The organism is Pannonibacter sp. Q-1 (genome assembly GCF_054073275.1).
Map to the genome: position 1 here is coordinate 564843 of NZ_JBSXNB010000001.1, position 224302 is coordinate 789144.

Annotated in this window: 209 protein-coding genes, 1 tRNA gene and 3 pseudogenes (1 of these 213 running past the window's edge); 106 read left to right on the forward strand and 107 right to left on the reverse strand. The window is 63.1% G+C overall.

Annotated elements, in window-relative coordinates:
- Positions 1–69: 69 nt before the first annotated feature.
- The 4 genes from ACVNHC_RS02575 to ACVNHC_RS02590 all read left to right on the forward strand — a co-directional run bounded on the left by ACVNHC_RS02575 (position 70) and on the right by ACVNHC_RS02590 (position 4617).
- The gene (locus ACVNHC_RS02575) at positions 70–453 is read left to right on the forward strand and encodes a phasin (RefSeq protein ID WP_019963236.1); all 384 of its coding nucleotides are present in this window, start codon (positions 70–72) and stop codon (positions 451–453) included.
- Positions 454–764: 311 nt separating this feature from the next.
- Positions 765–1289 (forward strand): phasin, encoded by a 525-nt coding sequence (locus tag ACVNHC_RS02580; protein ID WP_050472066.1) that lies wholly within the window; start codon positions 765–767, stop codon positions 1287–1289.
- Between the two features lie 462 nt (positions 1290–1751).
- Positions 1752–2804, forward strand: coding sequence for a Fe(3+) ABC transporter substrate-binding protein (locus ACVNHC_RS02585; protein ID WP_094462377.1), 1053 nt, complete (start codon positions 1752–1754; stop codon positions 2802–2804).
- Positions 2805–2940: 136 nt separating this feature from the next.
- Positions 2941–4617, forward strand: coding sequence for an ABC transporter permease (locus tag ACVNHC_RS02590; protein ID WP_457166360.1), 1677 nt, complete (start codon positions 2941–2943; stop codon positions 4615–4617).
- Positions 4618–4646: 29 nt separating this feature from the next.
- On the opposite strand, the gene ACVNHC_RS02595 is transcribed toward ACVNHC_RS02590, so the two are convergent.
- Positions 4647–6842 carry a putative bifunctional diguanylate cyclase/phosphodiesterase gene (locus ACVNHC_RS02595; RefSeq protein WP_457166361.1) on the reverse strand — a complete coding sequence of 732 codons (2196 nt, stop codon included), beginning with the start codon at positions 6840–6842 and terminating at the stop codon, positions 4647–4649.
- A 361-nt stretch (positions 6843–7203) separates the two neighbouring features.
- Between ACVNHC_RS02595 and ggt the strand changes: the two genes are divergently transcribed.
- Positions 7204–8961 carry a gamma-glutamyltransferase gene (ggt, locus tag ACVNHC_RS02600; protein ID WP_457166362.1) on the forward strand — a complete coding sequence of 586 codons (1758 nt, stop codon included), beginning with the start codon at positions 7204–7206 and terminating at the stop codon, positions 8959–8961.
- 80 nt (positions 8962–9041) lie between these two features.
- On the opposite strand, the gene ACVNHC_RS02605 is transcribed toward ggt, so the two are convergent.
- The 8 genes from ACVNHC_RS02605 to ACVNHC_RS02640 form a co-directional block, all read right to left on the reverse strand.
- Entirely contained in the window at positions 9042–9674 is a 633-nt protein-coding gene (locus ACVNHC_RS02605) for a CoA transferase subunit B (RefSeq protein WP_050472069.1), read from the reverse strand.
- A gap of 14 nt (positions 9675–9688) precedes the next feature.
- The gene (locus ACVNHC_RS02610) at positions 9689–10384 is read right to left on the reverse strand and encodes a CoA transferase subunit A (RefSeq protein WP_050472070.1); all 696 of its coding nucleotides are present in this window, start codon (positions 10382–10384) and stop codon (positions 9689–9691) included.
- Between the two features lie 216 nt (positions 10385–10600).
- Positions 10601–11749: a GNAT family N-acetyltransferase gene (locus ACVNHC_RS02615; RefSeq protein WP_457166363.1), complete on the reverse strand. Its 1149-nt coding sequence runs from the start codon at positions 11747–11749 to the stop codon at positions 10601–10603.
- Positions 11750–11905: 156 nt separating this feature from the next.
- Complete coding sequence (locus tag ACVNHC_RS02620; protein WP_050472072.1) at positions 11906–12730, reverse strand: ABC transporter permease; 825 nt, start codon at positions 12728–12730, stop codon at positions 11906–11908.
- Complete coding sequence (locus tag ACVNHC_RS02625) at positions 12727–13653, reverse strand: ABC transporter permease subunit (protein WP_050472073.1); 927 nt, start codon at positions 13651–13653, stop codon at positions 12727–12729. Before ACVNHC_RS02625 ends, ACVNHC_RS02620 begins: the two co-directional genes overlap by 4 nt.
- An 82-nt stretch (positions 13654–13735) precedes the next feature.
- Positions 13736–14893, reverse strand: coding sequence for an ABC transporter ATP-binding protein (locus tag ACVNHC_RS02630; protein ID WP_050472074.1), 1158 nt, complete (start codon positions 14891–14893; stop codon positions 13736–13738).
- A 100-nt stretch (positions 14894–14993) separates the two neighbouring features.
- Positions 14994–16082, reverse strand: coding sequence for a polyamine ABC transporter substrate-binding protein (locus tag ACVNHC_RS02635; RefSeq protein WP_050472260.1), 1089 nt, complete (start codon positions 16080–16082; stop codon positions 14994–14996).
- A gap of 204 nt (positions 16083–16286) precedes the next feature.
- Positions 16287–17672 carry a glutamine synthetase family protein gene (locus ACVNHC_RS02640; protein WP_050472075.1) on the reverse strand — a complete coding sequence of 462 codons (1386 nt, stop codon included), beginning with the start codon at positions 17670–17672 and terminating at the stop codon, positions 16287–16289.
- 160 nt (positions 17673–17832) lie between these two features.
- Here ACVNHC_RS02640 and ACVNHC_RS02645 point away from each other — a divergent pair, with 160 nt between their 5' ends.
- The 4 genes from ACVNHC_RS02645 to ACVNHC_RS02660 all read left to right on the forward strand — a co-directional run bounded on the left by ACVNHC_RS02645 (position 17833) and on the right by ACVNHC_RS02660 (position 22291).
- A complete protein-coding gene (locus ACVNHC_RS02645; protein ID WP_082675845.1) occupies positions 17833–18546 on the forward strand; it encodes a GntR family transcriptional regulator in 714 nt (237 codons plus the stop codon).
- A gap of 211 nt (positions 18547–18757) precedes the next feature.
- Positions 18758–20167: a glutamine synthetase family protein gene (locus ACVNHC_RS02650; protein WP_050472261.1), complete on the forward strand. Its 1410-nt coding sequence runs from the start codon at positions 18758–18760 to the stop codon at positions 20165–20167.
- Positions 20168–20231: 64 nt separating this feature from the next.
- Positions 20232–21629 (forward strand): aspartate aminotransferase family protein, encoded by a 1398-nt coding sequence (locus tag ACVNHC_RS02655; RefSeq protein WP_457166364.1) that lies wholly within the window; start codon positions 20232–20234, stop codon positions 21627–21629.
- A gap of 251 nt (positions 21630–21880) precedes the next feature.
- Entirely contained in the window at positions 21881–22291 is a 411-nt protein-coding gene (locus tag ACVNHC_RS02660; RefSeq protein WP_094462381.1) for a BA14K family protein, read from the forward strand.
- Positions 22292–22517: 226 nt separating this feature from the next.
- Here the strand turns inward: ACVNHC_RS02660 and ACVNHC_RS02665 are convergent, their stop codons facing one another.
- Together ACVNHC_RS02665 and ACVNHC_RS02670 are read right to left on the reverse strand one after the other, a co-directional pair.
- The gene (locus ACVNHC_RS02665; protein WP_050472078.1) at positions 22518–22979 is read right to left on the reverse strand and encodes a YaiI/YqxD family protein; all 462 of its coding nucleotides are present in this window, start codon (positions 22977–22979) and stop codon (positions 22518–22520) included.
- A complete protein-coding gene (locus tag ACVNHC_RS02670) occupies positions 22976–24196 on the reverse strand; it encodes an NAD(P)/FAD-dependent oxidoreductase (protein ID WP_457166365.1) in 1221 nt (406 codons plus the stop codon). Before ACVNHC_RS02670 ends, ACVNHC_RS02665 begins: the two co-directional genes overlap by 4 nt.
- A gap of 220 nt (positions 24197–24416) precedes the next feature.
- Between ACVNHC_RS02670 and ACVNHC_RS02675 the strand changes: the two genes are divergently transcribed.
- Positions 24417–25640 carry an HD domain-containing phosphohydrolase gene (locus ACVNHC_RS02675; RefSeq protein ID WP_457166366.1) on the forward strand — a complete coding sequence of 408 codons (1224 nt, stop codon included), beginning with the start codon at positions 24417–24419 and terminating at the stop codon, positions 25638–25640.
- Positions 25641–25724: 84 nt separating this feature from the next.
- Here ACVNHC_RS02675 and ACVNHC_RS02680 read toward each other — a convergent pair whose 3' ends face one another.
- Positions 25725–26501: a glycosyltransferase family 2 protein gene (locus ACVNHC_RS02680; protein ID WP_058897905.1), complete on the reverse strand. Its 777-nt coding sequence runs from the start codon at positions 26499–26501 to the stop codon at positions 25725–25727.
- Positions 26502–26690: 189 nt separating this feature from the next.
- On the opposite strand from ACVNHC_RS02680, the gene ACVNHC_RS02685 reads away from it, so the two are divergent.
- The gene (locus ACVNHC_RS02685; protein WP_457166367.1) at positions 26691–27548 is read left to right on the forward strand and encodes a DUF6492 family protein; all 858 of its coding nucleotides are present in this window, start codon (positions 26691–26693) and stop codon (positions 27546–27548) included.
- A 27-nt stretch (positions 27549–27575) separates the two neighbouring features.
- Here ACVNHC_RS02685 and ACVNHC_RS02690 read toward each other — a convergent pair whose 3' ends face one another.
- Positions 27576–28322, reverse strand: a complete 747-nt coding sequence (locus ACVNHC_RS02690) for a glycosyltransferase (RefSeq protein ID WP_050472083.1) — start codon at positions 28320–28322, stop codon at positions 27576–27578.
- A 456-nt stretch (positions 28323–28778) separates the two neighbouring features.
- On the opposite strand from ACVNHC_RS02690, the gene ACVNHC_RS02695 reads away from it, so the two are divergent.
- Positions 28779–29945, forward strand: coding sequence for an acetyl-CoA acetyltransferase (locus ACVNHC_RS02695; RefSeq protein WP_058897908.1), 1167 nt, complete (start codon positions 28779–28781; stop codon positions 29943–29945).
- A 53-nt stretch (positions 29946–29998) separates the two neighbouring features.
- Here ACVNHC_RS02695 and ACVNHC_RS02700 read toward each other — a convergent pair whose 3' ends face one another.
- Positions 29999–30313 (reverse strand): DMT family transporter, encoded by a 315-nt coding sequence (locus ACVNHC_RS02700; protein ID WP_123193583.1) that lies wholly within the window; start codon positions 30311–30313, stop codon positions 29999–30001.
- Positions 30314–30618: 305 nt separating this feature from the next.
- Here ACVNHC_RS02700 and ACVNHC_RS02705 point away from each other — a divergent pair, with 305 nt between their 5' ends.
- From ACVNHC_RS02705 to ACVNHC_RS02720, 4 genes are all read left to right on the forward strand, one after another.
- Entirely contained in the window at positions 30619–31194 is a 576-nt protein-coding gene (locus ACVNHC_RS02705; protein WP_457166368.1) for a YceI family protein, read from the forward strand.
- A 60-nt stretch (positions 31195–31254) separates the two neighbouring features.
- Positions 31255–31827: a cytochrome b gene (locus ACVNHC_RS02710; RefSeq protein WP_457166369.1), complete on the forward strand. Its 573-nt coding sequence runs from the start codon at positions 31255–31257 to the stop codon at positions 31825–31827.
- A 43-nt stretch (positions 31828–31870) separates the two neighbouring features.
- Positions 31871–32425: a YceI family protein gene (locus tag ACVNHC_RS02715; RefSeq protein WP_208997444.1), complete on the forward strand. Its 555-nt coding sequence runs from the start codon at positions 31871–31873 to the stop codon at positions 32423–32425.
- Between the two features lie 191 nt (positions 32426–32616).
- Positions 32617–34212: a fumarate hydratase gene (locus tag ACVNHC_RS02720; protein WP_371328552.1), complete on the forward strand. Its 1596-nt coding sequence runs from the start codon at positions 32617–32619 to the stop codon at positions 34210–34212.
- Positions 34213–34511: 299 nt separating this feature from the next.
- Here the strand turns inward: ACVNHC_RS02720 and ACVNHC_RS02725 are convergent, their stop codons facing one another.
- Positions 34512–35261 (reverse strand): IclR family transcriptional regulator, encoded by a 750-nt coding sequence (locus ACVNHC_RS02725; protein ID WP_457166488.1) that lies wholly within the window; start codon positions 35259–35261, stop codon positions 34512–34514.
- A gap of 261 nt (positions 35262–35522) precedes the next feature.
- On the opposite strand from ACVNHC_RS02725, the gene ACVNHC_RS02730 reads away from it, so the two are divergent.
- From ACVNHC_RS02730 to ACVNHC_RS02740, 3 genes are all read left to right on the forward strand, one after another.
- A complete protein-coding gene (locus tag ACVNHC_RS02730) occupies positions 35523–36683 on the forward strand; it encodes an iron-containing alcohol dehydrogenase (protein ID WP_122519352.1) in 1161 nt (386 codons plus the stop codon).
- Positions 36684–36734: 51 nt separating this feature from the next.
- The gene (gene attM / locus ACVNHC_RS02735; protein ID WP_163001199.1) at positions 36735–37526 is read left to right on the forward strand and encodes an AttM family quorum-quenching N-acyl homoserine lactonase; all 792 of its coding nucleotides are present in this window, start codon (positions 36735–36737) and stop codon (positions 37524–37526) included.
- A gap of 242 nt (positions 37527–37768) precedes the next feature.
- Entirely contained in the window at positions 37769–38365 is a 597-nt protein-coding gene (locus ACVNHC_RS02740) for a L,D-transpeptidase (protein WP_050472093.1), read from the forward strand.
- A 190-nt stretch (positions 38366–38555) separates the two neighbouring features.
- Here the strand turns inward: ACVNHC_RS02740 and ACVNHC_RS02745 are convergent, their stop codons facing one another.
- Positions 38556–38915 carry a gamma-butyrobetaine hydroxylase-like domain-containing protein gene (locus ACVNHC_RS02745; RefSeq protein WP_050472094.1) on the reverse strand — a complete coding sequence of 120 codons (360 nt, stop codon included), beginning with the start codon at positions 38913–38915 and terminating at the stop codon, positions 38556–38558.
- A 275-nt stretch (positions 38916–39190) separates the two neighbouring features.
- A complete protein-coding gene (locus ACVNHC_RS02750; RefSeq protein ID WP_457166370.1) occupies positions 39191–40654 on the reverse strand; it encodes a cryptochrome/photolyase family protein in 1464 nt (487 codons plus the stop codon).
- Between the two features lie 177 nt (positions 40655–40831).
- On the opposite strand from ACVNHC_RS02750, the gene moaA reads away from it, so the two are divergent.
- Positions 40832–41848, forward strand: coding sequence for a GTP 3',8-cyclase MoaA (gene moaA / locus ACVNHC_RS02755; RefSeq protein ID WP_457166371.1), 1017 nt, complete (start codon positions 40832–40834; stop codon positions 41846–41848).
- 18 nt (positions 41849–41866) lie between these two features.
- On the opposite strand, the gene ACVNHC_RS02760 is transcribed toward moaA, so the two are convergent.
- From ACVNHC_RS02760 to ACVNHC_RS02770, 3 genes are all read right to left on the reverse strand, one after another.
- A complete protein-coding gene (locus tag ACVNHC_RS02760; RefSeq protein WP_457166372.1) occupies positions 41867–43108 on the reverse strand; it encodes a multidrug effflux MFS transporter in 1242 nt (413 codons plus the stop codon).
- Between the two features lie 3 nt (positions 43109–43111).
- Positions 43112–43990, reverse strand: coding sequence for a DMT family transporter (locus tag ACVNHC_RS02765; RefSeq protein ID WP_247647856.1), 879 nt, complete (start codon positions 43988–43990; stop codon positions 43112–43114).
- Positions 43991–44137: 147 nt separating this feature from the next.
- Complete coding sequence (locus ACVNHC_RS02770) at positions 44138–45334, reverse strand: Mrp/NBP35 family ATP-binding protein (protein ID WP_058897916.1); 1197 nt, start codon at positions 45332–45334, stop codon at positions 44138–44140.
- A 213-nt stretch (positions 45335–45547) separates the two neighbouring features.
- Between ACVNHC_RS02770 and ACVNHC_RS02775 the strand changes: the two genes are divergently transcribed.
- The 6 genes from ACVNHC_RS02775 (at position 45548) to ACVNHC_RS02800 (ending at position 50322) form a co-directional block, all read left to right on the forward strand.
- On the forward strand, positions 45548–47527 hold the full coding sequence (locus tag ACVNHC_RS02775; protein ID WP_457166373.1) for a bifunctional 2',3'-cyclic-nucleotide 2'-phosphodiesterase/3'-nucleotidase: 1980 nt from the start codon (positions 45548–45550) through the stop codon (positions 47525–47527).
- Between the two features lie 131 nt (positions 47528–47658).
- On the forward strand, positions 47659–47958 hold the full coding sequence (locus tag ACVNHC_RS02780) for a type II toxin-antitoxin system ParD family antitoxin (RefSeq protein ID WP_457166374.1): 300 nt from the start codon (positions 47659–47661) through the stop codon (positions 47956–47958).
- Positions 47955–48254, forward strand: coding sequence for a type II toxin-antitoxin system RelE/ParE family toxin (locus ACVNHC_RS02785; RefSeq protein WP_457166375.1), 300 nt, complete (start codon positions 47955–47957; stop codon positions 48252–48254). The genes ACVNHC_RS02780 and ACVNHC_RS02785 overlap by 4 nt, the downstream gene beginning before the upstream one ends.
- Positions 48255–48403: 149 nt before the next feature.
- A complete protein-coding gene (locus ACVNHC_RS02790) occupies positions 48404–49090 on the forward strand; it encodes an SDR family oxidoreductase (RefSeq protein ID WP_050472101.1) in 687 nt (228 codons plus the stop codon).
- 103 nt (positions 49091–49193) lie between these two features.
- Entirely contained in the window at positions 49194–49646 is a 453-nt protein-coding gene (locus ACVNHC_RS02795; protein ID WP_457166376.1) for a BLUF domain-containing protein, read from the forward strand.
- Between the two features lie 217 nt (positions 49647–49863).
- Positions 49864–50322, forward strand: a complete 459-nt coding sequence (locus ACVNHC_RS02800; protein WP_082205849.1) for a BLUF domain-containing protein — start codon at positions 49864–49866, stop codon at positions 50320–50322.
- 128 nt (positions 50323–50450) lie between these two features.
- On the opposite strand, the gene ACVNHC_RS02805 is transcribed toward ACVNHC_RS02800, so the two are convergent.
- Positions 50451–50630 carry a hypothetical protein gene (locus ACVNHC_RS02805; protein WP_457166377.1) on the reverse strand — a complete coding sequence of 60 codons (180 nt, stop codon included), beginning with the start codon at positions 50628–50630 and terminating at the stop codon, positions 50451–50453.
- Between the two features lie 237 nt (positions 50631–50867).
- Between ACVNHC_RS02805 and ACVNHC_RS02810 the strand changes: the two genes are divergently transcribed.
- The 3 genes from ACVNHC_RS02810 to ACVNHC_RS02820 are packed head-to-tail and all read left to right on the forward strand — an operon-like array spanning position 50868 to position 52760.
- Positions 50868–51698: a sulfite exporter TauE/SafE family protein gene (locus ACVNHC_RS02810; protein ID WP_050472105.1), complete on the forward strand. Its 831-nt coding sequence runs from the start codon at positions 50868–50870 to the stop codon at positions 51696–51698.
- Complete coding sequence (locus ACVNHC_RS02815; RefSeq protein WP_457166378.1) at positions 51695–52447, forward strand: AzlC family ABC transporter permease; 753 nt, start codon at positions 51695–51697, stop codon at positions 52445–52447. Before ACVNHC_RS02810 ends, ACVNHC_RS02815 begins: the two co-directional genes overlap by 4 nt.
- Complete coding sequence (locus ACVNHC_RS02820; protein ID WP_094462399.1) at positions 52440–52760, forward strand: AzlD family protein; 321 nt, start codon at positions 52440–52442, stop codon at positions 52758–52760. The genes ACVNHC_RS02815 and ACVNHC_RS02820 overlap by 8 nt, the downstream gene beginning before the upstream one ends.
- Here the strand turns inward: ACVNHC_RS02820 and ACVNHC_RS02825 are convergent.
- Positions 52749–54308, reverse strand: a complete 1560-nt coding sequence (locus ACVNHC_RS02825; protein ID WP_457166379.1) for a bifunctional aminoglycoside phosphotransferase/ATP-binding protein — start codon at positions 54306–54308, stop codon at positions 52749–52751. The genes ACVNHC_RS02820 and ACVNHC_RS02825 overlap by 12 nt on opposite strands.
- A gap of 156 nt (positions 54309–54464) precedes the next feature.
- On the opposite strand from ACVNHC_RS02825, the gene ACVNHC_RS02830 reads away from it, so the two are divergent.
- The 4 genes from ACVNHC_RS02830 (at position 54465) to ACVNHC_RS02845 (ending at position 60949) form a co-directional block, all read left to right on the forward strand.
- Positions 54465–54845 carry a hypothetical protein gene (locus ACVNHC_RS02830; protein ID WP_019963286.1) on the forward strand — a complete coding sequence of 127 codons (381 nt, stop codon included), beginning with the start codon at positions 54465–54467 and terminating at the stop codon, positions 54843–54845.
- Positions 54846–55009: 164 nt separating this feature from the next.
- Complete coding sequence (locus ACVNHC_RS02835) at positions 55010–56680, forward strand: thiamine pyrophosphate-binding protein (RefSeq protein WP_058900517.1); 1671 nt, start codon at positions 55010–55012, stop codon at positions 56678–56680.
- A 191-nt stretch (positions 56681–56871) separates the two neighbouring features.
- Positions 56872–57702 (forward strand): universal stress protein, encoded by an 831-nt coding sequence (locus ACVNHC_RS02840; protein ID WP_050472108.1) that lies wholly within the window; start codon positions 56872–56874, stop codon positions 57700–57702.
- A 520-nt stretch (positions 57703–58222) separates the two neighbouring features.
- On the forward strand, positions 58223–60949 hold the full coding sequence (locus ACVNHC_RS02845; RefSeq protein ID WP_457166380.1) for a bifunctional acetate--CoA ligase family protein/GNAT family N-acetyltransferase: 2727 nt from the start codon (positions 58223–58225) through the stop codon (positions 60947–60949).
- A 91-nt stretch (positions 60950–61040) separates the two neighbouring features.
- On the opposite strand, the gene ACVNHC_RS02850 is transcribed toward ACVNHC_RS02845, so the two are convergent.
- The 5 genes from ACVNHC_RS02850 to cysG all read right to left on the reverse strand — a co-directional run bounded on the left by ACVNHC_RS02850 (position 61041) and on the right by cysG (position 65969).
- On the reverse strand, positions 61041–61601 hold the full coding sequence (locus ACVNHC_RS02850) for a DUF934 domain-containing protein (RefSeq protein WP_457166381.1): 561 nt from the start codon (positions 61599–61601) through the stop codon (positions 61041–61043).
- A gap of 57 nt (positions 61602–61658) precedes the next feature.
- Entirely contained in the window at positions 61659–62405 is a 747-nt protein-coding gene (locus tag ACVNHC_RS02855) for a phosphoadenylyl-sulfate reductase (protein WP_058897922.1), read from the reverse strand.
- On the reverse strand, positions 62392–64050 hold the full coding sequence (locus tag ACVNHC_RS02860) for a nitrite/sulfite reductase (RefSeq protein WP_457166382.1): 1659 nt from the start codon (positions 64048–64050) through the stop codon (positions 62392–62394). The genes ACVNHC_RS02855 and ACVNHC_RS02860 overlap by 14 nt, the downstream gene beginning before the upstream one ends.
- A 101-nt stretch (positions 64051–64151) precedes the next feature.
- Positions 64152–64442 (reverse strand): DUF2849 domain-containing protein, encoded by a 291-nt coding sequence (locus ACVNHC_RS02865; protein ID WP_374630237.1) that lies wholly within the window; start codon positions 64440–64442, stop codon positions 64152–64154.
- Positions 64443–64502: 60 nt separating this feature from the next.
- Positions 64503–65969, reverse strand: a complete 1467-nt coding sequence (gene cysG / locus ACVNHC_RS02870) for a siroheme synthase CysG (RefSeq protein ID WP_457166383.1) — start codon at positions 65967–65969, stop codon at positions 64503–64505.
- 310 nt (positions 65970–66279) lie between these two features.
- Here cysG and ACVNHC_RS02875 point away from each other — a divergent pair, with 310 nt between their 5' ends.
- Positions 66280–68211 carry an alpha/beta hydrolase domain-containing protein gene (locus ACVNHC_RS02875; protein WP_457166384.1) on the forward strand — a complete coding sequence of 644 codons (1932 nt, stop codon included), beginning with the start codon at positions 66280–66282 and terminating at the stop codon, positions 68209–68211.
- A 69-nt stretch (positions 68212–68280) separates the two neighbouring features.
- Here the strand turns inward: ACVNHC_RS02875 and ACVNHC_RS02880 are convergent, their stop codons facing one another.
- The 12 genes from ACVNHC_RS02880 to ACVNHC_RS02935 all read right to left on the reverse strand — a co-directional run bounded on the left by ACVNHC_RS02880 (position 68281) and on the right by ACVNHC_RS02935 (position 80799).
- Complete coding sequence (locus ACVNHC_RS02880) at positions 68281–69033, reverse strand: SDR family oxidoreductase (RefSeq protein ID WP_094462405.1); 753 nt, start codon at positions 69031–69033, stop codon at positions 68281–68283.
- Between the two features lie 41 nt (positions 69034–69074).
- On the reverse strand, positions 69075–70547 hold the full coding sequence (locus ACVNHC_RS02885; RefSeq protein WP_094462406.1) for an aldehyde dehydrogenase family protein: 1473 nt from the start codon (positions 70545–70547) through the stop codon (positions 69075–69077).
- Positions 70548–70660: 113 nt separating this feature from the next.
- Positions 70661–71281: an NUDIX domain-containing protein gene (locus tag ACVNHC_RS02890; protein WP_457166385.1), complete on the reverse strand. Its 621-nt coding sequence runs from the start codon at positions 71279–71281 to the stop codon at positions 70661–70663.
- Positions 71282–71581: 300 nt separating this feature from the next.
- Entirely contained in the window at positions 71582–72745 is a 1164-nt protein-coding gene (locus ACVNHC_RS02895; RefSeq protein WP_457166386.1) for an iron-containing alcohol dehydrogenase, read from the reverse strand.
- Positions 72746–73006: 261 nt separating this feature from the next.
- Positions 73007–74395, reverse strand: a complete 1389-nt coding sequence (locus tag ACVNHC_RS02900; protein ID WP_457166387.1) for an aldehyde dehydrogenase family protein — start codon at positions 74393–74395, stop codon at positions 73007–73009.
- A 37-nt stretch (positions 74396–74432) separates the two neighbouring features.
- On the reverse strand, positions 74433–74849 hold the full coding sequence (locus tag ACVNHC_RS02905; RefSeq protein WP_019963315.1) for a type II toxin-antitoxin system VapC family toxin: 417 nt from the start codon (positions 74847–74849) through the stop codon (positions 74433–74435).
- A complete protein-coding gene (locus ACVNHC_RS02910) occupies positions 74842–75231 on the reverse strand; it encodes a DUF7662 domain-containing protein (protein WP_058897944.1) in 390 nt (129 codons plus the stop codon). The genes ACVNHC_RS02905 and ACVNHC_RS02910 overlap by 8 nt, the downstream gene beginning before the upstream one ends.
- Positions 75232–75320: 89 nt before the next feature.
- Positions 75321–76688, reverse strand: coding sequence for a glutamine synthetase family protein (locus ACVNHC_RS02915; RefSeq protein ID WP_457166489.1), 1368 nt, complete (start codon positions 76686–76688; stop codon positions 75321–75323).
- Between the two features lie 114 nt (positions 76689–76802).
- Entirely contained in the window at positions 76803–77852 is a 1050-nt protein-coding gene (gene dctP / locus ACVNHC_RS02920; protein WP_058897946.1) for a TRAP transporter substrate-binding protein, read from the reverse strand.
- A gap of 214 nt (positions 77853–78066) precedes the next feature.
- On the reverse strand, positions 78067–79404 hold the full coding sequence (locus tag ACVNHC_RS02925; protein ID WP_186392131.1) for a TRAP transporter large permease: 1338 nt from the start codon (positions 79402–79404) through the stop codon (positions 78067–78069).
- A complete protein-coding gene (locus tag ACVNHC_RS02930; RefSeq protein ID WP_058897948.1) occupies positions 79404–80000 on the reverse strand; it encodes a TRAP transporter small permease subunit in 597 nt (198 codons plus the stop codon). The genes ACVNHC_RS02925 and ACVNHC_RS02930 overlap by 1 nt, the downstream gene beginning before the upstream one ends.
- Positions 79993–80799 carry an N-formylglutamate amidohydrolase gene (locus ACVNHC_RS02935; RefSeq protein WP_457166388.1) on the reverse strand — a complete coding sequence of 269 codons (807 nt, stop codon included), beginning with the start codon at positions 80797–80799 and terminating at the stop codon, positions 79993–79995. Before ACVNHC_RS02935 ends, ACVNHC_RS02930 begins: the two co-directional genes overlap by 8 nt.
- Positions 80800–80983: 184 nt before the next feature.
- On the opposite strand from ACVNHC_RS02935, the gene ACVNHC_RS02940 reads away from it, so the two are divergent.
- On the forward strand, positions 80984–81841 hold the full coding sequence (locus tag ACVNHC_RS02940; RefSeq protein ID WP_457166389.1) for a MurR/RpiR family transcriptional regulator: 858 nt from the start codon (positions 80984–80986) through the stop codon (positions 81839–81841).
- Positions 81842–82161: 320 nt separating this feature from the next.
- Here ACVNHC_RS02940 and choV read toward each other — a convergent pair whose 3' ends face one another.
- The 3 genes from choV to ACVNHC_RS02955 form a co-directional block, all read right to left on the reverse strand.
- Complete coding sequence (choV, locus tag ACVNHC_RS02945; RefSeq protein ID WP_122519312.1) at positions 82162–83193, reverse strand: choline ABC transporter ATP-binding protein; 1032 nt, start codon at positions 83191–83193, stop codon at positions 82162–82164.
- Positions 83186–84046 (reverse strand): choline ABC transporter permease subunit, encoded by an 861-nt coding sequence (choW, locus tag ACVNHC_RS02950; RefSeq protein WP_026355441.1) that lies wholly within the window; start codon positions 84044–84046, stop codon positions 83186–83188. The genes choV and choW overlap by 8 nt, the downstream gene beginning before the upstream one ends.
- Positions 84047–84212: 166 nt before the next feature.
- A complete protein-coding gene (locus ACVNHC_RS02955; RefSeq protein WP_122519311.1) occupies positions 84213–85169 on the reverse strand; it encodes a choline ABC transporter substrate-binding protein in 957 nt (318 codons plus the stop codon).
- A 242-nt stretch (positions 85170–85411) separates the two neighbouring features.
- On the opposite strand from ACVNHC_RS02955, the gene betI reads away from it, so the two are divergent.
- The 9 genes from betI (at position 85412) to ACVNHC_RS03000 (ending at position 94504) form a co-directional block, all read left to right on the forward strand.
- Entirely contained in the window at positions 85412–86023 is a 612-nt protein-coding gene (gene betI / locus ACVNHC_RS02960) for a transcriptional regulator BetI (protein ID WP_050472126.1), read from the forward strand.
- Positions 86020–87678, forward strand: a complete 1659-nt coding sequence (gene betA, locus ACVNHC_RS02965) for a choline dehydrogenase (protein WP_457166390.1) — start codon at positions 86020–86022, stop codon at positions 87676–87678. Before betI ends, betA begins: the two co-directional genes overlap by 4 nt.
- A gap of 63 nt (positions 87679–87741) precedes the next feature.
- Positions 87742–89205, forward strand: coding sequence for a betaine-aldehyde dehydrogenase (gene betB / locus ACVNHC_RS02970; protein WP_457166391.1), 1464 nt, complete (start codon positions 87742–87744; stop codon positions 89203–89205).
- Positions 89206–89758: 553 nt separating this feature from the next.
- A complete protein-coding gene (locus ACVNHC_RS02975; protein WP_457166392.1) occupies positions 89759–90271 on the forward strand; it encodes a GrpB family protein in 513 nt (170 codons plus the stop codon).
- Between the two features lie 207 nt (positions 90272–90478).
- Positions 90479–91663, forward strand: a complete 1185-nt coding sequence (locus ACVNHC_RS02980) for an NAD(P)/FAD-dependent oxidoreductase (RefSeq protein WP_457166393.1) — start codon at positions 90479–90481, stop codon at positions 91661–91663.
- A gap of 76 nt (positions 91664–91739) precedes the next feature.
- The gene (locus tag ACVNHC_RS02985; protein ID WP_122519308.1) at positions 91740–92801 is read left to right on the forward strand and encodes a LacI family DNA-binding transcriptional regulator; all 1062 of its coding nucleotides are present in this window, start codon (positions 91740–91742) and stop codon (positions 92799–92801) included.
- Positions 92802–92895: 94 nt separating this feature from the next.
- On the forward strand, positions 92896–93354 hold the full coding sequence (locus tag ACVNHC_RS02990; RefSeq protein WP_082205851.1) for an Rrf2 family transcriptional regulator: 459 nt from the start codon (positions 92896–92898) through the stop codon (positions 93352–93354).
- Between the two features lie 460 nt (positions 93355–93814).
- Positions 93815–94036 carry a hemin uptake protein HemP gene (hemP, locus tag ACVNHC_RS02995; RefSeq protein ID WP_244274454.1) on the forward strand — a complete coding sequence of 74 codons (222 nt, stop codon included), beginning with the start codon at positions 93815–93817 and terminating at the stop codon, positions 94034–94036.
- A 120-nt stretch (positions 94037–94156) separates the two neighbouring features.
- Positions 94157–94504, forward strand: a complete 348-nt coding sequence (locus tag ACVNHC_RS03000; protein ID WP_050472133.1) for a DMT family protein — start codon at positions 94157–94159, stop codon at positions 94502–94504.
- A 298-nt stretch (positions 94505–94802) separates the two neighbouring features.
- Here ACVNHC_RS03000 and ACVNHC_RS03005 read toward each other — a convergent pair whose 3' ends face one another.
- The 6 genes from ACVNHC_RS03005 to kynB all read right to left on the reverse strand — a co-directional run bounded on the left by ACVNHC_RS03005 (position 94803) and on the right by kynB (position 100118).
- Positions 94803–96008, reverse strand: coding sequence for an ABC transporter substrate-binding protein (locus tag ACVNHC_RS03005; protein ID WP_050472134.1), 1206 nt, complete (start codon positions 96006–96008; stop codon positions 94803–94805).
- A 63-nt stretch (positions 96009–96071) separates the two neighbouring features.
- A complete protein-coding gene (locus ACVNHC_RS03010; protein WP_050472135.1) occupies positions 96072–97037 on the reverse strand; it encodes a branched-chain amino acid ABC transporter permease in 966 nt (321 codons plus the stop codon).
- Positions 97038–97052: 15 nt separating this feature from the next.
- Positions 97053–97925, reverse strand: a complete 873-nt coding sequence (locus ACVNHC_RS03015; RefSeq protein ID WP_123193556.1) for a branched-chain amino acid ABC transporter permease — start codon at positions 97923–97925, stop codon at positions 97053–97055.
- Positions 97926–97937: 12 nt separating this feature from the next.
- The gene (locus tag ACVNHC_RS03020; protein ID WP_457166394.1) at positions 97938–98645 is read right to left on the reverse strand and encodes an ABC transporter ATP-binding protein; all 708 of its coding nucleotides are present in this window, start codon (positions 98643–98645) and stop codon (positions 97938–97940) included.
- Positions 98642–99412: an ABC transporter ATP-binding protein gene (locus ACVNHC_RS03025; RefSeq protein WP_050472138.1), complete on the reverse strand. Its 771-nt coding sequence runs from the start codon at positions 99410–99412 to the stop codon at positions 98642–98644. The genes ACVNHC_RS03020 and ACVNHC_RS03025 overlap by 4 nt, the downstream gene beginning before the upstream one ends.
- Before the next feature lie 70 nt (positions 99413–99482).
- Positions 99483–100118 carry an arylformamidase gene (gene kynB, locus ACVNHC_RS03030; protein ID WP_457166395.1) on the reverse strand — a complete coding sequence of 212 codons (636 nt, stop codon included), beginning with the start codon at positions 100116–100118 and terminating at the stop codon, positions 99483–99485.
- A gap of 1258 nt (positions 100119–101376) precedes the next feature.
- On the opposite strand from kynB, the pseudogene ACVNHC_RS03035 reads away from it, so the two are divergent.
- Together ACVNHC_RS03035 and ACVNHC_RS03040 are read left to right on the forward strand one after the other, a co-directional pair.
- A pseudogene (locus ACVNHC_RS03035) lies at positions 101377–101977 on the forward strand (diguanylate cyclase domain-containing protein); the annotation flags it as partial.
- A gap of 72 nt (positions 101978–102049) precedes the next feature.
- Positions 102050–102901 (forward strand): putative bifunctional diguanylate cyclase/phosphodiesterase, encoded by an 852-nt coding sequence (locus tag ACVNHC_RS03040; RefSeq protein ID WP_457166490.1) that lies wholly within the window; start codon positions 102050–102052, stop codon positions 102899–102901.
- A 42-nt stretch (positions 102902–102943) separates the two neighbouring features.
- On the opposite strand, the gene kynA is transcribed toward ACVNHC_RS03040, so the two are convergent.
- Positions 102944–103786 (reverse strand): tryptophan 2,3-dioxygenase, encoded by an 843-nt coding sequence (gene kynA, locus ACVNHC_RS03045; protein ID WP_457166396.1) that lies wholly within the window; start codon positions 103784–103786, stop codon positions 102944–102946.
- A gap of 1 nt (position 103787) precedes the next feature.
- Positions 103788–105017 carry a kynureninase gene (kynU, locus tag ACVNHC_RS03050; protein WP_457166397.1) on the reverse strand — a complete coding sequence of 410 codons (1230 nt, stop codon included), beginning with the start codon at positions 105015–105017 and terminating at the stop codon, positions 103788–103790.
- Between the two features lie 176 nt (positions 105018–105193).
- Between kynU and ACVNHC_RS03055 the strand changes: the two genes are divergently transcribed.
- Positions 105194–105892 (forward strand): GntR family transcriptional regulator, encoded by a 699-nt coding sequence (locus ACVNHC_RS03055; protein WP_457166398.1) that lies wholly within the window; start codon positions 105194–105196, stop codon positions 105890–105892.
- A gap of 238 nt (positions 105893–106130) precedes the next feature.
- Positions 106131–106535 carry an MAPEG family protein gene (locus ACVNHC_RS03060; RefSeq protein ID WP_050472144.1) on the forward strand — a complete coding sequence of 135 codons (405 nt, stop codon included), beginning with the start codon at positions 106131–106133 and terminating at the stop codon, positions 106533–106535.
- Between the two features lie 84 nt (positions 106536–106619).
- Here the strand turns inward: ACVNHC_RS03060 and ACVNHC_RS03065 are convergent, their stop codons facing one another.
- From ACVNHC_RS03065 to ACVNHC_RS03120, 12 genes and pseudogenes are all read right to left on the reverse strand, one after another.
- Positions 106620–107702 carry a TRAP transporter substrate-binding protein gene (locus ACVNHC_RS03065; RefSeq protein ID WP_457166399.1) on the reverse strand — a complete coding sequence of 361 codons (1083 nt, stop codon included), beginning with the start codon at positions 107700–107702 and terminating at the stop codon, positions 106620–106622.
- A gap of 140 nt (positions 107703–107842) precedes the next feature.
- On the reverse strand, positions 107843–108460 hold the full coding sequence (locus ACVNHC_RS03070; RefSeq protein WP_026355445.1) for a GntR family transcriptional regulator: 618 nt from the start codon (positions 108458–108460) through the stop codon (positions 107843–107845).
- 81 nt (positions 108461–108541) lie between these two features.
- Entirely contained in the window at positions 108542–109615 is a 1074-nt protein-coding gene (locus ACVNHC_RS03075) for an anhydro-N-acetylmuramic acid kinase (RefSeq protein WP_457166400.1), read from the reverse strand.
- Between the two features lie 66 nt (positions 109616–109681).
- Complete coding sequence (locus ACVNHC_RS03080; RefSeq protein WP_058897962.1) at positions 109682–110098, reverse strand: globin family protein; 417 nt, start codon at positions 110096–110098, stop codon at positions 109682–109684.
- A gap of 300 nt (positions 110099–110398) precedes the next feature.
- Positions 110399–111025, reverse strand: coding sequence for a biliverdin-producing heme oxygenase (locus tag ACVNHC_RS03085; protein WP_122519300.1), 627 nt, complete (start codon positions 111023–111025; stop codon positions 110399–110401).
- Positions 111026–111055: 30 nt separating this feature from the next.
- Positions 111056–112366: an HlyD family type I secretion periplasmic adaptor subunit gene (locus tag ACVNHC_RS03090; RefSeq protein ID WP_457166401.1), complete on the reverse strand. Its 1311-nt coding sequence runs from the start codon at positions 112364–112366 to the stop codon at positions 111056–111058.
- Complete coding sequence (locus ACVNHC_RS03095) at positions 112363–114216, reverse strand: type I secretion system permease/ATPase (protein WP_457166402.1); 1854 nt, start codon at positions 114214–114216, stop codon at positions 112363–112365. Before ACVNHC_RS03095 ends, ACVNHC_RS03090 begins: the two co-directional genes overlap by 4 nt.
- 13 nt (positions 114217–114229) lie before the next feature.
- Positions 114230–114946, reverse strand: coding sequence for a hypothetical protein (locus ACVNHC_RS03100; RefSeq protein WP_457166403.1), 717 nt, complete (start codon positions 114944–114946; stop codon positions 114230–114232).
- 113 nt (positions 114947–115059) lie between these two features.
- Entirely contained in the window at positions 115060–117786 is a 2727-nt protein-coding gene (locus ACVNHC_RS03105) for a TonB-dependent hemoglobin/transferrin/lactoferrin family receptor (RefSeq protein WP_457166404.1), read from the reverse strand.
- Positions 117787–118013: 227 nt separating this feature from the next.
- Positions 118014–118730: a FecR family protein gene (locus tag ACVNHC_RS03110; protein WP_457166491.1), complete on the reverse strand. Its 717-nt coding sequence runs from the start codon at positions 118728–118730 to the stop codon at positions 118014–118016.
- A 219-nt stretch (positions 118731–118949) separates the two neighbouring features.
- Positions 118950–119108, reverse strand: a pseudogene (locus tag ACVNHC_RS03115) (FecR/PupR family sigma factor regulator); the annotation flags it as partial.
- 106 nt (positions 119109–119214) lie between these two features.
- Complete coding sequence (locus tag ACVNHC_RS03120; protein WP_457166405.1) at positions 119215–119724, reverse strand: RNA polymerase sigma factor; 510 nt, start codon at positions 119722–119724, stop codon at positions 119215–119217.
- Positions 119725–119981: 257 nt separating this feature from the next.
- Here ACVNHC_RS03120 and ACVNHC_RS03125 point away from each other — a divergent pair, with 257 nt between their 5' ends.
- Positions 119982–121406, forward strand: coding sequence for a pyridoxal phosphate-dependent decarboxylase family protein (locus ACVNHC_RS03125; protein WP_457166406.1), 1425 nt, complete (start codon positions 119982–119984; stop codon positions 121404–121406).
- A gap of 87 nt (positions 121407–121493) precedes the next feature.
- Here the strand turns inward: ACVNHC_RS03125 and ACVNHC_RS03130 are convergent, their stop codons facing one another.
- From ACVNHC_RS03130 to ACVNHC_RS03140, 3 genes are all read right to left on the reverse strand, one after another.
- Positions 121494–121787, reverse strand: a complete 294-nt coding sequence (locus ACVNHC_RS03130; protein ID WP_457166492.1) for an addiction module antidote protein — start codon at positions 121785–121787, stop codon at positions 121494–121496.
- Positions 121788–121789: 2 nt separating this feature from the next.
- On the reverse strand, positions 121790–122083 hold the full coding sequence (locus ACVNHC_RS03135) for a type II toxin-antitoxin system RelE/ParE family toxin (RefSeq protein ID WP_094462423.1): 294 nt from the start codon (positions 122081–122083) through the stop codon (positions 121790–121792).
- A 74-nt stretch (positions 122084–122157) separates the two neighbouring features.
- Positions 122158–123057, reverse strand: coding sequence for a LysR family transcriptional regulator (locus tag ACVNHC_RS03140; protein WP_050472156.1), 900 nt, complete (start codon positions 123055–123057; stop codon positions 122158–122160).
- 288 nt (positions 123058–123345) lie between these two features.
- Between ACVNHC_RS03140 and ACVNHC_RS03145 the strand changes: the two genes are divergently transcribed.
- The 8 genes from ACVNHC_RS03145 to ACVNHC_RS03180 all read left to right on the forward strand — a co-directional run bounded on the left by ACVNHC_RS03145 (position 123346) and on the right by ACVNHC_RS03180 (position 131498).
- The gene (locus ACVNHC_RS03145) at positions 123346–124143 is read left to right on the forward strand and encodes a 5-oxoprolinase subunit PxpA (RefSeq protein ID WP_019963362.1); all 798 of its coding nucleotides are present in this window, start codon (positions 123346–123348) and stop codon (positions 124141–124143) included.
- Positions 124140–124382, forward strand: a complete 243-nt coding sequence (locus tag ACVNHC_RS03150) for an acetyl-CoA carboxylase (RefSeq protein ID WP_119396593.1) — start codon at positions 124140–124142, stop codon at positions 124380–124382. Before ACVNHC_RS03145 ends, ACVNHC_RS03150 begins: the two co-directional genes overlap by 4 nt.
- Positions 124379–125761, forward strand: a complete 1383-nt coding sequence (locus ACVNHC_RS03155) for an acetyl-CoA carboxylase biotin carboxylase subunit (RefSeq protein ID WP_457166407.1) — start codon at positions 124379–124381, stop codon at positions 125759–125761. The genes ACVNHC_RS03150 and ACVNHC_RS03155 overlap by 4 nt, the downstream gene beginning before the upstream one ends.
- Entirely contained in the window at positions 125761–126636 is an 876-nt protein-coding gene (locus tag ACVNHC_RS03160) for a 5-oxoprolinase subunit B family protein (RefSeq protein WP_119396592.1), read from the forward strand. The genes ACVNHC_RS03155 and ACVNHC_RS03160 overlap by 1 nt, the downstream gene beginning before the upstream one ends.
- Entirely contained in the window at positions 126626–127594 is a 969-nt protein-coding gene (locus tag ACVNHC_RS03165) for a 5-oxoprolinase subunit C family protein (RefSeq protein WP_457166408.1), read from the forward strand. Before ACVNHC_RS03160 ends, ACVNHC_RS03165 begins: the two co-directional genes overlap by 11 nt.
- Before the next feature lie 48 nt (positions 127595–127642).
- Entirely contained in the window at positions 127643–128716 is a 1074-nt protein-coding gene (gene torT / locus ACVNHC_RS03170) for a TMAO reductase system periplasmic protein TorT (RefSeq protein ID WP_058897974.1), read from the forward strand.
- A gap of 230 nt (positions 128717–128946) precedes the next feature.
- Complete coding sequence (locus ACVNHC_RS03175) at positions 128947–130464, forward strand: sugar ABC transporter ATP-binding protein (protein WP_457166409.1); 1518 nt, start codon at positions 128947–128949, stop codon at positions 130462–130464.
- 23 nt (positions 130465–130487) lie between these two features.
- Positions 130488–131498 (forward strand): ABC transporter permease, encoded by a 1011-nt coding sequence (locus ACVNHC_RS03180; protein ID WP_457166410.1) that lies wholly within the window; start codon positions 130488–130490, stop codon positions 131496–131498.
- Between the two features lie 83 nt (positions 131499–131581).
- Here the strand turns inward: ACVNHC_RS03180 and ACVNHC_RS03185 are convergent, their stop codons facing one another.
- Positions 131582–132400, reverse strand: coding sequence for a MerR family transcriptional regulator (locus ACVNHC_RS03185; RefSeq protein ID WP_457166411.1), 819 nt, complete (start codon positions 132398–132400; stop codon positions 131582–131584).
- 251 nt (positions 132401–132651) lie between these two features.
- Between ACVNHC_RS03185 and ACVNHC_RS03190 the strand changes: the two genes are divergently transcribed.
- Both ACVNHC_RS03190 and ACVNHC_RS03195 read left to right on the forward strand, forming a co-directional pair.
- Positions 132652–133929: a 4-aminobutyrate--2-oxoglutarate transaminase gene (locus ACVNHC_RS03190; protein WP_457166412.1), complete on the forward strand. Its 1278-nt coding sequence runs from the start codon at positions 132652–132654 to the stop codon at positions 133927–133929.
- A 3-nt stretch (positions 133930–133932) separates the two neighbouring features.
- On the forward strand, positions 133933–135411 hold the full coding sequence (locus ACVNHC_RS03195; protein WP_122519288.1) for an NAD-dependent succinate-semialdehyde dehydrogenase: 1479 nt from the start codon (positions 133933–133935) through the stop codon (positions 135409–135411).
- A 146-nt stretch (positions 135412–135557) separates the two neighbouring features.
- On the opposite strand, the gene ACVNHC_RS03200 is transcribed toward ACVNHC_RS03195, so the two are convergent.
- Together ACVNHC_RS03200 and ACVNHC_RS03205 are read right to left on the reverse strand one after the other, a co-directional pair.
- The gene (locus ACVNHC_RS03200) at positions 135558–135776 is read right to left on the reverse strand and encodes a helix-turn-helix domain-containing protein (protein WP_050472167.1); all 219 of its coding nucleotides are present in this window, start codon (positions 135774–135776) and stop codon (positions 135558–135560) included.
- Between the two features lie 10 nt (positions 135777–135786).
- Positions 135787–136488, reverse strand: coding sequence for a DUF2975 domain-containing protein (locus tag ACVNHC_RS03205; protein WP_152967491.1), 702 nt, complete (start codon positions 136486–136488; stop codon positions 135787–135789).
- A 496-nt stretch (positions 136489–136984) separates the two neighbouring features.
- Between ACVNHC_RS03205 and ACVNHC_RS03210 the strand changes: the two genes are divergently transcribed.
- The 4 genes from ACVNHC_RS03210 (at position 136985) to ACVNHC_RS03225 (ending at position 140982) form a co-directional block, all read left to right on the forward strand.
- Positions 136985–137689 (forward strand): outer membrane protein, encoded by a 705-nt coding sequence (locus tag ACVNHC_RS03210; protein WP_163001194.1) that lies wholly within the window; start codon positions 136985–136987, stop codon positions 137687–137689.
- Positions 137690–138528: 839 nt separating this feature from the next.
- Complete coding sequence (mgtE, locus tag ACVNHC_RS03215; RefSeq protein ID WP_050472273.1) at positions 138529–139908, forward strand: magnesium transporter; 1380 nt, start codon at positions 138529–138531, stop codon at positions 139906–139908.
- Positions 139909–140027: 119 nt separating this feature from the next.
- Positions 140028–140354, forward strand: coding sequence for a hypothetical protein (locus ACVNHC_RS03220; protein ID WP_457166413.1), 327 nt, complete (start codon positions 140028–140030; stop codon positions 140352–140354).
- Positions 140281–140982 (forward strand): MgtC/SapB family protein, encoded by a 702-nt coding sequence (locus ACVNHC_RS03225; RefSeq protein ID WP_058897982.1) that lies wholly within the window; start codon positions 140281–140283, stop codon positions 140980–140982. Before ACVNHC_RS03220 ends, ACVNHC_RS03225 begins: the two co-directional genes overlap by 74 nt.
- Positions 140983–141024: 42 nt before the next feature.
- On the opposite strand, the gene ACVNHC_RS03230 is transcribed toward ACVNHC_RS03225, so the two are convergent.
- From ACVNHC_RS03230 to dctP (ACVNHC_RS03245), 4 genes are all read right to left on the reverse strand, one after another.
- Positions 141025–141858 (reverse strand): shikimate dehydrogenase family protein, encoded by an 834-nt coding sequence (locus ACVNHC_RS03230; RefSeq protein WP_457166414.1) that lies wholly within the window; start codon positions 141856–141858, stop codon positions 141025–141027.
- A gap of 179 nt (positions 141859–142037) precedes the next feature.
- Positions 142038–143333, reverse strand: coding sequence for a TRAP transporter large permease (locus ACVNHC_RS03235; RefSeq protein WP_457166415.1), 1296 nt, complete (start codon positions 143331–143333; stop codon positions 142038–142040).
- Positions 143330–143842, reverse strand: a complete 513-nt coding sequence (locus tag ACVNHC_RS03240; RefSeq protein ID WP_208991423.1) for a TRAP transporter small permease — start codon at positions 143840–143842, stop codon at positions 143330–143332. Before ACVNHC_RS03240 ends, ACVNHC_RS03235 begins: the two co-directional genes overlap by 4 nt.
- 263 nt (positions 143843–144105) lie before the next feature.
- Positions 144106–145107 (reverse strand): TRAP transporter substrate-binding protein DctP, encoded by a 1002-nt coding sequence (gene dctP, locus ACVNHC_RS03245; RefSeq protein WP_050472174.1) that lies wholly within the window; start codon positions 145105–145107, stop codon positions 144106–144108.
- A gap of 180 nt (positions 145108–145287) precedes the next feature.
- Here dctP (ACVNHC_RS03245) and ACVNHC_RS03250 point away from each other — a divergent pair, with 180 nt between their 5' ends.
- From ACVNHC_RS03250 to ACVNHC_RS03315, 14 genes are all read left to right on the forward strand, one after another.
- Positions 145288–145992, forward strand: coding sequence for a GntR family transcriptional regulator (locus tag ACVNHC_RS03250; RefSeq protein ID WP_050472175.1), 705 nt, complete (start codon positions 145288–145290; stop codon positions 145990–145992).
- On the forward strand, positions 145989–146786 hold the full coding sequence (locus tag ACVNHC_RS03255; RefSeq protein WP_050472176.1) for a sugar phosphate isomerase/epimerase family protein: 798 nt from the start codon (positions 145989–145991) through the stop codon (positions 146784–146786). Before ACVNHC_RS03250 ends, ACVNHC_RS03255 begins: the two co-directional genes overlap by 4 nt.
- The gene (gene aroQ, locus ACVNHC_RS03260; RefSeq protein WP_050472177.1) at positions 146783–147226 is read left to right on the forward strand and encodes a type II 3-dehydroquinate dehydratase; all 444 of its coding nucleotides are present in this window, start codon (positions 146783–146785) and stop codon (positions 147224–147226) included. The genes ACVNHC_RS03255 and aroQ overlap by 4 nt, the downstream gene beginning before the upstream one ends.
- A 65-nt stretch (positions 147227–147291) precedes the next feature.
- Positions 147292–148185, forward strand: coding sequence for a dioxygenase family protein (locus tag ACVNHC_RS03265; protein WP_186392168.1), 894 nt, complete (start codon positions 147292–147294; stop codon positions 148183–148185).
- A gap of 7 nt (positions 148186–148192) precedes the next feature.
- Positions 148193–148975, forward strand: coding sequence for a fumarylacetoacetate hydrolase family protein (locus tag ACVNHC_RS03270; RefSeq protein ID WP_058900524.1), 783 nt, complete (start codon positions 148193–148195; stop codon positions 148973–148975).
- Between the two features lie 49 nt (positions 148976–149024).
- Positions 149025–149786, forward strand: a complete 762-nt coding sequence (locus ACVNHC_RS03275; RefSeq protein WP_457166416.1) for an HpcH/HpaI aldolase family protein — start codon at positions 149025–149027, stop codon at positions 149784–149786.
- A 32-nt stretch (positions 149787–149818) separates the two neighbouring features.
- Positions 149819–150199 (forward strand): magnesium transporter, encoded by a 381-nt coding sequence (locus ACVNHC_RS03280; protein ID WP_457166417.1) that lies wholly within the window; start codon positions 149819–149821, stop codon positions 150197–150199.
- 32 nt (positions 150200–150231) lie between these two features.
- Positions 150232–151146, forward strand: a complete 915-nt coding sequence (locus ACVNHC_RS03285; RefSeq protein WP_457166418.1) for an AraC family transcriptional regulator — start codon at positions 150232–150234, stop codon at positions 151144–151146.
- Between the two features lie 117 nt (positions 151147–151263).
- On the forward strand, positions 151264–152013 hold the full coding sequence (locus tag ACVNHC_RS03290; RefSeq protein WP_457166419.1) for an SDR family oxidoreductase: 750 nt from the start codon (positions 151264–151266) through the stop codon (positions 152011–152013).
- 454 nt (positions 152014–152467) lie between these two features.
- Positions 152468–152737 (forward strand): plasmid mobilization relaxosome protein MobC, encoded by a 270-nt coding sequence (gene mobC, locus ACVNHC_RS03295; protein ID WP_457166420.1) that lies wholly within the window; start codon positions 152468–152470, stop codon positions 152735–152737.
- On the forward strand, positions 152734–154005 hold the full coding sequence (locus ACVNHC_RS03300; RefSeq protein WP_457166421.1) for a relaxase/mobilization nuclease domain-containing protein: 1272 nt from the start codon (positions 152734–152736) through the stop codon (positions 154003–154005). The genes mobC and ACVNHC_RS03300 overlap by 4 nt, the downstream gene beginning before the upstream one ends.
- Before the next feature lie 24 nt (positions 154006–154029).
- Positions 154030–154521 carry a hypothetical protein gene (locus ACVNHC_RS03305; protein ID WP_457166422.1) on the forward strand — a complete coding sequence of 164 codons (492 nt, stop codon included), beginning with the start codon at positions 154030–154032 and terminating at the stop codon, positions 154519–154521.
- Positions 154518–154751 (forward strand): hypothetical protein, encoded by a 234-nt coding sequence (locus tag ACVNHC_RS03310; RefSeq protein WP_457166423.1) that lies wholly within the window; start codon positions 154518–154520, stop codon positions 154749–154751. Before ACVNHC_RS03305 ends, ACVNHC_RS03310 begins: the two co-directional genes overlap by 4 nt.
- The gene (locus ACVNHC_RS03315) at positions 154748–156130 is read left to right on the forward strand and encodes a type IV secretory system conjugative DNA transfer family protein (protein WP_457166424.1); all 1383 of its coding nucleotides are present in this window, start codon (positions 154748–154750) and stop codon (positions 156128–156130) included. The genes ACVNHC_RS03310 and ACVNHC_RS03315 overlap by 4 nt, the downstream gene beginning before the upstream one ends.
- A 13-nt stretch (positions 156131–156143) precedes the next feature.
- Here ACVNHC_RS03315 and ACVNHC_RS03320 read toward each other — a convergent pair whose 3' ends face one another.
- From ACVNHC_RS03320 to ACVNHC_RS03340, 5 genes are all read right to left on the reverse strand, one after another.
- On the reverse strand, positions 156144–157331 hold the full coding sequence (locus tag ACVNHC_RS03320) for a patatin-like phospholipase family protein (protein WP_457166425.1): 1188 nt from the start codon (positions 157329–157331) through the stop codon (positions 156144–156146).
- Positions 157321–159567 (reverse strand): ThiF family adenylyltransferase, encoded by a 2247-nt coding sequence (locus ACVNHC_RS03325; protein WP_457166426.1) that lies wholly within the window; start codon positions 159565–159567, stop codon positions 157321–157323. The genes ACVNHC_RS03320 and ACVNHC_RS03325 overlap by 11 nt, the downstream gene beginning before the upstream one ends.
- Positions 159564–160727, reverse strand: a complete 1164-nt coding sequence (locus ACVNHC_RS03330) for a hypothetical protein (protein ID WP_457166427.1) — start codon at positions 160725–160727, stop codon at positions 159564–159566. Before ACVNHC_RS03330 ends, ACVNHC_RS03325 begins: the two co-directional genes overlap by 4 nt.
- A gap of 136 nt (positions 160728–160863) precedes the next feature.
- Entirely contained in the window at positions 160864–161919 is a 1056-nt protein-coding gene (locus ACVNHC_RS03335) for a Fic family protein (RefSeq protein ID WP_457166428.1), read from the reverse strand.
- Between the two features lie 440 nt (positions 161920–162359).
- Positions 162360–163040, reverse strand: coding sequence for a hypothetical protein (locus ACVNHC_RS03340; RefSeq protein WP_457166429.1), 681 nt, complete (start codon positions 163038–163040; stop codon positions 162360–162362).
- A 226-nt stretch (positions 163041–163266) separates the two neighbouring features.
- Here ACVNHC_RS03340 and ACVNHC_RS03345 point away from each other — a divergent pair, with 226 nt between their 5' ends.
- The gene (locus tag ACVNHC_RS03345) at positions 163267–163602 is read left to right on the forward strand and encodes a hypothetical protein (RefSeq protein ID WP_457166430.1); all 336 of its coding nucleotides are present in this window, start codon (positions 163267–163269) and stop codon (positions 163600–163602) included.
- Between the two features lie 59 nt (positions 163603–163661).
- Positions 163662–164357, forward strand: a pseudogene (locus ACVNHC_RS03350) (recombinase family protein); the annotation flags it as partial.
- A 754-nt stretch (positions 164358–165111) separates the two neighbouring features.
- On the opposite strand, the gene ACVNHC_RS03355 reads toward ACVNHC_RS03350, so the two are convergent.
- Positions 165112–165188, reverse strand: a tRNA-Arg gene (locus ACVNHC_RS03355).
- A 482-nt stretch (positions 165189–165670) separates the two neighbouring features.
- Positions 165671–167188: a sensor histidine kinase gene (locus ACVNHC_RS03360; protein ID WP_123193526.1), complete on the reverse strand. Its 1518-nt coding sequence runs from the start codon at positions 167186–167188 to the stop codon at positions 165671–165673.
- Positions 167189–167577: 389 nt separating this feature from the next.
- On the opposite strand from ACVNHC_RS03360, the gene rpmH reads away from it, so the two are divergent.
- The 7 genes from rpmH (at position 167578) to ACVNHC_RS03395 (ending at position 173543) form a co-directional block, all read left to right on the forward strand.
- Positions 167578–167712 (forward strand): 50S ribosomal protein L34, encoded by a 135-nt coding sequence (rpmH, locus tag ACVNHC_RS03365; protein ID WP_026355454.1) that lies wholly within the window; start codon positions 167578–167580, stop codon positions 167710–167712.
- 65 nt (positions 167713–167777) lie between these two features.
- Positions 167778–168209: a ribonuclease P protein component gene (gene rnpA, locus ACVNHC_RS03370; protein WP_019963379.1), complete on the forward strand. Its 432-nt coding sequence runs from the start codon at positions 167778–167780 to the stop codon at positions 168207–168209.
- A 9-nt stretch (positions 168210–168218) separates the two neighbouring features.
- The gene (gene yidC / locus ACVNHC_RS03375; RefSeq protein WP_050472183.1) at positions 168219–170030 is read left to right on the forward strand and encodes a membrane protein insertase YidC; all 1812 of its coding nucleotides are present in this window, start codon (positions 168219–168221) and stop codon (positions 170028–170030) included.
- A 114-nt stretch (positions 170031–170144) separates the two neighbouring features.
- On the forward strand, positions 170145–170786 hold the full coding sequence (gene yihA / locus ACVNHC_RS03380; protein WP_050472184.1) for a ribosome biogenesis GTP-binding protein YihA/YsxC: 642 nt from the start codon (positions 170145–170147) through the stop codon (positions 170784–170786).
- A gap of 158 nt (positions 170787–170944) precedes the next feature.
- Positions 170945–171832: an acetylglutamate kinase gene (gene argB / locus ACVNHC_RS03385; RefSeq protein WP_050472185.1), complete on the forward strand. Its 888-nt coding sequence runs from the start codon at positions 170945–170947 to the stop codon at positions 171830–171832.
- Positions 171829–172575, forward strand: a complete 747-nt coding sequence (locus tag ACVNHC_RS03390; RefSeq protein WP_122519258.1) for a pyrimidine 5'-nucleotidase — start codon at positions 171829–171831, stop codon at positions 172573–172575. The genes argB and ACVNHC_RS03390 overlap by 4 nt, the downstream gene beginning before the upstream one ends.
- Before the next feature lie 92 nt (positions 172576–172667).
- Positions 172668–173543 (forward strand): LysR substrate-binding domain-containing protein, encoded by an 876-nt coding sequence (locus ACVNHC_RS03395; protein WP_019963384.1) that lies wholly within the window; start codon positions 172668–172670, stop codon positions 173541–173543.
- Between the two features lie 3 nt (positions 173544–173546).
- Here ACVNHC_RS03395 and ACVNHC_RS03400 read toward each other — a convergent pair whose 3' ends face one another.
- Positions 173547–174452: an EamA family transporter gene (locus ACVNHC_RS03400; protein WP_122519257.1), complete on the reverse strand. Its 906-nt coding sequence runs from the start codon at positions 174450–174452 to the stop codon at positions 173547–173549.
- Between the two features lie 175 nt (positions 174453–174627).
- On the opposite strand from ACVNHC_RS03400, the gene dapD reads away from it, so the two are divergent.
- Positions 174628–175476, forward strand: a complete 849-nt coding sequence (dapD, locus tag ACVNHC_RS03405) for a 2,3,4,5-tetrahydropyridine-2,6-dicarboxylate N-succinyltransferase (protein WP_186392177.1) — start codon at positions 174628–174630, stop codon at positions 175474–175476.
- Positions 175477–175608: 132 nt separating this feature from the next.
- Here dapD and ACVNHC_RS03410 read toward each other — a convergent pair whose 3' ends face one another.
- From ACVNHC_RS03410 to ACVNHC_RS03420, 3 genes are all read right to left on the reverse strand, one after another.
- Positions 175609–176283: a class I SAM-dependent methyltransferase gene (locus ACVNHC_RS03410; protein WP_457166431.1), complete on the reverse strand. Its 675-nt coding sequence runs from the start codon at positions 176281–176283 to the stop codon at positions 175609–175611.
- Positions 176284–176719: 436 nt separating this feature from the next.
- Positions 176720–177889: a succinyl-diaminopimelate desuccinylase gene (dapE, locus tag ACVNHC_RS03415; RefSeq protein ID WP_457166432.1), complete on the reverse strand. Its 1170-nt coding sequence runs from the start codon at positions 177887–177889 to the stop codon at positions 176720–176722.
- Between the two features lie 134 nt (positions 177890–178023).
- Positions 178024–178464 carry a DUF805 domain-containing protein gene (locus ACVNHC_RS03420; protein WP_457166433.1) on the reverse strand — a complete coding sequence of 147 codons (441 nt, stop codon included), beginning with the start codon at positions 178462–178464 and terminating at the stop codon, positions 178024–178026.
- 306 nt (positions 178465–178770) lie between these two features.
- On the opposite strand from ACVNHC_RS03420, the gene ACVNHC_RS03425 reads away from it, so the two are divergent.
- Positions 178771–179580: a DUF2189 domain-containing protein gene (locus ACVNHC_RS03425; RefSeq protein WP_058898020.1), complete on the forward strand. Its 810-nt coding sequence runs from the start codon at positions 178771–178773 to the stop codon at positions 179578–179580.
- Positions 179581–180076: 496 nt separating this feature from the next.
- On the opposite strand, the gene truA is transcribed toward ACVNHC_RS03425, so the two are convergent.
- The 4 genes from truA to def form a co-directional block, all read right to left on the reverse strand.
- Complete coding sequence (truA, locus tag ACVNHC_RS03430) at positions 180077–180892, reverse strand: tRNA pseudouridine(38-40) synthase TruA (RefSeq protein ID WP_058898021.1); 816 nt, start codon at positions 180890–180892, stop codon at positions 180077–180079.
- A 22-nt stretch (positions 180893–180914) separates the two neighbouring features.
- Positions 180915–181448, reverse strand: coding sequence for a GNAT family N-acetyltransferase (locus tag ACVNHC_RS03435; RefSeq protein WP_058898022.1), 534 nt, complete (start codon positions 181446–181448; stop codon positions 180915–180917).
- 34 nt (positions 181449–181482) lie between these two features.
- Positions 181483–182421, reverse strand: coding sequence for a methionyl-tRNA formyltransferase (fmt, locus tag ACVNHC_RS03440; RefSeq protein ID WP_058898023.1), 939 nt, complete (start codon positions 182419–182421; stop codon positions 181483–181485).
- A gap of 77 nt (positions 182422–182498) precedes the next feature.
- Complete coding sequence (def, locus tag ACVNHC_RS03445; protein WP_058900533.1) at positions 182499–183017, reverse strand: peptide deformylase; 519 nt, start codon at positions 183015–183017, stop codon at positions 182499–182501.
- A 151-nt stretch (positions 183018–183168) separates the two neighbouring features.
- On the opposite strand from def, the gene ACVNHC_RS03450 reads away from it, so the two are divergent.
- On the forward strand, positions 183169–184353 hold the full coding sequence (locus ACVNHC_RS03450) for a DNA recombination protein RmuC (RefSeq protein ID WP_058898024.1): 1185 nt from the start codon (positions 183169–183171) through the stop codon (positions 184351–184353).
- 276 nt (positions 184354–184629) lie between these two features.
- Here the strand turns inward: ACVNHC_RS03450 and ACVNHC_RS03455 are convergent, their stop codons facing one another.
- From ACVNHC_RS03455 to ACVNHC_RS03465, 3 genes are all read right to left on the reverse strand, one after another.
- A complete protein-coding gene (locus ACVNHC_RS03455; RefSeq protein WP_058898025.1) occupies positions 184630–185505 on the reverse strand; it encodes a C40 family peptidase in 876 nt (291 codons plus the stop codon).
- Positions 185506–185538: 33 nt separating this feature from the next.
- Complete coding sequence (locus tag ACVNHC_RS03460) at positions 185539–185889, reverse strand: MarR family transcriptional regulator (protein WP_019963398.1); 351 nt, start codon at positions 185887–185889, stop codon at positions 185539–185541.
- Between the two features lie 62 nt (positions 185890–185951).
- Complete coding sequence (locus ACVNHC_RS03465; RefSeq protein WP_457166434.1) at positions 185952–187349, reverse strand: leucyl aminopeptidase family protein; 1398 nt, start codon at positions 187347–187349, stop codon at positions 185952–185954.
- A 205-nt stretch (positions 187350–187554) separates the two neighbouring features.
- On the opposite strand from ACVNHC_RS03465, the gene ACVNHC_RS03470 reads away from it, so the two are divergent.
- Entirely contained in the window at positions 187555–188364 is an 810-nt protein-coding gene (locus tag ACVNHC_RS03470; protein WP_244284659.1) for a tetratricopeptide repeat protein, read from the forward strand.
- Between the two features lie 27 nt (positions 188365–188391).
- On the opposite strand, the gene ACVNHC_RS03475 is transcribed toward ACVNHC_RS03470, so the two are convergent.
- The 9 genes from ACVNHC_RS03475 to ACVNHC_RS03515 all read right to left on the reverse strand — a co-directional run bounded on the left by ACVNHC_RS03475 (position 188392) and on the right by ACVNHC_RS03515 (position 197411).
- Complete coding sequence (locus ACVNHC_RS03475; RefSeq protein ID WP_050472198.1) at positions 188392–189372, reverse strand: type II secretion system F family protein; 981 nt, start codon at positions 189370–189372, stop codon at positions 188392–188394.
- Between the two features lie 9 nt (positions 189373–189381).
- Positions 189382–190404, reverse strand: a complete 1023-nt coding sequence (locus tag ACVNHC_RS03480) for a type II secretion system F family protein (RefSeq protein WP_050472199.1) — start codon at positions 190402–190404, stop codon at positions 189382–189384.
- Positions 190404–191894 (reverse strand): CpaF family protein, encoded by a 1491-nt coding sequence (locus ACVNHC_RS03485; RefSeq protein WP_050472200.1) that lies wholly within the window; start codon positions 191892–191894, stop codon positions 190404–190406. The genes ACVNHC_RS03480 and ACVNHC_RS03485 overlap by 1 nt, the downstream gene beginning before the upstream one ends.
- A gap of 136 nt (positions 191895–192030) precedes the next feature.
- A complete protein-coding gene (locus ACVNHC_RS03490; RefSeq protein WP_374630275.1) occupies positions 192031–193323 on the reverse strand; it encodes an AAA family ATPase in 1293 nt (430 codons plus the stop codon).
- A gap of 21 nt (positions 193324–193344) precedes the next feature.
- On the reverse strand, positions 193345–194031 hold the full coding sequence (locus tag ACVNHC_RS03495) for a CpaD family pilus assembly protein (protein WP_082205859.1): 687 nt from the start codon (positions 194029–194031) through the stop codon (positions 193345–193347).
- 22 nt (positions 194032–194053) lie between these two features.
- On the reverse strand, positions 194054–195484 hold the full coding sequence (locus ACVNHC_RS03500) for a type II and III secretion system protein family protein (RefSeq protein ID WP_208982611.1): 1431 nt from the start codon (positions 195482–195484) through the stop codon (positions 194054–194056).
- 49 nt (positions 195485–195533) lie between these two features.
- Entirely contained in the window at positions 195534–196316 is a 783-nt protein-coding gene (gene cpaB, locus ACVNHC_RS03505) for a Flp pilus assembly protein CpaB (RefSeq protein WP_050472202.1), read from the reverse strand.
- A 247-nt stretch (positions 196317–196563) separates the two neighbouring features.
- A complete protein-coding gene (locus ACVNHC_RS03510) occupies positions 196564–197079 on the reverse strand; it encodes an A24 family peptidase (RefSeq protein WP_374630274.1) in 516 nt (171 codons plus the stop codon).
- Between the two features lie 152 nt (positions 197080–197231).
- The gene (locus tag ACVNHC_RS03515; RefSeq protein WP_374630273.1) at positions 197232–197411 is read right to left on the reverse strand and encodes a Flp family type IVb pilin; all 180 of its coding nucleotides are present in this window, start codon (positions 197409–197411) and stop codon (positions 197232–197234) included.
- 333 nt (positions 197412–197744) lie between these two features.
- On the opposite strand from ACVNHC_RS03515, the gene ACVNHC_RS03520 reads away from it, so the two are divergent.
- From ACVNHC_RS03520 to ACVNHC_RS03540, 5 genes are all read left to right on the forward strand, one after another.
- Positions 197745–198230 (forward strand): pilus assembly protein N-terminal domain-containing protein, encoded by a 486-nt coding sequence (locus tag ACVNHC_RS03520; RefSeq protein ID WP_050472205.1) that lies wholly within the window; start codon positions 197745–197747, stop codon positions 198228–198230.
- A gap of 41 nt (positions 198231–198271) precedes the next feature.
- On the forward strand, positions 198272–198898 hold the full coding sequence (locus ACVNHC_RS03525; RefSeq protein ID WP_374630272.1) for a TadE/TadG family type IV pilus assembly protein: 627 nt from the start codon (positions 198272–198274) through the stop codon (positions 198896–198898).
- Positions 198892–199497, forward strand: a complete 606-nt coding sequence (locus tag ACVNHC_RS03530) for a TadE/TadG family type IV pilus assembly protein (RefSeq protein ID WP_374630271.1) — start codon at positions 198892–198894, stop codon at positions 199495–199497. Before ACVNHC_RS03525 ends, ACVNHC_RS03530 begins: the two co-directional genes overlap by 7 nt.
- Positions 199498–199617: 120 nt before the next feature.
- Positions 199618–201030: a bifunctional enoyl-CoA hydratase/phosphate acetyltransferase gene (locus tag ACVNHC_RS03535; protein WP_186392244.1), complete on the forward strand. Its 1413-nt coding sequence runs from the start codon at positions 199618–199620 to the stop codon at positions 201028–201030.
- Entirely contained in the window at positions 201027–202226 is a 1200-nt protein-coding gene (locus tag ACVNHC_RS03540) for an acetate/propionate family kinase (protein ID WP_457166435.1), read from the forward strand. Before ACVNHC_RS03535 ends, ACVNHC_RS03540 begins: the two co-directional genes overlap by 4 nt.
- Positions 202227–202695: 469 nt before the next feature.
- On the opposite strand, the gene ACVNHC_RS03545 is transcribed toward ACVNHC_RS03540, so the two are convergent.
- From ACVNHC_RS03545 to ACVNHC_RS03575, 7 genes are all read right to left on the reverse strand, one after another.
- Positions 202696–203754, reverse strand: coding sequence for a phosphate/phosphite/phosphonate ABC transporter substrate-binding protein (locus ACVNHC_RS03545; RefSeq protein ID WP_457166436.1), 1059 nt, complete (start codon positions 203752–203754; stop codon positions 202696–202698).
- A complete protein-coding gene (locus ACVNHC_RS03550; RefSeq protein ID WP_019963417.1) occupies positions 203702–204562 on the reverse strand; it encodes a DUF1186 domain-containing protein in 861 nt (286 codons plus the stop codon). Before ACVNHC_RS03550 ends, ACVNHC_RS03545 begins: the two co-directional genes overlap by 53 nt.
- A gap of 142 nt (positions 204563–204704) precedes the next feature.
- A complete protein-coding gene (gene hrpB, locus ACVNHC_RS03555; RefSeq protein ID WP_457166437.1) occupies positions 204705–207191 on the reverse strand; it encodes an ATP-dependent helicase HrpB in 2487 nt (828 codons plus the stop codon).
- A 289-nt stretch (positions 207192–207480) separates the two neighbouring features.
- Positions 207481–208509, reverse strand: a complete 1029-nt coding sequence (gene glk / locus ACVNHC_RS03560; protein WP_122519242.1) for a glucokinase — start codon at positions 208507–208509, stop codon at positions 207481–207483.
- Positions 208506–208949 carry a methylglyoxal synthase gene (locus ACVNHC_RS03565; RefSeq protein ID WP_094463888.1) on the reverse strand — a complete coding sequence of 148 codons (444 nt, stop codon included), beginning with the start codon at positions 208947–208949 and terminating at the stop codon, positions 208506–208508. The genes glk and ACVNHC_RS03565 overlap by 4 nt, the downstream gene beginning before the upstream one ends.
- Positions 208950–209078: 129 nt before the next feature.
- Positions 209079–209951: a DUF1194 domain-containing protein gene (locus ACVNHC_RS03570; protein WP_457166438.1), complete on the reverse strand. Its 873-nt coding sequence runs from the start codon at positions 209949–209951 to the stop codon at positions 209079–209081.
- A gap of 160 nt (positions 209952–210111) precedes the next feature.
- Positions 210112–210882 carry a DUF1194 domain-containing protein gene (locus ACVNHC_RS03575; protein WP_457166439.1) on the reverse strand — a complete coding sequence of 257 codons (771 nt, stop codon included), beginning with the start codon at positions 210880–210882 and terminating at the stop codon, positions 210112–210114.
- Between the two features lie 586 nt (positions 210883–211468).
- Between ACVNHC_RS03575 and ACVNHC_RS03580 the strand changes: the two genes are divergently transcribed.
- From ACVNHC_RS03580 to ACVNHC_RS03630, 11 genes are all read left to right on the forward strand, one after another.
- On the forward strand, positions 211469–212479 hold the full coding sequence (locus ACVNHC_RS03580) for a sugar-binding transcriptional regulator (protein ID WP_050472213.1): 1011 nt from the start codon (positions 211469–211471) through the stop codon (positions 212477–212479).
- Positions 212480–212540: 61 nt separating this feature from the next.
- The gene (locus ACVNHC_RS03585; protein ID WP_094463895.1) at positions 212541–213521 is read left to right on the forward strand and encodes a BMP family lipoprotein; all 981 of its coding nucleotides are present in this window, start codon (positions 212541–212543) and stop codon (positions 213519–213521) included.
- Positions 213522–213655: 134 nt separating this feature from the next.
- Entirely contained in the window at positions 213656–215209 is a 1554-nt protein-coding gene (locus ACVNHC_RS03590) for an ABC transporter ATP-binding protein (RefSeq protein ID WP_050472215.1), read from the forward strand.
- Complete coding sequence (locus ACVNHC_RS03595; protein ID WP_457166440.1) at positions 215206–216321, forward strand: ABC transporter permease; 1116 nt, start codon at positions 215206–215208, stop codon at positions 216319–216321. Before ACVNHC_RS03590 ends, ACVNHC_RS03595 begins: the two co-directional genes overlap by 4 nt.
- Positions 216322–216335: 14 nt before the next feature.
- A complete protein-coding gene (locus ACVNHC_RS03600; RefSeq protein ID WP_055454906.1) occupies positions 216336–217304 on the forward strand; it encodes an ABC transporter permease in 969 nt (322 codons plus the stop codon).
- Positions 217301–217690: a cytidine deaminase gene (cdd, locus tag ACVNHC_RS03605; RefSeq protein ID WP_050472218.1), complete on the forward strand. Its 390-nt coding sequence runs from the start codon at positions 217301–217303 to the stop codon at positions 217688–217690. Before ACVNHC_RS03600 ends, cdd begins: the two co-directional genes overlap by 4 nt.
- 46 nt (positions 217691–217736) lie before the next feature.
- Complete coding sequence (locus ACVNHC_RS03610) at positions 217737–218549, forward strand: purine-nucleoside phosphorylase (RefSeq protein ID WP_050472219.1); 813 nt, start codon at positions 217737–217739, stop codon at positions 218547–218549.
- Positions 218542–219327, forward strand: a complete 786-nt coding sequence (gene deoC / locus ACVNHC_RS03615; RefSeq protein WP_457166441.1) for a deoxyribose-phosphate aldolase — start codon at positions 218542–218544, stop codon at positions 219325–219327. Before ACVNHC_RS03610 ends, deoC begins: the two co-directional genes overlap by 8 nt.
- Position 219328: 1 nt before the next feature.
- Entirely contained in the window at positions 219329–220645 is a 1317-nt protein-coding gene (gene deoA, locus ACVNHC_RS03620) for a thymidine phosphorylase (protein ID WP_457166442.1), read from the forward strand.
- Between the two features lie 422 nt (positions 220646–221067).
- Positions 221068–222294, forward strand: a complete 1227-nt coding sequence (locus tag ACVNHC_RS03625; RefSeq protein ID WP_058898039.1) for a phosphopentomutase — start codon at positions 221068–221070, stop codon at positions 222292–222294.
- Positions 222295–222430: 136 nt separating this feature from the next.
- Positions 222431–223426, forward strand: coding sequence for an adenosine deaminase (locus ACVNHC_RS03630; RefSeq protein WP_058898040.1), 996 nt, complete (start codon positions 222431–222433; stop codon positions 223424–223426).
- A 548-nt stretch (positions 223427–223974) separates the two neighbouring features.
- On the opposite strand, the gene ACVNHC_RS03635 is transcribed toward ACVNHC_RS03630, so the two are convergent.
- Positions 223975–224302, reverse strand: the 3' portion of a protein-coding gene (locus ACVNHC_RS03635; RefSeq protein WP_050472225.1) for an MFS transporter. 935 nt of this gene lie beyond the right edge of the window; the window shows 328 of its 1263 coding nt (coding positions 936–1263); its start codon lies off the right edge, out of view; it ends in the stop codon at positions 223975–223977.

The window sequence follows — 224302 nt, forward strand, 5'->3', positions numbered from 1 at the left end:
CGGAAGGTGCGGCACTGCGGCATCAGGCACTTGCGCCCCGCCGAGTGAAACACAGGGGAGTGATACCACATGGCTGCGGACAAGAACACGTTCGAGATTCCCGATCAGATGCGCGACTTTGCCGAGAAGAGCGTTGATCAGGCCCGCAAGGCCTTTGACGACTTCATCTCCCTGACCCACAAGACGGTTTCGAATGTTGAAGGCTCCGCCACAGTGGTGCAGTCCGGCGCATCCGACATCAACCGCAAGACCCTCAGCTACGCCGAAGAGCACGTGGATGCGGCCTTCCGCTTCGCCCAGCAGATGGTGCGGGCCAAGGACGTGGAAGAAATGATGAAGCTGCAGCAGGACTATCTGCGCCGCCAGATGGAACAGCTTGGCGAACAGGCGCGTGACCTCAGCGACACCGCGACCCGCGCCGCTCAGGACGCCGCCAAGGCCGTGAAGGAATAACAACACGCCGCCCGCGCCTTTCAGCACGGAGCCAACCGGCTTCCGGATTGAAGGCCCGGGCGCTCCCGCTGCGGAACTCTTTGGCTCTTGCCGGGTTCCTTGCACAGAAGATCCCGTGCCAGCTCTTGCAGCGATGCAGGAGACGCTTTGGCTTACCGGATTTTTGTGCAGTGCAAAATAATATTGCAATGCAGCAAAACCTCACCTATATTAAGCATGCGGATGACGAGGGCGGGGCCATACGGGCCTGACGCCCTCATGCCGGGTGCGATTGTCACGTGATCGACTCCGGCCCAAGCAGGAGATGACACATGAGCGAAATGATGACGCCGGAGACCCCGGCCAAGGCTGCGCCGAAGGCGCGTGCCACCAAGACCACCAAGCCGGCCACTGCCGCTTCCCCCTTTGCTGAATTCGAGGCTTTTGCCATGCCCAAGATCGAAGTTCCCGCCATGGTCCGTGAAATGACCGAAAAAGGTATCGAACAGGCCCGCGACGCCTACACCAAGGTGAAGTCCGCCGCCGAAGAGGCGACCGACCTGCTCGAAGACACCTTCGAAACCTCCCGTCAGGGCGTTGTCGAGTTCAACATGAAGGCTCTCGACGCTGCCAAGACCAACACCGACGCCACCTTCTCCTTCATCAAGGACCTGATGTCGGTGAAGACCGTTGCTGAAGCCATCGAGCTGCAGTCCACCTTCGCCCGCCAGCAGTTCGACACGCTGAGCGCCCAGGCCAAGGACATGCAGGAATTCGCGACCAAGCTGACCACCGACGTTACCGCGCCGGTCAAGGAAGCTGTCGAGAAGTCCTTCAAGGACCTGAAGGCCGCCTGAGGCAGCCTTGCGCGATGGCCTGACGCTTTCAGGCCAGGCTGAATTCAAGCCCCGGACGCTTCTGCGTCCGGGGTTTTTCTTTTCACGCTTTCGTGATCCGCCTTCCGCACCTGCGGCAAAGGGTCTGCAACCTGCTCTCAGGGCCTGCCCGGAAATCCACCGGACGCAGGCCTATGGCGGCAGCAGATATCGCTGCGGCACCTGCATTTTCCAAAGGTTAGAGGGACGGGAAGCCTGAACTCCTCCCGCGCGCATCCAACCGCGGGTTGAATGCATGACAAAGGCAGCCTTGCCGTTCCGAAGAAAAGGGGAGTTTCAGCATCCACTTTTAGAATCATTCTAACTTATTGATTTAATAGACTTGTTGACATACAGGAGTTTAAAACTCATATTTCGCGCGCCTCAGGTGGCCGCCTGAGACAAGTTATGCGGAATGTCATTTCTGCAGACCGGAGGATTACAATGAGACTGACGAAGATGAATTCCCTTGCCCGCACCAGCCTGCTGGCAGCACTTCTTGCTGCAACCGCTTCCACGGCTGCTGTCGCCGATGGCGAGGTGAACATCTATTCCTATCGCCAGCCCACGCTTATTCAGCCGCTGCTCGATGCCTTTACGGCAGAAACCGGCATCAAGACCAATGTCATCTTCGCCAGCGAAGGCCTGGAAGAGCGCATTGCGGCCGAGGGTGCAAACTCCCCCGCCGACGTGCTGCTGACCGTTGACATTGGCCGCCTTGATGGCGCCAAGCAGGCAGGCATCACCCAGCCGGTCGTTTCGGAACTGGTTGCCAACGACATCCCGGCTGCATTCCGTGATCCGGAAGGCCACTGGATCGGCCTGACGTCGCGCGCCCGTATCGTTTATGCCTCGAAGGACCGTGTCGAACAGGACACGATCACCTATGAGGAACTCGCCGACCCGAAGTGGAAGGGCAAGATCTGCACCCGTTCGGGCCAGCACGTCTACACCATTGGCCTCGTCGCCTCGATGATCGCCAACAAGGGCGCTGAAGAGACCGAGAAGTGGCTTGTTGGCCTGCGCGACAATCTCGCCCGCAAGCCGGCCGGCAACGACCGGTCCCAGGTTCAGGGCATCATGAATGGCGAGTGCGATCTGGCACTTGGCAACACCTATTACATGGGTGCCATGATGAACAACGAGAAGGAGCCGGAACAGAAGGAATGGGCAGCCTCTGCCAAGATCCTGTTCCCGAATGCCGCTGACCGCGGCGCACATGTCAACATCTCCGGCGTCGTGATGGCCAAGCATGCGCCGAACAAGGACAATGCAGTCAAGCTGATCGAGTTCCTGACCACCGGCCAGGCCCAGAAGATCTACGCCGAGGCGAACTTCGAATATCCGGTCACCCCGGGTGTGGAGCCGTCCGATCTGGTCAAGTCCTGGGGCGAATTGAAGGCTGACAGCCTGCCGCTCTCGGAAGTGGCGAAGTTCCGCAAGGAAGCCAGCGAGCTGGTCGACAAGGTTGCCTTCGACGAAGGCCCGAAGTCCTGACCGCCTGACCTGGGCTGATCAAGAGGGGTGCCGGAAGATTATTTCCGGCACCCCGCTTGCATTTGCCGTCCCGTGATGTGCTATGACGCGGCGTGAAGATGCCGGTCCATCCAGAAGAGCCCCGACAAGAGCGCGCATGAACGCAGCCCCCAGAAAAGACCGGATCTGGCTGATCTCAGCCATTCTTTCCGCTGTCCTGATCCTCATGCCTGTCGCGGCGCTGTTCCTGATGGCGCTGGAGTCTTCCGGTGGCAACTGGAGCCATCTGTTCTCCACTGTCCTGCCGCGCGCCCTGCAGACGACCGCCCTGCTGCTGCTGGGCGTGGGCGTCCTGACCGGCGTGACGGGCGTCATCACCGCATGGCTTGTCACCATGTGCCGATTTCCCGGACGGCGCCTGTTTGACTGGGCGCTGCTGATCCCGCTGGCTGTGCCGACCTACATCATCGCCTTTGCCTATGTGGACGTGATGGCCTATTCCGGCCCCGTGCAGAGCACGGTCAGGGCCATCTTCAGCTTCCGGACGGCGCGGGACTACTGGTTCCCCGAGATCCGCTCGCTGGGCGGCGCCATCTTCGTGATGAGCGCGGTGCTCTACCCCTATGTCTATCTCTCGGCCCGGGCGAGCTTTCTGCTGCAATCCGCCAGCGCGCTGGACGTGGGACGCACGCTGGGAGCCGGGCCGCTGCGGCTTTTCCTGCGTGTTGCCCTGCCGCTGTCGCGGCCGGCCATTGCCGCCGGCATCGCCCTTGCCCTGATGGAATGCCTCAACGACATCGGCGCCGTCACCTTCTTCGGTGTGCGAACCCTGACCTTCTCGATCTATGACACCTGGCTGAACCGGTCGAACCTTGCCGGAGCCGCGCAGCTTGCCTGCGCCATGCTGATCATCGTCGTGATCCTGCTGGCGCTTGAGCGGCGCGCCCGGCGGCATCTGCGCTTCGACAGCAGCCGGGGCAAGCACCATGCCCCGGCGCGGTACCAGCTCACCGGCCCACGCGCGCTGCTGGCCATAGCCGTCTGCGCCCTTCCGATTGTGCTCGGCTTCATCGTCCCGGCGAGCATGCTGGCCGGCCAGGCGTTCCGCCGCCTTGAACAGGCACAGGATCCGGCATTCCTGCTGGCGGTGCGCAACAGCGTGGTGATGGCGCTCATCGCCTCCAGCCTCATCACCGGCCTTGCCATCACGCTTGTCTATGCAGCAAGGCTGCACAAGTCGAAGCTGCTGTACATGAGCGGCCGCATCGCTTCGATCGGTTATGCGGTGCCGGGCACCGTGCTGGCCGTCGGCATTCTCATTCCGCTCGCCAGCCTCGACAACACCATTGATGCGATGATGAAGCAGATGTTCGGCTTCGGCACCGGCCTTTTGCTGATCGGGTCCGGAACCGCGCTCGTCTATGCCTATCTCTGCCGCTTTCTCGCGGTGGCGCATGGACAGGTGGAAGGCGGCTTCGGCAAGATTTCGCCCAACCTCGACATGGCAGCGCGCACGCTGGGGCGCGGTTCAACGCGCATTCTGGGCGAAGTGCACATGCCGCTGCTGCGCCCGGTGCTGTTGTCGGCGCTGCTCATCACCTTTGTTGACTGCATGAAGGAACTGCCCGCAACGATCCTGCTGCGGCCGTTCAACTTCAACACCCTGGCGACGAGCGTCTACGAAGCGGCATCGCGCGAAGCCTTCGAGGAGGCAGCTCTGCCGGCTCTGGCGATTGTTGTGACAGGGCTTGTTCCGGTGATCCTGCTGGCCAGCACGAGTGCGCGCAGCTTCCGGCAGAGCGTCAGCAAGCGGGGGCTTGCGGCGGCGCCTTGAGGAGCGGGCGCAAGGAGAGGGCCCATCCGTCAGGCCGCGTGAATGGCAGTCCCGCCGGCGTTTTCCATCGGCACAGTGGAGGACGAGGCCAGGGCGGGCAGATCTTCACACCCCTCCCCCTCATGCGCGGCCCGCCACTTGATGAAGGTCTCAGCCGCCATCGGCTTGCCCAGCAAAAAGCCCTGCACGGTCTTGCAGCCGGACAGGCGCAGGAAGTCGAGCTGGAACTCGGTCTCAACCCCTTCTGCCACCACGTCATAGTCAAGGCTCTGCGCCATGGCCAGAATGGTCTGGACGATGGCGCGATTGCTCTTGTCCTCGCCAAGGCCGGCCACGAAGGAGCGGTCGATCTTGAATGTATCGAAGTGCATCCGCTGAAGATGGGCAAGGCTGGAATAGCCGGTGCCGAAGTCATCAATGGCAAAGCGGATCCCGGCCATGCGCAGGCGCTCTGTCGCGCTGCGCACCCGCTCCGGATCGGCCATGGCGACGCTCTCCGTAACTTCCAGCTCAAGAAGCGAAGGCGGGAAGCCCGTCCGGTCCAGAATCTCCAGCACGCGTGAGGGGAACTCCGGCCATTCCAGCTGACGCATCGAGACATTGACCGCCAGGGACAGCCCCCTGCCCTCGTCAAGCCACTCCCGCCCCTGACGGCAGGCCAGTTCCAGAACCCTGTCGCCGAGGCGCAGGATCAATCCGGTTTCCTCGGCAATGGCGATGAAAGCTGCCGGTGTCAGCAGCCCGCGCTCCGGATGGATCCAGCGTGCAAGAGCTTCCGCCCCCGTGACCTCGCCGGTCGCCGCAGAGACTTTCGGCTGGAAGAACACGGTAATCTGGCCGGCTGCAAGCGCCATCGGCAATTCGGCTTCCAGCGCGAGCCGTTCCTGCGCTTTCACATCTGCCGCGATCTGGCCAAAGGTGAAACAGCTGCTGCCCCCTGTGTTCTTGGCAGCGTACATGGCGATGTCGGCATTCTTGAGAATGGCGCTGAAGTCACGCCCGTTGGACGGGAAATTGGCGATCCCGATGCTCGCGCCGATGGACAGCTGCAACCCGTTGACATCGCAAGGTTCTTCCACGGCTTTCAGGATTTCAGCTGCCAGCGCCAGAATCTCGTCCCGCCTGTCCTCCCCGGCGGGATAGATCAGCGCAAATTCGTCACCGCCCAGCCGCGCCAGATAGCGGATCTGCATGCCGTAGCCGGCTGTGAACCCGGTCTCGGAACGGCCGAAAGTCTGCAGCACCGCTTCAAAGCGGGAGGCCACTTCGCGCAGGAGAATATCGCCGCAATCGTGGCCGTAGCTGTCATTGATGCGCTTGAACCGGTCAAGGTCGATGAACATCACCGTCAGCGGCCGCGGGCTGCCATCGGCCTGCCGCATGTAGCGGGCGAAATGCTGGCGGAAAGCCTCCCGGTTGGGCAGGCCGGTGACGGAATCGGTAAATGCCAGCTTGTTGATCTGCTCCATGTTGGAGCTGATCTCACTGACCATGTCCCTGTAAGCGCGGGCCAGAACGCCGATCTCGTCGGTGCGCTCGACCGGGAACTTCACATCGAACTCCCCTGCACTCACCTGATGGGCGATGGAAGTCAGGCGCTTGATCGGCTTCAGGAAGCCATTGCCGAAATGCAGCAGCACGGGAACGGCCACAGCCAGGAGGCAGACCGACACAATGGCATTGCGCAGCCAGATGCTGTGCAGTTGACTGGTGATCGCCGTCCGCTCTGCCGAAACCAGCACGGCGCCTGCCACCGTGCTGCCATCGGCGGACCAGACTGGCATGGCAACCGAAATGCGCCCTGTCTCGACAAGTGTCTGATCCTCCTTGGCGGAATAGGCCGCCAGAAGCAGCGGATTGATCTCCTGCTGCTCGAAGATCCCGGTCTTCGGGTCAGAATCGACAAGGATCGTCCGGCGCGGGTCCCAGACATAGGCCTGCTGCACCAGACCGCTGGCCGCGATGCTTTCAAGCTCCTGGGAGAGGATCAGATAATGGTGGTTGGCCAGTTGCGGCACGGCGAGCCGGCTGACGGTGGCCCCGATAGAATGCACGTGAGCGACAGACTTGGCCTGCTCGTCCTGATAGTCAAGGACGCTGGCCGTCACCAGTGTAATTGCGGTCAGACACGCAAACAGCAGCACCACGAACAGCGTAAACCGCATTCGCAACCCAAACCGCTGGCCCGTTCGCCGCTTCCACGCCATGCCCAGTGCGAGTGCCATCGTTCCCCGGCCAATCCCGTCGCATTACCCATCCCCACCAGTCGCATGATCTCACGAAAAGTTATCATTGCGATTGACGGCCTAGAGAAAAATGCGGACCGGCAGGAAACCATGACACGTGCTTATTCACCTAAGTAAATCCCCCCGGAACCAGTGACCGCCCGACATTCCAAGGACAAAACTGCGCCCGGACGTTGCCGCAGCGCGTTAACGCCTTACCCGGCGGCGGGCGGAAATACCGGGTTCCCGGCCCAAAATGATACAGATCAGCAAATACACGGATAGCGGGCAACCGCACCCTTGTAACGATCTTCCCGGGCCTCTAGGCTGATGGCACACCCGGGATGGAAAGATCAGGCCCATGCGAACAAGACTCCTCAAAAGTGTGGCATTGGCGCTGTTGCTTGGCACAGGTCCAGGCGCCGCACAGCAGGCCTCCGATACCGTGGCGCCGGAACGGGCGACGGGTACGGCAGCGGCAGCGCGCATCGAGGCAAAGCAATTCATGGTGGCAGCGGCCAATCCGCTGGCCGTGCAGGCCGGCCGGGACGTGCTCGCCTCCGGCGGCAATGCCATCGATGCCATGGTAGCTGTCCAGACGGTGCTGGGCCTTGTTGAGCCGCAGAGTTCCGGGCTCGGCGGTGGTGCCTTTCTCGTCTATTTCGATGCGGCAACCGGCCAGCTCACGACCTTTGACGGCCGCGAGACAGCCCCGGCAGAGGCAACACCGAAGCTCTTTCTCGACGCTGAGGGCCAGCCGCTGAAATTCATGGAAGCGGTCATCGGAGGGCGCTCCGTCGGCACGCCGGGCACCGTGCGGCTGCTGGAAGACGTGCACCGCCAGCATGGGCGTGCAGAGTGGGCCAGCCTGTTGCAGCCGGCCACAAAGCTGGCAACGGAAGGCTTTGCCGTATCGCCGCGCCTTGCCGCGCTGATTGCAGCAGATGGTGACCGGCTGAAAAGCAATGAGGCGGCGCGCAACTATTTCTTCGACGCATCAGGCGCACCTTTGCAGGTTGGCACCATCCTGAAGAACCCGGCCTATGCCAAAACCCTCGATGCCATTGCCAGCGGCGGAGCGGATGCCTTCTACAAGGGCCCTATTGCCGAGGGGATCGTGCAGACCGTGCGCGGGGCGCAAGGCAATCCCGGCGTCCTGTCTTTGAGCGATCTGGCCAATTACCGCATCAAGCAGCGTGATCCGGTCTGCTTCAGCTACCGGGCGCTGGATGTCTGTGGCATGGGGCCTCCCTCTTCAGGCGCCGTGGCCGTCAGCCAGATCCTCGGTATCGCGGAGAATTTCGATCTTCGGGCGCTGGGGCCGCAGAATCCTGAGAGCTGGCGGCTCATCGGTGATGCGCAGCGTCTCGCCTTTGCCGACCGTGAGCGCTATCTTGCCGATCCGGATTTCGTGCCTGCTCCCATCAAGGGACTGATCGCCAAGGATTATCTCGCCAAACGCGCCGCGCTGCTGGATGACGGAAAGGCGCTGCCGGCCGATGCCGTGAAGCCGGGTGAGCCGGAGTGGGACCACGCCTTCAACTATGGTACCGGCGAAGCTCTGGACATGCCTGCGACCAGCCATTTCGTCATCACCGACAGGGACGGCAACACCGTCTCCATGACGACGACCATTGAAAGCGGCTTCGGTTCGCGGCTGATGACAGGCGGCTTCCTGCTCAACAACGAGCTGACCGACTTCTCCTTCAAGACCCATGACGGCAGCCTGCCGGTGGCCAACCGTGTGGAGCCCGGCAAGCGGCCGCGCTCCTCCATGTCTCCCACCATCGTCATGCGCGATGGCAAGCCGCTGCTGGCCATCGGTTCGCCCGGCGGCAGCCAGATCATCGGCTATGTGGCACAGGCGCTGATTGCCTATATCGATTGGCAGATGCCGGTGGAAGAGATCGTCGCCCAGCCCCACCTCATCAACCGCTTCGGCACCTATGACCTGGAAGCCGGCACGGCAGCCGAACAGTTCGCCGAACCGCTGAAAGCGATGGGGTATGAGGTGAAGCTCAGCGAAATGAACTCGGGCCTGCACGTGATCGAGTTCACACCCGATGGACTGGCCGGCAGTGCCGATCCCCGCCGCGAAGGCACCGCCATGGGCGAGTGACCGCTGAACGTCACCTGAAAAGACGAAGGGGGCAGCCACCGCTGCCCCCTTTATCTGTTTCCGGTCTGCTGCGGTCCGGCTCAGGCCGCAATCAGCTTGGCTTCTGTCGCAGCCTTGACCTCATCAAGGGTCACGCCGGAGGCCAGTTCCACCAGATGCAGGCCATCCTCCTTCACGTCAAAGACGCCAAGGTTGGTGATGATGCGGTCAACGCAGGCAACGCCGGTCAGCGGCAGGCTGCAGGCCTTGAGCAGCTTGCTTTCGCCAGCCTTGGAGGTGTGGTCCATCAGCACGATGACGCGCTTGACGCCCGCCACCAGATCCATGGCGCCGCCCATGCCCTTGACCATCTTGCCGGGGATCATCCAGTTGGCCAGATCCCCCTTCTCCGACACTTCCATGGCGCCCAGGATCGACAGGTCGATATGGCCGCCGCGGATCATGCCGAAGCTGTCGGCGGAGGAGAAGTAGCTCGTGTGCGGCAGCTCGGTGATCGTCTGCTTGCCGGCATTGATCAGGTCGGCATCGACCTCGTCATCCGTGGGGAACGGCCCCATGCCGAGCATGCCGTTTTCCGACTGCAGGGTCACATGCACACCGTCGGGAATGTAGTTCGAAACCAGCGTCGGGATGCCGATGCCGAGGTTGACGTAAAAGCCGTCTTCCAGTTCCTGCGCGGCCCTCTGGGCCATTTCTTCGCGAGTCCAGGCCATGTATCCAACTCCCCTCAGGCTGCACGCGTGGTGCGCTTTTCGATGCGCTTTTCAAAAGTGCCGGCGACGATGCGGTCCACGAAGATGCCGGGGGTGTGGATCTGGTCCGGATCCAGTTCACCCACCTCGACGATCTCCTCGACCTCCACCACGGTCTTCCTGCCGGCTGTCGCCATCATCGGATTGAAGTTGCGCGCGGTCTTGCGGTAGATCAGGTTGCCTTCCTTGTCGGCCTTCCAGGCCTTGACGAGGGAAACATCGGCGATGAGGCCGGTTTCCAGAATGTAGGTCTCGCCGTTGAAGTCCTTGTGCTCCTTGCCCTCGGCAATCAGCGTGCCGACGCCGGTCTTGGTGTAGAAGCCGGGGATGCCAGCCCCGCCCGCACGGATGCGCTCGGCCAGGGTGCCCTGCGGGTTGAACTCCAGTTCCAGTTCGCCATTGAGATACTGGCGCTCGAAGGTGGCATTCTCGCCCACATAGGAGGAGATCATCTTGCGGATCTGGCGGGTCTGCAGCAGCAGGCCAAGGCCGAAATCATCCACACCCGCATTGTTGGAAATAGCGGTGATGTCCTTCGTGCCGCTGTCGCGCAGCGCCGTGATGAGATTTTCCGGGATACCGCAGAGGCCGAAACCGCCGGCCATGATGGTCATTCCGTCAAACACAAGCCCCTCGAGGGCGGCCTTTGCGTTCGGGTACACCTTGTTCATCGTTGTCTCCTCAAATCCGGCCATGGCCCTCAAGCCCTGCCCGGCACAGCATGCGCGCGCTCGCGGCAGTCCTCCCGCAGCCCCGGCCGCACCGGACAGCCCGGTCCGGCCCTCTGGCCAGGTTGCAACGCAACAAGACTAAGATTTTCGGCAGGCGTCAACTGCCAGAAAGGCGGGAACGGCGTTTCAAACGCTTCAGGTAAAAAACTAAGCGGTTCACTCTTCAGCCGCGGTCAGGAGCCGGCGCTCCGAACGCAGCCGCCGGGCGATGCGTTTCAGCCGGCGAAGAGCGAGATAGGCGCTGCCTGCCGCGGTGAGCGCCCGTTCAAACGACAGCGTCTCGACAGGATCGCCGCCGAAGCGCTGCTTGTAGAACTGGACGCCCGCGCCAAAGCACAGCTCGTTGTAGCCGGAGGCTTCCGCCCATTCGATCAGCTTGGCAAAGAGCACAAGACCCGGCGAGAACCGGTGCCATTTCGCATCCCCCATGGAGATGAGCGTCGCGCTGACCATGCTGTTGTGGCACAGCACGCAGATGGCTCCGGCGATTTCACCATCCTGCGCCTGCAGGGCAAAGACCTCGACAGGCCCTTCCAGCAGGTCATCATAATAGCGCCCTTGCGAGGCGTCCTGCTCCAGCAGATTGGCCCAGCCCTTTTCCGCAAAGCGCTGCGCCCTCTGGCGGCGCAATTGCCGCAGGAAGGCAGCCTTCTGCTCCACACCCTCGGCCTGTACGAAGCTTACACCCTCCGCCTGCAGCTTGCGGTATTTGCCCCGCGCCTCCTTGTAGACCGACCGCTTGCGCCAGCCGCCGGCACCATAGCCGCCCTCAAGATCCAGAACATATGTCGGCTCGGCTTCAGGCTGGCGCAGCACATGAAACAGCGGGTTCGGAAAGCCGCTGATGCGCGGCGGCATCTTGGCAAAGCGGATCAGATCCACATCCTGCAGCGCTTCGTCGATCAAAGGCCAGACCGCCCCGCCCTCAAAAGGCTGGAACGGCGCTTCGCTGGCAAGCACGGGAGCGCAAAGATCGGCCAGATCAAAATCCGGCATGCCGCCGATACGCAGCGGGCCGCGGCGGGTGACCATCAGGGGCACAAGCATCCGGGTACGGCCGGTCGCAGCATCGCGCACTTCCAGAAGGCGCATCTGGGCGCCCGCTGTTGCAGCGACATGGCGGTTGAGCGCATCAAGAACATCCGGCCGCTGGAATGCTGTTGCCACCGCATTGCCTGGCAGCGCGGCCCAGAGACGCCCAAGCAGCGGGCGCGACACCTCCTGGTGAAGTATGCCGCGGATGCCGCTGGCAGCCTCGACAGCCGCCGAACCCAGAACCTGCGGTTCCGCAGAAACGCTTTCCACCGGAGACTCCTGATACGCAAACACATGAAACAGGCCGGACCCGTAACAAGGGTCCAAGTGCGCATCAGTCTAACGGGGAAATCTAAAGCAACCCTTCATGCGCAGGGTAGCTTGCATGCAATTCTGGAAGCCGGCTCTGCGGCATTTGCGCCGGGATCACCCGGCGGCCGCGATTGCCCGGCGCTGATCGCTCTCACGCTGCAGCTGGCTGCGCCGCGTCAGGATCGATGTGGCGATGACGACGACCGTCACAATGCCCACAAGGATCGTACAGGCCGCGTTGATTTCCGGCGTCACGCCCAGGCGCACCTGCGAATAGATCTTCATCGGCAGCGTCGTCGCGCCGGGGCCTGTGGTGAAGCTGGCGATCACCAGATCATCCAGCGACAGGGTGAAGGCCAGCATCCAGCCGGCAATGACGCCCGGCAGGATCAGCGGCAGGGTGATGACGAAGAAGGTGCGCGCGGGCGGGCAGCCGAGATCCTGCGCGGCTTCCTCCAGCGAACGGTCAAAGCCGACAAGGCGCGACTGCACCACCACCGCCACATAGCAGGCGGCGAACGTGGTGTGGGCCAGCATGATCGTCCAGAAGCCGCGCGCCTGATCGATGGCCACGAAGAGCAGCAGCAGCGACAGGCCGAGGATGACTTCCGGCATCACCAGCGGGGCGAAGATCATGCCCGAGAACAGGGTGCGGCCCGGGAACCGGCCGAAGCGCACCAGAACCAGGGCTGCCAGCGTGCCGATAATGGTGGCCAGGGTGGCGGAGAGGAAGGCCACCCGCAACGTGACGCCAGCTGCCTCCAGAAGCTGCTGATTGTTCATCAGCTCCACGTACCACTTGGTCGAAAACCCGCCCCACACGGTCACAAGGCGCGACTCGTTGAAGGAAAAGACCACCAGAATGACGATCGGCAGGTAGAGGAAGGAGAACCCCAGAACCAGTGACGTGACGTTGAACCAGGAGGGACCGTTTTTCATGCCGCCTTCTCCGATGCCTTCTGCTGCTGCCGCTGGAACAGCACGATGGGAATGACCAGAATGAGCAGCAGCACCACCGCCACTGCGGAGGAAACCGGCCAGTCACGGTTGTTGAAGAACTCCAGCCACAGGGTCTTGCCGATCATCAGCGTCTGCGATCCGCCGAGAAGATCGGGGATGACGAACTCACCGACGGCAGGAATGAACACCAGGAAACAGCCGGCAATGACACCGGGGATCGACAGCGGGAAGGTGATTGTCCAGAAGGCCTTCCACGGCGGACAGCCCAGATCCTGCGCCGCCTCCAGCAGGCTCTCGTCCAGCTTTTCAAGGCTGGCATAAAGCGGCAGGACGAGGAACGGCAGATAGGAATAGACGATGCCGATATAGACGGCCGTATTGGTGTTCAGGATCGACAAAGGCTGGTCAATGACGCCGACCCACAGCAGCAGCTGATTGAGCAGGCCTTCATTCTTCAGGATGCCGATCCAGGCGTAGACGCGGATCAGGAACGAGGTCCAGAACGGCAGGATGACCAGCATCAGCAGGGTCGGCCGCCAGGATTTCGGGCTGCGGGCCATGCCATAGGCGATCGGGTAGCCCACCAGCAGCGTGATGAAGGTGGAAACCGCAGCAATGGTGACGCTCGACAGATAGGAGCGCCAGTAGAGGTCATCCTCGATCAGCCAGACATAGTTCTCGAAGCTGAGTTCGGAGAAGGCTTCCTTGAAGCCGTCCCAGCCGGCCGACCAGTCGAACACCGGCGCATAGGGCGGGATCGAGACCGCGACATGCGACAGCGAGATCTTGAAGACAATGAAGAAGGGAACGAGGAAGAACAGCATCAGCCAGGCATAGGGAATGCTGATGACCAGCCATTTCCCCAGCTTGCCCTTGAGTTTCTCAAGACCGGTTTCTTCCATCGTCCCCGTCCCTTCCAAGAAGCCGCCTGCAGAGGGCTGCAGGATCTGCGGCGCGTGACGCCCGGCACCCCGTGCGTCAGCCTCAGTTTGTGAGGATCACCCCTGCGTCCCGTCCCCAGGACAGGACCACCTTGTCATCCCAGCCGATCGGCCGTTCGACGAGACGGGTGCGGTTGGTCACGGTCGAGCGCATGGTCATGCCCTCTCCGGCGCGCGAATGGTAGACGGACATGTCGCCCAGATAGGCGATGTCCCAGACCTCCGCACCCACCTTGTTGACCGCGCCCGGCTCCTGCGTGCCGTGCTCGATGGTGATCTTTTCGGGACGGACCGCATACCAGACCGTCTCCCCGACGGCGGCGCTGGTGTCCTGCAGTGTATCGATGAGGAAGCCGCCATGATCTCCGCTCACCGACAGCTTCGTTCCGCCTTCGCCGCGCTCGGCAACAGTGGCCTCGATCAGATTGATGTCGCCGATGAAATCGGCCACGAAGCGGCTGTTCGGCGTTTCATAGATCTCGGCCGGCGTTGCCACCTGAATGATCTCGCCCGCATCCATGACGGCGATGCGGTCAGCCATGGTCATGGCCTCTTCCTGATCATGCGTGACGACCAGGAAGGTCATCTTCAGCTCTTCCTGAAGAGCCATCAGCTCGAACTGGGTTTCCTCGCGCAGCTTGCGGTCCAGCGCGCCCAGCGGCTCGTCCAGCAGCAGCACCTTGGGCCGCTTGGCGAGTGAGCGGGCCAGAGCCACGCGCTGGCGCTGGCCGCCGGAGAGCTGGTGCGGCTTGCGCTTGCCGAATTTCTCCAGCTTGGTCAGGCGCAGCATTTCGGCCACGCGCGCCTCGATGTCCGCCTTGGCCATGCCGTCCTGCTTCAGGCCGAAGGCGATATTGGCCTCGACGCTCATATGCGGGAACAGCGCATAGGACTGGAACATCATGTTGACGGGGCGGCGGTAGGGCGGCACGCCGGACAGGTTCTGGCCATCCAGCAGGATCTCGCCCTCGGTCGGCGTTTCAAAGCCGGCCAGCATGCGCATCATCGTCGTCTTGCCGCAGCCCGAACCACCGAGCAGGGCGAAGAACTCGCGCTCATAGATCTTGAGGCTGAGGTTATCGACGGCGGTAAAATCACCGAAGCGCTTGGTGACATTTCGGAATTCGATGAAAGGGACCGACTGGGGATTTTCCCAGGGTGCAAAGGACCGCCGTACCGGTCCGATCGGTTTCTTGGCCAAATTCCACCCCCAACGCTACCGGAAAATGTCCGGCGTCCCACCCCTTGGGATGCCTGATCAGAAGCCCGGCGCAGCCAAGGCTGCGCCGGACCAGAGCCTGTCAGCGGCCGCTCTTGACCTTGGTCCAGACGCGGTTCTGAATGCGGCTGATCTGCGCATTCTTGGTCGACACGGTGTAGAGCTTCTGGATCGTCTCTTCATCCGGGTAGATCGCGGTGTCTTCGTAGACATCCTTGTTCAGCAGCGGCTTACTGTCCTTGTTGCCATTGGCATAGAACACGTAGTTGGACGCCTTGGCGATCACCTCAGGCCGCATGATGTAGTTCAGGAACTCGTGCGCCTCGGCGACGTTCTTGGCATCCGAGGGGATCGCCATGTTGTCGAACCACATCAGCGCACCTTCCTTGGGGATGGAGTACTCGACGGTGACGCCGTTGTTGGCTTCTGCGGCACGGTCACGCGCCTGCAGGATGTCGCCCGACCAGCCGATCGCCATGCAGGCATCGCCATTGGCGAGCGCGTTGATATACTCCGACGAATGGAACTTGGTGATATAGGGCTTGATCGTCGCAAGCAGTTCGCCAGCCTTTTCAATGTCCTCGGCGCTGTCGCTGTCCGGGTTGAGGCCGAGATAGTTCAGGGCAGCGGGGATCATTTCTTCAGGCGTATCGAGCATGAAGATGCCGCAATCAGCGAACTTGGAGATCACTTCCGGCTTGAACACCATCTCCCAGCTGCCGGTCGGAGCGTCCGGCATGCGTTCCTTGATCTTGTCGACGTTGTAGCCGATGCCGGTGGTGCCCCACATGTAGTTGATGGCGTATTCGTTGCCCGGGTCATATTTGGTCAGGCGCTCGGAAATTTCCGGCCACATGTGCACGAGGTTCGGCAGCTTCGACTTGTCGAGCTTCTGGAACACGCCGGCCTGGATCTGACGGCCGAGGAAGGTGCCCGTCGGCACCACGATGTCGTAGCCGGTGCCGCCTGCCAGCAACTTGGTCTCAAGCGTCTCGTTGCTGTCAAAGACGTCATAGACCACACGGATGCCGGTTTCCTGGGTGAAGTCGGCCAGGATCGATTCGTCGATATAATCCGACCAGTTATAGACATTCACCACGCGCTGCTGGGCTGCTGCAGAGCCCGCCACAAGCGCGGCGGCCGCGACACCCGAAAGAATGGCCTTCAACATCTGTTCCGTCTCCACTGATTGCAGCGGGCCTGCGCCCGGTTTTCTCACATAGCCGCCGTGCCGGAGGCGAGGCCGCGACCGGCCAGCGTCTATGCCATTGCCATTGAGACTAGAAGCGAAATCTCAAAGGCTCAACAGCTTGATAGGTCCCGGACGATCATTTTTGCGGCACACTTCCGCCTTCCCTTTCAGCACGGTTGCACGTCACAAATATGTCTGCCGCTCCAGGCTGGAAATCTCGCGGCCAAAGGCGTTGAGTTCCTCGCGCTTGATATCGGTCAGGACCTTGTGCATGTGGTGGCCCACTGCCTCCTTCATCCGCGCGGAGGCTTCAAAGGCGTCGATCGCCTCGTCCATCCACGGCGTCAGGCGCTTGTAGCCTTTTTCATAGGCATTGCCCTCGACCGGCGGGGGCGGCATGACACCGGCACTGATGCCGTCCAGCATGCCGGAAATGACGCCGGTCAGCACCAGATAGGGGTTGGCATCGGCGCCCGCGATCCGGTGTTCGATGCGGGAGGCCGCCGGCTTGCTGGCCGGAACGCGCAGGGCCACCGAGCGGTTGTCATAGCCCCAGCAGATCGATGTCGGCGCATAGGAGCCCGGCTGCATGCGGCGGAAGCCGTTGAAGGTCGAAATGTAAAGCAGCAGCGACTGGGGCATGGTGTCGAGCAGCCCGGCGATGGCGTGCTGGAGGCGCGTCTCCCCTTCCACAGGGTCGGCAAAGATATTGCCCAGTTCGTTCTCCAGCGACACGTGCACATGCATGCCGTTGCCGGGCCAGTCCACGAAGGGCTTGGCCATGAAGGAAGCCTTGAGATTGTGCTTGCGGGCAACGCCCGCCACGAGGCGGCGCAGCAGCACCGCGTCATCTGCGGCCATCAGCGCATCGCGCCGGTGATGCAGGTTGAGCTCGAACTGGCCAGGAGCCGCTTCAGACACGGCCGCATCGGCCGGAATGTCCTGCATTTCCGCCCCGCGCCGGATTTCATCCACCAGCGTCATCAGCGATTCAAGATCCGACAGGGCATACATGTTCTGCCGGGCCGGGCCGAGATGGGTGGCGAAGACCGGCTTGGGCGGGCCGCTCCAGTCGCCTTCGCTTTCCTCGAAGAGATAGAATTCCAGCTCGAAGGCCGCCGTTGCCGACAGGCCGTGACTGGCGAGCTTGCCGTTCATCCGGTCCAGCACGTGGCGCGGATCAATGAGGAAGGGTTTGCCCTCCCGGTCATACATGTGCATCAGCACCTGCGCCGTCTTGCGGGCGGCCCAAGGCACCAGCGTCAGCGTGCGGGCAATCGGCCAGCACACGCCGTCCATATCGCCCGTCTCGATGTGAAGGCCGGTCTCCTCCACCTCACGCCCCCAGACGTCAACGCCAAACAGCGCGAAGGGCAGCGCAACGCCTTCCTCGAACACCTTGCGGATCGCCGTGCCGGGCAGCCACTTGCCGCGCAGCACGCCGTTGGTGTCCGGCAGGATCACCTCGAAAGTGTCGATATCCGGATGCTCAGCCAGAAAGCGCTCCAGCACCTCCTCCCAACCCTCATCCTCCGGGCGCACCCAGGTCTGGCGGGGAATCGTATGCATGATGGCTCTCCTTCCGGCGTCAGCGGTGTCCGTCCGGCCTTGTGGCCCGCAGTTGCACCGTGAGGCAAATTGTGATCACGTTGCAGGAAGGCTGTCAAGCGCATCTGCCCAAGCGGCAAGCATGCCTGCCAGAAATGCAAGATCGAAAGGATCAGCCACAGTGGCAAAGACCGGAGCTTCGAACGAGCCCCCGCCAGCGGGTGCGGCAGCACAACGCCCCCAGGAAAAGGGCCAGGAAAAAAGCGCAGAGCGTGGTGTCGCGCGCGGCCATGTGGACCGCAGCATCCGCCACGCCTTGATCACGGGCCGCTTCATCCCCGGCAAGGCCGTGACCTTGCGCGGCCTTGCCGCCGAACTGGGCGTCAGCCCCATGCCGGTGCGCGAGGTGATCCAGCGGCTGGCTGCCGAAAACGCCCTGTCGATTCGCGCCAGCGGCCGGGTGCAGGTGCCGGACATGACACCCGAGCGCTTTGACGAGATCCTGCGCGCCCGCCTGCTGCTGGAGCCGGAACTGGCCCGCCGCGCCCTTCCCGCCCTCGGCAAGGCCGATGCAAAGGAGCTTGAAGACATCGACAACCGCATGGATGTCAGCATCGCCAGCGGCGACGCGGAAGGCTACATGCGGCTCAACCATGCCTTCCACTTCCGCATCTATTCCGCCGCACGCTCCACGGTGCTGCTGCCGCTGGTGGAGAGCCTGTGGCTGCAGTTCGCCCCCTTCATGCGCACCGTCTATGGCCGCCTTGGAACGGCAGTTCTGGTGGACCATCACAAGGAGGCCATAGCCGCCATCCGCCAGCGCAACGGCGAGGCGCTCGCCGCCGCCATTTCCGCCGACATCCAGGACGGAATGGACTTCATCGAACAGGCCTGAGAACCGGCTGAACAGCCGGGCGCACAAAAAACAGTTGACCGGGCGCATTTTGTGATCACAAAATCAGGACAACTGGACGGACGAGGATGCAGCTCATCAACCGGCAAGAGGAACCGGGAAACTGCATCTGCTTGACGGAACGCCATCCGGGCGCAAGATGCCTGCGCCCGGCGTTGCAATGCGGCATGCGCCAATCCGGGCTGACACCGATATGCAGGAGCCCAGCGTGAGCAAGAAGAAGAAAGCCCAGCCCGTGACGAGCCCGCGCGGCGTGGCGGATATGGCGGCGGCCCAGACCTGGCTTGCCGAGCGTGGCATCGAAGACATCGAATGCATTGCCCCGGACCTTGCCGGCGTTGCCCGCGGCAAGATGATGCCGACGGAGAAGTTCCTCTCCGGCCCGGTCATGACCATGCCGTCCTCGATCTTCGCCCAGACGATTTCCGGCGACTATCCGGAGGATGACGACCGCTTCCAGCACAATCCGATCGACGGCGACCTCTATTTCCGTCCCGACTATTCGACGCTGACCACCGTTCCGTGGGAAACCGACCCGACGGCGCAGCTGATCCATGACGCCTATACCCGTGACGGCATTCCGGTGGAGACGGCCCCGCGCAACGTGCTCAAGCGCGTGCTCGGCCTTTATGAGGAAAAGGGCTGGCAGCCGGTGATCGCGCCGGAAATCGAGTTCTATCTGGTGCGGCCCAACACCGATCCCGATTATCCGCTAGAGCCGCCGACCGGCCGCTCGGGCCGCCCGGAGGCAGGCCGCCAGTCCTATTCCATCTCGGCGCTGAACGAGTTCGACGATCTCATCGACGATATCTATGACCTGTCCGAAAAGCAGGGGCTGGAGATCGACACGCTGATCCACGAGGAAGGCGCGGCGCAGATGGAGATCAACCTGCGTCACGGCCATCCGCTGGAGCTGGCCGATCAGGTGTTCCTGTTCAAGCGCACCATCCGCGAAGCAGCGCTGCGGCATGACATGTATGCCACCTTCATGGCCAAGCCCATGTCGAACCAGCCGGGCTCGGCCATGCACATCCACCAGTCTCTGACGGACATGGAAACCGGCCGCAACATCTTCTCCAACGAGGATGGCGAGGCGACACGCGAGTTCCTGTCCTTCATTGCCGGCCACCAGCAGTACCTGCCGAACGTCACCTGCCTGATGGCCCCTTACGTGAACTCCTACCGCCGCTTCTCCCGCAACACGGCGGCGCCGGTCAACGTTTACTGGGGCTACGACAACCGCACGGTCGGCCTGCGCGTGCCCTATTCCAAGCCCGATGCCCGCCGCCTTGAAAACCGGGTGCCCGGCTCGGACGCCAATCCTTATCTTGCCATCGCCGCTTCGCTCGCCTGCGGCTATCTCGGCATCGAGGGCAGGCTGCAGCCGGACGAGCCGCGCATGTCCGATGCCAGCAACATCCAGCATTCCCTGCCGCGCGGCCTGATCGAGGCCGTGGCGCTGTTCGAGGAATGCGAGGAACTGACCGAGGTCTTCGGCGAGAAGTTCGTCGCCACCTACCGGGCGATCAAGCAGGAAGAGTTCGAAACCTTCATGTCCGTGATCAGCCCCTGGGAGCGGGAATACCTCCTGCTCAATGTCTGAAATCCCGCCGGGCAAGGGCGCAACTCCAGCCCCTGCCCGGCCTTAACGCCCGACGGAGCCTGAAATGAACGGTGTATCCAACCGCTATCCGACCGCAGAGCTGCGTGCCCTTGATGCGGCACATCATTTCCATCCCTTCACGGATACGCTCCAGCTCAATGCGGAAGGCAGCCGGGTGATCACCAATGCCAAGGGCGTGTGGCTGACCGATTCAGAAGGCAACCGCATTCTGGACGGCATGGCGGGCCTGTGGTGCGCCCAGATCGGCCATGGCCGCGACGAAGTGGCCGAGGCGGTATACAAGCAGATGCTGGAACTGCCCTATTACAACACCTTCTTCAAGACGACCCATCCGCCGGTCATTGCCCTCTCCGAGAAGCTGGCGGAGATCTCCCCGCCGCAGTTCAACCGCACCTTCTTCTGTTCGTCCGGTTCCGAGGCCAACGACACCGTGTTCCGCATGGTCCGCTTCTACTGGGACCAGATGGGCAAGCCCGAGAAGAAGGTGATCATCGGCCGCTGGAACGGCTATCACGGCTCGACGCTGGCCGGCACCAGCCTTGGCGGCATGAAGGCGATGCACGAGCAGGGCGACCTGCCGGTGCCGGGCGTGCGCCACATCGACCAGCCCTACTGGTTCGGTGAAGGCGGCGACATGTCTCCGGAGGACTTCGGCATCGCCGTCGCCCGGCAGCTGGAGCGCGCCATCGACGAGATCGGCGAGGACAAGGTGGCTGCCTTCATCGCCGAGCCCATTCAGGGCGCCGGCGGCGTCATCATTCCGCCCTCGACCTACTGGCCGGAAATCTCCCGCATCCTCAAGGAACGCGACATTCTCTTCGTCGCCGACGAGGTGATCTGCGGCTTTGGCCGCCTCGGCACCTGGTTCGGCTCGGAATATTTCGGCATCGAGCCGGACCTGATGCCCATTGCCAAGGGTCTGACCTCCGGCTACCTGCCCATGGGCGGCGTGCTGGTGTCGGACAAGGTGGCAGAAGGCGTCATCGGCAAGGGCGGCGAGTTCTATCACGGCTACACCTACTCCGGTCACCCGGCCTGCGCGGCTGCGGCTCTGGTCAATCTTGAGATCATCCAGCGCGAGAAGCTGGTGGAGCGGGTGGCCAATGACATCGGCCCCTATCTGCAGGCCCGCTGGCGCGCGCTTGGCGATCATCCCCTCGTCGGCGAAGCCCGCATGACCGGCCTTGTCGGCGCGCTGGAACTGGTACCGGAAAAGGGCAACCGCAAGAAGGCCTTTGCCGATACGGGCACCGTCGGCACCTTGTGCCGCGACATTTCCTTCGGCAACGGGCTGATCATGCGTGCCGTGCGCGACAGCATGATCATCTCCCCGCCGCTGGTCATCAGCCACGACGAGGCCGACCAGCTCGTCGCCCTCGCCCGCAAGACGCTGGACGACACCTGGGCCGAGCTGAAGCGTCAGGGCAAGGTCGCCGCCTGAAAACGGCTAACGCCGTAAGATCGCATGGTCCCCCGCAAGGCCGCCGCCCTGCGGGGGATTTGCATTCAGGGCGCATTTCACAGCGCGCCCATCTCCTGCCACAAACCTGTTGAACCTTACCATTCTGTAACGTGACCGCCATCACAGTGGAACAACACGGCTTCGGCTACGTTGTCACCATGAACTCAAGGCAGCACTGCCAGTCTGGCCCGGCCAGCAGGGCAGAATGTTCCGGAGAAGGAGGCTTCGCCATGTTGAACCGGGCTACCAGAATAGCGTCAGCGTCGCTTCTGTCGGCAGCCGTCGTGCTTGCAGCCGTGTCTACGGCGGAGGCAGGCCGCCGCCATCACCACCGTCATCACGGTCATGGCTGGGAAACAGGGGCTGCCATTGTCGGCGGGCTTGCTGCTGGGGCGCTCATCGGCTCGGCGTTGTCTGCGCCGCGCTATCCTGCACCAGTCTACATGGCCCCGCCGCCGCCACCGGTCTACCATCACCGTCCGGCGCCCCGCGTCTATTACCAGCAGCCGGCACCGGTCCATTACCGCCCAGCGCCCTGGAGCCCGGCCTGGTATCAGTACTGCTCGTCGCGGTACCGCTCGTTTGATCCGAGAACCGGTTATTTCCGCAGCTATTCGGGCCGCTACGTTTTCTGCCAGTAGGCATCGTTGTTTTCAGCAGACCTTTGGCCTGGACGCTCCGCCGTCCCGGCACCAGACCTTTTGACTTCAAATTTCGAAAAGGGTGGCCTTATTCCAGGCCCTCTGCGCCGTCAGGAGGCGTGAGAACCGGCTTCCGGTTTGCCCAGAACACTGTCTGGCAAGCTCCCGCCAGCCCAATCAGCCCTCGTCCTTCAGGACGGGGGCTTTTTTCAATGCGCTATGTCTTTCAGGACTGGCCGCCCGGTGCTGCTCTCAAGGCGCCGCGCACGGCGCTTTCCAGCGCCTGCAGAAAGCGGGACCGGTCCTGCCGGGAGAAGGACGGGCCGCTTTCCCGGATTTCGCCAATCTCGCGCAGATGCGTTCTCAGGTCCCGCATGGCCAGCGCAAGGCCCACGTCCCGGAACGGCTTGCCCGAAGGACCGAGCACGCTGGCTCCCGCCTTCACACAGCGGGCTGCCAGCGGCACATCGGCCGTTACCACAACATCACCGGGGGCGGCGCGTTCCGCGATCCAGTCATCAGCGACATCCAGCCCCTCGGACACGACCACCCGCTGCACCAGTTCGCTCTCCGGCAGACGCATGAAGGCGTTGGAGACAAAGATCATCCGCAGGCCATGCCGCTCTCCAACGCGCACCACTTCTTCCTTCACCGGGCAGGCATCCGCATCGATGTAGATGACCGTCATGCAGAAGCCTTTCCGGCAGCCAGATAAGCCAGAATGCCATCGGCCGCCGCCATGCCCGTCGCAAAGCAGGCCTGCAGCAGGTAGCCGCCGGTGGGTGCTTCCCAATCGAGCATTTCACCGGCCGCAAAGACGCCGGGACGCTGGCGCAGCATCAGGCCGTCATCGAGTGCCTCAAGCCGGATGCCGCCAGCCGTCGAAATCGCCCGCTCCATGCCGCTGGTGCCCGTCAGCTTCAGCTGCACCTGCTTGATGGCGGCTGCAAGCGCCTCTGGCGAACCATCCTGAGGCGTGAGGGATTCCCGCAGGAGCGCCACTTCCACGGGCAACAGCCCCGCGGACTTGCGCAGGAAGGTGGAAAGCGATTGCTTGGCCCGGGGCTTCGACAGGCGGCTGGCGAGCGTTGCCACGTCCATGTCCGGGCGCAGGTCGATGGAGAGCACAGTCTCCCCTTCGCTGGCGATCGCCTCACGCAGGGGAGCGGACAGGGCATAGACCGCACCGCCCTCGATGCCCGTGCGGCTGATCATCGCCTCCCCGCGCTGGCGGATACCGCCATGCGCCAGTTCGATACGCTTCAGCGGCTGACCGGCAAAACGCTCCGCAAAGAAAGGCGACCAGTTGCACAGGAAGCCGCAGTTGGAGGGGCGCAGCGGCGTCACATCCACACCCCAGCCTTCCAGCACGGAGAGCCAGTCCCCGCGCGAGCCAAGGCGGGGCCAGCTGCCGCCGCCCAGCGCCAGAAGCGTGGCACGGGCCGGCAGAGCTTCCAGCGAACCGTCCTGCGCGCGGAAGAGGTTGCGGCCTTCAGCGTCCTGCCCCTCCCAGGTCTGACGCAGACGGAATGTGACGCCCTGCTTCTCCAGCCGTGCAAGCCAGGCACGCAGCAGCGGCGAGGCCTTCATCGCCTTCGGAAACACACGGCCGCTGGAGCCTACAAAGGTTTCCTGCCCCAGATCTTCGGCAAAGCGGCGCAGCGCCTGAGGGTCAAACCGGCGGATCAAAGGCTCAAGAAAGGAACGGCCGCTGCCGTAGCGTTCCAGAAAGGCTCCGATGTCTTCGGAATGCGTCAGATTGAGCCCGCCGCGCCCTGCCAGCAGAAACTTGCGCGCAAGTGAGGCCATACGATCAAGGATCATTACTTTATGCCCGGCCGCCGAAAGCTTATCCGCAGCCGCCAAACCCGCAGGGCCAGACCCTACGATTACCACATCCGTCATTTTACCAGTTTACCCTGATTTTTCGAACCAAAACCTTGCGGGACAGGACAAGTTTACGAAAAAGATTCACTTTTCCCTTTGGTTACCCCTAAAAATTTGCAGCAAACAGGGTTTTATTAGCAAATAAGGCTGCTTGCTGATGTCAGGAGCACGATCGGCGGGAATCAGCTTGGAGCGCAACCCCATCCGGAGCTCCTGCCCGGCGCATGGAGATTGGAGCATGGCGGAGACACAGAAGCTTATTCTTGTTGTCGATGCGGACGTCAAGGTGCTGACAGCGTTTCAGCAGCTGCTTGGCAGCAAGTTCCAGATCGTTACGGCCCGCAGCGCCGTCGAGGCGGTCGCCTGGATCGAGCGCAACCCGTCTGTCGCCGTCGTCATTTCCAGTCTGAATCTGCCCGACATCGACGGCGTCGAGTTTCTGAAGTCCGTCACCGATTTTGCGCCTGTCGCGGCCCGCATCATGCTGACGGCTGACCGGTCTCTGGAAGTCGCCCGCCGTGCGGTCAATGAGGCGAATGTCCTCATGCATCTGCTGAAGCCATGCCCGGCCGACGAAATCGAAAACGCCATCCGCTCCGGCCTTGCCTATCACAACCGGGTGGTCAAGGAGAAAAGCCTGCTGGAGAAGACGCTCTCCGGTTCGGTGAAGCTGCTGATCGACATGCTGGCCCTGTTCCACACGGACGCCTTCCGCAAGACGACCGTCATGCGCCAGCAGGCGCTGAAGGTGGCCAAGGCGCTCGGGCTCAAGAAGGTCTGGGAACTGGAGATGGCCGTCATGTTCTCGCCGCTCGGCGAGGCCCTGCTGCCACGGGAAATCCTGTCCCGCTACCGCTCGGCCAAGACGCTGACGGACCCTCAGCGTGAACTGCTGGCCCGTGCCCCGGAACAGAGCCGGGATCTTTTACGCAACATTCCGCAGTTCGAGCGGATTGCCGAGGTGCTGTATTACTCGGGCAGAGGCTTTGACGGCTCGGGCTTTCCCACGGATGGTCCGACCGGCAAGGACATTCCGCTGCATTCGCGCATTTTGAAGATCCTGATCGACCTGTGGTACGCCTGCCCGGACACGGGCGTGGATCTGGCCGCCTTTGAAGCATTGAGCATCAACCGGCGGCAATATGATCCGGCGCTGCTGAAGGTCGTCAGAGCCTGCCTGCTAACGGACAAGGACCTCTCCGAGCGCTTCCAGACCGTTGCCTGTCATATCCGGGCCCTGCGTCCGGGCGACATTCTGATCGACGACATCATCACCGACGGCAGCCATGAACTGGTTCTGTCGCGCGGGCACCAGCTGACGGAAACGACCATCAAGCGCCTGTCGCAGTTCGACCGGCTGACCGGCCTGCGCCAGCCCATCCGCGTGCGGCGTCAGGACAGGGGCAGCAGCAGGTCCACGCCCAGCTGGATGGCTCCCAGCAGCAGGGCGCGGGTTCGCTGACAGAAAACGCCATTGGCTAGGCGCGTTCTCATGCGAAGGCGCTGAGATGCCCAGCATCAAACCTTGAAATTGCTCAAGCCCTGCTCAGTTGGAGGACCGCTGCTTGTCGAGCATCTTGAGGATGCGCACGAACCGGCCAAAGGACTGGATCGTCGCAAAGGCATAGCCCTTCCAGCCCGCGAAAATGAAGCGCCGCATGATCAGGTACTTCAGCATCTCGACCGGAAATTCGGTGACGAGACGCAGGCGCAGCAGCAGCCCGTTCTTTTTCTTCTGCGTGGCGGCCGCCAGATCTGACGTGTAGTTCAGCTTGGCAATCGCGTGGCCCCAGGTGCGGAACGAGAAGTGATGCTGGCGGCCCTTCAGGATGCCGGTGGTGAAGCCTTCATCCACATCCATCCGGTCATAGGACGGCTCCAGCCGGATGCGGGCGTGTTTCAGATTGTAGAGCCGGGGCACCTTGCGGTAGTCGGCAAAGGGGCGCGGCCGCTCATCGCCCGGCAGAACCATGGTGTTGCGCACCAGATAGCAGGCGTGCTGCGGTTCCCCGTTCCGGAACAGGCCAACAATCTCCTGCCGCAGCTCCGGCGTCACCACTTCATCGGCATCGATGTAGAAGACCCAGTCACTGCGGCACTGCTTTTCACCAAAGCTCCGCTGCGGCCCGAAGCCGGCCCACGGATTGCTGATCACCCGCGCCCCGAAAGACTCGCAGACCGCCACCGTGTCATCGGTCGAGCCGGAGTCGATGACGACGATTTCCCGCCCCAGCCCCTGCACGCTCTGCAAGGTGCGGCCGATACGGTCCCCTTCGTTGAAGCAGCGGATCAGGACGGAGATCGGGGCAGGAACGTCGGACATGCAACCACCAGACCGGAATAGCGGGCTTGAAAGCAGACGGACAGACGCAAGCCGGAAGCACTGCGTCACGGGCTGCCCGGCTGCGAGGTATTGCGGAAAAGTTTGATCGGATCAAGCGGGATGGATAAACAGGCCCTCACGGCGAAGCCCGCGAGAGGGCACCCCTCCGAGTGACAGGACGGCAGGCACATGATGCAAGGCGCATTTCTCAGACGCTTCCGCAGGCTGCGGCATAATCTGTGCAACTATGTGCTGATCTGGCTCCTGCGCGGCGACAAGCCCTCCCCCTTTGCCAGCACGCTGCTGATCCCCTTGCATGAAAAGGACCTGCCCTTCTTCCGCGAGCATATCGGCACGACGCTGAAAAACCTCGTACAGCCTGTTGATGAGCTCGTCCTTGTGGGCACGGCGAAAGCCTGCGCAGAGCTCGAGGGCTTTTCGGTGGACGGCTGCCCGGTGCGCATCATCCCGGAAGCGCAGGTGCTGCCCGCAGACTTCTCCGCACAGGGCTTCACCGACAGTGCGGGCAAGAAACGCAGCGGCTGGATCACCCAGCAGATCATCAAGCTCAGCTGGCCGTCCTACATCCGTTCAGAAAGCTGCATCGTTCTGGATGCGGACACCTTCATCAACCGCCCGGCCAGCTATATCAGCGCCGAAGGACACTACTGGCTATTCACGGCCGACGATGAAAACCCCGGCTGGAACAGCTTTGTCGAGAAGGCCCTCGGCCGCCCGAAACAGTTTCCCTGGTCACTGGTGGCGCACACCATGATCTTCCGGCGCGGGGCCATGGCCGCCCTGCAGGCTCACATTGAGCAGCGCTTCAACCAGCCCTGGCTGGAAGCGCTTCAGTCCCTGGTGAAGGACAGGGCAGACCATTTCTCGGAATACGAGCTTTACGGGACGTTCGTCTGCGAGCATCAGGACTTCGGCTACCGGCACCGCTACTTCTACAACGTGAAGCGGACCAAGAAGGGCACATTCCTGAAGGGCATGCGCCTGCGTCTGTCCCGCTTCATCTCCAATCACGTGAAGACCGACTAACCCGCCGTTCCGGCGTTTGCGCCCGTATCAGAACGGATCCTTGCGCAGGCCCGCGTAATAGAGCTTCTTGCGGATGGAGCGCAGCAGCTTGCCGAGCTTGCTCTTCGGCCGCGGCGGCATGGTCGGGTCGGTGACATTGCGCTTCTGGCCGATGTGGCGCGCAACACCCGGCAGCAGATAGGCAACGCGCTTGCCGTCCTGCTTGATGACGGCCGACATCTTGTCATGAAAATGCTGGGCGAAGGGCGCATAGGACTCGTACAGCGCCTTGGTGATCAGCCCCGGATTGCTGGACCAGCCGAAAAATTCGGGATGGGCGTCGGCCCGCATCAGGCGGAAATCAACGCCCTCCACCGTCAGCGGATCGGACTTTTCCCGGAACTTTTCCTTGATCTCGTCATAGGCGCGCAGTGACACATTGGCGATTTCCGGATGGGTCTCCAATGCGCGGATCGCAGCTTCCCAGTTGACCGGGCCATCGAATTGCCAGTCATCTTCCAGATGGAAGATATAGGGCGTTGTGGCCGTCGAATAGAGCCTGTCGATAGAGGCCATCAGGCCCATGCGCTCGGGGCTGGAGATGACCTCCGCCCAGGGATAGGTCCGGCGCACTTCATCGATGATGGCGTCGTCCCGGGAATCCTCATGGATCAGAAAGGTACCGCCCGTGTTGAAGCGGCGGAAGGAGGCAAGCGTCTCGGCCAGCAGATCCAGCCGCCCGCAGCTGGTGACGCAGATCGTGACAGTTCCGGGAATTTCGACCGCAGCAGTCATCGGATTTGCCAGCCTCACTTGCGCGCAGAAGGAACGCGCCGCCGGGGCTTGCGCAAAGCCATCACCGGGACGCAGTCAGGCCGCAGATACCATTTGGCCACAGGGCTGGCAACCGGTCTGGCTCGCCACCAGCCTTACGAATAAAAAGGCCGGACCCGTCAGGGCCCGGCCTCAAAACTTTCGGCAACACTTTAAGTAATTTTTACGTATGGAATGACGCTCTTATCGGGGCTTTTGATGACAGGCGTATGACCTGGGGAACAGTTCAGATACATTTTCCGCCCGCGACCGGGTTCTGACGGTGCCGGCCACTCCCCCAAACAGAGGAGGCAAAACCCGCTGGCCATGCGGCGCGGGACCGGCATATGTTACGTTAAAGTCAATTGAGGCTTTGTCCCGTGACAGGAAAGGACATCCGCAGCCCGGAGCTGCCGGATGCCAGTGGAGGATCCCGGAATGACAGCGGCAATCGTTGGATGGGCGCACCTGCCTTTTGGGCGGCACGCGGAGGAAACCGTCGAGAGCATGATCGTCAAGGTGGCTGTTGATGCCATCAGCGACGCCGGGCTTGAGCCGAAGGATATCGGCGAGATCTACCTCGGCCACTTCAACGCGGGCTTCTCCCCGCAGGATTTCACCGCCTCGCTGGTGCTGCAGGCAGACCCTGCCCTGCGCTTCACCCCGGCAACCCGCGTCGAGAACGCCTGCGCCACAGGCTCTTCCGCCGTGCATCAGGGCGTGCGCGCCGTCAGCTCGGGCGCAGCCCGTTTCGTGCTTGTGGTGGGCGTCGAACAGATGACCACGACGCCGGGGCCGGAAATCGGCCGCAACCTGCTGAAGGCCTCCTATCTGCCGGAAGAAGGTGACATTCCCGCAGGCTTTGCCGGTGTCTTCGGCAAGATCGCCGAGACCTATTTCCAGCGCCACGGCGACCAGTCGGACGCACTCGCCCGCATTGCCGCCAAGAACCACAAGAACGGCGTCAACAACCCTTACGCCCAGATGCGCAAGGACCTCGGCTATGAGTTCTGCCGCACGGAAGGCGAGAAGAACCCCTTCGTGGCGGGCCCGCTGAAGCGCACGGACTGCTCGCTCGTCTCGGACGGCGCGGCCGCGCTGGTGCTGACGGATACGGCCACAGCACTCGGCATGAAGAAGGCCGTCGCCTTCCGCTCGCTCGCCCATGTGCAGGATTATCTGCCCATGTCGAAGCGCGACATCCTGAAGTTCGATGGCTGCCGCCATGCCTGGGGGCAGGCGCTGACGCAGGCGCGGATGGGACTGGAGGATCTTTCCTTCGTTGAGACCCATGACTGCTTCACCATCGCCGAGCTGATCGAATACGAAGCCATGGGGCTTGCGCCGGAAGGCCAGGGCGCGCGTGCCATCCTTGAAGGCTGGACCGAAATGGACGGCAAGCTGCCGGTCAACCCGTCCGGCGGCCTGAAGGCCAAGGGCCATCCGATCGGCGCCACCGGCGTGTCCATGCATGTCCTCACGGCCATGCAGCTGACCGGGGAAGCCGGTGGCATTCAGGTGAAGAATGCGGAAGTCGGCGGCATCTTCAACATGGGCGGCGCGGCCGTCGCCAATTATGTGTCGATCCTGCAGGCGCTGAAGTGATTTGAATCGGTCTTTGGGCCGGAGCAGATGCTCTGGCCCAAAGACTTGTCAGCTCAGGAAGATACCTTCATCAGCACGATACCGCTGATGATGAGAAGCGCGGCCGTCACACGCGCAGGCGAGATCACCTCTCCCAGCATGACGACGCCGAGCGCAAAGGCCCCGACCGCGCCAATGCCGGTCCAGATGGTGTAGGCCGTGCCAAGCGGCAGATCGCGCATGGCCAGCGCCAGCAGGGCGAATGAGCCGATCATGCTAACAATCATGACGAGGGTTGGAAGAGGCCGGGTGAAGCCGTCTGACAGCTTCATCGCAAAGGCCCAGACAACTTCGAGAATTCCGGCAGATAGCAGATAGATCCAGGACATGATGACCTCGTTGCGGGCCGTCCCGGAATGCTGGAACCCATGAGCGGGTGAAGAGGCCGTCCTCTGTTGCCCTCATATGGGACCGGGAGAGAAACGGGTCAAGCTGCCATTTTTCCGCTTGAAAAATGTGGTTTCATGGACGATCAATTGATCAACAATATTTTACCTGTCCACGCTTCGATTTGATCACTGTTCATTTTTCAGAAACGGTGCGTCAAGTTGTGCAGTGCGGAAAAATCATTACATAGTCCCTTGGGCTGCGACAAAGCGCCCTGTTCAGACACTTTGCTGTTCGGAGATTTCTGATGATCCGTCTTGCCGCCTCTGCCCTTGCTCTCGGCCTGCTGACTGCGCCGGTTCTGGCCGCCCCTGTGGCCTATGAATTCGACAAGAGCCATTCCAACCTCTCGTTCTCCTACAACCACCTTGGCTATTCCACCACCGACGGCCGTTTCGGCACCTGGGATGCCAAGCTGATGATCGATGCCGATCAGCCGGCGAATTCCTCGATCGAGATGACGATCGACACCAACAGCCTCGACACCTTCTGGGCCGACCGTGACACCCACTTCAAGAGCGCCGATTTCTTCGATGTCGCCCAGTTCCCGGAAGCCACCTTCAAGAGCACCAAGGTGACCAAGACCGGTGAGCAGACGCTGCAGATCGAAGGCGACCTGACCATCAAGGGCATCACCAAGCCGGCCACGCTGGACGTGACCGTGACCGCCATGGGCGAACACCCGATGGAAAAGAAGCCGTGGGTTGGCTTTGCCGCCACCACCACCATCAAGCGTTCGGACTTCGGCATGGACATGTACACCCCGTATGTGGGTGACGACGTGTCCATCGTGCTGCACGCTGAAGCCGCTATCGCTCAGTAAGCATTGAAAACGCGGGGCGGTGACGTGCCGTCCCGCGCGCATGCTGCAGGGAGAATTTCCATGATACGCAACAGCACCGCAGGCTACGGCTGGGTGGCCATTGCATTCCACTGGACCATGGCCGTGCTCCTCATCGGCATGATCGGTCTGGGGCTCTACATGGATGGCCTGCCGATGTCCGATCCTTCGACCTTCGCCATTTTCCAGCTGCACAAGTCCATCGGCTTCGTGGTGCTCGCCCTTGCCGTGCTGCGGCTTGTCTGGCGGTTCATGAACCCCACCCCGGCCCTGCCGGACAGCATGGCGGCCTGGGAAAAGGCTGCCGCGCATCTTGGCCACATCGGGCTCTATGCGCTGATCCTCGCCATTCCGCTCAGCGGCTGGCTGATGGTGTCCGCTTCGCCCTGGAACATCCCGACCATTCTCTTCAATACCGTGAACGTGCCGCATCTGCCGGTGCCGGCCGCCCTTGGCACCAAGGAAGAGGCCGAAGGCCTGTTCAAGGCCCTGCACAGCCTGTTTGCCTGGGCGCTCGTCGCTCTGCTCGCCGCCCATATCGGCGCGGCCCTCAAGCATCATTTCATCGCCCGGGACGGCGTGCTCAAGCGCATCGTCCATCCGGTCAGGGGCTGAGCAGAAGCTCACCGCCCCGCATTCTGTCCTCATGGAGTTTCCCATGCGCAAGACTTTTGCAGCCGCCTTTACCGCCGCCAGCCTGATCCTCGCGTCCGGTGCGGCATATGCTGCCGAATGGACGGTGGATCCGGCCAACAGCAGCATCGGCTTTACCGTCGAGCAGGGCGGCGCGCCGGTCTCCGGCAGCTTCGGTACATGGACCGCGCAGATCGACTTCGACCCGGAGAATGTCTCCGCCGCAAAGATCGAGGCCACCATTGCCACCGGCAGCGCCCAGATGGCCAATGCCCAGTTTGCCGGCATGCTGCCGGGCACGGACTGGCTGGCCACGGAAGCCTTCCCGGAAGCCCGCTTCACCTCCACCTCCGTCACGGCCAAGGGCGGCAACGCCTATGAGGCGGAAGGCACCCTGTCGCTACGCGGCGAGGAAAAGCCGGTAACGCTGGCCTTCACCCTCGACATCACCGGCGACACCGCCGTTGCCAAGGGCACGGCCACCCTGTCGCGCAGCGCCTATGGCATCGGCGCCAGTGTCGGACAGGACAATCTGAAGGACGCCGTCGCGGTCACGATCGACCTCACCGCCACGCGCTGAGCTTCATCCAAAATTGCGATGCGTGAAGGGGCCGGGGCGCTTGTTGCCACCGGCCCTTTTGCCGTAAAGAAGAGCCAGCCAAAGACAGAGCTGCCCGGGGCACCGCCCACGGGTGGACGTTTTCCAAGACCCTGATGCGAGAGACCGCCATGAATGCTCCCGTCACGCCGCCGGACTACCAGCACAGCGCCATGTTCCCGCTGGGCGAGGACAAGACGCCTTACCGCAAGCTGACGTCCGATTACGTCTCCACCACCACCTTCAACGGCCAGGAGATGCTGATGGTGGAGCCCGAGGGCTTGCGCCTTCTGGCGGAACAGGCCTTCATCGACATCAACCACTATCTGCGCCCGGGCCATCTCGCCCAGCTGCGCGCCATTCTCGATGATCCGGAAGCAACCGAAAACGACAAGTTCGTTGCCTTCGATCTCTTGAAGAACGCCAGCATCGCTGCAGGCGGCGTGCTGCCCATGTGCCAGGACACCGGCACTGCCATCGTCATGGGCAAGAAGGGCCGCCGCGTGTGGACCGACGGTTCCGATGAGAAGGCCCTCGGCGAAGGCGCGCGCGACGCCTATTTCAAGCGCAACCTGCGCTATTCCCAGCTGGCGCCGATCTCCATGTTCCAGGAGAAGAACACCTCCAACAACATGCCCGCGCAGATCGAGCTCTATGCGGAAGGCGATGACGCCTACAAGTTCCTGTTCATGGCCAAAGGCGGCGGTTCGGCCAACAAGACCTTCCTGTTCCAGGGCACGCCCTCGCTGCTGACCCATGACCGCATGATCGATTTCCTAAAGGAAAAGATCCTGACGCTCGGCACCGCTGCCTGCCCGCCCTATCACCTGGCCATCGTCATCGGCGGCACCTCGGCGGAAATGTGCCTCAAGGCCGTGAAGCTCGCCTCCGCCCGCTATCTCGACAACCTGCCGACGCAGGGCTCCGAGCTTGGCCACGCCTTCCGTGACCTTGAGATGGAAGCCGAGATCCACAAACTGACCCAGGCGACCGGCGTCGGTGCCCAGTTCGGCGGCAAGTATTTCTGCCACGACGTGCGCGTCATCCGCCTGCCGCGCCATGGCGCGTCGCTGCCCATCGGCCTTGGCGTCTCCTGCTCGGCCGACCGTCAGGCCACCGGCAAGATCACGAAGGACGGCATCTACCTTGAGCAGCTGGAGATGCATCCGGAAACCTACATGCCGGAAGTCACGGATGAGAACCTCTCGGACAACGTGGTCAAGATCGACCTGACCCGTCCGATGCCGGAGATTCTGGCCGAACTGTCGCGCCACCCGATCAAGACCCGCCTGTCGCTGACCGGCCCGCTGATCGTGGCCCGTGACCTTGCCCATGCCAAGCTGCGCGAGCGGCTGGAAGCGGGCGAGCCGCTGCCGGACTATTTCAAGAACCACCCGATCTATTACGCCGGCCCCGCCAAGACCCCGGAAGGCATGCCCTCCGGCTCCTTCGGCCCCACCACGGCCGGGCGCATGGATGCCTATGTGGACCAGTTCCAGGCCGTGGGCGGCTCCATGGTGATGCTGGCCAAGGGCAACCGCTCCCCGGCGGTGCGCCGCGCCTGCCAGGCCCACGGCGGTTTCTACCTCGGCTCCATCGGCGGCCCGGCTGCACGCCTTGCACAGGACTGCATCAAGAAGGTGGAAGTGGTCGCCTATCCGGAACTCGGCATGGAAGCCATCTGGAAGATCGAAGTCGAAGACTTCCCCGCCTTCATCGTCGTCGACGACAAGGGCAACGATTTCTTCCAGGAACTGAACCTGGGGTAATCCGGACCACCGGATCACCGGCACTATTTCTGGCATGAAAACGGGCGGCTCATTGGGCCGCCCGTACCTTTTGGCAAACACTCGCCATCGTCATCCCCGGCGCAGCGAAGCGGAGATCGGGGACCGGTGAGCCAAGGTGCATCGGCCCCATGTCTTGATGCCAAACAACTCGCGCCCCGGCTCACCGGTTCCGGCTCTCGCGCTGCTCGGCCGGGATGACGATGGAGGGGTTTTCAAACGATCAGCAGCACGGCTGCGCCAGCCGCGCCAGCCCAAATTATGTGGCCGCTGGCTCCCCCTCACCTGCCGTGATGGCCGAGATGGCGGGAGACGTCTGCGGCGGTGGTGCGGATGCGGGTGCCGAGGCCGGCGATGGCTTCCGCCGTTGCTTCGCTGCTCAGCAGGCTGATGGCGATGCCCGCGATGGCCTGGCCCGAGTGATCGCGCAGGGCAGCTCCCAGACACACCATGCCCTCGCGGATCTGGCCGTCGTCAATCGAGTAGCCGCGTGCCGCGGTTTCGGCCAGCTCCTGCCGCAGGGCGGCAAGGTCTTTGACGCTGTGCTGCGTCATCGGCTCCGGGAAGCCTGATCCGAACAGGCGCTGCAACTCTTCGGGAGAAAGCTCGGACAGCAGCATCTTGCCCGTAGCCGTGAAGGGCGCAGGCAGGCGCATGCCGATGCGGAACGTGTGGCCCAGCGGCTGGTCGGAGTTGCGGCAGCCGATATAGACGACCTCCTGCCCGTCCAGCACCGTCAGGGTCAGCGTGTAACTGGCAAAGGCCGTGTCCTTGGCAAAATAGGCGCGGAAGACGGTCAGAACGTCCAGCTCCGACAGGAAACTGTTGGCCCAGCGCAGCGGATGCGGGCCCAGCCGGAATGTGCCGTCCGGCTTTTTCACCAGAAGGTTCAGCTCCTGCATCACGGCGAAAAGCCCATGCGCCGTGCTCTTCGGCAGCTTCAGGGCGCGGGTGATATCGGCTGCGGTCAAGGGGGTTGTGGAGCTTGCAACGAGGTCCATCACCATCACGGTCCTGCGCAGCGCAGGCACCGTGTCGGCGGAGGGCTGGTCTGAGACAGCCTCAGCAGCTGCATTTAACGGCCTTGACAATTTTCAGCGCATCCCGTCATCATAAGTTCAACACATTGATACAGGTTCAATATATTGAACTTACCGCAGGGAAGAGGAAGTGGTCAATCTGAATCTTCGCTCCCTGCACTGCGGCTCAGCCGGCTGCAGGAAAGACCATTCTGAAAGCAAAAATATGTCCCGGCCTGCCCGGCAGCCGTCAGGGGCAATGGAGGAAACAAGATGACCATGAACCCCTTTGAATTCCGGACGGTTCCGGCCATGGAAGTGGCCTGGGGCGGTGCGCAGCGGCTGGGCGAGATCCTGAAGGCCCGTTTCTCGGCACAGAACGTGCTGCTGGTCACCGATGCCGGACTGGTGAAGGCCGGGCTGATCGCGCCGATTGCGCAGAACATCAAGGCCGCCGGGCTCGATGTCACCATTTTCGACAAGGTGGTGGCCGATCCGCCGGAGCATGTGGTGCACGGCTGCGTCGATGAGGCCCGGAAGGCCGGCGTCAACATCGTCGTAGGTCTTGGCGGCGGCTCGTCGCTCGACATTGCCAAGCTGGTCGCCGTGCTGCTTCAGTCCGATCAGCCATTGGCGGAAATGTATGGCATCGGCAACGTCAGGGGCGGCCGCCTGCCGCTGGTTCTGGTGCCGACGACGGCTGGCACCGGCTCGGAAGTGACGAACATCTCCATCATCACCACGGGCGAGACCACCAAGATGGGCGTCGTCTCCCCGCAGCTTTACGCCGACTATGTGCTGCTGGATGCGGAAACGACCGTAGGTCTGCCGAAGGTGCATACGGCAGCGACGGGCATTGATGCCATGGTGCATGCCATCGAGGCCTATACCAGCCGCCACAAGAAGAACCCGTTGTCCGATGCGCTTGCCCGCGAGGCGCTGCGCCTGCTCGGCGCCAATCTCATTGCCGCCTGCGAAGACGGCAGCAACCGCGCCGCGCGCGAAGGCATGCTGCTGGGTGCAACGCTGGCCGGTCAGGCTTTTGCCAACTCGCCGGTGGCCGCCGTTCACGCCCTCGCCTATCCGCTGGGCGGGCACTATCACGTGCCGCACGGCCTTTCCAACGCGCTGATGCTCGGACCGGTCCTGCGCTTCAACGCCAAGGCCGCCGCGCCGCTCTATGCGGAACTCGCCGATGTTCTGGGTGTTGCAGGCACGGGCGATGCGGAGAAGCGCTCCGCTGACTTCGTCGCCCATATGGAGAAGCTGATGGACGCCAGCGGCGCCCCCCGCCGCCTGCGCGATGTGGGCGTCACGGACAACAGCCTCGCCATGCTGGCTGCCGACGCCATGAAGCAGACGCGCCTTCTGGTCAACAATCCCGTCGAAGTCCGCGAGGAAGACGCGCTCGCCCTCTACCGCGAGGCCTACTGACCCCCGCTGATCATTTCCTGTCAATCAGTCACAACCCATGGGAGGACCCACGTGACCGACATCAGACTGTACATGCTCCAGTCCGGCACCCTGAAGTGCAAGGTGCACAACATCAAGATGAACCAGGGCAATGGCGCGGATTACGAGATTCCCGTGCCCTTCTTCCTGATCACCCATCCGCAGGGCCACACCATCATTGACGGCGGCAATGCCATCGAGGTGGCGACCGATCCTTACGGCCACTGGGGCTCGATCTGCGACGTCTACATGCCGGTTCTGGACAAGGACAAGGGCTGCGTCGATCAGGTGAAGGCGCTCGGCTTCGATCCGGCAGATGTGAAATACGTGGTGCAGTCGCACCTGCATCTCGACCACACCGGCGCCATCGGCCGCTTCCCCAATGCCACGCACATCGTGCAGCGCTGCGAGTATGAATATGCCTTCACGCCGGACTGGTTTGCCGGCGGCGGCTACATCCGCAAGGACTTCGACCGCCCGGGCCTGAAGTGGCAGTTCCTCAATGGCACCCAGGACGACTATTACGACATCTATGGCGACGGCACGCTGACCACGGTGTTCACGCCGGGCCATGCGCCGGGACACCAGTCCTTCCTCGTGCGCCTGCCGAACAGCAAGCCGATCCTCTTGACCATTGATGCCGCCTATACGGTGGATCACTGGGAAGAGAAGGCGCTGCCGGGCTTCCTTGCCTCCACCGTCGACACGGTGCGTTCGGTGCAGAAGCTGCGCACCCTGGCGGAGCGCACCGGCGCCATGGTCGTCACCGGCCATGACCCGGACGCCTGGGCCAATTTCAAGAAGGCCCCGGAGTTCTACTCCTGAGCCTGCCCCGCGTCCACACAGACACCGGGAAAGGGGCCCCTGCGGCCCCTTTTTCAGTTCCGGGAGAGCCCCGTCCGCACAACCGTCCAGCATGTGACGGGCGGCACAGATGCCTTTGAAGTCTTCTCTATGTTTTTCTCATGTCTTCGCCGCGGCATTAAGCGCGCGGAAATGTGATGTGACATAGCGTCATCACTGGAGTGGAGTGATGAACCAGCCAACCCGGCACGGAGGGGACAGAAATGAGAAGATTTACGGGCGCTCTGGCGGCCTTTATGATCGTCGCAGCTGCTAGTTCTGCTGCGGCCCAGGCAGGGCGTTTTTTTGACCCGGCAACCAAGAGCTGGGTTGAATACGGACCGGGCCTGCACAGTTCCGACAAGTCCCCGATCAAGCGTGAAACCGTGCGTTACGACGGCCCGCACAAGCCGGGCACGATCATCGTCGATACCACCGAGCGCCGCCTCTATCATGTGCAAGAAGGCGGCAAGGCCATGAAATATGGCGTCGGCGTGGGGCTGGAAGGCATGCAGTGGGCCGGTACCCACCGCATCACCCGCAAGGCCGAATGGCCGGGCTGGACACCGCCGCCGCAGATGCGCGCCCGCGAGCGCGCCAAGGGCCGCATCCTGCCGGTGCATATGGAAGGCGGGCCGAACAACCCGCTGGGCGCAAGGGCGCTCTACATCGGCTCGACGCTCTACCGCATCCACGGCACCAACCAGCCCTGGACCATCGGCACCGCCGTCTCCTCCGGCTGCATCCGCATGGCCAATGAGGATGTGAAGCACCTCTATGACAATGTCGGCGTCGGCGCGACGGTGGTCGTGAAGCGCTGAGGGGGGCATGCTCCCATCCCGTACTTAGCTCAGGCGTCATTCCCGCGAAGGCGGGAATCCAGTAAACAATGACATTCAAGGAAGCCTGGAGCAAAATTTCCCGCTCGCCGGGGCTACTGGATCCCTGCCTGCGCGGGGATGACAGCGTAATTTGGGACGTGTTCATTGCCCCAACACGGAGAGATTGGCCTCACCGGTCGCGGCTGAGGCCTTTTTCTTCGAGTTCGCGCAGGTATTTGCCCCAGTGGCGGTCTTCCTCATGGGCGAGCTCAAGGAAGTAGGGCCAGGTGAAGATGCCGGTGTCATGCATGTCGTCGAAATGCAGGCGGACGGCGTAGTTGCCGACCGGCTCCACCTGATAGATCAGCACATTGCGCTTGCCCGGCACGGTCTTCTTCTGCCCCGGACCATGGCCCTGCACCTCCGCCGAGGGCGAGCAGACGCGCAGATATTCCGCCGGAAAGGCATGCGTCTCGCCATTATCGAAACTGACGGTAAGGGTGCGCTTGTCGCTGGAAAGGCGCAGTTCGGTGGGCCATGCGGCGGTCATTCGGGCTTGTCCTGATGGATGACGGTTCGCGCCGGACGATAGCCCTGTGGCTATAAAGGTCAAGGCTGGTGGCGGGGCACCTGCTGCGGCATGACCGCATGGAGCCCCTCTTTCGTCATACCGGACGAGAGCGAAGCCGAGGTCCGGTACCGGTGAGCCAAGGTCTTTCGGCCCGCTTCCCTCTTTCACCCAACGTACACCCCGGCCCTCCGGTCCCGGCTCGCGCTGCGCTTGGCCGGGATGACTGCGGAGAAGGACGGACTTGCTGAACCGCCTCACCCCGCTGCTTCAAGCCCTGCCTGCTTCACAGCATCATAGCCGGAAAGTGCCGCATTGCGGGCAGCCGTGTGGTCGACGATGGGACGGGGATAGGTGCGCCCCAGAACGACACCTGCCGCCTTCAGGATGCGCTCGGGCGCTTCGTGCGGGCAGTGGAGGAATTCGTCCGGCAGCTTGGCCAGCTCCGGGCACCAGCGGCGCACATAGGCACCATCGGGATCGAATTTCTGCCCCTGCCCCACCGGGTTGAAGATGCGGAAATAGGGCGCGGCATCGGCGCCGCTGCCCGTCACCCACTGCCAGCTGGCGGAGTTGTTGGCCAGATCCGCGTCCAGCAGCGTGTCGCGAAACCACTCCTCCCCATGGTGCCAGTGCAGGCGCAGATGCTTGACGAGGAAGGACGCCACCAGCATCCGCACCCGGTTGTGCATGTAGCCGGTGGCCCACAGCTCGCGCATGCCCGCATCCACCATGGGGTAGCCGGTCAGCCCCTTCTGCCAGGCCTTCAGCGCCGCAGCATCCTCAGCCCAGGGATAGGCATCGAAGGCGGGCTTCCAGTTGCGCTCGGGCAGATGCGGGAAATGGTAGAGCAGATGATAGGAAAACTCCCGCCAGCCGATTTCCGACAGGAACTTGTCGCCATCCTTCTGCAGGTGGCCATGCTGCTCCGTGTGAAAGCGGGTGGCCGTCCAGATCTGCCGGGGGGAGATTTCACCGAAATGCAGATGCGGCGACAGGCGCGAGACATTGGGCAGGTCCGGCCGGTTGCGCAGCTCGCCATAACCATTGAGCCCTTCCTCCAGAAAAGCCGCAAGCCGTGCCGCCGCGCCCCTTTCGCCCGGCTGCCAGAGGTCCAGCCAGCCCGCCGCCCAATCCGGCTTGACCGGCAGCAGCGCGAAGTCTGAAAGCGGCAGAGACTGACTGACCTGCGGAATGTCCCGCACCTCCGGCGCGGGCAGAGGCGCTGCCACGGGCTTGGCCAGCGCTGCACGCCAGAAGGGCGAATAGACCTTGAAGGGGCCGCCGGTCTTCGTCTCCAGCTCCCAGGGCTCATGCAGCAGCGAACCGTTGAAACTGCGCACCTCGACACCGTCGGCCATGAGACCCGCCTTCAGCCGCTTGTCGCGGGCAATCGCATGCGGCTCGTAGCAGCGGTTCCAGTGAACGGCGGAAGCCCCCGTTTCCTTGACCAGCGCATCCAGCGCCTTGCCGGCGGGCCCGCGCATCAGCACCAGTCTGCCGCCCAGGCTCTCGTCAAGCGCCGCCAGCGCGTGATGCAGCCACCAGCGGCTGGCCCCGCCCAGCGGGTGGGTTTCGCCGCAGTCCTTCGGTTCTTCCAGAATGAACACCGGCACCACGGCGCCTGCCTTTGCCGCCTCGAACAGCGCCGGATTGTCGGCAAGGCGCAGGTCCTGGCGGAACCAGACGATCGTCGTGCGGTCACGTGGCTGAGAGGGCATGGCAAGGCTGTCCGGGATAAATATCAAGTGGTTGTTTGTACGTCATTCCCCGTCTGTGAGATCACATTGCCGGATGCCATCTTGCCCTTACGAAAAAACCGACTACGTTATTCCCCAACGAACAGAACGAAACATCGTCACAGACACGGCCAGAGATTGCTGATGAGGGAGAGACAGATGAATGACGCCGCGGCCTTTCCGCGCATGACCGATCCGTTCGGCCGCGACATTTCCTATCTGCGCGTCTCGGTGACGGACCGCTGCGATTTCCGCTGTGTCTATTGCATGGCGGAGGACATGACCTTTCTGCCCAAGCGCGAGGTGCTGTCGCTGGAGGAACTGGACCGCCTGTGCAGCGCCTTCATCGGCAAGGGTGTGCGCCGCCTGCGGCTGACCGGCGGCGAACCGCTGGTGCGCAAGGGCATCATGGGGCTGATCCGCTCCCTCTCCCGGCATCTGCAGTCGGGCGCGCTGGACGAACTGACGCTGACGACCAACGGCTCGCAGCTCGCCCGCTATGCCGCGGAGCTTGCCGATGCTGGCGTGCGGCGCCTCAATGTCTCCGTCGATACGCTGGATGCAGACCGTTTCCGCGCCATCACCCGCTGGGGCGATCTCCCGAAGGTGATGGAAGGCATCAAGGCTGCCAAGGCGGCAGGCCTGTCGATCAAGATCAACATGGTGGCGCTGAAGGGCATCAACGAGGACGAAATTGTCCCGATGCTGGAATGGGCCCATGGCGAAGGCCATGACCTGACGCTGATCGAGACCATGCCCATGGGCGAGATCGACGGCGACCGCACGGACCAGTATCTGCCCTTGAGCGAAGTGCGGGCGCGGCTCTCAGAGCGCTTCACGCTCACCGGCATTCCCTACAAGACCGGCGGCCCGGCCCGCTACATGCGGATCGAGGAAACCGGCGGGCGCATAGGTTTCATCACGCCGATGACGCATAATTTCTGCGAAAGCTGCAACCGGGTGCGCATCACCTGCACGGGCATGCTCTACATGTGCCTCGGACAGGACGACAGCGCCGACCTGCGCGCGCCCTTGCGCGCTTCCGAAGGGGATGAGCTTCTGTCGCGCACCATTGATGAGGCCATCGGCCGCAAGCCGAAGGGGCATGATTTCGTCATCGACCGGCGCACCAACCGCCCGTCTGTTTCCCGGCACATGAGCGTCACCGGCGGCTGAGCGGGGTCTGTCCCCGCCCTATCCCCCTTCGCTGCGGTAGCAGGCGACGACGGACACGAGTGTCAGCGTCACACAGCCGCCCATGACCACCAGCAGCGGCCAGACCGTGCCGGGATACATGCTCTGAGACAGCATCCAGGCCACCAGCGCCGAAACACCGGCGCCAAGGCCGATCTGCATGCTGCCGGCAAGGCCTGATGCGGCACCAGCCAGATCCGGGCGCACACTGACGGCGCCGGACAGGGCACTGGGCAGGCAGATGCCGTTGCCGAGGCCCAGAATGCACATGGGCAGGAACAGCGAGAAGGGATGATAGATGCCTGCGCTGAAGAGGGCAGCGGCCAGCACCACCGTGGCGACGGGCATCAGTGAGCCTATGGTGATCATGCGCAGCACACCAATGCGCGCCGCGAAGCGGCCTGACAGACCGTTGCCCGCGATATAGCCGCCTGCCACCATCATGAAATAGAGGCCCATGGTCAGCGGTGTCATCTCCAGCACTTCCGAGGCGATGAAGGGAGCCCCGCCGAGGAAGGCGAAATAGACCGCCGAGGTGAACATGGAGGTGCAGGCGAAGGCCCAGAACAGCCGCTCCCGGCTCAGCGCCCTGTAGCTGGCCAGAAGGCTGGTGATGCTGGCGGACTGGCTGCGGTCGTGATGGGTTTCATGCAGGCAGGCCCAGGCCGCGAGCGTGACCGCAATGCCGATGGCCAGCATCAGATAGAAGCCACCCTTCCACCCGGCGACACCATCCAGCGCCCCGCCCATGGCGGGGGCGAGCATGGGGCCCACCGCAAGGCCCATGGTGACGTAGCCGATCATGCTGGCGGCCTGTTCGCGCTCATAAAGATCGCGCACGATGGCACGGCCCAGCACCAGCCCGGCACAGCCGCCCGCAGCCTGCACGATGCGCCCAAAAATGACGGTTTCGACCGTCGTTGCGGCCAGGCAGATGAGCGTGCCGATCACAAAGACGGCCATGCCGGTCACCACCACCGGGCGGCGGCCATAGCGGTCGGATATGGGCCCCAGCACAAGCTGCGACAGACCCACCGCCGCCAGATAAAGCGACATGGTGAGCTGCACCTCGGCGGCCGTGCTTTCCAGCGCCTTGATCATGCCCGGCAGGGACGGCAGATAGATGTTCATCGCCAGCGGGCTGATCGTGGAGATGGCAATCAGGATCGCCACCGGAGGACGGCGCCCGCCGGAGGGCGTCTGCCCGGCACCCTGCATCTGCGCGTTCGCGGCCGCATCCATGGTTCAGCCCTGCCCCTGCTGCGCCAGCTTGCGCTCGCGGATGAAGGTGTAGACGCCCGTTGCCACCACGATGGATGTGCCAAACAGCGTCAGCGCATCCGGCACTTCGCTCCAGACCATGTAGCCAATCAGAATGGCCCAGAGAATGCTGGAGTAACGGAAGGGGGACACGACAGCGATATCCCCCAGCCGCATGGCGATGATGATGAAGATATAGCCCGCGAGCAGGAACAGGGAGCCAGCGGCAATGATGCCGAGCTGGCGGACCGTCATCGGCTGCCAGCCCTCGAACAGCACCATTACCCCGCCCAGCGCCATGACACCGAAGCAGGTGACGAGCGTGACGCCGAAGGTGGGAATGGCCTGCGGCATCCGCCGTGTCGAAAGATCGCGCAGCACCATGCAGAACACGCCGCACAGGGCGACGAGCGACCATTCGTTGAAGCCGGAGACACCGGGCCGGATGATGATCAGCACACCGGCAAAGCCGATGCCGATGGCCGTCCAGCGCCGCCAGCCGACCGCCGCACCGAGGAAGATGGCGGCGGCCGCCGTCACCAGCAGCGGCAGGGACTGCAGAACAGCGGTGATGTTGGCAATCGGCAGATGGATGAGAGCCACCAGATAGAAGAAGGTTGCCCCCAGCTCGCCCAGTGTCCGCCAGCCCACGGTGGGATGCGCCAGATGCCGGAATTCCCGGTGCACCCCAGTGGCAACCGATGCGGCATAAATCAGTACGCAGGCAAAGACGCTGCGCATGACGATGATCTGGCCGAGCGGCAGCTCGTCGTGAACGAATTTGACGACGGCGTCATTGGTGAGGAATGCAGCCATAGCCAGCAACATTGCCGTGATGGCCTTGCTGTTTTCTCGAAGATCCACGTGACAATCCTGATCCGGGAGCGCCGGGCACGGAACAGGTGCCACAAGCGGAAGACGTGGGAAATCTTTCCCGCCTTTATATGCAAAGGTCAACCATCCACCTGTGCCGCAGTGCGGGAAGCACGGCAGCACAGGCGGAAAACGGCGTCAGTCGATGACGATGCGCGGCGGGGCGCGGCGGACCTCGCCTGTTTCTCCCGTCACACTGGCCCAGACCTTCGCGGCAATGTCCCGGTAGACGGCGGCATGTGCACCTTGCGGGTCTGCCACAACAATCGGCGTGCCTGCGTCGGAGTTGATGCGGATGTCCATGTCGAGCGGCACTTCGCCAAGGAACGGCAGGTTCAGCCGCTCCGCCTCCGCCTTGGCGCCGCCATGGCCGAAGATGTCGTAGCGCTTGCCTGTATCCGGGGCGACGAAATAGCTCATGTTCTCGATGATGCCGAGCACCGGCACATCGACGCGGCGGAACATGTTCAGCCCCTTGCGCGCGTCGATCAGCGCCAGATCCTGCGGCGTGGAAACGATGACAGCACCCGACAGCGGCACCTGCTGGGCCATGGTCAGCTGGGCATCGCCCGTGCCGGGGGGCATGTCCACCACCAGCACGTCCAGCTCGCCCCAGGCCACTTCCCGCAGCATCTGGGTCAGCGCCGACATGACCATCGGCCCGCGCCAGATCATCGGCGTATCTTCCTCGACCATGAAGCCGATGGACATGACCTTGAGCCCATGACCCTCCAGCGGCTTGATGATGCGCCCGCTCACCGGCTCCGGCCGGCCGGAAACGCCGAAGAGGCGCGGCACGGAAGGGCCGTAGATATCGGCATCCAGAACACCCACCTTCAGGCCATTGGCCTTCATCGCCAGCGCAAGGTTGGCCGTGGTGGTCGACTTGCCGACGCCGCCCTTGCCGGAAGCCACGGCAATGATATGCGCCACGCCCGGCACGCCTGCCTTGGCAGGCCCTGCGCCTTGCGGCTGCGGCGCGCGCGGCTGAGCAGCCGGCTGGGCATGGGAGTGGCCATGAGAGTGACCGTGAGCATGGCTGTGCGGCTGCGGCGCCGGAGCAGAGGCAGAAGCTGAACCGGAGGTGCGCTCTGCCGTCAGCGCCACCATCGCCTTTTCAACGCCGGGCACGGCCTTCACCGCAGTCTCGGCCGCCTGGCGCAGCGGCTCCAGCTGGCGGGCCTTTTCGGCCGGCACCGTGATGGAAAAGGCCACGCGGCCATCGGACACAAACACATCGGACACGAGGCCAAGCGATACGATGTCACTGGTTCCGTCCGGGCCGGGAATGCGCGACAGCGCCTGATGCACTGCCGCCTTGATCTGTTCGCTCATGCTGAAGGCGTCCTGTCTGCTTGCGGGCTTGTGCGAAGCACCCCGCTCTCCTTGTGCCGTAACTTAGCCTCTCACCCGCCCCCGTCAATCGCGCCCGATGCCGCTACCGTCATTGCACCGACAAGATTGCGGGCCTACAACTTGGCCCTGCAGGCACTGAGCGGCCTGCCCTTCCCCGTTCCACAGGCTTCGGCCTTGCGAAGAGATTACGGCATGAACGAGTTGCTTTCCCCCCGTCTCACCCGGCGCGGCCTGCTGCTGGGTGCAGCTGCCACCGGCTTTGCCGCCGCCCTTCATCCCTATTCCCTGCGTGCGCAGGAAGGCACGGCGCACCTGCGCCTGATGGAGACGACCGACCTGCATGTCCACGTCTTTCCTTACGACTATTACGCCGACAAGCCGGTGGACACCGCAGGCCTTGCCCGCACGGCCTCTCTGATCCGCGCCATCCGCAATGAAGCCACCAACTCTGTACTGGTCGACAATGGCGACTTCCTGCAGGGCAATCCGATGGGCGACTACATTGCCTATGAGCGCGGCATGAAGGCCGGTGATCTGCATCCGGTGATCCAGGGCATGAATGTGCTGGACTATGACGCGGCGACCCTCGGCAACCACGAATTCAACTACGGCCTCGAGTTCCTCGACAAGGTTCTGGCCGGTGCCAATTTCCCGGTCGTCTGCGCCAACCTTGCCAAGGGTCAGCTTTCCGCCGGTCCGCGCAGCGACACCACGCTGCTGAAGCCCTATGTCATCGTCGACAAGACCATCCGGGACGGCTCGGGCAAGGACTATCCGATCCGCATCGGCTTCATCGGTTTCGTGCCGCCCCAGGTCATGAACTGGGACCGCAAGCATCTGGAAGGCAATGTCAACGCCCGCGACATCGTGGAGACGGCGAAGGCCTTCGTGCCGGAAATGCGCGAGCAGGGCTGCGACATCGTGATCGCCCTCTCCCACTCCGGCATCTCGGCCGAGACCTATGCCGGCGGCATGGAAAACGCCTCGCTGCACCTGGCCGCTGTCGAGGGCATCGATGCCATCTTCACCGGCCACCAGCATCTCGTCTTCCCCGGCACCGCCTTTGACGGCCAGGAAGGTGTCGACACGGCCAAGGGCACGCTCTTCGGCAAGCCCGCTGCCATGGGCGGCTTCTGGGGCTCGCATCTGGGCGTCATCGACCTGATGCTGGCGCGGGACGGCGACAGCTGGCGCATCACCGGCTTCAGCACCGAAGCGCGGCCGATCTACACGAAGGAAGGCCGCACGGTCACCCCAACCGTGGACAGCCAGGACGACGTGCTGGACGCCGTGAAGGCCGAGCATGAGGCGACGCTTGCCTATGTGCGCCGCCCGGTCGGCAAGACCGACGCGCCGCTGCATTCCTATTTCGCGCTGGTGGCCGATGATCCAAGCGTGCAGATCGTCTCGCAGGCGCAGATCTGGTACATCACCGAAATGCTCAAGGGCACCGAATGGGAAAGCCTGCCGGTCCTCTCCGCAGCCGCCCCCTTCAAGGCAGGCGGACGCGGCGGCCCCGAATACTACACCGATGTGCCGGTGGGCGATGTGGCCATCAAGAACGTTGCCGATCTCTACCTCTATCCCAACACGGTTCAGGCCGTCGCGATCACCGGCAAGGATGTGAAGGAGTGGCTGGAGCGCTCTGCCGGCATCTTCCGCCAGATCGCGCCGGGCGCGAGCGACGAGATGCTGATCGAGCCCACCTTCCCGAGCTACAACTTCGACATCATCGATGGCGTCACCTATCAGGTGGACCTGTCGCAGCCGTCGAAATATGGCGAAAAGGGCGAGGTGCTCAATGCGGAAGCGAACCGCATCGTCAACCTCGCCTACAACGGCGCACCGGTTGATCCGGAGCAGAAGTTCGTTGTCGTGACCAACAACTACCGTGCCAGCGGCGGCGGCAGCTTCCCGGGCATCAACGACAGTGTCGTCATCTTCGCCGGTCCCGACACCAACCGCGATGCGCTGGTCCGCTACATCGTCGAGAAGGGCACGATCAGCCCGAGCGCCGATGACAACTGGACCTTCAAGCCCATGCCCGGCACCACGGTCCTGTTCGACACCGGCCCCGGCGGCAAGGCCCATGCGGCTTCCGTCAAGGGCGTGAAGATCGAACCGGCAGGCGACGGCGCCGACGGCTTCGCCCGCTACCGCATCACGCTCTGAGCGGCGGCAAGAAATCCGCATCACTCCGGACGGCAAGGTGTATCGCGCCCCTTGCCGTCCGGGCTTCCTCCGCTGCGTTGATAACTGTTATCAGCCCATGATATGGTCCGGGATCATGTGAAGGAACCGGCATGGCAAGCAGCGCAAATCTTGGTGACAGGCTGGAAGCCTATGTCACGAGCCTCGTGAAGCAGGGCCGCTACAATTCGCGCAGCGAGGTTCTGCGTGAAGGCGTGCGCCTCGTTGAAGAGCGGGAAAAGAGACTGGCCGCCCTTGATGCCGCCCTCAACCGCGGTCTTTCCGATGCCGATGCCGGGCGCAGCCAGCCGGTGGACGAGGTCGAGCGTGACCTTCTGGCGAAATACCGGCGCATGACGGAAGTCCAGGCAGAAGACCAAGCCGAAGACCGGGCAGAAGACCGGGGCAAGTGATCGTCCTCATCACTAATGAGGCACGGGAAGACCTTGACCGGATCGCGGGCTACATCGCGCAGGACAACCCGGTCCGCGCTGTCAGCTTCGTACAGGAGCTTCTGGAAGGCTGCCGCTCTCTCTCCGCCATGCCGCACGCCTTTCCGCTCGTGCCGCGCCATGCCGCAAGCGGCATACGCCGCCGCCCGCATGGGCGTTACCTGATTTTCTACCGGGTTGCGGCAGAGCGGATCGATGTTCTTCACATCCTCAACGGAGCGCGGGACTATGAGGACATCCTGTTTCCCGGAGACTGACGCCAGCCATCTCAGCGGCAGAGCTGACTGGTCCGGATTTGATCTGTGCCGTTGCCGGGTGGCCCGGGCCGCCCTAGGTTGACATGCAACGGATCGCCGCCGGTCATTTCCGGCGGCGTTTTCTTTCACGTGCAGGAGATGTTTTGCCCATGCCGGTCATGCTCATCACAGGTGCCAACAGAGGGATCGGCCTGGCTGTTGCACGGGTTGCCCTCGCGCGCGGCTGGACGGTGCTCGGCAGCATGCGGCGGGAAGAGGATGCCGACCGGCTTGCCGCAGAACTCGGGCCTCTGTTCCGTCCGCAGCTGTTTGATGTGGCCGACCGGGACGCCCTTGCCGCATCGGCCGCCTCCAGCCCGCAGGCGATTGACGTTCTGCTCAACAACGCCGGGATCATAGGGCCGGACGGGCAGGATCAAAGCTCCCTCCACATGGATTTTGACGGTTTCCTGCGCACGCTGGAGATCAACACCCTCGCCCCTCTCGCCGTGGCGCAGGCTTTTCTGCCGCGCCTGCGCAAGGCGGCCCAGCCGCGGATCCTGACCATCTCCAGCCAGATGTCCTGGATGGGCTATGCCAAGTCCGACCGGGTTGCCTACCGGGCGTCCAAGGCAGCGGTGAACAAGGTGATGCAATGCCTTGCCACCGATCTGGAGCCCGAGAACATCGCCGTCGGCCTGATCGATCCGGGCTGGGTGCGTACGGACATGGGCGGCGGCGAGGCTGACCTGACGGCGGAAGAAGTGGCCAGCGGCATTGTTGGCCTCATCGAGAATTTTGATATTACACGAACGGGACGCTTCTTCCGCTGGACCGGCGAGGCGCGCGAATTCTGAAATCTTCCACAAAGAAAATTCCTTAAATTTTATCTGAAAGCTTAATCGAAGAAGAGAGACCTGCGTGTAAGCTCCTGATATCGACGGGAACACGGAGGTTTCCATGCCGGGGCTCTATCACATCTGCTATCTGAGCGTTGCAAAGCTGTCTGCCCTTCAGCCCACGCCTGAACAGGGCTTCGAGGCCATCACGGCAGCAGCGCTCAAGGCCAATGCCGCTTCGGGACTGACGGGTTGCATCATCTTTACGGGGCAGCATTTCCTCCAGGTTATCGAAGGATTGCAGGACGATGTGGAAGACACATTCGGCCGGATTTCGCGCGATACCCGGCATACGGATGTCCGTGTTCTCAGCGAGGGGCCCATTGAGGCGCGCGAGTTCCCCGAGATGGCCGTCAGCTGCGATGGCGGCCAGAGCCTGACGGCTGAGGCGCTTACGGAAATCAGTGCCGTGCTGGATTTCCCCCAGCACCAGCTCCATATCCGCGAGATCCGCACGCTGCTGTCCGTCATCACCCAGACGAGCCGCAAGCAGGACGCGCTTCTGGCGGGGTAAACCGGGAGGCGACTCCGCCTCTCCGCAGGCGGGGCTCCGTCCGGGACGGCGCCCTAGCAGAACTCTGCGCTTTCCAGTACCTTCTAGTCTTAGCTGTATATAGGTTGTATTATTCCGAAATACATCTTTCGCGAAAATTTAAGTTTTAGTTCCACAGTTAACTCAGGCTGAATTTCCCCTGCGTAAGTTTCGCTCACGATTGAGCGGAGGGGATAGCATGCCGCAGCTTTATCACATCTCTTACATGAGTGACGCCAAGCCTCAAGCACTCGGCCCCGATGTATGCGGAAGCATTCGTGCGATCGGGCAGCAATGCCTCAGAAACAACGCAAGGCTTGGGCTCACAGGATGCTTGTTCTTCACAGGTGGGAAATTCTTCCAGACCCTCGAAGGTGAAACGGAAGACGTTGAGGATACGTTCGGCCGTATTTCCAGGGACAGCCGGCACAAGAACCTGCGCGTTCTGAGCGAGGGTTATATTCCGGAAAGAGCCTTCGCCGGAACAACCGTCACCGCCCCTGACTGCTGTCTTCAGCTCGCCTCCGAAGTGCTGCAGGAACTCAGCCACGCCGTTGACACGCTGGCCCTGCTCCATCTTCACACCCGCGAACTGGAAACTCTGCTGGCGGTGGTTACCCAGCCCTCCCGGCGGCACGACTTCCTGCTGAACGCCTGAGCGGCCGGGACAGCGTCCGGCCGCACGCAAAGGCCCCAAGGCTGCTGCGGCGGCCCTTGCGGCGTATCCTGCGGTCCGTGAGCGTCAAACCGCCCGCACCCGCACGGTGAAGCGGGCCACTTCCATCCTCAGCATCTCCGCACCGCGGGCAGAACCGCCCGCCAACACCAGAACCCGCGCGGCAGCCCCTCTGTCGCTTCCGCCGCCCGGCGGAAGCCGGTGATGCTGGCGGAGACTTCGGCTGTACCGGCCAAAACCTGCTGCACATCGCGCGCAATCTCCAGGGTGGCAGCATTCTGCTTCTCCATCACAGCTCCGCTGGCTGCGGATTGAAATCCGGCCATCTGACCGGAGACCTTCTGGCGCGCGTGCGATTTTCAGCAGTCCGGGGAGATCGCGCCGGACATTCCCAGCCACATTTCGAGGCCATGGAAAAAAGGGATGACGGCGCCCCAATATTGCATACAATAAACTTCTCTCAAATAGAATTGCCGACAAGACGGACGCGGCCAGGCACGCTTTTTTTTCAATCGGACAGAACACTCATGGACAATGCGAACATCATGGAACTGGCGTCCCTGGCCGCCGCCCTGCTGGCCACCGGCGCCATCGCCGGCATTGCGGCAGGCTTGCTGGGTGTCGGCGGCGGCATCGTCATCGTGCCGGTGCTCTACTATGTCTTCCCGCTGGTGGGCGTGGAGCGGGAAGTCGTGATGCATCTGGCGGTGGGCACCTCGCTCGCCACCATCGTTGCCACCGGCTACTCCTCCGCACGGGCGCACTGGCTGCGCGGCAGCGTTGACATGGACCTGCTGAAGCGCTGGTGGCTGCCGATTTCGGCCGGTGTGATCGCTGGCGCAACGCTGGCCGGCAATCTCAGCGGCGGCGCGCTGTCGCTCGTCTTCGGCACGGTGGCGCTGCTGGTTTCGGCCAATATGGTGCTGCGCAAGGAAGGCAGCGGCATTGCAGACAAGCTGCCCGGCACGCCCATCCGCGAGATGCTGGGGGCGATCATCGGCGGCGTCTCCGTCATGATGGGCATTGGCGGCGGCACGCTGGGTGTGCCGATCCTGACGCTCTTCTCCTATCCGATCCGCAAGGCTGTCGGCACGGCGGCGGCCATCGGCCTCATCATCGCGGTGCCCGGCACGCTCAGCTCCATCTATTTCGGCTATGGCAATCCGGACTTGCCGCCGTTTTCACTCGGCTATATCAATCTGCTTGGCTTTATTCTGATCATTCCTGGCTCGCTTCTCATGGCCCCCGTGGGCGCGAAGCTGGCGCACACCTTGCCGCCAGCCAAGCTGAGGCTCGTCTTCGCCGCGTTTCTTGCCTTCACCGGAGCCAGGATGATCTACAGCGTACTGGCAGGATGACGGACAACAGCGCCCCTATTACCCAAAGCGGCATGATGCTCGGCGTGCGGCAGACCTTGCCGCTCGTTCCGGGCATCATCACATTTGCGGCCGTGTTCGGCACGGTCTGCGCCCAGAAGGGGCTGACGCTGGCTGAAACGCTGCTGATCAACGCCTTCGTCTTTGCCGGGGCCTCGCAGTTCGTGGCGATGGAGCTTTATCGCGATCCGGTGACACCTGCCGTGCTGCTGGCGATGACGGGCATTGCCGCCGCGGTCAATCTGCGCATGCTGCTGCTGGGCGCCTCGCTGCGGCCCTGGCTGGGGGCCGCACCCGCGTGGCAGGTCTACCCTTCTCTCTATTTCCTCACCGACATGAACTGGCTGCTCGCCCTGCGCTACCGGGCGGGCGGCGGCAGCGACTGGGGCATTTATCTGGGCAGCGGGCTGCTGCTCTGGGTGCTGTGGGCGGTGGCCGTCATTCCGGGCTATTTCCTCGGCCAGCTGTTTGCCGAGCCGCAGCGTTGGGGCCTCGATCTGGTGATGCCGGCCCTCTTCATCACCATGCTGGTACCCTTATGGAAGGGACGCCGCCAGACGCTGAGCTGGGGCGTTGCCGCCGTGGTGGCCCTTGCCAGCTGGCAGCTGATCGGCGGCTACTGGTTTGTGCTGACGGGTGCCATTGCGGGCGCCATCGCCGGGGCCTATGCCAGCGATCCGAATGCCGCTGACGCTGCACCGGCAAAGGAAACGGAAAAATCCGATGGCTGAGAGCCCCTTCTCCGTCGATTTCCTGTTCTTCCTGACGGTCGTGGCCATGACCGGCGCCACCTATATGATGCGTGCCGCAGGCTACTGGATCATGGGTCAGGTGCCGCTGACCCCGCGCATCCGCCGGGGGCTGGAGGCCTTGCCGGGGGCGATCATCGTTTCCACCATCCTGCCCATCGCGCTGAAGGGCGGCGTGCCTGCCGCCCTGTGCCTCATGGTTGCTGCCGCCGTGATGGCGGTGCTGCGCAAGGATATCGTCGCCGTGGTTCTGGCTATTGCCGCAGCTGCGGGCGCGCGCGCTTTAGGGCTCTAAACCCAGCGCCTTGAGCGCCTCGGCCAATGTGTCCTCAAGGGCTGCGCCCGCCCCGATCACCTGCCAGTCTACCGGCCCCAGATCATAGGCAAGCTGGCGGGACACGACCTCAACTGTTGCATCCGACGCATCCCCCTTGCGGGTGCTGACGCGGGCCTTGAGCGTGGCTTCCTCAGCCTCCAGCCAGAGCCCGGCGAAAGGCAGTTCCATCACCGCCGCCAGATCCGCCACCGCCTGCCGCTCGCCCTGCCTGGCGTGGACGGCATCGAGAATGACGCTGTGCCCGGCGGCAAGCGCTGCCCGCGCCTCTGCCATCATCACCGTATAGACCGCATCACTCGCCTCCGGCGTATAGGCGCAGGCGGGGGCGCGGCTCGTTTCCTCAAGCCCCAGCATGCGCTTGCGCAGCACATCGCTGCGCAGCACCCGTGCCCCCGGCAGCGGCAGCAGATGCGGTGCAATCAGCCCCGCCAGCGTGGATTTGCCCGTGCCGGAGAGCCCGCCAATGGCAATGAGGCGGGGCGTTGCCGGTTCCAGCGCCCGGCAGGCCAGCGCGAAATAGGCCCGCGCCGCCTCGCGCTGCGCATCGGCCAGTGCAGCATCCTGCTGGGTGGCGATGCTGGCCGCGGCGATCTTGGCCCGGATGGCAGCGCGCATGGAGATGTAAAGCGGCAGCGCCGCCAGCCCCTCGCCCATCTCCGGCAGCTGCGTCAGGTCGAGATAGCGGTTGAGCAGATGGCAGGCGGCAGGCGTCTGGCCGCGTTCGATCAGGTCCATCAGCGCAAACCCCAGATCATAGAGCACGTCGCCAGTGGCAATGCCGTCATCAAATTCCACCGCATCGAAGAGCACCGGCGCGCCGTCAATCAGCACCACATTGGCGAGATGCGCATCCCCATGCGCCAGCCGCACCAGCCCCTTGCGCCCGCGCTGGAGCACCAGATCCTCGATGCGGGCCAGCGCGGCACGGGTGGCGGAGACCAGCGCCCCGGCCTCATGGGCAGGAAACAGTTCCGGCGCGGCGCGGAAGGCGGCCTCGTTCTGCACGGCGTAGCTGGAAAGCCCGGCAAACCACTCCGCTGCATCCCGCACCGGCGCCAGCGCATGGGCAGCGGCAAAGGTTTTCGCCAGTGCCGAGGTGAGGCCTTGCGGCAGCAGCCCTCTGGCCGCCACATGGTCCAGCGTGGCGCTTTCATCAAAGCGGCGCATGTGCACCAGCGGCTCCACAAGCTCGCCGTCTCCGCCCAGCGCCAGCGTTCCGTCCGCGCGCCGCATCACCGCTGTCTCGCCCGGATAAAGCTCCGGCGCAAACAGGCGGTTGCGGGTCAGTTCCGCCGTCACCGCCCGGCGGCGCAGGGGAAGCACCGAATAATCCAGGAAGGGAAAACGCACGGCGCGCTTCATCTTGTAGGCGTCACCGCCAATCAGGAACACGGTGTTGGCGTGGGTGTCGATCCGCCGCGATCCGGGCTCCGCCCGCACCAGCGCATCGAGAAAGGCGTAGGCTTCGCTCTGATCACCGGGGTGATGGTTTTCGGACGGGGGCATGCGCATCTCCCATTTTCCGCTGCGGCAGCAGCTTTCACCATGCGGCAGATACCGGCCTGCCGAATTGATCCTGCTCAATGACCCGCCGCCGTCCTGTGCCAGTCTGAGGTCAGAAGAACCGGCAGAACGCCGGGGGAAGCAAGGAGGGACCCGCCCATGACCGCAAGCCACGGCCTGAAGAAGATAAGACTGAACCTCGCCCGGACCAAAGAGTTCCCCAATGGCTCGGCACATCATGGCTATGAATTCACCGCGCCGCTGGACGGCACGGGGCATATCGACGCCGTTGCATGGAAAGCCGCGCGCGACCATTGCCGTGTCCGCCGCTTCTGGGGCAGCGAGGAAGACGAGATCGGCCATCTGGTCCACCGCCCCGGCGGCTCCTGGGCTTTCCGCTATGACATTGACGGCGATGATGACGATGAGGCCGGCTACCGCTTCGGCTCCCATGCCTTCGAGCCCGGAGAATATGTGTCGATCCGCGACGAGGATGGTGAGCTGCACACATTCCAGGTGGTCACCGTTCTTCCCGTCTGATCCTTGATGAAATTCCGGCCTCTCACGGCTCTTCATTCTGAAACGGAATGAAGTCATTGCAAAAAGCCGTGCGGGGCCGGTGTCATGTCCGGTGCCAATCACCGCTCACCTGCGCTATAGAGCAGGCAGACTTGCGCATCTGCACCAACAGCGGGAAAACGGATATGGCACAGAAGACCGGCGGTCAGCTCCTCGTGGAAGCTCTGGAAACCCATGGCGCGGAGCGGGTGTTCTGTGTGCCGGGAGAGAGCTATCTCGCCGTTCTCGATGCCCTGCATGACGCTGATATCCCGGTCACCGTCTGCCGTCAGGAGGGCGGTGCGGCGATGATGGCCGAGGCCCATGGCAAGCTGACGGGCCGGCCCGGCATCTGCATGGTCACCCGAGGCCCCGGCGCCACCAATGCTTCGGCGGGCGTGCATGTGGCGGCGCAGGATTCCATCCCGATGATCCTCTTCATCGGCCAGATCGAACGCGGCATGCGCGAGCGTGAGGCCTTTCAGGAAGTCGATTACCGGCAGATGTTCGGCGGCATCGCCAAGTGGGTGGCGGAAATCGACCACGCGGACCGGGTGCCGGAGTTCATCTCCCGTGCCTATCACGTGGCCACCTCCGGCCGCCCCGGCCCCGTGGTTCTCGCCCTGCCGGAAGACACACTGGTGGAACTGGCCGATGCGACCCAGCCCGAGCCGTGGAAGCAGGTGGAGACCCATCCGGGCCTGACCCAGATGGCCGATCTGCAAAAGCGCCTGTGGGCGGCAGAGCGCCCCATCGCCATTCTCGGCGGCAGCCGCTGGACGGCGGAGGCAGTCGCCGCCTTCACCCGCTTTGCAGAGCGCTTCGAGCTGCCGGTCGCCTGTTCCTTCCGCCGCCAGATGCTGTTCGACAACCTGCATCCCAATTACGCCGGTGACGTCGGCATTGGCGCCAATCCGAAGCTGCTGGCCCGCATCAAGGCCAGCGACCTCGTGCTGCTGGTGGGCGGGCGCCTGTCCGAAATGCCGAGCCAGTCCTACACGCTGCTGGACATTCCCCAGCCCTCGCAGCAGTTCATTCATGTCTATCCGGATCCGGACGAGTTGGGCCGCGTCTACCGCCCCAGCCTTGCCATCAACGCCTCCCCCACCGCCTTCTGCAAGGCAGCCGAAGGGCTGCAGCCGCCGGTGAGCAACAAATGCGCAGGCACCGCTTCCGAAGCTCACGCGGATTACCTCGCATGGTCGGGCGCAAGGCCGCAGACGCCGGGCGCCCTGCAGATGGCAGGCGTCATGGACTATCTGGAGGCCAACGCCGCGCCGGGCACCATCTTCACCAATGGCGCGGGCAATTATGCCACCTGGCTGCACCGTTTCCACCGCTTCCGTCAGTTCGGCACGCAGGCCGCTCCCACCTCCGGCTCCATGGGCTATGGCCTGCCGGGCGCCATTGCCGCCAAGCTCGCCTTCCCGCAGCAGGATGTGGTCTGCTTTGCCGGTGACGGCTGCCTGCAGATGACCATTCAGGAACTGGGCACCGCCGCGCAGGAAGGGGCGTCTGTCATCGTGCTCGTCATCGACAACGGCATGTATGGCACCATCCGCATGCATCAGGAGCGGCACTATCCGGGCCGCATCTCGGCCACCAAGCTGGAGAACCCGGACTTCGCCGCCCTCGCCCGCGCCTATGGCGCCCATGCGGAAACCGTAACGGTGACGGAAGACTTTGGCCCGGCCTTCGAGCGGGCAAAGGCCAGCGGCAGGCTGTCGCTGCTGCATCTGAAACTTGATCCTGAAGCCCTGACGCCAGCGGCCTCGCTCAGCCAGATCCGCGCCGCCGCAGAGGCCGCAAAGGGCTGAGACATTTCGTCTCTGCGTATTGCCGCACCATGGAACAATCGCCCGTTGAACGGCATTTTCATTTTGGGGCAGCAACACCTGACCAGGCGTTGACAAGACCGGAATTGACCCGTGTCAATGTCCGGTCATGCTTGCCGGCCTAGCTTGTGAGCTGAAGGGCTCATGAGGGGCCAAGCGACGGGAGACTTGAAATGGCTTTGAGAGACATTCTGATGGTGACCGATCTGTCGGGCGAACAGCAGGCCGTGAAATACGGCATCGAGCTTGCTGCCCGCTGCGACGCCCATGCGACCGGCCTTGCCCTTTCCTATGAACCCGTGGTGCCGGCTTTTGCCGCAGCGCCCGTTCCGGTCGACTTCATCGAGCAGAGCCGCCAGCACGCGCTCGCCGCTGCCCAGAAGTCTCTGGAAACCTTCAACGAGCTGGCCCGCCTTGGCGGGGTGAAGTCGGAAGGCCGGCTGGCCGAAGTCATCACCGGCGGCCCGATGGAACCGGTGCTGCGCCACTGCCGCCTGACGGACCTGATCGTCGTCGGCCAGGACAACCCGGACCAGCCGGAACCCATGCGCGAACTGCTGATCGAAACGGCCCTGTTTGAAAGCGGCGTGCCGGTGCTGATAATCCCCTACATCGGCGCCCCGGCACCGAAATTCGAAAATGTGCTGGTTGCCTGGGATGGCAGCTCCACCGCCACCCGCGCCGTTCAAGCGGCCCTGCCGATCCTCGCGCTCGCCAAGAAGGTGACCGTGCTGATCATCAACAAGGGCTCGAAGATGGCCGGTGAGCCGGGCGCCGACATGGCCACGTATCTGGCCCGCCACGGTCTCAACGTCACCGTGGACGTGATCACCAACACCCAGACCACCGTCGCCGAAACGCTGCTCAACTATGTCAGCGACAACGGCAAGGATCTGGTGGTGATGGGCGGCTACGGCCACAGCCGCGTGCGCGAATTCCTCTTCGGCGGCGCCACCCGCGACATCCTCGCCGCCATGACCGTGCCGGTGCTGATGGCGCATTGAGGGGGCGGGGGCCTCTGGCTGAAGGGCTTCCGCTTGACCGCAGCCCCCTCTCCCCCTTTGAGGAATACCGGATTCACACATCAAGTTCGGACATCATCCGCAATGATGTAGTTGCTGTCCGGCAAGAGATCTCCGCCCCCCCTCCCCCTCGTGGGGAGGGGTAAGGGGTGGGGGGCTCTGAGCCTGCAAGGATTTGAAAAGTGGACCTTTTCCTGGAGAGACATCAGGAGGGGAGCTGTCTGTGATCAATGGATACCCTGCCAGACGGAGAGGCTTTCCCCCCACCCCCTTGCCCCTCCCCACGAGGGGGAGGGGAGCTGAACCGCTGTGCCGGAGTGGCCAGATTGCAGGCTTTCCTCAAGCCGCCTCCGGCTTCAAGCACGACGCGTGCATGCAATAGCTCAAGTGGAAGCGGAACTGAAAGGCCGTGCCTGCGCCGGGCCCTGTTGACTGTTGAGGCTGCACCCGGCACCCTTCGGCCGCGCAGCCCGATCACACGTCCTGCCGGAGTGTTCAGACCATGACCATCCGTAATCTGGAAGGCCTCTTCGCACCCGGCAGTCTTGCCATCTACGGGCCCAATGCCCAGGCCGCCGGATTGCCCGGCCTGATCATCAGCCGCTTGCAGGCCTCAGGCTTCCGGGGCCGGACCGCGCTGATCAATCTAGAAGCCCCGGATGAGGCCGACAGCTGGCCCATGTTTGCCAGCATTGCAGACCTGACATTCACGCCGGACCTGCTGATCTATCTCGGACCAGCAGAAGCAGCCCCGGCCACGATCGCCGAAGCGGCGGCGCGCGGGATAAAGGCCGTGGCGCTGCAGTCGGCAGGCTATGAATCCTGGCCCGACGCAACGGTTTCCGCCGCCATGCAGGCAGCCCGGAGCCATGCGGTACGCCTCATCGGCCCCGGCAGCCTCGGCGTTGCCGCCCCTCACTCCGGGCTCAATCTTCTGGCCACCCGCGAGGCGCCGCAAGCCGGGGACCTGGCGCTGATCGCCCGCTCCGGTGCCGTGGTCAACAGCATCCTGTCCTGGGCCTCGTCCCGCAAGATCGGCTTTTCCGGGGTTGCTTCGCTCGGCCAGCGCAGCGACGTGGATGGCGGCGATCTGATCGACTATTTCGCCTCCGACTACCGCACCCGCGCCATCCTGCTCCATGTCGAAGCGGTGTCCAATCCGCGCAAGTTTCTCTCGGCCGCAAGGGCTGCGGCGCGCAGCAAGCCGATCATCCTCATCCGCTCGGGGCGCAGCCGTGATGCGGCGGCCAGCGGCAACACCCATGCGGGGCGGCTGACGCGCGCCGATGCGGTTTATGAAAGCGCCCTGCGCCGCGCCGGCATCCTGCGCATTGCCGACCTTGACGAGTTGTTCGAAGCGGTCGAAACCCTGACCCGTTTGAAAGTGCCGAAATGCCAGAGGCTCGGCGTCATCGCCAATGGCCGCAGCCTTGCGACTCTTGCCGCTGACAAGCTGCAGGACGGGCGGGCGGAACTGGCCGAACTGGACGGCGAAACCCTGGCCAGCCTGCAGCCGCTGATCCGTCCGGGCACCCAGCCCGGCAACCCGCTGACCCTGCCCGAAGGCGCCGCGCCCGAGGCCGTGGAACAGGCGGTCACCGCCATGCTGGCAAGCACGGCGGTGGACGGCGTTCTGGTTCTGGCGGCGCCCAACCCCTTTGTGCCGGGGGAGGATGTGGCCCGCGCCATTGCCAATGCCGCCGACAAGGACAAGCGCCGCCTTGGCCGCCGCAAGGCCGTGGTCGCCGCCATGGTGGGCGAAGATCCGCTGCCGCGTGCCGCCCTCGATTTCGCCCGTGTGCCGGTCTATGGCAGTCCGGCCGAAGCCGTGCGCAGCATCCTCTACCTGAAGCGCAGCGCCGAGGCGCAGGAGGCCCTGATGGCTGCCCCGCCGAGCCTGCCGTCCGACTTCTCGCCCGATGTGGAGGACGCCCGCGCCATCGTCACCGCCGCCCTGAAGGAAGGCCGCAGCATGCTGGACCCGGCGGAAACGGCGGCCCTGCTCTTTGCCTACCGGGTGCCGATGATCGAAACCCATCTCGCCCGCACCATCGATCAGGTGCGGCAGATGGCGGGCAGCCTGCTGGAGCGCTACCCCGCCTGCGTGGTCAAGGCCTGGTCCACTGCCCTGCCCTTCAAGTCCGATATTGACGGCGTGCGCCTTGGCATCGAAAGCGCCGATGCCGCGGCGCAATCGGCACAGGAACTGATTGATCTGGTCGCCCGCACCCATCCCAAGGCGCGGATCGAGGGCTTCACCCTGCAGCCGATGCTGGAGGCCAAGCATGGGCTGGAGCTGTTTGCAGGGCTTGGCGATGATCCTTCCTTCGGGCCGGTGATCGCCTTCGGACAGGGCGGAACGTCCGTGGAAGTCTCCGGTGATGTGTCGCTGGAACTGCCACCGCTGGATCTCAATCTTGCCAACCAGCTCATCCGCCGCACCCGCGTATCGCGCCTGTTCCAGGCGTTCCGCGGGCATCCTGAGCGGGACATGCAGGCCGTCGCCCTCACCCTGATGAAGCTGTCGCAGATCACCATCGACGTGCCGCAGGTGCGGGAGCTGGATATCAATCCGCTGGTTGCCCTGCCGCAGGGCGTGCTGGCGCTGGATGCGCGCATCGTGGTGGGTGAAGCGCCGGTGAAGGCCGGACGCACAGGCTCCTCCCGTCTTGCCATCGCGCCCTATCCGCAGGAGTGGGAACAGACGCTGACGCTTAGAGAGGGCGAGAAGGTTTTCGTCCGCCCCGTCCGCCCGGAAGACGAGGATCTGTTCCGCGCCTTCTTCGAGCAGGTGTCACCGGAAGACCTGCGCCTGCGTTTCTTTGCGCCGGTGAAGGACTTCGACCACCGCTTCCTGTCGCGGCTGACCCAGCTTGACTATGCCCGTGCCATGGCGCTGGCGGCGATTGATCCGGAGACGGGTGATCTTCTCGGCGTCGTGCGCCTGCATGCGGACCCGGACCACAAGACCGGCGAATATGCCGTGATGGTGCGCTCGGACCTGAAGGGCCGGGGACTTGGCTGGGCGCTGATGAAGCTGATCATCCGCTATGCGGAGGTGGATGGCATCGACACCATCAAGGGCGAGGTGCTGAAGGAAAACACCAGCATGCTGACCATGTGCGAAGACCTCGGCTTCACCATGTCCACCTCCCCCGACGACCCCGCCATCGCCCTCGTCACCCTCTCCGTCAAATCGGCAGCGGCCACGATGGATAGGCCGGGGTGAGGGATGGCGAAACCTCAATATGGTCATCCCGGATCGCGCGAGGCGCGTCCGGGATGACATCGGAGAGGTTGGGATGCGGGGCTGAAAGCCCTCACTCCACCACAGCGCCCGTGGTGAGTTTGCGCTCGCTGTTGGGGCGGCGGGCCCAGGGGCGGGTGCCGGCGGGGATTTCGGTGACGGTGCCGACCGGTTGCAGGTAGTGGGTCACTTCCGGCCAGATGCCTGCCTTGAGCGCGGCTTCCACATGCGGCTTGGTGATCTCGAAGCTGGAGACGCCGCAGCGGAGCATCAGGGGGATCTGGTCGAGGATGAAGTCGCCGATGGCGCGGATGTCGCCCTCGTATCCCATCTGCTCGCGCAGAATGCGGGCGGAGGAAAAGCCCCGGCCATCGCTGAACTTGGGGAACTCCACGGCAATGCGCGGCAGGCGCGCGGCGAAGGGCGCCAGCGCCTCAACGTCATCACCCGGGCTCACCAGAACGGCGATATCACCGGCCTGCGCCAGAAAGGCATCGGGACCGGCCAGAAAGCGCGCCTGCGGCACCAGCAGCTTCACGCCCTCCGCAAAGGGATGGGCCGGCAGCCCGGCGTCCTTGTCGAGGCGTTCCCAGCTTTCCTGCGTGAAGCCGCCGTTGGCGTAGATCGAGGTCATCAATTGCGTCCTTCGCAAAATTCATCAGGCATCCGGTTCCGGCAGCCTCATCAAGCCTTACAGGCCGGAGGAGCCGAGAGACAGGTGAATGCCGCATTCGGTCTTGTCCATGCCGCGCCAGCGGCCCGAGCGCGGGTCCTCGCCCGGCGCCACCTTGCTGGTGCAGGGCAGGCAGCCGATGGAAGGGTACCCCTCGGCCACCAGCGGATGCGGCGGCAGATCATGTTCCTTGGCATAGGCCAGAATATCCGAAGCCGTCCAGCTGGCCAGCGGATTGACCTTCACCCGGCCCTCTTCCACCTCGAACACCGGCAGCGCGGCACGGGTGCTGCTCTGAAAGCGCTTGCGCCCGGAAATCCAGGCATCAAAGCCCTTCAGCGCGGTGGCCAGGGGCACGACCTTGCGGGCATGGCAGCAGGCATCCGTATCTACCATCCACAGCATGCCGCCGGGATCTGCCGCCGACAATGCCTCGGGATCCGGGCGGACATCAAGCACGCCGGTGAGGCCAAGCCGGTCCACCAGCAGGTCGCGGTAGCGCAGGGTCTGCGGGAAATGCTTGCCCGTGTCGACGAAGATTACCGGCGCTGACGGATCGATCTCCGACACCATGTGCAACAGCACAGCCGAATCCGCGCCGAAGCTGGAGACAAGCGCAATGCGCCCCGCATAGTGATTGCGGATGGCATCGCGCAGGATCGTCTGCGGGCTCTCGCCTTCATACTGCCGGGCAAAAGCCAGCGCTTCCGCGCCAAGCCCCAGCTCCGGATCGAAGGCGAGGCCGCTCAACTCAGTCAGTGCCATAGAGGGCCTCCTTGAACGGATCTTCGCCAACGCGGCGGTAGACCTCCAGGAAGGTCTCCTGCGGTGACTGGCGCAGGCCGAGATAGGCATCCACCAGCGTCTCGATGGCATCGACCACCTCTTCCGAGGAGAAGCCGCGGCCGATGATCTCGCCGATGGACGAGCTCTCGTTGGCCGAGCCGCCGAGGGTGATCTGGTAGAACTCCTCGCCCTTCTTTTCGAGGCCGAGAATGCCGATGTGGCCCACATGGTGATGGCCGCAGGCGTTGATGCAGCCGGAGATCTTGATCTTCAGCTCGCCAATCTCGCTCTGCCGCTCCGGCGCGCCGAAACGCTCCGAGATACGCTGCGCCACCGGGATGGAGCGGGCCGTCGCCAGCGCGCAGTAATCCATGCCCGGGCAGGCGATGATGTCGGTGATGAGCCCGGCATTGCCTTCGGCCAGGCCGTTCTTCACCAGCACGTCGAAGATTTCCGGCAGATCATCCAGCGCCACATGCGGCAGGATGACGTTCTGCTCGTGGCTGATGCGGATCTCGTCAAAGGCATAGGCCTCGGCAAGGTTCGCCACCACATCCATCTGCGCGTCCGTCGCATCACCCGGAATGCCGCCAATCGGCTTCATGGAGATGGTGATGCTGGTGTAGCCCGGCACCCGGTGCGGGTTGAGATTGTGCGCAACAAAGCGTGCGAAGGCAGCATCGCCCGCCACGCGGGCTTCCACCTTGGCGCTGACCGCGCTGCGCGGCTCCAGGGCCGGAGGGGCGAAGTAGGTTTCGATGCGGCGCACTTCCTCATCCGGCAGGCGCAGCACGCCATAACGGATCTTCTCGAACTCCGCCTCGATATCGGCCTTCAGCTCTTCAAGGCCGGTCTCGTGCACGAGGATCTTGATACGCGCCTTGTACTTGTTGTCGCGGCGGCCATAGAGATTGTAAACGCGCAGGATCGCTTCCGAATAGGCCAGCAGATCCTCTTCGGGCAGGAAGTCGCGCACCTTGCGGCCGATCATCGGCGTGCGGCCCAGCCCGCCGCCGACGAAGACGGTGAAGCCGGTCTCACCCTTATCGTTGCGGGTCAGCTGCAGGCCGATGTCATGCACCTGCACCGCCGCACGGTCATGCGGGGCGCCGGTGATGGCCACCTTGAACTTGCGCGGCAGGAACGAGAACTCCGGATGGAGCGACGACCACTGGCGCAGGATCTCCGCATAGGGGCGCGGATCGGCAATCTCGTCGGCGGCTGCACCGGCGAAATGATCGGCCGTGACATTGCGGATGCAGTTGCCGGAGGTCTGGATGGCGTGCATCTCCACTTCCGCCAGCTCTTCCAGAATGCGCGGCGTGTCCTTCAGGCTCGGCCAGTTGAACTGGATGTTCTGGCGCGTGGTGAAGTGGCCATAGCCCTTGTCATAGGTGCGGGCGATGTGAGCCAGCCGGCGCATCTGGCGGCTGTTGAGCGTGCCATAGGGAATGGCGACGCGCAGCATGTAGGCGTGAAGCTGCAGATACAGCCCGTTCATCAGGCGCAGCGGCTTGAACTCGTCTTCGGTCAGCTCGCCGGACAGGCGGCGGCGCACCTGATCGGCAAACTGTGCGGTGCGCTCCTTGACGAAAGCCTGATCAAATTCATCGTAGCGGTACATGTTGCGTCTCCAGGGCGGCAGCCGGGCTGCGCCGAAAATCTGTCATCTGGCGGGGCGGATGCCGGTGCACCGGCCCCTTAACTCTAGTCAGGCCGTTCTATTCAGGCGCGGGCCTGCTTGCCGAGGGCGGGATGGGTGGTGGGGCCGGCGGCGCGGATCTTCTCGCGCAGACGCTCCGGCACCCGCTTGCCGTCCTCGTCCTTGATCTCGATGTCGTAAGGGTCAACGATCTCGCGCGAGGCGACCGACTTTGCAGCCAGTGCCAGCGCCTCGGCCACCGCGTCCTTGCCCTCGAGCAGACGCGCCTCGCCGATCAGCTCGACCCAGGCGCCGTTGTCGCCCTGAAACACGACCTCGCCGTCGATCAGACGGTTGGCGGTGATCACCTTCATGCCTCTCTCCTCATCAGGCGCGGGAGGGCCCGCTGCCTGCAAAATTCCGGCAGGCCCGCGTCAGGCCGCCTTGATCGCTTCTGCCGCCGCCGCAATCGGCTCGGCCTTTTCCATCACGCCATGGCCCACGGCCTCGCCGATCACCATCAGCACGGCGCCATTCACATCCTTGCGCCCGGCAAGCTGCGGCAGGTCGGCCAGCGTTCCGGCGAACTGCCGCTCGTCCGGATGGGCGGCGTTCTCGATGATCGCAACCGGCGTCGTGGGCTTCAGCCCTGCCGCCATCAGCCGCACCGACACGGCCGCCGCCACGCTGCGTCCCATATAGACCGCAACGGTGGAGCCGCGCAGGGCAAGATTGGCCCAGTCTGGCAGGGTTTCGCTTTCGGCATTGTGTCCTGTCGCAAACACCAGCGTGGATGCAACACCGCGCAGGGTCAGCGGAATCTGAGCAGAGGCCGCCGCCGCAAAGGCTGCCGTCACGCCCGGCACCACCTCGAAGCCGATCCCGGCCTCGCGCAGCGCTGCCATTTCCTCGCCCGCACGGCCGAACACCAGCGGATCACCCGCCTTCAGCCGCACCACCTTGTGCCCGGCTTCAGCCAGTTGCACCAGCACCTTGTTGATTTCGCCCTGCGGCACCGAATGGGCACCCTTGCGCTTGCCGACGGAAATGCGCTGCGCATCGCGGCGGCCCATGGCAACCACCGGGTCCGGCACAAGCGCATCATGCACGATCACATCCGCTTCCTGCAGCAGCCGCTGGGCGCGCAGGGTCAGAAGATCCTCAGCGCCGGGGCCAGCACCCACGAGCCAGACAAAACCCCGGTCATCCGTGGCGCTGTTCAGCAGGCGCTGCGCCTCGGCACGGGCGGCATCGGCGCGCCCAGCGTAAAGATTGGTGGCGACGGAACCGGAAAAGAACCGCGCCCAGAACCGGCGGCGCAGCGCGCCATCGGTCAGCACCTTCGCTGCCGTGTCGCGCAGGCTTTCGGCAAGGCGGGCCAGATCCCCCGTGGCACGCGGCAGCATGCCTTCGATGCGGGCGCGAATGTGGCGCGCCAGCACCGGGCCGACACCCGTGGAGGTGATGGCAACGGCAATCGGCGCACGGTTGACCAGTGCGCCCGTGTAGAAATCGCAAAGCTCCGGCTTGTCCACCGCATTGGCCGGCACGCCGAGAATGCGCGCCGCCTGCACCACGGCACGGTCCAGCGCCTCGTCCTCGCGGGCGGAAAACACCAGCGCAGCGCCGTTGAGATGGCGCGGGCGGAAATCCTCCGCCACATGGGTGGCCCCCACCGTCTCCATCACCTCGGCCAGTTCCGGCTCGATGTGGGCGGAAACGACCTCGATCAGCGCATTGGTCTCGCCCAGCAGCCGCACCTTGGCCGCCGCCTCGCCGCCATGACCAACCACGACAACGCGCCGGTCCGCGACCTTGTGAAAGGCCGGGAACACGTCGAGGCGCCGGTGGCGCTTGTTCTCGCGGGGCTCGCCGCCGGATGCTGACCCGGTACCGGACATGAAGGCACTCCTGCATCAATGATGACACGCACAATAACGGTTGCAGGGCGATTATGCCGGGCATCGTTTTTCAAAGCTTGAAAAGGGGGAGAAAAAGAATCCTCAGTTCGCAGGTTCCACGAACAAGATCGCTTCCTCTCCTCCGGAACAGGCCGCCCGGCGCCACCGCCCGCCACCCGCGTCCGGGCGTCTCAGGCTCAGTTCCAACGCCTGCGCCGGAGTCTTGTATGCAAGATTATTGACTCTGTGCGCAAAAATGCCTCACGATCATGCACGCTTGACAGTCTCAAGCGGCATGGGAGGAAAAATCATGAGAGGAAAACATGCTCTGCCGGCGGTTCTCCTGGCGGCAACAGTGCTGCCGGGCACCGCAGACGCCCGCGTGACCGGGTTCCAGATCCAGTCGGCCAGCCCCGCCTTCGAGGGCGCTGCTTTCGCAGATACGGGCACCTATGAGCGGATCGACGCCATCGCCACCATCGCGGTTGACCCGGATGCACCGGCCAATGCCGGAATTGCCGATCTGGACAAGGCGCCCCGCAATGCCAGGGGGGAAGTGGAATTCACCACCGAGGTCTTCATTCTGCGCCCGGCCGATGCGGCCAAGCAATCACCTGTCCTGTTCTATGAAGTGCCCAACCGGGGGCGGAACCTGAGTTTCACGCTGCTCAACCGTTCGGCAGGAACTGGCGTGCCCGCCAAGGCCGAAGATGCCGGAGACGGCTTTCTCATGAACCGGGGCAGCACGGTGGTCTGGAGCGGCTGGCAGTTCGACGCGCCGGAGGCAGGCATCAACATCACCCTGCCGAAGCTGCCAGGCGTCACGGGCATGTCCCGTGAGCAGATGATCTTCGACAAGCCGGGCGAAACGGGAAAGATCCCCCTCACCTATCCGGCCGCAGACCTTGATCCGTCGAAAGCGAGGCTGACGGTCCGCGCCACTGCGGATGATGCGCCTGCCGCCCCGGAAGGTCTCACCTTCAAATATGTCAGCAACACCGAGATCGAGATCACCCGCCCTGCCGGACTGGATTCCGGGGCGATCTATGATTTCGTTTATCCGGCCGAGGGCGCCGTGCCCGCAGGCCTTGCCCTTGCCGCCACACGGGACGTGGTCTCCTTCCTGCGCGGCAATGACGGCCATGACGCAGAGACCCCGCTCAACGGCATCAAATATACGGTCGGCATGGGCATTTCGCAGTCCGGCCGCTTTCTCCGCGACTTCATCTATCAGGGCTTCAACGCCGATGAAGGCGGGCAGCAAGTCTTCGACGGGGCGATGGCGCATATCGCAGGCTCCCGCAAGAGCTACACCAACTACCGCTTTGCCCAGCCCGGCCGTTACTCCCGCCAGCATGAGGACCATGATTATCCGGGCGACCAGTTTCCCTTCACCTATGCCCTTACGACCGATCCGCTGACAAACAGACGGGAAAGCATTCTGAGTGCCTGTACCGCAAGCAATACCTGTCCGAAGATCATGCACACGGACACCTCGACGGAGTTCTGGCAGGGACGGGCCTATCTGGTGTCAGCTTCGCCCGAAGGGGAGACGCTGACGATGCCTGACAATGTCAGGCTCTATTTCCTCGCCGGTGTGCCCCATTTCAACGGCTGGGGCCTCAAGCCGGAGATGAGCCAGACCTGCACCCACCCCACGAACCCGCTGAGTGCGGCACCGGTCATGCGGGCGCTTTATGCCGCGATGGAGGACTGGGTGGCGGAAGACAAAGCGCCGCCTGCAAGCCGCTATCCCACATTCTCAGAGGAAACTCTGGTCAAGGTGGAAGATCTGAAGCTGCCGGTCATTGGCGGTACGGCAGCCCAGCCGAAGTTCAACACGCTGCGGGTGATGGACCATTCCGTGCAGCCACCGGCTCGGGGCGCTGCCTATGCCGAATATGTCCCTCCGGTTGACAAGGACGGCATTCCTCTGGGTGGCATCCGCTTGCCCGTCATTGCTGCCCCGCTCGGCACCTATATGGGCTGGAACCTGCGCGCAAAGGACTTTGCCGAAGGTCAGCTGTGCAGCCTGGCCGGAAGCTACCAGCCTTTCCCGGCAAAGGCCGATGCCAATGACAGCCGCGATCCAATCGAGGCACGCTACAAGGACCAGCAGGCCTATCTGGATGCCGTGAAAGCAGCTGCCGATGGTCTGATCGCCGAAGGCCTCATGCTGCCGGAAGATACGGATTACGTACTCGAAAGCGCCAAAACAGACGCGAGCGCTGTCTGGAACTGAAGACCGCCACTCCTGAAAACAGAACCGGCGGCCGTCTGGCCGCCGGTTCCTTTTTGAAGGCCTGTATCCTCAGATGCAGCGGCCGCCGTCGACTTCGAGGGCGACGCCGGTGATGAACTCGGCGTCGTCAGAGGCGAGCCACAGGGCCGCGTTGGCGATGTCCTGCGGGGTGGAGAGGCGGCCGAGCGGGATGGAGGCGCGGAACTGGGCGCGCTTTTCCGGCGTGTCCTCACCCATGAAAAGATGCAGCATGCCGGTCTCGCCAGCCACCGGGCAGAGAGCGTTGACGCGGATCTTCGCCGGGGCCAGTTCCACCGCCATGGATTTGGTGGCCGTGATGGCCCAGCCCTTGGAGGCATTGTACCAAGTGAGGCCCGGACGCGGCCGCAGGCCTGCGGTGGAGGCGGTGTTGATGATGACACCGCCGCCCTGCGCTTCCATCACAGGTACGACAGCAAGGGCCGCCAGATAGATGGCCTTGGCGTTCACATCGAAAATGCGGTCGAAGGTTTCCTCATCGACGCCCAGCATGGAGCCGTTGCGGTGGGAATAGCCGGCGTTGTTGACGAGGATATCGAGCCGCCCGAAATGCCCGGTGGCCGCTGTCACCATCGCCTCCACATCGGCCCGCACCGTCACGTCTGCCGTCACCGCAATGGCGGCCTCGCCGATTTCCGAGGCCACACGCGCCGCCGCTTCGCCGTTGAGATCGGCGACGATGACCTTCGCCCCCTCGCTGGCAAAGAGCTTGGCCATGCCCTCGCCAAAGCCGGAGCCTGCGCCCGTGATGACTGCCACCTTGCCCTTGAGCCGGTCTGCCATGAATTCCTCCCTGAATTGCTGACGTATTGGGGTGTGCTGCGTCAGCCGTGGCGCAGCACCAGTGTCTTGGTTGCCGAGAAATCGTAGAGCGCCTCAAAGCCCTTCTCGCGGCCATGGCCGGACTTCTTGAAGCCGCCGAAGGGCAGTTCAATGCCGCCGCCCGCGCCATAGGCGTTGACGAAGACCTGACCTGCGCGCACGGCCTTGGCCACGCGCACCGCCCGCTGGGCGTCCCGCGTCCACACGCCTGCCACCAGGCCGAACTCGGTGCCATTGGCAATGCGCAGCGCCTCTTCCTCATCGCGGAAGGGAATGAGCGACAGAACGGGGCCGAAGATTTCCTCACGCGCGATCAGGTGATCGGCAGGTACCGGACCAAAGACGCGGGCAGGCACGAAATGGCCTTCGCTGGAGGCATCCGGCGCAATCGCCCCTTCCGCAATCAGCGGAATGCCATCGGCCAGCGCCCGGTCCACGAAGGACTGCACGCGCCGCAGCTGGCCCGCATTGATCAGCGGCCCAAGATCAAGATCGGCGCTGTGCGGGCCGGACACGAGGGTGCGGATGCGGGCGCGCAGGCCCTCCACCACCGCATCCCAGATGCCCTTGTGCACCAGCACGCGGCTGCCGGCCGAACAGGTCTGGCCGCAGTTCTGGATGATGGCATTGACGATGACCGGCAGCGCCGCGCCGAGGTCGGCATCGTCAAAGACGATCTGCGGCGACTTGCCACCCAGTTCCAGCGTGCAGCCGATGTGGTTCTTGGCCGCTGCGGTCTGGATCATCACCCCCACTTCCGGCGAGCCGGTGAAGGTGAGGTAATCGAGCCCCGGATGGTTGGAGAGGGCAGCCCCGGCCTCGGAGCCCAGCCCCGGAACCACGTTGAAGACACCCGCCGGAAAGCCTGCTTCCAGCGCCAGTTCGGCGACGCGCAGCACGCTGAGACAGGCGTCTTCCGCCGGCTTCAGCACCAGCGTGTTGCCCATGGCCAGCGCTGCACCGGCGACACGGCCCATGATCTGTGCCGGATAGTTCCAGGGGATGATGCCGCCGACAACGCCATGCGGCTCGCGCAGGGTCATGGCCAGAAAGCCGTCAGCCGTGGGGATCGTATCCCCCATCACCTTGTCTGCCGCTCCGCCGTAGAATTCGAAGTAGCGGGCCAGCGCGGTGATATCCGCCTTGCCCTGCTTCAGCGGCTTGCCGGCATCAAGGCTTTCCAGCGCGGCAAGCTCGTCATGATGTTCAGTGACCAGCGCCGACAGCTTCATAAGCAGCCGGCCACGGTCTGCCGCCGTCAGCTTCGGCCAGGGGCCAGTCTCGAAGGCCTTGCGGGCGGCGGCGACAGCCCGGCCGACTTCCGCCGCATCGCAGCGCGGGATGAGGGCGATGACCTTGCCATCCGAGGGGCACAGGCTTTCAAACACCTGCCCGTCCGGCGTGAACACCCGCTCACCATCGATGATGGCCGCCGGCTTCAGAACGCCTTCTGCCGCAATGGTCCGTAATGGCATGACTTCCTCCCTGCTCGCGGAACTGACAGGCTGCGCCGCGCTTTCCGGCCCGCCGTCCTCCCGTCCGCGCGTTACATGATTTGCACGCTAACGGATGAAAAACGCCGGTGCAATCAATCCGCGCCGGAAAAGAGTTCCGGCTCCGTCAGCATCAGATGCTGCAACAGGATCAAGGCCTTGGCATCACGTATTGCGCCCTGCTGCCACAGCTTGGCCGCCTGCACACAGGTAAGCTCATGGACGGTGATATCCTCACCCTCCTCCACCAGACCGCCGCCGCGCTGGCGTTCAGTCCCGGTGTAGTCACAGAGGAAATGATCCACCCGGCTGCCCAGAATGCCGGGGCTGGAATAGCTGGAACAGGCCAGTTTCAGCGCCTGCGCCTCGACGCCGAACTCTTCCATCAGCTCGCGCCTTGCCCCGTCCAGCACGTCCTCGCCCTCCTCTAGGCGGCCCGCGCAAACCTCCCAGGGGAACGGGTCGTCCTGATCGGCCATCACCGGCACCCGCAGCTGGCGGCAGAGCAGCAGGCATTTGCGCGTGCGGTCCACCGGCAGGATGGCCACCACATTGCGGCCATAGCGCACCACCTCACGCACGATGGTCTGCTGCCCGCCATCGCTGCGGTCCTGATCCACGGTGATCTCCTCCACCGTGCACCGACCCTCATAGACCATCCGGCGGGCGCGCACGGAAATGCGCTTGCGGCGGGCGGCATCATCTTCGCTATTCATGAGATTTCCTGACGGAGTGATTGAGACTGGACGGGAAGCCTAGCCGATATAAGAGCGCTGCGCACCGGGCCGCTGCACCTGCTGCCTCTCCATCGTCATCCCCGCCAAGCGAAACGCAAGCGGGGACCGGTGAGCCGGGGTGCAAATTGGTTGACGGAACCAGAACCTTAAAGCCTTGGCTCACCGGTACCGGATCTCCGCTTCGCTGCGTCCGGTATGACGAAGGAGGGGTTTAAACACAAAAGGCGCAGCCCTCACGGGCCGCGCCTTCCGTCAGTTCAGATCATCTTCGCCCGCAGATCACAGCTCGCCGGAGAGGGCTGCATCGAAGATGGCAAGGGCGGCGTCGCGGGTGAGTTCGACCGGGTTGCCGCCTGCTGTCGGGTCAACGATGGCCATGTCCGCGATCAGGTCACGCTTGGCGCCATCGACACCGAGGCCGCCGATGGTGTGGGGCACGCCGAGATCGGCGCGCATCTTCAGGATATGCTCCAGGAAGCCGTCGAAGCCGCCCTTGATCCCGCAGAACCCGGCCAGACGCTCGATCTTGGCCTCGATGGCGGAACGGTTGAACTTCAGCACATAGGGCATGAAGACCGCATTGGTCATGCCATGGTGCGTGTCATAAAGCGCGCCGACCGGATGGGACAGGGCGTGGATGGCGCCAAGGCCCTTCTGGAAGGCCACCGCGCCCATGGCACCGGCGCTCATCATGTGGCCGCGTGCCACCAGATCCTGCCCATTGGCAGCAACCAGCGGCAGGTTTTCCAGCGCAAGGCGGGCACCTTCCACGGCGATGCCTTCCGACATCGGGTGATAGAAGGGCGAGCACAGGGCCTCAAGGCAATGGGCCAGTGCGTCCATACCGGTGCCGACGGTGATCATGCGCGGCATGCCGGTGGTCAGTTCCGGATCGCAGAGGACGTAAGCAGGCAGCATCTTCGGGTGGAAGATCACCTTCTTGGTGTGGGTCTCCTCATTGGTGACCACACCGGCGCGGCCGACTTCCGAGCCCGTACCGGCAGTGGTGGGCACGGCGACGATCGGGGCAATGCCGGCCGGATCGGCGCGGGTGTACCAGTCGCCAATATCCTCGAAGTCCCAGATCGGACGGGTCTGGCCCGACATGAAGGCAATCAGCTTGCCCGCATCAAGGCCCGAGCCGCCGCCCACGGCGATGACGCCATCGTGGCCGCCTGCCTTGTAGGCGGCAACGCCTGCGGAAATGTTGCTGTCGACCGGGTTGGGCTTCACGTCCGAGAAGACGGCAGCCTCGATACCATCGGCCTTGAGCAGGTCGAGCATGGCAGCGGTCATCGGCAGCTTGGCAAGGCCGGGGTCGGTGACCAGCAGCGGGCGCTTCATGCCCGCAAGCTTCACGACGGCGGCCAGCTCCTTGATGCGCCCGGCACCAAAGCGCACGGCAGTCGGATAGGACCAGTTGACAGAGGGAACGGTGGTCATGGTTCAGGCTTTCAGATTGAAGGTCTCGAAATCAGTCCGCAGAACGTCCCCCTCCCCCTTGAGGGGAGGGGTTAGGGGTGGGGGTATCGGCCTTCCGGTTCAACCGGAAAGCCATTTCTGCTGCGGCGCTGATACCCCCCTCTGTCTGCTTACGCAGACATCTCCCCCTCAAGGGGGGAGAGGGGCGCTGCGGCAAGATCGAAGGCATCTGCAACACTGCGTACCTTCACATCATTGTCCAGCCAGCGCCGCAAATCCGGTTCAGTGCTCCTTGCGCAGATGGAAGGACTTGGGCCGCGTCAGGTTGGCGAAGCCCACCTGCGACAGGGCGGCGCCCTTGCCGGTGTCCTTCACGCCGGTCCAGACAAGGCCGGGGTCCACATAGTCGCAGCGGTTCATGAAGACAGTGCCGGTGTCGATCTCGCCGCCGATCCGCTCGGCCGCGTCGAGGTCTTCCGTCCAGATCGAGGCGGTGAGGCCATAGGGGCTGTCATTCATCAGCTGGATGGCTTCCGCATCGTCCTTCACCTTCATGATGCCGACGACCGGGCCGAAGCTCTCCTCACGCATCACCGACATCTGGTGATTGACATTGGTCAGCACCTGCGGGGCGAGGTAGGGCGTTCCGGCCTTGTCCATCGGGAAGGCGGACGTGTCGATATGGGCCTTGGCGCCCTTGCGCAGCGCCTCTTCCGTCTGCTCGCGCACCCAGGTGGCAAAACGCGTCTGCGCCATGGGGCCGATGGTGGTTTCCGCATCGAGCGGATTGCCGAGCTTGTACTGCTTGGTCAGGTCGACAAAACCGTCCACGAAGGCGTCATAGCGGCTCTCATGCACATAGATGCGCTCGATGCCGCAGCAGCACTGGCCGGAGTTGAAGAAGGCGCCATCCACCAGATTGGCGACGGCATAGTCGAGGTCGGCATCGGCCATGACATAGGCCGGGTCCTTGCCGCCCAGCTCCAGCCCCATGGTGGCAAAGGTGCCGGCCAGGGCCTTTTCAATGGCCTTGCCGCCTGCAACCGAGCCAGTGAAGTTGACATGATCGACAAGACCGGAGCCGAGCAGCCTTTCCGTGCCCTCGTGGGTCATGACGATGTTCTGGAACACGCCCTCCGGCAGTCCGGCCTTCTTGAAGGCCTCGGCAAAGCGCTCGCCCACCAGCAGGGTCTGGGCGGCGTGCTTCAGCAGCACCACATTGCCTGCCATCAGTGCCGGGAAGATGGTGTTTCCGGCCGTCAGGAACGGATAGTTCCACGGCGCAATGACCATGACGAGGCCCAGCGGCTCCATCTTGAGGTAGCGCTTGAAACCGGGGCGCTCCGGCGGAACGATATTGGCCAGTGCATCCTTGGCGATGCTGGCCATGTAGCGGGCGCGCTCTTCCACGCCACCCTTCTCGCCGCCGAAACGCACCGGGCGGCCCATCTGCCAGGCCAGTTCCGGCACGATTTCCTCATTCATCGCCAGCAGCGCCTCAAGTGCCTTCAGGCACAGGCCGATGCGCGTTTCCAGCGGCGTTGCCGCCCAGCCCGGCTGTGCTGCCTTCGCCGCCGTGACCGCCCGGTCAACCGCCGCGGCGTCTGCAGCAGCCCTTTCGGCGTAAACCGATCCATCGACCGGCGATATCAGCTTGATTGTTTCGGTCATGTTCTTCTTCCAGTTGGCAAAAGCCGTTGTGCCCGCATCAGCAGGCAAGTGTCCTGACATGGCCCGCCTCGCCATAAGCGAGGATGGCACGATCCCGTGTGACGATGGTGAGATCGTGTTCACGGGCTGTTGCAATCAGAATTCTGTCCATCGGGTCGTTGTGAACCGGCTCCGGCAGATAGGAGGAGGCGATCAGAATGCCCGCCGTCACCTCTTCCACCTGAATGCCTGCCACATCGACAAATTCCTCAAACCAGCGCAGCGGCGGCTTGGTCGATGCCAGCCGCCCCTTGGCCACAAGCACACCAAGCTCCCACGCCGACATGACAGACAGGCGAAGGGGATGCTTCGCCGTATCCACCGCGCCAATGGCCTTCATCGCCGCATCAGAGACCGGAGCCCCCTGCGACAGCCAGATCATGGCGCATGTGTCGAGCAGCAGCGGCTCAGACATCCTCGTAGACCTTCCCCCACCCCCCGTCGGCAGGCTGCACGAGATCGTCCTCCGACAGGACCGTCAGCGTTCCCTTCATGCAGCCGAAGATGCTGGCCGCCGGACGGACCGCCTTCACTGTCTGCACGGTTTGATCCTTATGCGCCTTGCGGAAAGTCAGCCTTTCCGCCGCCAGATCCACATTGGCCGTCACATAGCCGGCATCGAGCCATGCTTTTGTAATAACACTGTTGCTTGGGTTGTTGCTCCACCAGGCCCGGTGCTTGCGCGCCGAGGCCGGCAGGCTGCCGTCGATCAACCTTTCGATTTCCGAAAAGGTCATCGAGAGAGTCTCGAACTTTCCGGACTTCAAATAGGTTCCAAGCGGATCATACTTGTGCATCGCCAAGCTCCTTCGCACGCTGTGCATCATCTGTCACAATCGTACGGGAAAACAACACACTCATCAACAGTGCATATAATGTACCTATTTCAGCACCTCTCAAACCCGCGGGCCAGTTCGTAATCCGTGACAACGCGGTCGAATTCCTCCTGCTCCCATTCCCCGGCGCGGGCGTAATGCTCGACAACGCCGTCACCGAAAGCCTCGCGCAGCATCTTCGACTTGCGCAGGGTCTCCGTCGCATCGCGCAGGGTGCGGGGGATCTGCTTGGCCTTCTGCGCCTGATAGATGTCGCCGGTCATCGGCGGGGCAAGTTCCAGCTTTTCCTCGATGCCGCGAATACCGGCCGCGATCTGGGCTGCAAGGGCCAGATAGGGGTTGAGGTCCGAGCCGCCAATACGGCATTCCACGCGCACGCCCTTCGAGCCCTCGCCACAGAGGCGGAAGCCAGCCGTACGGTTGTCGATGGACCAGACCGTGCGGGTGGGCGCAAAAGTGCCGCGCTGAAAGCGCTTGTAGCTGTTCACATAGGGCGCCAGGAAATAGGTGTAGTCGCCCGCATATTTGATGAGGCCCGCCATGTAGTGCTTCATCAGCGCCGACATGCCGAGGCTGTCTGCAGCATCGAAGAAGGCGGGCTTGCCGTCCAGCGTCCACAGCGACTGGTGGATATGGGCAGATGAGCCCGTGCGGTCCTTGTGCCACTTGGGCAGGAAGGTGACGCCGTGCCCCTTCTGCCAGGCGATCTCCTTCACCGCATGTTTGGCGATGGTGTGATAGTCGGCGCAGAGCATGGCGGGCGCGTAGCGGATGTTCAGCTCCTCCTGCCCGGCCTCGGCCTCGCCCTTGGTGTTTTCCACCGGGATGCCCGCATTGTAGAGATGGTTGCGCACCGGGCGCATCACATGCTCTTCCTTGGTGGTGGCGAGGATGTGGTAATCCTCGTTATAGGCGGAGATCGGCTCCAGATCGCGGAAGCCGGACTTGCGGATCTCGTCGAAGCTCTTCTCGAACAGGAAGAACTCCAGCTCCGTCGCCATCATCGCCTGAAAGCCCATGTCCTTCAGCCGGGCCACCTGCCCCTTCAGCAGGGCGCGGGGCGAATGCGGCACGTTGGCGTGGGTGTGGTGATCCTGCACGTCGCACAGCACCATCACCGTGCCCTCCAGCCAGCCGAGGCGGCGGATGGTGGACAGGTCCGGTTTCATCACATAGTCGCCATAGCCGCGCGACCAGCTGGTCGAGGCATAGCCTTCGACCGTGTACATTTCGAGATCCGTTGCCAGCAGATAGTTGCAGCAATGGGTCTCGTCATAGGCGCTGTCGATGAAGTGGCGCGCGTGGAAGCGCTTGCCCATCAGGCGGCCCTGCATGTCGATGATACAGGCCAGAACCGTGTCGACCGTACCTTCCTGAACGGCCTGTTTCAGGGCGTCGAATGTCATGTTGGCAGCCATCTGGATGATCGTTCCGTTCATTCTTGAAAGTGACCGGGCGGCGCAGCCTCCCGCGCCGCCGTTGATCGCAGGCAGCGGCGCGAAGCTCCGCGCCGCCGCAAGCCTTGCGCCGGATCAGCCGTAACGGTACGGACGGCCAGCCTTGGCCATGGCGGCGTTGTAGGTCTTGATGATCTCGACCACCTTGGCCTTGGTCTCGGACTCGGCGGCAATCTCGTCCCAGAACTTGCCCGCAGCGGCTTCCACCGTGGCCCATTCCTCGTCCGGAATGGAGGTCAGCTGCAGCTTGGTGCCGTTGACGCGCAGGTCCGCCTCGCCGCCCCAGTACCACCACTGACGGTAGAGATGGGAGGAGTCCATGGCGAGCTGCAGCATGATCTTCAGGTGATCCGGCAGCTCGTTCCAGCGGTCCATGTTGGCGAAGAAGTGGCCGATCCAGGCGCCCGAGATGTTGTTGGTGAGGAAGTACTTGGTCACATCCGCCCAGCCGACGGTGTAATCCTCGGTGATGCCGGACCAGGCGATGCCGTCCAGCTCTCCGGTCTGCACCGCCGTCTGAATGTCTTCCCACGGCAGGGTGACCGGCACGACACCGAACTGCGACAGGAAGCGGCCGGCGGTCGGGAAGGTGAAGATGCGCTTGCCCTTGAGATCGGCCAGGGAGTTGATCGGGTCCTTGGTGGCGAAGTGGCACGGGTCCCAGGCACCGGCGGAAATGTGCTTCACGCCGACGCGCGCATATTCCTCTTCCCAGATTTCCTTGAGGCCATACTGGTTGAACAGCACCGGCACATCGAGCGAGTAGCGCGTGGCGAAGGGGAAGTAGCCGCCGAAAACGGTCACTTCGGTGGGCGAGGCCATGGAGTCGTCGTCAGACTGCACCGCATCGATGGTGCCGCGCTGCATGGCGCGGAACAGTTCGGAGGTCGGCACCAACTGGTCGGCGTAGAACAGCTCGATTTCCATCTGGCCGTTGGCCGCCGCATTGAAGGCATCGATGGCCGGCTTGATCACGTGCTCGCCAAGGGCAGGCCCGGCATAGGTCTGCAGGCGCCACTTGATCGGCGCCTGGGCGAGAACCGCCGGAGCGGCCAGCGTGGTGGCGCCTGCTGCAACCGTTGCACCAAGGCCCGCATTCTTCAGGAATTCACGTCTGCTGGTCATGTCTGCTAACTCCCCTGTTGGTCATGATCATGGTGTCCCGGACAGCTGCCTTTGCGGCCTTGTTCTTGCCTGTCCGGCTTCCCCGAAGTGACGGCCTTGCGGATTGCCCCGTGCGCCCGTCCGGTTTCAGTCCTCCCCGTCCGCCTTGCCCCGCGCCAAAAATGCGGGAAAAGCGGATTGCCTTGCCTGCACGCGGGCACCCTGCCCGCGCGCCCTATCCGTAGACCTGCTGCGGCAGCCAGAGCGCCACCTGCGGAAACAGCATGATGATAACGAGCGCCAGGATCATCACCAGAACAAACGGGACGATGGAGGCGTAAATGTCGCTGAGCCTGATCTCCGGCGGCGCCATGGCGCGCATCAGGAACAGGTTGTAGCCGAAGGGCGGCGTCATGTAGGCAATCTGCGTGGTGATCGTGTAGAGCACGCCGTACCAGATCAGCACCTGATCGGGCGGCAGGCCGAGGTCGAGCTTGGCCACCAGCGGCACATAAAGCGGCGCGACGATCACCAGCATGGCCGTGTCATCCAGGAACGTGCCCATGACGAGGAAGGACACCTGCATCAGGATCAGGATGGTCCAGGGGTTGAGCCCCAGTTCCACCGTGAAGAAGCTCTCGATCGCCTTCACCGCCCCGAGCCCGTCGAACACGGCGCCGAAGCCGAGAGCGGCAAGGATGATCCACATGAACATGCAGGAGATCAGCAGCGTCTGGCGCACGCAGGACTGGAAGATCTGCCGCGTCATGCGCCGCTTGACAAGCGCCACGGCAAGCGCCGCAATCGCGCCGATGGCCGAGCTTTCAACAAGGCTGGTCCAGCCCTTGACGAAGGGCACCATCATGACGAGGAAAATGCCGATGGGCAAAAGGCCGGCGGAGAGCAGCCGCAGCTTTTCCCCCATGGGGATGTTGCGCTCTTCCACCGGCAGCGCCGGCCCGAGCCTCGGCTGCAGGGCGCAGCGCACCGCCACATAGAGGATGAACATGGCGGCCATCATCAGCCCCGGCAGGACGCCGGCCAGCCACAACTGGCCAACGGGTGCGCGAGCGATCATGGCATAGAGCACCAGCACCACAGACGGCGGCACGAGGATGCCAAGAGACGATCCGGCCTGAATGACGCCGGTGACCATACGCTTGTCATAGCCGCGCCGCAAAAGCTCCGGCAGGGCGATGGTGGCGCCGATGGCCATGCCCGCGACGGAGAGCCCGTTCATGGCCGAAACCAGCACCATCAGCAGGATCGTGCCTATGGCAAGGCCGCCGCTGACCGGCCCCATCCACACATGGAACATGCGGTAGAGGTCTTCGGCGATCTTCGATTCCGACAGCACATAGCCCATGAAGATGAACATCGGCAGGGTGAGCAGCGGATACCAGGCCATCAGCTTCATGGCCTGCGCGAAGGGAATGTCGTAGGAGCCCGTGCCCCACAGGGCCAGCGAGGCGATGGTGGCAATGCCGCCGATGGCCCCGAAGACGCGCTGCCCGGTGAGGAGCATCAGCATCATCGAGGAGAACATCAGGATGGCGATCATCTCGTAGGACATCAGATTTCCTCCCCACGGATGCGCGCAATATCCTTCAGGAATTCGGAGAAGGCCTGCAGCAGCATGAGCAGGAAACCGAAGCACATGACGAATTTGATCGGCCAGAGTTCAGGCCGCCAGGCGCTGCGGCTGCGCTCCAGAAAGCCCAGCACCTTTCCGGCCGCCTCACTGCCGCCGGTGACATAGGCGTAGATCAGATCACCAAAGAAGTGGAACGGCTGGGTGCCGAAATAGCCGAGCGAATAGGCCGCAGAGCCCATGGCGCCATAGAACAGCACACCGAGATAGAAGATCAGCAGGAACACCGTGAAGGCATCGAACCACGCCTTCTTTTTCAGGGACCAGTCCGCATAGAAAAGATCCATCCGCACGCTGCCGCCCGCCTGCAGGGCATAGGGGCCGCCGAGAATGTAATAGGTGACCATGGCGAACTGCGCCGCTTCCAGTGTCCAGAGCGAGGGCTGGAAGAAGGTCTTGGAGATGGACGACCACAACAGGATCGCCATCAGGATGAAGAGCCCGTACATGACGAGCCGCCCGAGCCCCCGGTTGAAGCCATCCACCCAGCGGATATAGGCAAGGGCCGCTCTAGGCATCGCCGCTCCCCTTGCCGCCGGACAGGCCAATCCGGGCACGGGCGGCCTCCAGAATGCGGGCGAGCCTTGCGCCCCATTCCCGTTCCTGCTCTGCCGTCACCAGCTCGTTGTTGCGCACCTCGATCATGACACAGGCCCGGCCCTGGGATTCTCCATGCCGGTTCACTGTGTAATAGACCCCGTCAGCGGGGGAATAGGGCTCATTGTCGCCTACCGTCAGTCCGCCTTCTGCCTCCAGTTCCCGGATCAGAAAATCGGCCAGCCGCCGGTCTTCCGCAGCGATGATGCCGATTTCCCACGGGCGGCTGACGCCCTTGTAGACCGGGGTGTAGGTGTGCACCGAAACAACGATGCTGGCCTGTCCGCGTGCATCCCGTTCTGCGAGCACGGCTTCCGCCGCCGCATGGAACGGGGCATGCGCCAGCGCGATGCGCTTCTGCTTTTCTTCGTCCGTCAGATTTTCGTTGCCGGGAATGCGGGTCGTCTCGCTGACGGCCGGGATCAGGTCATGGGCATCATGCTGACGGTTGCAGTCGATGATGAGACGCGACACCAGCGGATAGATCAGCGGCGCATCCATGAGCCGCGCCATCTCGCGGGCGGTGCCCAGTGCACCGGGGTCCCAGGCGATATGCGCAACACGGGCTTCCGCGCTGAGGCCAAGGTCGCCATACTCCGGCGGAATCACGTTGGAGGCGTGATCGACAAGCAGGACAAAATCGCTCTGCCCCTGGCGGTTCTCGATGGAAATGGCCGCACCTGTGCCGTGCTCCGGCTGCGGCTCTCCTGCCTGCCCCATAGCTGCTCCCGATACCTCTGGCGGCCGGATCTGCGCTTGTATTTTTTGTTACAGATTTGCGAAGTCCGGCTGTCTGTGTATGATTTGATACACAGTTTGAAGCCGTGTCAAACACAAAACGAAGGCACCTGCCCAACATGTGCCACCTGCCTTCTCAAGCGGCAGACAGAACCGGGAACAGCCCATGGAACGCGCACTGACCGAGGAAATCCGGGAGCGGCTGGACGAGTTCACCACCACCGAACGGCGGGCGGCGGTGGCGCTTCTGGCCAATTATCCGATGCTGGGTCTGGAGACGGTCGCCCAGTTCGCGGAAGCTGCCGGTGTCAGTTCCCCGACAATCCTGCGTTTTGTCGCAAGGCTTGGCTTTCCCGGCTTTGCCGATTTTCAGAAGCGGCTGCGCGCGGAGCTTGAGAACCAGCTGAAGTCACCCCTTGCCCGCGACCCGGCGCTGCCGGAAGCAGGCTCGGGCTGCGGCAATGCCTTTGCCGACAAGCTGGTCGAGAACCTGCGCGAGACATTCCTGCATCTGCCGCAAAAGGACATCGAAGCCTTCGTCCGGCTGCTCGCCGACGAAAAACGGACGGTTCACATCATCGGCGGGCGCTTCACCGATGCGCTCGCCCGTTACATGGCCGCGCATCTGCGCATCGTGCGCCCCGGCGTGCAGCATGTGGCCGGGCAGCAGGGCAACTGGCTGGACCAGCTGATCGGCATGGGACCGAAGGATGTGCTGGTCGTCTTCGACATCCGCCGCTATCAGGCCGAAATCATCCGCTTTGCCGAGGCTGCCGCGCGGCAAGGGGTGACCGTGGGGCTGATCACCGACAGCTGGATGTCTCCAATCGCCCGCATTGCCGCCCATGTGCTGCCTGCGCGCGTTGCAGTTCCCTCGCCGTGGGATTCCTCCACCGCCCTGATGGCCATCGCCGAGGCCTTGATTGCCGGTGTGACGCAGGAAAACTGGGCCCGCAGCGAGCAGCGCATGAAAGCCCTCGAAGCCCTCCGCCACGCCCGCGACCCGGAGCGTCCGGCGGATTGAGACGATTGTCGCGGAGGAGACCTTTCCCCTGCACTATCCGTATCCGTCATGCCATTGCCCTGACAATGGCATCCATGCCGTGCCCTCACCGTAGGTCACGGCCGCGAGAGGACTGGAAGAAGGACTGCGATCTGGTCATTCGAGCAAGGCGTTTCAGCCCCCCTCCCCCTCGTGGGGAGGGGGGCGGAGGCGTCCAGCCAGAAAGCAAGGGCATCAGTGCGGGCAATGTCCGGACCTGATGCGTCAACCTAACAGCTCTAACCTATGCTATCCGTCATGCCACTGCTCTGACACTCGCATCCCAGCAGAGGCGCCTCCCCTCATCCCATTGCCGCCAGCAGTTCCCCCTCGCGGATGAGCCCGGCGGGGACGCCGCCGTCGAGCACGACGACAGGGCCTGCCGACTGGCGCTTGAGGGCGATGACTTCGCGCAAGGGCGTGGCAAGGTCGCAGCGGGAACAGTCGTCTGCGGCAGCGGCCTGCGCCTCCACCGGCACCATCACATCCTGCGCGCGCAGCACGTTGAGCGGGTTCATGTGGGCGACGAAATCCGCCACATAGGGCGTTGCCGGAGAGCGGACGATCTCCTGTGGCGTGCCGAGCTGGATGATCCGCCCGCCTTCCATGATGGCAATGCGCGAGCCGATCTTGGCCGCTTCATCGAGGTCATGGCTGACGAAGATGATGGTGCGGTGAAGCTTGCTCTGCAGCTCCAGAAGCTCATCCTGCAGCCGGTCGCGGATCAGCGGGTCCAGTGCCGAGAAAGGTTCGTCCATCAGCAGGATCGGCGCATCGGTGGCAAAGGCGCGGGCAAGGCCGACGCGCTGCTGCATGCCGCCGGACAGCTCGTGCACCTGCTTGCCGCCAACGCCTGCAAGGCCGACCAGCTCCAGCTGCTCGGCCACCTTGCGCCGCCGCTCGGCCACCGGCATGCCTGCGACCTCAAGCCCGAAGCCGACATTCTCCGCCACCGTGCGCCAGGGCAGCAGGGCGAATTGCTGGAACACCATGGCCACCCGGCTGCGGCGCAACCGGCGCAGGCGCTCCGGGCCGCAGGTGGCCGGATTGACCAGCCCGTCCTCATCCCGCACCAGCGCCTCGCCCCGGATGACCGGGTTGAGCCCGTTGACGGCGCGCAGCAGCGTGGACTTGCCCGACCCGGACAGGCCCATCAGCACGATCACCTCGCCCGGCATGATGTCGAACGTGGCACCGGCAACGCCCAGCGTCTGGCCGGTTTCTTTCTGGATTTCGGTGCGGGTGCGGCCCGCATCGATCAGCGGCAGGGCGGATTTCGGATCCGAGCCGAAGACGATATCCACATTGCGGAAGGAAACGGCAGCTTCAGTCATTCGCGCCTCCCTTGCGGGTCTTGCCCGAACGGCCCTTGAAGAAACGGTCAAGCACGATGGCAACCAGAACGATGGCCACACCCACCTCGAAGCCCATGGCGATGTTGACCGAATTGAGTGCCCGCAGCGTCGGCACGCCGAGGCCGTTGGCCCCCACCAGCGCGGCAATCACCACCATCGACAGGGACAGCATGATTGTCTGCGTCAGTCCGGCCATGATCTGCGGCAGGGCATAGGGAAGCTCCACCTTCCACAGAAGCTGCCAGCGGGTGGTGCCGAAGGCCTCGCCCGCCTCGATCAACTGCGTGGGCGTCGAGGACACACCCAGCTGCGTCAGGCGGATCGGTGCAGGCAGCGCGAAGATCACCGTGGCAATCAGGCCCGGCACCATGCCGAGGCCGAAGAGAATGAGCGCGGGAATGAGATAGACGAAGGTCGGGATCGTCTGCATCAGATCCAGCACCGGCTGGAGGAAGGCATAGAAGCGCGGATTATGCGCAGCCACGACACCAATCGGCACGCCAACAGCCATGCAGATTGCAGTCGAGCCAAGCACCAGCGCCAGCGTATCCATCGTGGCCGTCCAGTAGCCCTGATTGATGATCAGCAGCAGCGAGCCCAGCACAAGCAGCGGGAAGCCGATGTTGCGGCGGACCACATAGGCCAGAACGGTCACGACTGCGACGACCGTCAGCGGATGCGGCGTCTTCAGCACCCACAGCAGGCTGCCGATAAAGGCTTCGATTGTGTAGGAAATGGCATCAAAGACCATGTAGGCATTGGTGGTCAGCCAGTCGACCACCGATCTTGCCCAGGGGCCTATGGGAAGCTTGTGGCTGGTCAGCCACTCCACCGCCTGGGCTGGCCATGAACCGGCAGCCTGTGCAGCGGTGGCTAGAGAGAGACCGGGAAAAGACAATATGCACCCCCTTCCGGCCGGGGCGGGGCGCCCGGCCGATCTCGTGGTATCCTGCAGGGAGCCGGCCACAGGGCCAGCTCACCGGAGTGTACGGGTGGGTTCAGAGGCCGAGGGCCTGCTTCACAGCCGGAATGGCTTCACCGCCGTCGCGGGTGGTCACGCCCTCAAGCCAGCCTTCGAAGCTGGCCGGATTGGCCTTGAGCCATTCGGCGGCCGCCTTGGCGGGATCGGCGTTGTCGTTCAGGATCGCGCCCATGATCTTGTTTTCCATCTCGAGGGTGAATTCGAGATTGGTCAGCAGCTTGCCCACATTGGCACATTCGGCAACATAGCCCTGGCGCACATTGGTGTAGACGGTGGCGCCGCCATAATCGGGGCCGAACACGTCATCGCCGCCATCCAGATAGGCGATTTCGAAACTGGAATTCATCGGGTGCGGCGCCCAGCCGAGGAAAACCACATCCTGCTTCCGGCTGGTGGCCCGGGCGACCTGCGCCAGCATGCCCTGCTCGGAGCTTTCCACCACCTCGAAATCCTTCAGGCCGAACTCATCCTGGTCGATCATGCCGATGATGAGACGGTTTCCGTCGTTTCCAGGCTCGATGCCGTAGATTTTGCCGTTCAGACTGTCCTTGAACTTGGCAATGTCGGCAAAGCTCTTGAGGCCCTTGTCGTAGGTGTATTGCGGCACGGCGAGCGTGTATTTGGCGCCTTCCAGATTGGCGCGGACCGTCTCGACCGACCCATCCTCACGGTAGGGCGCGATGTCCGCCTCCATGGTGGGCATCCAGTTGCCCAGGAAGACGTCGATGTCCTTGTTCTTGAGCGAGGCGTAGGTGACCGGGACGGAGAGGATCTTGATATCCGTCTCATAGCCCAGCCCCTGAAGAAGCGTGGTGGTGACGGCGGTTGTCGCGGTGATGTCGGTCCAGCCCACATCCGAGAACCGCACCATCTTGCAGCTTTCAGGTTCCAGCGCCAGGGCGCTGCCCGTCAAGGTCATGGCAAGGGCAAAACCCGCTGCCGGCCCGGCGATGAAAGTGGATATACGCTTCATCCGGTTCTTTCTCCTGCTTTCGCGTTGACGCCCTGTAATAACAGGACTCGTCCCCGGTGTTCACGCCCAAATGAACCCGGCAGGACCCCTTATGCAATGGGGAACCTTTTCTACGACCGTCTTTGCGGTGCGGTTTGCCCCTCTGGATTTTGCTAATGAAACATTTTGCCGCAGGCTTGGCAAGTTTTGATTGATTGATCGATCAATTAAAAATATCCATAGGGTGAGGAAAGGAGTGCCTGATGCCGAAAATCGGGATGGAAGCGGAACGCCGCCGCACCCTTATCGAAGCAACCGTGGATGCGATTCACGAGACAGGCTTCTGCGACGTGACGATTGCGCAGATCGCCCGGCGCGCCGGTGTGTCCGGCGGTCTGGCGCACCACTATTTTGGCTCGAAGGATCAATTGCTTGCGGCCACCATGCGGCACCTGCTGCATGAGCTGGGTCAGGGCATCCGCGCGCGGCTTGCCGCAGCCTCCACCCCGCGCGAGCGGATTTCGGCGATCATCGCCGGGAACTTCGATCCCGAGCAGTTCCGCGAGGCGGTGATTGCGGCCTGGCTGTCCTTCTATGCGCAGGCCCAGACGGCCGAATCCAATCAGCGCCTGCTGCGCATCTATGCCGCGCGCCTCACCTCCAACCTGACCTTCAGCCTCAAGGCCTTCCTGCCGGAAAAGGATGCGGCCGAGGTCGCCGAAGGTACTGCATCCATGATCGACGGCGTGTGGATCCGTCAGGCCCTGAGCCGGAAATCGCCGGACCGGGAAGCCGCCATCCGAATGGTAGAGGACTATGTGGAAGCGCAGATCCGCATGCGCAAATCCGGAGCCGGGAACGAGGTGCAGCCATGAGCGGATATGACTTCATCATCGTGGGGGCCGGCTCTGCGGGCTGTGCCATGGCCGCGCGCCTGTCGGAAGATCCTGCAAACCGCGTGCTGGTGCTGGAGTTCGGCGGCACGGATGCCGGGCCCTTCATCCAGATGCCTGCCGCCCTCTCCTATCCCATGAACATGCGCCGCTATGACTGGGGCTTTGCCAGCGAGCCGGAGCCGCATCTGGGCGGGCGGGTGCTGGCGACCCCACGCGGCAAGGTGATCGGCGGCTCGTCCTCCATCAACGGCATGGTCTATGTGCGCGGCCACGCGCGGGACTTCGACACCTGGGAGGACATGGGCGCCAGCGGCTGGGGCTACCGGCATGTGCTGCCCTATTTCCAGCGGATGGAGAATGCCAAGGCCGGTGACGAGAGCTGGCGCGGGCGCAGCGGCCCGCTGCATGTGCAGCGCGGACCCAAGCACAATCCGCTGTTCAATGCCTTCATCGAAGCCGGGCGGCAGGCCGGTTACGAGACCACCGCCGACTACAATGGCGAGAAGCAGGAAGGCTTCGGCGACATGGAGATGACCGTTTACAAGGGTCAGCGCTGGTCCGCCGCCAATGCCTATCTGAAGCCCGCCCTCAAGCGCGGCAATGTGGAGCTGATCACCGGTGCCCTCGTGCGCCGCGTCATCATCGAAAACGGCCGCGCCACCGGCGTTGAGTATCAGCGCGGCAGCGGCGCGCCGCAGGTGGCCCATGCCCGGCGCGAAGTGATCATCTCCGCCTCGTCGATCAACTCGCCCAAGCTGCTGATGCACTCCGGCATCGGCCCGGCGCAGCACCTGAAGGACAACGGCATCGAAGTTGTGGCGGACCGGCCCGGCGTTGGCGCCAACCTGCAGGACCATCTGGAGCTTTACCTGCAGCAGGCCTGCACCCAGCCGATCACGCTCTACAAGCACTGGAACCTTGTCTCCAAGGCCCTGATCGGGGCGCAGTGGCTGTTCACCGGCACGGGGCTTGGCGCTTCCAACCAGTTCGAGGCCTGCGCCTTCATCCGCTCGAAGGCCGGCATCGACTATCCGGACATCCAGTTCCACTTCATCCCCTTTGCCGTGCGCTATGACGGCAAGGCAGCGGCGGAGGGGCACGGGTTCCAGGCCCATGTCGGGCCGATGCGCTCCAAGTCCCGTGGCGAAGTGCGGCTCAGAAGCGGTGATCCGCTGGACAAGCCGTCGATCCGCTTCAACTACATGTCCCATGCCGATGACTGGGCCGATTTCCGCGCCTGCATCCGCCTGACCCGGGAGATCTTCGGGCAGGAGGCTTTCACACCCTTCCGGGGCAAGGAAATCCAGCCCGGCAGCCATCTGCAGAGCGATGATGAGCTGGACGGCTTCATCCGCGAACATGCGGAAAGCGCCTATCACCCCTGCGGCACCTGCCGCATGGGGGCCAAGGACGATCCCATGGCCGTGGTGGACCCGGAATGCCGGGTGATCGGCGTCGAGGGCTTGCGGGTGGCGGACAGTTCCATCTTCCCGCAGGTGACCAACGGCAATCTCAACGCCCCCTCGATCATGGTGGGCGAGAAGGCCTCGGACCATATCCTCGGCCGCACGCCCCTGCCCGCCTCCAATCAGGAGCCGTGGATCCATCCGGACTGGCAAAACAGCCAGCGTTGAGCCAAAAGACCGAACAGGAGCGTGCCCGCAGTGGCACCCAGTCAACAGAACGGAACGAAGCCCATGCGCGCGCAACCCGCAGCTTCCCACTATATCGGCGGCGCCTATGTGGAGAGCCCCGAAGGCCCCGCATTCGACAGCATCTACCCGGCCACCGGCGAAGTGATCGCCCGGCTGCATGGCGCCGGTGACGCGACCATCGAAGCCGCCATTGCCGCAGCCCGCGAGGGGCAGAAGCTCTGGGCGGCAACGCCTGCCCCGGAACGCGGCCGGGTGCTGCGCCGGGCAGCGGAGATCCTGCGGGCGCGCAACCGGGAGCTGAGCGAGCTTGAAACGCTGGACACCGGCAAGCCCTTGCAGGAAACGCTCATCGCCGATGCGGCTTCCGGCGCCGACTGCCTTGAATATTTCGGCAATCTCGCTGCCACGCTGACCGGCGAGCACATCGATCTGGGCGGCTCCTTCGCCTACACCCGGCGCGAGCCGCTGGGCATCTGCGTTGGCATCGGCGCCTGGAACTATCCGATCCAGATCGCCTGCTGGAAGGCCGCCCCTGCCCTTGCCTGCGGCAATGCCATGATCTTCAAGCCCTCCGAAGTGACGCCGCTCTCCGCCCTGAAGCTGGCTGAAGCGCTCACCGAAGCTGGCGTTCCCGCCGGTGTCTTCAATGTGGTGCAGGGCGCGGGCGATGTGGGGGCAAAGCTTGTCTCCCATCCGGCTGTCGCCAAGGTCTCCGTCACCGGCTCCGTGCCGACGGGCCGCAAGGTCGCGGGCCTTGCGGGGGCGAACCTCAAACATCTGACGCTGGAACTGGGCGGCAAGTCGCCGCTGATCCTGTTCGATGATTCAGATCTCGAAAGCGCCGTCTCGGCGGCAATCAACGCCAATTTCTATTCCACCGGACAGATCTGCTCCAACGGCACCCGCGTCTTCGTGCAAAAGGGCCTGAAGGAAGCCTTCCTGAAGCGCCTTGCGGAGCGCGCCGCCAATGCGGTGATGGGTGGCCCGCTGGACGAGGCCGTCAACCTCGGCCCGCTCGTGTCAAAGGCGCAGTATGACAAGGTGCTGGGCTACATGAAGCTGGGCCAGGACGAAGGCGCAAGGCTCGTCTGCGGCGGCAAGGCGGCGCAGGTGCCGCAGTTCCCGCAAGGGCTGTTCGTGGAGCCGACTGTCTTTGCCGATGTTAAGGACAGCATGCGCATTGCCCGCGAGGAAATCTTCGGCCCGGTGATGTGCGTGCTCGATTTCGAAACGGAAGATGAAGTCATCACCCGCGCCAACGCCACCGAATTCGGCCTCGGCGCCGGCGTCTTCACCCGCGACATCCAGCGCGCCCACCGGGTCATCGGCCAGCTTCAGGCCGGCACCTGCTGGATCAACACCTACAACCTCACCCCCATCCAGATGCCCTTCGGCGGCTTCAAATCCTCCGGCATCGGCCGCGAAAACGGCCACGCCGCCATTGCCCACTACAGCCAGATCAAGAGCGTCTACGTGGAAATGGGACGGACCGAGGCGGCTTATTGAGGGGGGGACAGGGCAGGGATTAGTCCGGCTAGCCCGTCAGGCACCAACTCCTATCCCCCTTCAAGGGGCTACTGCATGCACACATCGTGCTTTGAGCGGGAGAGGGTGTGCAGACAGCCAGCAGTCTGGTTATTCCGGCACGGCGTTTCAGCCCCCCTCCCCCTCGTGGGGAGGGGTTAGGGGTGGGGGGAAAGGCCTCTCCGTCTGCCAGAGTATCCATTGGTTCCGGACAGCCGTTCGTCTTGATGCCGCTCCAGGCATCTATCTGTCTTTCATATAGTTTTCGGCTCAGAGCCCCCCACCCCTCACCCCTCCCCACCAGGGGGAGGGGGGCGGCAGGCGTCCTCCCGAAAAGCAAACGCCTCATTGCGGGTAGTTTCCGGACCTGAAATGTGAATCCGGTAGCCTCAAGGCGGAGGGGGACGGGAGCGGAGAGGCCGTGCCACAATGGGGCAAGATGCAAGGCGTTTATGACGGCAATTACCGGCCTCAAGGACGACATGGACCAAGTGAATCGGTTAACGTCAGGTGTTCCGATACTGGCGGTACATTCATGCCCACCCTAGTCGAAATCTGCGCTTACGATCAAAAATGGCCGAGTGATTTCACCGCCGCTGAAGTCCTTTTGAGGACGAGGCTGGCAAAATATGTTGTTTCCATCGACCACATCGGCAGCACTTCCGTGCCAGGTTTGGCCGCGAAACCGGTTATTGATATCAACATCACTGTGTCGAGTTTGGATGACATTCCTTGTGCGAGCGCGGAGCTGATAAAAATCGGCTTTGAGCCTCGTGGAAACCGGTACGATGACGATATGTGGGCCTTCCTGTGGAAGCAGCGCACGCCCCAGATCAGAGCCTATCTTTGCCCGCCCTCAAACCGGACTCACGAGCGCAGGATACTATTCCGGGACTATCTGCGGCAGCATGACGAGGCGGCTGCCGCATATGCTGCTTTGAAACGCCGGCTTGCAGATCAATTTCCGTACGACGGCGACCGGTACACGTCAGAAAAGAGCGCGTTCATCTCGGAGATCGTAGAACGGGCCCTGATGGATGGGGCATGACAGGTGCTGCCAACCGCAGCCCTTGCACATTTACCCGGCCGGATAATTCCACGTGACGTTTTTGCTGCATTTGGTGCGTTAGCGCCGGGCGGCGGTGCGTAGCCATTTCGAAGGTGTGAGCCTGCATCACGAATTGAGGGTCCGGGAGACATCTACGGTATCATCCCCCCGCTAGCCGTCCCACCGGCAAAGTCCTATAAGCACGGCATGACCGATATTGATGTTCTTGTTCTCGGCGCCGGGGCGGCCGGGTTGATGTGTGCGATTGAGGCGGGAAAGCGGGGGCTTTCCGTGCTGGTGATCGACCATGCCAAACGCCCGGCGGAGAAGATCCGCATTTCCGGCGGCGGGCGGTGCAATTTCACCAACCTGCACACCACGCCGGCCAATTTCCTGTCGCAGAACCCGCGCTTCTGCGTTTCGGCGCTGAAACGCTATACGCCGCAGCATTTTCTGAAGCTGGTGGAGGCGCACCGCATTCCCTGGCATGAGAAGACGCTGGGCCAGCTGTTCTGCGACAACGCCGCCATGGACATCATCCACATGCTGCTGCGCGAGGCGGAGGCGGCGGGGGTGAAGCTGTGGATGGAGACGTCCTTCACCGCCGTCAGCAAGCCGGATTACCGGTTTTCCGTTGCCACCTCCCGCGGCGCCCTGCGCGCCCGGGCGCTGGTGGTGGCGACCGGCGGGCCGTCGATCCCGAAGATGGGCGCCACCGGCATCGGCTACGAGATTGCAAAACAGTTTGGCCTTGCCGTCGTTCCGCCCCGTCCGGCGCTGGTGCCGCTGACCTTTTCGGACGACAACAAGATCCTCTGCACCAAGCTTGCAGGCGTCTCGGTGGATGCGGTCGTCAGCTTCGGCAAGACGCGTTTCCGCGAAGGCCTGCTCTTCACGCACCGGGGGCTTTCCGGCCCGTCGGTCCTGCAGATCTCGTCCTACTGGCGCGAGGGCCAGCCGATTACCGTCGACCTGCTGCCGCAGACCGATGTGTTTGCCGCGCTGAAGGCGGGCAAGACCAGCCATGGCAAGCAGGATGTGCGCACCGCGCTCGCCGGACTTTTGCCCAAGCGGCTGGCGGAAGAGCTGAGCGCCGCCCATGGCTTTGGCGGACGGCTGGCCGATCAGCCCGACAAGGTGCTGCAGAAGACGGGCAGCGCCATCAACAGCTGGCAGCTGCTGCCTGCAGGCACCGAAGGCTACCGCACGGCGGAGGTGACATTGGGTGGCGTGGACACCACCGCCCTCTCCTCCCGCTCCATGGAGGCCAATGATGTGCCGGGGCTCTATTTCATCGGCGAGGTGGTGGATGTGACCGGCCACCTCGGCGGCTTCAATTTCCAGTGGGCCTGGGCCTCGGGCCATGCGGCAGGACAGGCTGTGCTCGGCTGAAAGCAGCACTTGCTGCATTGCACAAAATTGCTGACAAGCCCGACGCGGCGGCTATAGTCGGGGCAGCTGGGGAGTGATGATGCAGCGTGTGACCATTCATGATGTGGCGGCGCGGGCCGGAGTGAGCCTTGCCACCGTCGACAGGGTGCTGAACGGCAGGCCGGGTGTGCGGGCCGCAACGGTTGAGCGGGTTGAAACGGCCGTGCGGGACCTGGGCTATACGCCTGATGTCCATGCCGCCAACCTGGCCAAACGCCGCCGCTACCGGCTGCATTTCCTCATCCCCCAGAGCACCAACGCCTTCATGGAAGATCTGAAGCGGGAGGCGGAACAGGTGGCGCTGCGTGTTGCGGGCGAGCGGGTGGTGATGACCATCACCCCCATCGATGCCTTCGACAGCCATTCGGTCGCCGGAACGCTGGCCGTGCTCGACAAGAGCATCTGCGACGGGGTGGCCGTGGTTGCACCCAGCTCACCGGAGGTGCGTGCCGCCATCGACCGGCTGGCCATGCGGGACGTGCCTGTGGTCACCCTCATCTCCGATCATCCGGCCTCGGCGCGCGCGCATTTTGCCGGCATCGACAATGTGGCAGCGGGGCGCTCTGCCGGGCAGCTGCTCGCCCGGTTCATTGCCGGCAACCGCCCCGGCTCCACGGCCAAGGTCGGCTTCATTGCCGGCTCGCTGGGCCTGCGCGACCATGCGGAGCGCCACGGCAGCTGCCTTGAGGTGCTGGAAGAGCTTCAGCCCGGATTGCAGGCGCTGAAGGTGCGCGAAGGCCGCGATGACAATGAGCGCACCCGCGACATCACCCTGCGGCTGCTGGATGAGCATCCGGACCTCGAAGGGCTCTACAATGCGGGCGGCGGCAACCGGGGTGTCATTTCGGCGCTGGAGGAACGCGGCGTGGCGCGGCAGGTAACCTTCATCGCCCATGAACTGACGCCATACACCCGCCGGGCGCTGCTCGACGGCACCATTGATGCGCTGATCGCCCAGAACCCCGGCCACGAGATCCGCAGCGCAGTCCGGGTGCTGAAGGCGCTGATTGACGGCACACCGGTGATCGCGGAACAGGAGCGGATCGGCATCGACATCTTTTTGCCGGGTAATCTGCCCCCGGAAGACGCAAAAACCTGACGTATCGGCAACAAGTCCGTAAGCCGCAGAATTCTGCGATCCTTACGCGTTTACCCCATTGACGGTTGCCCCTCTTGAGGACATATTAAAACCTATGCGTCTTACTCAACAAACCAACTATGCCGTTCGCACGCTGATGTACTGCGCAGCGAACCCGGACCGTCCCAGCAAGGTGGCAGAGATTGCCGCCAGCTTCGGCATGTCCGAAACGCACCTGTTCAAGATCATGAAGATCCTGGTGGATGCGGACCTCATCAAGACCCTTCGCGGCCGCAATGGCGGGATCGTTCTGGCGAGACCCGCCGACCAGATCACGCTGGGCGAGGTTGTGCGGGTTGCCGAAGAATCCTTCTATCTGGCGGAATGCTTCAACTCCGGCCGGAAGGATTGCCCGATCCTGACGACCTGCGGCTTCAACGGCGTGCTGCACGAAGCGCTGGAGGCCTTCATGGACGTGCTGGACAGCAAGACCATCGAAGACATCTCCGAGAACCGCACGGATCTGCGCCAGCTGCTGAACATCGGCGAAATCTCTCTCGCCGCCGCCAGCTGACCGGTTCCCCGCGACGGCAGGCCGCAAGGCGATTGCATTGAGACGCCGGTCCTGACAGGTCCGGCGTTTTTTCTTGGACAGCAACGGTCAGGCGCTCACGCGGCGGCAACCGAGGATTGCGCTCAGGTGACTGGCTGTTGCGGAAAATCTGTTCGGGGAAATCTGTTCGGGGAGAGATCGCCTCAAAGGGCAGAATCGGGCCCGCAGGCCTCCCCGCTTGAAGCGGGGAACGCCGGGCTGGCTTGCTGTCTGAGGGAGAGGAGAAAACAGCTGGCTTGCCAGGCATTTTGACTGAAGGTCAGCCTCCTGAGGGCATGTGGTTCGAAGGACGCGATTTCCGAAGCACCGCCGCTCAGGCCTTGTCTTGATAGCTTATTATGAGTATTACAGTCAAGTTAAATGTTGCGGGTGCACCGCACATTGGAACTTGTCCAAACTGTTGAGCTGTCGAGGTAATTTCATGCGCCACGTTCCCCCCTCCCACGCCGTGCCCAGCCAGAACAGCCTGCGCCAGGAAAAGCTGAGCCTTCCGGGCATGCGCAAGAGCGCTGCGGCAGACCATAACGGCATGCTGGACAGCACCTCCCTGTTCAAGGGCTCGCGCGAAGTGCGCATCCGGCACAATGACGAGACCTACCGGCTGACGATCACCAAGCTCGGCAAACTGATTCTGACAAAATGACGCAGGGAGGGGTCACGAAGGCCTTGCGCGCGCCGCAAACTGCGCGCAAGTGAAGGCGTCTGGTCACGCGGCAGGAATCATGCCCGGCCAGCGCCTTTTCTTGCCGGAGTGCATCCTGACATGGCTTCCCTTCCCGTTCCGCTGGTGACCATCGGTCTCCTGCTGGCCTCCAACATCTTCATGACTTTCGCCTGGTATGGCCATCTGAAGTTCAAGAGCACCGCGCTCTGGATCGTCATCATGGTCAGCTGGGGCATCGCCTTTTTCGAATATTGCCTGCAGGTTCCTGCCAACCGTATCGGCTACGGCTATTTCAATGCTGCCGAACTGAAGACCATTCAGGAAGTCCTGACGCTGACGGTCTTCGTGCTCTTCTCCGTTTTCTATCTGGGCGAGCCGCTGCGCTTCAATCACCTGATCGGCTTCTCGCTGATCGCCGTTGGCGCTGGCTTCATCTTCCGCGGCTGATCACCACCGCATCCAAACGAAAACCAGCAGTCGTCAAAAACGCAGCCATAGCCTTTCCGTCGTCATCCCGGACGCAGCGAAGCGGAGATCCGGGACCGGTGAGCCACGGTCTTGCGGCTCTAGCTCTTGGGACAACCAACTTACACCCCGGCTCACCGGTCCCGGCTCGCGCTACGCTTGGCCGGGATGACGACGGAGAGTGAACAGATCTTCAAACGAAAACCGGCAGCCTTTGGGGCCGCCGGTCTCGCATGATCGCATGTGCCGGGTACCGGCCCGCAACGGGGCCGGAACCATGTCACTTCATTTCGGTCAGGACTTCGAAGCCGTTGGCGCCGACCTTGAACAGGGAGTAAGCGCCCGGAACGTCGCCGGCCTCGTCGAAGGAGTGCTCGCCTGCAGCGCCCTGATAGTCGATGGCCTTGCCTTCGGCGATCAGAGCCTTGGCCTTCGCCCACTCGCCCGGCAGGATCGGCTCGCCGCCTTCAGCACCGGCCACCTGACGGATGGCAGCTGCCACCTTGGTCTTGTCGCCGCCTGCCTTTTCGATGGCCAGAGCCATCAGGAAGGCCGCGTCATAGGAGGTGGTGACGAAGATCGCATCCGGATCGCCGCCCTTGGCCTTGAAGGCCGCATTGAAGGCTTCGAGGGCTGCGGACTGCTCGCCGACCGGAGAAGAAGCCACGAAGGTGGTGAGGTTGTCTGCACCCAGCTCGCGGATCGGAGCGTCGGACTTCATGCCGTCACCGCCGACGAACTTCTCAAAGAAGCCGTTCTCCAGCGCTTCGCGCAGCATGGTCAGGCCGCTGCCATCACCATAGTCGAAGATGACGAGCGTGTCGGCACCGCCCTTGGCGAGTTCAGCGAGGTTCGAGCGGTACGAGGCGCGCTCGCCTTCATGGGCGGCAAAACCGGCGATCTCTCCGCCGATCTCTTCGTATTCAGCCTTGAAGGCATTGGCGAGGCCGGAGCCATAGTCATTGTTGAGGTAGGCGACAGCCACCTTGCCATAGCCCTGCTCCTTCAGGGTACGGGCAAGAGCACGGCCCTGGAAGTCGTCGGACGGCACGGTGCGGAACACGGTGTCATTGTCCTTCAGGCTGGTGATTTCCGGCGAGGTGCCCGACGGGGTGATCAGCGCGATGCCGGCCGGGATGGTGACCGAGTTGGCAGCGGCAATCACGGCGCCCGAGCAATGCGGGCCGACGATGCCGACAACGCCGTCGATGTTCACGGCCTTGGTGGCGGCGTCCGTGCCGTTCTGCGGGTTGCAGGCGCTGTCGCCGATGACCGGCACGAGCTTTTCACCGGCCAGAATGCCGCCCTGCTCGTTCACTTCGGCAATCGCCATCTGGGCCGAATCAATCATGGCCGGAGCCATGGCTGCAATCGGGCCGGAAATGCCGCCGAGCAGGCCAATCTTCACATCTGCCTTGGCCGGAACGCTGGCCAGAGCAGTCGCGGCCAGGAGCGAACCTGCCAGAGCGAGAAGCTTATGCGTCATTTCATTACCTCCACAAAGCGGGGGCTTTTGCCCCTCATTGCAAACTTCAGTCCCGCGGCCAGGTCAGGCGCCAGTCCCCTGCTTCTGCGGCCTGGGCGGGTTTTCCGGAAGGGTTTCCGGCAACAGCCCCTCGGAGCGGAAGCGCAGGACCAGCTGCAGCATCAACCCGATGAGGAAGACGCGGATGTACTTGGCCTTGACCGCATATTCATGCGGCAGGCGGTCCGTTGCAATCTCTGAAACGGACCAGATGATCCATACAATCGCCGCACCCAGGATTGCTCCCCTGTTATTGCCCGACCCGCCGAGGATCAGCATGATCCAGACGAGGAAGGTGGCAATCATCGGGTCGATGGCTTCCGGGGTGATGGCGCGGTTGAAATGGGCGAAGAGCGCCCCGCCAAGGCCCATCAGCGCCGCGCCGAAGATGAAGGACTGCAGGCGGCGGTAGGCAATGTCCTTGCCCATGGCGGTGGCGGCCAGCTCGTTGTCACGGATGGCGCGCATCATGCGGCCCCAGGGCGAATTGATCTGCCGCTGGATCAGCATGTAGGCAATGCCCAGCACCACGATGACAATGGCGAGATAGGCCATCTGCGACTGCACATAGGGCAGATCGCCGAAGGGGCGCGGAATGCGCGTGATGCCGCGTGCGCCGCCCGTCAATGCATCTTCGGACTTGATGACGAGGCGGATGATCTCGGCAATGCCGATGGTGGCGATGGCGAGATAATCGGAGCGGAAGCGCAGACAGATCTTGCCGATTGGCCAGGCGATGGCCCCTGCCATCAGCATGGCGCCTGCCCACCCGGCAAGAACCGGCAGATCAAAACCGCCAAGCCGGCCGGCCACATGCGGGCTCGTCAGGATCGCCGAGGTGTAGGCCCCGACGGCAAAGAAGCCCGCGATACCCGCATTGAAGAGGCCTGTGAAGCCCCACTGAATGTTCAGCCCCAGCGCCAGAAGCGCGTAGATGCCGATGAAGACACCCATGAACAGGGCGTAGTTTGCAAGGCCAATGAGTTCCATGGCGCAATCTCCCCGTCAGAGCACCTTGCCGCGCAGAAGCCCGGTGGGCCGCACCAGCAGCATGAACAGCAGAATCGCGAAGGCCATTGCCGCCTTGTATTCACTGGGAATGAACACCACGGAGACCTCTTCGGCGATGCCCACAATGAGGCCGCCCAGCACGGCCCCTTCCACGCGGCCGACGCCGCCCAGAATGGCCGCCGCGAACATCGGCAGCAGCATGGACCAGCCCATCATCGGCTTCAGCTCGGTGTTGAGCCCCAGGAACACGCCGGCTGCCGCGCACAGGCCGCCTGCGATCATCCATGTCAGCATGACGACCTTGCGGTTGTCGATGCCCGACAGCAGCGCCAGGTTGGGATTGTCCGACATGGCGCGCATGGCCTTGCCCCACTTGGAGCGGGACAGGAACAGCTGCAGGCCGGCCACCAGCGCCAGCATGGCGATGAGGGTGTAGATCTCCCGGTCGCGCACCCGGATGCCGAAGTAGTTCTCCGGCCGCACCAGCCCGCGGGAATAGGTCTGGGTATCGACACCCCAGACCACCTGCACCACGGCGCGGATCATCAGGGCCGCACCCAGCGTTGCCATCACGGTGATGATCTTGGGCCGGTTGCGCAGGTGCTCGTAGAACACCTTGTCGAGCCCCACCGCCACGCCCGCTGTCGCCAGGATGGCAAAGGGCAGCGCCGCCAGGGGCGGAATGCCGAGAGCCGTCACCAGCGCCAGCGCCAGGAAGGCACCGAGCGTTGCCAGATCACCATGGGCCAGATGCGCAAAGCGCAGGATCGCAAACACCAGCGTGATGCCGACGGCGCCCAGCGCATAGATGGAGCCCATGACGAGCCCCGGCACGATGTAGAAATTGATGAAATCCAGAAAGGTCATCTTGTCTCAGCCTCACCCGCCCAGGAACATTTCTGCGACCTCGCGGTCGGCGAGAAGAGCCTGCCCCGTGCCTTCGTGCCGGTTGGCACCCGCCGCCAGCACATAGGCCCGGTCGGCAAAGGCAAGGGCCTGCTTGGCATGCTGCTCCACCAGCAGGATGGCAACGCCCGTATCGCGGACATCGCGGCTGATCTGGAAGATCTGCTCCATGTATTTCGGCGAAAGGCCCGCCGTCGGCTCGTCCAGCAGCAGGAGCTTGGGGTCGAGCATCAGGGCCCGGCCCATGGCCACCATCTGCCGCTGCCCGCCGGAGAGATTGCCCGCCGGCGTCTTGCGGCGCGCCTTCAAGTCCGGGAACAGCGTGTACACCCGGTCAAAGGCGGCCGAGAGATCGCCCTTGCGCAGGAAGGCACCCATTTCGAGATTTTCGTGGATGCTCATTTCGCGGAAGATATTGTCCACCTGCGGCACGTAGCAGATGCCGCGCTGGACGATCTGGTTCGGCGCCCAGTTGGTGATGTCGGTGCCGTCGAAGGTGATGGAGCCGCCGCGAATGGTGAGAAGGCCGAAGATGGCCTTCATCGCGGTGGATTTGCCCGCCCCGTTGGGGCCGACGATGACCACGATCTCGCGGTCATTCACCGTCATCGACACCTGATTGAGAATGTTGGCCTCGCCATAGCCCCCGGTGAGGGACTGCATCGTCAGGAGCGCGCTCATGCTGCATCTCCCTGCGTTTCACCGAGATAGGCTTCGAGCACCCTTGGATCGGAACGCACGGTCTGGAAGTCCCCGGCAATCAGCACCTTGCCCTCGGCCATGCAGACGACCGGATGGCAGAGCTTCTCGATCATCTCCATGTCGTGCTCGATGAGGATGAAGGTGTAGCCGCGCTCCCGGTTGAGGATCTGGATCTTTTCTTCCAGCTTGCGCAAGAGGGTGCGGTTGACGCCGGCCGCAGGCTCATCCAGCAGCACCAGCTTCGCATCCGTCATCATGGTGCGGCCCAGTTCCAGCAGCTTCTTCTGGCCGCCGGAGAGATTGCCGGCCCGCTCGCCTGCCACATGGGTAAGTTCGAGGAAGTCCAGCGTTTCCCAGGCCCGGCGGACCACCTCCGCCTCTGTGCTGGCCACCTTGCCCCAGTTGAACCAGTTGGCCAGAAGGTTCTCGCCCGGCTGGGCCGGGGCCACCATCATCAGGTTTTCCAGCGCCGTCAGCCGGTGAAACTCGTGCGGGATCTGGAAGGTGCGCACCAGCCCCTTGTGGAACAGTTTGTTGGCCGGCAGGCCGGTCACATCCTCACCGCAGAAGCGGATCTTGCCCGCCACCGGAGGAAATGCACCTGCAATGAGATTGAAAAGCGTCGTCTTGCCAGCGCCATTGGGTCCGATCAGGCCTGTGATCGTGCCTTCCTTCACCTGGAAGGTACAGTGATCAACAGCCGTGAAGCCACCAAACTGCATGACAAGCTGGTCGAGTTCCAGCATCTGATTTTCCCCGCCGCTGCGATTGACAGCGCCCTTATTGTTTCTTTTTGCGCCCGGTGTCAGATTTCCCTCAGTCCCTCGCAAGCGTGCGCAGGACAGCCCTGACAGGCGCCGCATCCAGTCCTTCTAGCCGGATGGGCAGAGCAATCAACTCATAATCCCCCGGTTCGACGCTCGCCAGTACCAGATTTTCCAGAATTCGCATGTCATGGCGAAACACGGTCATGTGAGAGGGAAGATCCTTGGACGTGTCCGGATCAACCGACGGCACATCGACACCCACCAGCCGCACGCCCCGGGAGGCCAGCAGTTCGACCGTCTCCGGCGCCAGAGTGCGGAAGCCTTCCGGCCACACATCCGGATCAAGGCTCTCTTCGCAGCGCAGGAGCACCCGTTGCGGCACGTCCGCCAGCGCTGCTTCAATATCCTGCGGCTCGACGAGGGGTCCAGCACCTCTTGCGTCGATCACCCGGGCCGGACCGATGTAATCCTCCAGCGCCAGCTGATCGATCGTGGCGCCCTCTTTCGCATAGTGCAGCGGCGCGTCCGCATGGGCGCCGCAATGCACGGACATGGAGAAAGCCGCCACATTGACCGGGCAGCCGGGACCAATGGAGAAGGTCTGCCGCAGCTCGAAGCGCGCGTCACCCGGAAAGACGGCAGAACTGGCCCGAAGCGGCGGGGTTATGTCGATAAGACGGGACAAGGCAAACTCCGGTTACAGCCAGCAATACCAACTCTCACTGGGCCTCACTCATTGAAAGCCGGTCAAGCCGGTGCGGCGCCGGAGCAATCAAGGCGGGATGCGCCAGCATCCCGAAGCCTTGGCCTGACAACGCCCGATGAAGCGCGGAAGCAGTCTGCCGATGAGATTACTTTAAATTTAAAATATATCAAGAGCGCCTTTTCGCCTCCCCTGACAAGGCCGAACCAGCTGGCTGGCCGGAGACGCCTTCCCGGATGCCAAAACACAGCAGATCGCAACTACCCGGACTCAACCAGAGATAAATAAAACGGCACCGGCCGCCCCGGACAGAAAAGATGAGAAATGAAATTACAAGTATTTTCAACCTCTTCCATATTCCGGCAGCCGAGACCTATTTACCATAACAGGGCTTCCGACCGGCACTGAAACCTGAAAGCGGCATAATCTCAAACGAATTTGGCAACGCGCATGCATTAAAATTTACTTATTCGTAACTATCCCGATTAAGGCTTGGAAAACACATTCAATGAATACTGATACATGAGAATGCGATTAGAGATTGAAAGAGGCTTGGCATTTCTTTGGACACCCCGAAACCTGTCAAACTTCACAATATCAACGCCAGATCGTCACTGTAGATACATCTGCTCATTTTTGAGAATTGACCCCAAGGATATACGGCGCCGGTTAAATGAAGTCAGTGACGGACGATATCTTCCGGATTAGCGAGGTGGAAGCAGGAGAGCTGCTTGCCCAGCTCGGCCGCGTCGCGACCGCACTCTGGATCTATGACTTTGATCTGAAGCGTATCCTGTGGGCCAATGCCAGCGGCCTCGATGTGTGGGGAGCTTCGAGCATCGAACACCTGCGCTCCCGTGACCTCGGCTCCGACATGTCCCGGGCGGTCGCCGAACGGCTGAACCAGTACAAGGCCGACTTCCAGCGGAGCGATACGAGCTTTGCCGAAACCTGGACACTTTACCCTCTTGGGGAACCCAAAACGCTGCAGGTGATATTCCGGGGAATCCGCCTGAAGGACGGGCGCACCGGCATGCTGTGCGAAGGCATCGTCAACCACGAAATCAGGCCGGAGACCCTGCGCAGTGCTGAAGCGCTGCTGCATACGCCGGTCATGATCTCCCTGTTCTCGCGCAATGGCGCGCCGCTCTACCGCAATCCAGCCTCACGCGCATCGCAGATCGAAGCCGATCTCACCCTCCAGAACCGGCTTGTCGACGGAACCATCGCTGAGGCCCTGATGGGAGCCCTCGACTACGGCTCGGATTGCAAGGTCGTGGCCCAGACCCGCACCACACATGGCATCCGCTGGCACGAGATTACAGCCAGAACCTGCCGCGATGCGGTCACCGGCGTGCAGGCCTATCTGGTCAGCGAGATTGATGTCACCGAGCTGAAGGAAACCCAGGAACGGGCCAGATTCCTGGCGGACCACGACTTCCTGACCGGATTGCCGAACCGGCTCTATCTTCAGTCTCAACTCCCGGCCATGATCAATGCGTCCCTGACCGAAGGCCGGAGCCTCTACCTCTATTTCATCGATCTCAATGGCTTCAAGGCCATCAACGACCCTTGGCCATGTCACCGGCGATCTGCTGCTGAGTGCAGCCGCGGCGCGGCTGTCCGGCTTTGCGGGTGACAAAGGTACGGTGGCACGGCTCGGCGGCGATGAGTTCATTGTCTGCATTCCTGACCGGATGAACGGCCTCAACCCGCAGGACTTCGGCCGGCAGCTGCTGGATCTGTTCATCGAGCCCATGGACATTGGCGGTCAGATGCTGCAGGTCACCGCCGCCGCAGGGATGAGCGTCTGCCCGGATGACGGCAAGGACATGGACACCTTGATGCGTCATGGCGACCTTGCGCTTTACGAGGCGCGGGGCGGGCGGGCCAACAAGGTCACCCCGTTCTCCATGGACCTGCGCCAGCGCCTTGATGAACGTGTGGCGCTGGAACAGGACCTCTGGCGGGCGCTGGAGAACAACGAGTTCCTCCTGCATTTCCAGCCGCGCGTCTGCGTCAAGACCGGCGCGATCCTTTCGGCCGAAGCCCTGATCCGGTGGCAGCATCCCAGGCGCGGACTGTTGAGCCCCGGCAGCTTCATTCCGGCCTGCGAAGAGACCGGCATGATCGTGGAGGTGGGCGAATGGGTCTACCGGCAAGTGGCGCTGCACCAGAGGCATCTGCAAGATGCTGGCATTGACATCAGCCTCTCGCTGAACCTGTCCGTGCGCCAGTTCCAGGATCAGGAGCTGATCGAAAAGCTTCTGCTGCTGCCGCAGGAGACCGGCTGCGATCCGCGCAAGATCGGCTTCGAAATCACCGAATCCATGCTGCTGGGCGACAGTCCGTCCGTGCGCTTCTCCCTGTCACGCCTGAAGAAGTGCGGCTACAATATCCTGATCGATGATTTCGGCACCGGCTATTCCAACCTTGCCTATTTGCAGAATTACCCGATTGACGTGCTGAAGATCGACCGCACCTTCATCAATGACCTGAAGACGGCAGCTCCGATCACCCGGCTGATCATCTCCCTCGGCAATGTGCTGAATGTGCGGATCGTGGCGGAAGGCGTCGAGACGGCCGAACAGCTTGAATGGCTGCGGGCCAATGGCTGCGATGAGTATCAGGGCTTCCACTTCAGCCGCCCGGTCCCCTTTGCGGATCTTATCCTGCAGTGCGAAGAGGATCAGGAGCGGCGGCGCAACCAGTCCAAGGTGCTGAAAGTGCGCAAGCCCCGGCAGGCCATCCCCCGCCGGGCCTGATCCGGTCCCGATGAAACTGGCTCACCGGGATTTGCCGTGTGGTCACAGATCGGCGCGCAGATCCCACAATTCGGGGAAGAGCACCACCTCCAGCATGCGCCGCAGATAGACCACGCCGCTGGTGCCGCCGGTGCCGCGCTTGAAGCCGATCACCCGCTCCACCGTGGTCACATGATTGAAGCGCCAGCGCCGGAAATAATCCTCGAAATCCACCAGCTTCTCGGCCAGCTCATAGAGCGTCCAGTAGCGCGCCGGGTCCCGGTAGACCTCGATCCAGGCGGCCCGCACCGTCTCATCCGCCGCATAGGGCTGCGACACATCCCGGTTCAGCATCGCTTCCGAAATCTCGAAGCCGGAGCGGGCCAGCAGGCGGATCGCCTCATCGTAGAGGCTGGTTTCCTGGCGGATGCCCTCCAGCCAGCCGTGAACCTCCGGTACATGCTCGTGCGGGCGCATCATGGCCGCGTTCTTGTTGCCGGCAATGAACTCGATCGCCCGGTACTGGAACGACTGGAAGCCGGAAGACTGGCCGAGCGCCGCGCGGAAGGTGGTGTAGTCGCTGGGCGTCATCGTGCGCAGCACATCCCAGGCCGAATTCAGCTGCTCGAAGATCCGCGCCACGCGGGTGAGCAGCTTGAAGGCCGGCTGAACGTTGCCGCTGGCGATATGGGCCTTGGCCGAAGCCAGTTCATGCAGCGCCAGTTTCATCCACAATTCGGATGTCTGGTGCTGGATGATGAACAGCAGTTCGTCATCGGCCTTCGACAGAGGCGCCTGTGCCGTCAGGATCTTGTCCAGCGACAGGTAGTCGCCATAGGACATGCGCCCGTCAAAACGCATCTGCGCGCCGTCTTCCGAGGGATCATAGGGGGTCTTGGCGGTCATCTCAGGTCACCTTGGCGCGGGTCTTGAACTGCGGTGCATCCCAGCTGCGGGTGGCGAGAATGTCCGCCAGAATATCGACAGCCTTCACCACATCGCCGTGAGAGAGATAGAGCGGGGTAAAACCGAAGCGAACGATGTCCGGTGCGCGAAAATCGCCGATCACACCGCGTGCGATCAGTGCCTGCATCAGGGCATAGCCCTCGGCAAAGCGGAAGGAGACCTGGCTGCCGCGCTCATCCGCATTGCGCGGGCTCGCCAGTTCCAGACCCTCGCAGCGGCTTTCCACCTCCTTGATGAACAGTTCGCACAGGGAAACGGATTTGGCCCGCAGCACGTCCATATCTACATCGTCAAACACATCCAGCGCCGCATCCAGGGCGGAGAGCGACAGGATCGGCGGCGTGCCGACGCGGAACTGGTCGACGCCCCTGGCGCCGCGGTAATCGAGATCAAAGGCAAACGGCGCATCGTGGCCCATCCAGCCGTTCAGCGGCTGGCGGGCAACGGCCTGGTGCCGCTCTGCCACATAAAGGAAAGCCGGAGCACCGGGGCCGCCGTTCAGATACTTGTAGCCGCAACCGATGGCAAAATCGGCGCCGCAGACATCCAGCTCCACCTTGAAGGCACCGGCGGAATGAGCAAGATCCCAGATGGCAAGGGCTCCAGCCTCATGGGCAAGGCGGGTCAGCGCCGCCATGTCATGACGGCGGCCCGTGCGGTAGTCGACCTGGGTGATCATCATCACCGCGACCTCGTCCGTGATGGCATCCGCCACCTCTTCCGGCGCGACAAGACGCAGCTCATGGCCGGCGTCCAGCAGGTCCCGAAGGCCCTGCGCCATGTAGAGATCCGTCGGGAAATTGCCCGTGTCGGAGAGGATCACCTTGCGCTCCGGGCGCAGGGCAAGGGCAGCCGAGAGCACCTTGAACAGGTTGATCGACGTGCTGTCTCCGGCAATCACCGTGCCGGGCGCCGCGCCCACCAGACGGCCGATCCGGTCGCCTACGCGGCGCGGCAGATCCACCCAGTCATGCTCGTTCCATGCGCGGATGAGGCTCTCGCCCCACTGCTTGCTCACCACATCGGCCACCCGCTGCGGCACATGGGCGGGCAACGTGCCAAGGGAGTTGCCATCCAGATAGATAACGCCCTCGGGCAGGGCAAAGGCGGCACGCTTGGGGCCAAGCGGATCGCCCTGATCAAGCGGATGAACGCTGGATGTTCCGGACATGAAATCTCCCTCAGTCGGTCTTGCCGCGCCCTCTGGGCGCACTGCCGCAGCAACGGCTGCCTCATGAGGTCACGCTAACAGCGGACCTGCACGCCCGCAAGGATTATATATAATTTGACAGGTCATATATTCCTGCTCAGATGCACGGGAAATCTCAACCGGGACCACCAAGCGGAATGCCGAAGACGGAAGACGCCTACAACGCCCTGCGCGGTGCCATTCTGGAATGCACCCTGCCTCCGGATGCGCCGCTGACCGTTTCCCTGTTGAAGGAGCGGTTCGGCTTTGGCTGGACGCCGCTGCGCGAGGCGCTGTCGCGGCTGGAGGCCGAGCGGCTGGTGGTGCTGATGCCAAATCGCGGCTACAGGGTCTGCGGCGTGTCGGCGGAAAGCCTGCGCGATCTTCAGGACGCGCGGCTTGCCATAGAGCCAAGGCTTTTCATCCGCTCCATTGCCGAGGGTGGGGAAGACTGGGAAGGGCGTGTCGTGGCGGCCCACCACCTGCTGGCTTCCACGCCCGTGCCGGTGCCGCATGCGGCGCGCGATGCCATCCACCTGTGGGAGCGGCGGCACGATGCGTTCCATGCAGCCCTTCTCTCGGGCACGCAGGCGCCGTGGCTGCAGCTTTTTGCCAGCCAGGTGAATGACCAGCTCCGGCGCCACCAGCGGCATATGCTCAGCTCGCCGGAGGTGCGCGCCCGCATGGATGACGATCCGCAAGGGCGGCTGCGGGAAACCTACGAGAAGACGCTTGGTCTTGGTCCGCATACAGACCTGATGCAGGCTGCTCTCGACAGGGACGCGGACCGGGCTTCCCGCCTTCTGACGGATCATATCGGCTTTTCGCTCGCGGTTTTTGAGGCTTTGTGGTCCTGAGGCCCTGACATTGCTCCGTGTGCGTGGCACTTCTTGCTGAATTGAACCTTCGCGGTGCCGCCGGACGCAGCCAGACAATGGGCCGCAGCATCACACTGGCACGCCCGAAAATACAAAGAGACCTCGACCGGAGGCCTCGCCGTGAATATTGTCGAATGTTGAAACCCTGACGGGAGACGGGAGCTTGCTCGCGTCAGGAGGAGAGCGGGCCATTGCGGCCCGCAGCGGGAGAACCATCTTGCAGCAGACAGCACTTCTTCTCAGCGCCACCCCCATCTATGCCGGGATTCTGGGGTTGGTCTATCTCTTCCTGAGTTTTCGCGTCGTCAGCCGCCGCAAGAGCCTTCAGCTGGCGCTGGGTGATGGCGGCGACGCCGAACTGCTGCGCCGTCAGCGCGTGCACGGCAACTTTGCCGAATATGTGCCGCTGGTGCTGATCCTGATCCTCATGTGCGAATTGCAGGGCGCACCGCTTCTGCTCGTGCATGCCCTCGGTCTCGCTTTCACGATTGGCCGCGTATCGCACGCCTATGGTGTCTCCCAGCCGAAGGAGCCGCTGGTCTTCCGCATGAGCGGCATGATCCTCACCTTCGCCACTCTCACCATCTCTGCGGTCACGGGCATCGTGCTGGCGGTGGTGTAACTCAGGTCCCGGCGAGAGGGGACTACCCCTCCGTCAAAAGGTAGAAAGCCCGGACAGCCTGCAAGCTGTCCGGGCTTTTTCATGTCACACGCCCCAGACGGCGGCGCGGTCGTGGTACATGCGCTCTTCCATCGCCTTGGTGTAGGACGCGCATTCCTTGATGTAGGCGATATAGGAGGCGTGCACTTTTTCGGCTACGGCATCGCCTTGCGGATAGGCTTCCAGCACTTCGCGCGAGGCCTTGCCCAGCGCCGCCACCACATCATCCGGGAAGGCCGAGACCTTGGCGCCCTTGCTGACGAGATCGGCCAGAACGCGGGTGTTGTTGTAGCGGAACTCGGCAATCGTATCCTCGCCCTGCGCCTGTGCGGCGCTGGCGAAGATGGCCTGCAGCGACGGGGACATGTTGCCCCAGACATTCTGGTTCACGATCATTTCCAGCGCCGCGCCCGGCTCGTGGAAGGCCGGCAGGTAGTAGTAGGGCGCGATCTTGTAGAGCCCCAGCGCCACATCGTTCCACGGGCCGACGAACTCGGCCGCATCGACAACGCCGGACTGAAGAGCCGGATAGATTTCCGGCGGCGGGGTCAGCACGGTGACGACGCCCAGCTTGCGCATCACATCGCCGCCAAGACCGGCAATGCGCATCTTGAGGCCTGCCAGATCATCCAGCTTGGTGACCGGGTTCTTGAACCAGCCGCCGGCCTGGGCGCCCGATCCGCCCGCATAGAACGGCTTCACGCCGAACGGGGCATAGGCCTCGTCCCACAGCGCCTGACCGCCGCCATAGGCGATCCAGCCCGACAGTTCGGTCTGCTCCAGACCGTAGGGCACGGTGGTGTAATACATCGCGGCGCGCACCTTGCCCGCATGGTAATAGGACGCCGTATGGCCCATGTCGGCTGCACCGCTCGACACCGCCCCGAACACCTCGAAGGGGGGCACCAGTTCACCACCGCCGTAATAGGTGATCTTCACCTTGCCATCGCTCATCGCCTCGATGCGCTTGGCGAGCTTTTCAGCCCCGGTGCCCACACCGGGGAAGCCGCGCGGGAAGCCGCCCACGAGCTTGAGGTTCAGCGTTGCCTGCGCAAGGGCGGGCGCTGCAAGGACAGGCGCAGCCGCAGCCGCAAGCGCGCCCGTTTTCAGAAAATCACGGCGTTTCATTGATTGACCTCCCGGCGGGCTCCGAGCCCGAAGCAGAATTTCCACCTGTGATCGTAGACCGCATCAAGGCCGCTTGACCAGATGGAAACTGTTGTTTTTGCCGGTTCTTTCCGGGTGGGTAAGACCAGCGGACGCGGGCCTCAGTTCTGCTTCAGGCGGGTCTTCTGGGCGTGTTCGATATGACGGCGGGCAGCCGTCTCTGCGGCATCCAGATCGCGTGAGGCGATGGCCCGCACGATGGCGGCATGCTCTTCAATGGCCGTCTCGCGCCGCTCGGGTGTATCCAGCGTCGTGCCGGCCATCAGGATCATCGACAGGCGCAGATGGTCGATCTGGCCGACGAGATAGCGGTTGTGGGAGGCGAGATAAATGCGCCGGTGGAACTCCCTGTTGGAGCGCACCATGGATTTTTCGTCTGCCACCCGCTGCCGGTCCGCCTCGACCAGTTCGGTCAGGATCTCGATTTCGGCGTTGGAGGCATGCTGGGCAGCCAAGCGGGCGGCTGTGCCTTCCAGCACCTCGCGCATGTAATAGACCTCAGAAATCTGACGGTGATCCAGCGTCGGGATGACCATGCCCCGGTTCGGCTCGTGAATGGCGAGGCCCTGCGCTTCCAGCCGCTTCAGGCCTTCGCGGATCGGTGTGCGGCTGACGCCGAAAATCTCGGCAAGTTCTGCCTCGCGCAGGCGGTCGCCCGGCTTCAGCGTGCGGTCCTCGATGGCCTCCACCAGCCGGCGGTAGATTTCGGCCCCGTTCAGCCGCTCGTCGTGCCGCTCGCGGTTTCCGAAGACCTCGTCTTCGTCAATGGGTCTGCTCTTGTCCATGTATCTTCAGGCGCCTCAGGCTGAGGGGCGGTAGAGGCGTCCGCCGATCACCGGCTCGCGCGCCCCCGTCGTATGCGGATAGCTGGTAGGAAGACCTGCCATGAACCGCGCGCCAAGGAAAGCCATTGCCTGCGCTTCCAGAGCATCGCCGTCGATGCCATGCACATCCGAACTGACCACATCCGCATCCAGCCGCTGCGCCAGCTCCGCCATGATCGTCTGGTTGCGCCGCCCGCCGCCGCAGACGATCCAGCTTTTGGGCGTTCGCGGCAGCAGGGCGGCAGACCGGGCCACTGCCTCCGCCGTGATGGCTGCGAGCGTTGCCGCGCCATCCAGCCACGACAGACCCTCCACCCATTTCAGCGAAAAGGCATTACGGTCCAGCGACTTGGGCGCAGGCTGGGCGAAATAGGGATGGCGCAGGGCGATTTCCACCCGTGAGGCTTCCACATGCCCTGCCCCGGACCAGCGCCCGTCCCGGTCGAAATCGCCGAGGCCGGACTGGCGGATCCAGTCATCCAGCAGCGCATTGCCCGGCCCGATGTCAAAGGCCATCAGATGTTCGCCGTCGATATAGGTGAGATTGGACACCCCGCCGATGTTGAGGAAGCACAGCGGCTGCTTCAGGCCTGCGGCCAGCGCCCGGTGATAGACCGGCACCAGCGGCGCGCCCTGCCCGCCCGCTTCCATATCCGCCTGCCGCACATCACCCACGACCGGCAGCCCCAGCACATCCGCCAGCTTCTGCGGGTTGCCGAGCTGCACGGTCTCGCCAGCGGCGGGATCATGCCAGACCGTCTGACCGTGGAAGACGACGAGATCCGGCTTGCGCTCCAGCCGTGCCAGAAAGGCGGCGATGGCCACGGCGTGATCACGGGTGACGGCTTCGGCCAGACCCGGCCAAAGATCCCTGCGCTTGGGGCCTGCTGCGATGGTGGTCAGAATGGCCGCGCGGGTCTCGGGAGCATAGGCTTCGGTTTCTGCTGGCCCTGCCGACAGCAGCCGTTCCCCGTCTGTCGTGATCAGGGCCATGTCGATACCATCGGCGGAGGTGCCGCTGATCGTGCCAAGCACTGTAATCGGATCCATGGCTGAAACTCCGGTTTGCCGGCGCGGGCGCGGCACTCCCGGCAAGCTGCCGTTCTGCGCGCCTGCTCAGGCTGCGCGGTATTCCGCGCTCGCAATCATGATGTCGGACAGCGTTGCATAGGCTGCCATCCATGCCGAGCGTACCTCAGGTGTGAAGGCTTCGCCAAGGTGGCTCTCGAGTGTCCACAAGAGGGCATCCCCGGCCGCCTGATAATGAGCGGCGCTGACGCCATAGGTCACGTGACGCTTGGCGAGCGCCTCCAGTTCCGGCAGCAGCATCTGCAGGTTCGACAGCATGCTGACAACGGCGGACAGGGCCTCCAGCAGCCGCTGCTCCTGTGCCGGAAGCGAAGTGCGGAACAGCGGTCGCAAGGAAGGAGATAGTTCGAAAAGGCGGCCGTAAAAGCCGGAGATGACGGCAGTCCCTTGCGGGCGCAGCCGGTCGAAGCTTGCTTGCACAAGTTGGATCTGCTCAGGCGTCACCTCAGCCTCCTCCGGTGGACCGCTGCCGCGATCTGAACAGGCACCGCCCGCATGGGCCGAGGCGCCGCCACGTAATGGTATTACGGCATTATCAATAATAAATATTTCACCAGGAAACAAGCAGCCGCGGCGTGAAATCGGCGCCGCCAGCGTGAAAAACTATTTCAAACTTATTTTATCATCTCCTGCCCGAAATGGCGGGTCTGGATACCTGCGGGCTTGAATAGCGTCAAAGAACTGACGGACGGTTTCAGATCCCGGCACCTGGGAGGCACCGGGACCTGAAACGGGGATCTGAGATCAGGCGTAGGCTTCCCCCACGTAGCGGCGCACAAGCGCGAAGGCCTGTTTCGCATGGGCAATCACCCGTGCCTCGTCCTCCGGCGGCAGCGGGATGGCATCCAGCGCAGCGGTAAAGGTCCGCCAGTGCAGGCCACGGCCTTCCGGATGGCCAGCCAAATGGCGCGCGCCATGGGTCTCGGACAGACCCAGCTTTGCCGCCGCTTTCAACAGAAAGGCCGCACCCAGGTTCGAGCCCTCGGCCACATAGAGCCAGCCCATGGCGGCGGACATATCATCGCCCGGCCCGGCCTCATCCGCGTCCTGCGTGAACTCCGGCAGCGGCATGCCGATGTCGGCCAGATCCTGCGCCACCAGATGCAGGCGGCGGCGGCCGCCGAGATCCGGCAGCAGAGGATCAAGGGCGGGCATGCGGTAGATGCCGTCCATCACCGTATGAAACCGGTACTGCACCTCAAGAAACCGGGCGTAGTTGCCGATGCTGCCGAACGGGTCGCGGCTCATGATGTCCTTGTCGAGGCCATCGTGAATGTCATGGGTTGCCTGTTTCAGCATCTTCGCCCGGCTGCCGGGTTCGATGGTGGCGGGCTCGTTGGGGGCGGGATTGTCCAGGGTATGCGCGTCCATATGTGTCTCCTGGGGTTGGAACAGGCGCCGTCAGTCCTCTCTGAAGGCGCGGGCGATCTGGTCGTTGAGGGGCTTGAGGAAATAGGACAGCGCCGTGCGCTCTCCTGTCTGGATGAAGGCTTCCGCCGGCATGCCGGGAACGAGGCCAAGGCCGTCCAGCCGCGCCAGTTCCTCTTGCGGAATGCGGATGCGCACGAGGTAATAAGCCTGCCCCGTGCGCTGATCCTCGCTGAGATCAGCGGCCACCCGGTCAACTTCCCCATTCAGCTCAGGCGTGGTGCGCTGGTTGAAGGCGGAAAGGCGCAGGAGGGCCTTCTGGCCAAGAGCGATCTGATCGATATCGGCAGGGTTGATCCGCGCCTCCACTCTCAGATCGTCATTGCCGGGCACGATCAGCATAATCTTGTCTGCGGGCGAGATGACACCGCCAACCGTATGCACCGCCAGCTGATGCACCGTGCCGGACTGGGGCGCCTTCAGTTCGATGCGGGCCAGCTTGTCTTCCGCCGCGATCTTGCGCTCCACCAGTTCGCCAAGCTGAACGTCAATGTCGCGCAGCTCATTACCGGCTTCGGCGCTGAGGTCCTGCTCCAGCTGAAGGATCTGCAGCCGTGTTTCGGCAATGCGCCCGGCAGCCCGCGCCTGAAAGGCGGCCGCTTCGGCCCGGTCGGCACTGACAGATGCCGCTTCCCGCTCCAGTGCGTTGAGCCGCTGGGCAGAGACAAGGCGCTGGTCATACAAGCCCTGCAGCTTGCCGGTTTCGTCCGTCAGGATGGCAAGTGACCGGTCGAAGGCCTCCTGCTGGCTGGCGTAACCGCTGATTTCATGCTCCAGCTGAGAGATCCGCTCTTCCAGCTGCGCCCGGTTGCCCTCCCGGGCAGCCTTGCGGATGGCGAAGAGCCGTGTCTCGCTGGCCATGGCTTCGCCCGCAAGCGGCTCGTATGCCCGCGCCAGAAGCTCCGGCGGAAAGCGCAGCTCCGGCAGGCCGTCCCGCTCGGCCAGCAGCCGCGCCTGGCGGGCGGTCAGTTCATCAAGGCGCTTGGTGACGATGGCAAGGGCCGCGCGCTCCTGCGTGGCGTCGAGCCGCAGTACGGTCTCGCCGGCCTCGACATAGGCCCCTTCTGTCACCAGAAGCTCGCCTACCACGCCGCCGGTCGGATGCTGTACCGCCTTCACATAGCTGTCGACGACGAAGGTTCCCGGCGCCACCACGGCGCCAGAAAGGGTAGAGGCCATGGCCCAGCCGCCCACTCCGGCAGCCAGCAGCATGGCAACGGCACCGCTCGCCAGCATGTGGCGGCGCAGGGACCGGGCGAGGGAATAGGATGGTGCCGCGTTCATTCCGCCGCCTCCTTGTCTGCACCCGCGTCAGCAGGAGTCCCGGCCTGAACACCGGCCTGTGCGGCCACTACCTTCAGCGGCGGCTGCAGGCGGGCGGACATGCTGCCGAACCCCGCCCCCGGCTGTTTGGCGGCCGGGGAGCCCTTGAGCACGCGGGAGAGAACCTCGTCCCGCGGGCCGAAGGCCTTCATCCGGCCGGCCTCCATCATCAGCACATGATCCACCGCGCCCAGCGCGCTGGGGCGGTGTGCCACGACGATGGCAATGCCGCCGCGCTCGCGCTGGCGCTTCATCACCTCCACCACGGCGGCCTCGCCATCTGCATCGAGATTGGCATTCGGCTCGTCCAGTACCAGCAGGAAGGGGTTGCCATAGAGCGCACGCGCCAGCCCGATGCGCTGGCGCTGGCCACCGGAGAGCCCCGCGCCATCATGACCGATGCGGGTCTGGTAGCCCTGCGGCAGGCTGGTGACGAAGCCATGCACTCCGGCCGCTTCCGCCGCTGCGATGATCGCTTCCGGTGCGGCATCGGGGTCAAAACGGGCGATGTTTTCCGCCACCGTACCCTCGAACAGCTCCGCCTGCTGCGGCAGATAGCCGGTGTGGCGGCCAAGCGCCTCCGGGCCGTATTGATCGAGCGCCGCCCCGTCCAGCCGCACATGGCCGCGCAGCAGCGGCCACACACCGGTCAGGGCGCGCACCAGCGTGCTCTTGCCGGAACCGGAAGCCCCGATGACGCCCAGCGCGCTGCCGGCCGCCAGCCGGAACGAAATGTCCGTCACGGTTGGCAAGACACCGCTGCCTGCGGCAGAGGGCGGCGCGATGACGAGCCCTTCGGCCCTGAGGTCCCGGCAGGGCGCAGGAAGATCGAGAACGGGCGCAGCTTCCTGAAAGACAGGCTCCAGCTTGCGCAGGCGCGCCCAGCCCTGACGGGCCGCCACAAAGCTGCGCCAGCTGCCGATGGCCGAATCCACCGGGGCCATGGTGCGGCCCATCATGATGGACGAGGCGATCATCACGCCGGCCGAGGCTTCCTGCTGGATCACCAGCCAGGCGCCCACGGCAAGAATGGCCGATTGCAGCGCCTGCCGGATGGCACGGGAGATGGCGCTCATGGTGCCGCTGGTGTCGCCCGCGCTGCGGTTGGCAGCAAGATAGGCATCGTTCTCCACCTGCCAGCGGTCGAGAATGCGGTCCGCAAAGCCCATGGCCTGAAGGCTTTCGGCGTTGCGGCGGGCCTGTTCGGCAAGGCTGGAGCGGGTGGCCCCGCGCTCGGCGGCAATGCGCGCAGGACGGCGCGCCGACACATCGGCAAAGACGGTGATCGCCACCATGATCACGGTACCGGCCAGCGCGGTCACACCAATCCAGAAGTGAAAGAGAAAGCAGATAGCGAGATAGACCGGGATCCACGGCAGATCGAACAGGGCTGCCGGGCCGGGCGTTGCGAAGAAGGAGCGGATCGTGTCGAGATCCCGCAAGGGCTGCAGGCCATCGCCCTGCCCGCGCGACATCAGCGGCAGCCGCGCAATGGCCCGCATCACACAGGCCGACAGGCGCGCGTCGGCACTTTCGCCAAGACGCAGCAGCAGCCGGGCGCGCAGGCTGTCGAGCAGCGCCTGAAAGCCGAAGAGACCGGCGGACAGCACGCACAGGGCAACCAGCGTCGGGATGCTGCGGCTGGCGAGCACCCGGTCATAGACCTGCAGCATGAACAGCGAGCCGTTGAGGGCGAGCAGGTTGAGGACGGCACTGGCGCAGAACAGCGCCACCACCACCCCCCTCAACGGAAGGCCAGCGGCCCCGGCATTGCGCCGGGGCCACAAGCCATGCTGGCTGGGTGCCAACATGAAGGTCAGCCGGTCAGGCGAACAGGAAGTCGGATGCGTCGATGACGCTCGAATCCACACCCACGAGGGTTACCGAATTGCCGCCGTAGGAAATGACGGTATCGGAACCGGAGGCTGCCACGGCCAGATCGCTGTAGGCCGAAGCCCCCCAACCCGTCACATCCAGCTTGTCCGTGCCATCCTGATAGCCATAGGTGCCGGTATCACCCGCAGTCACGATGTCATTGCCACCGGAGAAGTAGAAGGTGTCGGCACCGGAGAACCCGACGAGGACGTCATCCCCATCGGTATCATAGATCTCGGTGCCAACCGCACCCAGGTAGTTGTAAAGACCGGACAGAGTGCCCTGCGAGAAGCGGTAGATAGCAAAGTCGAAGAGATCACCAGGCGATGCCAGCGAGTAGTCCGGGTCTGCATAGATCGTCAGCTCCGCATCAACGGAGAAGCCGCTTGAGGAAGACTCGCTGTAACCGGAGCCAAGGACAACAGTGTCGACCGTCCCGGTCAGGTTGCCCTGGCTGTATTGCATCTCACCGCTCATGACGACGCCGGAGCCACCGGTTGCGCCGCTGCCCCACTGGTCGTAAACGTCCGTGCTGGACGGAGCGGTGGTGATGCCGGACGAAGCGGACCAGAAAGAACCGTAGCTTGGGGTGAAACTTGCAAGCCAGTCGGCAAAGAAGCTCACCATGTCGAAAGACGTTCCGTTCAGTTCGATAGTCGCAGCCATTTCAATCTCCTTGGTTGGCTGTTGCGTGCCGCCCGTTTCGGGGGCGGCGGTTTCCTGGCCGGGCTGCCACCCGGCCAGGAATGACGGGCGGAAGGGATGCCTTCCGCAAACCTTCAGAATTTCACATTGAACCGCGCCTGCAGGGTACGCCCGGCCGCTGCCATGGAACTGTTGGCCGGGATGTAGGCCACATCCGTGACGTTGTTGGCTGAAAGATGCAGCGTGGCGTTCTTGTTGACCTTGTAGGAGCCGTAAAGGTCCAGCGTGGTGTAGCTATCGCTGTATTCGGTGAGCATGCCGGTATCCACGTCCAGCACCGCCGTCTGGCTGGGCGTCACATGGGTGACACGCGCACCAAGGCTGAGCTTTTCTTCGAAGAAGCGCAGTCCCGCGTCGCCCGTCACCTTGAATCGCGGCGGGATGTTGCCGTTCCAGGCGAAGACATTGCCGCTGGTCACATCCGTGCCATTGCTGAAGACTTCGGTCTTGCTCGGCCAGTTGGTGGACAGGAAGGTCGCCGAACCGCCAAACCAGAAACGGCCGGCATCATAATTGGCTTCCACCTCCACACCGCGGGTGCGGGTGATGCCATCCATGTTGACGAAGGCCGTATAGGTTCTGGCAGTCTCCTGCGAGGCATAGATGGTACCGAGGACGATGTAGTCGTCGATTTCCCGGTAGAAGGCGGCCGCCTTGATCCGCAGCCGGTCACGCTCCGTGATCAGGCCGTCCGTCACGATATTGGCGCCGATTTCGTAGGTTTCCGCTGTTTCAGGGCGCAGCCAAGGATTGGGCGCCGTGGACGTAGGCCGACCATCGGCAGGCTGAAAACCGCCGCTCATGAAGGCTTCGGTGATGGTGGGCGGACGGTAGGTCTGGTTGTAGCTGGCATAGGGCTTGAACCAGTCAACCGGCACGAATTCCAAAGTCACCGAGGGCAGCAGTTTGCCGCCGGAACGGTCGATCTCCTCGTCGTAAATGACGTCCTCACGGACGGCAGCAGTCGAGGAGAGAGTCGAGCCTTCCTGAACAAAGGTGCTGCCGTTCAATTCACCGCAAGGATTGGCATTCCAGGTTTCAAACCATGTGATGGCCTGGTTCCTGCGAACCGTGTTGGTGCCATTCAGCCAGGAGAGGCGTGTAGTATAGGTCGATGACCCGACCGGATAGACATCCTGATAGTAAACAACACAGCTTGCGTAAACATATGTCGCCGGAGTGACAACTTTCCCAAAATTATAGTAGCGGGCCGTGCCTTTCAGACGGTACCAGTCATAGCGCAGGCCGCCGGACACGTTGAACCAGCGGACGGGCTCAAGCTTGCCATTGAGGAAGATGCTGGCCATGTCGCGGCGGCCCGGCGGGTTGAACACGCCATAATTGTCCGCATAGTAAGGTGTCTGCGAGATCGTCGTACTTGAGGCAGACTTGTTGGCCACATCACGGAAGGCCTCGACACCATAGTTGAGGGCAAGGCCGCCGAGAGGGGTGTTGACGGTGCTGGTGTTTTGCAAGGTGATGCCGAAGCTGGTCAGGCTCTTGTCGATTTCCGTTTCGGGAGACAGGTCGCCACGGGCGTCACGGGTTTCCAGAACCGAGGAATCGTTGAGCCAGAGATTGGCCTTGAAGTCGATCCATTCGCTGTCCGGATCCCAGCCGAAGTTCAGGGAGCCGCTGTCATTGGTGTTCTCGAACCGGCTGATAGTGCTGTAGGTGCTGCCCCCACCACCCAGGCTGTCATAAGCATAATCATTCTGCTGATGCATCCAGGATGCCGAGGCCTTGATGTCCTCATGCTCCATTTCCAGCTTCAGCATGGAGCCCCAGGTGTCGCGCCCGCGCAGATCCTTGCGGATACCGGTGGCATCAACCGATGAGGTTGCCTCGCCCATCCGGCCGGCGCGGTATTGATTCAGTTCGGTCTTGCTGAGGCCCATGGTCAGGGCAAAGACTTCCGACAGCCGGGCGGAACCGATCACCGATGTCTGCAGGTCATAGCCGTTGCTGCCGGTGGCCACATCGGCCTCCGCCCCCCAGGACTTGCCGTCGCGGATGATATCCGCCGCACCAACCGTGCGGAAATCGACGGAACCGGCCAGCGTGCCCGTGTTTCCGGCCGTTGCGCCCGGGTTCTTGTCGATTTCAACCTGACGGATGAAAGCCCCATCGACAACAGCCGTGCCGCCCGCGCCAGTACTTGCAGCACCGTAACGCCCGCCGTCCTGCGCATTCTGCCGCGCTCCGTCGATGGAGACGGCAACGCGACCGGCATCCTGCACACCGCGCAGGTTCGGAGAAACGGTGGGGAAACTGGCAACACCCTCACCGGCATAGGCACCGGCAACGGAATTGAACACCTCCCGGATATCGCGCACGCCCGCATCGCGGATGGCCTCCCCCGAGACCACGGCAACACTCGACGGTGTGTCGTAAACCCAATCGGGGGAGCCCATGTAGCCGCTGGAGCCCTCGCCCGTCAGCGTCACCGTCTCAAGCTGCGTGGCGCCATCTGCCCCATCCCCGGCAGCACCGGAAGAGGTCCGCGCGGCACCGATCACCGCCGTGCCGTCGCTCGTGATCCGGTAGGGAACGCCGGTGCCCTGCAGCATCCGGCCCAGCGCCTCCTGCGGCGTCATGGATCCCTGCACGGCCTGCGTCGTCACCCCGTTCGAGGCGCTGGCGGCGAGCGTCACCTGCAGCCCGGACTGGCGGCCGAAGGCACTGACGGCACTGGCCAGCCCCTGCGCGGGAATGCTGAAGTTCCGCACGGCTGACGTCTGCGCCTGTGCCGCCCCTTGCGGCACCAGAAAACTCACACCCGCTGTTGCCAGTGGCACCATGGCGATGGTGGCCAGAAGCCTGGCCCGGTGAGAAAAACCAGCCTTGTGCCTGCCTCTGACCGTCCCGGACTCTCTACTCAAAAACATACCTGCCCCGTCTTTTCTTCGTCCTGGCACAGCCCCTCCGGCGCTGCGCTCCCGACCCTAAAGACGAACAGGCTTGTCAAATTTCTCAGGATTTCACGCTCTCAGACAAAAAATATGAGAAAAAAATTCATATTTCTTTTTTAACGGCCGGAAATCAGCCGGACATAAGGGGAAACGGAGACCACTTCACCGTCAAACGGCTCCACCAGAGCACGCAGGGCACGGTCAGGATCGCGCAGATCATAGAAGCCCGTGACATGCTGGCGCCCGAGCGCTTCATCGGTGAGGCTGACCCAGCCGGGATGATAGCGGGCGATTTCCTCCAGAACCGAGCTGACGGTGGCATCCACCACATAAAGCCGGCCCTGACGCCAGGAGCCGATATCTTCCGGGGCAATCTGGCGGGTGACGAGTTGCCCCGTTGCCCGGTCGATGCTCAGCATCTCGCCCGGCACAAGCATCTGTTCCTGCACCCTGCCGCCAACGCTGACCTTTGCCCGGACAGACCCTTCGGCAAGGCTGACATCAATCATGCCGCTGGTGACCCGCACATCGAAGGATGTGCCAAGCACCGTGATCCTGACTTCTCCGGCAGCAACGGTGAAAGGCCTTGCAGGGTCTTTCACGACGTCGAAATAGGCATCGCCTGCCAGCAGGTCTACATTGCGGGCTTTGGGGCTGAAACCGGTGGCAATGGCGCTGGCGGCGGCCAGCGTAACCCGCGTGCCATCCTCCAGCGTGATGGCACGCTGCTCGGCCTTCGCTGTGTAATGGTCTGCTTCAAGACGCAGCAGCAGCACCGGCCCAGCCGCAATGGCAAGGCAGGCTGCCATGGCCCCGGCCACAGCAGACAGCACGGCCCGGCGCCAGCGGCGTGGTGTAGCAGCCCGGCGCGCCTGCGGCATGCTTCGGCGAGGAGAAGCAGAGACCGCTGCGATAAGGGAAGGGGCCGCCTCAACGGTGACGGTTTCTGTGGCAGCAGAAACCGCTACAGCCTGAGATCCATCCGAGGAGCCGGCCAATGATCCAGTCTGTTCTGCCGCATGGCCCAGAAGGTTCCAGGCACGGCTCACCCGTTGAAAGGCAGACGCATGCGCAGGCGCTTGTGAACACCAGAGTTGAAAGGCCTGCTGCAGGGCCTCGTCCTCCGGTGTCTCACGCAGGCGTACGAGCCAATCCGCCGCCGCTTCAAGCAGTGCTGGTTCCCTGATGTCCCCGGTCTGGTTCACTGGCATGTTGCGCGCGTCTCTCTCCGGACCGGCACTGCCCGCCGGGCCAGATGCCCCTTACTCCTACCAAGACGAGCGAGCCGCAAGAATTTTTCAGAATGACTCCAAAAAATCACGTTTCAGGCTCCAGCAGGGCAGCCAGAGCCGCCAGCGTCCGGGTGACATGGCGGTGCACGGTGGCGGTGGACAGGCCCAGGTGGCCACCGATCTCATCCAGCGTGTAGCCGCCAAAGCGGTGCATTTCCAGCGAGGTCCGCACCTCCGGCGGCAGTGTGGCGAGATAGTCCGAAATGCGCCGCAGGTTCTCGCAGAACAGAGCATCCTCTTCCGGCGTCTGCACATCCTGGGGCCTCGTCCAGTGCGGCAGGTCGGCCGGCTCCTCACGTGATTCGAGCTGGCGGCGGCGGCGGATGTCGAAGGCAAGGTTGCGCACGATACGGAACAGATAGGCCCTGAGAGACGTTGCAGGCGGCCCATTCTCCGGCACAAAACGGATAAAGGCCTCCTGCACCACGTCCTCGGCATCAGCGCGCGAGCCGAGCAGCCGGGTGCCATAGTCGATCAGGGCACTGCGATGTGCCAGATAGGCAGCATACCGGCTGTCGCTTTCCCTGAGAGGCATTGACCCGTTCATTCACCTGCGGCCCGATGGCCTGCCAAGACATGCAACACGCACCAGCTTCCGGGGCCTGCATGCCGTTGTATCAGCAAACAGGCAGCAGTTGCCAAGCGGCAGCTTCCCCTTGCGCACTAATACCTAACTCGTAAACTCACCTTTTAGCAAGCCATCTGCCGGCAGCAAACAGGAGCCATACAACTTGTGAGCAAGAGGACCACAAGATAACAGTATGCACAAAATATCTTTCCGGGGAGGATGGAATGGACGGCGAAGAATTCCGCCACTGGTCGCGGCGCGCAGCCGATTGGGGTGCTGACTACAGGGCAGGCCTCAGGGACCGTCCCGTGCGGGCCCAGACAGCCCCCGGCGAAATTGCCGCCCGCATTGCTGCCAGCCCGCCGGAAGAGCCGGAGGCCATGGAGGCGATCTTCCAGAGCTTCGAGGCCGATATCCTGCCCGGCATGACCCACTGGCAGCATCCGCGCTTCTTCGCCTATTTCCCGGCCAATGCCGCGCCGGTCTCTGTGGTTGCCGAGTATCTCGTCAGCGCGATGGCCGCGCAATGCATGCTGTGGCAAACCTCACCAGCGGCAACCGAGCTGGAAGGCCGGGTGACGGACTGGTTCCGTCAGGCGATTGGCCTTCCTGCAGATTTTTCCGGCACGCTGCAGGATACGGCCTCCTCTGCCACGCTGGCCGCCGTGCTGACCCTGCGCGAGCGCGCCCTTGGCTGGCGCGGCAACAGCGAAGGCCTCTCCGGTCAGCCGCGCCTTCGTGTCTATTGCTCGGGCGAGGTGCACACCTCCATTGACCGGGCGGTGTGGTTTGCAGGTCTTGGCGCGGACAATCTGGTGCGAATCCCCATCAAGGGGCCGGGGCGGGCGATGAACCCGAAGGCGCTGCAAGCCGCCATCACCGCCGACCGTGAGGCCGGATATCTGCCGGCCGGCATCATCGCCTGCGTGGGTGGCACGGGTTGCGGCGGCAGGGACGATATCCGCGCCGTGGCGGAGATCGCTGCCCGCGAAGACCTCTACCTGCATGTGGATGCGGCCTGGGCGGGATCTGCCATGATCTGCCCGGAGTTCCGCGAGTTGTGGGACGGCGTTGAGGGCGCGGACAGCATCGTCATCAATCCGCACAAATGGCTGGGCGCCCAGTTCGATTGCACGGTGCAGTTCCTGCGCGATCCTTCCCTGCAGGTGCGCGCCCTCGCCATCCGGCCGGAATATCTGAAGACATCCGGTCAGGACGAAATCACCAATTATTCCGAATGGTCCGTGGTGCTGGGCCGCCGTTTCCGGGCGCTGAAACTCTGGTTCCTGATGCGCGCCCATGGCCTCACCGGCCTGCGTGAAATGATCCGCAATCACGTGGCATGGTCGGTGGAGCTGGCACAGAAACTCGGCGGCGAGCCGGATTTCGAGATCATCACCGATCCCATGCTGTCGCTCTTCACCTTCCGTTACCGCCCGGAACATCTCTCCGGCGATGAGGAGGCGATTGCCGCCGTCAACCGGGCACTGCTGGAAGCCATCAATGCGGACGGGCGGATCTACCTCACCCAGACGCTGGTGGACGGCCGCTTCGTCCTGCGCTTCCAGGCCGGCCAGTTCGAAACCACCCGCGAGGACGTGATGCTGGCCTTTGACGTGATCACCGGGCTTGCACGCAAGGCGGGGTAGTCAGCCATATGCGGCAGTCAGGCTTCATCTGGCCTGCCTGCCGGTTCCGCTACAAGGATACGGCGGAGGCCAAGACTGCAATTTAAGTCAGGAAGCCGGCATAATCTCAGCAGACAGCTTCATCCCCAAAGCCCGCATCACTCCCAGCAAGGTTGTCAGGCGGGGGTCTCCCTCTTCGCTCAGGGACTTGTAAAGCGCGACGCGGGTTACACCGGCCTCGCGGGCGACTTCAGTCATGCCGCGTGCCCGGGCAATGATCCCGAGGGCGGAAGCGATAGCGGCGGCATCTCCGCTTCCCAAGGCTTCGTTCAGCAACTCGGCCTGATCAACTGGATCTGTCAGGTGCCCGGCGGCATCGAACGGAAAGGTTTCAAGTGCCATGGTCATTCCTCCAGATCCGCAGCCATCATCCTGGCCTTACGGATATCGCGGGCCTGGCTGCCTTTGTCTCCCCCGCACAGCAGGATGATCACCACAGCACCCTTGCGGACGAAATAAACGCGATAGCCCGGGCCATAATCGATACGAAGCTCGCCTATGCCATCGAAGAATTTTACATCGCCCAATAAACCACTTTGCACGGCGGCAATCCGTCTGGCGATCCGGCTTCGGGCGCGCAAGTCTTTCAACTCAGCAAACCAGCCGCGAAAGACGGCTGTCTGGCGGACTTCGATCATGAGAGAAATATAGTGCCAGCGGCCGGAGGTGTAAATTATAATTTACACCTCCCTTACCAGCCTTCTGGTGCCCCTCACCCCGGCAGGTGGAAAGTCTGGCGGAAATAGCGGCGGATGGCGGCCATGGCGGGGGTGAATTCGGCGTTCTTGCGCCAGGCAAGGCCGACATCCATGGAAGGCACCGGATCGCGCAGGTTGATGGTCTCGATGCGCCGTCCCTCCAGCGACCAGGGGCGGTGCACCATGTCGGAGAGGATGGCGACGCCCTGATCATTGGCGACGAGCGAGCGCACCGCTTCCACCGACGAGGTGCGCAAGGTGATATGCGGCTGATAGCCGGACTGGCTCCAGTATTTCAGCGAGCTGTGCGAGGCCTCATCCACCGTCAGCATGATGTAGGGCTCTTCCGCCACTTCCCTGAGGCCGACTGAGGGCGCGGACAGCAGCCGGTGCTGGCCCGGCACCCAGAGGCGGCGGGCCGAACTCATCAGCTTTTCCGTGGTCAGTTCCGGATTGAGAATGTTGGAGGTCAGCAGCACGGCAATGTCATGCCGGTTGGTCAGAAGCCCCTCCTCGATGGACTCCCGGTTCATCTCCAGCAGCTGAATATCCAGCCCCGGCAGGCGGCGGCGGATCCGCTCGATATGCAGGGGCAGGAAATAGCCCATGACCGTGTAGGTGGCAGCCACCGTCAGCCGCCCGGTCAGCTCGCTGCCCGTCAGCGACAGATGCGTCGCCTCCTCCACCTTGCGCAGGATCTCATAGGCGTGGGAGAGGAACTGCCGCCCGGCCTCCGTCAGCTCCATGCCGTGGGACACCCGCTCGAACAGCGGCGAGCCGACAATCTGCTCCAGTTCCTTGATCGCCGTCGTTACTGCCGACTGGGAAATCGACAGATGAATGGCCGCCTGCGACACCTGCCCCTGCTCTGCCGTCGCCACAAAGTAGCGGATCTGCCTCAGGCTGATCGACATGATTGTACCCCTCCCGTATTTTCCAATCACAACTCATCTGATTTTCAGATGAGACCGCCTTCATCTTGAGCAACGAGCTGTCAATTTTTGCTCATGATCCGGCATCTTGTTGATTTTTATTCTCTAATTCCCCAGCTGCGTGAGCACGACTCTTCTTCTTTTCAGATAGAGAAGCGCAAAACATAAAAATTTTCAAACGCTCTTTTTTCGCCTAGCGTCATCTATGACGAAAACAGAGGCACCCCACCTTCCTGCTCAAAACGCAGGCAGGCGGTGAAAGGGCGGACATTGGCACTCGAAGCTGTCGACATCAATTGTGATCTGGGAGAGGGCTTCGGCCGCTGGCGCATCGGCGATACCGAGGATGCCGCGCTGATGGGCCTGATCAGCTCGGCCAACATTGCCACCGGCTTTCATGCAGGCGATCCCAACCTGATGGACCGCACCGTGCGCATGGCCGTGGAGCATGGCGTCGGCATCGGCGCGCATCCCGGCTACAACGACCTCAAGGGCTTTGGCCGCCGCCGGATCGACGGCACGGCGCGCGAGCTGCTGAACGACATCATCTATCAGGTCGGCGCGCTGCGTGAATTCGCCCGCCGCCATGGTGCCAGCCTGCAGCATGTGAAGCCGCATGGCGCGCTCTACATGGAGATGGCGGTCAACACCGAGCTTTCCCAGCTGTTCATGACCTACATGCAGACCGTGGCGCCGAACGCCTTTGTCTTCTGCATGTCGGGCTCGGCCACCGAAACCGCTGCGCTTGAGGCGGGCCAGCCGGTGATCCGCGAGTTCTATGCCGACCGGGATTATGACGACAGCGGCTCCATCGTCTTCACCCGCGACGTGGGCCGGCCCGACCCGGAAGCCATTGCCCGCAAGGTGGTGCGCGCCTGCAAGGAGGGCGTAGTGACGACCGTCACCGGCACCGACATCAAGGTGCCGTTCGAATCCATCTGCTTCCATTCCGACACGCTGGGCGCGCAGGAGATCGGCCTGGCCATGCGCGAGGGCCTGAAGGCCGCCGGCATCAAGATCATTCCCGTCTCTGAACTCGCAAAAGAAACCTTCCGGAGAAGCGCATGAGCAAGATCGAGATCAGATCGCCCCTTCCGGGCATCTTCTACCGCAAGCCCTCCCCCGATGCGGCAGCTTTCACGCAGGATGGCGCCAGCGTTGGCGAGGCGGATGTGATCGGCCTCATCGAGGTGATGAAGACCTTCCACGAGATCCCGGCAGGCTTGTCCGGCAGCAACATCACCTTCCACGTGGAAGATGCCGAGCCGGTGATGGCGGGGCAGGTTCTGGCCGAGGTCGAGACATGACGATCCGCTCCCTCCTTGTGGCCAACCGGGGCGAGATCGCCGTCAGGATCGTCAAGGCGGCCAAGGCCATGGGCCTGCGCACCGTGCAGGTCCACTCCGCTGCCGATGCGGACATGCTGGCGGTGAAGCTTGCGGATGAAGCCGTCGATATCGGCCCGCCGTCTGCCGCCAAGTCCTATCTCAACATCGAGCGTGTGGTGGCCGCCGCCAAGAAGGCCGGCGTTGATGCGATCCATCCGGGTTACGGCTTCCTGTCCGAGAATGCCGCCTTCGCGCAGGCCGTCACCGATGCGGGGCTGATCTTCATCGGCCCCAGCGCCGAAGCCATCAGCCTGCTTGGCGACAAGGTGAAGGCGCGCGAGGTGGCAGCGGCTGCCGGTGTGCCAACCGTTCCGGGCAGCGACGGGCTGATTGCGGATATCGAGGCCGCCCGTGCCGTCACCGCCCGCACCGGCTTTCCGGTGATGATCAAGGCCGCAGCAGGCGGCGGCGGGCGCGGCATCCGCATTGCCGCCAGCATGGAAGAGTTCGAGCGCCAGTTTCCGCTGGCCTCTGCCGAGGCCAAGGCCGCCTTCGGCGATGGCGGGCTTTACATCGAGAAGGTGATCGAGCGCGCCCGGCATGTGGAAGTGCAGATCCTGGGCGACGGGGTGGACGCCATCCACCTGTTCGAGCGGGAGTGCTCATTGCAGCGCCGCCGCCAGAAGGTCTGGGAGGAAGCACCCTCCTGCAGCCTGCCGGCTGATATCCGCGATGCCCTGTGCGCCAGTGCTGTCGCGCTCGCAAAATCGGTTGGCTACAAGGGCGCGGGCACAGTCGAGTATCTCTATGACGAGGATGCAGGCGCCTTCTATTTCATCGAGGTGAACACCCGCATTCAGGTGGAGCACCCGGTGACCGAGATGATCACCGGCGTTGATCTGGTGCAGGAGATGATCCGCATTGCGGGCGGCGGAAAGCTGAGCCAGCGGCAGGAGGATATCCGCCTGTCGGGCCATGCCATCGAATGCCGCATCAATGCGGAAGACCCGGCCCGCAATTTCGTCCCCGGCCCCGGCACCATCTCCAGCCTCACCGTGCCGGAGGGCGAGGGCATCCGCTTCGACACCATGCTCTACGAGGGCTACACGGTGCCGCCCTTCTACGATTCCCTGCTCGGCAAGCTGATCGTGCATGGAACGGACCGGGCGGCCTGCATGACCCGGCTGGAACAGGCACTCAAGGGCCTGAAGATCGGCGGTCTGGCCACCACCGTGCCGCTGCATCTGGCCCTGTGCCGCGATGACAGCGTGAAGACGGGCGCCGTTCACACACGTTTCCTGGAACCCTGGCTCGAAGAGAGCTTCCAGCCGGATGCCGGACTTGAGGAGGTTGCGTAATGGCGATGCGCTACACATTCGGCGGTGACGAGCACCTCTTCGTGGAATGCAGCGAGGACATGTCCCTCAATGCCTTCTTCCAGTCCCTGTCCATGACCAATGGCATCCGCGATGCGGGCATCAGCGGCGTCACGGAAATCTGCCCGGCCAATGCCTCGTTTCAGGTGAAGTTCAATCCGGACGTGATCCATCCGGACGACCTCATGCGCGAGGTGAAGGCCATCGAGGCTGCCGCCGCCAAAGCCGAGCCGGTGATCCGCACCCGCATCGTCGAGATCCCGGTGTTCTACAACGATCCCTGGACGCATGAGACGCTGATGCGTTTCCGCGAGCGCCATCAGGACCCAACAGGCACAGACCTCGACTATGCCGCCCGGATCAACGGCTATGGCACGGTGAGCGATTTCATCGCCGCCCATTCCGGCTCGCCCTGGTTCGTCTCCATGGTCGGCTTCGTCTCGGGCCTGCCCTTCATGTACCAGATGGTGGAGCGGCAGCGGCAGATCGAGGTGCCGAAATACCTGCGCCCGCGCACGGACACGCCAAGGCTGACCGTGGGCCATGGCGGCTGCTTCGGCTGCATCTATTCGGTGCGCGGTGCAGGCGGCTACCAGATGTTCGGCATCACGCCCATGCCGATCTATGACCCGGCGCAGGAGACGAGCTACCTCAAGGACTTCATGGTGTTCTTCCGCCCGGGCGACATCGTCAAGTTCAAGCCGGTGGACCGGGATGGCTATGACACGGCGGTGGAAGAGGTGGCCAAGGGGCATTTCACCCCGCCGGTCCGCGAGGTGAGCTTCGATCTCACCGAATTCAGCAAGGACATCGACGGCTACAACCAGAAACTGGAGGGCGTCCTCTATGGCGATTAAGGTTCTCCATCCCGGCCTTGCCACCACGGTTCAGGACCTCGGCCGCCCCGGATATTTCCATCTCGGCATTCCCATTGGCGGGACCATGGACCGGCTGGCCATGCGAGCGGCCAACCTGCTGGTGGGCAACGACGAGGGGGCTGCCGGTCTTGAGGCAGTGTTCATCGGCCCCAAGCTGGAGTTCACCCGCGATGTGACCGTTGCCGTCACCGGTGCGGACATGCCAGTGAAGCTCGACGGCGAGGCCCGGCCCGGCTGGACCGCCTTTGCGGTGAAGGCCGGACAGGTGCTCAGCTTCGACTTCCTGAAATCCGGCGCCCGCATCTGCATCGCCGTGTCGGGCGGCATCGACGTGCCGCTGGCGCTCGGCAGCCGCTCGACCTATGCCATCGGTGCCCTCGGCGGCTTCCAGGGCCGGGCGATTGCCGCCGGTGACGAGCTGCCCGTTGGGGAAGCCGGAGCCAGCACGGACGGGCGGACCATTCCGGAAGAACTGCGCCGCAAGCCGGGCACCCCGGCACAGCTGCGCGTGCTGCCGGGGCTCTACTGGCACCGCATCACGGAAGAGGCGCAGCACGCCTTCTTTGCCGATGAGTGGAAGGTGGCGCCTGAGGCCGACCGCATGGGCTACCGCTTCCGCGGCGGACGCCCGCTTGATTTCGTACCGCGCCAGCCGCCCTTCGGCGCAGGCTCGGACCCGTCCAACATCGTCGACAGTTGCTACCCCTATGGCTCCATTCAGGTGCCCAGCGGCAGCGAGCCGATCATCCTGCACCGCGATGCGGTGTCGGGCGGCGGCTACTTCATGGTGGGCACGGTGATTTCGGCGGACATGGACCTTATCGGCCAGCTGCAGCCGAACACCCCCACCCGCTTTGTCCAGGTGGACATGGAGGGCGCCCTGAGAGCCCGCAGGGAACGGGCAGAGCTGATCGGCCGCATCAGGGCGCTTTTCTGACTTCGCATAACAAAAACAAAACGCAACCTTTCAACCGGGGAAGACAACATGACACGCACTGCCTTCAAGGGGCTTTCGGCCTCAATGATCCTGCTTGCCTCGATGGCCCCGTCTCTGGCGGAGACCTGGTATCCCTATGATGCCACCGAGATCACCCCTGCCTTCTCGGCGGACGGCACGCCCTCTGACGTGCAATACACGCCGCTCGAAAAGGCCAGCCAGCCTTACAAGATTTGCGTCTCCTTCCCGCACATGAAGGATGCCTACTGGCTGGGCGTGGACTATGGCGTTGCCGAACAGGCGAAGGATCTCGGCGTCAAGATGACGCTCGTGGAAGCGGGCGGCTACACGGAACTCGCCAAGCAAATCTCGCAGATCGAGGATTGCGTCGCCGGCGGAGCGCAGGCGGTGGTGATCGGCGCCATCTCCTATGACGGGCTCAATAACCTCGTCTCGGAACTGGCGGCGAAGAACATTCCGGTCATTGATGTCGTCAACGGCATGTCCTCGCCCAAGCTGACGGCCAAATCCCTCGTTTCCTTCTACACCATGGGCTTCGAGACCGGAAAATACCTTGCCGCCAAGCATCCGAAGGGCAGCGATCCGGTGAAGGTGGGCTGGTTCCCCGGCCCGGCAGGCGCCGGCTGGGTGGAAGCGGCCAACAAGGGCTTCATGGAGGCGGTCAAGGACTCCGGCCTCACCATTCTGGATCCCAAATATGGCGACACCGGCAAGGAAGCCCAGCTGAAGCTGGTGGAAGACGTGCTGCAGGCCGAACCGGACGTGCGCTACATCGCCGGAACCGCGGTCACCGCCGAAGCCGCACAGGGCCTCATCCGCGAGCGCGGGCTGCAGGGCAAGGTGGACCTTCTCGCCTTCTACATGACGCCGGGCGTCTATGAGGGCATCAAGCGCGGCTTCATCGCTGCCGCCCCCGCCGACTCCATGGTCATTCAGGGCCGCATCGCCATCGACCAGGCCGTCCGCGCCCTCGAAGGCAAGGAGCTGATCCAGCACGTCGGCCCGAAGATCTTCGTGGTGGACGGGGACAACATCGCCACCGTCTCCAAGACCAGCATCCTGCCCCCGGACGGCTTCAAGCCGGTGTTTACGGTGGAGTGATGCGGATGGTGAGGCGCAATTGGTGACATAGCGCCTCACCTCCCCTCAATGATCAGCGGATTCATACATCAGGTTCGAACTCCGCCCGCAAGGACGCGTTTGCTTTCCGGGAAGACGCCAGCCGCCCCCCTCCCCACCAGGGGGAGGGGGGCGGAGAAGCCCCGCCGGGGAAACAGGTTCCGCAACAGCCCGGAAGACACCACAGGCACAGTCCTGAAGGAGAATGGCAGATGTCCGTGAAACGGAAGCCTCTGGTCGAGATGACCGGGATTGCCAAGCACTATCCCGGCGTGAAAGCTCTTGATGGCGTGAATTTCACGCTGAAAGCGGGGGAAGTGCATGTGCTGTTCGGCGAGAACGGCGCGGGCAAGTCCACCCTCATCTCGATCCTGGCCGGCGTGAACCAGCCCAGCGCCGGAGAGATCCGTATTGACGGAGCACCGGTGCATTTTGCAGGCGTGCGCGATGCACAGGCCGCAGGCGTCGGCGCGGTGTTTCAGGAATTTTCGCTCGTGCCCACCATGACGGTGGCCGAGAACATCTATCTGGGCGATGAGCCCCGGCGCGGCCCCTTCATCGACCGGCGGGCCATGCGGCGCGAGGCCCGCGCCCTCTTCGCCCGCCTCGGCTTCGATGTGGACGTGAGCCGACGGGTGCTGTCGCTCTCGCGCGCCGAGCAGCAGATGGTGGAGATCGCCAAGGCACTGCACCGCAAGGCGCGCATTCTCATTCTGGACGAGCCCACCGCCTCCCTGACCGAGCGCGAGACGGAACGGCTCTTTGCCTTCATCCGCTCCGCCGTGGCGGAGGGCGTGGGTGTCGTCTACATCTCCCATCGCATCCAGGAATTTCAGGCCATCGCCAGCCGCATCACCGTGCTGCGCGACGGGCGGCTGATCGGTACGGTGGATGCAAAGGGCATCAGCGAAAAGGCGCTGGTGGAGATGATGACGGGCCGCCCGGTGGACGAGATCTATCCGGCCATCACCCGCGCCGCCGCGCCTGAACCCGTGCTCACCATCCGCGGCCTTCATGCCTGGGGTGTTGCGGGCGTGGATCTTGATATCCGGCAGGGCGAAGTTCTCGGTGTCGCCGGCCTGGTCGGCTCGGGCAAGTCCCGCTGCTTCCGCGCTATGCTGGGCCTCAACCGCATCGAGGCGGGCGAGGTGCGGCTGAAGGGCCGGGATGTGACGGGGCAGCCGGTGCGCCGCCTGCTGCGCGAAGGCATCTTCTACCTGCCCTCGGACCGCAAGAGCGAAGGCCTGGTGCTGGGTGCCACCACCCGCGACAACCTGAAACTGGCGCTGATGGACCGGGCCGACATGCGCAGCACCGCCGGTCTGCTCTCCCCCTCCCGCCTGTCGGCGGAGGCAGGCCGCATTGGCCGCAAGGTGGATCTGGCGGATGCCTATATGGGCCGCATGGCCTCCAGCCTCTCCGGCGGCAACCAGCAGAAGATCCTCTTCGGCAAGGGCTTTGCCGAAGACCGGGAGATTTACATCTTCGACGAGCCGACCGTCGGCGTCGACATGGGCACCCGCGCCGCGCTCTACCGCATCATCAAGCAGGTGGCGGAAGCGGGAAAGGCGGTCGTCGTCATCTCCTCCGACCTGCATGAAGTGATGCATCTCGCTCACCGGCTCATCGTCTTCTCGCAAGGGCGCATCTCCGCCGAATTTGATCAGACCCAGATTTCCGAAGAGGCGGTTCTGCGCGCCTTCTTCAGCAACGAAAGGCATGCCGCATGACGCTCGACGCCGGGACCGCCCCCATGGCGGCCAGAACGCTGCCCAGCCGCGCAGGCTCGTTTGCGCGGGAAACCTTCCTGCGCACCGGGGTTCTGCCCCTGTTCATGACCGCTGCCGTGGTGATCTTCACCCTCGCCTCGCCGCAGTTCCTGACGCTTGGCAACCTGACCAACGTCGCCCGCCAGTCGGTCTATTTGATCCTTGTGTCGCTGGGGCAGATGACGGTGCTCATCACCGGCGGCTTTGATCTGGCGGTCGGCACCGCCATCGCCATGACATCCGTGGTCTCGGCCATGATGATGGTGCATCTGGCCGGCATCTTCCCCGATGCCGGCTGGCTGGTGATCCTGCCCGGCCTTCTCGCCGGCCTTGCTGCCGCGCTGGCCATTGGCGCCGTCAACGGCTTTGGCGTCGCAAAATTCGGCGTCTCGCCCTTCATCATGACGCTGGGCGTTCAATCGGCCGGAGCGGGCGCCGCCCTGTTTCTGACCGGCGGCGTTCCGGTCGGCAACCTGCCCTATGAGTTCGGCGACCTCTTCGGCTTCGGCCGGGTGGCGGGCGTTCCCGTGCCGGTGCTGGTGGCGCTCGTTGCCATTGCGGTGATGTGGGTGCTGATGAACCGCACCCGCACGGGCGCGCGCATCTATGCCATCGGCGGCAACATCAAGGCGGCGCAGCTGTCCGGCATCAACACCGCCCGCACGCTCTTCATCGCCTATCTCATCTGCGCCGCCCTTGCCTCCATCGCCGGCATCCTGCTGACGGCCCGGGTGGAAAGCGGCGAGACCAATCTGGGCGGAACGATTGCCATGGAATCCATCGCCGCCTGCGTCATCGCCGGGGTGTCGCTGCGCGGCGGCATCGGCCGGGTGGAGAATGTGGTGCTGGGCGCCTTTTTCATCGTGCTGGTGCAGAACGGCATGAACATCATGCAGATCGGCTCCTACATGCAGATGGTCCTGCTGGGCGGGCTGCTCATCCTTGCCGTGGTGGCGGACCAGTACCGCTACCGCATGCTGACCGGCGGGCGGTAACACCCGTTCGGGAAGGGAGGGGGCGGCACCACCCACCACCACACTGGCCGCTCCCTCCCGGCCTCCCTGTTGATTGATCTGCCTTAGAACGACGCCGGAGTGTTGACCCACAGGAGCACGGTTTCGCCGCCGCTGAGATTGCGCCAGGAATGCGGGCGGCGGCTTTCAAAGTAGAAGGAATCGCCCGCCTGCAAGGTGATGAAGCGGTCCTGTTCCAGAATGATTTCCAGCGCCCCGAACAGCACATGGACGAATTCCTCGCCCTCATGCGCATAGGCGCCTTCGCTCGACGCGCCGGGGGCGAGCACGAAGCGGTGGCACTCCATCTGGAACGGCCCTTCCGCCAGCACCTGCACCACCACACCGGAGGCCGTCGGCGGCCAGCTGGCCCAGGTGCCGCTGCGCACCAGTGACTCGCCCGTGCTGTTGCCTTCAGTGCCCGTAAGAGCTGCCAGCGTGGTGCCGAAATGCCCGGCTAGATCGCGCAGCGCCTTCAACGACAGCCCCTGCGAGGTGCGCTCGAAGGTGGACAGCACGGAAGACGACACGCCAATGGCCGCGCTGACCTGTCCGAGCGTCTGCCCGGCCTCGCGCCGCAGATGGCGGAACTTCGGCCCCAGTTGCGGCACAGCGGCACGGCGGGCGGCCTTGCGCTGCCGGGATGGCTTGCCAACTGTTTCCGCCAGCCCCTCGCGGATGGCTGCCGGATTGATCCCCTTTTCCTGCCGCAGCCAGCTGATCTTCTTCAGCTGCTCCACATGGGCCTCGCTGTAGAGCCGCTGGCCCTTGTCCGTGCGCAGCGGCTCGATCAGGCCCTGACTCTCCCACAGCCGCAGCGTGGAGGCGGACACACCGGCCATGCGTGCCGCTTCGGCGATCTTGAAACGCACCGGTTCTGTCATGGCCTTGCGCCGCTCCGCTGTTCCGAATCTTCAAGGCACTCATACCAACTCTCGATGGGCTTGACTCATCGAGAGTTGGTCAAGCCCGTGCGGCGCCTGAGCCTTGTCAAGGCGTGATGCGTCAGCATCTCAGAGCCTTGGTATAAAAAGTGGCACAGGCGGGATTGCAACTCTACAGAAAAAATGTAGAGTTTTATTCCGGTGATGCGGACTGGCATTTTTCACGAGGTCCGCCCTGTCTGGAGATGAAGATGCAGAATTCTCAGATCGCGGCCCGGCGGGCCGCTGCCATTTCGCGCGGTGCCGGCGTGACGACGCAGGTCTATGCCCACAAGGCCGAGAATGCCGAGATCTGGGATGTGGAAGGCCGCCGCTACATCGACTTTGCCGCAGGCATCGCCGTGGTCAACACCGGCCACCGGCACCCGAAGGTGATCGAGGCCGTGAAGGCGCAGCTCGACAGCTTCACCCACACCTGCCACCAGGTCGTGCCCTACGAGAACTACGTGGCACTGGCCGAGAAGCTGAATGCCGCCGTGCCCGGCGACTTTGCCAAGAAGACCATCTTCGTCACCACCGGCGCCGAGGCGGTGGAAAATGCCGTCAAGATCGCCCGGGCCGCCACGAACCGGCCTGCCGTCATCGCCTTCACCGGCGCCTTCCATGGCCGCACCTTCATGGGCATGACGCTGACCGGCAAGGTGCAGCCCTACAAGGCCGGTTTCGGCGCCATGATGCCGGACGTGTTCCACGTGCCCTTCCCCGTCGAGCTGCATGGCGTTTCCGTCGAGGATTCGCTCTCCGTGCTCGACAAGCTGTTCAAGGCCGATGTGGACCCGGCGCGCGTTGCCGCCTTCATCGTCGAGCCCGTGCAGGGCGAGGGCGGCTTCTATGAAGTGCCGCGCGCCTTCATGGAGAAGCTGCAGGAGATCGCCCGCAAGCACGGCATCCTGCTGATTGCCGACGAAGTGCAGACCGGCTTTGCCCGCACCGGCAAACTCTTCGCCATGGAGCATTACGGCGTGGTGCCGGACATCACCACCATGGCCAAGGGCCTTGGCGGCGGTTTCCCGATTGCCGCCGTGACCGGCCGCGCCGAGATCATGGATGCCCCTGCCCCCGGCGGCCTTGGCGGCACCTATGGCGGCAACCCGATTGGCGTTGCCGCAGGTCTTGCCGTGCTGGAAGTGATCGAGGAAGAGGGCCTGTGCGAACGCGCCGTCAGCCTTGGCAACCGGCTGAAGCAGCGCCTCTCCGGCCTTGCCGCCAGCATTCCGCAGATCGCCGATGTGCGCGGCCCCGGCTTCATGAATGCGGTGGAGTTCAACATTCCGGGAACCTCGACACCGGACGCAGAGTTCACCAACCGGGTGCGCGAAAAGGCACTGGAGCGCGGGTTGATCCTGCTCACCTGCGGCGTCTACGGTAATGTCATCCGTTTCCTTGCGCCCGTCACCATTCCCGATGATGTGTTCAGCGAGGCGCTGGACATTCTCGAAGCCGCGCTTCTCAGCGCGAAGGAAGGCTGAACCATGACGATTTCCACCTCTCTCCTGTCCCGCCTGAAGGACGCTTCGCTCGTCACCGACAAGGCCTATATCAACGGCTCCTGGCGCTCGGCCAGCGAAAGTGGCGCCACCTTCGAGGTCACCAATCCGGCCAATGGCGAGGTCATCGCCACCCTGCCGGACATGGGCCGCGAGGAAACCGCGCAGGCGATCGACGCCGCTCATGCCGCACAGGTCGCCTGGGCGGCCCGCACAGGCAAGGACCGCGCGGCCGTGCTGCGCAAGCTCTTCGACCTGATGGTCGCCAATGCCGATGACCTTGCCACCATCCTGACCATGGAAATGGGCAAGCCGCTGGCCGAGGCGCGCGGCGAAATCCTCTATGGCGCCTCCTACATGGAGTGGTTCGCCGAAGAGGCCAAGCGCGTCTATGGCGACACCATCCCCGGCCACCAGCCGGACAAGCGCATCATCATCATCCGCCAGCCGGTGGGTGTGGTGGCGGCCATCACCCCGTGGAACTTCCCCAATGCCATGCTGGCGCGCAAGCTCGCACCGGCGCTGGCAGCCGGCTGTGCCATGGTCTCCAAGCCTGCCGCCGAAACGCCGCTCTCCGCCCTTGCCCTCGCCGTTCTGGCCGAGCGCGCGGGCCTGCCCGCCGGGCTCTACAACGTGATCCTGGGCACCGATGCGCCCGCCATCGGCCAGGAATTCACCAGCAACGCCAAAGTGCGCAAGCTCACCTTCACCGGCTCCACCGAGGTCGGCCGCATCCTGATGCGTCAGGGCGCGGACAACATCATGAAGCTGGGGCTGGAGCTGGGCGGCAACGCGCCCTTCATCGTCTTCGAGGACGCCGACCTGGATGCCGCCGTCGAGGGCGCCATGGTCTCGAAGTACCGCAACAACGGCCAGACCTGCGTCTGCGCCAACCGCATCTATGTGCATGCGGATGTCTATGATGCCTTCGCCGAAAAGCTGGCGGCCAAGGTTTCGGCCATGAAAGTGGGCGATGGCTTCGAGGACGGGGTGAATGCCGGTCCGCTGATCGATGATGCTGCCCTCGCCAAGGTCAACGATCACATCGCCGACGCCACCTCCAAGGGCGCCAAGGTGATGCTGGGCGGCAAGGCCCACACGCGCGGCGGCCTGTTCTTCGAACCGACGGTGCTGACGGACGTGACGCCAGCCATGAAGATCGCTCGCGAGGAGACCTTCGGCCCCGTCGCGCCCCTCTTCCGCTTCAAGACCGAGGCGGACGTGATCGCCATGGCCAACAACACGGAATTCGGCCTCGCCTCCTATTTCTACTCGCGCGATGTGTCGAAGATCTTCCGCGTCGCCGAAGCGCTGGAATACGGCATGGTCGGCATCAACACCGGCCTCATCTCCACCGAAGTTGCCCCCTTCGGTGGCATCAAACAGTCCGGCCAGGGCCGCGAAGGCTCCCGCTACGGCCTCGAGGACTACACCGAGATGAAATACCTCTGCCTCAGCATCTGAGGACAGGAGCAGACTGAAGCACAAATCCCCCGGGGCGGGCACGCTCCGGGGGATTTTGTTTTTCCAGGCGGTTTAAGTCCGGATGCTCCCTGTTCAGCCCCCTCGGCGGGGGCACTGTCGATAAAAACGGGGCCACCGAAAGTGCTCTAGCTTGAACTCTCGCCGCTCCGGTAGATCAGAATGTCGCCGGGCTGACATTCCAGCACCTCGCAGATCCGTTCCAGAGTTTCGAAACGGACACCCTTGACCTTGCCGGACTTGAGCAGGGACACGTTCTGCTCGGTGATACCGATCTTCTCGGCCAGTTCCTTTGACCGCATCTTGCGGCGGGCGAGCATGACGTCGAGTTCTATGATGATGGGCATACCGGAAGCCTCAGACGAACTGCTGGTTTTCTTCATGCGCGAGGGCAGCCTCGCGCATCACCCATCCGAGCAGAAGCACAAGCGCGCCCAGAACCAGGAACAGGATCTGCCCGGCTTCCAACGAGAGTGAAATCTGTTTCTCACCTTCCGGCAGGTCAAAGGTCATCAACACCGAACTGACTGGATCGAAAACGAAATCCATCGCCCCGAGGACGAGCAGCCACCTGCCGCTCTGCACGATAAAGGACAAGGTGCGGCTTGAGAAAAAGTCCAGCTCGGCAAGACGGGCGAAGAGCTGGCGCAGCTTCCACAGCAGCATCAGCACAGCTTCAATGAGGATGACCAGCAACAGCGTGATGCCGATGCGCTGAGGCAGGCTGATCTCAAGAATGACGCGTGAAACGCCGCCGATATCGACCGTTTCCTCCGGGCCGTATCCCAGCAGCCCCGGCGCCAGCAGCACCACGCAGACCAGCAGGCCGAACAGGGCGGTGATAGACGCGAGACCGGTCAGAAGCCACTTCATGCCTCCGGAAAAAGACTGGATGCGATGCAGGCGGTGCGCCTGATCGTCACTGGTCCTGAACAGGGAATGAAAGATGCCGGATGCCATGGGAAACGTCCTGATAGGGGCTACTGGGTTCAGTAGTACCGCCCATGCCGGCACCCCGCAATGAGAAAACAATGCGATTGACAAAAAAATATAATTCATTCATTTGAAAATTATCGCATAACGATAAAAAATTGATCTGATCCGTAGTCCCGGTCCGGGAATTCGACTGCCACCCGGCAGCCCGCCGGCCGGATGATGATCGCCTGGAGCAGAGCCCCATGAGTCTTTCCGCTGTTCCCACCGAGCGCCCCTGCGGCCGCCGCGCTCTATACGCCATCGCCGCTGCGCTTCTGTCGATTGGACTGTTCACCGCGGCAGTTCTGGCTGCAGGTCCCCACAGAACGCTGCCGGAAACGGCACACGAGGGTGCCGGATGCCCTGAGATCTGCCCCGGCGGCTTTTGCCGGATCCGTCTTTAAGGGCGCCTGCCAACGAAAATCCAAAATAATGCTGTTGACAAAAAAATTAGAATCAAGCATCTAAAAATTATCGTCTAGCAGCAATTTTTCGCGCAGAAGGCGATATGATTGAAGTCACCCTTCCGCCGCCGGTGAAACTGCCGGCGTTGCGGCGATCAACCGGAGCAGAACTCTCCATGCGTTTTTCCTTTGTTTCCCTGAACCGCTCTGCCGCCCGCACCGGAGTGCGCGGCCTTGCCGCGGCGATTGTCTGCTCGGCTGCACTGCCAGCCTTCGCCGCCGATATGCCCGGCAGCCTGCCGGACTATGAGAACGTCAGCTCGCATGAGCGTAAAAAGCCGCTGTTTGCCGGCAGCTACATGGGCCTTGAGGCCGGTGTGTCCGGTAATACCGACAGGAGCAAGGGCAGCGGCAAGAAGTCCTCGTCGCGGATGGACGCGGCCTTTGGTCTGTTCGGCGGCTACAACTGGCAGATGGGCAGCGCCATCGCCGGTGTCGAAGGTTCGGCCACCTATCTCGGCAACAAGAAGACAGCGGCGGGAACCGGTGCGCTCAGCGGCGTACGCTCCCATTCGCCCTGGGCGGCGGACATCAAGGGCCGCGTCGGCATGCCGGTGGGCCAGTTCATGCCCTATCTGTCGGCCGGTGTTGCCCTGACGCAGCACACCCATCAGATGCAGGGCTTCAAGGACAAGAAGTCTGTTGCCGTAAGGCCGGTGGTCGGTGGCGGTCTGGAAATGGCCATGACTGACAACATGCGCCTGCGCGCCGACTACACGCTGACGATGGGCAGCAACAAGAAGCAGTCCTTCGGCTCCACCACCTTCAAGGAGAGCTCCACCAATCACCGTCTGATGTTTGGCGCCTCCTACGCCTTCTGATCCCCTCTGGAAGGTAAAAGACGCGCCAGACCGGGCCGCCGCTCCTGCGGCGGCCCGTTGTTTTTGCTGCGATTTTCTGCAGACGCCGGCAGCCCGCTGCAGGTCTTTGGTGCGGTGAGCGCCATTTTTCCCTTGATCTCAACAAACCATCGGCCTATTTGCCTTTCGTCCGCACTGGTGCAGTTGCGGGCCAATCTGACAATCGAGAGAACCATGGACGGCTATTCTAGTCGTGGCGTCCTGAAGCGGGCGCCACTCCAGACAGAACAGATCGCTCCCGGCAAGGGCCGGGTGACCGGCGGCGTCCACGCCTGAGGGCGGCCCCGTTCACCTCTTCCCCCGCCGTGAGGGGTCGCAGGAGGTGAACAATGAACAAGCTCATCTTGTTTCCGCAGGCTGGCCGGCTTCCGCCGGAGCGTGCGATTTTCCCAGCAGCAAAGGCACAGGCCAGCCGTTTCCGGCCTGACGTGCGGCAAGGTGCACGGCCTGTCTCCGGCCGCCAGCTGATCTGCCGCTGGTCTGTCCCCCATTCAAACGGCAAGCTCTGCTGCCGCTGGACCACCGAGGACCCGGCCGCAGACGACGGCGCAAGCATGCAATCTGCACGATTGCCGCTTGCACTGCGCCAGCCTCGCCTTACCGGCTGCCTGCGGGCAGCCTGAACCCATACCGGAGCACTCCCATGGACGACCGACCTAGACGTTGGGCCGCGCGGCATTCGTGCCCCGTGGCCATGCCCCTCAAGCCCATTCCAACTGCCCGCCGGCGTCTGATCCTGCCACCTCGTTGATGGCGGGTCCTCCGCCGGTGGCCACCTGACCATCGACGGAGTAATGACCATGACCACCCTCATCACTGCCGCTGCCTTCCGCAGCTTCCTAGACCGCAAGGACACCGGCTCCATCAAGGCCGCGCTTGCCGACCGGCATCCGGCAGATATCGCCGCTGTGACCGCAAGCCTCGCCCCGGAGGAGATCACGCAGATCCTGCTGCTTCTGCCCGAACGGCGCGAGGCGGAGGTTTTCGGCTATTTCGAGCCCGCCATCCAGGTGGCAGTTGCCGGTCAGCTGAGCCGGTCCGATCTGGCCCGGCTTGTCACGGCCATGTCGCATGACGAGCGCGCCGACCTTTTCAACCGGCTGACGCCAGATCAGCAGCAGGCGCTGCTGCCCGGGATCGCCCATGCCGAGCGCGAGGATATCCGCAAGCTGGCCTCCTATCCCGAAGGCACGGCCGGCTCGATCATGACCTCCGACTATGCAACGCTGACGCCGGATCTCACCGTCCGTGAGGCCATCGACCGGCTGCGGCAGGAGGCCCCCGACCGGGAGACAATCTATGAGGCCTATGTGGTCGATGATCAGCGCCGGCTGACCGGTGTCGTGTCCCTGCGCGATCTGCTCCTCGCCCGCGACGAGGTGCAGGTGTCCGGCATCATGCGCAAGGGGGTGATCTTCGCCCATGTGCAGGACAAGCGCGACAGCGTGGTGCAGAAGATTGCCGACTACGACCTGCTGGCGCTGCCCATTGTCAATGGCGGCGATGCACTGGCCGGCATTGTCACCGTCGATGACGCCATGGATGCCGCCGAAGCCCAGCGCGGGCGCCGGGTGCTGCAGTTCGGCGGCAACGTCGCTCCCGGCGGCGGTCCTGACCTCGATCTCAGGGCCTCCAGCTTTCTGGAGATGTTCAAGGTCCGCTCTTTCTGGCTGATCATGCTGACTGTCTTTGGCGTGATCACCAGCACCTTCGTCGCCGCTCAGGAGGAAATCCTGAGCCAGGCCATCGTTCTGGCAGCCTTCATCGCCCCGATCGTCGACATGGGCGGCAATACGGGCAGCCAGTCCGCAACGCTGGTCATCCGCGCCATGGCGCTTGGCGACCTCAAGCTGCGCTGGCGGGACATCTGGTTCGTGATCAAGCGCGAAATCCCCGTGGCGCTGACGCTCGGCGTTGTCATTGCCCTGCTTGAGGCCGTGCTGGCCTATTTCAGCAAGGGCGTGGGAGGCGATGTGCTGCTGGTGGTTGGCCTGTCCATGGCCGCCTGCACCGTGCTGGGCGGGCTGATCGGCGCGCTCCTGCCGTTTGCCGCACGCCGCATCGGCACGGATCCGGCCACGCTGAGCTCGCCGATGATCACCTCGATCATGGATCTGCTCGGCGTCTTCATCTACTTCGGCCTCGCCTATGCCTTCCTCGGGCATCTGCTGGCCGGCTGACGGGCCCGCAAGACAGCGGCTGCGGACAGCGCTCGCGTTCCGGACACCTGGCTCCTTGGGACAGGCCGGAGCGCGGGCGCTGCCCGGCTGCAGGTTCATGAGCCGAAGGAGGCCCGGAGATGACCAGAGAGAACCAGCGCCCGTGGCTGAAAGCTTTATGTGAAGAAACCCGTTATCTCGCGATCCGCCGCCTGCTTCAGCTCGCGGGCGCAGCACTGACTGTCACAATGCGTCTTTATCGTGCCGGACTGGTTTCGCCCGCCGGGGTCAGGACAGGTTTCAGTCTTGCCGGCAAGGCGCAGCGCGCCGCCATCCTCCTGCTGCGCGCGGGACGGCGGCGCAACCGGAACAAGAACAAGGGAGACAAATTACATGACGATGGCGATCGAAGCCGCAGCTCTCCACCTGACCGCGGCCATGCTGCTGGGAGCTGCCATCGGTTTTGAACGGCAATGGCGCCAGCGGCTTGCCGGGCTGCGGACCAACACCCTTGTTGCGCTTGGGGCGGCGAGTTTCGTCGTCTTCTCGACGGTGGTTCCAGGCGATGCCAGCCCCACACGGGTTGCCGCCCAGGTCGTCTCCGGAATCGGCTTCCTCGGCGCGGGCATCATCTTCAGAGAGGGCCTTAACGTGCGCGGGCTGAACACGGCCGCCACCTTGTGGTGCTCGGCCTCCGTCGGGGTTCTCGCCGGAGCCGGTGCCCTCGCCTATGCCGCCGTCGTCACCGGGCTGGTCATCACCGTCAACCTGCTCCTGCGGCCGCTGGTCTTCCGCATCAACCGGCAGCCCCTGTCTTCCACGGAGCTCGACTTCGGCTACAGGATCAGCATTGTCTGCCGCGGAGATCAGGAGGCCCATGTCCGGGCCTTGCTGCTGCAGGGGCTTGCGGCCAGCGCCATGCATCTGCGCCAGCTGGACAGCAGCAACATCGAAGACAGTGACCGGGTCGAGATCGAAGCAACCGTCCACGCCGACAGCCGGACGGATAAGGCCGTCGAACAGATCGTCGGCCGTCTCAGCCTTGAGCCATCAGTCACCGCAGCAAGATGGCGGGTGGAGGCTTTAAGCGACTGATGACCCCGCCCGGCACCTGCGAATGAGCGCCCGATGCGGCGCTCAATAGGCGATCCTGGCGACGGCGCGCAGTTCGTCCGCCGTAGCAGAACGGAAGCCGAAGAACTCAAGATAGGCCGGGATCTGCTCGAAAAGCATGTCCGTGCCAACCTGAAACTGGCAGCCGCGCTCGCGGGCCGCGGCAAGGAACGGGGTGATCTCGGTTTTCATCACCACCTCGCCGACAAAGGCCGACGGGTCGATGCGAGACACATCCACCGGCAGCGGATCTCCCTCTTTCATGCCGAGCGGCGTCGCATTGACCACCAGATCGTATCCGGCCGGATCGTTCGAGCCGGTGTTGACGGAAAGGCCGGGATAGGCCTGCCGCAGACGCGCCGCCAGCCCCAGCATCGACGGCTCAAAACCGTCGAACAGGGACAGCTGGGCAACACCCGCCTTGGCCAGGGATGCCGCGATCGCCGATCCAACGCCGCCCGAGCCCACGACCAGGGCCGCTTTGCCCGAAAGCTCCCGGCCCTTGCGCAGCACACCCCGGACAAAGCCTTCCCCGTCGAACATGTCACCCACCAGCCTGCCATCGGGATCCAGCCGGATCGCATTGCACGCCCCGGCGACCTGTGCCGTCGTTGACGCCTCGTCAAGCAGCGCCATCGTCGTGACCTTGTGGGGCATGGTCACCAGAGCCCCGTGAATGTTCGACAGGCGGAAGACAAGCCTCAGGAATTCGGTGTAGTCCTCCGCCTTGCAGCCCATCGGAACCACGACGGCATCAATGCCATGCTTCTCGAAAAACGGGTTGTAGATCATGGGAGCCCGGAAGAAACCGGTCGGGTATCCGAGATGGACGATCAGTTTGGTATTGCCCGAGATCACGTTTCACCTTTGTCTTTCGCCATAATCCTGGAGCAGTTTCGTAAAAAGCTGCGCCGCCGGAAGTGCTCTATCTCGTTGTTATCCTGCAATTGCGGGGGGCTAATACCAAGGCGCTGAGATGCTGACGCATCACGCCTTGAAATTGCTCAGGCGCCGCACCGGCTTATACCTGACACATTCTAGCCCTCGTAACCCGTCAGGCGCGGCAGGAAGAGAACGATGTCGGGGATCAGTATCATCGCCAGAAGCGCGGCGAGGAGAACCACCAGAAACGGCACCACGTCACGAATGATGTCGCGCAGCGGAATGCCCGTGACCGCATTGATGACAAACAGCAGGATCCCATAAGGCGGTGTGATCAGGCCGATCATGCAGTTCACGACGATCACGACCCCGAAATGCACCAGATCGATCCCCAGAAGGTTGCAGGCCGGAATGAACAGGGGAACGATAACCAGGATGATCGTGGTGGCGTCCAGCAGACAGCCCAGCACGAGCACCAGCGCGCTCACCGCCAGCAGGAATGTCAAGGGTGAGACGTCAACGTCCACGAGGTGGGCGGCCAGTGCTGCGGGAATGTTTTCCGATGCGACGATATAGTTCAGGATCAAGGCGCCGCCGATGACGATACCGACAGCCGCCGACGACCGCGCACTTTCCACCAGGATCATGTACAGCGTCTTCATCCGCAGCGAGCGGTAGAAGACGGCCGACAGCAGCAGCGCGTAGGCGGCGGCAACGGCTGCGGCCTCGGTTGGTGTCGTGACACCGCCATAGATCCCGTAAAGGAGGATCGCCGGCATCAGCAAGGCGGGAAAGGCCCGGCCCGTCACTCTCGGCAGATCACGGAACGGCACCGGTGCCTCGGTGGCGAAACCGCGGCGGTGCGAGATCCAGGAATTCATCGCCATCAGCACGGCGCCCATGAGCAATCCGGGCAGAATGCCGCCGAGAAACAACGCTCCGACGGAGGCATTCGAGACCAGAGCGTAAAGCACCATCGGGATGGAGGGCGGAATGATCGGGCCGATTGTGGCCGAGGCGGCAGTGATGGCTGCGGCATAGCCTGCAGGAAAGCGGCCATCCTTGCGCATCATGCCGATGATGATCTTGCCGATGCCTGCCGCATCGGCCACCGCCGATCCGGACATTCCGGAGAATATCAGCGACGCCATGACGTTGACGTGACCCAGCCCTCCCTTGAAGCGGCCGACGGTGGCGATGCAGAAGTTCAGCAGCCGGTCCGAAATCGTCCCCGCATTCATGATGTTCGCGGCGACAATGAAGAGCGGCACGGCGAGCAGCAGGAAGCTCTGGTAGATGCCGTCCGTCAGTGCCTTGCCGACGATGCCGATGGAAGCTCCCGCCGCCAGCATGTAGGCCATCGAGGCCACGATGATCGCATAGGCGATCGGGATGCCGATCCCGGACAGGAGAAAGAGGGCACCCACCATGATCAAGAGTTCGAAACTCATTGTTCCTTCTCCGCGCGAACCGGCTCTTCATAGGGAGGCATGTGAAGCTCACGATCAGCGCCGTGGCGGAGGCAGTCCCAGGCGCGCAGGACATAGCGCAGACCGACTGCCGCGAGGAAGACGAAGTAGATCGAGTACACAGGCAGCATCTTCACCGGCAGGGTCGCCGAGGATTTCAGCCGCAACAGCTTCATCCGGTCATAGGTTGGCCCGATCGAAGACCAGAGAGCTGCGGCGATGATCAGCGCGCCGGTGACCGCCAGAACCGTGCGGGTTTTACGGCCCGCCATATTGTAGATGATGTCGAAAGTGACGTGGTCACTATCCCGGACGACGAAGGCAATCCCCCAGAAGATCGTCCAGAGCCAGAGCACGAGGATGAACTCGACGGTCCAGCCGAAGGAAGAAGCATCAATGGCATTGCCAAAGGTCGAGACGAACCATTGCGAGCCAACCGCGTAGCGCACGAAGATCTGCAAGATGAACGTGCCGAAAATGGCGGCCATCATCAGCGCGGAAACTCCTTCGGCTATGTTACGGAGTGTGCTGATCACAGCCTTCATTGCGCCCCCTCCTGATGCCAAGGCCATGAGATGCTGCCGCATCAGCCTTGAAACCGCTCATGCGCCGCACGGGCATGAGCAACGCTGAATGAGTCAAACCTTGCTCTTCTGAGCCGGCATCACGCGGCGGTCAGCGTGACGCGCGCGGCTTGCTCCGGTTCCAGAACCACCGGCGCAGCGCAGGACGCGTTGCGCCGGTCTCAGGCGGTTCAGTTGCCGAGAGCGTTGACAGCGTCCAGGACGCCTTCCGGCCAGTTGGCGGCAAAGACACTGCTCAGATAGGCCAATTGCACCGCGCTGCGGAATGCGGCGACATCGGGCTCGTAGATATCCATCCCCTTGTCCTTGAGGAAGGTCACCAGCTCTTCTTCCTTGGCAAGCTGCGCAGCCCGGCCACTGTCGGCAGCGGCAACGGCAGCCGCGGTAACCGCTGCCTGCTGCTCCGCGGTCATTGCGTTGTAAACTTCCGCCGAGATGGCAATGAAGTTCCAGTCCACCAGGTGGGATGTCAGAACGATCTGCCTGGTGACCTCGTAGAACTTGGCGTCGACCACGGTTGGCAGCGGGTTGTCCTGGCCGTCAACGGCACCGGTCTGCAGCGCGGTATAGACCTCGGTGAAGGCCATCGGGACCGGGTTTACGCCAAGCGCGCGGCCAAGGAACTGCCATGCATCAGAGCCCGGCATCCGCAGGTTGACGCCGGCCAGTTCGGCGGGGGTCTTGACGTCAATTTCCGAACGGGGCTGGCGCAGGTTCACCTGGCGGCGCCCGAGATACATCGGCGCCAGCAACCGGATGCCAAGCTCGCTCTCGACCTTCTGCTTGAAAGGATCCATCAGCGGATCGTTGAAGACCCGGACCTGATGTTCAGCACTCTGCAGCACATACCCGGCCGCGAAGATCGACCATTCGGGAAAGAACGCCGCCAGCTCCTGCGCAGAGGTGATCGACATTTCGAGATCGCCCACGGCGATCGCCTCGAGTTCCGTCCCTTGCGCGAACAAGGTGCCGTTCCAGTGCGGCTCGAAGGCCGCAAATCCGGCAACGGCCGGACCGAAGACATTGATCATCGCGACAGCGCGCTGGTCAGTCTCCGAATTCACGGCGGAAAGCCGAAGCCGGATTTTGTCCTGGGCGAATGCACCGGTGGCACTGACTGCAAGCACCGTGGCGGCCGCAAGAAGGGCGCGGCGCGTGATGGCAAAAAACATTCTGGTCCTCCCTCGGGTCAACGGCCCCGCTCTCACTCCTTAAGCGGACGAACCCATGAAGGGTTTCGTATCACCCTAGATCGATACGATCAATTAAAATCGATTTTCTGACCTATTATGGTTTTTCTCTTTACAGCCTTTTCCGGCCGCGATATCGTCGCGTTGATGAGGACCGCACCCATGTCAGTCTTGGATTTCAACGTAAAATCAACGGGCAAGCCCACCATCGCGGGGCAGATCGAGGCGCAGCTGCGCCACGACATCCTGCATGGCATTCTGGCTCCGGGCGCCAAATTGAATCTCGACAAGCTCCGGATTGCGATGGGCGTTGGGTTGTCTCCCCTGCGCGAGGCCGTCACCCGGCTGGTCACGGAAGGGCTGATCGAAGCCGAGGCGCAACGCGGCTATACCGTCACGCCGATCTCGGTCGCCAATCTCGACGAGGTTTGCGCCTTGCGGCTCGAACTTGAGCCTTACGCCCTGCGGAAATCCATCGAAAAGGGCGGTCTCGACTGGGAGGCCGCCGTCATGGGCGCCCTGTACCGCCTGAACAAGACCAGCCGGATCCCCGGCGACCCGGGCAGCCTTGCCAATTGGGAGGCCGCAAACAACGCCTTTCACCTGACCCTGATCGAGTGCTGCGGCATGCCGCTGCTGATCAAGATGTACAAGTCGCTTGTCAGCATGAATGACCGTTACAGGCACATCTATCTGAAGGCGGTTGCGGTTCAGCGCGACGTGATCGATGAACACACCGCCATTGCGGAGGCTGCCGTCGAACGGCGCGCGGACGATGCCGCCGCCTTGCTGATCAGGCACATCGAGCGCTCAACCAACAACCTGCGGCGCCTTATCTCCGATGAACTGCCGGCGGTTCCGCTGTGACCCGCCCGATCGGTCTGGGACATTTCACCTTTCTCGACCTGCCGCCGGCGGAACTTGTCCGGCTGGCCCGCCGGTCCGGTTTCGAGTTCGTCGGCCTGCGGTTCCACCCGGTCTCTTCGGGGGCGCTGAACTGGCTGCCCGATGCGCCCGGTCTGCGCGAACTGGCGCGCGTCATGGATGGCGAGGGGATCGGCCTCTACGACATCGAGACGGTCGTCATCGACGAGACGCTTGAGCCGGAGAGCCTCGTTCCGGCGATGGAGGCGGCCAAGGCTCTCGGAGCCAAGCGCGTCAATGTTTGCGCGGATGTCTTTCCCGCACTTGCGGAGACCTTCGCAAGGATAAGCGCCCTGGCCACCGCACGCGGGCTGGGTCTAGACCTTGAATGCATGGCATGGCGCGGGATCAATACGCCGCGCGCCTGTCTTGATCTGATTGCGGCCTCAGGCGCCACCGGTGCGGCCTATCTGGCCGATGCGCTGCACCATTCGCGCTGCGGCGGCGTCCCCACGGACATAGCCGCCATGCCGGCAGGCATGGTTGTTTCCGCGCAGCTCTGCGACGCGCCTGCCACCGCCCCGTCCGGCAACAGCGCGCTTCTGGCTGAAGCACGCGGCGGACGCCTTCTCCCCGGCGAGGGCGGGCTGGATCTTGCCGGGTTCGCACGGGCGCTGCCGGCCGCGGCGGCCGTCTCCGTCGAAATTCCTTCTGCCAGCGATGCCCGCCCGCCGCTTGAGCGCGCCCGCGCCATCTTTTCCGCGGCCTCTGCCCTCTTCGCACCGGAGACAGCATGAAGACCATCCTTGTCCTTAACGGTCCCAATCTGAACCTTCTCGGCAAGCGCCAGCCCGAGATCTACGGGCGCGAAACGCTCGCTGATGTCGAACGCCTGTGCAATGCCGCCTGTGCGGACGGGTTTCGCATCCGCCTGCTTCAGTCCAACCACGAGGGCCAGCTGATCGACTGGATTCACGAAGCCCGCGAGACAACCTGCGGGCTGGTTTTCAATCCTGCTGCGTTCACGCATACCTCGATCGCGATTCTGGATGCGCTCAACACCTACGAGCCGCCAGTGATCGAGGTCCACATCAGCCAGGTGCACAAGCGCGAGGCCTTCCGGCACCACTCCTATGTATCGCTTCGCGCCGATGGGGTGATCGCAGGCCTCGGCCTTGAAGGCTACGCCGCCGGTGTGCGCCGGATCTGTCAACTCGCGTCCAGCCAGCCGCAGTGACAGCGGCGCGCCAGCCCCGGCTCTGACCCGCGAAACCGCACAGCCATCGAGAAGGAAGGCTCCGGATGACCATCATCCACAATCAGCAGGACGTGACGCCCGCCGTCCTGAAGGTCATGGATCAGACCAGCGATCCGCGCCTGCGCGAGATCATGGTGAGCCTGATCAAGCATCTGCACGGCTTTATCCGCGACGTCCGCCTGACCGAAACCGAGTTTCAGCAGGCGACCCGGATCCTCAACACGATGGGTCAGCAGAGCAACGACAAGCACAATGAATTCGTGCTCATGGCCGGGTCGCTTGGCGTGTCGTCCCTGGTCTGCCTGCTCAACAACGGGGACAATGGCACAACGGAAACCACCCAGTCCCTGTTGGGCCCGTTCTGGCGCATGAACCATCCTGTTACGGAGAATGGCGGCTCGATCCTCCGGTCCGAAACCCCCGGCCCACGGCTCTACGGCACGTTCACCTTCCTGGACCAGAACGGCGCTCCTGTCGAAGGGCTGGAGGTGGACATATGGCACGCCTCGCCCGTGGGCCTTTACGAGAACCAGGACGAAAGCCAGGCCGACTTCAATCTGCGCGGCAAGTTCATCACCGGAGCGGACGGCACCGTGCGGTTCCGGTCGGTCAAGCCCATCGGCTATCCGATCCCGACCGGAACGACGGTCGGCATGCTGCTGGCGGCACAGAACCGCCATCCCTACCGCCCGGCGCATGTGCATGTCCTGGCCCACAAGGAAGGGTTCAAGACGTTGATCAACCAGACCTATGTCGATGAAACCAGCTATCTGACCTCGGATGTCCAGTTCGGGGTGACGGCCGCGCTGATTGGCAAGCTCGAGAAGCACACCGGCCCGCATCCCGAGGATGGCGAGGTGGGCGAATGGTACACGCTCGAACACACGCTGACGCTCGAGCCGGGCGTCTCGAAACTCCCCATCCCCCCAATCAAGTGAGCCGATGATGTTGACTGAACAGCAGCGCCAGGATGCCGCCGACGCGATCCTGCAGGCAGAACGAACCCGCCAGGTCTGTCCGCAGCCATCCAAGACATGGCCCGGCATGACCCTTGAGGACGCCTATGACGTCCAGCGCCGCTGGGCGGAGGCGCGCATTGCAGGCGGGGCGAAGATTGCCGGCCGCAAGATCGGTCTCACCAGCCGCGCCATGCAGCAGGCCTCAAGGATGACCGAACCGGACTACGGCGTGATTCTGGACGACGCGCTGTTCTATGACGGCGCGCGGATCAAGGCCGGCACGTTCATTAAACCACGGCTCGAAGTCGAACTCGCCTTCATCATGGGCGAGGATCTGCGTGGGGCCGGGTGCCAGGTGCATGACGTGCTCCGGGCAACGGAATTCGTTCAGCCTGCCCTGGAGATCATCGACTACCGCACCGAAGTGCCGCGCCAGATCGTCGACACCATCGCCGACAATGCCGCTTTCGGCGCGATCGTTCTGGGCGGGCGCACCATTCGCCCGTTCGACACCGATCTGCGCTGGATCGGCGCCACCCTGTCACAGAATGGCGTGATCGAAGAGACAGGCGTCTCGGCCGCGGTCATGGGGCACCCGGCCGCCGGTCTGGCGTGGCTGGTCAACAAGCTGGCCCCGCTCGGCGGCGGCTTGAAGAAGGGCGATATCGTGCTGGGAGGATCCTTTACCCGCCCCGTCGATATTTCCTCCGGCGACGTGATCTTCGCCGATTTCGGACATCTGGGCTCACTGGGCGTCCGGTTCGAGTGACCGGCCTGCCTGTGTCCCCACGCTCACTGCAACGTGCCGGGAGATGATCATGAATTTGCCTGCCAACGCTTTCAAGGCCGCGCTGCGCGCCGGACGGACCCAGATCGGCATCTGGATTTCGCTGTCAGATCCAGCCGTGGCCGAGCTTCTGGCCGGTTGCGGCTATGACTGGATGATGTTCGACACGGAACATTCCACGGCGGGCCCGAACGAAGTGATCAGCTTTCTGCGCACCGTGGCTCCCTACCCGGTCAGCGCGGTGGTGCGGCCCGGCTGGAACAATCCGGTGGAGATCAAGAAGCTTCTCGATGCCGGGGCGCAGACCCTGCTGATCCCCTATATCCAGTCTGCGGAAGAAGCCCGGCAGGCGGTGGCGGCCGTGACCTATCCGCCCAAGGGCGTGCGGGGCGTCTCCGGCATGACCCGCGCCAACCGCTACGGCGCCGTTGCCAACTATGCCACACGCGCCAATGAGGAAATCTGCCTGCTGGTCCAGGTCGAAACCCGCGAGGCGCTGTTGCAGCTCAGGGAGATTGCACAGGTGCCGGGCGTGGACGGCGTGTTCTTCGGTCCAGCCGATCTTGCGGCGAGTTTCGGCCATCCCGGCCAGCCCTCGCACCCCGAGGTCAGACAGGCAATCCTCGAGGGGATCGGCGTGCTGCGCGGCCTTGGCGTGCCGGCGGGCATTCTGTCACTCGATCAGGATTTTCTGCGCGAGGCCAGGGCCGCAGGCGCCCTGTTCATCGCGGTTGACACCGACAGCGGCCTGCTGCGCCGCTCCGCCCTCGCACGCCGCGCCGGCTGGTCCTGATTCCGGCGCTGGAACGGGCGCCCGCCTGGCGCATGGCCGCCTGCGCCGTGCTGGGCGGGCTGATCGGCGCGCTCCTGCCGTTTGCCGCACGCCGCACCGGCACGGATCCGGCCACGCTGAGCCCGCCGATGATCACCTCGATCATGGATCTGCTCGGCGTCCTCATCTACTTCGGCCTCGTCTATGCCTTCCTCGGGCATATGCTGGTTGGGTCATGGGCCTGCAAGACAACGGCTGCGGACAGCGCGCGCGTTCCGGACACCTGGCTCTTTGGGACAGGCCGGAGCACGGGTGCTGAAAATGGGCAAGGCGGTAAAATCTTCTTCCCTTACGAGACGAGCATGTCCGCCTATCGCGGGGTCAGATCGGACGTTCCATCAGGCGCTGGACTCGACCTCCTGGACGATCCATAATTCTCTTCCAGAATAAACTACGGACCGTCCAAGTGGACCCGCTCAGCGATGTGATAGCCTTGCTTCGGCCGAACACGGCCATCTCCAAGCCCATCTCAGGCCGGGGTGCTTGGGCCGTGCGTTACGCCGCTCATGATGCCCCTGGGTTCACGATCGTCCTGAACGGCGAATGTTGGGTCACGTTCGAGGATGAGCCCCCACTGAAGCTGGAAACGGGAGCCTTTTTGCTACTGCCCACCACGCCAGCCTTCACGCTGAGCAGCCAACCCGGCATGGAGGGAGCGCTGCGTGACCCGATGGATGCCCCCGTCCGCCACGGCGAACAGGAAGGCGAAGCGGATTTCAGGGCGCTGGGTGGAACCTTTCGCATCGAGACGGCGAATGCGCCGCTGCTGCTCGCCCTGCTGCCGCGCATGATCCATGTGCCGCCGTCCGAAGGCCGATCGGCACGGCTCGGCCTGCTCATCGATCTCATTGCGGAGGAATGCCGCAGCGAAGAGCCGGGCAAGGACATGATCCTCCAGCGCATGCTCGAGGTTCTTCTCATCGAGGCGCTTCGCTCGCATGGTACGGCGGTGGATGAAAACCGGGCCGGTCTGCTTCATGGCATGCGCGATCCTGTGCTGGCGCGCGTGCTTGCTGTCATGCATGCTGATGTGCGTGCCGGCTGGACGGTAGCAAGTCTTGCCCGCATTGCCGGGCAGTCGCGTTCAGCCTTTGCTGCGCGCTTTGGCGCCGTTCTTGGCTGCGGGCCGATCGAATATCTGGCCCGCTGGCGGATGGCTCTTGCGAAAGACGCACTGCTGCGCGGCACAAAGACGCTCGACCGGATTGCCGATGAGATCGGCTATGAATCCGCCAGCGCTTTCAGCACTGCCTTTCGCAAGCGGCTCGGCTGTCCTCCGGGGCAATTCGCCAGGATCAACGGCAGTAGCAATCACGCCTGAAGCCAAAAGCATGCAGCTTCAGTATGGACGATTGAGCAATATTTATGGACTTTGGATTATGTATCGTCTCTCGTACTAAAGTTATCAAGGAACCATCCGAAACGAATGGAGGTTCCCATGCAAACGATCCTGATTACCGGTACATCCTCGGGCTACGGCCTGGAAACGGCACGCCACTTCCTCGACAAGGGGTGGACTGTCATCGCCACGATGCGCCGCCCTGACACCAGCCTTTTTCCTGCTTCGCCGCTGTTGCGTCTCCTGCCGCTCGATGTGACAAGCGATGAAAGCATCGCGGAAACCATCGCCGCCGCCGGCCCTATCGACGTGTTGGTCAACAATGCCGGCATCGGTGTGGCCGGCGCATTCGAGGCGACGCCCATGGCACATGTCCGCAAGGTCTTCGCTACCAACACGTTCGGCGTGATGGCGATGTGCCAGGCGGTCATTCCGCAGATGCGCGAACGCCGCTCCGGTGTGATCGTCAACGTGACATCGAGCGCGACGCTGGCCGCCATGCCACTTGCTGCGGCCTACACCGCCAGCAAGCAGGCCATCGAGGGCTTCACCGGATCGCTCGCGCATGAGCTTGGCTGCTTCAATGTCCGGGCGAAACTGGTGGAACCAGGTTATGCCCCGACGACGCGCTTTGCACAGAATACGGATGTGCGGATCGAGGATCTGATCCCGCCAGCCTATGCCGGTTTTGCAACACCCATCTTCGAGGCTTACGCCTATCCCGCCATGACAACCAAGGAAGAGGATGTGGCCCGGGCAGTCTGGAATGCCGTCTACGACACATCAGGCCGCCAACAGTTTCCGGCCGGTGCCGACGCGGTTGCGCTCTACGACGCCCGGCAAGGGTGAGGCCGAAGGCCCAATCACAATCCGGCATCGGCCCACCGGCCGGTGCCACTTGTTTTTCGATAGTTCTCAACATCCGGGGCGTGCGAACTTTTTCCCGCCGGATGCCGCCGTTTTTATGTTCTGAGCAAGCAAGTATGGATATGAAGATCGGCCCCGGTACACGATAGGCAATTACTTTCGCATGATATCGTGCAATCGGTGAGAAAATGGCGCGCCTTGAGGGCGCGACTTCGAACGAATTATTCGAAGTTTTAGCCGATTGGAACACCCATCTTGAGCACCTGAAGGCTGGCAAGCCTCCGGTGCCACCATGTCCCTAGATGGCACTTTCAATCACAACGCCGCGACTGTCCCTCCTAAAGCGAAACGCCCCGCCCCCTTTTCAATAAGATTGAGTGAAGAGGAACGCGCCCGCTTAGCTGTGGAGGCTGCGGGCGCTCCGCTGGGGGCGTACATGAAAGCCAAAGCGCTTGGGGCACCCTTGCGCTCCCGCCGAACAGGCCTCGCGGTCGAAGACCGCGTTGCATTGGCGAAGGGCCTCGCCCTGCTCGGTCGCTCCCGGCTTGCCAATAATCTCAACCAACTCGCCCATGCCGTGAATATCGGCTCGCTACCGATGACACCGGAAACCGAGCAAGAACTGTTCACCGCGCTGCGCGACGTCCGCGAGTTGCGGCGTCTGTTCCTGCTCGCACTCGGGCTCAAGCCGGAGGATGCGCCATGATCCTCAAAGGCTCTCAGCGCGCGGGCGGCGCAAATCTCGCCACTCACCTGCTGCGCACCGATGACAACGAGCATGTCGAGTTGCACGAAGTGCGCGGCTTCGCCTCGAACGATTTGAAAGAGGCGTTCAAGGAAGTCGAGGCCATCTCGCGCGGCACAAAGTGCAAGCAATATCTCTTCTCACTCTCGTTCAGTCCGCCTGAAGGTGAGCGCGTGCCGGTCGGCACCTTCATCAACGCCATCGACTGCGCCGAAGAGCGCCTTGGCCTTCAAGGACAACCGCGCGTCGTGGTCTTCCACGAGAAGGAAGGCCGCCGTCATGCGCATTGCGCCTGGTCGCGCATCGATGCTGAGACCATGACGGCCAAGCAGATGTCTTTCTACAAGACGAAGCTGCAATCCCTCTCCCGCGATCTATACCTTGAAAACGGCTGGAAGATGCCGCGCGGGCTGGTGAATGCCGCCGAACGCAACCCGACCAACTTCACGCTCGCCGAATGGCAGCAAGCCAAGCGCCAGAATATCGATCCGCGTTGGCTCAAGGCCACCCTGCAGGAATGCTGGAACAACTCGGACGGACGCAAGGCGTTCGAGCATGCCCTCGGTGAACATGGCTTCCACCTCGCGCGCGGTGACAAACGCGGATATGTCGTGGTCGATCATTCCGGAGAAGTCCATTCGCTCACGCGCATGGTCGGGGAAAAGACCCGCGACGTTGCCGGACGCCTTGGGAGCGCCGAAGCCCTCAACAGCGTAGAAGCGACCAAGGCGTCCCTTGGCAAGACGATGGTTCCGGCGATCCGCCGCCATGTCGAGGAGTCGCGTGCGCAGTTCCGCCAGCGATCCGCGACGCTCGCCCACTACAAAATGGAAATGACGCATCTGCATCGCGACGCACGCGCGAAGCTGGATGCTCGCCAGCGCACCGAATGGAACGAAGAAACACTGGCGCGCGCCGCGCGGCTGCCGAGCGGCCTGCGCGGACTCTGGCATCGGCTGACAGGCCGATATCAGGAAGTCCGGCGTCAGAATGAAGATGAGGCCACGCGTTCTCGCGAGCGTCAGGCCGATGAGCGCCAAAAGCTGATCGAGAAGCAGCTCGAACAGCGCGCTATCCTTCAGGCGCAATTCAAAGACCTTCGCAAGCGACAGGCCGAACAGCTCCTGGAGCTGCGCCGGGATGTTGGCCGCTTCCTGTCCTTCGCGCGCAGCGAGACCGGGCGCAGCTTGTCGCGTGGTTCCTCCATCGGGCTCCGGCTCGAACGATAGCGCTCATTCAAAGGGAGATATCTCATGGCTTCGAACAATCATAACGACGAGAAAACAGTCGTCCTGCTTATCTTTGGCGCGATCTGGGCGCTCGTGCTTGTCGCCTTTGCTCTGTTTGCCTTCATCGCATTCGTGCTGACGATCCTCGCGATATGTGCCTGGAACAAGCCACTGCATCCCGGCAAGCTCTCTATCGAACCCGAAGAAGCGCGCGCCTTTGTTGGGCGCGGCCTTGTTGGCATGTGGATCGTGCCCGCGTTCGCCCTGTTCGTGAATGTGTTTCTGGGCGTTCACATCAACTGGGGCTACCTCAGCCACATGATGGTGATCGGATACGTCGGCGGGTCTGTCGGCGTTCAGTTTCTGCTGGTGGACGACAATGAAGGCGCGCCCGCTTCAGCGCCGCTTCGTGAAGAAGTCCTGCCGCCACCTTATAGCCAGCAAGCGTTGCCGCCCGCCCCGCGAGAACCGTTCAACTATGCCAGTTGGGACGATGAAGAGGAGAACCGCCGGTGAGCGCCTTCTCTCGAATCATGGAAATCTACAATTTTGCCTGGATGCTGGAATCCCATGCAGCGCAGCGGCTCGCCTGGCGCGATGCCGAGGAAATGCGGGTTGCGCGCATACGGGCCGAAGCTCAAGCCAGCGCCCAGCTTCAGGCGATGCTGGACGCCAATCCGAGCGGTCAACTCGGCAATGCCGCGCTCGATGACGAACAGACAATGCGGGATTCCGGGTTGCTATGAGCGCACTCATCCCGGCCTATCGCAACATCCGGCGGGGCATTGAGCTGGGTTTCTTCAAAGGAAGCCCAGCCGTTTATGACGGCACTGAGCCGGTTGCCATCGATGCGCAGGCAGGTAAGGGAAAACTGACGCGGTTTCTTGGCGTCAACCTAGTGTCGCCCAGAACCGCGCATCTCTCGAAGATCATTACCGATCCCAAAGACGCCGAACTCGCCTGGGTGTCTTGGAAGACATTAGAGCGGCAAGGGTATCGCGTCCGCTTCATCAATCCCGGCGGGCTCCACGGCTATCCATCTGATTCCTTCAACATGAACACGCGGCTGCTCGAAGTCGCGGCGCGTCCCGAATTGCGATCTATCGTCGGTGAGATTGCTTACGATGCCGCGAGCTATCTGGTGCCGGTCGAGGCGCATTCATCGCATCGCTGGATTGGACAGGGCGTGCGCACCATGTTCGCGCTCTACAACAAAATATCGGCGCTCTATCCCTCCTCGCGTTGGTCTTGCACGCCGGGCGGCCTGTGGGACTTCTTCGGTCGCGGAGAGAAAGAAATACAGCAAGACCTGCTCGTCTGGGCCGCTGACGGTCGGATGCAGGATGACTCAGGTATGTGCAGGCAACTCGCCGCGCTGACCAAGTCCCGTGACCAGTGGAATGCCTACTCCTCGCTCATCATCGAGCGTTTGCAAGGATATCAGCCCGGCACGGCTGGCCGCGCCGCGACGGATCGCAATAGCTTCGACCCTGCCGACATGAAGAGCGAGCGCACCGCGCTCTTCATCATCGGATCGGCGCGCTCGGAAACCAGTCGCACCTTTGTCGGCGCGATGGCCGCCGCCGTCATTGAACGCTTTGCCGATGCACATGGGCCGCTGCGCGCCCTCGTCATCGGCGAGGAATGGGGGCAGCTTTACGTCTCCAACTTCCATGAAATCCTCACCCTCTATCGTCAGGGCGGGATCAACTTTCTGGGCGTGTTTCAGAACGCCGCCGCGCAAATTGAAAGCCGCTACGGGAAAGAGACGGCACGCATCTGGAAGAAGGCCGTCGCGCACACGATCTATCGCGGCCTTCCCGATACAGAGACGCTACGCGATATCGAGCATCGATCTGGCCGCACCTCCGTCATGGTGCGCGGTTTTAACGTCAACATGAACCAGGTCAGTGGTTCTGGTGATAATCTCGGCGAGCAATCGCGCCCGCTTCTTCAGGTCGAAGACATTCGCCGCGCTACGGGCGGCGACAAGGGTCTGCTCGATTCCCGCGATCACGGCTTCTTCACCGTCGATATGCCGAACTTTTGGGAAAGGTCCGAACTAGCAGGTCTGCTGCGCGATGTACGGGAGAAACCGGAAAAATATGCGTGGCTTACCACTTAACTTAACGCTTAGGTCAGTTAGAAATCGTGGCAAGATATCTGTCGACAATGATCTGCGTAAGCTGCTCGCCACGACTGGCAAGCAGCTCCAGGCTTTTCTGAGACATTGGGGCAAAATCAGTCGGATAATCCTTCACCTCTTCTCTCCGAACGAGGTCAGCGGGAACTGTCGGAAGGCGACTATCCTGCTGGCCTAAGTAAACCATCCCAAAGCCCTCTAAATCCCCGGTCTGAACGTACTTATGAAGACGACCATAAACCGCGTCCTGTGCTTTGCGATGGACTGCTCCGAAAGATCGAACAACTCGACCTAACCACCAGTAGTGTTGCTCTTCACCCTCGAACTGGCCACCACCTGCGTTGAGGCTAATGACATGAGTCACGGGATAAGCGTGGGCGTAATCATGGGATCGTCCTGGCTCCACAACCGCCACACCGAGGTTGTCATACACGCCCCCATCAGTAAGGGAGACAGTATCCAGTCTCCGAAAACCTTTCTGTTCAAATTCGAAAGTTTCGATAAGTGGCGGCAGCAAAATAGGGAACGCGGCAGAAGCAGCCACGGCTTTTGCTACCAATGGTGATTCACCTACTATATCCCCATAGCGCCAACCGCCTGATCTCTCAGAACCGAAGCGAAAAGCCGTCCCAGTGCGGAGGTCGCAAGCATTTATGATCGCGTGTAGCCCATTTCGTCCCACTTCATTCATGCGACGATTTCCAAAGAGCGTCCGAGCCAATGCGGCCTCGAAAGCAGTCGTGAGGCTAGCCCAAATAGGAAGCTTTCGTGAAAGCGAGCCTAACCAGCGCTCTAGCGGCATTAAGGGCAACCCCAGCCAACGGCGCGCGCGAGCTATCACAAATCCAAGAACCGCTATTAAAAATGAAAGCCCACCAGTCACCAACAATGTTGCAACTATTCCAACAATTTTGCGACTACAGAAAACGTCACGCGCTATTTCCCACTGTAGTCCACGGCGTAGTATTTTGACGATTTTATCGTCAAATTCTTGGAAGCTAGTTTCGCTGTACGCCCAAGCCGCCCCGATCACGCTGCCGCCGGATACAGTCGAAAGCACTTTGGCCCTCTCTAGGATTCCATGATCATGTAGCGCCCTCAAGCATCCAAGGTGAAATGCCATGGCTCTGGCGCCCCCCCCCGAAAGTGCAATTGCGATATATGGGTTCTGGCTACTTGGCATAGTCGGACCTTTGGAACACCGTCGAGGAGACTAAGGGCAACTTCGATGATCCTCCTACTATCATCATGAGAAAATTTCGGCCCAGGAAAGTTGAGTCTTGACCGAGAAGCTCTTTCATTGCTCCCAAATCTGTTGTGCTAGGGACGGGTATGCCTTCCGGATGGGTGTGCCACATTCCCATGAATGAAACCGAACCTGTCGTTCGTGCTACTTTCTCGTCATTCATTTCAGCCACACCGGCCGTTCCGCATACGAAGCCTTCTGGCGAGGCTACGCTGTCTGGCGGTGGACCGCTTACCTCGTCAATCCAGATGACTTTTAGCAGATCGTCGATTTCGCCAAAAAGCACGCCACCAGTTTCAACTTTTCTCCCGCGGACCCGCTCTGACCGGCGAACCCAAGATAGCAATGTTGCGAAGGCTTCCTTACGGAGGCGTATTTGAAAGCCATGACGACGGTCGGGGACGATCAAGTACGGCGACCACTCTAACTCAATCTCACGAACCTGCGCGTTGAGGTTTTCACCTGACAGATTTAATGCAAAAGCCCTTGGTGCCACGGCGTCCTTAGACAACCATACAGCCGCGACGTTTGTCATTCTTGACGTTACGCTGAGTACGTCGGCGTAAGACCCCCGAAATGTCGGGCTAGAGCAACCGGGCTCGGGCTGAAATGGTTGACGACGACTTGCTTGCGTTGGCCAAAATTCCTCTAGATAGGCATGTCCATTTCCGGAGTCGCCCAACGACAACTTGGTGCGCCTGTCCACATCTAAGGACATTCCGACATGCGATTTCTTTACAAGGGTCAGAAGGCCATAATCGGCATTGTGGCCAAGGACCATGGTGATGATAGGCGAATGCTCTTTCGGCGTATGACGGAAATGTAACTCCAGGGCCGTCGAGACGGATCGAGAGGCGGTGGCGTCAATAACAATGTCCACCCCAAAAAGCTGGTCAAACTCGTCCTGGCTTCTTAGCACGTTGAGGACGTTTCTATGATGTGCTGTTATCTCTATGTCTGAACGAATGCCGATCAGTTGAACGCGCAACGCACTGCACTTTGTGTAGCCGATCTGCCTGCGATCAAAGCCCTGCCTAACTAGAACGCCAGGTGTAACAACTTTGTTGTCATACAGTTCGAGACGATCAACCCCGGCCCGTACCAATATGGCGGCGACTGCACTACCGATCGCACCGCACCCGAGAACAGCAATTCTTTTTCCTTTCCAAAAAGCGGACGAGGATTGGGAATCGCGACGCTCCACTATTTCGGGCCGATCCTCAAGAATCGGACACCATTCAACTTTTGCACTAGCAGCCCAAGAGTAGAAAGCCTCAACATCTTTGGGCTCGTCGGGCGTCGTCGCCATAACGGCGTCCCGCAACAATTGGCTTTGGTCAGGGTCGATCTTCCAGCATGCCAAGTGCTGACGCATCTCGCCGCCGACGATACCGCGCATTGCCGCACCAAGGATAAAGAACGACGGCTTCCCCTCTGGCGTGCTTAAGGCCCCTAGGTTGACAATAGTATGGATAATATCCAGCGGTAACCCGCGCGCCACCAAGGCTTTGATGAGGTCAATCATTGTGGCAGGATATTCATGAGGCATTGTCGTTGAGAGAAGGATCGCACTCGCGATCCGACCTTCCGGGCGATCATCCCCGTAGGCAAACCAATCACCTAGCTCTGCGGAAACCTCGCTATCCCGCGTTACCTGCACGAACCCGCCCCAAAATGAATGGGACGGCGTTGGCGTATTTACAGTTGGCACAATTGAGTAATTGCCGGTTGTATAGGCGACAGGAGGATGCAGCGGCATTCCTACTGGATCGAGTTCGTTTGCAGCTCCTGCCCTTAGCCAATCGTCAATGCGCTCTATAAAACCAAACATACCTTGGGAAGGCACCCACTCGACTTCTGGTGCTTGATACAAGCAGATCGAGTCGCCCCACTGAACGTGTGCAAAGTCGGCATAGCGCTTGTGTATGAAGTAGGCGTCTGGTTTTGATAGTGGGAAATGTGAGGGAACGGTGATCCGCAAGCGCTCACGTGCCTTTAAGGGTATCCCGCCTTCAGCACGTGCGAAAGCCCGACAGTCAACGGAGACTGTGAGCGTTAATACACCGCCTTCTGCAGCAGGTTCTTCAACGCTACAGACTTCTAATGCGCCATTTGAAACTCTCGCAATTTCATTGAGTTGATCTAGAGCCCAGCTCTGCCCCTCTGAACTCATACGGCACCAAAGCCGACTTTAGTCGCAGGCGGTGTATTGGTTCCTCTCGCTTCTGCTACAGCGGCCTTTAGTGTGGTCTCTGCACTTTCAGACATCTCGTAGTCAGCAATATCCAACGTGATCCCGTCTTCGGTAACGCTGAATATGATCGGCTGCACCTGCTCGGGGGTACTAACCTCTCCTGTGCAGAGAAATTTATCATTCATGATTTCTTCATAGCGGTTCCGCGCCCTGCGATGTGGTGGATTATCGCCGGAGCTGTTCGAGTGAGGAAACTCGTTGGAGCTGGCGATAATATAACCTGGTGAGAGCTGGCTTTCCGCAAATTCAGTCATGACGTCGTCCTGCAGAACATCGTCTTCATACATCGCCTTCTTCGAGCAATGATGCGGAGACAAAAGAACGTTCCACTCTAGCTTATCCTCGTTGTCGTGAGCGTGTGTTTGTTCAAATATTTGCATAAGCGTCGGATATGAAAGATCGCCAAGAAAAAGTCCCTTCATGACATTTTCTTGCGAGCCAATGGTGACGCGCATCGCCAAACTGGTCTCATTGCGAGCGTCTGCTAACCCATCCTTAAATGGAGCGTGCACAAACACATGAAAGCGGTCACTTGCGTCCACGCCATCTAGCATCGTGATGCTTTGGCCGGGGCGAGTATAAAATTCGTCTTGAGGAAAACCCTCGTAACGCTCGCCTGGCTCAAACAGGTTGCTGTAACCGATGAGACGAACGCGATCACCACTCCCGGGGTCACCACTTTCTTCAATACTGCGCTTGGCGCGCCGATGAGCTTCTTTTCTGAACGCAATTGCATCGTCAGACAGATCGCATTCATCCTCGTACTCCCTGAAGATTCGGGGAGTGTGCCAAATTTCGCCAATTGTCACTCGGTCGAGCAAATCGGTGAAACCGCGACAATGATCAAGATCGGGATGGGTGAGAATAAAACAAGAAAGATAGGGCTTCCCATCGCGTTCGGGAAGTTTGGCGACAAGCTCATCGACGATGGGAATGTGCTCGTTGCCTTCCTCATCAGCCATCTGCTTGTCGTTAATGTCTATCTGAACGACTTCCTCCTCGCTCACAACTATTGTTGTCGTGTCGCCAGTACCAACCGGCCAGAATATGAACGAAGGTCCTTGAACTTCTGCGAACATAGCTTCCCTCCAATGTGAAATGTTGCCCTGCAATTTAACCGCTTGTTAAGTACTTAGACCATGATCGGAGCGTTTTAATAGGAAAAACTTCGGTCGGATTATGCAAACGTTTACATTCTGCTTCGCTCAGGACCCGCTAGCCCCGTGTGTACCAGGTCGCTCGCGCCTTCCCGTGCCTTTTGATCCGGCCAGCCTCGACAAGCTCCCGCAGCCGTACTTTGAGCGTGTTACGGTTGGCCCCAAGCTCTCGCTCGATTGCCGCCGGTGTCAGCCGTTCATGGGATTTGAACAGCGCTAATATCTGCATGGAAAGCTCTGGCAGTGCATCGTCCGCGCTTTCCTCCTCCCGCTCTCGGTCGAGGCGTTTCGCCAGGCTGTCCTTTTGTTTCTTTAGGGCGCGAAAGAAAAATCCCAGCCATGGCTCCCAGTCTGGAGCCTCGCCTTTGAGCGTGGTTTGTGTCCGCCGCAGGGCCTTGTAGTAGAGGTCCTTATTTTCCTCGATCACGCGCTCCAGCGAGGCATAGGGCACATAGACATATCCAGCCCGAAGGAGAAGCAAGGTGGTCAGGACGCGCGAAAGCCGTCCATTGCCGTCCTGGAAGGGGTGGATCGCCAGAAACTGGACAATAAAGACCGCGACGATCAGCAGCGGGTGCAGGCTTTCTTCGTCGATGGCTTTGCGGGCCCAGGCAACCAGCGCTTCCATATCGCGCGGCGTGTCGAACGGCGTTGCCGTCTCGAATACGACGCCGAGCTCTTTGCCGTCCGCGTCGAAGGCCACGACATCATTGCGCAGGGTTTTGTAGGAGCCGCGATGCCGCTCATCTTTCACACTGTGACGCAGCAGGGTCTGGTGAAGCTGGAAGATGTGGTTTTCGGTCAGGCGCAGATCATCGAAAGCCTGAAAGACAAGGTCCATCGCCTCGGCGTAACCGGCGACCTCTTGCTCGTCCCGCGTGTTGAAGGACTGCATCTTGATGTTGGAGAGAAGCTCTTCGACCTGCGCGTCGGAAAGCTTTGCCCCTTCAATGCGTGTGGATGAGCCAACGCTTTCGACCGTGGCGACTTTGCGCAGCGCGTCCAGCCGGTCAGGTGAAAGCGTTTTCAGGGCATCCCATCGCCCCTTAAACTCATCGATTTCAGCGATGAGTTTAACGAGGTCCTGGGTTAATATGATCTTCGGCTCCCTCATAATCGGGTCGCCTTTATATCCAATTCCATACCCGATTATACCCGATTATACCCGATAATGCATCAGCATTTTTCCGGGCCGCCGAAGCGCACAAATCAACCAGGCCGAGATAGGAGGCATCCAACCGGCGGACGGTTGGTCTGGTGTCCACAGGGCAGGAACGCCCTTTGGTCGTATCCATGGGCGAAACCCATCGGCGAGGGTTCCAAGGGCGGCGGACGCCCATGGTTGTGGTCCAGCGGCAATCACGCCTGGTCAGGGTCAAGGTCTTGGACAGGGCGGAACGCCCTCCATCCAAGCGCGATGAAACGGCGAACGTTTCGATGGCGCAATGAGGCTCGGTGCCGCAATTTCGCCACGGCCTGGGGGATGCAACGGGGGCGCGCAGCGGCCCCCTTGCCAAGATTGCGGGTACTACCCCGCACATCTTGCGAAGAGCGCTATCTCTCCTTCTGTGGCAATCCAACCTCCACCCTGAACGCTTCAAGTTGATCCACCATGCGCCTGTAAAGGGTCCGAGGTGACAGCGGTGTCTCGGCTTCAAGATCGATTGCTCCACTGCGTTTTCGTACCGCGTCCAGAGCAGTTGTCACCGTCCGGTAGTGCATGATCTGTAGGTATGGCAGAGAGACGAAGGGCTTCTCCCGAATGCCCGATACTGCATAAAAGGCACGCGCGCCGTCGGCTTCTCGGACGATCATTTCAGCCAGGCCGCGTGCGTGGTCCTGGTCCGTCTCGTCCAGGTTGGCGCGAAGCGCTGCCGGGATCGGACATTTCCGGCACAGGCGGCTTTGCCTGTTGCCGAGCGCGTAATTCCGTTGGCAGAAGCGGTCGAAGTAACAAGTCGCGATTGGCTCGGCCAATGTGGTCAGGTGCAGATCGATGGGCGTGGCATCGTAAAGCGACGCCGTGCGCATCTGATGCCAGATCGAGAATTGCGGCTCTGCGAGTTCGTCGCGTATCGCGATATAGACAGCCCGCGCGACCCTTGGGCTGACACGAGCAATCGCGGCAACCTCTTTCACAGGTAGCCCGATGCAAAAGCCATAAAGCAGAGCATGAGCTGCCTCCGTGGAGAACCGCACATTCAGCATCAGGCGATTGCCATGCATGAGCGTCAATAAATCTGATCCCCCGCGCCCTGCTAACTTTCTGAAACCTAACGCCCAGACCAGGCAACACCAGCAAAAACTGATTAGTTTGCCCTGTCGCTCCATTGCGGCGGGCATTTTCATAACCAACAATCGGGCAAGCAACTGAATGAATTAGGAATGATTTCCTTGTTTGCTCGCTAAATGTTCTATATTATCAGCACAGCTTAAAGAAGAGCTGGAAAGGAGGCTGAAGATGAGCGGGATCGATACAATAGATAATAACAGCAAGGCCGAGCTGATTTCTTCGGCTTCACTGGCTCCGGCGCTCGCCCCAGCCCCTCAGTTTGATCCTGAGGATTATCGGGCGGATATCGCTGATCTTGCTATGACCGAAGAACAGGAGGTCGAATTCCTCCATACGCTTTGGTCGATCATGGGGCACTTTGCCCGCCTCGGTCATTCGGTCGATCTCTGTGGACTGATCTTCGCGGAGTTTAACGAGGCGTCCGCCTCCGCTCCTGAAAATGGTACGCTGCTTCCATCAACCAACATGGAGAGCGCATCGAAACCTGACGGAGGCAGCGCATGACCGATTCAAACACTAAGCCAGCCGTAATCTATTGTCGCGTCAGCGAAGAGAAAGCTGGCATGCGCGGGACAAGCCTGCGCTCACAAGAAACCACCTGCCGCGAGTATGCGCGCTTCGCCGGTTTCGATGTGCACGAGGTCTTTACAGACAGCATGACCGGCGGTGTCACTAACCGCCCCGGCATGGGCGCGATGGTGGCGTTCCTCAAGAAGAACCGCAGCGCAGGATATACCGTCATCATTGATGCGATTGATCGTTTCGCGCGCGATATTCGCGGGCATTGGGATTTGCGCGATCTGCTCCGCGAAGCGGGTGGCAGGCTCGTCAGCCCAAAGATGGAATTCAATGACGACGCAGACTCGATGATGGTCGAGAACATTCACGCGACCTTCGCACAGCACTTCCGCCAAAAGAATGCCGAGCAGACACTGCGCCGCATGAAGGCGCGCTTGATGAATGGCTATTGGCCGTTCCAGGCACCTGTCGGATATGAATACTATTCGGTGAAGAATGGCGGGCGCATGCTGCGCCGCTGCGAGCCCGTCGCGTCGGTCGTACAAGAAGCGTTGGAAGGCTTCGCCTCCAACCGCTTCGAGACAGCGGCGGACGTGATGCGCTTCCTTCAGGACAATCCTCTCTTCCCCAAAGACACGCGCGGCATCGTGCGCCATCAGCGCGTCTCGATCCTGCTGCGTAATTGTGTCTATGCCGGGTATGTCGAAGCGCCGAAGTGGGACATTCCGCTGCGCGAGGGCCAGCATGAGGGCCTGATCTCCTATGAGACCTTCAAGCGCATTCAGGACAAGCTGAACGGCAAAACGACAGCGCCGCGCCGCCAGAATGTGAGCGAGGACTTCCCGCTTCGCGGTTATGTGCTCTGCAATGACTGCTCGACGCCACTGACGGCCTGCTGGTCAAAAGGCCGGGTCAGTCGCCATCCTTATTATCTCTGCCCTCAGCGTGGCTGCGCGAGCTACGGCAAGTCGATCCGCCGTGATCAGATTCATGGCGAGTTCGCAGCGCTGCTTCACGCAGTGCAGCCGAATGAGAAACTCTTCCATGTCGCTGAGCGCATGTTGCGCAAGTGGTGGGATGGTCTCTCGGCAAACTCGAAGGACCAGGCGAAGGCGCTGCAAGCGCACATCGCGAAGATCGAACGCGATGTCGATAAACTGCTGGAGCGAATCCTTGATGTGAGTGAGCCGCGCGTCATCGCGAAGTTCGAAGAGCGCATTCGCGATCTCGAAGATGAGAAGATCATTGCGAAGGAGCGCGCGGCGAAATCGTTGCGCCCTGCCAGCAACTTCGACGATACACTTAGAACCGCGCTGACCTTCCTCGCAAACCCTTGGAATTTATGGGCTTCCGAGGACTTCGATGGGCGTCGTGCGGTACTGAAATTGATGTTCGCAGAGCGTCTTCGTTATGCACGAAATGAGGTGTTTAGAACCGCAAATTTGACCTTACCATTCAAAGTCTTAGGCGCTTTTGAATGTGGTGAAAACAAAATGGCGCGCCCGAAAGGATTCGAACCTCTGACCCCCAGATTCGTAGTCTGGTGCTCTATCCAGCTGAGCTACGGGCGCGCAGTGCCTGTGTGAGGCAGTGTCTGGTTGCTGGACTTGCGGATATACCTGCAAGGAAACCAAACAGCTGTTCGTTCACCGCGTTGCCGCGGCGGCTGCGAACGAGGGGGTATCTACCGGCCTCCCGAGAGGATTGCAAGGGGCGTTTTCGAGTTTTTTTATCCGGCGCTGAAAAACCGCAGACTCCTGCGGTGAAAACTTTGCAGAAAGCCTGTGCACGGCGGTGGATAACATATCCGGCAAAGGGCCCCGCCCCCACGCCGCATCAAACGCCTTCAGAACTGATTTGAACTGTGGGCGGGAGGAGCCCCTGTGCCCGCCAGCCAAGGCTCTGCCGGATAGTAAGGACGGCGAAAACACCGTTTCACCGCACCCCGCGTCTCATACCAAGGCTTTTGATGCTGACGCATCACGCGCTGAAAAGACTCAGGCACCAAACGGGCTTGAGAAGCTCCCGGCCTGCCGGGCTCGCCGGCAGCGGGTCACGCCTCCGGCGCGGCACGCTGGGGCAGCTGGATGCAGAATGTGGTGCCGGGCCCGGTGTCTTCCAGCACGAGGCGGCCGCCATGGGCGCGGACGATTTCAAGGGCGATGGCAAGGCCCAGGCCGGTGCCACCGTTCTTTGCCCCGCTCTGGAAGGCCCGGAACAGGCCGGCACGCACGGCAGGGGGAATGCCCGGCCCGGTATCCCTGACGCGGATAAGGCATTCGCCTTCAATCAGCGCCGCTTCAATGGTCAGGCGGCAGACATGGGCGGCATCCGCACCGGCTTCCATCGCCTGCACGGCATTGCGGCACAGGTTCACCAGCACCCGGAACAGCTGCTCCGGATCTGCCTCCAGCTCGAAGCCTTCGGCCACGCGGCTCTCGAATTCGATGCCCGGATGCTCGGCAAGCGCCAGCAGCTCGGCCACGTCGCTCACCACCCGCTCGAGGCGGATCAGGCGGCGGCGCGGCGGCTCTTCCCGCGCCTTGCCATAGGCCATCACGGCCTGGGTGTAGCCAACCGCACGGTCGAGCGTCGCCAGGATCTTCGGCACCAGCCGCTTCACGGTCGGATCGGGCACATGCTCGATACGCTCCATGAACAGCTGCGCCGAAGCCAGAAGGTTGCGCAGGTCATGGTTGATCTTGGAGACGGCAAGGCCCAGGTCGGCGAGCCTCTGCTTCTGGTGCAGGGCGCGGGAAAGGCCCCGCTGCATGTCAGCCAGCCGCTTTTCCGCATCGCCGATCTCGTCGTCACGTCCGCCCGGCACAATGATGCGCGCCGTATCCTCGGGATCTTCGGCAAAGCGGGCCATGGACGCCGACAGCCGCTGCAGCGGGCGCACGAACATCCAGCGCAGCGCCAGATAGACGAGGCTGGCCGTGATCACCGAGATGATCAGCGTCAGCCCGAGAATGCGGCCCGAGAAGGCGAGCATGTCCTTGCGCAGCATGGCGACCGGAAGCACGATATCCACCTTCTGCACGTCATCCCCGGCGCTGGAGCCCATCGGCAGCGGCTGGCTGACGCGCATCAGGCCGGAGCCATCGGAGAACAGCACCTCGACACTGTCGCGGATGGCACTCCAGGGCGTCTCTTCCTCCATGTCGATGACATAGCGGATCTCCTCCGGCAGGCCGCTCATGGCGATCAGGCTGCGGCGGCCCTTGTGGGTGAGAGAGATGGCGACGGCCCCCGTCACCCGCATCAGCTCTTCCTGCAGGCGCGGGGCGATGGTGTTGGTTTCGGACAGGACGGCGGCGGCCACACCGGCGGTGGTGAGCTTGTCCTTCAGCCATGTGCTGCGGAAGTTGGCGACTGACGGCACATAGACAAAGACTTCCGACAGCATGACGAAAAGCACTGTCAGAAGCAGCAGTTTGCCGGACAGGCCGGCCGAGCGGCGCCGGACAGCCCCTCCTGCGGGAACAGGAGCAGGCGGAACGGCAGGCAGCCCTTCACCGGGGGGCGGAGTGGCCCCTCCGGACGCCGTGGGCGGCTGTTCGTGCTTCATCACTCTGCTCCAGCGCCCCTCATCCGCCCCAAGCACCTGCTTCTGCTTTATAACCCGGCACAGGCGTCATGTCAGCCACCCCGCCAGCAAGCCGTTGCGCAGTGGCGATTCCCCCGGCCGGCGGACAGGTGCAGGGTAGCATGGACCCGGCGGAACCTGAGCCAGCTGTGCAAATCCTGCCTCCTGCGGCCTGCAGGCAGGGCAAAGCCATGCAATGGCGCGGGAAAAGGCGGTTCTGCGTTGACTCACCGCCAGAGCCCTCGTATAAGCGCGCTCGACTCGGACCGGCATCCGGCCTGTCTCATGGAGCAGGCTTGCCTTGTGGCGGCAGGATGCATCCAGCCTCAAGTTTCAAATAAAAGGGCCGCGCGACGGCGCGGAATAGAAAAATGAAGCGTACGTATCAACCCAGCCGCCTCGTCCGCAAGCGCCGTCATGGCTTCCGCGCACGCATGGCGACCAAGAATGGCCGTCTGGTCCTGTCCCGCCGCCGGGCCAAGGGCCGCAAGAGCCTGAGCGCCTGATAGCGCCCTGCAGCGGCGCTTCGGACCACCCTTTCGAGGCTCTGGATTTCAGAACGCCGCAGCACATGAAAACTCTTAAAAAGCGCTCCGAGTTTCTGGCCGTCGCCAAAGGTGGACGGACAGACCGGCGCGCTTTTGCGTTACAGGGCCTGAAACGCGCGGATGAAGGCCCCGCCCGCGTCGGCTACACGGTGACCAAAAAGACCGGCAACGCGGTCGAGCGGAACCGGATCAAGAGACGGCTGCGCGCGGCTGTTGCGCAACTTGAGGACGAGACCGTACCATCCGGTGCGGATTTTGTGATCATCGGACGCCGCGCCGCGCTGAATCAGCCCTTTGCAGATCTGGTCAGAGAGCTTAACTCAGGGCTCAAGCCTGCTCTGGAGCGCAAGGGCAACGGATCATGGCAGGGCCGCCGTGACAACCGCAAGCCAAAGGCAGGCGGGCAGGCACAAGGCAAGGAACCCGCACAGGGGTCAGGACAGAGACAGGGGTAACCGCAGCTCATGGCTGACAACCGCAACACATTCATCGCCATCGCGCTGTCGCTGGTGGTCCTTCTCGGATGGCAGTATTTTGTCGCCCGGCCGCAGCTGGAGCAGGCTCAGCAGGCCGCGCAGCAGCAGGCCGAGGCACAGCAGGCCGGCACTCCGGCACCCGGCGCAACGCCCGGTGCCGCACCCGGCACGGCTGGCGTCCCCGGTTCTGCAGGTGAAGCCACCGGCCCGCTCAGCCGTGAGCAGGCGATTGCAGCGGCACCGCGCGTTTCCATCGAGACACCGCGCCTGAGCGGCTCCATCAGCCTGACCGGTGCCCGGGTCGATGACCTGCGCCTGAAGGACTACCGCGAGACGGTTGACAAGGGCAGCCCGCTCATCACCCTGTTCTCGCCCAAGGGCACGCAGGGTGCCTTCTATGCGGACAATGGCTGGGTGGCGGAACCGGGCGCACAGGTGAAACTGCCGGGTGCAGACACGGTGTGGACCGTTGCGGGCGAAAGCAATCTGACCCCCGGCACGCCGGTCACCCTGACCTGGGACAATGGCGAAGGCGCCGTGTTCAGCCGCACCTTCTCCATTGACGAGAACTACATGTTCAAGGTCACCCAGTCGGTGACCAACAACACGGGCGGCGATCTGACGCTCTATCCCTACAGCCTGATTGTCCGCAACGGCACGCCGCACACCGAAGGCTTCTACATCCTTCATGAAGGCCTGATCGGTGTGACCGGTGACGAAGGCCTGCACGAGATCAAGTACAAGACCATCGCCGAAGACGGCAAGACCATGCCAGCCAAGGCAAACCGAGGCTGGGTTGGCTTCACCGACAAGTATTGGGCGGCAACGGTTGCGCCGGAGCCGGGCACCAGCTTCCAGCCGAGCTTCAGCTACAACAAGGCCACCGACAATTTCCAGGCCGATTACCTGGGCGACGCGGTTTCCATTGCGGCCGGCAGCACGCAGGAAGCCAGCACCTATCTGTTTGCCGGTGCCAAGGAAACCAAGCTGCTGGCCTCCTATGAGGAGAGCATCGGCATCGACCGTTTCGATCTCCTGATCGACTGGGGCTGGTTCTACTTCCTGACCAAGCCGATGTTCTATGTCATCGACTGGCTGTTCCATCTGGTTGGCAACTTCGGCATCGCCATCCTGCTGGTGACGGTTCTGGTCAAGGCGATCTTCTTCCCGCTGGCCAATAAGTCCTATGTCTCCATGAGCAAGATGAAGCTCGTGCAGCCGCAGATGATGGACATCCGCGAGAAATACAAGGACGACAAGGCCAAGCAGCAGCAGGCGCTGATGGAGCTGTACAAGACCGAGAAGATCAACCCGCTGGCGGGCTGCCTTCCGGTTCTGATCCAGATCCCGGTGTTCTTCGCGCTCTACAAGGTGCTGTTCGTCACCATCGAAATGCGCCATGCGCCGTTCTTTGGCTGGATCCGTGACCTTTCCGCCCCGGATCCGACGACGATCTTCAACCTGTTCGGCCTGATCGACTGGACGCCGCCACATCTGCTGATGCTGGGCATCTGGCCGATCATCATGGGCATCACCATGTTCCTGCAGATGAAGATGAACCCGGCGCCGACCGACCCGGCCCAGCAGATCGTCTTCACCTGGATGCCGGTGCTCTTCACCTTCATGCTGGCCTCCTTCCCGGCAGGCCTGGTCATCTACTGGGCCTGGAACAACAGCCTGTCGATCACCCAGCAGTACATCATCATGCGCCGCCAGGGCGTGAAGGTGGAACTGTGGGGGAACCTCAGGGAGACGTTCAAGCGCAAGAAGGGCACACCCGAAGCGGAAAAGAAGAGCTGATCCAGCCTTCTTCAGCACCAAAGATCAAAGGGCCTGCCACACGGCAGGCCCTTCTGTTTGCCACATGCTCAACCTGCGCTCGACGGCGCGGCCGCAGCCAGCTAAAAGCACATCATGACCGACTTGCCCGAATATACCGACGAACAGCTTGAAGCCGGCCGGCTGATGTTCAACCGCCCCTGGACCTTCCAGACCAGCGTTGCCGACATGCGCCAGCTTCCGGCCTCGCGCGGCACGGAAATCGCCTTTGCCGGGCGCTCGAATGTGGGCAAGTCCAGCCTCATCAACGCCCTGACCGGCCGCAAGGGCCTTGCCCGCACGTCCAACACGCCGGGCCGCACGCAGATGCTGAACTTCTTCGGCGCCGAGGGCGCCAGCGTCACCGTGGTGGACATGCCCGGCTATGGCTATGCCCAGGCGCCGAAGGACATGGTGGATGCCTGGACGAAGCTGGTGTTCTCCTACCTGCGCGGACGGCCGAACCTGCGCCGCGTCTTCCTCCTGATCGACAGCCGCCACGGCATCAAGGACAACGACCTTGAGACCATGCAGCTGCTCGACAAGGCGGCCGTCGTCTATCAGGTGGTTCTCACCAAGGCGGACAAGATCAAGCCCGGTCAGCTGGCCACGCTGATGACGGCAACAGCCGAGATCCTGCGAAAGCGGCCGGCGGCACACCCGGTGCTCATCCCCACGTCCTCCGAAAAGGGGCTGGGCATCGACCTGTTGCGTGCGGAAATCTGCGCGCTGCCCTGAAGCATGCGCCGGCCCAAGCTCCGAATGAAGCTTGCGTGTCCGCTCACGCGATCCGTTGAGATACCCGGCCAAACCGGCTATAGACGCTGCAAGCCCTTGCTTCCGATCGAGGGCTTCCGCGCCTTTTCCCGCCACAGCAGCAGCGAGTGTTCCCGCCCATGAGCACCCCGGACTTCAGCAACAACGCCCATATCATCGCCCAGGCCCTGCCCTACATGCAGCGCTATGACAAGCGGCGTGTCGTGGTGAAGTACGGCGGCCATGCCATGGGCGATGCGGAACTGGGCAAGGCCTTTGCCCGTGACATCACCCTGCTGCGCCAGTCCGGCGTGCATCCGGTGGTCGTCCATGGCGGCGGCCCGCAGATCGGCAACATGCTGAAGCGCCTGAACATCGTCAGCGAGTTCCGCGGCGGCCTGCGCGTCACCGACAAGGCGACGGTGGAAATCGTCGAGATGGTGCTGGCCGGTTCGATCAACAAGGAAATCGTCCAGCTGATCAATGCCGAAGGCGGCCGTGCGGTCGGCCTGTGCGGCAAGGACGGCAATCTGGTGAAGGCCACCAAGCTGACGCGGACCGAAATGGACCCGGATTCCAACATCGAGAAGATCCTCGATCTCGGTTTTGTCGGCGAGCCTGCACATGTCAATCCGGTGATGCTGGAAATGATGCTGAAGGAAGACCTGATCCCCGTGGTGGCCCCCGTGGCGCCGGGCGAAGATGGCGAGACCTACAACATCAACGCCGACACTTTCGCCGGTGCCATCGCCGGTGCGCTGCATGCCTCGCGCCTGCTGTTCCTGACCGACGTGCCGGGCGTGCTCGACAAGGAAGGCAAGCTGATCAAGAACCTCACCGTTGCCCATGCGCGTGAGCTGATTGCCGATGGCACCATTTCCGGCGGCATGATCCCGAAGGTGGAAACCTGCATCGAGGCGCTGGACCGCGGCGTCGAGGGCGTGGTCATCCTTGATGGCAAGGTGAAGCACGCCGTCCTGCTGGAACTCTTCACCGACCGCGGCGCCGGGACCCTGATCAGCAAGTGACAGACACCATCCCCACACCGGGCGAGGGCCAGGGCGCCCATCGTCATGATCTTCGGGCCTTCACCGGTGTGGAGGCCTGGGTCTTTGATCTGGACAACACGCTCTATCCGGCGGAAATCGATCTGTTCTCGCAGATCGACATCCGCATCTCCGACTACATCGCAAAGCTGCTGGACATCGGCAAGGATGCCGCGCGGGCGAAGCAGAAGGAGTTCTACCGCGACTACGGCACCACGCTGCGCGGGCTGATGATGCAGCACAAGATCGATCCGGATGACTTCCTCGCCTATGTGCATGACATCGACTATTCGCCGGTGAAGCCCGACCCTGCGCTTGGCGCGGCGATCAGCCGTCTGCCGGGCCGCAAGTTCATCTTCACCAATGGCGACCGCCCCCATGCGGAGCGCACCGCTGCCGCGCTCGGGATCAGCGATCATTTCGAGGACATCTTCGACATCGTTGCCGCTGGCCTGCTGCCGAAGCCGAATCTTGAGACCTACCAGACCTTCATCGCCAAGACAGGCGTCTCGCCCGCCAGGGCGGCCATGTTCGAAGATCTGCCGCGCAATCTGCTGGTGCCGCACAAGCTCGGCATGCGCACGGCCCTGATCGTGCCGAAGGTGACACGCGAAGTCTTCCGCGAGGAGTGGGAGATGGAAGGTCAGGATGCCCCGCATATCGACTTCGTGACCGGCAATCTTGCCGGCTTCCTCGAAGGGGTTCTGGGCGCAATTGAAGCGTGAGGCACTGGACCGGGGGAGCTTCGCCGGTTTATTGATATAAACTCAATAATCCCGCAAGCCGCCCCGGTCTGCCGAACCCATTGTGTGAACCCATGGTCTCCCTGCGCGCCCTGCATGCCTTTGCACTTCTCGCCCGCAATGGCCGCGCCGCGCAGGCAGCGGACGACCTCGGTATTTCGCCTTCTGCCCTGTCACACCTCCTGCGCAAGCTGGAGAGCGAGCTGGGTGCCACGCTGGTGCTGCGCGACGGGCGCGGCCTGTCTCTCACCGAAGAGGGCAAGCGGCTGGCTGCCGGACTGGGTGATGCTTTTGACCGCATTGAATCCGCCGTTGACGGGTTCCGCCGCCGGGGCCGGACGGAACTGCGCATCAGCACCGTCTCCACCTTCGCCACCCGCTGGCTGATCCCGCGCCTGCCCCAGTTTCAGACCGCGCAGCCCGATGTGGAGCTGCTGCTTTCAGCCTCCACCCGCGTCGTCGACCTCGACCGGGAGAATTACGACTGCGCCATCCGGCTTGGCCGGGGTGACTGGCCGGGCATCGACGCCACGCTGCTGTGGCGCGAGCATCTGGCGGTTGCCATGGCGCCGCGCCTGATGCGCGAAGACGCTGGCCCGGACGCCGCCCTGCCCGGCCTCAAGCTGCTGCACAGCGCCTCCCGGCGTGACGACTGGTCCCGCTGGCTGGCCCATGCCGGGCTGAAGCTGCCCGACGCCAGCTCCGGCATGGTGCTGGAAAGCCGGGATCTTGCCATTCAGGCTGCCATCGCGGGCATGGGCGCCATCGTCATCGACCGGCGCTTCGTCATGCTGGAGCTGGCGGCCGGGCATCTCGTCATGCCCGACTGGCCGGTGCTGCAGCTCGACAGCGGCTACTGGTTTGTCCGCTCCCCCAACCGCCCGCTCTCCCGCCCCATCTCCGGCTTCCGCGACTGGCTGATCGGCACGTCTGCGGCGGATGCCGGGTAGTGATCAGGTACCGGACAGCAGCACCAGAATGGCGGCGACGATCAGCACGCAGCCGGTGATCTCGCGGCCATTGATGCGCTCCTTGAAGAAAAACCAGGAGGCGATGAGGGTGAAGACCAGTTCCACCTGCGCCAGTGCCCGCACATAGGCAACCTGCTGAAGCGTCATGGCGGTGAACCAGCCCGCAGATCCTGCGACACCGGCAAGCCCCACCCACACCGCCTGCCGCCAGTGGCGGATGGAGGCGGCCAGCTGGTCCGGCTCGCGCCAGACCATGTAGAGCCCCATGGCCACCGTCTGCATCAGGGTGACAACCGCAAGGCTGTAGGCGGCCTGCATCAGATAGCCGGGCCCTTCCAGCGACAGGGAGGCCATGCGGTACAGCGCCGCCGAGCCACCGAAGAAGGCGGCAGAGGCCAGACCAATGAGCGCCGGACGCCCGGCGAGCGAAGCCACGACCGCCCGGCCCGTCAGCGGCACCCGCGCCATGGAAATGAGGATCACGCCCGCAACGCCGATGCCGATGGCCGTTGCCGTCAGCCCGGTTACGTGCTCGCCAAGGATGACCACGCCGAAGATCGCCGCTTGCACCGGTTCCGTCTTGGAATAGGCCGTGCCGACCGCGAAGTTGCGGAAGGAAAAGAGGTGGACGAGCAGGAGTGTCGCGATGATCTGGGCGAGACCGCCGAGAGCCGCCGCCAGAAGGAAGCGGCCATTCATGTCCGGAAAAGGCATGCCGAAGGCCAGATGCAGCACCAGCACATAGGCAAGGGCAAAGGGGAAACCATAGGCGAATCGCACCAGCGTCGCCCCGCTGGTGCCAAGGCGGCCCTTCAGGTGCTTCTGCAGCGCCGAACGCAGGTTCTGGCAGAAGGCGGCAAAGAGAGTGATGGGAATCCAGAGTTCCATGAGAGGCGGCCTGCGGGCTTGAGAAGATGCGGGAGAAACCGTCCTCAATGTCGCCTGTTTGCGGCCTTTGCGCAGTTGAGCGCTTCTCAAGCCGCATGAACCATTGACTCAAGCCCCGCACCCGCCTTTTATCCGGCGAACCCTAACCGACCCCTTTGCGGAGCCGATCATTTCCATGTCGACCGATCTCGTGAAACTTGCCGCCACCATTGACGCCGCCTTTGAAGACCGCGCCAATATCGACACGCACACGACGGGTGACGTGCGTCAGGCCGTTGACACTGCCCTGAACCTGCTGGATCGCGGGCAGCTGCGCGTCGCCGAGAAGCAGGACGGCGGCTGGATCGTGAACCAGTGGGCCAAGAAGGCCGTGCTGCTCTCCTTCCGCCTCAACCCGATGGACGTCATCAAGGGCGGCCCCGGTGATGCGACCTGGTGGGACAAGGTGCCGTCCAAATTTGACGGCTGGCGCGGTGTGGACTTCGAGGAAGCCGGCTTCCGCGCCGTTCCGGGCGCCATCGTCCGCCGCTCGGCCTTCATCGGCAAGGGCGTGGTGCTGATGCCGTCCTTCGTCAACCTCGGCGCCCATGTGGGTGAAGGCACGATGGTGGACACCTGGGCCACCGTCGGCTCCTGCGCCCAGATCGGCAAGCATGTGCACCTGTCGGGCGGCGTCGGCATCGGCGGCGTGCTGGAGCCGCTGCAGGCAGGCCCCGTGATCATCGAGGACAACTGCTTCATCGGCGCCCGCTCGGAAGTCGTGGAAGGCGTGATCGTGCGTGAGGGCGCGGTGCTGTCCATGGGCGTCTTCATCGGCGCTTCCACCAAGATCATCGACCGCGCCACCGGCGAAGTCTTCATCGGTGAGGTTCCGGCCTATTCCGTCGTCGTGCCCGGCTCCATGCCCGGCAAGCCGCTGCCGGACGGCACCCCCGGCCCGAGCCTCTATTGCGCCGTGATCGTCAAGCGCGTCGACGCACAGACCCGCGCCAAGACCGCCATCAACGAGCTGCTGCGCGACTGATACCCGGTCCCATGAGGCGCTCGAGCCGTTTGAAGGCGTGATGCGTCAGCATCGAAAGCCTTTGACCGCACACGCAAAGCAAAAGCCCCCGCCGGAGGATGCTCTGGCGGGGGCTTCTTGTTTGCGGCGTTCTCAGCGCAGCGGCATATGCCGCACGGCGGTGAAGGACTTGGTGAGGCCGAAGAACTTTTCCTTCTCCATCACCGCATCGGGGAAGAGATAGCGCATCTGGCGCAAGTCCAGCATGCGGGCGTCTTCCAGCGAGGCCATGGCCTCGTCGAGATTCGCGGCCTTCGGATAGAAGCCCGTGGTCCGGGCCAGATGAATGCGGTAGCGCAGCGGGTCCGGCAGCCAGTGCAGGAACAGGCTGCGGGCATGCGGTTCAACCGGGAAGGAGAAGCTGGGCGTCTGGATCGCATAGCTGCGCGCCACACGGCCCGCCTCCCGCGCAAAGGCCTTCTTGTTGCTCCAGGAACCCACATGCTCGATGACCGAGTTGGAAAAGGCGAGGTCATAGGCCCCGTCTGCCACCCCGGCCAGGTCACAGGCATTGCCCTGCGTCATGCGCACGTTGGGCATGTCGGTGGTGTTGGGATCGCTGTCCGGAAACAGGTTGACGCAATCGACCGAGAGATGGGCGAAGTCGAGCTCGCTCTTCCACACATCCCAGAAGCCGCGCGTGCCGCCAAGATCGATGATCCGGCAGTGACCTTTCGCGGCGATATAATCATCAATGATGCGGGCAAGCGACTGCACACGCTTCTTGCGGAACGAATTCTGCGTGGAAACCGGCGATACATCGAGCAACGGACAACTCCCGGATCTGGGCACAGCAAAGGCTCTGCAGTCCCGGCCGGTGCCGGGACCCAATGACCGGGACTATGACAGGCTACTGATAATTGCCGATTAACGCGGGGGAAGAATGCACCGGCGTGATGGCAGGGCCTCTCCGCCCCCCTCCCCCTCAAGGGGGCAATGTTTACTTTGGACGCACGGAGGAAGATTAGGCCTTCGTTTTGCCGCAGCGCCTCTCTCCCCCCTTGAGGGGGAGATGTCAGCGCAAGCTGACAGAGGGGGGTAGCTGCGCTTCAATACGGCAGGATCTCTCTCATGAACGGACAGTCCGTTACCCCCCTCTGCCCCCTGCCGGGGGCATCTCCCCCTCAAGGGGGGAGAGGAACTGGAGCCTCACTGGAGTCCGTTGTAAACACTGCACCTCAAGGGAGCGGGGAAACGAGAGGCCTCAGCCAGCAAAATAGCTGTCGAGGAAGCGGCGGTAGACGGCGGCGAGCTGGTCGAGGTCGGCGACCGGGGTGCATTCGTCCACCTTGTGCATGGTCTGGCCGACAAGGCCGAATTCCACCACCGGGCAGTAGCTCTTGATGAAACGGGCATCGGAAGTGCCGCCGTTGGTGGACAGATCCGGGCGGCGGCCCGTCACAGCTTCCACCGCATCGGCCAGTGCCGTGATCAACGCATCATCACGGGTGAGGAAGGATTCGCCCGCATCGCGGCGGAAGTCGAGGCTGTAGCGCAGGCCGGGACGGGCCGCAGCCGCTAGTGTGTCCTGCAGCTTCGCCTTCAGGGCGTCCAGCGTCCACTCGTCGTTGAAGCGGATGTTGAAGCGCCCCTCGGCGCGGGCCGGGATGACGTTGAAGGCCGGGTTGCCCACATGCAGGTTGACGATTTCGAGGTTCGACGGCTCGAAGCGCTCGTTGCCTTCATCCAGCACCAGCGCATCCAGCGCGCTCATCAGCGCCAGCAGGCCGGGGATGGGGTTGTCAGCGAGTTGCGGATAGGCGGCATGGCCTTGGGTGCCTTCCACCGTGACGATGCCGGAGAGATAGCCGCGGCGGCCGATCTTGATGGCATCCCCCAGCGCTGCCGGATTGGTCGGCTCACCGACGATGCAGGCATCAAACACGTGCCCCTGCTCCTTCGCCCAGGCAAGAAGCTTCGACGTGCCGTTCACCGCCGGGCCCTCCTCGTCGCCGGTGATGAGGAAGGAAATGGTGCCGCCGAACGCCTTGCCGCGCGCTTCAATGAAGGCAAGAGCAGCGGCTGCGAAGGAGGCAATGCCGCCCTTCATGTCCACCGCGCCGCGCCCATAGAGCACGCCGTCGCGGATCTCGCCGCCGAAGGGATCATGCTGCCAGTCACTTTCCGCGCCTGCCGGCACCACATCCGTGTGGCCGGCAAAGACGAAATGCGGCGCGCCGCTGCCAATGGTGGCAAAGAGATTTTCCACGTCCGGCGTATCCGTGTCGGAGAAGGTGACGCGGGAGACGGTGAAGCCTGCCTCACCCAGCAGCTGCTCCAGAAACGCCAGCGCACCGCCTTCGGCGGGCGTGACGGAAGGGCAGCGAATGAGATCGCGGGCGATGGCGGCGGCGGGAGACAGAGCTTGGGTCATGACTGGAGTCCTGGAGTTTGTCAGGGAAAAGTGGGTACCGGTTTTCCCGAAAAGACAAACGAAAACAAAGAAATCTAGTGTCTGTCCGGTTAAGTCTCAACCGGGCAGACACTAGCCCCGCTTGGGGGCATGGGTCAATGCGTGCCGCTTCCGCGGCGGCGGTAATAGCTGTCGGGCTGCGGGCCGTAGCGGTTCGGCCCTTCGGCACTGGGCAGGAAGCCAAGCGTCAGCACCGCGAAGAAATTGATCACCGGCACGAAGGCCACCAGCGCAAAGAAGCCGGGCAGCCCCACATCCTGCAGCCGCTTGATCAGCAGCGCCATCTCGAACCAGGTGACCACGACGAACAGCACCGGAAACAGCGGGTTGGAGCCCATGAAGTCGCCGAAGGTGAGCGAGGCGAGGTCCACATCGCCCGGCAGCGACTTCATCCACATGTTGGCGGCGATGGCAATGATCACCCAGTTGAAGGCAAGCCCGTACCAATAGACCTTGCGCGACAGGCGGCCAATCGGGCTGAGCAGCAGCCAGCGGATGCCGGGGCTCAGCTGGGCAGGGGGAAGTCCGGAAACCATTGTTGCTCCAGCGGGTGAGGACAGGTCCTGACGTGGCAGGTACTGCGGCCTGCGGCGGGGATCAAGCAAAAGCAGCACCGCAACGCATATGTAATACCACCTCTCGCTGAGCTTGCCTCATCGAGAGGTGGTTAAGCCTGTGCGGCGCTTGAGCAATTTCAAGGCGTGATGCGTGAGCATCAAAAGCCTTGGTATAAGTGCAGATTAAAAAAATTTCGGCCCCTCCTACCGGAAAATACGATTGGCGGCTTGCGGTTTTCACGCCACTCTTCTTCGCAAACCATGCAATCGAGGGAGGAGATGGGTATGGAGGAAACGGGTAACGCCGCCCCGCAGGGAACAGCCTCACACAGGCCAGATCCCAAGGTGCGCAAGATCAGCACCGCCGACATCATCACCGCCCTTGGCAAGGGCCTGCGCGATTTCCGGCGGGCTCCGCAATTCGGCCTGTTCTTCGGCGGCATCTATGCCCTCGGCGGCATCCTCGTGCTGCTGACGGCCTCGGCCCTGCACATGAGCTATCTCAGCTATCCGCTGGCGGCGGGCTTTGCCCTCGTCGGGCCGTTCATTGCCTGCGGCCTTTATGAGGTAAGCCGGCGGCTGGAGCAGAACGAGCCGCTCACCTGGGGCGGCGTGCTCGGCGTCATCTGGGCCCAGCGCAGCCGGGAAATCGGCTGGATGGCCTTTGCCGTTCTGTTCGTGCTGATCATGTGGATGTATCAGGTGCGCCTGCTGCTGGCGCTGTTCCTCGGCTTCCAGTCCTTCGCCAGCTTCCCCGAGTTCATCGACACGGTGATCTCGACGCCGGAAGGGCTGATGTTCCTGCTCACCGGCCACATTGTCGGGGCCATCCTGTCGCTGCTGCTGTTCTCGCTGACGGTGATCTCCTTCCCGCTGCTGCTCGACCGGGACCGGGATTTCATCACCGCCATGATCACCAGTGTGCGCACCGTCGCCACCTCGCCCCTGCCGATGATCGGCTGGGGCATCGCGGTCACGCTGACGCTGATCGTCTCGATGATCCCCTCCTTCATGGGCCTCATCTTCACCCTGCCCATCCTCGGCCACACGACCTGGCACATCTACAGGATCGCGGTGGAGCCGGAGGCGGGATGAGAGGAAAGCGAGGGTCCGCCGTGTGTTGAGGGAGCTCAGGCGTCCTACCGGGTTCACACATCAGGTTCTGACGTCGACCGCAGTGATGCAACAGCTTTCCGGCAGGATGACTCCGCCCCCCTCCCCCTCGTGGGGAGGGGTAAGGGGTGGGGGGCTCTGAGCCTGCAAGGAGTTGAAAAGACGAACTTTTCCTGAAGAAGCTGGCGAGGAGAGACTGTCTATAATCAATGGATACCCTGCCAGCCGGAAAGGCTATCCCCCCACCCCTAACCCCTCCCCACCAGGGGGAGGGGGGCTGAAACGCTGTGCCGGAATGACCAGAAGGCAGGCTTTCCTCAAACCATGACCGGGAAGCCTGACTGGTTGTCCGTTGCAAACACGGCCCTCTTGCGGGGAGGGAGGCTGAAACTCTCTGTTGCGAACACGTTCGTCACCGCCACAAACCATCTGCAACTACCGTATGAACCTCACAGCAAAAGCCGATCAAAGCCCTCCGTCAAACTTCCCCGTCATCCTCCACCACCGCAGAGCGGGCGTGCCATTCGGCGTGGGAGGCGATGTCGGAGGCGGCGGGGCGGTAGTCGACGCGGGTGAGATAGAGCCCGTCAGGCGGCGCGACGGGGCCGCAGGCCTTGCGGTCGCGGGCCGCAAGGGCCTCGCGCACCGTATCTGCCGTCCAGCGCCCTTCCCCCACCAGCCGCAGGGTGCCCACCATGGAACGCACCTGATTGTGCAGGAAGGAGCGGGAGGAGCATTCCGCGATCACGAAGTCCCCTTCCCGGCGGACGCTGAAGGTCTCCAGCGTCTTTTCCGGGCTCTTCGCCTGACAGCGGGTGTGGCGGAAGGTGGTGAAGTCGTGGTGGCCGATGAAGACCTGGCTGGCCTCGTGCATGGCCTCCACATCCAGCGGCTGCTTCACGTGCCAGGCCAGCCCCTTTTCGAAGGTCAGCGGCGGCAGGCGGTTGAGGATGCGGTAGCGGTAGGCGCGGCGGATGGCGGAAAAGCGGGCGTCAAAGCCTTCATGCATCTTCTCGCAGGCAAGGATAGCGACCGGGTCCGGCTGGCAGTGGAAGTTCATCGCCCCCATCACGGTTTCGGCCGGCCAGTCCTTTTCGAGATCCACATGCGCCACCTGACCCGTGGCATGCACGCCCGTATCGGTGCGCCCGGCCCCGCCAATGGCAACCTCCTCACCGCTGAAGGCCTTGACGGCACGCTCCAGCACGGCCTGCACGGAAGGGCCATTGGCCTGCCGCTGCCAGCCGCAGAAGGGACGGCCGTCATATTCGATGGTCAGCTTGTAGCGGGGCATCGGCCTACTCGAATTTCCTGATCTATTCGAATTCCTGGAAGGGCGTAGCGAAGCTCACTTCCACCGGCAAATGCTCGCGCCCGGCATCCGTCAGCGCCAGCGCCATGAAGGCAGCCCCTGCATAGGGCGCCTGCACCTGCTTTGCCAGCTCAGCATCAAACCCGAAGCGCGGGTAATAGGCGGGCGGGCCCAGCACCAGAACGAGATCCTCGCCCTGCGACCGCAGTTCCTCGAGCCCGGCCGTGATCAGCGCCGAGCCGATCCCAAGCTTCTGTACCTCGGGCAATACGGAGACGGGAGCAAGGCAGGAGATCTGCAGCCGGTGGCCGGCGCCTGCCCCGGTCACCCGGCTGAAGGCAACATGGCCGAGAAGCCGTCCATCTTCACCTTGCGCCACCAGCTCCACCAGCAGCGCACCGCAGTGGCGCAGGTTATGAACCAGCCGGACTTCAGATTGCTGGCTGAAAGCGGCGCTGATGACACCGGCCACCTCCTGCTCGTCGGCCTGCGTGAGCGGGCGGACCGTGAAGGCGGGGCTGTTCTGCGCTGCAGTCATCACCGGATGCTCCCTCAATCTCAACAAACGCCGGTCAACCAACCCGCTCGCCGGCAGCGAGCTTGGCGCCGCGCTGGAACTCTTCGCCGCCCATCGGCTTCTTGCCGGCACGCTGCACGTTGACGAGGCGCACCGCGCCGTCGCCGCAGGCGATTACCGGCGCACCGTCCACGGACAGCACCTCGCCCGGTGCGCCCTGCCCTTCAGCCAGCGCCGAGCGCAGCACCTTCACCCGCTCGGCCGTGCCGGCAATCACCGGCTCGCACCATGCGCCGGGGAAGGGCGAGAGGCCGCGAATGTGATTGTGGACCTCGCGGGCAGGCCGCGTCCAGTCGATCCGCGTTTCAGCCTTGCTGAGCTTCTTCGCGTAGGTCACACCCTCTTCCGCCTGCGGCACCTGCACCAGCGCATTGCGCGACAGGGCGGCGAGCGCCCGCACGATCAGATCCCCGCCCAGCGCCGACAGACGGTCATGCAGGTCGCCTGCGGTCATGTCCGGGGTAATCGCCACGGTCTCGGACATGCAGACCGGGCCGGTGTCCAGCCCCTCTTCCATGCGCATCACCTGCACGGCGGTTTCCGTGTCGCCCGCCATGATCGCCCGGTTGATCGGGGCAGCCCCGCGCCAGCGCGGCAGAATGGAGGCGTGGATGTTGAGGCAGCCCTCACGCGGGGCATCCAGAATGGCCTTCGGCAGCAGCAGGCCATAGGCGACGACCACGGCCACATCCGCATCATGCCCGGCGAAGACGGCCTGCTCGTCCGCACCCTTGAGGCTGAGCGGGGTGAAGACCGGAATGCCCAGTGCTTCTGCCGCTTCATGCACAGGCGACTTCTTCAGCTCCATGCCACGACCGGCGGGGCGCGGCGGCTGGCTGTAGCAGGCCACCACGTCATGCCCCTGCCCCACGATTTCCATAAGGGCCGGCACGGAGAAATCGGGCGTACCCATGAAGACGATGCGAAGTGTCATGCGCTGCTTCCGAAAAACTGGGCGGGGCCGCGATGGCCCGGAAAATGCGAACGGCCCGCGATGGGCCGTCTGCCGTGTCAGGACTTGCCCGTGGTGCGGGCCTGTTTCTGGAACTTCTTCACCACCCGGTCGCGCTTCAGCTTCGACAGATAGTCGATGAAGAGCTTGCCGTTGAGATGGTCCAGCTCGTGCTGGATGCAGGTGGCCAGCAGCCCGTCTGCCAGAAGCTCCTGCTGCGCGCCTTCCCGGTTCTGGAAGGTCACGCGCACGGAGGCCGGGCGCTCCACGTCATCGTAATACTCGGGGATCGACAGGCAGCCTTCCTGATAGACGGACAGCTCCGGCGAGGACCAGACGATTTCCGGGTTGATGAAGACCATGGGCGCCTTCGGCTGGTCTTCCTTGGCCACGTCCAGCACGAAGATGCGCTGCAGCACCCCGATCTGGCTGGCGGCAAGGCCGATGCCCGGCGCCTCATACATGGTGTCCAGCATGTCGTCGGCCAGCTGGCGGATGTCATCGCCAACGGCAGTAACAGGCGCGCAGACCTGCCGCAGCACGGGATCGGGAAGGGTGATGATGGTGCGTTTCGTCATGTGATCCAGATAGGCAAAGGCGGTTAGCCGGTCAACGCGTTTCCGCAAGCTTTCGCATGCCGGAGCACCAGCTTTTGGTCTTCTGTGGCCTGCGCCGCGCCTGTGCAAGGCAGAGTCTGCGCCCAAGGCCGAATCGTTCTATGTTTGTTTCATGCAAGACACAGTTTTCACCTTCGGCACCCGACCCGTCAGCCTGCTGGAAGCCAGCGTTCTCGCCGCGCTTCTTTTGCTGGCTTTTATCACCCTTCTGGTGGTCAGCGCCCTGCGCCAGATCAAGGCACGGGCCACGAGCGAGGCCATTGCCGCAGACCGGATCGAGGATCTGGAGGAGCATCTGGCCCGGATGCTGCGCTCGCAGGGGGAAATTACCGGGCGCATGCAGACCATGGCCGAGGTGTTCTCCAGCCGGCAGGGTGACATGATGCGCGCCGTCAACGAGCGGCTGGATGGCATGGGTCACAAGCTGGGCCTCTCCATGGCCGACACCACCCGGCAGACCCATGACGGCCTGCGCCAGCTGCACGAGCGGCTGGCGGTGATCGACCGGGCACAGAAGACCATCACGGATCTCTCCGGTCAGGTGGGCCAGCTGCAGGCGATCCTTGCCAACAAGCAGACGCGCGGTGCCTTCGGGCAGGGGCGGATGGAAGCCATTATCCAGGACCAGCTGCCGCCGTCCGGTTACAGCTTTCAGGCCACACTTAGCAGCGGCTCACGGCCCGACTGTCTGGTGCACATGCCCAACGGCGCGCCGCCGCTCGCCATCGACGCCAAGTTTCCGCTGGAGGCCTTCAATCTCCTGCGCAAGGCCCAGTCTGAGGAGGAGCTGAAGCAGGCGCAGGCGCAGTTCCGGCGTGATTTCACCAAGCATATTCTGGACATCCGGGAGCGCTACCTCATCCCCGGCGAAACGCAGGATACCGCCTTCCTCTTCGTGCCATCGGAGAGCGTCTTTGCCGAACTCAACGAGAATTTCGAGGATCTGGTGCAGAAGGCCCACCGCGCCCGCGTGGTCATCGTCTCGCCGTCGCTGCTGATGCTGTCCATTCAGGTCATTCAGGCGGTGCTGCGCGATGCGCGCATGCGCGAGCAGGCGCATCTCATTCAGGCCGAAGTCGCACATTTGACCGCCGACATCGCCCGCCTCAACGACCGCACCGGCAAGCTGCAGGCGCATTTTGCACAGGCGAGCAAGGACATCGACCAGATCCTCATCTCCACCGACAAGATCTCCAAACGCGGCCGCAGGATCGAGGATCTGGATCTCGGCGAAGTGCGCGGCGAGGCTGCCACTTCCTCAGGGGAGCGTGTGCGGCTGATGGCGGGGGAGGAGTAGGAAGGGCTCCACCCGCCGGAAATAGCTGGTTCCAGGCCGGAAACTGGCTCTGAGTCACCCCGGCCAAGCGCAGCGTGAGCCGGGGGCTACTCGCTTGCAGAGAGATGCCGGTGTCCGGAGCTGCGCGGCAGACACCAGCCCGGTACACGCTTCTCCGCCGGGCTTCGGGGTTTCACCGCTCTGCGAGCGAGTGGTCCCCGGGTCTGCGCTTCGCTCCGCCCGGGGTGACCGCCTGAGTGAACTGGAAGGCAGCGCACCCCCGCAATCTCCATTCCCTCAAAGCCGCCGGATCGAGGTCAGCGCGCCGTATTCCTTGGCGCCGATGCGGGCAAGGGCGGCGTCGAGGGGTTCCTGCGAAACGGTCATGGTGTAACCGTTGGCATGGGTGAGGACGGTGGGGCTGCTGAGCACACCAACGTGACCGCGCCAGAACAGAAGATCTCCCCGCCGCAGATCCTGCGGCAGCGGGCCGCCTTCCGCGAAATCCAGAGGCACACCGGCTTCGGCTTCCTGCATGTCGCTGTCGCGCGGCAGGACATGTCCGGCATAAGACGCGCAAAGCTGGATCAGCGCCGAACAGTCGAGGCCGAGCGAGGACTTGCCGCCCCACAGATAGGGCGTGCCCAGAAGGCTTTCGGCAATCGCCACCCAATCCGGCTCGAAGCTGCCCACCGGCACCAGATGGCCTGCCACCACAGCCGAACCATCGGACAGAAGCGCATAGGCAAGACCGCGCGTTTCCGCCCGCCCCACGACACGCACCTTCGCACCGAGAGACAGGTGCCCCAGGGCCGGAAGCCGCAGGTCGGCGCCCGGATAGCGGAAGGTGCGCAGCGCCCGCACCACATGGGTGGCCTCTTCCACCGGCGCCAGCACATCGGAGGGAAGCCAGCCGACATAGCCGTCACCATCCAGCTGGCCCCAGGCCCAGCCCTCGGATGTGGTTTCATAGACCATGACCGTTTCGCCATGGAGCGCCTGTGTGTCCAGCCCGCAATCGGGGCGCGGCTCCTTGCGCAGCGCCACCACATCCGCCGCAAGGCGCATGCGCTCACCATCGGCAAAGCGGCGCGGGCTCACCCGTCCCTCATAGGCGCGAGCGGCAAGATCCGGGCGCACGGGATGGCGGCGGCGGTCGAGCGTGTCAGACATGGAGGGCCCTCAAAGCAAATCGAAGCAGGAAGATCAGCGCGGCAGTTCCTTGGCCTTTTCGGACACCAGATCGCCCAGCCGGTCAAGATAAAGCGCGCCGTCCACGGTGCGGGTGATGATGACGTTGCGCTTGTCGGCCTCGTCGCGTTTGCGCGAGAGAAGCCGCATGCTGCCGAGCGTGTCCAGCGCACGGGTAATGGCGGGCTTGGTCACGTTCAGCTTTGCCGCCAGCCCGCGCACCGTATGCGGAGGCGGCTCCAGATAGACCGTGAGCAGTATCGTCATCTGGCGGGCGGAGAGATCCTGCTCCCCGTCGCGCACCAGTTCCAGATTGACTTCATGCCACAGCCTGAGCGCCTGCGAGGCGCGGATCTCCACTGCCATGTAAGGCGCTTCTCCGAATCCTGTTCAGATCCGGAGAAGAGCACAAAATCGTTTCGGATGCGTTATTTACCTGCGCCGTAGCGCGCTTCCAGCAGGGAGAACAGCGCCCGGATCGCCTGTGCCTCACCGCCATAGGGCTTGCCGGGCCGCTCGATCGGTGTCCAGGCGAAGATATCGAAATGCGCCCAGGCTTTGGCTTTTGCAACGAAGCGGGACAGGAACAGCGCTGCCGTCACCGACCCGGCAAAGCCGCCGCCGGACTGGTTGACGTTGTTCATGTCGGCACACTTGCTGTCGAGATACTTCATGTAGGGCTGCCACAGCGGCAGGCGCCACAGCGGATCATTGACCTTTTCCGCGTGGGCCGCGACTTCGCCCGCAAGAGCTTCGTCAGCGGTGTAGAACGGCGGCAGATCCGGACCCAGCGCCACACGTGCCGCACCGGTCAGCGTTGCTATGTCGATCAGCAGATCCGGCTCTTCCTCATCGGCCAGCGTCAGCGCATCGGCCAGCACCAGGCGGCCTTCGGCATCCGTGTTGCCGATCTCGATGGTCAGGCCCTTGCGGCTGGGCAGGATGTCGCCGGGACGGAAGGAATTGCCCGAGACGGCATTTTCCACCGCCGGAATGAGCACGCGCAGGCGCACCGGCAGGCGCGCGTCCATGATCAGCGAAGCAAGGCCGAGCACATTGGCCGCACCGCCCATGTCCTTCTTCATCAGCAGCATGGAACTGGACGGTTTGATGTCGAGGCCGCCGGTGTCGAACACCACGCCCTTGCCCACCAGCGTGATCTTGGGATGGCTTTCCTCGCCCCAGCAGCAATCGATGAGGCGCGGCGCCCGCGGGCTGGCGCGGCCCACCGCATGGATCATCGGAAAGCCCTCCTCCAGCAGTGCATCCCCGCTGATGACGCGCGATGCCCCGTCATGGGCGCTGAACAGGGCGCGGGCAGCGCCTTCCAGCTCGTCCGGCCCCATATCATTTGCGGGCGTATTGACCAGATCACGGGCCAGCGACACGGCACGCACGATCCGGGCCACACGGCTCAGCACCGCCTCATCCGCAATGCGGAAACGCGGCAAAGGCTTGGGCACTTCAGAGCGGTACCGGGCGAACTGGTAGGCGGTCAGGCCGATCGCGACAAGCGCCGTCTCCGCATCCGGGAAACCTTCGGCCAGCACGTAATCCCCTTCCGGCAAGGCATTTGCCAGTGCGCCCGGCGCAAAGGGATCGATCAGGCCAGTGTCACCAAAGCCGAAGAGGACCGCAGCCTGGGTGCCATCCGTGGCCGGAACCAGCAGGATGGATCCGGCAGATGCCTTGTAACCCTGCAGGCTGGCCCATGCCTCCGCGGTCCCGCCAATCCGGGCCAGAACATCGGGCAAGGTGGCCGGAGTTACGGCCTCGACAGGCACGGGCGTCAGGCTCGCATCGCTTGGCAGAAGAGCATGGGGCATGTTCATTTCCTTCCAATGTTCCTCAGGATTAGCACAAGTGGTAATGCTCCGGGCCGATTAATGCAATCACGTGCAAATGCTTCCAGACATTAAGCTTTCGCAATCTGCGGCAGGTTAACCATGCATTAGGGTTAACAAGCTATTTCTGTCATCTGGTCAAATCGGCAGACCTCGCCGCAAGAGCAGGTTGCACAGGGAGCTGGTCATGGAACAGGCTGGGAAACTCCGGACAGGGTATCGCGCCGCAAAGGCTGGCCGCATTGCCATGGCCGCGCTCGCCGTGGTCCTGGCCGCGGGCTGCAACTCCACCCGGCAGCAGACCGGCACGAATTCCACGGCCGCAGCGCGCGCCTTCGTGCAGCCAGGGTCCGCTGAAGCGATGCGCGAAGTCTCGGCCTGGGCCAGCGCCTATCAGCGCAGCCCGGACGACCGGCAGGTGATCATCGGCTATGCCAATGCCCTGCGCCGCAACGGGCAGATCGAGCAATCCATGGCCGTGCTGCGCAATGCCATCATCAAGCATGGCTCGGACCGGGACATCGCTTCGGCCTATGGCAAGATCCTCGCCATGAACGGCAACCTGCAGGAAGCGCTGAATGTGCTGCAGAATGCCCAGACCCCAGCCACACCTGACTGGCGCCTGCTTTCGGCGGAAGGCGCGGTGCATGACCAGATGGGCAATCCGCAGCGGGCACGGGCACTCTACAATCAGGCGCTGAAGATCGTGCCGGAAGAGCCGACTGTGCTCAACAATCTGGGACTTTCCTTCCTTCTGGCCGGTCAGGCACCGGATGCGGAATATTATCTGCGCCGTGCAGCCGCGAGCCCGCGTGCCGACAGCCGCATCCGCCAGAACCTTGCGCTGGCGCTGGGGCTGCAGGGCAAATTCGCCGAGGCCCAGCAGGTCGCGCTCAATGAGCTGGACCCGCAGCAGGCTGAGGCCAACATCGCCTATCTGCGCGCCGTCCTCGCTGCCCAGAGCCCGCGGCAGGGCAAGCCCCAGAGACAGGGCTGAGCGGCAAGGCTGAGCGGCACTGCAATCTCAGCGGAAGGTTGCCATCACCTGCATGACCGCAGGCCCCATGATCACGGCAAACAGAACCGGCAGAAAGAAGATGATCATCGGCACGGTCAGCTTCGGCGGCAGGGAGGCTGCCCGCTTCTCCGCCTCCTGCATGCGCTGTTCGCGCACATCATCGGACATGACCCGCAAGGCCTGACCAACCGGCGTGCCGTAACGCTCGGCCTGAATGAGCGCCATGGTGACGTTCTTCACCGCCGGAACGCCTGTGCGGGCCGCCAGATTGAGATAGGCCTGGCGCCGCTCCTGCAGGAACGACAGTTCGGCATTGGTGAGGGTCAATTCTTCGGCAAGCGGCACCGACTGGACCCCGATCTCCTCTGCCACCCGGCGGAAAGCCGCCTCGATGGACATGCCGGATTCCACGCAGATGAGCATCAGATCCAGCGCATCCGGCCAGGCACGGCGGATGGACAGCTGCCGTTTGGAGATGACATTCTGCACATAGAGATTGGGGAGAAAGGCGCCGACCCCGCCGGCAAAGAGCGCAATGCACAGTTTGGTCAAGGGCGGAAGAGACGGCGGCATGACCGCAAAGCCGTAAAAAAGCACCAGCACGAAGAGCACCAGCGGCACTACAAGCCTGGACAGCACGAAGGTATAAAGCGGCGCAGGCCCCCGGAAACCGGCCATGCGCAGCTTGTTGTTCGTCTGCTCGTCGGCAAAGGCCGTCTTGAGATTGAGCCTGTCCACCAGATTGCGGACCCGGTCCTTCGGCTGATTGCGCAAGGAGACCCGGGCCTCGGCCTTCTCGGTGGCAAGGCGGGCTCTTTCACGGGCGCGCATCTTCTCACGCTCGAGCGCAACCGACTTCATCCGGCTCTTCAGGCCATCGCGCTCCAGCACCGGCAGGACCAAGGCAAACACGGTCCCTGCGACCGCAACCATCGTGAGCGCGGCGATGAGGAACTGGGAGTCGAGGAAGAAGCCGAAAAACGTCATGCCTTCCCCCTAGAAATCGAAATTGATCATTTTGCGCATGACGAGCACTCCGATGAGCATCCAGACAGCACTGCCCGCAAGAATGTAATGCCCCCCTGTCGTGGTGAAGAGAAGAATGATGTATTTGGGAGCAACCGTATAAAGGATAAGCGTAACGATAATCGGCAAAGAACCGATAATGGCCGCGGAGGATTTCGCCTCCGCGCTAAGAGCCTTGATCTTGCCTTTCAGCGTCTTGCGGCTGCGCAGAACCTTGGCGAGATTGCTGAGTGCCTCAGACAGACCGCCACCGGCCTGCTGCTGAATGGCAACGACGATCGCAAAGAAGTTGGCTTCCGGCAGAGGAATACGGTCCGGCATACGGGCAACGGCATCCGTCAAGGATATGCCCATGACCTGGGCCTCGACGATCTTGCGGAACTCGGTCGCCACCGGTTCCCGCGATTCCGCAGCCACGATGCGGATGCAGTCAGTCAACGGAAGCCCGGCCCGGACGCCGCGCACAATAATGTCCACGGCGTTGGGCAACTCGTCGATGAAGTTGTTCAGGCGCCGTTTGCGCCGCATGTTGAGATAGAAGCGCGGCACGCCCAGAGCGCCGACAAAGCCGAGAGCCAGGGCGATCAGCAGCGATCCACCCGAGATGATCAGCCCCAGGAACAGCAAAACTGCGGCGCATGCGGCGCTGAAATACAGGAAATGCTTGCGCTCCCAGTCGAGCCCCGCCTGTTCCATCCGCGCGGCAAGCGTCAGGCTGCTGGCTTTCTTCTGCCGCGCCTTTTGCTTGTCCTCGAATTCCTTGAGCTGGTCCTGCACCGATTTGCGGCGGCGGTCCGCGTCGCGCTGCGGACGGCGGTCGGCAGCAATCACGTCCCGCGCGGCGATGGTCTCAAGGCGTTCCTTGCTCTTGCGTGATCCGTTGAGCAGCGGTTCCAGCAGCACATAGAGGATGCCGCCGATGCTGAAGGCAACCAGCAGCGCTGCCGCCAGATTGGCCGTCTCCGGGCTCAGGGTGATGCCAAAGATCTCCATCAGCCCATCTCCGGCGCTTCGGAGGCATCAAGTGCCGCAGCCAGCCGCTGTTCCTCGCCGTAATAACGGGCACGGTCCCAGAACCGCGGACGGCCAATGCCAGTGGACCGGTGGCGGCCGAGAATGCGGCCCTGCGCATCTTCGCCCAGGATGTCGTACAGGAAGATGTCCTGCGTGATGATCACATCGCCTTCCATGCCCATCACCTCGGTGACGTGGGTGATGCGGCGGGACCCATCACGCAGGCGCGCGGCCTGCACGACCACGTCGACGGAAGATACAATCATCTCGCGCAGGGTTTTGGAGGGCAGCGAGAAGCCGCCCATGGTGATCATCGACTCAAGACGCGACAGGGCTTCACGCGGCGAGTTGGCGTGCAGCGTGCCCATCGAGCCGTCATGACCGGTGTTCATGGCCTGCAGCAGATCGAAAGCCTCCGGTCCGCGCACTTCGCCGACGATGATGCGTTCCGGGCGCATGCGCAGGCAGTTCTTGACGAGATCACGCATGGTGACTTCGCCTTCCCCTTCAAGGTTCGGTGGCCGGGTTTCAAGCCGGACCACATGCGGCTGCTGCAGCTGCAGTTCGGCCGAGTCTTCGCATGTGATGATGCGTTCGGACGTGTCGATATAGGCGGTGAGACAGTTCAGCAGCGTCGTCTTGCCCGAGCCCGTGCCCCCCGAGACCAGCACGTTGCAGCGCGAGCGGCCGATGATCTGCAGCACCACAGCGCCTTCCGCCGAGATCGAGCCGTAGCGGACAAGCTGGTCGAGCGTCAGCTTGTCACGCTTGAACTTGCGGATGGTGAGAGCCGGCCCGTCAATGGCAAGCGGCGGCGCAATGACGTTGACGCGCGAGCCATCCGGCAGGCGGGCGTCGCAGATCGGGCTCGATTCATCGACGCGGCGGCCCACCTGGCTGACGATCCGCTGGCAGATGTTCATCAGCTGCGCATTGTCGCGGAAGGCAATGCCCGTCTTCTGCATCTTGCCGCCGGTTTCGATGTAGACCGTATGGGCGCCATTGACCATGATGTCGGCAATGTCGTCACGTGCCAGCAGCGGCTCCAGCGGCCCGTAGCCCAGAACGTCGTTGCAAATGTCCTCCAGCAGGTCTTCCTGCTCGGAAATGGACATGACCACGTTCTTCAGCGCGATGATGTCATTCACCACATCGCGGATTTCATCGCGCGCATCTTCCGGCCCGAGACGGCTCAGCTGCGACAGGTCGATCGCTTCAACGAGTGCGCTGAAAATGGCTGCCTTCGTGGCGTAATATTCAGGTGAGCGCTTGCGCAGGCGGTCTTCCGCCGGCGGCTCTGCTGGCGGAGGAGAGGCCTGCGCAGCAGGTCTTGCAGCCGCAGCAGGAACATCCCGCAGATCATTGATCAGCTGAGCAGCCTGATCCGGCGCACGCGAAGCCGGTGCCGCCGGACGGATCTGACCGCCCTGCTCCGTTCCGCTTGTTGGGGTACCGCGCCTGCCAAACATCTGCAGCTCTTGCTCCTGATACCAAGGCCCTGAGATGCTGGCGCATCTCGCCTTGAATGTGCTCATGCGCCGCAAGGGCTTGACCATCTCTCAAAGAGCCAGGCTCATCGACAGATGGTGTAAGGCCTTCAGGCCATTACTTGCCCTTCCTGAGCAGATCCATAAGGGCCGCCACCGGCGAGCGCCGGCCCCGCTTGATTTCACCCCGGCCCGATACGGTATGGGCGATCTGCGAAATCAGGTCATTCACCGCGTGGCGGGAATCCAGTTCACCAATCATCTGCCCGTTGTTGGCCGCGGTTCCGAACAGATGCGGATCAAAGGGAATGGCTGCCAGAACCGGGAGATTGAGCGCCTTGGCAAATTCTTCCGGCTTGATTTCAGGCCGCTTCGGCATGCCGACCCGGTTCAGCACCAGATGGGGCGGATGGTCGTTGGGACGCATCTGCCGCAGCGTATCGACCAGGTTCTTGGCATTGCGCAGGTTTGCCAGGTCCGGTTCGGCCACCATCACAACATCGTCGGAAATCTGCAGCAGATGACGGACCCAGTTGTTCCAGGCATGGGGCAGATCCAGCACAATGGCAGGCGTGCCCTGCCGCATCACATCCACCAGCGGATCAAACGAGGTCTCTGAGTAGTCGTAGCCGCGCTCCAGCGATGCGGGTGCAGCCAGCAGACTGAGGTGATCCGTGCAGCGCGACAGGATGCGGTCAAGAAAGGTCTCATCCAGCCGCTCTGGCGCGGAGACGGCTTCATAGACCCCCTGGAGCGGGTCCTGATTGTAGTCAAGCCCGGCCGTTCCAAACGGCAGGTCGAGGTCGGCCAGCACAACTTCGCTTCCAAAGGAGCGCGCGAGATTCCAGGCGACATTATGGGACAGTGTCGAGGATCCGCATCCGCCCTTGACGCCGAAAAAGGCCATGGTCCGGCCCAGCGGTTCGGACTGGGGATCGCTGTAGAGCGCACCAGCCGCGCCGATGATCTGCAGGATCGTAACGGGCGCCACGAGATACTCGCTGACACCGCGCTGGATCAGGTCACGGTAGAGCGCCACATCATTGATGTGCCCTATGACGATCACCTTGGTGCCGGTGTCACAATACTCGGCCAGCCGGTCCAGATCCGCGACAAGGCTCTGCTGGCTCGCACCGCATTCGATGATGATCAGATTTGGCGTCGGAGCCTGTGAAAAATGCTCGATTGCCGCCTGGATGCCACCCATGTGCACCTTCAGGTGCGCCTTGGTCATGCGGCGGTCTTCACCGGCAGCCTCAATGGTGCGCGCCGTATCCGCGTCCATGCAGAAGGCCTGCACGGAAATGCGCGGCACCGGGCGGATATCCGGCACAGGCTTGTAGGAAGCCTCGCTGGCATAGCCATCTTCTGGTTCCTGCATGACCCAATTCTGGCCGCTTGCATTGCTCATGCCGCCCTCCTCGCCATGCCCTCAGTTTTTGCCCACGCCGGAGACATTGGCACCGGTACCTTCCTTGTATTCCGCCGCCGTCTGCTCGCCCTTGCGGTATTTCTCGAGCACGACTCCGCGCCTGTTCTGATCCGAAGCCCCAATCGCGCGCGGGCCCATGAGGTCCGCCGGATTGGCGACCATGGCGGCAAGATTGGACTGCGTTGCGCAGCCGAAATCGTAATAGTCGTTGTTGGGACCGATGGTGCTGGCGATATTGTCCGGCCAGGTACCACAGGGCCCGGTGGACGCCTTCACCCGGGCGTAGGACAAGCGGACCGGGGTCGAGATCCGCGCATCTGCGACGCCATAGCTGCGGACCTGCACGTTCCGCTGCGCCACACCGCCCTGGACAAGCGCTGCCCGGATTTGCGGCACCACGGTGCTTGCAGCAATCTCATTGGCCGAGCCGGACGGCACCAGCACTTCGACCGTTGACGCGCCCGACGCGCGCGCTTCGGCCCCATACTGGGCGATGCGGGCAGAGTAATCACGGCCAAGATTGCGGGTTGAGGCCGCCAGCGGAATGTCGAGAACCTCCGCCTGCTCGGTGATCATGATCGGATGCCTGACCCGGTAGTCGTTGGATGCCATGACAGCGGGCGTGGGCTGGGTCTGACAGCCGGCCAGAACCGCTGCGGCACAAACGAGAAAGGCAGCTTTTCCCATCAAGGTGCGCTTGGCTTGTTCCCTATTCATAGATGAACCCCACCTGACCCTGATAGCTGCCCGGCACCGGAGCACCGGCCGTGTTGAACACCCGGTTCAGCTGATTGAAGAAAATGGTCTCGCCATCCGACGGCGGCGCAAAGTTGCTGTCCGGCCGGGCAAGCGCGCTCTGCGCCACCGGCTTGACAACATAAGGGGTCACGAAAACCACCATCTCCGTCTGCTGGCGGAGAAAATCGCGGCTCTTGAACAATGCGCCCAGCACCGGAAGCTGCATGAGGCCGGGCACGCCGCTCACCGTCTGCCGGTAGCTTTCCTTCAGCAGGCCTGCCATTACCAGCGTACCGCCTGAGGGAAGCTCAACCGTTGATTCCGCCCGGCGCACCTTGATCGCCGGGATCGTGATGCCGCCGGTCGTCACTGCCCCTTCATCCGAAAGCTCGCTCACTTCCGTCTTGATCCGGAGGCTCACATTGCCTTCGTTCAGCACAACGGGAGTGAAGTCGAGACCCACACCGAATTGCTTGAACTCGACGCCGATCTTGTCGTTGTCGTAGCTCACCGGAATGGGAAACTCGCCGCCGGCAATAAAGCTGGCGTTTTCACCGGAAATGGCGGTCAGCGTCGGTTCGGCCAGAGTGCGGATGACACCGTCACGCTGCAAGGCCCGGATCTGCGCGGCAAAACTGTTGCCTCCGGACGAAAAGGAACCCAGAAGGCTGCCCTGCGACGTAATTCCGGTATTGACGGGGAAGCTGGCCGCATTGGCGATGCCAAGCCCGAAGCTGCCGCTCGACAGCGTTCCGGACATGGTGACGCCAAGCTGCTTGATGACCGAGCGGTCCACTTCCGCCACGGTTACCTTGAGCTGGATCTGATCCTTGCCGCCGACGGAGATCATGTTCAAAACCGGCTGACTGGAAGAGCTTCCCCCCTCCCCATTGCCCTGTCCCAGAAAACGGCTGGCCAGATCGGCAGCCTTCTGGGCATCCGCCGTGCTCGGCGCCGTGCCGGAAAGCACCACGCTGCCATTGAGCGAATCTGCGCGAATGTCGGTGTTCGGCATCAGCTTGCGGATGATGGCATTCAGATCCGACGTATCCGGCTCAACCCGCACGCTGAAGCTCGCAATCTCGCGGCCAGTGGTACCAAAGAGCACCACGCTTGCCTGGCCTGCCCTGTTGCCCACCACATAGATGCGGTTGCGGCTGCGCACCGTTGCATTGGCGATCTCGGGCTCCGACACCAGCACATCAGCCACATCTTCGGCGACATCAACCACCACGGAGCGGCCAAGGCCGACACGCAGGATACGCTCGCCGGCCCTTTCGCCGGCAGCAATGCTGACAGATTTCGGGAACCCTTGAGCAACGGCGGGCGCCGGAGTGCCAAGGAAGGCACCAAAAGCCAGTTGTCCCGCCATCAGCATGATGGCCAGCCATCTGCCTGTCATGGCCTTTTCCTTCCCGTTTGCTGTCCCGCCATCAACACGCATCGCGGCCTCACTGTCCTGCGCCGTTGCTGGAGACGCCGTAGCGCACAAAATTGACGCTGCCCCTGTCCCGGCGCGATGCGCTGTCTGCGGCATCGTCAGCAGAATCCTCGGCACTGCGCAGTGTCAGCGAGATTTTGCCAAGCTGCTGAGCCTGGGCCACCACCTCGGCCTGTTCGGGGGAAAGCTCCAGCGTGGCCGTGCGGTCCGGCTGCAGAGACTTGCCTTCCCGCTCTCCGGCAATGACTGCGTCGATGGCAAGCACCCTCACATTCTGCAGTATCGTCTCGGCAACGGCGCTCGTGACGCTGCCTTGCACTGTTCTGGTGAGGATCACGTCAACCTTGTTGCCCGGCAGAATGAAACCACCGGCCATCGTCTCGGTTTCGACCGAAACGGCAATAGCGCGCATGCCCTTGGGCAGCACGGATGCCATGTAGCCATTCGCTGCGGTGATCAGGCGCTGCTCGCGCAGCGGTTCGCCGTTGTAGAGTGGCGCCTTGGCAACCTGCCCCGCCATGGAGCGCTCGGCATCAGGCTGCTGGTCGCGGGTGACCGCGCCGGCCGGCACCACATCTCTCGGCCAGTCGACCCATTTCAGATCATGGGACTGCACCAGTTCGCCCGGCTTCACGTCGCGCGTGACGATAAGGACGGGCACCGTTGGCTGTGTGGCGACCTCTGCCTGAACCGGTGCGGGCTGTTCGGGAGCACGCGACGACATCACCATGCGCGCCGCGAGAAGTCCCGCGCCGATCGCGATGCCGAGCACCAGAAGCCTTGCATGTTTCATCGCAACTCATCCACCAACACAAGCCAGCCCTTTGCAGGCTCGCTGTTAATGTGGCAGGCAATTCGTCAAAACATAGTTAACCAAGGGTGAGGAAGATTGGTTAACCTGTTTTAACGCCTTACGAACTTCCTCAACGTGGCGCAGAAGAAGTATATTCAGGCAAACAAGGGCTACAACCAGCATATTATACCAAGGCCCTGAAATGCGGGGCGCAACATGCCTTGAATTTGCCCGGACGCCGCACGGGTTAGTGCCAGCTGCCGAGCAAGGTGAACCAATGACTGGAGGGGTAAACGTGCAGCGCGGCCGCTGCGAGGGCTATTCCGTAGGGAATACCGGACTTCTGGTCAAGCAGCCGGGCTGACCAGTCATGACGTCCCAGCATTTCAGGGACGAAGGGCATCTGGCGCAGCTGCAAGAGGCCAAGCGTGAGGACCATGCCATAAATTGCGGTGAGAAGCACAAACTCGGTCAAGGACTGGCCAAGTCCGAACCACAGAGCAGCGGCAGCTGCGAATTTGGCGTCACCGCCACCCATCCAGCCCATGGCGAACATCGCAAAACAGGCGGACAGCACGAGCGCACCTGCGGCAAGGTGCAGGCCAAACACAGAAACAGGCATGCCCGTCGCGGCCGCCAGGATGCAGAAGGCACCGGCGAGCAGGAGAGACACCCTGTTGGGGATCGTCATGGTCAACAGATCAGACGAGGCAGCAAAGGCGGTAAGAACCGGAAAGACGACGAGAAGGGCTGCTTCAATCATCCTGTTCCACCGGGTTTAAGGATTGATACCTAGACACTGATAAGCTGGCACATCAGGCCCTAACATACTTGAGTGCCAGATGGGCCTGACGGTTCAGCTGACGCATGCCCCGCCCCGTCCAGAAAACGGGGCATGCGAGCAATTGATGCAGATCAGCCGCCAGTGGCAGTCTGGAGAGCCGTGTTGACTCTGGTGAACACAGCAGTCAACGAACCGCCCGTCAGCTGCAGAATGCCCACGATCACGACCGAGATCAGACCTGCAATCAGGCCATATTCGATGGCGGTTGCGCCGGATTCATCCTTGGCGAAACGCGCGAAAAGCTTCTTCATCTGGTTTGCTCCATAGTCACATGATTGACAGCTCCGCCCGCCGGCCTTGTTTCCGGCCGATCGAACTTGAGCTGACGCTACGACCGCCACGTTTCTATCTAGTTAAAATTATCCGCATTTATCAGAAACCACCCTGACGTTACTTTCTTGGTTAATGATAGGATGCCTCTATAGGTAAACTTTTCCTATAATTTTCCAAATAACCAAAAGTATCGATACCTGTTCAGCGGACTTTGCAGATTAGAAACTGCAGCTTCGCATTAGGGTTTCATTCACCAAAAAACGTCATGATTGACAAGATTCATGAGCTTCACGGCCCTGATGGAGTGAGACATGCCGCGCATCCCACATTCGCTCATACCGCTGGCTGGACTGGCTGTTCTGCTGCCGGTGGCGCTGGCTGCCGCTGAGGGCGTCTCCGTTCCTGTGGATCAGTCGAAGGTCTTCCGGATCGAGCAGCCGGCAAGCACCGTGATCGTAGGCAACCCTGTCTTTGCGGCTGTCACAATGCATGACCGCTATACGGTTGTTGTCACCGGCAAGTCAGCCGGCACCACCAACCTGATCATACTGGACGCCAATTCCGAGCCGATCATCGACGAGCCACTCACCGTCACCGCCGGATCGCAAAACACGGTCACAGTGATGCGCAAAGACACACGCTACAGCTACAGCTGTGCGCCGAACTGTGACGCGATACCGCTGCCCGGTGATGGCAAGGATGTGTTCACGACAACTGCCGAGCAAATCAACCAGCGCGACCAGATGGCACTGCAGGCAGCTGGCAAGGCGAGCGCAGGTCAGCCTGTTCAGCGCTAGAGCAATTTCAGAAAAACCGGGAACCGGTTTTGCGTCCGGACTTGCTTGAAACCAAATGGATAGAACACGTCCGGCAGCGTCGCTTTCATCGAAAGGCTCTAGGCAGGGGAATGCAGAAGGTGCAGCAGGAAAGCCAGCGCAAACAGGGACGAGGCTTGTTCCGCGCGTTCCGGCGCGACCGTTCCGGGGCAACGGCGATTGAGTTTGCGATCGTTGCGATGCCGTTCCTTGCCATTATCTTTGCCATCATCGAGTTTGGCCTTGCCTTCTTCGTCAACCGGATTCTGGATAACTCGGTGGCTGATGCAACCCGGCTGATCAAAACCGGTCAGGCACAGCAGCAAGGGCTTAACGAGGCACAGTTCAAGGCTGCGGTCTGCACACAGCTGACAACAGCCCTTTGCAACGAAAGCCGGCTTGAAATTGACGTCCGGGTCTTCAACAGTTTCTCGCAGATTTCCCTGCCGGATCTTGTCGATGCCAACGGCAACTCGACCGGCCGGTCGAGCTATGCCACCGGCAAAGGCGGACAGATTGTCGTCGCGCGGGTGATTTACCGGTGGCCGATGTTCACCTCGCTGCTGCGGACGAATGCCGGAGACACCGGCAACATGGAACGCCTGCTGATCTCCACCGCCGTCTTCCGTAACGAGCCCTTCCCATGGTGAGCCTCCGCATCCTGCTTGCCCCCCTGCGCAAGGCCCTGGCCGCGTGCGGATTTTCAACCCGCCGCCTGATCCGGGACAGGGGAGGTGTGGCCGCTGTCGAGTTTGCTCTCATCCTGCCGCTTCTTCTGATTGTGATGATCGGCACGGCAGAAACCACGTCCGCGCTCAACTACAAGCGCAAGATCTCACAAGTCGCCTTTTCGATGGCCGATCTTGTGTCGCAATCATCAAGCCTCTCCTCCGGCGACATATCCGACATCATGGTGGCGGCCGGAGCCATTATGGAGCCCTTCCCGTCCGATGGCCTCACTGTGGTCATCGCCAGCGTGAGCTTTGATTCCAATAGCAAGGCAAGCGTGGACTGGAGCGTGAACCAGACCGGCGGCACACCCTGGAGCAAGGGCTCCGTTCCTCCGGTCACCTTCCCTGCAGGAACAGCAAGACCGGGCACCAGCGTCATCATTGGCCGCGCCAGCAACACCTACATCCCCCTGTTCGCCAGCATGGCGCAGAGCATTTTCCCGCGTGCTGCGGAGATCTTCATGGAAGACACCTACTTCCTGCTGCCCCGGCTGAGCGACAAGGTGACATTTAATTAGGGTGCCGAAATTTTCGTCAGGCGCCTTTGAGCTGTGTCATGGGCAGCTGTCATCATCGCTGCGAAAAGCCGTGCGATGCTGTCAGATACGGCAGGCACAGGCAAGACCGAGGCAGAACGCATGGCGAGCAACCGCACCTACGACCAGATCACCATTGGCGAAACGGCAACCGTTTCAAGAACCTGCACCGCCAACGACCTCTATATCTTCGCTCACGCCTCCGGCAACACCAACCCGCTGCACCTGCCCAGAGCCGAGGGGAGCGACCGCACGGGCGAGCCGCCCTTTGCGCCTTCCATGTGGATCGGTGCCCTTGTTTCCGCCGTTCTGGGCAACATTCTGCCCGGTCCCGGCACTATCTACCGCAGCCAGACTTTTTCCTTCCACGGCCGTGTCCTTCTGGGTGACACGCTGAATGTCAGCGTGCAGGTGGTGGCGAAGGAGGCAGACCGGACGGTCCGTCTTGCCACACGGGTTTCCCGGCCCGATGGCACAGCCGTTGCCGATGGCATGGCGGTGGTGACGGCGCCCGATGAACAGATCATCTTTGACACCACCGATCTGCCCGCGCTGCTGCTGGAGCGGCACCGGCATTTCGACCGGTTCATCAGCTGTGCCCGGCGTCTGCCGCCGCTGGTGACTGCCGTGATCGCCCCGGAAGACGCCAATTCGCTGGGCGGCGCCCTGCTTGCCGCAAACGATGGCCTGATCCGCCCCATCCTGATCGGCGACCGGGCAAAGATCGAAAAGACGGCCCAGTCGCTGGGGGCCTCGCTGGAGGCTTTCGAGATCGAGCATGTGCCCGATGAATCCGACGCCGCCGCACGCGGCGTTGCCATGGTGCATGAGGGCCGCGTCTCCGCCGTCATGAAGGGGCACCTGCACACCGACCTTCTGCTGAAACACGTGGTCAAGCGCGACGGCGGCCTGCGCACACGGCGGCGCATCAGCCATGTCTTCGTCATGGATGTGCCAGGCCACCCGACGCCGGTGCTCATTTCCGATGCTGCAATCAACATCGCCCCGGATCTGGAAACCAAGGTCGACATCATCCAGAACGCCATCAATGTTGGCCTTGCCATTGGCCTGGACGAGCCGAAGGTGGGCATTCTCTCGGCCATCGAGACGGTGAACCCGGCCATTGCCTCCAGCCTTGATGCGGCGGTCCTGTCCAAGATGGCCGAGCGCGGCCAGATCACCGGCGGCCTCGTAGACGGGCCGCTGGCCATGGACAATGCCATCGATCTGCAGGCCGCCCGCACCAAGGGCATCAATTCGCTGGTGGCAGGCCGGGCGGAAGTGCTGATCGTGCCGAACCTTGAGGCCGGCAACATGCTGGCCAAGGAACTGACCTTCCTCGCCCATGCCGAGACCGCCGGTCTTGTCGCCGGGGCCAAGGTGCCGGTGATCCTGACCAGCCGCGCCGATGATGACCGCGCCCGCCTAGCCTCCTGTGCGCTCGCCCTGCTGTATCAGCACTGGCTGACCACGGGCGCATCCATCGTCACCGGTGACATGGACCCCGCCGAATGAGCAGCGCACAGATGGATCAGGCGGTGCTGGTGCTGAATGCCGGCTCCTCATCGCTGAAATTCAACCTCTACCAGGGCACGGCAGAGCTTCTGAAAGGCCAGGTCGAAGGGATCGGCAGCACGGCCATGCGGCTGAAGGCGCAGCGGCCCTCCGATGGCACGCGGCTCGACGCGACATTGGAAGCCCCTGCCGGAGCGGCATCGGCGACCGGGCACGAAGCCGCCCTTGCTGCGGTTCTGGGTCTGATCCGCGAGGCCTTCGAGGGTCTTCGGATTTCAGCGGCCGGGCACCGGGTGGTGCATGGCGGCATCGGCTTCGAGGCCCCTGCCGTCATTGATGACAGCGTGATGGCGGAACTGGAGCGCCTTGTTCCCCTCGCCCCGCTGCACCAGCCGCATAATCTCGCCGGTATCCGCGCCGCGCAGAAGGCCTTTCCCGATGCACTTCAGGTCGCCTGTTTCGACACGGCCTTCCACCGCAATCACCCCTGGGTGAATGATGCCTTCGCTTTGCCGCTCCCGCTTTATGACGAAGGCGTGCGGCGCTATGGCTTCCACGGCCTGTCCTATGAATACATCACGCAGCATCTGGCGGAGACGGCTCCGGAAGCTGCGAAGGGCCGGCTGATCGTCGCCCATCTCGGCAATGGCGCTTCCATGTGCGCCATACAGGATGGCCGCAGCATCGGCTCCACCATGGGCTTCACCGCGCTCGACGGCCTGCCCATGGGCACCCGCTGCGGCCAGTTGGACCCGGGCGTGCTGCTCTATCTGATGCAGGAAAAGGGCATGACGGCAGAGGCAATATCGGATCTGCTCTACAAGCAGTCCGGCCTCAAGGGCCTGTCCGGCCTCAGCCAGGACATGCGCGAGCTGGAAGCCGCCGGAACGGAAGCGGCCCGCAAGGCCATCGACTATTTCACCTTCCGCGTCCGCCGCGAGATGGGCGCCATGGCTGCCATTCTCGATGGCGTGGACACCATCGTCTTCACCGGCGGCATCGGCGAGCATGCGGTCAACGTCCGCCAGGCGGTCTGTGCCCCGCTCGGCTGGCTGGGTGCGAACCTTGACGAAAACGCCAACCGCAGCAGCGCCCGCATCATCTCCACCCCCGCCTCCCGCGTCACCCTCATGGTGGTTCCCACCAACGAGGAAGAAATGATCCGGCGGCATACGGTGAAGGCGCTGGGGGGTTAGGAGACGCGTTGAAGCCGGGCGGCGGCGTTGGAAGGCCCGCTGCAACTGGCCAAAGCTTCCCTCTCCTTGAGCTACTGCATGCACACATCGTGCTTTGAGCCGAAGAGGGTGTGGAGAAAGCCAGAAGTCTGGCTATTCCGGCACGGCGTTTCAGCCCCCCTCCCCCTCGTGGGGAGGGGTTAGGGGTGGGGGGGAAGGCATTTCAGTCCGGCAGAGTATCCATTGGTTCCGGAGAGCCGTTCTTCTTGATGTCTCTCCAGGCATCTATCTGTCTTTCATATAGTTTTCGGCTCAGAGCCCCCCACCCCTTACCCCTCCCCACCAGGGGGAGGGGGGCGGCAGGCGTCCTCCCGAAAAGCAAACGCCTCATTGCGGGCAGTTCCCAGACCTGATGTGTGAATCCGGTAGCCCCCAGAGGGGGAGGGGGGCTGAAAAGCCATGCCGCGCGACCAAACTGCAGCATTTCCCATCACGGCGGCAGCAGTTCGCCTTCCCCGCCGTCTTCGGGCAAGGGCGCAGGGGCGGCAGTCTGCTGATCGGCGATGTCCTTCAGCATCGCCTGCCATTGCGGCTCCAGCGGCAGCATCACGGCGGAGAAGTCTTCCGGCAGCACCGGCACGAAGCCGCCGCCGAAGTCCGGCTCGATGGCGAAATAGGCGCCCGGCGCTTCGTCCTGAAGGGCGGAGAGCATCTGCCGCAGCCGGTCCTTCAGTTCAGGCGCCACATCGGAGCGCACCACATGCACGGCAAAAGGAATGCGCGGCGACTGCCAGACGACCGTCAGCCGGCCCACATCCAGCCGCATCCTGTCATAGGCCTGCATCAGGGTTCCGGCGCTGTAGCCGGTGTCTGCCTCGCCCAGCAATGTGGACCAGCCCAGCGCGGCTTCGGCCAGGCCGTCATGGAGCGCGGCAAGCCCTTCCTCAGGGCCGGAAACGGGAACAAGCGCGGAGAAAAACTGGCGCGGATCGCGTCCTGAAGCGGCAAGACCGGCCAGCGGCACACGGAACGCTGCCGTCGAGCGGGCCGGGCCAATGGCCAGCCGCTTCCCCGCCAGCGCCTCCAGAGAGGGTATTTCCCCGGCCTTGGTCATCAGAATGGCGTGAAACCCGTCTGCCCCGTCCCCGTCACGGGGCGCGGCCAGCGGCTCGACACAAGCGCAGGCCTTGCGTGCAGCCGCATAGGCCGTTGCGGACAGACGGCCGTACTGCACATGACCGGCGATGATGGCGTCCGTCAGTTCGCCCAAGGTGTCCATGAGAAACAGGTCGGCCGGAAGGCCCAGCCGGTATTCCAGCTCGTCGCGGAAGGGTTCGGTCTCGGACCGGGCATCATCGCGCCCGGCCGTGACCACACCAATGCGAAAGCGGCTGCCCATGTCCTGCGCCAATGCCTGCCCTGCGGCCAGCGGGGCAAGCACCGCGAGGCAGCAGACGGCAAGGCAGTAGACGGCAAGGACCGCCAGCCAGCCGCCGTCAGTTCGGCAGATAGGGCTCTTCGTCCTCGGCAGCTTCCAGGAAGGGCACATCCATCCACTCGTCTTCATCGCCATCCCAGGACCATTCGCCCAGAAGCTCGACCGTGTCCTCGAACGGGAAATAGCGGTTCGACGCCATCCAGAGCTCGCGGGATTCTTCGTTTTCTTCCGACAGGCTGGCCGCTTCCAGATGAAGGGCGAAGTCTTCCGGGTCCACCGGGCGGAAACCGCCCTCGTCCATCATGATCGAGCCGTCGGTGAACAGCTTTGCGATCGGCTCTTCCAGTTCCTCGAAGCCGAGGTCACCGGCGGCACCGATGTAGCTGCCCCAAAGATAGCTGTCCGGCGCCGGGCGCACGGTCTTCGGGAAGGCCTTCAGCACGGAGAGGGCATGCTCGCGCGGCACTTCGCCGGAGAGCACGCCATAGACCCAGGCCACCATCATGGCATCGCGTGCGTAATCGTCGGCATTGCGGTCGGAGAACCCTTCCTCGAAGACGCTGTAGCCGCCGGGATTGAGGGCGATCAGGATCGGCCCCATGGTTTCGATCAGGCAGTCACCGAACAGGGCTTCAAGATCCTGATCCGTGCTGCGCAGCAGGCGCATCAGGGGCTGGAAGGCCGCGGTGACCTTGAGGTCGGCCAGGATGTGCAGCGCGAGGAAGCAGGCATCGCCCTTCTCGTCGAGCTGGCTGAGCTCACCCGTGCCGCCGGCGACGCGGTCTTCCAGAATGGCCATCAGCGCCGGAACGGAGGCGGACGGAGTGGACAGGCATTCGCGGACGTCAGCCTCCGGGAAGCCCTCGCCTGCAGTGAAACGGGCGATGATGTCCTTGGGGTCAAAGGCGGCGGCGGTCATGGCAGATACTCTCTTGGAACTGAAGTTGACGCAGATCTACCACGAAGGCCGCCGATAAGCGACCGCCAAGCTCTTATTCCAAGGCTTTGAGATGCTGACGCATCACGCCTTGAACTTGCTCAGGCGCCGCACGGGCTTGAACTTACGTTCCCCGTGGTTTGGCGCGTCTTGTCGCCTCTGCGGAGGCAGGGTCATCCGGCCAGGGGTGGCGCGGATAGCGGCCCTTCATCTCCGTCTTCACATCCGCCCAGGAGCCTGCCCAGAAGCCCGGCAGGTCCCGCGTGATCTGGATGGGCCGGTGGGCGGGCGACAGAAGCTCCAGCGTCAGCGGAATGCGGCCATCGGCGACCGAAGGATGCCGGGCGAGACCGAACAGCTCCTGCACGCGGATGGAAATGGAGGGGCCGCTCTCTGCGCCATAATCGATGGGCACATGCGAGCCGGTGGGCGCGGTGAAATGCGAGGGCGCCAGCCGGTCAATCTCCGCAGCGCCGCCATAGCCCAGCAACCCGGAGAGCGCATTGCCGAGGCAGGCGGCATCCACGTCCGAAACGCGGGTGAACCCGGCCATATAGGGCAGCAGCCAGTCTTCCAACGTCTCCTGAAGCGCAGCGTCGGAGAGGTCCGGCAGATGATCTGCCCCTGCGGCCCGCACGAAACCGGCACGGGCGCGCAGGCGCAGCTGATCATTGGTCCAGGGCAGCCGTGCCACACCGCGCCGGGCGATTTCACCCAGCAGCGCCTTGGCCACCAGCGATGCATCCGGATTGGCGATCTGCCGGGAGGCCAGTTCCAGCGCCCCCAGCCGGACCACACGGCGCGCCCGCACCAGACCGGAAGGCTCCAGCCGCACGTCATCGGTTTCCGTGATATCTGCGGCAAACATCGTCTCGATGGCCTCAAGCCCGAGGGGCGCTGCCAGCATGATGCGGCCCGACTGGGCCTTGCCCTGAATGTCGGCGACAGCCAGAAAGGGCTCGCCCGCCAGCGCATGTTCTTCCGGCAGTTCTGCTCCGCGCCCGTTGGCAAGGCGGAAGCGGCCGCGCTGGCCGCGGCCTTGCGCCACCCGTTCGGGGAAGGCCAGCGCCAGCACTTCACCGGCCAGTTCCGGGGCGCCGCCATCGCTGTCCTGCCCGGTCTTCGCGCCGCCTTCGGCGGCCATCTTCTGCCAGCGGGCCGCGAGGGCGCGGGCATCGCGGCTGCGCGGATCATTGTCCCGGCGCAGGCGCCTCACCCTTTCGCGCAGGTCCACGTCCATGCCGCCAAGGCCGGGCTCGGACAGGATCGCCGCCACCTCGCCCGCCAGCCGTCCAAGACCCAGCGCTTCCGCTTCCACGATCATATGCGCAAGGCGCGGTTCGATGGGCAGACGCGCAAGACGCTGGCCATGCGGCGTCAGGCGGCCTTCGCCGTCCAGCGCATGAAGCTGCGCCAGCAGGCTGCGCGCTTCTGCCCAGGCGCCGGAGGGCGGGGCATCGGGAAAGGACAGGGTGGCCGGATCCGCCGTGCCCCAGGCCGCCAGATCCAGCACCAGCGAGGAAAGATCGGCTTCCAGAATCTGCGGCCGTTCGGCCGGCATCAGCGCCTGTGTCTGTGCCTCGTCCCAGAGCCGGTAGCACACGCCCGGCTCCGTCCGGCCCGCACGGCCCCGGCGCTGGTCTGCCGTGGCCCGGGACACGCGCACGGTTTCCAGCCGCGTCAACCCCGTCTGCGGCTCATAGCGCGGCACGCGGGAAAGGCCGCTGTCGATCACCGTCCGCACGCCTTCGATGGTAAGCGATGTCTGGGCGATGGAGGTGGCCAGCACCACCTTGCGCTCGCCGTCCTTTGCCGGGCGGATGGCGGCATCCTGCGCCTTGCCGTCCAGCGCGCCGTAAAGCGGGGCGATGCGCACATGGGCAGGCACCTGGCCCTCCAGCGCCTCGGCCACCCGGCGGATTTCGCCCTGTCCGGGCAGGAACACCAGCAGCGAGCCATGCTCTTCCGCCAGCGCCTTGCGCACGGCCCGCACCACCTGCGGCTCGATCCGCTCTTCCGCCTTGCGGCCGAGATAACGGGTTTCAACGGGGAAGCTGCGACCCTTGCTTTCAATGACCGGCGCACCACCGAGCAGCCTTGCGACGCTGGCGGCATCCAGCGTCGCCGACATGGGCACCAGTCTCAGGTCATCACGCAAGGCCCCCTGCACATCGAGCGCCAGCGCAAGACCGAGGTCACCTTCGAGCGAGCGCTCATGAAACTCGTCAAACAGCACGCAGGCGACGCCGGTGAGTTCCGGGTCATCCAGAATCATGCGGGTAAAGACGCCCTCGGTGATCACCTCGATGCGGGTGCGGGCGCTGACGCGGCTTTCCATGCGCACCCGGTAGCCAACGGTGCCGCCCACCTCCTCGCCAAGGCTTTCGGCCATGCGCCGGGCGGCGGCACGGGCGGCAAGGCGGCGCGGCTCCAGCAGCAGAATACGGCCATCACAGCACCAGGGCGCTTCCAGCAGCGCCAGCGGCACACGGGTGGTCTTGCCCGCACCAGGCTCTGCCACCAGCACCGCATTGCTGCCCGCCGCAAGCGCCGCCAGCAACTCCGGCAGCGCCGCATCAATCGGCAGGGGCGGTGACCGCCAGTCAGGCATCAGATGCTCTCTCCTTTTGCCGCAGCGCCCCTCTCCCCCCTTGAGGGGGAGATGTCTGCGTGAGCAGACAGAGGGGGGTAGCAGCGCTTCAGCACAGCACCACCTCTCATATGAGCGGACAGTCAGTTACCCCCCTCTGCCCCCTCCCGGGGGCATCTCCCCCTCAAGGGGGGAGAGGAACGGGTGCCTAACTGGCGGTCAGATGTAAACATGGCCCCACCTGGGGGACGGGGCTGAAGCGCCGTGCCGTGGCAATCAAACTGCGGACTGTCCCAAACCGCCCAAACCCTCAATCCTGCGCGGACCAGTGGCGGCCCTTGGTGCCGACGGCGAAGCGGTCCGGGGTGCGGGCGTAGGCGGCAAGTCCGTCCACCGCCGGATTGGGGTGATGGATCAGGAACACCGGGATCGAGGCCATCAGCTTGGCATGGGGAGCCTTGGCTTCGAAAGCAGCACGGAAGCCGCCCTTGCGCAGGAACGGCGCAATGTGGGACGACACGCCGCCCGCGATATAGACACCGCCGCGCGCCAGCACCGAAAGCGCAAAATCCCCCGCCACCCGGCCAAGACAGCGGGCGAAGATCTCCAGCGTTTCCACTGCCACCGGATCTCCGGCATTGGCCGCCTGCGTGATGTCCGCCGCAGACGTGAAATGCGGCTCCGCCTTGCGGGCGCGGGCAACAGCCCCGGCAAGGCGCGGCAGGCCGGTGCCGCTCAGCACTTCCTCGGCGCCGATGCGCCCGCCGTTGCGCGGGATATGCGGCCAGATCTCGTAGTCCTCGGGCGTCACGGGACCCAGTTCCACGTGGCCGCCTTCACCGGGCACCGGCACCCAGGTGTCTGCCGCATAGATCATCGCCGCCGCACCCAGCCCCGTGCCGGGGCCGACAACGAACTTGGAGGCACCCGCCAGGGGCTCGCCGCCGCCGATCTGCTCGATATCCTCCCCGGACAGACCGGGCAGCGCCAGCGCCTGCGCCTCGAAATCATTGAGGATCACCACGTCCCTGAGACCAAGGCCGGCGATCATCTGCAGCGGCTCCACCACCCAGCTCGCGTTGGTCAGGGGAATGCGGTCACCGGTGACGGGGCCGGCCACGGCGATGACGGCCGAGCGCGGTGCCGGCACATCCTGCCCCTCAAGGCAAGCGCGGATGGCGGCGTTGATATCCGGATGGGCCGCCGTCGGCTGGGACGGCAGCTTGATGCCCGGCGTTTCTTCATCCAGCACAAGGGCAAAGCGGGCATTGGTGCCGCCCACATCCCCGACCAGAACGGGGAAAGCGAACGGGCGCTGGCGGGTCTCAGTCAGGCTCATGTGCGCGGGCCGGCCACTTCAGGAGTATCGGAGGAGCTGCGCAGGCCGGTCAAGCGGGCCGAGCGCAGCAGGATTTCGGCGGTCGAGAGGTTGAGCGCCATCGGGATATCGTAGACCAGCGCAAGGCGCAGCAAGGCCTTCACATCCACATCATGCGGCATGGGCGACAGCGGGTCGGCAAAGAAGATGAGCCCGTGCAAGCGGCCTTCGGCGATCATGGCGCCGATCTGCTGGTCACCACCCAGCGGCCCGCTTTTCAGCGGCGTCAGGTCGAGGCCGGGACAGGCCGCCTTGATGCGCCCGCCCGTGGTGCCCGTGCCGACCAGCCGGAAGGCGGCGAGCTTTTCCTCGTTGCGCTGCGCGAAGGCAACCATGGCGTCTTTCTTGGCGTCATGGGCCACAAGGGCCAGCACCGGACGTTCCGCCTCCATCCGCATCATCTCCCGCAAGCTTGCACCGGCGCAGAAGCGCCATCAAAATCACGGCAACAGCTTTAGCGCCTTGCGCGGGAAACGCAAAGCGCGAGCTGAGCCGCGATCACAGGAAGATGCTGCAAGGAGCGAAGCTGCCTATGGTTCCTCGTAGATGAACCGCCGCTGCTGCCAGCGCCGCTCGCCTTCGAGGCAGAAGGGATCGATGCCATCGGCCACCCGGATCAGCCGGGACTCATCCCGTGCTTCGGGCCGGGGCAGAACCGGCATGGCGATTTCCAGCACCAGCTTGCGGCGCACGGCTTCGGCAAACCGCTCCGCGCCGCGCACCGGCACGATGAAGGAGCCGGGGCCGCCGATGACGCAGGTTTCGTAGTAGCGGTCGAGGTCTGCCATGTCGAACCAGCCCGGCCGCACATCCTTCAGCTGCAGCGGCAGGCCGTTGATGACGATGCCCTGCGCCACCACCTGGTCGCGGGCGGCGGGCGCATAGGTGCCCTGATTGTTCGGCCCATCCCCGGAAATGTCGATGACCTTGCGCGCGGCACTGTAGGGCAGCGTTTCGAACTGCTGCGCTGAAAACAGCAGCGCATCGCCGATGGCGGTGCGGTAGGCGCGGCTGATGGGGGCTTCGCCCAGCGCATCGGCAAATTGCTGCGCGCTGGCTTCGTCCGAGATCACATGCCAGTCAATCAGGACCGAGCGGGACAAGGTGCCTGCCCATTCCACATAGATGACAGCAATGCTGCCGGTCAGGCCGCCCCGGATCGCCTCCAGCACATCCGGCGACGTGATCGCCTGCATGTAGCCCTGCCGCTGCAGGCGCTGTTCATCCATGTCCATGGAATAGGAAATGTCGACCGCCAGCACGAGGGCCACATCCACTTCCTGCGGCAGCTCCTGCTGGGCCGCCGCCCCGCCCGTCACGGCCGTCAAGGCCAGCAGCACCAGTGCCGTGCGCAACCACCCGGCGCATGAGCGCAACCGGCGCAGAATGTTGAAGGGCGTCATGCCGGACCTCCCCTTGCTCCGGCAGCGCCAATACGCCGCCGGACACAGGAAAGTCTGTCAGCCTTGCCGGCAAAAACCCAATCGCATCTTCGTGAGCGGCGGCAAGCCACCGCCTCACGGGGCGCAACTTCGTGAGCGGCGGCGGCTGGCCGCCACTCCTCTAGTCAAACAGATTGCAGCTGACCGTCTTGCGGCCTGCAGCCGGGATGACTTGCGGCTGATCATCCATCAGCCCGGCAATTTCCAGCACCAGCTTCATCCGGACGGCCTCGGCAAAGGCCTCCTTTGAGCGCACCGGGATGGCAAAGGCCCCCGGTCCGCCAATGACGCAATCCTCGTAATAGTGATCGAGATGCAGCATCGCCTGCCAGGCGGAGGTTTCCGACTTCAACATCAGCGGCAGGCCGTTGATGGTGATACCGGCCGAGATGACCTTGTCGCGCATCTGGGTGACGGTGCCGCCCTGATTGTTCGGCCCGTCTCCGGAAATGTCGATCACCTTCCTGAGGCCCTGATATTCGTTGGAGGCAATCATCTCCGCCGACTTTTCCAGTGCCGAGAAGATCGAGGTTCTCTGCATCTGCCGCAGGGGGGCTTCGGCAATGCGGGCGGCAAAGGCCGCAGCAGTGGCTTCGTCCTGGATGATGGACCATTCCGCCACGGTGAAATGCTCACCCACGCCGCTCCACTCGAAGTAGGTGATGGCAATGCGCCCTGTCGGTCCGTCGCGGATGGCGGCCAGCACCTCCCGCGAGGTCAGGGCCGAGACATATCCGGCCCGCTGCACCTCCTGCTCGTCCCGGTCCATCGACTGGGAAATGTCGACGGCCAGCACCAGCTCGACGTCCACTTCGGCATCTGCCGAATAGGCCGTGGAGAAATTGCCCGGGAGCGAACGCTCGGCGAGAGCTGTTATTGAAGTAAATGCCAAGATGGCAAGACTGCCAATGGCGGCACTGCAGACGTCACGTCCGGTTTTGCACAGTGTGAGACGCATGGTGTTCTCCATGTCTTGGCCGAAGCCGGTTTCCCACACCTCCCTCTCTACTTTTGTTGTTGCGGCTAAACAGACGGTTAATCCGAGAATCTCGGCAACTTGCCGATATTTTCAGAGCCTTGAACACGCGCCGGATAGAATTGTTCCAAGCAAGCACTATGCCACAGGTAAGGCGGCGAAGATTGTGCCAGCAAAACAAAAGACGCACAGAATGCACCTGCGTGAACCACTCGGCAAAATTTGCCCAGCAACCGGCAGATATTGCCGGATCCGCCCGCCAACAGGGCAATTCCTGCCTAATGCCCATGCAAACTGCTGCGCACGGCAGCATCCATGGCCCTGTCACGGCAGCAGGCGGAAAAGCGCAAGTTTCAGCCGGAAAACACGCCAAATCCGCTTGACGCCGGACGAGCAGGCAGGCATCTTTGCTGAAAGAATTCACAGCGACTGAAGAAAATTTCAGTCAACCAGAGGCTCAAGATCCGGGCGAAAGACCTGGACGCAGCAGGCGGGGCAATTCGTGCAGGACGAGGACTGGACCACCTACCTCTCGATCCGCGCCGCGTGGCTCTCCTTCGTGGGGGGCAGCACGCAGGGTGAGATTGCCGCGCGTCTTGGCGTGTCACCGGCCAAGGTCCACCGTCTTATTGCCCACGCCCAGAAGGAAGGCCTTGTCCGCTTCCAGATCGAGGGCCGCCCGATCGAGTGCCTCGAGCTGGAAGACGAACTGACCCGGCATTTTGCCCTGACCAGCTGCATCATTGCGCCGGACCTTGGCGGCGGTGACCAGACGACGGCCATCCGCGCTGTTGCTTCCGTCGCAGGCCCCTTCCTGTCCAACCTGCTTTCGGGGCCGGAAATCCGTCAGCTCGGCGTCGGCATGGGCCGGACACTGAAGGCTTCGGTTGCGGCCATGCCGCGCCTGTCACGGCCGGACCTTGCCATCATCTCCATCTCCGGCTCGCTGATGCGCAAGCTTTCGGCCAACCCCTTCGATATCGTGCAGCCGCTGATCGAGCGCACGGGCGGGGAAGGCTACTATCTGCCGGTGCCCTATTTTGCCGAAAGCCTGGAGGAGCGTGACATGTTCCTCGGCCAGCGCAGCGTGCAGGATCTTCTGGCGCGTGCACGGCGGTCGGATGCCTTTGTCGTTGGCATCGGCTCCATCGATGACGACGGTCATCTGGTGCAGCGCGGCATCATCCAGAAGGAAGATCAGGACGGCCTGATGCGCAGCAGTGCGGTCAGCGACCTGATGGGGCGGTTTGTCACAATCGAGGGCGCGCAGGTGCCCGTAAGTCTTGGCGAGTGCGCCGTGGGGCTTCACTACGAGGAAGTCCGCGGCTCTCGTGTCATTGCACTGGTGGGCGGGGAGAGCAAGGCTGACGCCACGCTCGCAGCGCTGCGCACCGGTGTCATCACCGACCTGATCGCGGATGAGACCCTGGCAAGGGCTCTGAAGCAGCGGCTCGGATCTAGCGGCCCTGTGACGGCAGCCTTGCTGCCCCGCAGTGTCCAAGAGGGGAAGTAAACCGGGACCAGCCATGGTGGCTGGGTCCAGTGCCGGAGGATGTAACGTGAAGAAGTTCCTGATGACGGGCGCCGCCATTGCAGGCGTCATGATGGCCAGCACCGCCTTTGCAGCGGATTTCCAGCCGGCAGTCGTCTATGACCTTGGCGGCAAGTTCGACAAGTCGTTCAACGAGTCCGCCTATACGGGCGCCGAGAAGTTCAAGAAGGACACGGGCGTCGAATACCGCGACTTCGAGATCCAGAACGACAGCCAGCGCGAGCAGGCCCTGCGCAACTTCGCCCGGCGCGGCATGAGCCCGATCGTCGCCATCGGCTTCTCCCATGCCAATGCCGTCGAGAAGGTCGCCAAGGAATTCCCGGACATCCAGTTTGCCATCGTCGACATGGTCGTGGACCTGCCGAATGTCCGCTCCATCGTATTCAAGGAGCATGAAGGCTCCTACCTCGTCGGCCTGCTGGCAGCCAAGGCTTCGCAGACCGGCAAGGTCGGCTTCGTCGGCGGCATGGACATCGACCTGATCCACAAGTTCGCCTGCGGCTACAAGCAGGGCGTGATGGCCACCAACCCGCAGGCCGAAGTCTTCCAGAACATGACCGGGACCACCGGTGCTGCCTGGAATGACCCGGTGAAGGGCGGCGAGCTGGCCAAGTCCCAGTTCGACCGCGGTGCGGACGTTGTCTATCACGCAGCCGGCGCCACCGGTATCGGCGTGCTGCAGGCGGCCGCTGACGCGGGCAAGCTCGGCATCGGCGTCGACAGCAACCAGAACGGCCTGCACCCGGGCAAGGTTCTGACCTCCATGCTGAAGCGCGTGGACGTCGCCGTGGACAAGACCTTCACCGACGCCAAGAACGGCCAGTGGACCAGCGGCATCGAGGTTCTGGGCCTTGCCGAAGGCGGCGTGGACTACGCTCTGGACGAATACAATGCGTCCCTCGTCACCGACGAGATGAAGGCTGCTGCTGAACAGGCCAAGGCCGACATCATCTCGGGCAAGATCGCCGTCCACGACTACATGACGGACAAGACCTGCCCGTAACACCCTGAGGGACTGCGGCCCTTGTCCTGCGCCGGAAGGCCGGGGCAAGGGCTCTTTCCTTGTGACGCCGTGCCATGCGCCCGGCCCCTTTACCGACTGACGCCGGCCCTGTGGCCAGACGCGCGGGAGCATCCATGACCGCCGCCATCGAGCTTCGCAAGATCAACAAGTCCTTCGGGCCTGTGCATGCCAACAAGAACATCGATCTTGTGGTGGGCAAGGGATCGATCCACGGCATCATCGGCGAGAACGGTGCCGGCAAGTCGACGCTGATGTCGATCCTCTACGGCTTCTACAATGCCGACAGCGGCGAGATCCTGGTGGATGGCAAGACCGTGACCATCCGCGATTCCCGCCATGCCATCGGCCTTGGCATCGGCATGGTGCATCAGCACTTCATGCTGGTGGATCCCTTCACCGTGCTGGAAAACGTCATGCTGGGCGCCGAGGGCGGCAGCCTGCTGGCAGGCGGCGCGGGCAAGGTGCGGGCGGAACTGGCCCGGCTGGAAAACGAATATGACCTGAAGATCGATCCGGATGCGGTTGTCGGTGACCTGCCGGTCGGCCTGCAGCAGCGCGTCGAGATCCTGAAGGCGCTCTGCCGCGGCGCGGAAGTGCTGATCCTGGACGAGCCCACCGGGGTGCTGACCCCGGCCGAGGCCGACCATCTGTTTGAAATTCTGAAAGTCCTGAAGGCCCAGGGCAAGACGGTCCTGCTCATCACCCATAAGCTGCGCGAGATCATGGCCATCACCGACACGGTGTCCGTCATGCGCCGCGGCGAAATGGTGGCAACCCGCAAGACGGCGGAAACCTCCATGGAGGAACTGGCCGAGCTGATGGTGGGCCGCAGCGTGCTGCTGAAGGTCAACAAGCAGGCCGCCAGGCCCGGCGAGCGGGTGCTGGCCGTCGAAAACCTCACCGTCACCGACAGCCGGGGCGTCGATGTGGTGAAGGACGTATCCTTCGAGATCCGCGCCGGCGAGATCGTCGGCATTGCCGGTGTCTCGGGCAACGGCCAGTCGGAGCTGCTGGAAACGCTGGCGGGCATCCGCCGTGCCCGCAAGGGCCGCATGTGGCTGAATGGCGAGACCATCGACCTTGCGGCCAATCCGAAAAATCCGGCGGAAATCCGCGCCATGAGCATGGGCCATGTGCCCGAGGACCGGCACCGGATGGGGCTTGTCACGTCCTTTGCCGAATATGAGAACGCCATTCTGGGCTATCACAACGATCCGGCCTATTCGAAGGGCCCGCTGCTGGACATGCGGGCCATCCGCAAGGCAGCCGAGGCGGAAATCGCCAAATACGACATCCGCCCGCCCAATCCGCTGCTGAAAACGGCCAATTTCTCCGGCGGCAACCAGCAGAAGGTGGTTCTGGCCCGCGAGATCGAGCGGGACCCGAACGTGCTGCTGGTCGGCCAGCCGACGCGCGGTGTCGATATCGGCGCCATCGAATTCATTCACAAGCGGCTGATCGAGCTGCGTGATGCAGGCAAGGGCCTGCTGCTCGTCTCCGTGGAGCTGGACGAGATCCGCTCCCTCTCCGACCGCATCCTGGTCATGTTCGACGGCCGCCTTGTCGGCGAGCGCGGACCGGATGCCACCGAAAACGAATGCGGCCTGCTGATGGCCGGTGTCACGGATGACGTGCCCGCCCGCGCCGCGCATGGAGGCAGAGCATGAGTGCCGGTTCCCTGCCGCGCTGGATCGACTTCGGCCTGATCCCGCTTCTCAACCTCACTGCAGCCTTCCTCGTCTCCGGGCTTGTGGTGCTGCTGATCGGCGAGAACCCGCTGGATGCGGTTCAAGTGCTGATCTGGGGCTCGATCGGCTATGGCGAGGGGATTGGCTTCACCCTGTTCTATGCCACGAACTTCATCTTCACCGGTCTTGCCGTGGCCGTGGCCTTCCATGCAGGTCTCTTCAACATCGGCGGCGAGGGTCAGGCCTATCTCGGCGGCCTCGGTGCCGCCCTTGCCTGCCTTGCGCTGGACCAATATGCGCCCTGGTGGATCACGGTTCCGGTCGCCGTGCTGGCAGCGGCCTTCTTTGGCGCGGCCTGGGCATCGATCCCCGCATGGCTTCAGGCCAAGCGCGGCAGCCACATCGTCATCACCACCATCATGTTCAACTTCATCGGCACGGCACTGATGGGCTATCTGCTGGTGAAGGTGATCAACAAGTCCGGCTCCATGCAGCCGGAAACCCGCACCTTCGCTGAAGGCGGGCAGCTGCCGCTGCTGGGGGATTTCTTCGGCACCAGCTTCTTCGGCTCGTCGCAGGTCAACCTTGCCGTATTCCTGGCGCTGGCAGCGCTGGTGCTGGTGTGGCTGCTGATCTGGCGCACGCGGCTTGGCTATGAGATCCGCACCTTCGGTGCCAATCCCTCTGCCGCCGTCTATGCCGGCATTTCGCCCGTGCGCATCACCATCATCACCATGCTGATTTCCGGCGGTCTGGCCGGGCTGATGGCCATCAACGAGATCGTCGGCTCGCAGCACCGGCTGCTGATCGAATATGTCGCCGGCTACGGCTTTGTCGGCATCGCCGTGGCGCTGATGGGCCGGGCGCATCCGGTGGGTATCATGCTGTCGGCGATCCTGTTCGGCATGCTCTACCAGGGTGGGGCAGAACTCGCCTTCGAAATGCCGGCCATCACCCGTGACATGATCGTGGTCATCCAGGGCCTCGTCATCCTGTTCGCCGGGGCCCTGGAATACATGTTCCGCCCGGCGCTGGTGCGTCTGTTCAGCTTCTCCGCCAAGCCGGCCGCTGCAGCCGGCAAGACGGCCTGACGGGAGAACGAGCCATGTTCGAGACCCTGATCCTCATCCTCGATTCCACCGTCCGCCTGTCAGCGCCGCTGCTGCTGGCCTGCCTTGCCGGACTTTATTCGGAACGCTCGGGCATCGTCGACATCGGCCTTGAGGGCAAGATGCTGGGCGCCGCCTTTGGCGCAGCCTCCGTTGCCTTCATCACCGGCAATGCCTGGGCCGGGCTTGGCGCGGGCATTGTCGTGGCGGTCGGCCTTGCGCTGCTGCACGGCTTTGCCTCGATCACCAACCGGGGTAACCAGATCGTCTCCGGCGTTGCCATCAACTTCCTGGCGGCCGGGCTGACGGCCCTTCTGGGGCAGGCCTGGTTCAATCAGGGCGGGCGCACGCCGTCCCTGTCTGGCGGCGGGCGTTTTCTGGAAATCGAGCTGCCCTTTGCCACTGCCGTCAAGGACGTGCCCATCATCGGCTATATCTATTTCGAGCTGATTTCGGGCCACAACATCCTCGTCTACATTGCCTTCCTTGCCGTTCCGGCCACATGGTGGGTGCTCTACCGCACCCGCTTCGGCCTGCGTCTGCGCGCCGTTGGCGAAAACCCGGCGGCGGTGGACACGGCAGGCATCTCCGTCACCTTCCTGCGCTACCGGGCAGTGGTCATGTGCGGGCTGCTCTGCGGCCTTGCAGGCAGCTATCTGGCGATTGCCCAGTCCTCCGGCTTCATCAAGGACATGACGGCCGGGCGCGGCTACATCGCGCTGGCGGCCCTGATCTTTGCCAAGTGGAAGCCGGTGAACGCACTCTACGCCTGCCTCCTGTTCGGCTTCCTCGATGCCATGGCCATCCGGCTTCAGGGCCAGCAGGTTCCGGGCATCGGTGAGGTGCCGGTGCAGGTGTTCCAGGCCCTTCCCTACATTCTCACGGTCATCCTGCTGGCGGGCTTCATCGGCAAGGCCATTCCGCCCAAGGCCAGCGGCATCCCCTATCTGAAGGAGCGCACATGAGCGCGGTGGACAAGCTCTTCGAGGCGGCAAAGGCCGCCCGCGAAAACGCCTATGCCCGGTACTCGAACTTCAAGGTCGGCGCGGCGATCCTTGCCGCCGACGGCAAGATCTATCCGGGCTGCAACGTGGAAAATGCCGCCTATCCGCAGGGCGTCTGCGCCGAAGCTGGCGCCATCTCCGCCATGGTTCTGGCCGGTCAGCAGCAGATCGAGGAAGTGGTCGTCATCGCCGATGCCGCCCTCTGCACGCCTTGCGGCGGCTGCCGGCAGAAGCTGAAGGAATTCGCGGCCGGTTCCGTCAAGGTCCATATCGCCAATCTCGACGGCATTCGCCGTACCTTCACCATCGACGAATTGCTGCCCGCCGGTTTCCAGCTTCTCGACTGAAGCGGACCCTCAACGCTGAAACAGAACAACACAAGGGACGAACGCCATGAGCAGCTATGGCAATGACTGCGCGGAAATCGTCCGCGCCGCCCGCCCGGGCAGCTACCGCATCGGCATGATCCTGGGCTCAGGGCTCGGTGAACTGGCGGGCGAGATGGAGAATGCGGTGCGCATTCCCTACAGCAAGCTTCCGGGCTTTCCGGTTTCCACCGTCTCCTCCCACGGCAGCGAGCTGGTGGCGGGCGAGCTGGAAGGCGTGCCCGTGGTGATCCTTTCGGGCCGCGCTCATTACTACGAGAGCGGCAATCCCTCCATCATGCGCACGCCGGTCGAAACGCTGAAGGCGCTCGGCTGCGAGATCCTGCTGGCGACCAACGCCGCCGGGTCCCTGCGCGAGGAGGTGCAGCCGGGCAGCCCGATGCTGATCACCGACCACATCAACTGGTCCGGCCTCAACCCGCTGATCGGCGAGGAAGACGAAAAGCGCTTCCTCGACATGACCGCCGCCTATGACAAGGACCTGCAGGCCGCCATGCATCGCGCCGCCAAGGCCGATGGCCATGCGCTGGCGGAGGGCGTCTACATGTGGTTCTCCGGCCCGTCCTTCGAGACCCCGGCAGAGATCCGCATGGCGCGCATTCTGGGCGCTGACGCCGTCGGCATGTCCACCGTGCCGGAGGTGATCCTTGCCCGGTTCCTCGGCATGCGCGTGGCCGCCATGTCGATCATCACCAATCTGGGCGCAGGCATGCAGGCCCATGGCCTGTCCCACGACGAGACCAAGTCCGTCGCCAAACTCGGCCTTGCGCGCATGAAGAAGCTTGTGCGCGGCTTCGTGAAGGAGGTTTCCCATGGCTGATGCAGCCAGCAAGGCGGAACTCGCCGCCCGGGCTCTCGCCCTTGTCGATCTGACGAACCTGAATGACGGCTGCACCGCCGCCGACATCGATGCGCTCTGCGCCCGCGCCGTGACGGAGCATGGCCATGTGGCCGCCGTCTGTCTCTATCCCGCCTTCGTGGCGCAGGCGAAGGCGAAGCTGGCCGGTACGCCGGTGAAGGTCGCAACCGTGGTCAACTTCCCCGCAGGCGGTGTGGACACCCGCGCCGTGTTGGAAGAGACAGCCAAGGCCATTGCCGATGGCGCGGACGAGATCGACCTTGTAATGCCCTACCGCGCCTTCGTGGAAGGCCGCCGCGGCTTTGCCGAAGAGATGATCATCCGCGTCAAGGCCGCCATTCCGGCTCCGGCCCAGTTGAAGGTCATTCTGGAAACCGGCGAGATCGGTGACCCGCTGCTGATCCATCAGGCCTCGCTCGTCGCGATTGCCGCCGGTGCCGATTTCATCAAGACCTCCACCGGCAAGGTGCAGGTCAATGCGACGCTGGAAGCTGCCGAAATCATGCTGACGGTGATCGACGAAGTGCGCACCGAACAGCCGGGCCGTCAGGTGGGCTTCAAGCCCGCAGGCGGCATCCGCACGCTGGACGAGGCTGCCGCCTATCTGGCGCTGGCCGACCGGATTCTGGGCCCCAACTGGGTTTCATCGGCCACATTCCGCTTCGGCGCCAGCGGGCTGCTGGACGCACTGATTGACGTGATCAAGGGCGGCGCAGGCAGCGCGCGCGAAGGATACTGACATGCTGGCACAGGAACTCATCCGCAAGAAGCGTGACGGCGGCCAGCTGACGCGGGAGGAAATCGCCTTCTTCGTCAAGGGCCTTGCCGATGGCAGCGTCAGCGAGGGGCAGGTTTCGGCGCTGGCCATGGCCATCTTCTTCCGCCGCCTGACCATCGACGAGCGCGTCTCCCTGACGCTGGCCATGCGCGACAGCGGCACCGTGCTGGACTGGTCCGATGTGGACGCGCCGGTGCTGGACAAGCACTCGACCGGCGGCGTTGGCGACAACGTCTCTCTGATGCTGGCCCCGGCCTTGGCTGCCTGCGGCGCGGCCGTGCCGATGATCTCCGGGCGCGGCCTTGGCCACACCGGCGGCACGCTCGACAAGTTCGACAGCATCCCCGGCTACAAGACCCAGCCGGACAACGCCCTGTTCCGCCAGGTGGTGAAGGAAGTGGGCTGCGCCGTCATCGGCCAGACCAGCGACCTTGCCCCGGCCGACAAGCGCTTCTACGCCATCCGCGATGTGACGGGCACGGTGGAGAGCATCGATCTCATCACCGCCTCGATCCTGTCCAAGAAGCTGGCGGCGGGGCTTCAGGGCCTCGTGCTGGACGTGAAGTGGGGCACGGGCGCCTTCATGCAGAGCTTCGAAGAGGCCAGGGCGCTTGCCGAAAGCCTCGTGCGCGTCGCCAATGGCGCAGGTCTCAGGACCACCGCCCTGCTGACGGACATGAACGAATCCCTCGCCTCTGCCGCCGGCAATGCGGTGGAAATGCAGAATGCGGTCGATTTCCTCAAGGGCACCTCCATCGACAGCCGCCTGTGGGACGTGACCGTGGCGCAGGGCGGCGAGCTGCTGGCGACCGGCGGCATTGCCGAAAGCGCCCAGGAAGGCTGTAATCTGATGCGCGCCGCCTTTGAAAGCGGCCGTGCGGCAGAGAAATTCGCCGAAATGGTCACCGCCCTCGGCGGCCCGGCGGACTTCATGGAAAAGAGCGAGCTCTATCTCGCCAAGGCGCCCGTCATTGCTCCGGTCTATGCGAAAGAGCCGGGCGTGGTCACCGGCGTTGACGCCCGTGCCATCGGCGTTGCCGTGGTGGAACTGGGCGGCGGACGCCGTGTCGCGGCCGATGTGATCGACCCGTCCGTCGGCTTCACGGAACTGGCCGGCATCGGTCACCGGGTGGATGCGGATGCGCCGCTCGCCATCGTCCATGCCGCCACCGAAGACGCCGCCCGCCGCGCAACCGATGCCCTCAATGCCGCATATCGCATTGGCGAGGCAGGCAGCGTCGAGGACCACCCGATCGTGGCTGCCCGTATCGCACCGTGAGGCGCGATACAAAGCATGAATGCAATTGCGCCTTGAGGCGCGGTGTCTACACGGACTGCCAGTGAGGCTCCAACTCCTCTCCCCCCCTTGAGGGGGAGATGCCCCCGGCAGGGGGCAGAGGGGGGTAACTGACTGTCCGATTGTGAGAGAGATGGTGCTCTGCCGAAGCGCTGTAACCCCCCTCTGTCTGCTCGCGCAGACATCTCCCCCTCAAGGGGGGAGAGGGGCACTGCGGCAAAAGGAGAGCCCATTCCTTCTCCTGGCTGCGTCCGATGCGGACACAGCCCTCCTCATGGAGAGGGGGTTTGGGGGCTGGGCGGGTCTGATCAGGCCACCTCCTTCCGGCCAAACGACAAGCAGCCGCAAGAGCTGCCGTGAAATGAGATGAGAGGCTTTGGCCTCGGGACAAAAGGAAACAGAGCATGCCTCGCGCCATTCTCGTTGTGCTCGACAGTTTTGGCATCGGCGGTGCGCAGGATGCCGCCCGCTTCGGCGATGAGGGCTCCGACACGCTGGGCCATATCGCGCAGCGCTGTGCGGCCGGAGAAGGTGACAAGCCGGGCCTGCGCAGCGGGCCGCTGCATCTGCCCAACATGAACCGCCTCGGCCTTGGCGCCGCCGCCACGCTGTCCACCGGCAAGACCCTGCCCGGCCTTGCGCCGGACCCTGCTCCCACGGGCCTGTGGGGCTATGCGGCGGAAGTGTCCAACGGCAAGGACACCCCGTCCGGCCACTGGGAAATTGCGGGCGTGCCGGTTGAGTTCGACTGGGGCTATTTCCCGGCCACCATCCCCACCTTTCCGGCAGAAATGATCGCGGCGATCGTGGCTGAGACGGGCATCCCCGGCATCATCGGCGACAAGCACGCCTCCGGCACGGAGGTGATTGCGGAGCTGGGTGAAGAGCACCTGCGCACTGGCAAGCCGATCTTCTACACATCAGCAGATTCCGTCGTGCAGATCGCCGCCCATGAAGAGGCCTTCGGCCTCGAAAAGCTCTATGCCCTGTGCGAAGTGACCCGCAAACATGCGGATCCTTACAACATCGGCCGCGTCATCGCCCGCCCGTTCACCGGCACAAGCGCTGCGGATTTCGTGCGCACTGCCAACCGGCGCGACTATTCGGTGCTGCCGCCCGAGCCGACGCTTCTGGACAGGCTGACCGCCGAAGGACGTACAGTCATCGGTGTGGGCAAGATCTCCGACATCTTCGCCCATCAGGGCGTCACCAAGGTGCTGAAGGGTGCCGGCAACGGCCAGCTTCTCGACAAGACGCTGGAAGCCATGGACATGGCGCAGGACGGCGATCTCGTCTTCACCAACCTGATCGACTTCGATTCCCTTTATGGCCACCGCCGTGATGTGCCGGGTTATGCCGCAGCGCTGGAAGAGTTCGACCGGCGCCTGCCGGAGCTGATGGCGAAGCTCAAGGACGGCGACCTGCTGCTGCTGACTGCCGACCATGGCTGTGACCCGACCTGGCGTGGCACGGACCACACGCGTGAGAATGTGCCGGTTCTGGGCTTTGCTCCTGGCATCGCTGGCCGCAGCATCGGCGGGCGCGGCACCTATGCGGATATCGGCGAGACCATCGCCGAGCATCTGGGCATTGCCGCCGAGCGCCATGGCCGCAGCTTTCTGAGCGCCTGACTTTCCACCGGGAAGCGGCCTCCATGCGCCGCTTCTTCTTGACGCAGCGTGCGGCGGCGGGAACAACTTTGTCAGTGATTGAGCCGGGTCCATTTCATGACCCGGCAGGCAGCTTTCAGGGAAGGACGGGCGGCCCATGGCAGTGCAGGAGCAGGTGCTCAAGGCGGAATTGCACTGCCATATCGAAGGGGCAGCCCCGCCCGCGCTGGTTCAGAAGATCGCAAAGCGTGAGGAGATCGACGTTTCCTCGATCATCGACGCCAAGGGCCAGTACCGCTGGAGCGACTTCACCACCTTCCTGTCGGCCTATGACCTTGCCAGTTCCGTCTTCCGCCGCCCCGGCGACTATGCGCAGCTGAGCGAAACCTATTTCCGCATGCTGGCCGCCGAAGGAGCCATCTACGGCGAGATCTTCATCTCTCCCGACCATGCCACATCGGCGGGCCTCTCCTACCGGTCCTATGTGGAAGGATTGGCGGCAGGCCTTGAGCGGGCCAAGGCGGACACCGGCATCGAAGGCCGGATGATCGCCGTTGGCGTGCGCCACTTCGGCGCGGCCTCGGTGGAGCGGGTGGCGAAGGAGGTCGTCTCCAATCCGCATCCGCTGGTCACCGGCTTCGGCCTTGCGGGTGACGAGCGCGAGGGCCATCCGGCCAATTTCGCCCGCGCCTTCCGCATGGCGGGCGAGGCCGGGCTGGGCCTGACCGCCCATGCGGGCGAATTCGGCGGGCCGGAGAGCATCAGCGCGGCCCTCGATTTCCTGCGCGTGCGGCGCATCGGCCACGGCGTGCGAGCCATCGAAAGCACGGCACTGGTGGACCGGCTGGCGGCAGAGCGGATCGTGCTGGAGGTCTGCCCCGGCTCGAATGCGGCGCTGGGGCTTTACCCGGTGCTGCGCTTCCACCCGGTCAACCTGCTGCGCCGGGCGGGCGTGCGCATCACCCTCAATTCGGATGATCCCCCCTTCTTCCGCACCACGCTGGGGCGGGAATACAGCCTGACGGCCAAGACCTTCAACTGGACCCAGGAAGACCTGCGCGTCTTCACCCGCACCGCCATCGAAGCCGCCTTCTGCGACAAGGCGACCAAGGAACGGCTGCTGGCCAAAGTGGACAACCAGAAGCTCGGCTGAGTGGTTGCACCTTTTCCGCAGGCAGGGGGCAGTTCTTAAAATGGACTGGAAGTCAGACCCCAACTCCTCTCTCCCTTGAGGGGGCTACTGCATGCACACATCGTGCTTGAAGCCGGAGACGGCTTGGGGAAAGCCTGAAGTCTGGTCACTCTTGCACGGCGTTTCAGCCCCCCTCCCCCTCGTGGGGAGGGGTTAGGGGTGGGGGGAGAGACCTTTCCGTATAGCAGAGTATCAATTGATTTCAGACAGCTGCTCCTGTCATACCTCTTCAGGAAAAGTATAATTTTCAGATACCTGCGGGCTCAGAGCCCCCCACCCCTTACCCCTCCCCACCAGGGGGAGGGGGGCGGAGAGACCCTGCCGGAAAGCAGATGCATCATTGCGGGCGGTGTCCGGAGCTGATGTGTGAATCCGGTAGCCCCAAGGGAGGGAGAGGGGTGCTGCAGCGTAAGGAGGGCGCGTTCCTCCTCCTTACGTCCGTTGTAAACACTGACTTGGTGGATGGGGGAGCCGAAACGTAGTTCCGCAAAAACCAGACTGCCGTCCCATCAGGCAGCAGCTTCCTTTTTCTGCTGCTCTTCGTCCGAGCGCGGGTCCATGGCGGCGGTTTCCGGGGTGGAGAGCCGCCCCGTGGTAAGCACCGGCACGAAGTCCGACTTCTCGGCGACACTGAGGCTTGCGCGCTGGGTCATGCGCCAGAGGGTGAAGAGCACCATCAGCAGATGCGCACCCGCCGTCACATGGAACAGGGCCGACGGCGAGGTGGCCGACATGAGTGCGGCCGCCGCGATGGGGCCGATCATGGTGCCGACGCCATAGAGCATCAGCAGCCCGCCGCTGGTTTTGAGGAATTCCCCCGGTGCCGCGTGGTCATTG

What these genes read in the sequence shown, in the direction of transcription:
- ACVNHC_RS02595 (WP_457166361.1), bottom strand. Translation starts at nt 6,842, where the DNA reads ATGGCACTCGCACTGGGCATGGCGTGGAAGCGGCGAACGGGCCAGCGG.
- ACVNHC_RS03485 (WP_050472200.1), bottom strand. Translation starts at nt 191,894, where the DNA reads ATGTTTGGCAGGCGCGGTACCCCAACAAGCGGAACGGAGCAGGGCGGT.
- ACVNHC_RS03320 (WP_457166425.1), bottom strand. Translation starts at nt 157,331, where the DNA reads ATGCCAAGTAGCCAGAACCCATATATCGCAATTGCACTTTCGGGGGGG.
- ACVNHC_RS02810 (WP_050472105.1), top strand. Translation starts at nt 50,868, where the DNA reads ATGGACAATGCGAACATCATGGAACTGGCGTCCCTGGCCGCCGCCCTG.
- aroQ (WP_050472177.1), top strand. Translation starts at nt 146,783, where the DNA reads ATGAAGACCATCCTTGTCCTTAACGGTCCCAATCTGAACCTTCTCGGC.
- ACVNHC_RS02890 (WP_457166385.1), bottom strand. Translation starts at nt 71,281, where the DNA reads ATGAATAGCGAAGATGATGCCGCCCGCCGCAAGCGCATTTCCGTGCGC.
- ACVNHC_RS02985 (WP_122519308.1), top strand. Translation starts at nt 91,740, where the DNA reads ATGATGCAGCGTGTGACCATTCATGATGTGGCGGCGCGGGCCGGAGTG.
- ACVNHC_RS03235 (WP_457166415.1), bottom strand. Translation starts at nt 143,333, where the DNA reads ATGAGTTTCGAACTCTTGATCATGGTGGGTGCCCTCTTTCTCCTGTCC.
- rpmH (WP_026355454.1), top strand. Translation starts at nt 167,578, where the DNA reads ATGAAGCGTACGTATCAACCCAGCCGCCTCGTCCGCAAGCGCCGTCAT.
- ACVNHC_RS03590 (WP_050472215.1), top strand. Translation starts at nt 213,656, where the DNA reads ATGACCGCCGCCATCGAGCTTCGCAAGATCAACAAGTCCTTCGGGCCT.
- ACVNHC_RS02865 (WP_374630237.1), bottom strand. Translation starts at nt 64,442, where the DNA reads ATGAAGGTGATCACCGCCAACCGTCTGATCGACGGCGAGGTCGTGTTT.
- ACVNHC_RS03000 (WP_050472133.1), top strand. Translation starts at nt 94,157, where the DNA reads ATGGCTTCCCTTCCCGTTCCGCTGGTGACCATCGGTCTCCTGCTGGCC.
- ACVNHC_RS02625 (WP_050472073.1), bottom strand. Translation starts at nt 13,653, where the DNA reads ATGGAAGAAACCGGTCTTGAGAAACTCAAGGGCAAGCTGGGGAAATGG.
- ACVNHC_RS03190 (WP_457166412.1), top strand. Translation starts at nt 132,652, where the DNA reads ATGCAGAATTCTCAGATCGCGGCCCGGCGGGCCGCTGCCATTTCGCGC.
- moaA (WP_457166371.1), top strand. Translation starts at nt 40,832, where the DNA reads ATGAATGACGCCGCGGCCTTTCCGCGCATGACCGATCCGTTCGGCCGC.
- ACVNHC_RS03565 (WP_094463888.1), bottom strand. Translation starts at nt 208,949, where the DNA reads ATGATGCGGATGGAGGCGGAACGTCCGGTGCTGGCCCTTGTGGCCCAT.
- ACVNHC_RS03520 (WP_050472205.1), top strand. Translation starts at nt 197,745, where the DNA reads ATGCCGCGCATCCCACATTCGCTCATACCGCTGGCTGGACTGGCTGTT.
- ACVNHC_RS03185 (WP_457166411.1), bottom strand. Translation starts at nt 132,400, where the DNA reads ATGACAGAACCGGTGCGTTTCAAGATCGCCGAAGCGGCACGCATGGCC.
- ACVNHC_RS02675 (WP_457166366.1), top strand. Translation starts at nt 24,417, where the DNA reads ATGGCGGAGACACAGAAGCTTATTCTTGTTGTCGATGCGGACGTCAAG.
- ACVNHC_RS03630 (WP_058898040.1), top strand. Translation starts at nt 222,431, where the DNA reads ATGGCAGTGCAGGAGCAGGTGCTCAAGGCGGAATTGCACTGCCATATC.
- ACVNHC_RS02620 (WP_050472072.1), bottom strand. Translation starts at nt 12,730, where the DNA reads ATGAAAAACGGTCCCTCCTGGTTCAACGTCACGTCACTGGTTCTGGGG.
- ACVNHC_RS02955 (WP_122519311.1), bottom strand. Translation starts at nt 85,169, where the DNA reads ATGAAGCGTATATCCACTTTCATCGCCGGGCCGGCAGCGGGTTTTGCC.
- ACVNHC_RS03490 (WP_374630275.1), bottom strand. Translation starts at nt 193,323, where the DNA reads ATGAGCAATGCAAGCGGCCAGAATTGGGTCATGCAGGAACCAGAAGAT.
- ACVNHC_RS02845 (WP_457166380.1), top strand. Translation starts at nt 58,223, where the DNA reads ATGACCATCCGTAATCTGGAAGGCCTCTTCGCACCCGGCAGTCTTGCC.
- ACVNHC_RS02770 (WP_058897916.1), bottom strand. Translation starts at nt 45,334, where the DNA reads ATGAGCGAACAGATCAAGGCGGCAGTGCATCAGGCGCTGTCGCGCATT.
- ACVNHC_RS03550 (WP_019963417.1), bottom strand. Translation starts at nt 204,562, where the DNA reads ATGACCGCCGCCGCCTTTGACCCCAAGGACATCATCGCCCGTTTCACT.
- ACVNHC_RS03325 (WP_457166426.1), bottom strand. Translation starts at nt 159,567, where the DNA reads ATGAGTTCAGAGGGGCAGAGCTGGGCTCTAGATCAACTCAATGAAATT.
- ACVNHC_RS02700 (WP_123193583.1), bottom strand. Translation starts at nt 30,313, where the DNA reads ATGTCCTGGATCTATCTGCTATCTGCCGGAATTCTCGAAGTTGTCTGG.
- ACVNHC_RS02640 (WP_050472075.1), bottom strand. Translation starts at nt 17,672, where the DNA reads ATGCATACGATTCCCCGCCAGACCTGGGTGCGCCCGGAGGATGAGGGT.
- ACVNHC_RS03420 (WP_457166433.1), bottom strand. Translation starts at nt 178,464, where the DNA reads ATGGTTTCCGGACTTCCCCCTGCCCAGCTGAGCCCCGGCATCCGCTGG.
- ACVNHC_RS03460 (WP_019963398.1), bottom strand. Translation starts at nt 185,889, where the DNA reads ATGGCAGTGGAGATCCGCGCCTCGCAGGCGCTCAGGCTGTGGCATGAA.
- ACVNHC_RS02935 (WP_457166388.1), bottom strand. Translation starts at nt 80,799, where the DNA reads ATGGGGCAGGCAGGAGAGCCGCAGCCGGAGCACGGCACAGGTGCGGCC.
- ACVNHC_RS03610 (WP_050472219.1), top strand. Translation starts at nt 217,737, where the DNA reads ATGAGCAGCTATGGCAATGACTGCGCGGAAATCGTCCGCGCCGCCCGC.
- ACVNHC_RS02580 (WP_050472066.1), top strand. Translation starts at nt 765, where the DNA reads ATGAGCGAAATGATGACGCCGGAGACCCCGGCCAAGGCTGCGCCGAAG.
- ACVNHC_RS03480 (WP_050472199.1), bottom strand. Translation starts at nt 190,404, where the DNA reads ATGGAGATCTTTGGCATCACCCTGAGCCCGGAGACGGCCAATCTGGCG.
- ACVNHC_RS02815 (WP_457166378.1), top strand. Translation starts at nt 51,695, where the DNA reads ATGACGGACAACAGCGCCCCTATTACCCAAAGCGGCATGATGCTCGGC.
- ACVNHC_RS03495 (WP_082205859.1), bottom strand. Translation starts at nt 194,031, where the DNA reads ATGGGAAAAGCTGCCTTTCTCGTTTGTGCCGCAGCGGTTCTGGCCGGC.
- ACVNHC_RS03450 (WP_058898024.1), top strand. Translation starts at nt 183,169, where the DNA reads ATGCAAGACACAGTTTTCACCTTCGGCACCCGACCCGTCAGCCTGCTG.
- ACVNHC_RS03345 (WP_457166430.1), top strand. Translation starts at nt 163,267, where the DNA reads ATGAGCGGGATCGATACAATAGATAATAACAGCAAGGCCGAGCTGATT.
- ACVNHC_RS02655 (WP_457166364.1), top strand. Translation starts at nt 20,232, where the DNA reads ATGAACGGTGTATCCAACCGCTATCCGACCGCAGAGCTGCGTGCCCTT.
- ACVNHC_RS02895 (WP_457166386.1), bottom strand. Translation starts at nt 72,745, where the DNA reads ATGACCACCGTTCCCTCTGTCAACTGGTCCTATCCGACTGCCGTGCGC.
- hrpB (WP_457166437.1), bottom strand. Translation starts at nt 207,191, where the DNA reads ATGCCTGACTGGCGGTCACCGCCCCTGCCGATTGATGCGGCGCTGCCG.
- ACVNHC_RS03330 (WP_457166427.1), bottom strand. Translation starts at nt 160,727, where the DNA reads ATGTTCGCAGAAGTTCAAGGACCTTCGTTCATATTCTGGCCGGTTGGT.
- ACVNHC_RS02780 (WP_457166374.1), top strand. Translation starts at nt 47,659, where the DNA reads ATGGCAAGCAGCGCAAATCTTGGTGACAGGCTGGAAGCCTATGTCACG.
- ACVNHC_RS03315 (WP_457166424.1), top strand. Translation starts at nt 154,748, where the DNA reads ATGAGCGCACTCATCCCGGCCTATCGCAACATCCGGCGGGGCATTGAG.
- ACVNHC_RS03200 (WP_050472167.1), bottom strand. Translation starts at nt 135,776, where the DNA reads ATGCCCATCATCATAGAACTCGACGTCATGCTCGCCCGCCGCAAGATG.
- ACVNHC_RS03625 (WP_058898039.1), top strand. Translation starts at nt 221,068, where the DNA reads ATGCCTCGCGCCATTCTCGTTGTGCTCGACAGTTTTGGCATCGGCGGT.
- ACVNHC_RS03220 (WP_457166413.1), top strand. Translation starts at nt 140,028, where the DNA reads ATGACCAGAGAGAACCAGCGCCCGTGGCTGAAAGCTTTATGTGAAGAA.
- ACVNHC_RS02685 (WP_457166367.1), top strand. Translation starts at nt 26,691, where the DNA reads ATGATGCAAGGCGCATTTCTCAGACGCTTCCGCAGGCTGCGGCATAAT.
- ACVNHC_RS03140 (WP_050472156.1), bottom strand. Translation starts at nt 123,057, where the DNA reads ATGTCGATCAGCCTGAGGCAGATCCGCTACTTTGTGGCGACGGCAGAG.
- ACVNHC_RS03475 (WP_050472198.1), bottom strand. Translation starts at nt 189,372, where the DNA reads ATGACGTTTTTCGGCTTCTTCCTCGACTCCCAGTTCCTCATCGCCGCG.
- ACVNHC_RS03010 (WP_050472135.1), bottom strand. Translation starts at nt 97,037, where the DNA reads ATGGAACTCATTGGCCTTGCAAACTACGCCCTGTTCATGGGTGTCTTC.
- ACVNHC_RS02750 (WP_457166370.1), bottom strand. Translation starts at nt 40,654, where the DNA reads ATGCCCTCTCAGCCACGTGACCGCACGACGATCGTCTGGTTCCGCCAG.
- ACVNHC_RS02660 (WP_094462381.1), top strand. Translation starts at nt 21,881, where the DNA reads ATGTTGAACCGGGCTACCAGAATAGCGTCAGCGTCGCTTCTGTCGGCA.
- ACVNHC_RS02860 (WP_457166382.1), bottom strand. Translation starts at nt 64,050, where the DNA reads ATGTACCGCTACGATGAATTTGATCAGGCTTTCGTCAAGGAGCGCACC.
- torT (WP_058897974.1), top strand. Translation starts at nt 127,643, where the DNA reads ATGACACGCACTGCCTTCAAGGGGCTTTCGGCCTCAATGATCCTGCTT.
- dctP (WP_058897946.1), bottom strand. Translation starts at nt 77,852, where the DNA reads ATGACCAGCAGACGTGAATTCCTGAAGAATGCGGGCCTTGGTGCAACG.
- ACVNHC_RS02605 (WP_050472069.1), bottom strand. Translation starts at nt 9,674, where the DNA reads ATGGCCTGGACTCGCGAAGAAATGGCCCAGAGGGCCGCGCAGGAACTG.
- ACVNHC_RS02910 (WP_058897944.1), bottom strand. Translation starts at nt 75,231, where the DNA reads ATGCACAAGTATGATCCGCTTGGAACCTATTTGAAGTCCGGAAAGTTC.
- ACVNHC_RS03120 (WP_457166405.1), bottom strand. Translation starts at nt 119,724, where the DNA reads ATGCCTCTCAGGGAAAGCGACAGCCGGTATGCTGCCTATCTGGCACAT.
- ACVNHC_RS03515 (WP_374630273.1), bottom strand. Translation starts at nt 197,411, where the DNA reads ATGAAGAAGCTTTTCGCGCGTTTCGCCAAGGATGAATCCGGCGCAACC.
- ACVNHC_RS02575 (WP_019963236.1), top strand. Translation starts at nt 70, where the DNA reads ATGGCTGCGGACAAGAACACGTTCGAGATTCCCGATCAGATGCGCGAC.
- ACVNHC_RS03055 (WP_457166398.1), top strand. Translation starts at nt 105,194, where the DNA reads ATGCCGAAGACGGAAGACGCCTACAACGCCCTGCGCGGTGCCATTCTG.
- ACVNHC_RS03160 (WP_119396592.1), top strand. Translation starts at nt 125,761, where the DNA reads ATGGCGATGCGCTACACATTCGGCGGTGACGAGCACCTCTTCGTGGAA.
- ACVNHC_RS03250 (WP_050472175.1), top strand. Translation starts at nt 145,288, where the DNA reads ATGTCAGTCTTGGATTTCAACGTAAAATCAACGGGCAAGCCCACCATC.
- ACVNHC_RS03180 (WP_457166410.1), top strand. Translation starts at nt 130,488, where the DNA reads ATGGCGGCCAGAACGCTGCCCAGCCGCGCAGGCTCGTTTGCGCGGGAA.
- ACVNHC_RS03225 (WP_058897982.1), top strand. Translation starts at nt 140,281, where the DNA reads ATGACGATGGCGATCGAAGCCGCAGCTCTCCACCTGACCGCGGCCATG.
- ACVNHC_RS03585 (WP_094463895.1), top strand. Translation starts at nt 212,541, where the DNA reads ATGACGGGCGCCGCCATTGCAGGCGTCATGATGGCCAGCACCGCCTTT.
- ggt (WP_457166362.1), top strand. Translation starts at nt 7,204, where the DNA reads ATGCGAACAAGACTCCTCAAAAGTGTGGCATTGGCGCTGTTGCTTGGC.
- ACVNHC_RS02775 (WP_457166373.1), top strand. Translation starts at nt 45,548, where the DNA reads ATGAACGAGTTGCTTTCCCCCCGTCTCACCCGGCGCGGCCTGCTGCTG.
- ACVNHC_RS03275 (WP_457166416.1), top strand. Translation starts at nt 149,025, where the DNA reads ATGAATTTGCCTGCCAACGCTTTCAAGGCCGCGCTGCGCGCCGGACGG.
- ACVNHC_RS03545 (WP_457166436.1), bottom strand. Translation starts at nt 203,754, where the DNA reads ATGTGCCCTTCCTGGAAGCTGCCGAGGACGAAGAGCCCTATCTGCCGA.
- ACVNHC_RS03535 (WP_186392244.1), top strand. Translation starts at nt 199,618, where the DNA reads ATGGCGAGCAACCGCACCTACGACCAGATCACCATTGGCGAAACGGCA.
- ACVNHC_RS02850 (WP_457166381.1), bottom strand. Translation starts at nt 61,601, where the DNA reads ATGACCTCGATCTACGCCAACGGCGGCTTCACGCAGGAAAGCTGGGAA.
- ACVNHC_RS02975 (WP_457166392.1), top strand. Translation starts at nt 89,759, where the DNA reads ATGCCCACCCTAGTCGAAATCTGCGCTTACGATCAAAAATGGCCGAGT.
- ACVNHC_RS02885 (WP_094462406.1), bottom strand. Translation starts at nt 70,547, where the DNA reads ATGCCATTACGGACCATTGCGGCAGAAGGCGTTCTGAAGCCGGCGGCC.
- ACVNHC_RS02745 (WP_050472094.1), bottom strand. Translation starts at nt 38,915, where the DNA reads ATGACCGCCGCATGGCCCACCGAACTGCGCCTTTCCAGCGACAAGCGC.
- dapE (WP_457166432.1), bottom strand. Translation starts at nt 177,889, where the DNA reads ATGACCCAAGCTCTGTCTCCCGCCGCCGCCATCGCCCGCGATCTCATT.
- ACVNHC_RS02930 (WP_058897948.1), bottom strand. Translation starts at nt 80,000, where the DNA reads ATGCCTAGAGCGGCCCTTGCCTATATCCGCTGGGTGGATGGCTTCAAC.
- ACVNHC_RS02855 (WP_058897922.1), bottom strand. Translation starts at nt 62,405, where the DNA reads ATGGCACTGACTGAGTTGAGCGGCCTCGCCTTCGATCCGGAGCTGGGG.
- ACVNHC_RS03360 (WP_123193526.1), bottom strand. Translation starts at nt 167,188, where the DNA reads ATGAAGCACGAACAGCCGCCCACGGCGTCCGGAGGGGCCACTCCGCCC.
- ACVNHC_RS02940 (WP_457166389.1), top strand. Translation starts at nt 80,984, where the DNA reads ATGGAACGCGCACTGACCGAGGAAATCCGGGAGCGGCTGGACGAGTTC.
- kynU (WP_457166397.1), bottom strand. Translation starts at nt 105,017, where the DNA reads ATGTCCGGAACATCCAGCGTTCATCCGCTTGATCAGGGCGATCCGCTT.
- ACVNHC_RS03155 (WP_457166407.1), top strand. Translation starts at nt 124,379, where the DNA reads ATGACGATCCGCTCCCTCCTTGTGGCCAACCGGGGCGAGATCGCCGTC.
- hemP (WP_244274454.1), top strand. Translation starts at nt 93,815, where the DNA reads ATGCGCCACGTTCCCCCCTCCCACGCCGTGCCCAGCCAGAACAGCCTG.
- ACVNHC_RS03425 (WP_058898020.1), top strand. Translation starts at nt 178,771, where the DNA reads ATGGAGGAAACGGGTAACGCCGCCCCGCAGGGAACAGCCTCACACAGG.
- ACVNHC_RS03020 (WP_457166394.1), bottom strand. Translation starts at nt 98,645, where the DNA reads ATGAGCGCGCTCCTGACGATGCAGTCCCTCACCGGGGGCTATGGCGAG.
- cdd (WP_050472218.1), top strand. Translation starts at nt 217,301, where the DNA reads ATGAGCGCGGTGGACAAGCTCTTCGAGGCGGCAAAGGCCGCCCGCGAA.
- betB (WP_457166391.1), top strand. Translation starts at nt 87,742, where the DNA reads ATGCGCGCGCAACCCGCAGCTTCCCACTATATCGGCGGCGCCTATGTG.
- ACVNHC_RS02925 (WP_186392131.1), bottom strand. Translation starts at nt 79,404, where the DNA reads ATGTCCTACGAGATGATCGCCATCCTGATGTTCTCCTCGATGATGCTG.
- ACVNHC_RS02590 (WP_457166360.1), top strand. Translation starts at nt 2,941, where the DNA reads ATGAACGCAGCCCCCAGAAAAGACCGGATCTGGCTGATCTCAGCCATT.
- ACVNHC_RS02650 (WP_050472261.1), top strand. Translation starts at nt 18,758, where the DNA reads ATGCAGGAGCCCAGCGTGAGCAAGAAGAAGAAAGCCCAGCCCGTGACG.
- ACVNHC_RS03305 (WP_457166422.1), top strand. Translation starts at nt 154,030, where the DNA reads ATGGCTTCGAACAATCATAACGACGAGAAAACAGTCGTCCTGCTTATC.
- ACVNHC_RS03085 (WP_122519300.1), bottom strand. Translation starts at nt 111,025, where the DNA reads ATGGACGCGCATACCCTGGACAATCCCGCCCCCAACGAGCCCGCCACC.
- ACVNHC_RS03130 (WP_457166492.1), bottom strand. Translation starts at nt 121,787, where the DNA reads ATGGCACTTGAAACCTTTCCGTTCGATGCCGCCGGGCACCTGACAGAT.
- mgtE (WP_050472273.1), top strand. Translation starts at nt 138,529, where the DNA reads ATGACCACCCTCATCACTGCCGCTGCCTTCCGCAGCTTCCTAGACCGC.
- ACVNHC_RS03210 (WP_163001194.1), top strand. Translation starts at nt 136,985, where the DNA reads ATGCGTTTTTCCTTTGTTTCCCTGAACCGCTCTGCCGCCCGCACCGGA.
- ACVNHC_RS02915 (WP_457166489.1), bottom strand. Translation starts at nt 76,688, where the DNA reads ATGGCTGCCAACATGACATTCGACGCCCTGAAACAGGCCGTTCAGGAA.
- ACVNHC_RS03600 (WP_055454906.1), top strand. Translation starts at nt 216,336, where the DNA reads ATGTTCGAGACCCTGATCCTCATCCTCGATTCCACCGTCCGCCTGTCA.
- ACVNHC_RS03065 (WP_457166399.1), bottom strand. Translation starts at nt 107,702, where the DNA reads ATGAAACGCCGTGATTTTCTGAAAACGGGCGCGCTTGCGGCTGCGGCT.
- ACVNHC_RS02900 (WP_457166387.1), bottom strand. Translation starts at nt 74,395, where the DNA reads ATGACCGAAACAATCAAGCTGATATCGCCGGTCGATGGATCGGTTTAC.
- ACVNHC_RS03025 (WP_050472138.1), bottom strand. Translation starts at nt 99,412, where the DNA reads ATGCTGGAACTCGACCAGCTTGTCATGCAGTTTGGTGGCTTCACGGCT.
- ACVNHC_RS03465 (WP_457166434.1), bottom strand. Translation starts at nt 187,349, where the DNA reads ATGCCCCATGCTCTTCTGCCAAGCGATGCGAGCCTGACGCCCGTGCCT.
- ACVNHC_RS03015 (WP_123193556.1), bottom strand. Translation starts at nt 97,925, where the DNA reads ATGACCTTTCTGGATTTCATCAATTTCTACATCGTGCCGGGGCTCGTC.
- ACVNHC_RS03040 (WP_457166490.1), top strand. Translation starts at nt 102,050, where the DNA reads ATGGACCTGCGCCAGCGCCTTGATGAACGTGTGGCGCTGGAACAGGAC.
- ACVNHC_RS02715 (WP_208997444.1), top strand. Translation starts at nt 31,871, where the DNA reads ATGCGCAAGACTTTTGCAGCCGCCTTTACCGCCGCCAGCCTGATCCTC.
- ACVNHC_RS03240 (WP_208991423.1), bottom strand. Translation starts at nt 143,842, where the DNA reads ATGATGGCCGCCATTTTCGGCACGTTCATCTTGCAGATCTTCGTGCGC.
- ACVNHC_RS03395 (WP_019963384.1), top strand. Translation starts at nt 172,668, where the DNA reads ATGGTCTCCCTGCGCGCCCTGCATGCCTTTGCACTTCTCGCCCGCAAT.
- ACVNHC_RS02730 (WP_122519352.1), top strand. Translation starts at nt 35,523, where the DNA reads ATGACCATGAACCCCTTTGAATTCCGGACGGTTCCGGCCATGGAAGTG.
- ACVNHC_RS02830 (WP_019963286.1), top strand. Translation starts at nt 54,465, where the DNA reads ATGACCGCAAGCCACGGCCTGAAGAAGATAAGACTGAACCTCGCCCGG.
- ACVNHC_RS02610 (WP_050472070.1), bottom strand. Translation starts at nt 10,384, where the DNA reads ATGAACAAGGTGTACCCGAACGCAAAGGCCGCCCTCGAGGGGCTTGTG.
- glk (WP_122519242.1), bottom strand. Translation starts at nt 208,509, where the DNA reads ATGAGCCTGACTGAGACCCGCCAGCGCCCGTTCGCTTTCCCCGTTCTG.
- ACVNHC_RS02800 (WP_082205849.1), top strand. Translation starts at nt 49,864, where the DNA reads ATGCCGCAGCTTTATCACATCTCTTACATGAGTGACGCCAAGCCTCAA.
- cpaB (WP_050472202.1), bottom strand. Translation starts at nt 196,316, where the DNA reads ATGAAACATGCAAGGCTTCTGGTGCTCGGCATCGCGATCGGCGCGGGA.
- ACVNHC_RS03100 (WP_457166403.1), bottom strand. Translation starts at nt 114,946, where the DNA reads ATGGCTGCGACTATCGAACTGAACGGAACGTCTTTCGACATGGTGAGC.
- fmt (WP_058898023.1), bottom strand. Translation starts at nt 182,421, where the DNA reads ATGACACTTCGCATCGTCTTCATGGGTACGCCCGATTTCTCCGTGCCG.
- dapD (WP_186392177.1), top strand. Translation starts at nt 174,628, where the DNA reads ATGTCGACCGATCTCGTGAAACTTGCCGCCACCATTGACGCCGCCTTT.
- mobC (WP_457166420.1), top strand. Translation starts at nt 152,468, where the DNA reads ATGAAAGCCAAAGCGCTTGGGGCACCCTTGCGCTCCCGCCGAACAGGC.
- yidC (WP_050472183.1), top strand. Translation starts at nt 168,219, where the DNA reads ATGGCTGACAACCGCAACACATTCATCGCCATCGCGCTGTCGCTGGTG.
- ACVNHC_RS03540 (WP_457166435.1), top strand. Translation starts at nt 201,027, where the DNA reads ATGAGCAGCGCACAGATGGATCAGGCGGTGCTGGTGCTGAATGCCGGC.
- choV (WP_122519312.1), bottom strand. Translation starts at nt 83,193, where the DNA reads ATGACTGAAGCTGCCGTTTCCTTCCGCAATGTGGATATCGTCTTCGGC.
- ACVNHC_RS03300 (WP_457166421.1), top strand. Translation starts at nt 152,734, where the DNA reads ATGATCCTCAAAGGCTCTCAGCGCGCGGGCGGCGCAAATCTCGCCACT.
- ACVNHC_RS03195 (WP_122519288.1), top strand. Translation starts at nt 133,933, where the DNA reads ATGACGATTTCCACCTCTCTCCTGTCCCGCCTGAAGGACGCTTCGCTC.
- ACVNHC_RS02690 (WP_050472083.1), bottom strand. Translation starts at nt 28,322, where the DNA reads ATGACTGCTGCGGTCGAAATTCCCGGAACTGTCACGATCTGCGTCACC.
- ACVNHC_RS03570 (WP_457166438.1), bottom strand. Translation starts at nt 209,951, where the DNA reads ATGACGCCCTTCAACATTCTGCGCCGGTTGCGCTCATGCGCCGGGTGG.
- deoC (WP_457166441.1), top strand. Translation starts at nt 218,542, where the DNA reads ATGGCTGATGCAGCCAGCAAGGCGGAACTCGCCGCCCGGGCTCTCGCC.
- rnpA (WP_019963379.1), top strand. Translation starts at nt 167,778, where the DNA reads ATGAAAACTCTTAAAAAGCGCTCCGAGTTTCTGGCCGTCGCCAAAGGT.
- ACVNHC_RS03265 (WP_186392168.1), top strand. Translation starts at nt 147,292, where the DNA reads ATGACCATCATCCACAATCAGCAGGACGTGACGCCCGCCGTCCTGAAG.
- ACVNHC_RS03165 (WP_457166408.1), top strand. Translation starts at nt 126,626, where the DNA reads ATGGCGATTAAGGTTCTCCATCCCGGCCTTGCCACCACGGTTCAGGAC.
- kynA (WP_457166396.1), bottom strand. Translation starts at nt 103,786, where the DNA reads ATGACCGCCAAGACCCCCTATGATCCCTCGGAAGACGGCGCGCAGATG.
- ACVNHC_RS03005 (WP_050472134.1), bottom strand. Translation starts at nt 96,008, where the DNA reads ATGACGCATAAGCTTCTCGCTCTGGCAGGTTCGCTCCTGGCCGCGACT.
- ACVNHC_RS03125 (WP_457166406.1), top strand. Translation starts at nt 119,982, where the DNA reads ATGGACGGCGAAGAATTCCGCCACTGGTCGCGGCGCGCAGCCGATTGG.
- ACVNHC_RS02695 (WP_058897908.1), top strand. Translation starts at nt 28,779, where the DNA reads ATGACAGCGGCAATCGTTGGATGGGCGCACCTGCCTTTTGGGCGGCAC.
- ACVNHC_RS03400 (WP_122519257.1), bottom strand. Translation starts at nt 174,452, where the DNA reads ATGGAACTCTGGATTCCCATCACTCTCTTTGCCGCCTTCTGCCAGAAC.
- ACVNHC_RS02820 (WP_094462399.1), top strand. Translation starts at nt 52,440, where the DNA reads ATGGCTGAGAGCCCCTTCTCCGTCGATTTCCTGTTCTTCCTGACGGTC.
- ACVNHC_RS02635 (WP_050472260.1), bottom strand. Translation starts at nt 16,082, where the DNA reads ATGTTGAAGGCCATTCTTTCGGGTGTCGCGGCCGCCGCGCTTGTGGCG.
- ACVNHC_RS03150 (WP_119396593.1), top strand. Translation starts at nt 124,140, where the DNA reads ATGAGCAAGATCGAGATCAGATCGCCCCTTCCGGGCATCTTCTACCGC.
- ACVNHC_RS03280 (WP_457166417.1), top strand. Translation starts at nt 149,819, where the DNA reads ATGGCCGCCTGCGCCGTGCTGGGCGGGCTGATCGGCGCGCTCCTGCCG.
- ACVNHC_RS03095 (WP_457166402.1), bottom strand. Translation starts at nt 114,216, where the DNA reads ATGTTGGCACCCAGCCAGCATGGCTTGTGGCCCCGGCGCAATGCCGGG.
- ACVNHC_RS02835 (WP_058900517.1), top strand. Translation starts at nt 55,010, where the DNA reads ATGGCACAGAAGACCGGCGGTCAGCTCCTCGTGGAAGCTCTGGAAACC.
- ACVNHC_RS03135 (WP_094462423.1), bottom strand. Translation starts at nt 122,083, where the DNA reads ATGATCGAAGTCCGCCAGACAGCCGTCTTTCGCGGCTGGTTTGCTGAG.
- ACVNHC_RS03090 (WP_457166401.1), bottom strand. Translation starts at nt 112,366, where the DNA reads ATGAACGCGGCACCATCCTATTCCCTCGCCCGGTCCCTGCGCCGCCAC.
- ACVNHC_RS02825 (WP_457166379.1), bottom strand. Translation starts at nt 54,308, where the DNA reads ATGCCCCCGTCCGAAAACCATCACCCCGGTGATCAGAGCGAAGCCTAC.
- ACVNHC_RS02980 (WP_457166393.1), top strand. Translation starts at nt 90,479, where the DNA reads ATGACCGATATTGATGTTCTTGTTCTCGGCGCCGGGGCGGCCGGGTTG.
- ACVNHC_RS03510 (WP_374630274.1), bottom strand. Translation starts at nt 197,079, where the DNA reads ATGATTGAAGCAGCCCTTCTCGTCGTCTTTCCGGTTCTTACCGCCTTT.
- ACVNHC_RS02880 (WP_094462405.1), bottom strand. Translation starts at nt 69,033, where the DNA reads ATGGCAGACCGGCTCAAGGGCAAGGTGGCAGTCATCACGGGCGCAGGC.
- ACVNHC_RS02680 (WP_058897905.1), bottom strand. Translation starts at nt 26,501, where the DNA reads ATGTCCGACGTTCCTGCCCCGATCTCCGTCCTGATCCGCTGCTTCAAC.
- ACVNHC_RS03435 (WP_058898022.1), bottom strand. Translation starts at nt 181,448, where the DNA reads ATGACTGCAGCGCAGAACAGCCCCGCCTTCACGGTCCGCCCGCTCACG.
- ACVNHC_RS02710 (WP_457166369.1), top strand. Translation starts at nt 31,255, where the DNA reads ATGATACGCAACAGCACCGCAGGCTACGGCTGGGTGGCCATTGCATTC.
- ACVNHC_RS03270 (WP_058900524.1), top strand. Translation starts at nt 148,193, where the DNA reads ATGTTGACTGAACAGCAGCGCCAGGATGCCGCCGACGCGATCCTGCAG.
- ACVNHC_RS03500 (WP_208982611.1), bottom strand. Translation starts at nt 195,484, where the DNA reads ATGACAGGCAGATGGCTGGCCATCATGCTGATGGCGGGACAACTGGCT.
- argB (WP_050472185.1), top strand. Translation starts at nt 170,945, where the DNA reads ATGAGCACCCCGGACTTCAGCAACAACGCCCATATCATCGCCCAGGCC.
- ACVNHC_RS03075 (WP_457166400.1), bottom strand. Translation starts at nt 109,615, where the DNA reads ATGGATCCGATTACAGTGCTTGGCACGATCAGCGGCACCTCCGCCGAT.
- ACVNHC_RS02875 (WP_457166384.1), top strand. Translation starts at nt 66,280, where the DNA reads ATGAGAGGAAAACATGCTCTGCCGGCGGTTCTCCTGGCGGCAACAGTG.
- ACVNHC_RS03470 (WP_244284659.1), top strand. Translation starts at nt 187,555, where the DNA reads ATGGAACAGGCTGGGAAACTCCGGACAGGGTATCGCGCCGCAAAGGCT.
- ACVNHC_RS02720 (WP_371328552.1), top strand. Translation starts at nt 32,617, where the DNA reads ATGTTCCCGCTGGGCGAGGACAAGACGCCTTACCGCAAGCTGACGTCC.
- ACVNHC_RS02760 (WP_457166372.1), bottom strand. Translation starts at nt 43,108, where the DNA reads ATGGATGCGGCCGCGAACGCGCAGATGCAGGGTGCCGGGCAGACGCCC.
- betI (WP_050472126.1), top strand. Translation starts at nt 85,412, where the DNA reads ATGCCGAAAATCGGGATGGAAGCGGAACGCCGCCGCACCCTTATCGAA.
- ACVNHC_RS02795 (WP_457166376.1), top strand. Translation starts at nt 49,194, where the DNA reads ATGCCGGGGCTCTATCACATCTGCTATCTGAGCGTTGCAAAGCTGTCT.
- ACVNHC_RS03205 (WP_152967491.1), bottom strand. Translation starts at nt 136,488, where the DNA reads ATGAATTATATTTTTTTGTCAATCGCATTGTTTTCTCATTGCGGGGTG.
- ACVNHC_RS02805 (WP_457166377.1), bottom strand. Translation starts at nt 50,630, where the DNA reads ATGGAGAAGCAGAATGCTGCCACCCTGGAGATTGCGCGCGATGTGCAG.
- def (WP_058900533.1), bottom strand. Translation starts at nt 183,017, where the DNA reads ATGACGAAACGCACCATCATCACCCTTCCCGATCCCGTGCTGCGGCAG.
- ACVNHC_RS02670 (WP_457166365.1), bottom strand. Translation starts at nt 24,196, where the DNA reads ATGACGGATGTGGTAATCGTAGGGTCTGGCCCTGCGGGTTTGGCGGCT.
- ACVNHC_RS03455 (WP_058898025.1), bottom strand. Translation starts at nt 185,505, where the DNA reads ATGTCTGACACGCTCGACCGCCGCCGCCATCCCGTGCGCCCGGATCTT.
- cysG (WP_457166383.1), bottom strand. Translation starts at nt 65,969, where the DNA reads ATGTCCGGTACCGGGTCAGCATCCGGCGGCGAGCCCCGCGAGAACAAG.
- ACVNHC_RS03530 (WP_374630271.1), top strand. Translation starts at nt 198,892, where the DNA reads ATGGTGAGCCTCCGCATCCTGCTTGCCCCCCTGCGCAAGGCCCTGGCC.
- ACVNHC_RS03290 (WP_457166419.1), top strand. Translation starts at nt 151,264, where the DNA reads ATGCAAACGATCCTGATTACCGGTACATCCTCGGGCTACGGCCTGGAA.
- ACVNHC_RS02585 (WP_094462377.1), top strand. Translation starts at nt 1,752, where the DNA reads ATGAGACTGACGAAGATGAATTCCCTTGCCCGCACCAGCCTGCTGGCA.
- deoA (WP_457166442.1), top strand. Translation starts at nt 219,329, where the DNA reads ATGCTGGCACAGGAACTCATCCGCAAGAAGCGTGACGGCGGCCAGCTG.
- ACVNHC_RS03175 (WP_457166409.1), top strand. Translation starts at nt 128,947, where the DNA reads ATGTCCGTGAAACGGAAGCCTCTGGTCGAGATGACCGGGATTGCCAAG.
- ACVNHC_RS03335 (WP_457166428.1), bottom strand. Translation starts at nt 161,919, where the DNA reads ATGAGGGAGCCGAAGATCATATTAACCCAGGACCTCGTTAAACTCATC.
- ACVNHC_RS02990 (WP_082205851.1), top strand. Translation starts at nt 92,896, where the DNA reads ATGCGTCTTACTCAACAAACCAACTATGCCGTTCGCACGCTGATGTAC.
- yihA (WP_050472184.1), top strand. Translation starts at nt 170,145, where the DNA reads ATGACCGACTTGCCCGAATATACCGACGAACAGCTTGAAGCCGGCCGG.
- truA (WP_058898021.1), bottom strand. Translation starts at nt 180,892, where the DNA reads ATGCCCCGCTACAAGCTGACCATCGAATATGACGGCCGTCCCTTCTGC.
- ACVNHC_RS03595 (WP_457166440.1), top strand. Translation starts at nt 215,206, where the DNA reads ATGAGTGCCGGTTCCCTGCCGCGCTGGATCGACTTCGGCCTGATCCCG.
- betA (WP_457166390.1), top strand. Translation starts at nt 86,020, where the DNA reads ATGAGCGGATATGACTTCATCATCGTGGGGGCCGGCTCTGCGGGCTGT.
- ACVNHC_RS02840 (WP_050472108.1), top strand. Translation starts at nt 56,872, where the DNA reads ATGGCTTTGAGAGACATTCTGATGGTGACCGATCTGTCGGGCGAACAG.
- ACVNHC_RS03105 (WP_457166404.1), bottom strand. Translation starts at nt 117,786, where the DNA reads ATGGTGCCACTGGCAACAGCGGGTGTGAGTTTTCTGGTGCCGCAAGGG.
- ACVNHC_RS02905 (WP_019963315.1), bottom strand. Translation starts at nt 74,849, where the DNA reads ATGTCTGAGCCGCTGCTGCTCGACACATGCGCCATGATCTGGCTGTCG.
- ACVNHC_RS02665 (WP_050472078.1), bottom strand. Translation starts at nt 22,979, where the DNA reads ATGACGGTCATCTACATCGATGCGGATGCCTGCCCGGTGAAGGAAGAA.
- ACVNHC_RS02705 (WP_457166368.1), top strand. Translation starts at nt 30,619, where the DNA reads ATGATCCGTCTTGCCGCCTCTGCCCTTGCTCTCGGCCTGCTGACTGCG.
- dctP (WP_050472174.1), bottom strand. Translation starts at nt 145,107, where the DNA reads ATGTTTTTTGCCATCACGCGCCGCGCCCTTCTTGCGGCCGCCACGGTG.
- ACVNHC_RS02740 (WP_050472093.1), top strand. Translation starts at nt 37,769, where the DNA reads ATGAGAAGATTTACGGGCGCTCTGGCGGCCTTTATGATCGTCGCAGCT.
- ACVNHC_RS02790 (WP_050472101.1), top strand. Translation starts at nt 48,404, where the DNA reads ATGCCGGTCATGCTCATCACAGGTGCCAACAGAGGGATCGGCCTGGCT.